Here is a 230,686-nt window from a genome sequence, read left to right on the forward strand (position 1 = left end):
TTCGGTCCCATTGATGAGCTGCGCAAAAAACATGGTGATCTGGCAGCCGTCGCCCCGCTGCCGGGTGCGCACTTCACCAGACCGAGTATTGTTATCAAACCCAACGCCAATTGCCGCCCGACCGGGGATACCACGGGTTTTCTGGCTAATCCAAAGGAGGTGTAAAATGGGAAATGGATGGCATGAATGGCCGCTGGTCCTGTTTACGGTGCTCGGCCAGTGCGTGGCCGGGGCGCTGATCGTAAGTGGTTACGGCTGGCTGACCGCTAAAGACGAGCGGGTAAAACAACGTATCGTTCGCAGTATGTTTTTTCTGTGGCTGGTGATGGGCATCGCCTTTCTCGCCTCGGTCATGCATTTAGGTTCGCCGCTGCGCGCATTTAACTCGCTGAACAGAATTGGCGCATCGGCGCTGAGTAACGAAATTGCCAGCGGTTCGCTGTTTTTCGCCGTCGGTGGCCTGTGGTGGCTGGTGGCGTTTCTCGGTAAAATGCCCGCAACATTAGGTAAAATCTGGCTGCTGTTGAGCATGTTGCTGGGCCTGGTATTTGTCTATGCGATGACCAACGTCTACCAGATAGACACCGTCCCAACCTGGTATAATGGCTATACTACACTGGCGTTTTTCATGACGATGCTGCTCAGTGGACCGCTGTTTGCCGCCCTGCTGCTGCGGGCTGCGGGTGTTTCCTGCAGCCCTGCCAGATTCGCCGGCATCAGCGCGCTGGCCCTACTGGTGACCGTGGCTGTTGTTGTGCTGCAGGGACTGTCGCTCGGCGAAATCCACAGTTCGGTACAAAACGCCGGCGCGCTGGTGCCCGACTACGCAAGCCTGCAGATCTGGCGCATCCTCCTGCTGGTTGCGGGGCTGGGCTGCTGGATATGCCCGCTTGTCCGTCGCAAAGAACCGTCCGTCGGCGGACTGGCGCTGGGCTTAGTGTCCGTCCTCGCCGGTGAAATCATTGGCCGCGGCTTGTTTTACGGTTTACATATGACAGTCGGAATGGCTGTCGCAGGTTAATTTTCGGGTGCGGGGCAACCCGCACTGTTCAGGATTGTTTGCATGACCCATTTTTCACAACGTGACAACTTTTCCACCGCAGCGCGTGTGCTCGGCGCGCTGTTTTACTATGCCCCAGACAGTGCCGAAGCTTCGGCACTGGTCAGTGCGTTAAGCAACGATGGTTGGCATGCGCAGTGGCCGCTTGAAAAGACAACGCTTTCGCCGTTAGTTGCACAGTTTCAGGCTGAGGCCGATGAGTCTCTCCCGCAGGCCTGGCAACGTCTGTTTGTTGGCCCTTATGCGCTCCCTTCTCCGCCCTGGGGATCCGTCTGGCTGGATCGTGAAAACGTGTTGTTTGGCGACTCCACGCTGGCTCTGCGTCAGTGGATGCGGGACAACGGTATCCAGTTTGCTATGCAGCAAAATGAGCCAGAAGATCACTTTGGTTCACTACTGTTGCTGACGGCCTGGCTTGCTGAGAACGAACGCCACACCGAGTGCGAACAGCTGCTGGCCTGGCATCTGTTCCCATGGTCATCGCGCTTCCTTAATGTATTTATCGAAAAAGCCGATCACCCGTTCTACCAGGCGCTGGGTGAGCTGGCGCGTCTGACGCTGGCACAGTGGCAATCACAGTTACTGATCCCGGTAGCCGATAAGCCTTTGTTTCGTTAATTTCGTCACAGGCAGGATGCATACTGCCTGTGGTGCATCCTGTTGCGCACGCTGAGCTTTTGCTTCTGTTGTCAAATAGCCGCAAAATAAAACGTCTGAAACTTCCTCTCTGGCCACACATGCATCATTTACATGCTTATCCTGACCTGCGCGCCATGTTCCGCCGTCTGCTGATCGCCGCGTTGATTGGCGTCCTTGCTGCGCTGGCCGTCGCAGGATTTCGTCATGCCATGCTGCTTCTCGAATGGTTGTTTCTGAGCAATAACACGGGGAGTCTGGTCAACGCTGCGACAAACCTTTCGCCTTTAAGGCGTATGCTGACACCTGCACTCGGCGGTCTGGCGGCTGGATTACTGCTGTGGGGCTGGCAAAAATTTAACCGTTTACGCCAACAGGCTCCCACTGATTATATGGAAGCTCTACAAACCGACGGACAATTTGACGTCAGTGCAAGCCTGGTGAAATCGCTGGCCTCGTTACTGGTTGTCGCCAGCGGGAGCGCTATCGGACGCGAAGGTGCCATGATTTTACTGGCGGCGCTGGCGGCTTCCTGCTTTGCTCAACGCTTTACCCCACGTACAGAATGGAAGTTATGGATTGCCTGCGGCGCCGCAGCGGGTATGGCCGGAGCCTATCATGCCCCGCTGGCGGGCAGTTTATTTATTGCCGAAGTGTTGTTTGGCACGCTGATCCTCGCATCACTGGGACCGGTAGTGGTGTCCGCCGTAGTCGCATTACTCACCACCAATCTGCTTAGCGACAGCAATGCACTGCTGTATACCGTTCACCTGTCTCGGGAATTACATACTCTGGAATACGTTATGATTGTCAGCACCGGTCTGGCTGCTGGCATCTGCGGACCGCTCTTCATGTGGCTGATGACCGCCAGCCATAATGGTTTTTTGCGCTTAAAACTCTCGCCGCCGTGGCAACTGGCGCTTGGCGGGTTGATCGTTGGCCTGCTTTCATTGCTCACGCCTGCGGTCTGGGGTAATGGCTACAGCGTGGTGCAGTCATATTTACTTTCGCCACCGCTGCTGGCCGTAGTTAGCGGGATTTTTATCTGCAAATTACTGGCGGTGCTTGCCAGCAGTGGATCCGGTGCGCCAGGTGGCGTGTTTACGCCAACGCTGTTTGTCGGCTTGTCGGTGGGCATGCTGCTGGGTCAGGTATGGGGATTATGGCTTCCGGGCTCGGATGAAATTGCTATTTTGCTGGGCTTAACGGGGATGGCCACGCTGCTGGCGGCTACCACGCATGCACCAATAATGTCGACCTTGATGGTTTGTGAAATGACCGGGGAGTATCGCCTGCTCCCCGGATTACTGATTGCCTGTGTCCTAGCGTCGGTGCTGTCGCGTACGTTACGCCACGACTCTATCTACCGACAGCACGCTGCCGAGCATTGACAGACGGATGTACTGCGACAGCTCACGCTGCTCTGCACGAGGCAGATAAGGCAGTTCACCGATAAGCGGGGCAGGTAATTTTTTACCCAGCACATCAATGATTTCCGCATAATGCGCCAGCCCCGGGTTGATTCGGTTCGCGACCCAGCCAATCAGCGGCAGTCCGTCGCTGGCAATCGCCTGTGCGGTGAGGATAGCATGATTAATACAGCCTTCCTGGATACCCACCACCATCAGCACCGGCAGTTGTTCCTGCACCACCCATTCAGATAACGGACGCAGATCGTTCATCAAGCTCCGCCAGCCTCCGGTGCCTTCCACGACAACGTGATCGACTTTTTCGCTGAGGCTTGCGAGACCGTTGGATAACAGGGTGTAATTGACCGGACCACTATGCGCTACGCTACTTTCGTCTTCGCTGAGCGCAATCGGGTTGACCGCTTCGTAAGGCAGTTCGATAGTGGACACGCTTTGCAGCACCAGCGCATCTTTATTGCGCAGACCTTCGGGCGTCTCTTTGCTGCCTTTGGCTACAGGTTTGTAACCCGCAACGCTTTTACCCCCTGACGCTAACGCTTGTAGTAATGCGCGGGAAACCACGGTCTTCCCAACAGAAGTGTCTGTACCTGTAATAAAGAAACGCTTCAGCATCACTAACTCCACCGTTATGCTTTGAAAATATAAGTCAGGAAAATAAAACAGTGGAGAAAGTCTAAGGTATGACGACCAGGATCAGCTTGAGATAGCGCAATTTTTCGTACAACAGTTAAAAAATGTTAACCCTGTAATAGACGAATCAACAAAGAACCGTTATACATCGCGTCCTTAACGAGCGCCGCCCCCGCCATCGTCCCCTGATTGGTAAACTGCGTACTTTCGACGACTATATGCTGACTGTAAGCCGGAAGTGCCTGCTGACGAATGTTGTCAGCGATGGTAGGGAACAAGATATCTGCCGCTTTACTGAGCGGAGACCCAATCAATATCTTTTGCGGGTTGAACAAATTCACCATGATGGCAAGAATTCTGCCGACGTGGGTCCCGACGCCGCTAATGATATCTTTCGCCAATAAATCACCCTGCATTGCCGCCAGACACAGTGCGTCTACCGTCAGCGGTTGTCCGTGTAAAGAAGAACTCATTGACTGCTTCAAGCGCACCTGCGCCAGTTCGAGCACGCTGTCGACGCTGGCGATCGTTTCCAGACAACCATGGTTACCGCAGTAGCAGCGTTTACCGTACGGATCCACCTGCGTATGGCCAATTTCCACCAGGCTACTGCTGCCTGCATGCAGTAAATGACCGTCAGTGATCACCCCGGCACCCACGTTATGATCGATCACCACCTGAATGACGTCGCGCGCACCACGCGATGCGCCGAAAAGCGCCTCAGCCATGGTCCAGGCGCTAATATCATGCTGAATATAGACCGGTACGCCAGTGTGGTTCTCAAGCGCCTGGCCCAGCGGCATCTCTTTGACATCTTCGTAAAATGGCATGCGATGCACGATACCGTTTTCAGTATCAATAATGCCGGGTAAGGTGATGGCGATGGAGGTTAAGCGTTCCAGCTTTTGTTGATGGCGGATGAAAAACTGGTCGACCTGGGTAATAACACGTTCCAGAAGCGGTGTTTCACTGACCAGCTCCATTTCAAGACAATCTTCTACCACCAGTTTGCTGCTCAGATCGCGCAGTGCCAGAAAGATCTCGCCGCGACTGATACGGATGGATAAATAGTGCCAGGCTTCCGTTTCAACAACCAGCCCAACTGCCGGACGCCCACGGCTGCCCGCTTCCTTGATTTCCAGCTCTTGCACCAGGTGCGCTTCGAGCATTTCGCGGACAATTTTAGTAATACTGGCAGGCGCCAATTGCGCCAGGCGAGAGAGATCAATACGCGATACCGGACCCAGCTGATCAATCAGGCGATAAACCGCGCCAGCATTGGTCTGCTTAATTTGATCGATATGCCCAGGCTGACTATCAGCAACCACCACTTACTCCCTTTATTTTCGCGCTCCGAAATAATCTGCGGGCTATGGTGAAGCACTTCAATGGCTCCCGTCAACTTTTTACTTAGCCTTGTGATTTACTGCACATTTTCACTCATTTTTAAACTAAATTAATCGCCTGAACGGCCGCCAGCAGCTGCTCACGAAAACGTTGCGCGGCGTGACTTTGCTCATGATGCTTTGGCCACACTAACCACATTTCCGAGACAGCATCTTCTTCCGCTATCGGGATCCAACACATTTCATATAGCTGCACCCGTTTAAAAGAAGCAGGAAGTATAGAAACCCCTAATCCTGCAGCCACCAGCCCGATGATAGTCATCGCTTCGCCGACCTCCTGCGCAATCGTCGGTTTTAGTCCATAGCGACGCATCAGGCCAAGAATATCGTCATACAACCCTGTCCCTACATGGGGATCAAAAAAGACAAATGGCTCATTCGCCAGCTCGGCCAACGTGACCACGGTTTTTTGCGCCAACGGATGCGCGCGAGGGATCATCGCCATCAGTGGTTCATGCAGAATGATTTCACGCTCCAGCGTTTCCGGAAGCTGCGTATTGCGCAGAAGTCCCAAATCCAACGTCCCTTCATTGAGCGGGGCAATTTGCTCACGTGTGTTCATTTCGCGGGTTTGCATATGCACTGCAGGGTAGCTTTGGCGAAACAGAGATAACGTATCTGAAACGGCTTTGATAAACGGCGCCGACGACGTAAAGCCGATACGCAATTCCCCTGCTTCTCCCAAATGCAAACGCTCAGCCCTGGCGGCGGCTTCATTAACCAGCCCGAGGATCTGCCGACTGTCTGCAAGAAACTGCTTTCCGGCAGAGGTCAGCGCCACGCTACGGTTAGTTCGGGCAAGTAACCGGGCGCCAACCTGCTGTTCAAGGATCTGGATCTGCTGGCTTAGCGGCGGTTGCGAAATGTTTAATCGCGCTGCCGCCCGACCAAAATGCAACTCTTCGGCAACGGCCACAAAGTAACGTAAATGACGCAGTTCGATATTCATATTTTTAAAATATTATTTGAGATTATTAATATATTAGACAGAATATTGTGATTTTCATACTCTTAAGGCTGGTCCTGTAGACGTAATTGGATGAGCAAGGATTTCAAGTGAGCCGTACAACAACTGTCGATACCGCGCCAACAAGCGATGTTGATGAACAGATAGTTACCCCGCCGGATGGTTTTATCAAACGCGGAACATCCCCATTTATGCGTGTCACGCTGGCGCTGTTTTCCGCCGGACTGGCGACTTTTGCCCTCCTCTATTGCGTACAACCCATACTGCCTGTGCTTTCGCACGAGTTTGGAGTCTCTCCTGCCAGCAGTAGTATTTCGCTCTCCATTTCAACGGCGATGCTGGCGATAGGGTTACTGTTTACCGGTCCACTTTCAGATGCTATTGGCCGCAAGCCGGTGATGGTTACCGCACTGCTGCTCGCCTCTTGTTGTACGCTCCTTTCAACAATGATGACCAGCTGGCACGGTATTTTAATCATGCGGGCGCTGATAGGACTTTCACTGAGCGGGGTCGCGGCGGTAGGGATGACCTATCTGAGTGAAGAGATTCATCCTAGTTTCGTCGCCTTCTCAATGGGCTTGTATATCAGCGGTAACTCGATTGGCGGTATGAGTGGTCGCTTGATCAGCGGCGTGTTTACCGACTTTTTTAACTGGCGTATCGCGCTGGCGGCGATCGGCTGTTTTGCCCTTGCCTCTGCGCTGATGTTCTGGAAAATCCTGCCGGAATCTCGTCATTTCAGACCAACGTCGCTGCGCCCGAAAACGTTGTTTATCAACTTCCGCTTGCACTGGCGCGACAGAGGCTTGCCGCTGCTGTTTGCGGAAGGTTTTTTACTGATGGGATCGTTTGTCACGCTGTTTAATTACATCGGCTACCGCCTGATGCTCTCTCCGTGGGAGCTCAGCCAGGCGGTTGTCGGTCTGTTATCTGTGGCGTATCTGACCGGGACCTGGAGTTCGCCAAAAGCAGGTTCTATGACCACTCGTTATGGCCGTGGCCCGGTAATGCTCTTTTCAACTGGCGTAATGCTGGTTGGACTGTTGATGACCCTGTTCACATCGCTATGGCTGATCTTCGCCGGGATGCTGCTCTTTTCAGCCGGTTTTTTTGCCGCGCACTCCGTAGCAAGCAGCTGGATTGGACCACGGGCAAAACGCGCTAAAGGCCAGGCTTCTTCCCTGTATCTGTTCAGCTATTATCTGGGATCCAGTATTGCCGGTACGCTCGGCGGCGTATTCTGGCACAGCTACGGCTGGAACGGCGTGGGCGGATTTATCGCCCTGATGCTGGTGCTGGCGTTGCTGGTCGGCGCACGTTTGCACCATCGTCTGCACGTATAATCCCCGATGCCCGGATTCCGGGCATCGCCTTTATGAATCAGGCAGTAACGTCTGGGCTCCCATTTGCAGAGCAATAACCGTCCCGTTCATCACTATATGCAGCATGATCGGCATCAACAGGCCGTTGCTTTTCAGTCTGGCGATGATCAAAACCTGCGACACAAGAAACAACATCAGCAACGTACGTAGATCCACATACTGCGTATGCATGATGGCAAAAATGACCGATACCACCACTGACGACAGCCAGGTTTTATTATTGAACCAGTACTGGAACGCGTTGAATAAACAGCCTCTGAAAACAATTTCTTCATAAACTGGCGCAATAAATATCAGAGTCAACGTAGATAACCACAATGCGTAACTACTTAAGGATATTTGGCTGGTCACCCACGCTTCGGTTTGTCTGAGACCCAAAATCAATGGCAGGATAAGCTGAATAAACAGCAGCGCCGCGAACAAAATGGTAAACCACCTGGCGTTGAAAATGCCTTTGCCCAGCCCCTTTCTTTTTCTGAAGAAGAAGTAATACAGCGGAACCAGCACAACAAATTCCAATGCAAACAACAGCGGGAAAAGTAGCCCTTTGGCAAGCAGGTCCTGACTCGCGGGGAAAAACAACGGGGTAAACGTGAGGCCAAACATCAGTAAAAACATTGAAAAGCAGCCAGCTACTGCTTTGGTCCTGGCGATATACAGGTTGTCGGCATCCTGTGACATACAATCTCCTTGCGCTCATCGAAGATAAGTTGATGAATTACTGATACATGATAAAAATTCTCATTATCACTGACAACCTACCAACTTTTACGCAATGCCCATTGGGGCAATGCCAAAACTCTCTTTACTCCGGAACTTCACCGTCAACTACTCAGGGGAGAATCCGCCAGCGGCAACGAAAAACGGAAGCAGGCCCCTGCCGTTGAGCTAACCAGGCTGATATCCCCTCCATGCAGCTCGAGCATTCTACGCACGATCAGTAAGCCCAAGCCGCCGCGCTCAGCCCTCTGCTCACGGGGAACTAACGCGGTCGGGCGCTGAAACAATACTTCTCGCACAGCTTCTTCTACCCCAGGCCCGCTGTCCTGCACTTCGGCTAATAAACGGTCTGCATCACGCCAGACTTTTAGCCGCACTTCACCTCCGTCAGGCGTATGACGGATAGCGTTATCCAGCAGATTCGTCACAACTCTTTCTATCATCGATAAATCGGCATTCACCAGCGGTAACGGCCCCATTACGTCAAGGTGCAACTGCAAATGACGCGTGGCAACAGGGAGATCAAATTTCTGTGCCACATCCTGGATCAATTCACCAATAGCAAAACGTTCACGCTGCGGTTTTATACCGCCATGCTCCAGTCTTGCCAGCTCAAACAGCTGTTGTGACAGATGACGAACTTTATGTCCCTGGCGCAGCGCGATACTAAGATAATGCCGGTTTTCCTCCGGCGTCATCGTATCGGCTTTCAGCGACAGCATTTCCAGATACCCCAGCAATGAAGTCAGCGGCGTGCGTAAATCGTGCGAAATATTGGCTATAAACTCTCTGCGCTGACGATCGCTGTCCGCTAATAGATCCCACTGCTGCGCAATTTTCTGCGCTAACTCGATAAACGCATTGTTCAGCAACGCAATTTCATTTGCCGGGGCCGGATCGGGATTTTTTTGCGCCAGCTGTTTGATGACGCTAATGCTGTCCTGTTCCAGTTTGACCACCTGCCCAGTCAACCTTTTCACTGGATTCGTCACCCATCGCCACACCAGAAAACCTGCAATTCCGCCGGCTAATAAAACCAGTATTAACGTCCAGGCCACGGTATTCCAGAGCGTTTTTTGCCAGGCGGTATTCGCCAACATATTCAGATCTTCGCCCTGCAGAATAATGTACAAATAGCCATGCAGCTCACCGTTATATAAAACCGGCGCGGCGCTGAATACCTTTTGCTGGCTGCTGCGCGGATCGTTGCCATATACGGGCAACGCATCTGAGTTAAGGAAATCCTGAATCGGCTGCACGCTAATTTTCTGCCGCTGGACATGCCCCGGCGGTGCGGCATCAGCGAGTATTTCACCTGATGGTGAAACCAGATACAGCTCCACGCTGGGGTTGAGCGTCATCAGGTGATTAAACAATCCTTTTAAGGTCTGGCGATTAACCTGCCCGCTGGCATCAATAAGCGACTCACTTTTGACAATCTTGCTCGCCAGCTCCAGCGAGAGCCTTTGCACCATCGCGTCGCCATATTGTTTGCTACTGCGAACCTGGACAGCACTGACGGCAACCGCACAAATCAGCATAATGGCGGTAAAGACCAGAGTCAGACGCTGGCTCAGCGACAGGCGATAAATCATGGCTGATGCTCCGCATTAACCGCAGCAAGCTTATAGCCTCGTCCCCAAACCGTGAGAATAATTTCCGGCTCCGCAGCATCCTTTTCAATTTTGGTCCGCAGACGATTAATATGACTGTTCACCGTATGCTCATACCCTTCATGCTGGTAGCCCCACACCTGATCTAACAGCGCCTGGCGCGAAAAGACCTCGCCTGGATGACGGGCGAAAAAATAGAGCAGATCGAATTCTCGCGGTGTCAAATCGAGGGATTTACCATGCAGCCGAACTTCCCGGGCTAAAGGGTCAATCTCTACGCCATGAACGGTGATAATCCCCGCCTCCATACGCAGGTTCTGACTCATCGCTTCCTGACGGCGAAACAACGCCTTCACCCGAGCCATCAACTCCAGCACCGAGAAAGGCTTGGCCAGATAATCATCGGCCCCCATTTCCAACCCCAATACACGGTGCGTTTCGCTGGTCCGGGCGCTGATAATAATAACGGGCAAATAAAAACTCATTTGGCGAATGCGACGACAAATCTCCAGCCCGTCGACACCCGGCAGCATCAAATCGAGGATAACGGCATCCCAAACGTGTTTCTCCAGTTGTTCAAGCGCTCGCGTGCCGTCCGCTTCATGAACTATCTCGTAACCCTCATCCTTCAGGCTAAGCTGCAAAAGTGAGGCAATATCGCTGTCATCTTCCACCAAAAATATCTTTTTCGCGCCTGCCATCAGTGTCATCCCCCTCTCGTCGTGCTGAAAGCTTACCTCAGGCAAGGGGCGGAAGTTATCACAAAATTTTTAACTTTTCGTGAGGATCCAGGGATACGCATACGCGCAGTATGTCGTTATAGACACACCAGGCATCAACAGGGAAACGTCGCTTTGTTTTCCTTAACATGAAAATAAAAAGGAAAAGTTATGCAGAAAAAACGTCCACTTCGGGAAGCTGATGTTACAGCCGAATCAGTTTTTTTTATGCAACGACGACAAATCCTCAAAGCACTTGGGATAGGCGCGGCGGCGGCCACGCTGTCTTCCCCTACACGGGCTAATTTGTTGGATTGGTTTAAAGGCAACGATCGTCCACCAGCACCCGCAGGCAAAGCGCTCGAATTTACAAAGCCCGAGCGCTGGCAAAACAGCCTGTCTCTGACGCCAGAAGACAAGGTGACGGGCTACAACAATTTCTATGAATTTGGTCTGGATAAAGCAGATCCTGCCGCCAATGCCGGTAGTCTGAAAACCGATCCCTGGACATTGACGATCAACGGAGAGGTCAACAAACCTTTAACCTTGGATCATGATGCGCTGACCACTCGCTTTCCGTTAGAAGAGCGTATTTACCGGATGCGTTGCGTTGAAGCATGGTCGATGGTTGTGCCGTGGATCGGATTTCCTTTGCATAAATTATTGGCGCTGGTTGAGCCAACCAGTCACGCCAAATACGTCGCCTTTGAAACTCGCTACGCCCCTGATGAAATGCCCGGCCAGAAAGATCGCTTCATTGGCGGTGGGTTAAAATATCCCTATGTTGAAGGTCTGCGTTTGGATGAAGCCATGCATCCGCTAACACTGCTGACCGTAGGCGTATATGGCAAAGCATTGCCGCCGCAAAATGGGGCGCCGATACGCTTGACCGTACCCTGGAAGTACGGCTTCAAGGGCATTAAATCGATAGTCAGTATTACGCTGACGCGTGAGCAGCCGCCGACGACCTGGAATATGTCAGCACCGAATGAATACGGTTTTTACGCCAACGTAAATCCGCAGGTCGATCACCCTCGTTGGTCTCAGGCTACTGAACGGTTTATCGGTTCGGGTGGCATTCTTGATGTACAGCGACAGCCCACGTTACCTTTTAATGGTTATGCCGATGAGGTGGCATCGTTATATCGGGGTATGGATCTTCGGGAGTATTTTTAGTGAGGTTGACCGCAAAACAGATAACCGGCCTGAAAGTGCTGCTGCATCTCGCCGGTTTTTTACCCCTGCTATGGCTCTTTTGGGCCGCGCAGCATGGCGGGTTGGGTGCCGACCCGGGAAAAGATATCCAGCACTTTACGGGCATTACCGCGCTAAAGTTTTTGCTTGCTACTCTGCTGATATCCCCGCTTGCACGCTATGCAAAGCAGCCTTTGTTGTTTCGTACCCGGCGGTTGTTAGGTTTATGGTGCTTTGCATGGGCCACACTGCATATGGCCAGCTATGCTCTGCTGGAACTGGGTATACAAAATCTGGGATTGTTGGGTCGTGAACTGGTTTCACGCCCATGGCTAACCCTGGGCATGACCGGCTGGATTATCTTATTCCTGTTGACGTTGACCTCCACGCAAGCCGCGCAGCGTAAAATGGGCAAACGCTGGCAAACATTGCACAACTACGTCTACCTGGCCGCCATTTTGCTACCGCTGCATTACCTGTGGTCGGTAAAAGTGTTATCACCGCTCCCTATTATCTACGCCATCTGTTTTGTGGTTCTGTTGGCTTTTCGCTATAAAAAACTTTTACGAAAAACCAGGTATAAAGGTGTGTTTATGAAAAGTGAGTGAATCACGGTAAACTTCTTAACCACACCTAAACAGAACGAGAACAAAAAATGAGTAACAATGATAATTACCATCAGCTCACCCGCACGTTCCAGCGGCTCTCTCGCTTCTCCCACCTCTCGGCAATCGCCAGTTGGGACATGTTTACCATGATGCCGTCAGGAGGAAGCAAAGCCCGCGGCGAAGCGCTGGCCGAGTTGAGCGTGCTTGAACACCAACTGTTAACCGATCCGAAAGTGGCAAGGTGGATCTCCGCAGCACAACAGGAAGACCTCAACGATGTAGAACAGGCGAACCTGCGCGAAATGTCGCGACTGCATCACCAGGCATCCTTGTTGCCGGAATCGTTGGTAGAAGCAAAATCACTTGCGGGAAGCCGCTGCGAGCATGCCTGGCGTAGCCAGCGACCGGCAAATGACTGGGAAGGATTTTCCGAAAACCTGAAAGAGGTTGTGAAGTATAGCCGCGAAGAAGCCCGACTGCGCGCAGAAGCTAAAGGGTGTTCGCCGTATGACGCGTTACTGGACATTTTTGAACCGGGAATGACCAGCGCGCAGTTGGACAACCTTTTCGCGGACGTTAAAAGCTGGCTACCCGACTTGCTAAACAAGGTAGTGGCAAAGCAATCTCAACAGTCGCTCATCGCCCCGGTAGGCCCCTTCCCAACAGCTGTACAGCGAGAGTTGGGTCTTGAAACAATGGCACAGCTAGGTTTCGACTTTACCGCTGGTCGGCTGGATATCAGTGCACATCCCTTCTGTGGCGGCGTACCAGAAGATGTTCGCATTACCACCCGCTATGATGAAAACGAATTGCTCAGTGCGCTGTTTGGCGTGATCCATGAAACCGGTCACGCCCGCTATGAGCAAAATCTTCCGCGTAACTGGTCAGGGCAACCTATCGCTCTGGCACGTTCCACCGCCATTCATGAGTCCCAGAGTCTGTTCTTTGAGATGCAACTGGGACGCAGTAAAGCCTTTCTGACACGGTTAATTCCTGCTGTAACGCGCTACTTTGGCGATCAGGCTGCCTTTGAAGAAAGCAATTTCATCGCCTGGAACCAGCAGGTCAAACCCGGGTTTATCCGTGTTGATGCCGACGAGGTGAGCTATCCCGCTCACGTGATCCTGCGTTATGAAATCGAACGTGCGCTCATTAATGGCGATATTGAAGTGGATGATATCCCGGCATTGTGGAATGAGAAAATGCAGGCCTGGCTGGGGCTGTCAACGATCGGAAACTATCGTAACGGTTGTATGCAGGATATTCACTGGACCGACGGCGGCTTTGGCTACTTCCCTTCCTATACCTTGGGCGCTATGTATGCGGCGCAGTTGTTCAGTGCCGCTAACCGCGCATTACCTGATTTGAATCAGTCTATTGCGCAAGGTGAGTTTGGTCCCCTGTTTGACTGGTTACGTCAGAACATCTGGCAGCATGGCAGCCGTTTCACCACTGAACAGCTTATTACCCAGGCCACCGGAGAGCCGCTTAGCAGCCGTTATTTCCGCACCCACCTGGAAGCCCGCTATTTGTAATCTCATACCGTGAGTCATTGTACATATCGTTACACGCCGATACCAATGACTCACGGAAACCCTGTGATTACAGCGATATAGTTATTTCAACGGCCCCGCAGTGGGGTTGAATGAAAAACCAAATCGAGGGTATGAGAATGAAAAAAGTATTAGCTCTGGTTGTTGCCGCTGCTATGGGTCTGTCTTCTGCTGCATTTGCTGCTGAAACAACTGCTACAACCGCTCCGGCTGCTGCAGCAACCACTAAAGCTGCGCCGGCAAAAACCACGCATCATAAAAAACAGCACAAAGCAGCGCCGCAGAAAGCACAGGCTGCCAAGAAACACGCTAAAAAATCCACCACAAAACCGGCTGTAGAACAGAAAGCACCAGAGCAGAAAGCTCAGGCTGCTAAAAAACACACCAAAAAAGCTGCAACCAAACCAGCTGCAGAACAAAAAGCGCCAGAGCAGAAAGCTCAGGCCGCTAAAAAACACACCAAAAAAGCAGTAAAACACGACACTGCTAAACCAGCAGCTCAACCTGCAGCATAACGCATTTGTAGTCACTATGGCGTCCCCCACGCCATAGCATACGGCGCTAGATCGACCTGATGTAGCGCCGCCTTTCGGAGGGTAAAATGGTGTCACATTACCGCTTTGAGTTAATTCTTATTACGCTGATAATTTGCGCCATCATCGCCATGCGTTTTTATCTTGCCTGAATGTAGTTATCTGATTTTACTCCCACTTTCACGTCGTCCCGTCTATAGTATTAACTGAGGGTTTGCTGTTAATAATCATAATTCCCCACCAGAGCGTGATATGCATAAAACCATTGCTGTATTACTGGGTTCACTTTGTTTACTTCCTGTCGTTGCGCATGCGGACAAGCCTGCAACGGACAGCGCTGAAGCAGAAAATATAAAAACGCTGTTTTTTGGTCATGACGATCGCATAAAGGTGACTGACCCTACACAATCGCCGTGGGACGCTATCGGGCAACTGGAAACCGCCAGCGGTAACCTGTGTACCGCCACGCTCATTTCGCCACATCTGGCCCTGACGGCCGGACACTGTTTACTCACCCCCCCGAAAGGTAAGCCGGACAAAGCCGTCGCATTGCGCTTCGTGTCTAAAAAGGGTCTCTGGCGCTATGAAATCCACGACATTGAAGGCCGGGTTGCGCCCTCACTTGCCAAACGTTTAAAAGCCGATGGTGATGGCTGGATAGTGCCGCCTGCCGCAGCCCCGTGGGATTTTGGTCTGGTGGTGCTGCGTAATCCGCCGTCTGGCATCACACCGCTGCCACTGTTTGATGGCGACAAGGACGCGTTAACCGCGGCGCTAAAAACTGCAGATCGTAAAGTCACGCAGTCGGGCTATCCGGAAGATCATCTGGACGACCTGTACACACATCAGGATTGTGTGGTGACCGGCTGGGCGCAGAATACCGTCTTGTCACACCAGTGCGACACGCTCCCGGGCGACAGCGGTTCGCCATTGATGTTGCAGACAGAGTCTGGCTGGCAGTTGATTGGTGTGCAAAGCTCCGCTCCAGCAGCCAAAGATCGCTGGCGGGCAGATAATCGCGCCATATCCGTGACCGGTTTTCGCGAGAAGCTGGAAGCGTTAGCGCAGGAATAACACATGCTGCCCGCATTAACGGGCAGCATGGATATCAGGCAAGTTTTATCATTATCATTCCGGCCAGCAGCAGTATCACGCCGATCCAGCCCTTATTATTCAGACGCTGACCAAACAGCACCCAACCTGCCGCTAATGTCGCGGCAATACCGAATCCGCCCCACAAGGCGTAGGCAACAGAAAGGTCAATACCTTTTACCGCCTGCGACAGCGCGCTAAAGGCTGCTAACACGGCAGCTAACGACAGCACGCCATAAATCTTGCGGCGAAAACCATCGGAAAATTTCAAAAAGACGTTAGCGACGATTTCCAGCACGATGGCCATACCCAGCCAGGCACCGTGAACCCATTCAAACTGTTGCATGAGTCACCTCTTTGCCCGGTTTAACAGGCTTTCGGGTGCCGGATTTAATCAGCACAATGCCGACCACCAGTGAAGCCAGTCCTGCCACCTTCAATGTGGACAAGGTTTCGTCAAATAACAGCACGCTAAACAGCGTAATAAATAAAATACCGATACCTTCCCACAGGGCATAGGCCACACCAAGGGCAATTTTTTTAACGGCAAAACTGAGAAAAATATACGATAAGGCGATCATTACCAGCATTAAAATAAAGCCCGAATTACCATGGCCGACGCTTGCCCATTTCATTGAAAGCGTACCAGTAATTTCAGCCGCGATGGCCAGACCTAATAATATCCAGTAAAACATGATGCTTCTCCTGCTTGAGAATATAGTCCTTTGGGCCTACTGCATGCAGTAAACCAAAAAATAAAATTAGTTAGCTCAGCGCACAGCGCCAGCTCAGGCAGAAGAAGGGACTAAAGCGCGTTGCGCCAGTGTTGCTCACCCGCAAGCAAGAAAGTGGAAGAGGTACGAAGAAGTGAAGGTAAACGCAAAAACATCCTGAACATATTGTCCATAATATTACAATTATCCGCAGTGTTGCTTCTCATCATCGCGGATGATAATTGTCCTCGGTAGTTAAACACAGATGATTTGTATCATAGCTTCAATACGAACTCAAAGTCTTTTCACTTCTTTACCTGCCCCGTTTGATTTTTGTTATAACGACTCGACGCAAATCACACTATTATTCAGATTCAAAAATCAAAAACGCAGGAATACATATGGCGAAACCGATCATCACGCTTAACGGTCTAAAAATAGTCATTATGCTGGGCATGCTGGTTATCATCCTGAGCGGCATTCGCTTTGCCGCAGATATCATCGTCCCCTTTATTCTGGCGTTATTTATAGCCGTTGTGCTGAACCCCGTGGTGCAGCGGATGGTCAAGCTTCGCATACCGCGCGTATTTGCGGTGTCATTGCTCATCGTTATTATTGTAATGCTAATGGTACTGCTGTTAGCGTATTTAGGCACATCCTTAAATGAGCTTGCGCGTACGCTACCGCAATATCGCTCTTCACTGGTTATTCCACTAAAAAATCTTGAACCATGGTTACAACGCGCAGGGATCGGGGTTTCCGTGGATGAGCTCGTCAAATATATCGATCCAAACGCGGCAATGACGCTGGTGACCAATTTGCTGGCGCAGCTTTCGAATGCTATGTCATCGATCTTTTTACTGCTACTGACGGTAGTTTTTATGCTGCTGGAAGTACCGCAACTGCCCAGCAAACTAAAACAAATGATGAGTCGCCCCATTGAAGGTATGGCGGCGATTCAACGCGCCATCGACAGCGTCTCTCACTATCTGGTGCTTAAAACGGCAATCAGCATTGTGACCGGGTTGGTCGCCTGGGGCATGCTTGCTGCATTGGATGTGCGCTTTGCCTTTGTCTGGGGATTACTGGCCTTCGCCCTGAACTACATCCCTAATATCGGTTCGGTATTGGCGGCCATTCCCCCTATTGCTCAGGTGCTGGTATTTAGCGGCCTTTACGATGCGCTGGTGGTTCTGGCAGGCTATCTGGTCATCAACCTGGTATTCGGGAATATCCTCGAGCCGCGGATCATGGGGCGTGGACTTGGACTGTCTACGCTGGTGGTATTTTTGTCGTTAATCTTCTGGGGCTGGCTGCTCGGCCCTGTTGGGATGCTGCTTTCTGTTCCGCTAACCATCATTGTGAAAATCGCGCTAGAGCAAACCAACGGTGGTCAAAGCATTGCGGTGTTACTGAGCGATCTCAACAAAGAGTAAAATGCAAAACGGCCTCCTCAGAGGCCGTCTTAGTTTTCACTGACGATTACAACGCTTTCAGAATCGCATCCACGCTGGCTTTGGCATCGCCAAACAGCATATGGGTGTTTTCTTTAAAGAACAGCGGGTTCTGCACACCAGCATAGCCCGTGTTCATCGAACGTTTGAACACGATGACGTTCTGCGCTTTCCATACTTCAAGCACCGGCATACCGGCGATCGGGCTGTTCGGGTCATCCTGCGCCGCCGGGTTTACCGTATCGTTGGCACCAATCACCAGCACGGTATCGGTATCGGCGAAATCATCGTTGATCTCGTCCATTTCCAGCACGATGTCATAAGGGACTTTGGCTTCCGCCAGCAGTACGTTCATATGACCGGGCAAACGCCCTGCTACCGGGTGAATACCGAAGCGCACTTTGATGCCGCGTGCGCGCAGTTTCTCGGTGATTTCCGCGACCGGATACTGTGCCTGAGCCACTGCCATGCCGTAGCCCGGGGTGATGATCACGGAGTGCGAGTTCTTCAGCATTTCTGCTGTGTCTTCCGCAGTAATCTCACGGTGCTCACCGACTTCTTCATCTAATCCAGTAGAAGAACCGTCAGAACCAAAGCCACCTGCAATAACGCTGAAAAATGAACGGTTCATCGCCTTACACATAATGTAAGACAGGATCGCACCAGAAGAACCGACCAGCGCACCGGTAACGATCAGCAGATCGTTGCTCAGCATAAAGCCCGCCGCCGCAGCAGCCCATCCTGAATAGGAGTTGAGCATTGAAACGACCACCGGCATATCCGCACCACCGATGGAGGCCACCAGATGCCAGCCAAAAGCCAGTGCAATTATGGTCATCACCAGCAGCGCCAGAACCTGCAGGCCCACGCTTTCGGTACGGACAAACACCACCAGCAGCAGGAAAGAAACAACCAGCGCCGCCAGATTCATTTTGTGACGATTCGGCAGCATCAGCGGTTTAGAGGAGATCTTGCCGCGCAGTTTGCCAAAGGCCACCACAGAACCGGTAAAGGTTACCGCACCGATGAAGATACCCAGGAACACTTCCGTCAGGTGAATGTTCACCAGAATCGGCTCCAGGCCCGTGTCGTGATACAGGTAGCTGTTGAAGCCCACCAGTACCGCTGCCAGACCAACGAAGCTGTGCAGAATTGCCACCAGCTCCGGCATCTCGGTCATCTCAACTTTCTTCGCCAGACGAATACCAATCGCGCCGCCGATGATCATCGCCACCAGGATCCACGCAACATTGCCGGTATCCGGGCCAAAAATCGTGGCAATCAGCGCAATCGCCATCCCGGCGATACCGTAGTTGTTACCCTGCTGAGAGGTTTCGTGTTTCGAAAGCCCCGCCAGACTAAAAATAAACAGGATAGCGGCAACAATGTATGCAGCTGTAACTAATCCTCCAGACATATGTTACCCCTTAGTTTTTCCGGAACATTTTCAGCATGCGCTGAGTCACGGTGAAGCCACCGAAAATATTAATGCTGGCAATAAGCACCGCGATAAAGCTCAGGAAACTCACCCAGCCACCCTGGCCAATTTGCAATAACGCCCCAACCACGATAATCCCTGAGATGGCGTTAGTCACAGACATCAACGGAGTATGCAACGCATGTGACACATTCCAGACCACGTAGTAACCCACCACGCAGGAAAGCGCGAACACCGTAAAGTGACCAAGGAACTCTTTCGGCGCAACGTCGGCGAGCCAGCCAAACAAAATCACCACCAGCGCCATCAGTGCATATTTGCGCCACGGAGAGACAGGTTTTTTCTCTTCTTTCGGTGCAGGTGCGGCTTTTGGCGCAGCCTGCGGCTGAGCAGAAACCTGGATAGGTGGCGCAGGCCAGGTGATTTCACCCTCACGAACCACCGTGACACCGCGAACAACCACGTCGTCAAAATCGACGGTGATATTGCCGTCTTTCTCTTTGCACAACAGTTTGAGCAGGTTGACGAGGTTGGTGCCGTAAAGCTGGGAAGATTGTGTTGGCAAACGGCCAGGCAGGTCGGTATAGCCGATAACCTTCACCCCGTTCTCGGTGGTTGTCACCTGATTAGGCACGGTATATTCGCAGTTACCGCCGTTTTGCGCGGCAAGATCGACAATTACGCTGCCCGCTTTCATCGAATCGACCATTTCACGGGTGATCAGTTTCGGGGCCGGTTTGCCCGGGATCAGCGCAGTGGTAACGATAATGTCGACGTCTTTCGCCTGCGCAGCGAAGAGTTCCATTTCGGCTTTGATGAACGCCTCGGACATCACTTTGGCATAACCATCACCGCTGCCCGCTTCTTCTTTAAAGTCCAGTTCAAGGAACTCGGCGCCCATGCTCTGCACTTGTTCCTTCACTTCCGGACGGGTATCAAAAGCACGCACGATAGCGCCCAGGCTGTTTGCCGCACCGATCGCCGCAAGACCTGCCACACCCGCACCAATCACCATGACCTTGGCAGGTGGAACCTTGCCTGCGGCGGTGATCTGGCCGGTGAAGAAGCGACCGAATTCATGTGCAGCTTCAACAATAGCGCGATACCCGGCGATGTTCGCCATTGAGCTCAAAGCATCCAGCGACTGTGCGCGCGAAATACGCGGCACGGAGTCCATCGCCATAACTGTCACGTTTCGCTCTGCAAGCTTTTGCAACAGTTCAGGGTTTTGCGCGGGCCAAAGAAAACTCACCAGCGTCGTGCCCGGATTGAGTAACGGAATTTCCGCCTCCTCCGGCGCATTGACCTTCAGGATGATCTCTGACTGCCAGACTGCATTTCCATCAACAATTTCTGCGCCTGCTTGTACAAACGCCTTATCGTCAAAACTCGCCAGTTGACCTGCACCGCTTTCAACCGCGACGCTGAAACCTAACTTAAGCAGCTGCTCAACCGTCTTCGGCGTGGCTGCAACGCGGGTTTCATTGGTTAACCGTTCTCTTGGTATGCCAATTCGCATAATGTTCCCTTCCATCTGTAATTATGATGATGGTTTATCAATGTTCGCACGAGGCATGCGCGCACTCTCGAGAGAGGTCAGTGTTACCTCAATAAAATAAAACAGTAACAAACTCTGTATAACCTACTGAAAATGACGCCTGTGATCTAGCGCCAAAAAACAGTATTTATTATGAAATTCGCAAAATAGAGATGAATCGAACCTCAGACAGATAAAATGCCCTAAAAATAGCCCACAAAGGCTGATAATTCGCTTAAGCGAAGCGGCAAAACATGATTACGTACCTGCCAAAAACAATTAATTAACATTAAATTAACTTATGAAATTCAACTGCTTTATCAGTTTTGGTCACCAAACGCCGAATTTTTCGGCATATCACTAAATGTTATCGATGTTGTTAAGCCAGGTGGCACGATGAGTGAAAAATGACGCAGACACTGACGCAATTTAAATGCAATAATCAGCGACGTTTCTAGTCAATAACAATACCAGTACCTGGTTTGCGCAAGGCGAAGGATTATTTTTATGAAGCTTAAGAACACTCTCCTGGCGTCCGCACTTATTTCTGCGACTGCTTTTTCTGTCAATGCAGCGACAGAATTGACGCCGGAGCAAGCGGCTGCCCTGAAACCCTATGACCGCATTGTGGTCACCGGTCGTTTTAATGCTATCGGTGATGCAGTTGCTGCCGTATCACGCCGTGCAGATAAAGACGGTGCAGCCTCCTTTTATGTTGTTGATACTTCAGATTTTGGCAGCGGCGGTAACTGGCGCGTTGTTGCCGACGTCTATAAAGCTGACGCTGAAAAAGCGGAAGCGTCAAAAAACCGTATCATTAACGGCGTTATGGAATTGCCTAAAGATCAGGCCGTTCTGATTGAACCTTACGATACCGTTACGGTACAGGGTTTCTACCGTAGCCAGCCTGAAGTAAACGATGCAATCACCAAAGCTGCGAGAGAGAAAGGTGCATATTCCTTCTATATCGTGCGCCAGGTCGATGCCAACCAGGGCGGCAACCAGCGTATTACCGCATTCATCTACAAAGCTGATGCGAAAAAACGCGTCGTGCAAAGCCCTGATGCAATCCCAGCAGATTCTGATGCCGGACGCGCCGCATTAGCAGCAGGTGGCGAAGCCGCGAAGAAAGTTGAGATCCCAGGCGTTGCGACTACCGCTTCTCCGAGTGCTGAAGTCGGTCGCTTCTTCGAAACGCAATCCACCAAAGGCGGACGTTACACTGTCACGCTACCGGATGGAACCAAAGTTGAAGAACTGAACAAAGCGACCGCCGCCATGATGGTACCGTTCGACAGCATCAAGTTCACCGGTAACTACGGCAACATGACGGAAGTTTCTTATCAGGTAGCAAAACGCGCTGCGAAAAAAGGCGCGAAGTATTATCACATCACCCGCCAGTGGTCAGAACGTGGTAACAACGTGACAATCAGCGCCGATCTGTATAAGTAATACCCAATGTATTATCAGGTCTACAGTTCTTGTAGACCTGATAATTTCGCGCAGTTCTGCTCCCAGACAAAACAAAAACAGCAGTATTAAGACGACTTTTCACACTATTAGTCACAAATCTCTCTATCCCCATTGCATGCGTTCTCTTCTCTCCGTAAAATCCCGCGCCTTAGTGGCTTTCACCATTTTTATGCGGTTTGCCAAAATAATTATTCTCTCACTCTCGTTTTTGTAACTGGATACAAATGGAAAAGAAATTGGGTCTGAGCGCACTGACCGCGCTGGTTTTAAGCTCAATGCTCGGCGCTGGCGTTTTCAGCCTGCCACAAAACATGGCGGCAGTAGCCAGCCCGGCTGCATTACTGATTGGTTGGGCGATTACCGGTGCGGGTATTCTTTTGCTCGCCTTTGCCATGCTGATCCTGACGCGTATCCGTCCTGAACTGGATGGCGGTATTTTTACCTATGCGCGTGAAGGTTTTGGCGAGCTGATTGGCTTCTGCTCCGCGTGGGGATACTGGCTGTGTGCCGTTATCGCCAACGTTTCGTATCTGGTCATTGTCTTCTCTGCACTCAGCTTCTTTACCGACACGCCTGAGTTACGTCTGTTTGGCGACGGTAATACCTGGCAGTCGATTGTGGGCGCATCGATGCTGCTGTGGATCGTACACTTCCTTGTGCTGCGCGGTGTGCAAACGGCAGCCAGTATTAACCTGGTCGCGACGCTGGCGAAATTACTACCGCTGGGTCTGTTTATCGTGCTGGCGTTCATGCTGTTTAAGCTCGACACCTTTACTCTCGATTTTACCGGCGTAGCATTGGGCGTTCCCGTCTGGGAGCAGGTCAAAAACACCATGCTCATCACCTTGTGGGTATTCATCGGTGTGGAAGGCGCGGTGGTGGTTTCTGCCCGTGCCAGAAACAAACGCGATGTCGGACGCGCCACGCTGCTGGCGGTACTTGCCGCACTGGGCGTTTACCTGCTGGTCACCCTACTGTCTCTGGGCGTTGTCGCACGTCCCGAACTGGCGGAGATCCGTAACCCATCAATGGCCGGTCTGATGGTTAAAATGATGGGACCATGGGGCGAAATTATTATTGCCGCAGGTCTGATTGTTTCCGTGTGTGGTGCCTATCTAAGCTGGACGATTATGGCGGCGGAAGTGCCGTTCCTCGCCTCCACGCACAAAGCGTTTCCGCGCATTTTTGCGCGACAGAACGCGCAAGGCGCGCCATCGGCGTCGCTATGGCTGACCAACATCTGCGTACAGGTCTGCCTGGTGCTGATCTGGCTTACTGGTTCCGACTACAATACGTTATTGACTATCGCCTCAGAGATGATTCTGGTGCCCTATTTGCTGGTCGGCGCATTTCTGTTAAAAATTGCTACCCATCCGATTCATAAGGCTGTCGGTATCGGGGCGAGTATTTATGGCATATGGTTATTGTATGCGTCAGGTCCGATGCACCTGCTGCTGTCCGTAGTGCTGTATGCGCCAGGACTGCTGGTTTTCCTTTATGCCCGTAAAACGCACGCGCATGAAAACGTATTAAAACGCCAGGAGATGGCGCTGATCGGCCTGCTGCTTGTTGCTGCTGTGCCGGCTACCTGGATGCTGATGGGGTAACGTTATACCCATCGTTCGCGACATATGGAGATTACGATGGGTAAAAAAAACCCTTTGCCAATTCTTATCACCGGAGGTGGTCGTCGTATCGGCCTCGCCGTCGCATGGCACTTTCTGAACCAAAAACAGCCAGTTATCGTCAGCTACCGTACGCACTATCCTGCCATTGACGGCCTGCGAGAAGCGGGCGCGATTTGTATCCCTGCTGACTTTTCCACGGATGAAGGCGTGCTGTCCTTTGCTGATGAGGTCAAAGCTCAGACAGATGGCTTGCGTGCTATTGTGCATAATGCCAGTGCCTGGCTTGCAGAAAAGCCTGGTACACCGCTGACCGATGTGCTGTCAGCCATGATGCAGATTCATGTCAATACGCCCTACCTGCTCAACCACGCACTGGAAAGATTACTACGCGGTCATGGACACGCGGCCAGCGATATAATCCATTTTACTGATTATGTTGTGGAGCGCGGCAGCGACAAGCACATTGCTTATGCTGCCAGCAAAGCGGCGCTGGATAATATGACCCGCTCGTTCGCGCGCAAACTGGCACCGGAAGTGAAAGTGAACGCGATTGCCCCTTCACTTATCCTGTTTAACGAGGGTGATGATGCAGAGTATCGCCAGCAGGCACTGAACAAATCACTGATGAAAACCGCGCCAGGTGAAAAAGAGGTCATTGATTTAATTGACTATCTGTTAACCAGCTGTTTTGTCACCGGACGTAGTTTTGCCCTTGATGGTGGGCGTCATCTGCGTTAGTGCAGTTTGATCCAACAAAAGATCAGCAACCACGCGCTCAGGCCCCAGCACACCACTGATCCGCCGAGCGCAACGGGTAAGCGCATAAATCCGGTGAAATACCACAGTGAAACGAGGTAGACAAAATAGGGAATAATCGACCACATGCTGAATATGATGGTTGTACGTAACGCCTCGATTCCGCGTTCACTGGCCACAATATAGTGGGCAATCAACGCAAACGTCGGGAATAACGGAATTAATCCGGCAATGTAGTAATTCTTTGTTTTCGCCAGCAAGCCAATCAACACCACCACCAGCGCACCGAGCGCCGCTTTTATAACGAGTCCCATCACTCTGCCTTAACACATCAATAACATCAGCCCATAGCATAACGGAAGCGTTCTTGTTTAGAAAAGATTAATGGAAGGAAAAACCAGGGCGGTGTATGTTGGCGTTTTATATTCAAAAATTAATGATATGAACACCATCGTATTTGTTGAAGATGATCCCGAAGTTGGCTCACTGATTGCAGCCTATTTGGCCCGGCATGATATTGAGGTTATCCTTGAACCTCGTGGTGATTTGGCCGAGGAGAAAATCCTGCACGTTCAACCCGATCTGGTGTTATTAGATATCATGCTGCCGGGCAAAGACGGGATGACTATCTGCCGAGATTTACGCGGACGCTGGCAAGGCCCGATTGTCCTGCTCACCTCGCTGGACAGCGACATGAACCATATCCTGGCACTGGAAATGGGCGCCTGTGACTATATTCTGAAAACCACGCCGCCAGCGGTGCTGCTGGCTCGCCTGCGTCTGCACCTGCGTCAGAATGAGCACTCTGCCCAGTCTAAAGGCATTCAATCGGCGACCATCACACCGCACACAACGCTGCGCTTCGGCACACTCACTATCGACCCAACCAACCGCTCCGTGCTGCTCGGCGGCGAGCAAGTTTCTCTTTCCACCGCTGATTTTGAATTACTGTGGGAGTTGGCAACCCATGCCGGGCAGATTATGGACCGCGATGCGTTGCTGAAGAACCTGCGCGGCGTAAGCTATGACGGCATGGATCGCAGCGTAGATGTCGCGATTTCCCGGTTACGCAAAAAACTGCTCGATAACGCGACTGAACCTTATCGAATCAAAACAGTGCGCAACAAAGGTTATCTCTTTGCACCTCACGCCTGGGACGACGAGCCACAGAAGTAATGCCATCGGGCCGATCTCATTGATCGGCTGGATTACTCACAATACGTTACACTGTCACTTAAAATCGTCTACAGAACAGGCATACAAACACCATCCGACGCCGTTCCACACTTTTTGTGTGGCTGTTACCCTCCCCCCTCCCTATAATCCGTCGCGGTCCTGAACCCGTATGGTTCATCATTTTTTTTCGCACTAGCAAAACTCTTTCCGGCATTTCAGGTGCTGAATGAGGCAAGAGGCTACAATATGTTCGTTTCGCTCGCGTATATCGCGTTCTTTTTGGTTTGTTCATGGGCAATTTTCAGAATCAACCAAAAAAGTCACTCTCTTTCAAAAAGCGTCTTCATCGCTATTTTTACGGGTGCCGTTATCGGTTTATCCCTGCATCTCATTGCTGCTGACGAAAGAAAAACAGTTATCGACTGGTACAATGTTATCGGCAACGGCTATGTGAATTTACTGAAGCTGGTTGCGGTACCGCTGATTTTCATCTCTATTCTCTCAGCCATTAATAAGCTCGAAAACAGCGCTGGCATTGGGAAAATGTCGTTAACCATCGTCGGATGCATGCTCTGTCTGGTAATGATTGCCGGTTTTATTGGGCTGTTGACTGCGCATGTATTAGGCCTGGACGCCAGTGCGTTTGTTCATATGCAGTCCACGCTGACGCCAGACGATGTAAATAAAACAGCCGCCATTTCACTGCCTAAACTGGTGACATCTCTGATCCCAACGAATATCTTCCTCGATCTAACAGGGGCCAGAAGCGTTTCCGTCATTGGCATTGTTATTTTCACCCTACTTGCCGGCGTGGCATTATTAAAGGTCAAACAGGACGCCCCGCAAGAAGGTGAAAAATTAAGTGCTGGCATTAACGCTATCCAGATTTGGGTGATGAAAATGGTGCGTATCGTTATTGCTCTCACCCCTTATGGTGTGATGGCATTAATGGCAGGCGTATTTTCCGCGTATCGATTTGAACAATTTGCCAGTCTGTTAGGCTTTATTGCTGCCTGTTACCTTGCGATTCTGATGATGTTTATCGTCCACGCACTGATACTGGTTCTGAGCGGTAATAATCCCGTTCACTATTTTAAAACTGTCTGGCCAGTTTTAACCTTTGCATTTGTTTCACGCAGCAGTGCAGCATCTATTCCACTGGCTATTTCCGCACAAGAAAAATTTGGCGTGCAAAACACCATTGCCAATATTGCGGCTTCATTCGGCTCCAGCATGGGTCAAAATGGCTGTGCCGGGATCTATCCGGCTATTATGGTGGCGATGATTGCTCCAACAATTGGGATTGATCCGCTATCAGTACATTTTTTGCTCGCCATGCTACCTGCGATTGCGCTGGGTTCTATTGGGGTGGCGGGTGTAGGCGGTGGCGGAACATTTGCTGCGCTGATCGTCCTTTCAACACTGAACTTCCCGGTCGCGCTGGTGGGGATTTTCATTGCTATCGAGCCTGTCGTCGATATGGCCAGAACGGCATTAAACGTGAACGGTTCGATGATGTCTGGCGTGCTGGCTAACAGGCTCCTGAAAAAGAGTGCTGAAAAACCACAACCCGTGAACGCGAATTAGTCAGTCCTAAAAAGATCAAAGCCTTCCTGTTGCTGGAAGGCTTTCTTTTGTGTCAACTAAACATCAGCCCGTCGTATTTTTTCCAACGGTAATTTACGGCAGAGATAATCCAGCAGCCGATAAAGACGCCAATAATCACAAAACCGACATTCCCCATATGGTCACTTAAATTGCTGACGGTATCCCACAAACCCCCCTGAAGCGAAAACGCGTCAGAGAGAAGCCCCAGCGCCTCCAGTCCGCCAATAAATAGCGCCACAATCACGGAAGTCCCGGTAATGGTCATATTGTAATAGAGCTTGCGTTGCGGCTTATTGAACGCCCATCCGTAGGCCTCAACCATCAGAATACTGTCGAGACAATCAATTAACGCCATACCGCAGGTAAACAGCGCCGGGAACACGAGAATTGACCAAACCGACATGCCACTGGACGCGCTTGAAGCAGAAATTCCCAGCAAAGAAATTTCAGTGGCGGTATCAAAACCCAGACCAAAAAGAAAACCGACAAAATACATATGCCAGTCTTTGCCTACCAACCGAAACGCTGAGCGGAAAAGCCAGTTCAGAGGACCTGAAACTGTAATGTCTTCCGTGGTGCCATCGTAAGTACCGGTGCGTTTAAGATGGCGGAATGCCTTCCAGACCTGGCAGAAAATAATGAGATTAATGGTAGCCAGAATCAGCAAAAACGCGGCAGAAACCGAAGTTCCTATCAGACCGCCGACATTCTGAAACCATGCCATATGTTGCTTAAACACGCTGGTGGTCAGTGCAATGCCTATGCTTGCCAGTACCACAATGGTGGAGTGCCCCAATGAAAACCAGGCTCCCGTCGTCAGGGCGCGTTTTTTCTGCTGCATGAGTTTACGTGTAGCGCTGTCTATCGCGGCGATATGATCGGCATCGACAGCATGGCGCAAACCGTAGCACCACGCAATCAGACTCAGTGCAAGCAATGACGTGTTGTTGCTAAACGCGGTGAAAGCCCACAGCCACGCCACGATGTTTGCCCCGATGAGTAAGACCATCAACAAAAGAATATTCGGGCGTTTTTTAAATAATGAAAACAATGCGTTCATTGTTTCCCGCCAATTAAATTTGAGCTAAACAACACACCACACCACCACTCACTGATTAATTAATACAACGTTTATCAGGCTAATGATAACTCTTAAGAATTACTAACCCAGTGTCGTAGATCAAAGTTGATTATCACCTGAAGCAAGTTCCGCCATCGCTAGTTCCGCAATACGCAGAGGTACCGTTGCGCTGTCCCCCTCTTGCAGAAACCAGACGGACGACAACCCACACCATGCAACAATCCACATCAGCAAACGTTGCCGTTCAATTCTTGCGATTTCAGACACAATGTTGACTCGTTGTGTGAATGTTTCCGGCTCAATGGCAACAGGTCTGGTGGGTTCGGCAAGATCAGGGTTAGTAAAAATATTGGCGTAATCAAAGCCACGCTCGCCTAGCAGCCCTTTGGGATCGATAGCCAGCCATCCTCTCGTTCCGAAATCAAGAATATTGCCGTGGTGTAGGTCACCGTGTAATACGACTTCATCATGGGGTGAAGATAGCAGTACATTTGCCACCACTGCACAACGCGTCAGGATACCGCCATGCTTTTTCGCGGCAGGAGCCAGATCGCTAAACCAATGGTGCAGAGGTGTTAACGCTGGCGTAGACGCATTCCGGGAGAAATGGAGTCTACTGGCAGCATGGCAAATAATGCGACAAGCCTGCGCATCGTTACCAGTCCAGGACATGTCCGCTAAAGACCCTGTCCCTGTCGCACGTTCCAGCAGAATCGCCCCTGCTGCATGAGCAAGTACTTTCGCTGCGCCATTTCCGTTCCACCAGACCATGAGTTCACAGCCGATCCGTTCACTGTCATCGTCGGTGATTTTAAGTATGGCTTTCTGACCGTCCCTGATGACCACTACAGGCAAAAGCTGTGATGTGTGTGTTTCAACCGGTTCACCATCTGGAGTGAGTCCCCAACGGTTGAGCCAGGTGTTGAACAGGCGATTTTCCAAACAATATCCTCATTTTTCTCTGGAAGATGGTAACCAAAAGGATCCGTGTCGGCATTATTCCTGTTTTCTTTTGGTTGAGCTACAACCTCCCATAGCCGTCATCACTGACTTAACGGGTTGAGCACTAACAGGCACATCCTTGTGTATCTGTGTGCCATGCTGACTGTGTTCGGTAAATAAGGAGGACACGATGATCACGTTATGCAAAACCTGTGGAACATCCTATGAGGTAACTGGTGCCCATCCGGAACAGTGCGATATCTGCCAGGATGAACGCCAGTATGTCCCTGCGAGCGGACAGGAATGGGTCGATTTTACCGCCCTGTGTGCATCGCATACAAATAAGTGGAAGCAACACGACAGTACTCTCCTCAGCATCCGCACCGTTCCTGATTTTGCAATTGATCAGCGCGCGTTTATTCTGCGTACCTCTGAAGGCAATATTTTATGGGACTGCATTGCCTCGCTCGACGATGCCACAAAAACGCTAATAACGTCCCTTGGCGGGCTTAAGGCTATCGCGATATCGCATCCTCATTACTACACCACCATGCAGGACTGGGCTGCAGAATTTAACGCGCCTATTTACCTTCATGCCAGCGACAGAAGGTGGGTAATGCGCGACAGCCCGTGGATTAGATTCTGGGATGGCGACACCATTGAGTTAACCCGTGACGTCACGGTGATACGTCTCGGCGGACACTTTGCTGGAGGCTGCGTCCTGCACTGGGCGCGTGACGAAGGCGTGGTGCTTTCCGGCGACATCGTCCAGGTTACGCCAGGTGCGCATGCCGTCTCCTTTATGTGGAGCTACCCTAATATGCTACCGTTGCCAGCTGCAACGGTCAGCAACATTACCCAGAGACTGAGTACAGTGAAATTTTAGCAACTTTACGGCGCATTTGCAGGAAAAGATATTACGCAAAATGCCGATGAAATTGTGCGGCGTTCAGGTGAAAAGTATATTTCCTGCCTCAGATAAACCGGCAGTTTATTCACCAACCAGACTCAGGAAGGTAAAAATGGATAGAACTGATAAACCACGCCCATCACAGAAATACTCACTATCACACTGATAATGAAGTAGGTTTTGAAAGGCTGCTTTTGTGTTTTATGGCGAAAGATTTGTTGACCCGCTATCGCGCCACCCCATCCGCCCACAACGCCAAACATCAGCAATGTGGATTCCGGCACTCTACGCCAGTCCTTGCGTGCCGCCATTTTGTCCACGCCGTATAACAGCAACGTCAGTATGTTGGCGAGTAGAAACCATATGACAAGAGGGTGAGCGGTGAAAATGCAGCCGATCGCTGCAAAAATGAGTAGCGAATAACAACAGCGATTGAGATTCATATTTTCAGTCACAGCACTTTTCAGGAAGTTTCGTCACCCATTATACGCAAGGTCAGTCATCCCGGCCATGGGTGAGAATACCCCTTTTATTTTTATGCCTATATCCCCAGAAATAGCGGAAATTCTCTGGTCTGCGGCGTACCTAACAATTCAAACAAGAGAATCATTTTCATTATTCAGAACAAATGGTAATTTATTAAATCCAAATGGAGAAATTGTTCTGGAGTCGCAGGGATGAGAAAATACTCATATCCATATTTGTTTTTTGTCACAGTATTATCTCTCGGCGCAATTTTTCTTTTTTACTGGTGGAAGGTAACGATATACAGAGCGATTTTTCTCTACCCGCTCACATCAAAATACCTCATGCTTATTTCTCTGGCAGTGTCATTTTTAATCACCCTATTTCTGGTAGGTAATGGGATAATGAAAAAAAGTCCCTTCCAAACTTATCTGAAATTATTTGGTAGCATCAGCATTGCCATGGTGCTGTTTTCAGTGATCACAATTATGGCGATAACCTGGTTCATTCCAGGTGTCCCCTCATCCTATACCGCTCCATACACCTACTCTACAGGAAGTTCTAAAAGCTGTTCGGGGGCTGATGTTGACGATCCGGATCTCGGGACTAACATCAGAATTTGCTATCCCGAAGGTAACTACGAATATAACAACACAATCTATGTTGAGAAACGAAGCAACCTTTTAGGTGCGGTCGTAACATACGCCAGAACAACACCATCCCGATTTTGATTAACTTGCCGCTTACAAAGCAATGCGTTATCAAGCGAAAGGTCATTTCGCCCCCGTAGGGGCCATAAGAATGCAGAAAAGAGTTATACAGTGTACTCTGCCTGGATAAACACGCCAGATGGTGATCAGATAACCTTTCTGATCCGACGCATCGGCGGATACTGCTGTGCCCCTTTTCACCTGAGGGACACGAGAACTCGCTAACTTATTGAGCGTTTGGTGATTTTTATGAAGAAACTGTTTGTGCAGTTTTACCTCCTGCTGTTTGTCTGCTTTTTGGTGATGACCCTGTTGGTCGGCCTGGTATACAAATTCACCGCAGAACGCGCAGGCAGACAGTCGCTCGACGATTTGATGAAAAGCTCGTTGTACCTGATGCGCAGTGAACTACGCGAAATCCCGCCACGCGATTGGGGTAAGACGCTGAAGGAGATGGACTTAAACCTCTCATTTGACCTGCGTGTTGAACCGCTGAATAAGTACACACTGGATGCCCCAACCATGCAGCGTTTGCGCGAAGGCGATATTGTGGCTCTTGACGATCAATACACCTTTATTCAACGCATTCCTCGCAGCCATTATGTGCTGGCCGTCGGCCCGGTTCCTTACCTCTATTTTCTTCATCAAATGCGCCTGCTGGACATCGCGCTGATGGCGTTTATTGCTATCTCACTGGCCTTCCCGGTACTGATCTGGATGCGTCCACACTGGCAAGAAATGCTAAGACTCGAATCCGCCGCACAACGTTTTGGTGAAGGACATCTGAGTGAACGCCTTCATTTTGACAACGGTTCCAGCTTTGAGCGCCTGGGCGTAGCGTTTAACCAAATGGCCGACAATATCAATGCGCTGATCGCCAGTAAAAAACAGCTCATCGATGGTATTGCCCATGAGCTTCGTACTCCGCTGGTACGTTTACGTTACCGGCTGGAAATGAGTGATAACCTCACCGGGCAGGAATCTCAGGCGCTTAATCGTGATATCGGCCAACTGGAAGCGTTGATCGAAGAGTTACTGACCTACGCCCGCCTGGATCGCCCGCAAAATGAACTGAAGCTCAGTGTACCTGACCTGCCTGTTTGGTTGACAACCCATCTGGAGGATGTGCAAAGCGTGAATCCTGGCCGTACGGTGCACTTACGTCATCTCGAAACTGGCGACTACGGCGCGTTGGATATGCGCCTGATGGAGCGGGTCCTGGATAATTTGCTGAACAATGCCCTGCGCTATTGCCAGTCTACAGTGCAAGCCAGTCTGCTGCTGAACGGCAATCAAGCCACGCTGGTAGTGGAAGACGACGGTCCCGGTATTGCACCAGACGCTCGCGAACAGGTTTTTGAACCGTTTGTACGCCTTGACCCCAGCCGTGACCGGGCAACCGGGGGTTGTGGGCTTGGGTTAGCCATCGTCCACTCAATTGCTTTGGCTATGGGGGGGACGGTCGTCTGTGATGAAAGTGAACTTGGCGGCGCCCGGTTTACTTTCCGTTGGCCCGTCTGGCATAACATTCCCGAAATCTCAGCTGCCTGACCTTTTCTGCTCGGTGGTCAGGCGGTGGAGGTTGTGCTATAAAAAAGTATGTTGTAACTAAAATGGTAAACCTATGGCCCGTTACGATCTTGTTGACCGCCTGAACGGCACCTTTCGCCAGATGGAACAAGAACTGGCACTTTTGAACGAAAACCTGTTGCAGCAGACGCTGCTGATTGCGCGCGTATTCTCGTTACCGGAAGTGGCTAAAGAGGCAGAGCATGCCCCTCTGCAGAGCATTAATGTTAAGCAGCATTTAGGCAAAGAGGCTGAAGCGCTGGCACTGCTCCATTACCGTCACCTGTTTATTCAGCAGCAGTCCGAAAACCGCAGCAGCAAAGCGGCCGTCCGCCTACCGGGTGTATTGTGCTATCAGGTTGATAACGCAGCGCAATGTACTCTGGAAGAACAAATCCAGCGTATAAACCAGTTGAAAACCACCTTCGAGCGCATTGTTACAGTGGAATCAGGGCTGGCGCCGGCAGCTCGTTTCGAATGGGTGCATCGTCATCTGCCGGGGCTGATTACTTTGAATGCCTATCGCACGCTAACCGTAGTCCGCGATCCTGCCACCCTACGATTTGGCTGGGCTAATAAGCACATCATAAAAAACCTGAAACGCGATGAAGTACTGCAGCAACTGGAAAAAAGCCTGACGTCACCGCGCAGCGTACATCCCTGGACACGTGAAGAATGGCAGGCGAAGCTTGAACGCGAATATCAGGATATCGCCGCCTTACCGCAGCAGGCCCGCCTGAAGATTAAAAGGCCGGTAAAAGTGCAGCCTATTGCCCGCGTCTGGTACAAAGGAGAGCAAAAACAGGTGCAATATGCCTGCCCGACGCCACTGATTGCTTTGCTTAATAACGACAACGGTATGACCGTACCGGATATCGGCGAGTTACTTAATTACGATGCCGAAAACGTTCAGCATCGTTTTAAACCTCAGGCGCAGCCGTTGAGATTGATTATTCCCCGGCTGCACCTGTACGTTGCGGATTAACTGCCTGGCCGCATGCTGCCAACCATCAGCTCCGGGCGTACCCAACTGTCGAACTCCGCTTCGGTTAGATATCCCAGCGCCAGAGCGGAGGCTTTTAAGGTCAGCCCTTCTTTATGGGCTTTTTTGGCAATTTCAGCCGCTTTATCGTAACCGATATGGGTATTGAGCGCGGTCACCAGCATTAGCGACTCGTTGAGCAGTTGATCGATTCGTTCACGATTAGGCTCAATCCCCGTCGCGCAATGTTCATTGAAGCTTTCCATACCGTCCGCCAGCAGGCGTACCGACTGCAGGAAGTTGTGGATGACCATCGGTCGGTAAACGTTGAGCTCAAAGTTACCTGACGCCCCGCCCATGTTGATGGCGACATCGTTGCCCATCACCTGGCAGCAAAGCATAGTCAGCGCTTCACACTGGGTTGGATTGACCTTGCCCGGCATGATCGAGCTGCCCGGTTCGTTTTCCGGAATTGAAATTTCGCCAATACCACACCGGGGACCGGATGCCAGCCAGCGTACATCGTTGGCGATTTTCATCAGCGACGCTGCCAGTCCTTTTAGCGCGCCGTGAGCATGAACCAGGGCATCGCAGGTGGCGAGCGCTTCAAATTTATTCGGTGCGGTAACGAACGGCGCACAGGTGATGACCCGCAGTTCATCCGCAACCCGGCGGGCGTATTCGGGATGAGTGTTCAGTCCGGTACCTACCGCGGTTCCCCCCAACGCCAGCTCCGCCACGTGCGGTAAGCTGTTTTCAATGTGTCTGAGGTTATGTTCTAGCATTGCTACCCAGCCGGAAATCTCCTGGCCAAGCGTAAGTGGAGTTGCATCTTGCAGATGTGTACGACCAACTTTAACGATATCGGCGAAAGCGTGGGACTTATCACTGAGCGTTTTGGTCAACACATTTAATTGAGGGATCAGTGATTTACGCAGCGCCAGCAGTGCGGCAACGTGCATTGCGGTCGGGAAGACATCGTTCGAGCTTTGGCTTTTATTGACATCATCGTTGGGGTGCACTTTTCGCTCCATCCCCCGCACGCCGCCCAGCAACTCGCTGGCCCGGTTTGCCAACACCTCGTTCATGTTCATATTGCTTTGCGTGCCGGACCCAGTTTGCCAGATGGCCAGCGGGAACTCATCGCGGTGTTTATCTGCCAACACCTCATCTGCAGCCTGCATAATAGCCCTGGCTTTATCCTCCACCAGCAGCCCAAGATCCTGATTAACCTTTGCTGCGGCGCGTTTCGTCAGCGCCAGCGCATGGATCAACGAGACCGGCATTTTCTCCGTAGAGATACGAAAATGTTCCAGTGAACGTTGGGTTTGCGCGCCCCAAAGCTTATCGGCAGGAACATCAATCGCCCCCATTGAATCATTCTCGCGGCGTACCGTTACCATTACCTGCTCCTTACATTAACAGTTGATTAGGTTATGTTTCGACATTGCCCACTTGCGTTGGTCTTATGAGTATTAACGAGGATAAAACTGTCGTTTGGTGGTTCGTGCGGTAAAAAAAACCGCCCCGAAGGGCGGTTGACGTTACTTAACGCAGCGTGCGCACTGCGACGTCTGAATTTGCTGGAAGAAATCATTGCCTTTGTCATCCACCAGGATAAACGCCGGGAAATCTTCCACTTCAATTTTCCAGATGGCTTCCATCCCGAGTTCCGGGTATTCCACGCACTCCAGACTCTTGATACTGCCCTTGGCCAGCACCGCGGCAGGGCCGCCAATACTGCCTAAATAGAAGCCGCCATGTTTATGGCAAGCATCGGTCACCTGCTGGCTACGGTTGCCTTTCGCCAGCATAATCATGCTCCCGCCTGCAGACTGAAGCTGGTCAACATACGAGTCCATACGTCCGGCCGTGGTTGGGCCAAGCGAACCCGAAGCGTAGCCTTCCGGTGTTTTTGCCGGACCGGCGTAATAGATCGGGTGATCTTTAACATACTGCGGCAAACTTTCACCGTTATCCAGACGTTCTTTCAGTTTCGCATGCGCAATATCTCGGCCAACGATGATTGTACCGTTGAGTGACAAACGCGTAGAGACCGGATACTGCGACAGCTGGGCCAGGATCTCTTTCATCGGACGATTGAGGTCAACGCGTACCGCTTCGCCCTCTCCAGCCTGACGCAACTCTTCTGGAATGTACTTACCTGGATTATGTTCCAGTTTTTCGATCCAGATACCTTCACGGTTGATCTTGGCTTTGATATTTCGATCAGCTGAGCAAGAGACGCCCATACCAACCGGACACGACGCGCCGTGACGCGGCAGGCGGATTACGCGGATATCATGCGCGAAGTACTTCCCGCCAAACTGCGCGCCCAGCCCCAAATTCTGCGCTTCAATCAGCAGCTCTTTTTCCAGCTCCACATCACGGAATGCCTGCCCATGCTCGTTACCTTCGGTCGGCAGCTCATCGTAGTATTTAGCCGAAGCCAGTTTCACCGTTTTCAGCGTAGCTTCCGCTGACGTTCCGCCGATCACAAACGCAATGTGATACGGCGGACAAGCCGCAGTACCCAGCGTACGCATCTTCTCAACCAGGTAATTTTTTAATTTGCCCGGCGTGAGCAGCGCTTTGGTTTCCTGGTACAGATAGGTTTTGTTCGCCGAACCGCCACCTTTGGCAATACACAGGAATTTGTATTCATCGCCGTCGACGGTATACAAATCAATCTGTGCTGGCAGGTTGGTGCCGGTGTTCACCTCTTTATACATATCCAGCGCTGCATTTTGTGAGTAGCGCAGGTTGTCTTCGATGTAGGTGTTATAGACGCCTCGAGCCAGCGCCTCCTCATCGCCACCACCGGTCCAGACACGCTGACCTTTTTTACCCACGATAATCGCGGTTCCGGTGTCCTGACAGGTCGGCAAAATGCCTTTTGCCGCGATGTCAGAGTTACGCAGAAATTGCAGGGCCACATACTTGTCGTTTTCGCTGGCCTCCGGGTCGCGCAGAATATCGGCTACCTGCTGTTGATGTGCGGGACGCAGCATAAACGACGCATCATGAAAGGCCTGACGAGCCAGCAGGGTTAAAGCTTGTGGCGCGACTTTAACAATCTCCTGCCCTTCAAATTCGGCAACAGAGACATAGTCGCTGGTCAGCAGATAGTATTCGGTATCATCCTTTTTGAGGGGGAAAGGATGCTGATAATGAAAGGGTTTGTTTGACATTGTGCTCTCACTTACTGCTCGGTCTGGTTATTCTCTGGGCAGATGTTCCGTTGCCCTGCTTCCCTGCCGCAGATCCGGTTGTAGAAGGAAGGGCTGTCTGCAACCGGAATCACTCAGGGTATTAAAAGCGAGTCTCCATATCCTACACATTTTTTTAACAAAAACTGAGACAAGTACGACTTTTTACATGTGCAGGTTACTTCCCTCAGGGTTTCTTGGTTTAATAGCCGTAGAAAATTCCACATTGAAACAGGGCTTGATAATGCAAAAACTCATCAACTCAGTGCAAAACTACGCCTGGGGAAGTAAAACGGCGTTAACGGAACTCTATGGCATTGCCAACCCCACTCAGCAACCGATGGCTGAGCTGTGGATGGGTGCGCATCCGAAAAGCAGTTCGAAGGTTCTGGGCGCTGACGGACAGACGGTTGCTCTGCGCGACGTTATCGAGCACGATAAATCCGCACTGCTGGGCGATGCCGTTGCGCAGCGTTTTGGTGAGCTGCCCTTCCTGTTTAAAGTGCTCTGCGCTGCACAACCGCTTTCGATTCAGGTTCATCCTAACAAGCACAACTCTGAAATTGGATTTGCCAAAGAAAACGCCGCAGGGATCCCGATGGATGCGGCTGAGCGCAACTACAAAGATCCTAACCACAAACCGGAACTGGTTTTTGCTTTGACGCCTTTCCTGGCGATGAACGCATTCCGCGAGTTCTCTGACATTGTTACATTGTTACAACCCGTCTCCGCCGCACATCCGGCTATTGCGCATTTCCTGGAAGAGCCGAGTGCAGAACGTCTGAGCTATCTTTTCGCCAGCTTGCTGAATATGCAGGATGAGGAGAAATCCCATGCGTTGGCGATCCTGAAATCAGCGCTGAACAGCCAGCAGGGTGAACCCTGGCAAACCATCCGTCTGATCGCCGACGTCTACCCGAACGACAGTGGGCTCTTCTCCCCGCTACTGCTCAATGTGGTGAAACTCAATCCAGGCGAAGCTATGTTCTTATTTGCCGAAACCCCGCACGCTTACCTGCAAGGTGTGGCGCTTGAGGTGATGGCTAACTCGGACAACGTGCTGCGTGCCGGACTGACGCCAAAATATATTGATATCCCGGAACTGGTCGCCAACGTGCAGTTTGTCGCCAAGCCAGCAAACCAGTTACTGACCACGCCGGTTAAGTCTGATGGCGAACTGGATTTCTCGATCCCGGTTGACGATTTTGCGTTCTCCCTGCATGAGCTTACTACCAGTGGCGCAGATATCAGCCAGCAAAGTGCGGCCATTTTGTTCTGCATCGATGGTGAAGCTGTACTGAGCAAAGGCGAGCAACGTCTGGTTCTGCGACCGGGTGAATCGGCCTTTATTGGCGCGAATGAATCGCCGGTTAACATCAGTGGCGCAGGTCGTTTAGCCCGGGTTTATAACAAGCTTTAGCAAGATACTGATATTTTTAACAACTCTTGCTAAGCTGTAGTGAGTTAAAGACATGTCACTCCTCCAGGCGTCTTAAAACGCCTGGTTTTATTTTATGGATATCGAAATGAAAAAATCGCTGGTAGCTGCGGGTGTGGTGGTTGCGCTGGGTATCGTCTGGACGGGCGGTGCCTGGTACACAGGTAAGAAACTTGAAACGCATCTCGCCGAGATGGTGACGCAGGCAAACGATCAGTTAAAACGTTTCTCCCCTGAGGCGGGTATTGAACTGAGTTATCAAAACTACCAGCGCGGGGTGTTCAATAGCCAACTGCAATTGGTGGTGAAACCAATTGCCGGGCAGGCAGATTCCTGGCTGAAACCGGGGCAAAGTATTGTGCTGGATGAAACGGTGGATCACGGTCCCTTCCCACTGGCCCAACTGAAGTCACTGAATCTGGTTCCGGCTATGGCCTCCGTGAAAACGACGCTGGTGAATAACGACGTTACCAAACCGCTGTTTGATATTGCCAAGGGTGAGTCGCCATTTGTCATTAACTCCCGTATCAGCTACAGCGGCGATACCCGTTCCGATCTTTCCCTTAAACCACTGAACTACGAGAAAGGCGACGAAAAAGTAGCCTTCAGCGGCGGGGAATTCCAGTTTACAGCAGACAAAGAAGGTAACGCTGTCTCGCTGACAGGCAATGCGCAAAGCGGCGTGGTCAATGCGGTCAACGAGTATGACCAGAAAGTACAAATGACTTTCAATAATCTGAAGACTGAGGGTTCCAGCAGTATTGCCAGCTTTGGTGAGCGCATCGGCGACCAGAAATTGTCACTCGAAAAACTATCGATCTCGGTCGAGGGTAAAGAGTTGGCGGTTCTGGAAGGCATGGGTATCGATGGCAAATCCGATCTGGTTAACGACGGTAAAACTGTCAACAGCCAGCTGGATTACACGCTGAACAGCCTTAAATTGCAGGGCCAGGATATGGGTAGCGGTAAGCTGACGCTGAAAGTTGCCCAGATTGACGGTGAAGCCCTGCATCAGTTCAGTCAGCAGTATAGCGCCCAAACCAAGGCGCTGATGGCGCAGATCGATGTGGTACAAAATCCTGAGCTTTATCAGCAAAAAGTCACCGAAGCTTTCTTCAATGCGCTGCCGATACTGATGAAAGGCGAGCCGGTTATCACCATTGCCCCGCTGAGCTGGAAAAATGCGAAAGGTGAAACCGCATTTAATCTGTCACTGCTGCTAAAAGATCCGACAGCAAATACTGAGGAACCACAAACGCTGGCTCAGGAAGTGGATCGTTCGGTCAAATCACTGGATGCCAAGCTGACGATTCCGGTCGATATGGCGACTGAGTTCATGACGCAGATCGCCAAAATTGAAGGCTATCAGCAGGAGCAAGCGACCGATCTTGCGAAGCAACAGGTGAATGGCCTGGCGGCAATGGGTCAGATGTTCCGTATTACAACGATGCAGGACAACGTCATCGGCTCGAGCCTGCAATACGCAAACGGACAGGTTACGTTAAACGGACAAAAAATGCCGCTGGATGAGTTTGTTGGCATGTTCGGTATGCCTTCTCTTGGCGAACCGGATGCCCCGGCTATCCCGCAACAGTAAATACGCGTGACAACAGGCCCGATAACCGTGTGTTTATCGGGCCTTTTTTATTTGGCCACCACCAGACGGGCGGAAAGCGTCAGGTTACGCGAATGACCATCATCGTGCCCAATGCGCTGCAGCATGCGCTCAGCAAGGGTATATCCCATTTCACGCGCAGGCGTACAGGCCCAAATAATGGGGATATCGTCCAGTGCATTTTCCGCTACATCGGCAAATCCCGCTAAGGAGATCTGCTGTTCGAAATAGCGATCTACGCCAATTTCACCACTCTGACGCCCTGCTCTCATCAGGCCAAACCAGGCGCCAACGGCAATGGTTTCGTTGTAGCACACCACTGCGCTGATCGTTGGGTTACGACGTAACAGCGCGGTTACCTCCTCTGCGGCCTGCTTCTGGCTGGATGAACACTCCAGCACCCAGTCGCTATGAAACGGTAAACCATACTTTAGCAACGTCGTACAATAGCCGCCGACACGCTCTGCGCGAGTCAATGAGGAACTCTGCCCCCCCAACCACGCGATTCTCTGATGCCCGTGGCGGATAAGATGTTCAACCAGCAATTGCGAAGCCTGCATGTTGTCAGGTCTGACGGTGTCGGCATCATCCAGGTAGCTTGCCCGAGACGCAAACACCACCGGTATCCCCTTATCGGCGGCCAGTTGTTGTAGGTCGTCGCTACTGCCGGCAGCCCCGGCGATCACCACACCATCAACCCCTTGATTTAGCAACATAGCGAAACGCTGCGCGAGCTGTTCGCCATCTTTGCCACCATGTAATAAAAAGACCATGCGCCCCTGCGCTTCTAATGCTTCCGTCAGACCCGCTGTCAACTCGGCGTAAAACGGCGTAGAAAGATCGCGCACAATCAAACCAATTACCCCGCTCTGCCCGCCACGCAGCGCCGATGCCTGGCGATTACGCACAAACCCGAGTTGCTCAATAGCGGCATTCACGCGTTCGCCTGTCGCGGATGAAATACGACCTTTTCCACTAAGCACCAATGAGACAGTACTGACCGAAACGCCTGCGGCCAGCGCAACATCATGGATGGTTATTTTTTTGGCTATAGCCATAAAAACGGAAAACTCCCTGATAACGTGACGGATAAAACGTTTTATCAATCACTTATATTTATACGCCCTATTATCGTTCGATAATGTGATTTATACCGCACTAAAATTAGGTAAAACGTTTTATCTTCTCGCCATCATTAGTCAGCTAGCTTTTACGAGGAGTCGTTTGATGACGACGAGAACCACACCAAAAATAACGTTATGGGAATTTTTCCAGCAGTTGGGCAAAACCTTTATGCTCCCCGTAGCGCTACTCTCATTTTGCGGGATCATGTTGGGGATCGGCAGCTCGTTAAGCAGCCATGATGTCTTAACACTGATCCCGGCATTGGGTAATCCGGTACTGCAGGCCATCTTTACCTGGATGAGCAAAGTAGGCTCATTTGCGTTTAGTTTCTTACCGGTGATGTTCTGTATTGCCATACCTCTCGGCCTTGCTCGCGAGAACAAAGGTGTAGCGGCATTTGCCGGTTTTGTTGGCTATGCGGTCATGAACCTTGCCGTCAACTTTTGGTTAACCGCGAAAGGTATCCTACCTACCACGGATGCCGCGATCCTGAAGGCCAACAACGTGCAGAATATCCTGGGGATCCAGTCGATCGATACTGGGATCCTCGGTGCTGTTATTGCCGGGATCATCGTCTGGATGCTGCATGAACGTTTCCACAACATTCGTCTGCCGGATGCGCTGGCTTTCTTCGGCGGCACCCGCTTTGTGCCTATCATCTCCTCGGTGGTGATGGGGCTGGTCGGGCTGGTTATTCCCCTGATCTGGCCGGTTTTCGCTATGGGCATTACCGGGCTCGGCCACATCATCAACAGCGCGGGAGAATTTGGCCCAATGCTGTTTGGTACCGGTGAACGTCTGCTGCTGCCGTTTGGTCTGCATCATATTCTGGTGGCGCTCATTCGCTTCACCGAGGCTGGCGGCACGCAAGAAGTCTGCGGTCACAGCGTGAGCGGCGCACTGACTATTTTCCAGGCCCAATTGAGCTGCCCGACAACACAAGGTTTCTCTGAAAGCGCAACCCGCTTCCTGTCGCAGGGCAAAATGCCTGCGTTCCTCGGTGGTTTACCGGGGGCAGCGCTCGCAATGTACCACTGTGCTCGCCCTGAAAATCGTCATAAAATTAAAGGGTTATTAATTTCCGGTCTTATTGCCTGTGTGATCGGCGGTACCACCGAGCCCCTTGAGTTCTTATTCCTGTTCGTTGCCCCAGTTCTGTATGTGATCCACGCCCTGCTGACCGGTCTTGGCTTCACTGTGATGGCAGTGCTTGGCGTCACCATCGGTAACACCGACGGTAACCTGATTGACTTCGTGGTGTTCGGTATCCTGCATGGACTCTCTACCAAGTGGTATCTGGTCCCTGTTGTAGCGGCGATCTGGTTCGCGGTGTACTACGTCATCTTCCGTTTCGCCATCACACGCTTCAATTTGAAGACACCGGGTCGGGACGTCGAAATTGCCAGCAATATCGAAAAAGTAATGGCTGGAGCGCCAGGTAAATCCGGTTACAACGTCCCTGCCATTCTGGCGGCGCTTGGCGGTGCGGAAAACATCGTCAGCCTGGATAACTGCATTACCCGTCTGCGTTTGTCAGTGAAGGATATGTCTCTTGTGAATGTACAGGCACTGAAGGACAATCGCGCCATTGGCGTAGTGCAACTCAATCAGCATAATCTTCAGGTCGTTATTGGCCCACAGGTCCAGTCAGTGAAAGACGAGATCGCAGTTCTGATGAACACCGTACAAGCTTAAGGACAATGATATGTTTGATTTTTCAAAGGTTGTGGACAGGCATGGTACCTGGTGTACTCAGTGGGATTACGTTGCCGACCGTTTTGGTTCAGCCGACCTGCTGCCGTTCACCATCTCCGATATGGATTTTGCCACCGCACCCTGTATTCTGGAGGCGCTGACTCAGCGCCTGTCACATGGCGTGTTGGGTTACAGTCGCTGGAAAAATGATGAATTTCTTGCGGCGATTAGTCACTGGTTTCTATCGCGTCATAATACCCATATCGATCCTCAGTCGCTGGTTTATGGCCCCTCGGTCATCTATATGGTATCGGAGCTGATCCGCCAGTGGTCTTCTGCGGGTGATGCGGTGGTGATTCATACGCCGGCGTACGACGCGTTTTACAAAGCAATTGAAGGTAATCAGCGCGTGGTGCGCGCTGTCGAACTGGAAAAACGCACTGACGGTTGGTACTGCGACATGGCCGCGCTGGAGAATGCGCTGTCTCGTCCAGAGAGCAAAATTCTTCTGCTCTGTAGCCCACAAAATCCGACGGGCAAAGTGTGGACGCGTGATGAGCTGGAAACCATGGCAGAACTGTGTCAGCGCCATGGTGTAAAAGTTATTTCCGATGAGATCCATATGGATATGGTATGGGGGGATCACCCACATATCCCCTGGAGTAATGTCGCGCGTGACAGCTGGGCGCTGCTCACTTCCGGTTCAAAAAGTTTTAATATTCCGGCACTGACCGGGGCTTACGGAATTATTGAAGACGCTCAAAGCCGTAACGATTATCTCTGCGCATTAAAAGGTCGCGATGGTCTTTCCTCACCAGCAGTGCTCGCGTTGAGCGCACATATTGCCGCCTATCATCAAGGCGCAAGCTGGCTTGATGCGCTGCGGGATTACCTTACCAGCAATTTGCATTACGTCGCCCGCGAGCTTAATGCCGCATTCCCCGAACTGAACTGGCAGGTTCCGCAATCCACCTATCTGGCATGGATTGACCTGCGTCCGCTCAACATTGATGACCACGCATTGCAGGAAGCGCTCATCCACCAGCAGAAAGTCGCCATCATGCCCGGATACACATACGGCGAAGAAGGACGCGGTTTTGTGCGCCTGAATGCCGGATGTCCACGATCCAAACTTGAAAAAGGCGTTCAGGGGTTGATTAACGGCATACGTTCTGTACGCTAATAAAGTTTGCGCAATGAAATTATTCATTGCGCAACATAGATTTTTATCCCGATTTTTTCTTATAATACGACGCACTTTACCTAAATACACGAGTGCGACCATGATTGATACTTCCCTCCCCTTAACCGACGTCCATCGCCACCTTGATGGTAACATCCGTGCCCAAACGATTCTGGATCTGGGTCGTCAGTTCAATTTAACGCTCCCGGCACAAACGTTGGAAACGCTGATCCCTCATGTGCAAGTGACATCCACTGAGCCAGATTTAGTGAGCTTTTTATCCAAGCTCGACTGGGGCGTGAAGGTACTGGCCTCGCTGGATGCCTGTCACCGCGTGGCATTTGAAAATATTGAGGATGCAGCACGTAACGGTCTGCACTATGTAGAATTACGTTTTTCACCAGGCTATATGGCGATGGCGCATCAACTCCCGGTGGCAGGTGTGGTTGAAGCCGTCATCGCAGGCGTGCGCGAGGGCTGCAAGACCTTTGGCGTCGAAGCACGCTTAATTGGCATTATGAGCCGTACTTTTGGCGAAGCCGCCTGTCTGCAGGAACTGGATGCGCTGTTAGCCCACCGAGATCATATTACGGCACTGGATCTAGCCGGTGACGAACTGGGATTCCCTGGCAGTCTGTTCCTGTCCCATTTCAACCAGGCTCGCGACGCCGGCTGGCATATTACCGTGCATGCGGGCGAAGCCGCGGGACCAGAAAGCATCTGGCAGGCCATTAAAGAGCTGGGCGCTGAGCGTATTGGTCACGGCGTTAAAGCCGTTGAAGATCGTGCGTTGATGGATTACCTCGCCGAGCATCGTATCGGCATCGAATCCTGCCTGACATCAAACATTCAGACCAGCACCGTTGCCTCACTAGCGAACCATCCGCTGAAAACGTTCCTTGAGCATGGCGTTATTGCCAGTTTGAATACGGACGACCCGGCTGTTCAGGGTGTGGATATTATTCACGAGTACACCATTGCCGCACCAGCTGCAGGCCTAACGCGCGAACAGATCCGCCAGGCGCAAATCAACGGTCTGGAAATGGCATTCCTGAGTAACGAAGAAAAACGAGCCTTGCGCGAGAAAGTCGGCGCAGCGTAACGGGTAAAGTGCTGAATGGCGCTAACGCTTATCCGGCCTACGTTGGTTTTCATTGTAGGCCGGATAAAATGCCTGAGCATCTCCATCCGGCATTAGTCCAATCAAGCAAGGCACAGCGTCGAACGATGTTTCGCAGATTCGATACCCAGCTCAATCAGCTCCATAATTTGGATAGCCTGTCTCGCCGGTACCGGGTTTTCACCGTTACCGTTTAGCGCATCACGAATGCCAGCATAGTACGCCGGATAGTTGCCTGGTACAGTAAGCCAGGTTTCTTCAACCTGCTCTTCGCCTTCTACTCGCGTCAAAACGCCATCGCGCATATCATAACCCCAGTCTTCCTGTGGTAGTCGCTCGCCATTTTTCAGACGCTCTTCCTGCGGGTCAAGACCATACTTCACATAGCTGCCACGCGATCCGTGCACAATATAACGGGCCGATTCTGCGGCAGCGAGCATGGTGCCATGCAGGATCACACGACGCTGCGGATACGTCAGGATGGCATGGAAGTAATCCGTCGCCTGCGCGCCCGGACGCAACTGGGCCAGGTCTACCGTCAGGCTGACGGGCAAACCAAACAGATTAATCGCCTGATCCAAAAGATGCGGTGCTAAATCGTACCAGATACCGCTTCCCGGACCGCCCTGTTCACGCCAACGGTCACGAACCTGCGGGCGGAAACGATCGAAATGGGATTCGAAATACGCCACCTCTCCCAAAACACCATCCGCCAGCAGAGCTTTCAGCGTCAGAAAATCACTGTCCCAGCGACGGTTATGGAACACAGACAGCACGCGCCCGAGGCTGCGTGCCAGCGTATCCAGCTCACGAGCTTGTGACAGTGTCACAGTAAAAGGCTTATCAACAACCACATGTTTGCCCGCTTCCAGCGCAGCTTTCGCTAATGGAAAGTGTGTGTCATTAGGCGTGGGGATCACAATCAGGTCGATATTTGGATCGTTAAAAAGATGCTTAGGCTCAGCAACAACCGCCACCGTAGGCCAGTCTGCCTTCACTTTTGCTTCATCACTACTGGAAACTGCAGCCAGTTCCAGGCCCGGCGTGCCCACAATCAGGGGGGCATGGAAGGTTTTACTGGCATAACCATAGCCAATTAGCCCAACGCGGATGTTGTCACTCATGTTATTGCCTCTCAATTCAGGACTGACCTATTTCACACCATACCTTGCAACGTCTCAATAGTTTAATAACCTTCGCGCTACAAAGGTTGTTTTTAACTTAAGTCAAACATATGCCACTTATGCTTAACTTGCAGCGAAAAAGAGGGAGAAATCGTTCCCAACCATCTTGCTGTATTAATGAGAGATTAGTAACATTTGCAGCCTGTGTTTATGGATAAATCAAAGCAAATGTCATCAGTAATGAATCGTCTTATTGAATTAACAGGTTGGATTGTTCTCGCCGTCTCCGTGATCCTGCTGGGTGTTGCCAATCATATTGACAATTACCAGCCACCAGAGCCCGTTGCGGCAGTGCAGAAGAAATAAGCATCCGCAACCTTTTATTGCCCGGCAATTAACATTGGTAGTTGCAGGGTTTGCCGGTAAAAGATCGCTTTCTGTCAAAAAAAGCGAATTATGCCGCATCCCGTTCCGCTGCATATTGCCAGCGATCGCTATGCGCGTTACCCTTGTCGAAGACGCGCATAGCGCCTGCTTTTTCACAGGTATGAACACTCTTCTTACATTTGCACGTAAATGCGCTTTTACCTGTGCACGTTGTTTATTTTTATATTTTCTACTCCGTTGGTATTATTTTATTAATATGGATCTGCATTTATGACTGTTCAGGATTACTTATTAAAATTCCGCAAAATCAGCTCACTCGAAAGTCTGGAAAAACTTTTCGACCATTTAAACTACACGCTCACCGACGATAGCGACATGATCAATATGTACCGTGCCGCAGACCATCGCCGTGCGGAGCTTATATCCGGAGGCCGTCTGTTTGATGTTGGTCAGGTACCTAAATCAGTCTGGCATTACGTGCAATAGAGAAGAAAGTAGCGCTCAACGTTAAAAGCTTTATAATAATTGCCCCAAAATGAATGGCATGATTGATTGCGCGCGTAAAACTGGAGAAGAGATGACTACCACACCGGCACAACGTATCGGAGGCTGGCTACTTGGGCCACTGGCCTGGCTGTTAGTCGCGTTGTTGAGCGCTTCGCTGGCGTTATTACTTTATGTCACTGCGCTGGCAACACCGCAAACCTTCAAAACGCTGGGTGAGCAAAGTACAGCAAATTTGCTGTTATGGGGCGTCTCCTTTGTTACCGCGATCGCCATGTGGTATTACACACTGTGGCTGACAATTGCGTTTTTCAAACGCAGAGCCTGTGTGCCCAAGCATTACATTCTGTGGCTGCTGATCTCCGTGTTGCTGGCGATTAAAGCGTTTGCGTTTTCACCCGTCCCAGACGCTTTTGCCGTGCGCCAACTGCTGTTCCCATTATTGGCCGCAGCACTGTTGGTGCCCTACTTCAAGCGATCGCAGCGCGTTAAATCGACGTTTGTGAACCCGTAATAACCCTACAGTTAACCTGTTGTCGCCTGTTGTAGATTGTCAGATAATAGGCGGCTTTTTTATTTCAGGCCGAAAAATGACTGATTACCTGCTGCTGTTTGTCGGAACTGTACTGGTCAATAACTTTGTACTGGTCAAGTTTCTGGGCCTCTGCCCGTTTATGGGCGTTTCCAAAAAACTGGAAACCGCAATGGGTATGGGCCTTGCCACGACGTTTGTCATGACACTGGCATCCATCTGCGCATGGCTGATTGATACCTGGATCCTAATCCCGCTCAATCTCATCTATCTGCGCACACTGGCTTTTATTCTGGTTATCGCCGTCGTCGTGCAGTTTACCGAAATGGTTGTGCGCAAAACCAGCCCTGCGCTGTACCGCCTGCTGGGGATCTTCCTACCGCTGATCACGACTAACTGCGCAGTGTTAGGTGTGGCGCTGCTGAACATCAACCTCGGCCATAACTTTTTACAGTCGGCGCTATACGGTTTTTCCGCCGCCGTCGGCTTCTCGCTGGTGATGGTACTGTTCGCCGCGATCCGCGAACGCCTCGCCGTGGCGGACGTCCCAGCGCCGTTTCGCGGGAATGCGATTGCGCTGATTACCGCTGGTTTAATGTCATTGGCCTTTATGGGCTTTAGTGGTTTGGTGAAGTTGTAATGAATGCTATCTGGATTGCCGTTGCCGCAGTGAGTGTACTGGGTCTGGCGTTCGGCGCTATTTTGGGGTACGCCTCACGACGTTTTGCCGTTGAAGATGATCCGGTCGTGGAGAAAATTGATGAAATTCTCCCGCAAAGCCAGTGTGGGCAGTGCGGCTATCCGGGCTGTCATCCTTACGCTGAAGCGATCGGCTCTCAGGGTGAAAAAATTAACCGTTGCGCCCCCGGTGGCGAAGCGGTGATGTTAAAAATTGCCGCCCTGCTGAACGTCGATCCGCAGCCTATTGATGGTGATGAACAAGACGTTACGCCGGTGCGTATGCTGGCGGTCATTGATGAAAATAACTGTATCGGGTGCACTAAGTGTATTCAGGCCTGCCCGGTCGATGCGATCGTGGGCGCGACCCGCGCCATGCACACGGTAATGAGCGATCTCTGCACTGGGTGCAACCTGTGTGTTGACCCGTGCCCGACGCAATGCATTGAATTACGCCCGGTAGCCGAGACACCCGATAGCTGGAAATGGGATTTAAACACCATCCCTGTGCGCATCATTCCCGTGGAACAACATGTTTAAGTTATTCTCTGCATTCAGAAAAAATAAAATCTGGGACTTTGATGGTGGCATTCATCCACCAGAAATGAAAACCCAGTCAAACGGAACACCGTTGCGACAGGTTCCGCTGGCACCGCGTTTTGTTATTCCGCTGAAACAACATATTGGTGCGGAGGGTGAACTGTGCGTAAACGTGGGTGACACCGTGCTGCGTGGTCAGGCATTAACCCGCGGGCGTGGCAAAATGCTTCCAGTCCATGCGCCAACATCAGGTACCGTGGTTGCCATTGCCCCGCACTCCACCGCACATCCTTCGGCACTGGCTGAGTTGAGCGTTATCATAGACGCCGATGGCGAAGACCGCTGGATTGAGCGAGACGGCTGGACCGATTACCGCTCCCACAACCGGGAAGAGCTCATTGCGCGTATTCATCAGTTCGGCGTCGCCGGGCTGGGTGGCGCAGGTTTTCCCACCGGCGTTAAACTGCAGGGCGGCGGAGATAAAATTGAAACGCTGATCATTAACGCCGCTGAATGCGAGCCGTATATTACAGCAGATGACCGCCTGATGCAGGACTGTGCGGCGCAGGTCGTCGAAGGGATCCGCATCCTGGCGCACATTCTTCAGCCACGCGAGATCCTCCTCGGCATAGAAGATAACAAACCGCAGGCAATATCTATGCTGCGCGCGGTGCTGGCTGATTCACACGACATCAGTTTGCGCGTGATCCCCACCAAGTACCCTTCCGGCGGGGCTAAACAGTTAACACAAATCCTGACTGGCAAGCAGGTTCCCCACGGTGGACGCTCCTCAGATATCGGCGTATTGATGCAAAACGTCGGAACCGCCTATGCAATTAAACGTGCAGTAATTGACGGTGAGCCGATCACCGAACGTGTCGTGACACTTACCGGTGAAGCCGTCAGCCGCCCGGGCAACGTCTGGGCGCGTTTGGGCACGCCGGTTCGTCATCTGCTCAACGACGCGGGCTTTTGCCCTTCCGCCGACCAGATGGTGATTATGGGCGGACCGCTGATGGGGTTTACGCTGCCATGGCTGGATGTCCCGGTGGTGAAGATTACCAACTGTCTTCTGGCCCCCTCTGCCAGTGAAATGGGTGAAACGCCGGAAGAGAAAGGCTGCATTCGCTGTAGCGCATGCGCCGATGCCTGTCCGGCGGATCTCCTGCCACAACAGCTTTATTGGTTCAGTAAAGGGCAACAGCACGACAAAGCAACGGCCCACAATATCGCCGACTGCATTGAATGCGGTGCCTGCGCCTGGGTATGCCCAAGCAATATTCCGTTGGTGCAGTATTTCCGCCAGGAAAAAGCCGAGATTTACGCCATTAGCCAGGAAGAAAAACGAGCCGCTGAAGCGAAAGCACGGTTTGAAGCCCGACAGGCGCGCCTTGAACGTGAAAAAGCAGCGCGTCTTGAACGCCATAAGAGCGCCGCTGCTCAACCGGCGGCCAAAGACCATGATGCCATTGCCGCCGCGCTGGCTCGCGTAAAAGAAAAACAGGCTCAGGCGCTGCAGCCGGTAGTAATTCAGGCAGGTGAAAAACCTGACAATAGCGCAGTGATTGCCGCACGCGAGGCGCGTAAGGCGCAAGCTCGTGCTTCCCGTAAGGAAAATTCGCCGCAAAGTGAAGGCAGCAGCACGGGTACAGATCCGCGTAAAGCTGCCGTCGAAGCGGCAATTGCTCGCGCCAAAGCCCGCAAGCTCGAACAGCAGGTGGTACCGGAAACAGCCGAGCCGGTTGATCCACGCAAAGCCGCCGTGGAAGCGGCCATCGCCCGCGCCAAAGCCCGCAAGCTCGAGCAGCAGGTGGTACCGGAAACAGCCGAACCGGTTGATCCGCGTAAAGCCGCCGTGGAAGCGGCCATCGCCCGCGCCAAGGCCCGCAAGCTCGAACAGCAGGCGGTACCGGAAACAGCCGAGCCGGTTGATCCACGCAAAGCCGCCGTCGCGGCCGCTATCGCACGCGCTCAGGCAAAGAAAGCCGCACAGCAGCAGGTTGTTAACGAGGAATAAATGGTATTCAGAATAGCAAGCTCCCCTTATACCCATAACCAGCGCCAGACATCACGTATCATGATGTTGGTGTTACTTGCGGCATTGCCGGGAATCGCCGCACAGCTGTGGTTCTTCGGCTGGGGTACGTTGTTCCAGATAATTCTGGCCGCCATCAGCGCTATCGCAGCCGAAGCGGGCGTGCTTAAACTGCGTAAACAACCCATTGTGCCGATTTTAAAAGACAACTCTGCGTTACTCACCGGGTTGCTGCTGGCCGTGAGTATTCCCCCGCTCGCCCCCTGGTGGATGGTGGTATTGGGCACGGTATTCGCGGTTATCATTGCGAAACAACTGTATGGCGGTCTCGGTCAGAACCCGTTTAATCCTGCCATGATTGGTTACGTCGTGCTGCTAATCTCATTTCCAGTACAGATGACCAGTTGGCTGCCGCCGCACGAAATTGCGGCTACAGTGCCTGGGTTCTTTGACGCGCTGAACGTTATCCTTAGCGGCCATACCGTCAGCGGCGGGGATATGAATACACTGCGTATGGGCATTGATGGTATCAGCCAGGCAACGCCTCTCGATACCTTTAAGACATCACTGCATGCCGGGCATACCGTTGAACAGGTGATGCAATACCCGATTTACAGCGGTGTGCTGGCAGGCGCGGGCTGGCAGTGGGTTAATCTTGCCTGGCTGGCGGGTGGTATCGTTCTGTTATGGCAGGGGGCGATTCGCTGGCATATCCCGGTTAGCTTCCTGCTGTCGCTCGCCGTTTGCGCCACTCTGGGATGGTTGTTCTCACCTGAGTCACTCGCGTCTCCTCAGTTACACCTGCTTTCCGGCGCAACCATGCTGGGTGCATTTTTTATTCTTACCGACCCCGTTACGGCCTCGACAACTAACCGCGGCCGCCTGATTTTTGGCGCACTTGCGGGGTTGTTAGTATGGTTGATTCGCAGTTTTGGCGGTTATCCTGACGGTGTAGCCTTTGCCGTATTACTGGCAAATATCACGGTTCCCCTGATTGATTATTACACCCGCCCTCGCGTGTACGGACATCGCTAAGGACTCCCAATGCTGAAAACGATTCGTAAACACGGTATTACGCTGGCACTGTTTGCTGCTGGTTCAACGGGATTAACCGCGGCAATCAATCAATTAACCAAGTCCACCATTGATGAACAGGCAGCGCTGCAGCAAAAAGCACTGTTCGATCAGGTGCTACCTGGCGATCGCTACAATAATAACTTGTCTGAGAGCTGTTATCTGGTCAATGCGCAGGCATTGGGCAAAGGTACTCACCGCGTGTATATTGCCCGCCAGGACGACCGTCCCGTTGCAGCAATTCTTGAAGCTACGGCGCCAGATGGGTATTCCGGGGCGATTCAACTGCTGGTCGGTGTCGATTTTACGGGTACCGTGTTGGGTACGCGGGTAACCGAGCATCATGAAACCCCGGGACTGGGCGATAAAATCGAACTGCGACTGTCCGACTGGATCACCCACTTTAGCGGCAAAACGATCGCTACGGGTAACGATGCCCACTGGGCTGTGAAAAAAGACGGCGGCGACTTTGACCAGTTTACTGGCGCAACCATTACGCCGCGGGCGGTAGTGAACGCAGTAAAACGCGCCGGTTTGTATGCGCAGACGCTACCCGCGCAGCTTCCTCAACTTAGCGCCTGTGGAGAATAAACCATGAGCGAAATTAAAGACGTTATTGTCCAGGGGTTATGGAAAAATAACTCCGCGCTTGTACAGCTACTCGGGATGTGTCCGCTGTTGGCCGTTACCTCTACCGCTACTAACGCGCTGGGGCTGGGGCTCGCGACGACGCTAGTTCTGACGCTGACCAACCTGACGATTTCGGCCCTTCGTCGCTGGACTCCGCCTGAAATCCGTATTCCAATTTATGTCATGATCATCGCCTCCGTGGTGAGTGCGGTGCAGATGCTGATCAATGCCTATGCCTTTGGCCTGTATCAGTCTCTGGGCATCTTTATCCCGCTGATTGTGACCAACTGTATTGTTGTTGGCCGCGCAGAAGCCTTCGCCGCCAAAAAAGGCCCTGCATTATCCGCACTCGATGGTTTTTCCATCGGTATGGGGGCGACCGGCGCCATGTTTGTTCTGGGCTCGCTGCGTGAAATAATTGGAAACGGTACACTGTTTGATGGCGCAGACGGTTTGTTGGGTAACTGGGCCAAAGTATTGCGCGTTGAGATCTTCCATACTGATACGCCGTTTCTGCTGGCCATGCTGCCACCAGGCGCGTTTATTGGTCTGGGCTTGATGCTGGCAGTTAAGTACCTGATTGATGAGAGAATGAAGAAACGTCGTGCCGAAGCGGCTGTCGCGGACAGTCCGGCTGGTGAAACAGGGAATGTCTCATGAACAAAGCAAAACGTCTGGAAATACTGACTCGCCTGCGGGATAACAACCCGCATCCGACAACCGAGCTTAATTTTACATCGCCGTTTGAACTGCTGATTTCGGTCTTGCTATCCGCTCAGGCCACCGATGTCAGCGTCAATAAAGCGACGGCTAAACTATACCCCGTCGCCAATACGCCTGCTGCGATGTTGGAGCTCGGAGTTGAAGGTGTTAAGTCCTACATCAAGACAATCGGTTTGTTTAACAGCAAAGCGGAAAACGTAATTAAAACCTGCCGCATTCTGCTGGAACAACATAATGGTGAAGTGCCTGAAGACCGTGCTGCGTTAGAAGCTCTCCCCGGCGTTGGGCGCAAGACGGCTAATGTGGTGTTAAATACCGCCTTTGGCTGGCCCACTATTGCCGTAGATACCCACATTTTCCGGGTATGTAACCGGACACAATTCGCCCCAGGTAAAAACGTCGAGCAGGTAGAAGAAAAGCTACTGAAAGTCGTACCCAGTGAATTTAAAGTCGATTGCCACCACTGGTTGATTCTTCATGGCCGCTACACCTGCATCGCCAGAAAGCCACGTTGTGGTTCCTGTATCATCGAAGATCTCTGCGAATTCAAAGAGAAAGTCGATATCTAATGCTGCTGGGGCATCCTCTTTGCCCCATACATACATAACGTTTAGTTATGCACTCCCCAATGTTTCTTTTCCCGACAATGATGCCATTCAATTGCTCAAATCTAATGCAATATTCTTGTTAATTAACACCTGAGCAGGTTAATCGTTTTTTTAGCAAAAGAAATTTCTATCTATACGTGATCCAGATCATCCAGCTAACACAATGTTAATAAGTTTTTATTTTTTAGTTAAGATGACAATTAGATGACCTAACTGCACAGTTTCTAAACAAAACATTACACTGCCTATTTTTCAGATAATGGCCTATATCACTGGATTCAACCTTAATTAGCAGAACATATCGCCACATTGCGGTTTTAGCGGTGATTAAACAGTGTAAAAATCTGCCATTTTACAAATGAAGAAATTTAACGCTAGATAACATTTCGCAGCCCCGACGATTTCACCAGTCATGATATATGTAACAGATTATTACAAACCACTTGTCTGAATGGTCAAGATAGTGAACATTACTTGCCGTTTCCCCTCCCACTATAACAATCGGACGGATGAACTTGACTCATCACGTACCTGAACACCCCCGTTGATATGGGATGTAAAAAAAGAGGTAAAAGTGTCTACTGCAAACAATAAACCAACAGAAAGCGTAAGTTTAAACGCCTTCAAACAACCAAAAGCGTTCTATCTCATTTTCTCTATTGAGCTGTGGGAACGTTTTGGTTATTACGGCCTGCAAGGGATTATGGCCGTCTACCTGGTTAAACAGCTGGGTATGTCAGAAGCGGATTCCATCACCCTTTTCTCGTCCTTTAGCGCCCTGGTGTACGGTCTGGTTGCCATTGGCGGCTGGTTAGGTGATAAAGTTCTGGGAACAAAACGTGTCATTATGCTGGGTGCCGTTGTCCTGGCCATCGGTTATGCGTTGGTAGCATGGTCCGGTCACGATGCGGGTATCGTTTATATGGGCATGGCGGCTATCGCGGTCGGTAACGGCCTGTTTAAAGCAAACCCATCCTCCCTGCTCTCTACCTGCTATGCCAAAGATGACCCGCGTCTTGATGGTGCATTTACCATGTACTACATGTCCGTCAACATCGGTTCATTCTTCTCTATGCTGGCAACGCCATGGTTAGCTGCGCGTTACGGCTGGAGCACTGCGTTCGCGCTGAGCGTCGTGGGTATGCTGATTACCGTTGTTAACTTCGCATTCTGTCAGCGCTGGGTTAAACAATACGGTTCTAAACCTGACTTTGAACCAATCAACTTCCGTAACCTGCTGCTGACTATCGTTGGCGTTGTGGTTCTGATCGCGATTGCGACCTGGCTGCTGCACAACCAGCAGATCGCACGTATGGTTCTGGGTGTAATTGCTATCGGTATCGTGTTTATCTTCGGTAAAGAAGCCTTCACCATGAAAGGCGCTGCACGTCGTAAAATGATCGTCGCCTTCATTCTGATGCTGGAAGCGATTATCTTCTTCGTGCTGTACAGCCAGATGCCGACCTCACTGAACTTCTTTGCGATTCGTAACGTTGAGCACTCTATTCTTGGCATTGCTTTCGAACCTGAACAGTACCAGGCGCTGAACCCGTTCTGGATCATCATTGGTAGCCCAATCCTCGCCGCTATCTATAACAAGATGGGCGATACCCTGCCGATGCCGACCAAGTTTGCGATTGGTATGGTGCTGTGTTCCGGTGCATTCCTGATCCTGCCGCTGGGCGCGAAATTCGCTACCGATGCGGGCATCGTTTCCGTTAACTGGCTGATTATCTGCTATGGCCTGCAAAGTATCGGTGAGCTGATGATCTCCGGTCTGGGTCTGGCAATGGTGGCACAGCTGGTTCCGCAACGCCTGATGGGCTTCATCATGGGTAGCTGGTTCCTGACCACTGCCGGTGCAAACATCATCGGTGGCTACGTCGCTAACATGATGGCTGTACCAGAGAACGTGACTGACCCGCTGATGTCCCTTGAAGTCTACGGTCGCGTGTTCCTGCAGATTGGTGTTGCGACGGCTGTTATCGCTGTTCTGATGCTGCTGACGGCTCCGAAACTGAACCGTATGACTCAGGATGACGAAGCCGATGAGAAAGCCGCTAAGGCCGCGACAGCGTAATTCTCAGGGAAACTCATTTTCAGGCCGCTAACTGTTGTTAGCGGCTTTTTTTTTGCATGAGGTAGCACTACCATACGATATACCTCAGCCAAAAGGAGTTACCGATGAAACTGTTCTACAAACCGGGCGCTTGTTCTCTTGCTTCCCACATCACACTTCGTGAGAGCGGTAAAGATTTCACGCTGGATGGTGTTGATCTGATGAAGAAACGTCTGGAAAATGGCGATGATTTTTTCGCGGTAAACCCAAAAGGGCAAGTTCCCGCACTGCTGCTGGATGATGGTACGCTACTTACCGAAGGTGTCGCCATCATGCAATACCTGGCGGACAGCGTGCCAGACCGTCAGCTCCTTGCCCCTACCAGCAGCCTCTCCCGTTACAAAACCATCGAATGGCTTAACTACATTGCGACAGAACTGCATAAAGGCTTTACGCCACTGTTCCGTCCCGATACGCCGGAAGACTTCAAGCCAACCGTTCGCGCGCTGCTGGAGAAAAAAATGCAGTATGTGAACGACTCGCTAAAAGATAACCAATGGATCTGCGGCCCGCGCTTCAGCATCGCCGATGCCTACCTGTTTACCGTACTGCGTTGGGCCTATGCGGTTAAGCTGAATATGGCAGGATTAAGCCATATTGACGCGTATATGGCGCGTATGGCTGAACGCCCGGCGGTTGCCGCGGCGCTTAAAGCAGAAGGGTTAAATTAATTGTTGTTGCCGGGTGGTGCTTGCGCTTGCCCGGCCTACAGCTAAAAATATGCCCGATAAGCGTGAACGCCATCGGGCATTGATTACAGCTGCGTTGCGCTGAAGTAGTGCTCAGGCTTCGCGATGCGATCCTGCGCGGCCACCACCTGCAGCTCATACTCGTGCATCTCTTTAGTGGCGATCATCACTTCGTACACTGCCGCAGTCACATGCTCAAGCGCCTGCTGTAAAGACGCGCCCTGCAACAGTTTCACCAGCAATAAGCCACTGGTAACATCACCCACACCAACCGGTTGACGTGCGCCAAAATCGACCAGCGGGCGACTGATATGCCACGCCTGTTCAGCGGTGACCAACAGCATCTCGAAACGGTCGGTGCTAATACCTGCGCGTGCCAGATGCTTCACCAGTACAATTTCGGGTCCCTGAGCGATCAGTTCACGCGCCGCCGCAACGGCCTCATCGACATTGTTCACCGCATGCTCGCACAGAATTTCGAGCTCAACCAAATTCGGGGCAATAATGTCACTAGCCGGAAGCGCATGACGTACATGAAATTCCGCCACACCCGGAGCTACGATACATCCCTTTTCAGGGTGTCCCATCACCGGATCGCAAAAGTATTTTGCCTGCGGGTTGGCCGCTTTTACTTTACGTACAATACCCAGAATATGCTCGCCCTGTTCAGCTGAGCCAAGATAGCCGCTCAGTACTGCGTCACAGGTCTGGAGTTTATCAATATCAGCAATGCCCTGGACAATTTCAGTCAGGTGGCTCGGCGGCATAACGCAACCGGTCCATTTGCCATACTGCGTGTGGTTTGAAAACTGGACGGTATTCAACGGCCAGACGTTTGCGCCAAGACGACGCATCGGAAATTCTGCTGCACTGTTGCCCGCATGGCCAAAAACAACGTGGGACTGGATGGCGAGGATATTCTTCATTTTACTTATCACAACCCTGAAAAAATAAAGGGGCGTAGTTTCCCACGCCCCTGCTAACTCAATCTTACTTCCAGCAAATCAGACAATAGTTCTTCTTGCCACGGCGCAGTAAGGTATAGCGCCCGAACAGGATATCACTCTCCTGGAAGAAATATTCCGGATCGGACTGCTTCTCACCGTTGATGGTCACCGCGTTAGACGCAATGGTCTTACGGGCCTGACCGCGAGAAGGTTGCAGCTCGGAGTCTACCAGCGCCTGCATCAAATCGGCACCTTTATCCATCTCGATCATCGGCACGCCATCCTGCGCCAGCTGTTCGAAATCTGCTTCACTCAAATCGCTGAGATTGCCATTGAACAAGCTTTCGGTAATGCGTTTTGCCGCGACCAGACCTTCTTCACCGTGAACCAGACGCGTAACCTGTTCGGCCAGAACATACTGGGCACGCGGCGCTTTACCGCTGTTTTTATCTTCTTCTTCCAGCGCATTGATCTCTTCAATATCCATGAAAGTGAAGAATTTCAGGAAGCGATAAACGTCCGCATCGGCGGTGTTGATCCAGAACTGGTAGAATTTGTACGGACTGGTTTTCTTCGGATCCAGCCACACTGCGCCGCCTTCCGTCTTACCGAATTTGGTGCCATCAGCTTTAGTAATCAGTGGTACGGTCAGACCAAACACCTGATTCTGGTGCAGACGACGGGTCAAATCGATACCCGAAGTAATGTTACCCCACTGGTCAGAACCACCAATCTGCAGTGCCACGCCGTGCAGCTTATTCAGGCAGGCAAAGTCATAACCCTGCAGCAGATTGTAAGAAAACTCAGTAAAGGAGATCCCCTGATCGTCACGGTTCAGACGCTGCTTAACCGCTTCTTTGTTGATCATCTGGTTAACGGAGAAGTGTTTGCCGATATCACGCAGGAAAGTCAGTACGTTCATACCGCCAAACCAGTCGTAGTTGTTCGCAGCAATCGCCGAGTTGTCGCCACAGTCGAAATCGAGGAACGGTGCAACCTGTTTGCGGATTTTATCCACCCACTCCTGCACAGTGTCTTCGGTATTCAGTTTACGCTCGGCGGCTTTAAAGCTCGGGTCACCAATCAGACCGGTTGCGCCACCTACCAGTGCGACAGGCTTATGGCCTGCCTGCTGGAAGCGTTTCAGGCATAACAATGGAACCAGATGCCCCAAATGCAAGCTGTCAGCGGTAGGATCGAAGCCGCAATAGAGCGCGATCGGGCCTTGCGCCAGTCGCTCTGCTAACGCTTCCTCGTCCGTCACCTGGGCCACCAGCCCCCGCTCTTGCAATTGTTTAATCAAGTTACTGCTTGCCATCAAAATCTCCATGTATAAAACGACTGCACCTTTGCCGGTACACGACTTTTCGCCTGATGCGAAAGAAACATAGAATAAAGCGCCGGATTGATCAGCACCAGCGCTTAAAACAAGAAATTTGCATCTTTAGGGGGCCAGGCGATCAATTTTCCACGCGTTATCTTCGCGTTGGTATAAAAAACGATCGTGTAAGCGGTTTTCACCACCTTGCCAGAACTCCATTTGCTCAATACTCACGCGAAAGCCGCCCCAGAAACTGGGCAGCGGAACTTCTCCTTGCTGAAACTTCTGCTTCAACTCGAGAAATTTACTTTCAAGAATACCACGAGCTGAGATCCGGCTGGATTGCTTAGAGACCCAGGCGCCAATCTGGCTATCGCGTGGGCGACTGTGGAAGTATTTCACTACTTCTAACGTGGAGAGACGCTCAGCCTTGCCGATCACCATCACCTGCCGTTCCAGCGTATGCCAGGGAAATAAAAGGCTGATGCGTGGATTTTTCTCGATCTGATGCGCCTTACGGCTGCCAAGGTTGGTATAGAACACCAGCCCTTTGTCATCATAATGTTTGAGTAACACGATACGCTGATACGGCTGGCCATTTTCATCGACGGTCGCAACGACCATCGCGGTGGGATCGGCCAGTTTGGCGTCACAGGCTTGCCCCAGCCAGCGCTCAAACAGCGCAAGGGGTTCGGCGGGAAGATCGCGGCGGCGAAGACCGCCTTTCGTGTATTCACGGCGCAGATGCGCGATTTGCTGCAATTCGTCGTTATCAGACATGATGTTGGGCTACGGATTGTCAGTGGGTGACGCTATTGTGCGCCGCCCAGGTGAAAATCTCAACGCTTCGGGTTCTGTAACTGACAGTTATTTAGCACAATTCTGTCTCGTTTATAGACCGTTGCCTCGTCGCCTTTAGACCAGAAAACGTAGATCCCATCGGTATAGCGCGCACCTGATGCCGACACGCCCTGTTTGAGGTTCAATAGCTGATTATCATAAACAAAGCTTGCCGTCTGGCGGGTATTGTTCAGCTTGACGGTAAGCGGTTTTTCGTCGCAGCGGTATTCGAGCGTATCCGTTTGCATACGCTCAACAAATTGGTTGTATACGCTACACCCGCTAAGCAGTACCGGCAGACACACTAACAATAGTTTTTTCATAGCCATATCCTGAAGACTTTCCTGGTCCCGGAGGGTAATGGAACCCTCCCTAATATCCCTAGTTTACCGGCATACAGTGCTGAATAATTTCAGTTAACTCTGAGTTCGTGGATTAGCAGGATAAATAGCCCCTAAAACGCTCGGCTCTGATGCGCCAGTCACGGAAGGCAGATTTCCAGGTAATCCGGCCAGTGTCCGCCACGCCAGCCAGGCAAAGGCTAACGCTTCCATATCATCGCCGCTGATCCCGGCTTCATCAGTTGAGGTGACCTCTGTTCCCGGCAATAGTGCCGCCAGACGCATCATCAGCAGCGGATTACGGCTTCCTCCACCGCAGACCATGAGCCGTTCACAACCGCCGCTTAGCAAGACCTGCTCTGAAATGGTCACCGCGGTCAGTTCGGCAAGCGTCGCCTGCACATCCCGCGGACTAATCCCCGGGAACTGCACCAGATGACGTTCTATCCAGCCATAATTGAAATACTCACGACCAGTACTTTTCGGCGCAGGCGCGGAGAAATAAGGGTCGTTAAGCATATTTTGCAGTAACGGCAGGATAACCATTCCCGAAATGGCCCACTGTGCATCTTTGTCGTAAGGTTGACCGCATTGCCGCCAGATCCAGGCATCCATCAGCATATTGCCCGGCCCGGTGTCGTATCCGCGAACGGGTTGTTGCGGAATAAGCAGAGACAGATTGGCAATCCCGCCGATGTTTAACACCATCCGCCGTTCCGTTGGATGTGCCAGCAGTGCCTGATGAAACGCGGGAACGAGCGGTGCACCCTGCCCGCCAAGGGCGATATCACGTCGACGAAAATCGCCGACTACGGTTATCCCTGTACGCGCAACAATCTGGTTGTTATCGCCAATTTGCAGCGTGTGTGGCGCAGCACCGTTCGGTTCATGCCACACGGTTTGCCCGTGGCAACCAATCGCAACGATATCCTGCGGTTTCAATTTTTCTTGCGCCAATAACGCATTCACTGCCTCAGCAAATAAATAACCGAGCTGTGCGTCCAACTGACCAAACTGAGAAAGTGTAAGCTGCTGCCCCTGGCAGATATCCAGAATCGCTTGTTTAACATGAATGGGGATGGGCCAGGTCAGACTCGCCTGCTGCGCAACCATCGTTTCATCTATTGTCGCCAGCACAACATCTACGCCATCAAGGCTGGTTCCAGACATTACACCGATAAAACGGCCCGATTTCATAGGTCATCCTTTTAAGCAAATTAGCCTTGACACTCAACCATAAAGTGTCGACTAATGCCATGCTTCCTTAATGATTTTTGGTGGCTAATCATTACAATGATCGTTTAATTACATCAATTACATGAATGATTCGTTTATACTCGGTTGATCCGATTTCGGTTAAGATTTTCATATTGTTCCAGTAGAACATGTGATCTTAGGCTCACAAATGCCATATAATTTAACCATGAAGGGTGCTTTATTAGCGTTTCGTGGTGACAAAGGAGATTTGTAAATGATTAAACGTGTGCTGATTGTTTCATTAATGGGCGTATCTTTAGCGGGTTGCGTTAACAATGATAGCCTTTCAGGTGACGTGTATACCGCATCCGAAGCGAAACAAGTTCAGAACGTTACCTACGGTACGATTGTTCATGTTCGTCCGGTGCAAATCCAGGGTGGCGATGACGCAAACGTGATTGGTGCTATTGGTGGTGCGGTACTCGGCGGGTTCCTCGGTAACACCGTCGGCGGCGGTACGGGTCGTTCATTAGCGACGGCTGCAGGCGCAGTTGCCGGTGGCGTAGCGGGTCAAGGCGTACAAGGTGCGATGAATAAAACCCAGGGTGTGGAACTGGAAATCCGTAAGGATGATGGTAATACCATCATGGTGGTTCAGAAACAGGGTGCGACCAAGTTTTCAGCCGGCCAGCGCGTTGTTATGGCTAACAACGGCAGCCAGGTTACCGTGTCTCCACGCTAATCTAATTCACGTGTGGTCAGACCCTGGCCACACGTCATTTTTTTGCTTCAGCCCTGTGACTGCAGCTCAATAATATTGTGTTCCAGCCTGGCGACCAGTTTAATCAGCAGATCAATTTCCTCAGCTGAAATCCCTTCCAAAATTTCTCCACGCGTCTTGTTGATAACCGCTTCCATATCAGCGATCAGCGGCTCTGCTTTTTCTGTCAGTTTAATTCTCTTTGCCCGACGATCGCTGGCGCAAGTCTGTCGTGAAATGAGTCCCTTTTCCTCTAACTGGTCAAGCGTACGTACCAACGAAGGCTGCTCGATGCCAATCGCTTTAGCCAACTGAATCTGCGATTGATCCGGCGGCAACTGATGAATGTTGTGCAGCGTAACCCAATGCGTCTGCGTCAACTCCAGAGGTTTCAGGCGATGGTCAATCAGAGCACGCCAAATGCGCACCAACCGTGCCAGATCAGAACCTAATGGCGATTCCAATTTCATCTCCTTATAATTAGCTTGCTAAGTTATTGTGCTGATTTTAGAATAGTGTGCAGCATTTGTATTCCCAAAACAAATGTATTGCCAAATTTGCTTACCGGCTGACATTTTTTCAGACATTATGCGTTACGGAGACTCATTGTCTCTTTTTTGCTAAACCTATAGCAATGCTCTCTTCCGCCAAGGATTTTGCCCGTGAAGTTTATGTTTAATGCAACAGGATTGCCCCTACAAGATTTAATGATCGGCGCATCTGTCTACTTCCCTCCTGTTTTCAAGGCGATTGTAGCAGGATTTATTCTCTGGCTGGTTGTTCATCGCCTACTGCGCGACTGGATTTACTCTGGCGAAATCTGGCATCCCTTGTTAATGGATCTGTCACTCTTTACGCTTTGCGTATGTCTGGCCTTTGTTATGCTGATAGCGTGGTGATTATGTCGCTTAAAACCGTTAAATACTTCTCCACTATTATAGTCGCTGCAATCGCAGTTTTCGCCGGATGGTGGATGTGGAATTACTATATGCAATCGCCCTGGACACGTGATGGCAAAGTGCGAGCAGAGCAGGTCAGCATTACGCCACAGGTGTCAGGTAGCATTAGCGAACTCTATATAAAAGATAACCAGTTTGTGAATAAAGGCGATGTCCTTTTTATTATCGACAAGACGCCATTTCACATTGCTGAACTGAATGCGCAAGCGCAACTCGCAAAAGCGCAGTCTGACCTGGCGAAAGCCAATAACGAAGCCAACCGTCGCCGTCATTTATCGCAAAATTACATCTCAGCCGAGGATCTGGATACCGCAAATCTCAACGTGAAAGCCATGCAGGCGAGTGTTGAAGCAGCAGAGGCCAGTCTGCGCCAGACACAGTGGCAATTGACGCAAACGGTGGTCAAAGCCCCCGTAGCGGGCTGGGTCACCAATCTTTCAACCCGTACCGGAGACTACGCTTCAACCGGGAAGCCTCTGTTTGCTCTCGTCGACAGTCACTCTTTTTATGTGATGGGGTATTTTGAAGAAACTAAGTTGCGTCACATTCGCGAAGGTGCACCAGCCCTCATCACGCTCTACAGCGGTGATATAAAGTTACAGGGTCACGTTTCCAGTATTGGTCGTGCTATCTACGATCAAAGTGTGGAAAGTGATTCCGGCCTGATTCCAGATATCAAGCCCAACGTGCCGTGGGTGCGTCTGGCGCAGCGTATCCCGGTACGCATCGAATTCGACGCCCTGCCGCGGGATGTCACGCTGGTATCAGGTACAACCTGCAGCGTATCCATCGGCCAGCGTAAATGAAACTACCTCGCCTGACACCTGGCAATTTGCCGTGGTTTAAAGCCACGGCGGCACAGTGGCGTTATGCGCTGCGTAACACCATTGCGATGTGTCTGGCGTTAACTTTTGCTTATTATCTGAATCTGGACGAACCCTATTGGGCGATGACCTCAGCGGCGGTAGTCAGTTTTCCCACCGTTGGCGGGGTTATCAGCAAAAGTCTGGGTCGCGTGGCGGGTAGCTTACTGGGTGCCACCGCCGCATTGATTATTGCCGGTCATACCCTTAATGAGCCGTGGTTGTTCTTGCTGAGCATGTCGGTGTGGATCGGTTTTTGTACCTGGGCTTGTGCGCATTTCACCAATAACGTTGCCTACGCCTTTCAACTGGCAGGTTATACGGCGGCGATCATTGCGTTTCCCATGGTCAATACCGTGGAAATTACGCAGTTATGGGATATCGCGCAAGCACGCGTGTGTGAAGTCATCGTCGGTATCTTGTGTGGCGGTGTGATGATGATGATCCTGCCCAGCACCTCCGATGGCATCACGTTACTGACTGCTTTGAAAAACATGCATTCACGTTTACTGGAACATGCCAGCCTACTCTGGCAACCAGAAACCACGGACGCCATTCGCACAGCCCATGAAGGTGTTATCGGTCAGATTCTTACCATGAACCTGCTGCGTATTCAGGCGTTCTGGAGCCACTACCGTTTTCGCCGACAAAATGCTTTGCTCAATTCGCTGTTGCATCAGCAGTTAAGGATGACCAGCGTGATTTCCAGTCTGCGCAGGATGCTGCTGAACTGGCCTAATCCCCCGTCCAATACCCGGGAAATTATCGAACAGTTGCTCAGCGAACTGATAAAATCCAATGCTAATAGCTACACCGTTGCACGTATTATTGCCCCACTGCGACCCGTCGATGCACGCGACTATCGACACGTCGCCTTCTGGCAACGATTGCGTTATTTTTGTCGGCTCTACCTGCGCAGCAGTCATTATCTGCATTTACTGGAAAATGGCGTTACCGCCGAGCGTATTAATATCGTCCGCACGCCGGGGCTTGCCCGTCATACCGATAATGCGGAAGCTATCTGGAGCGGGTTACGTACGTTCTGCACTTTGATGCTTATCGGCGCATGGAGCATTGGCGCACAATGGGAATCAGGCTCTGGCGCACTCACACTCGCCGCCATCAGCAGCGTGCTGTATTCCGCCGTTGCCACGCCGTTCAAGTCGCTTTCTTTGCTGATGCGCACACTGGTTCTGCTGTCGCTGTTTAGCTTTGTGGTTAAGTTTGGCCTGATGGTGCAAATTTCCGACCTCTGGCAATTCATTCTTTTTCTCTTCCCGCTACTCGCCACCATGCAACTGTTAAAGCTGCAAATGCCAGCCCTGGCAGGTCTTTGGGGGCAACTGATTGTATTTATGGGTTCGTTTATCGCGGTGACCAATCCGCCGGTATATGATTTTGCTGATTTCCTGAATGACAATATGGCGAAAATAACTGGTGTGGCGCTGTCATGGCTGGCCTTCGCCATTCTGCGGCCCGGATCGGATGCACGGAAAAGTCGCCGCCATATTCGCGCCCTGCGCCGGGATTTTGTCGATCAGCTCAGCCGACACCCATCACTCAGTGAAAACGAATTTGAATCGCTGACCTATCATCACGTCAGCCAGCTCAGCAGCAGTCAGGATGCGCTGGCTCGACGCTGGTTATTACGTTGGGGGGTCGTATTGCTGAACTGCTCGCACGTGGTGTGGCAACTGCGCACCTGGGAGGCGCGTTCGGATCCGCTGGCTCGCGTCAGGGACGTGTGTATCTCTCTGCTGCGCGATGTAATGAGCGAACGTGGCGTCCAGCAACGACCACTGAATGCCACGCTGAGTGAGCTACAACGCATCTGCGATACGCTTGCCCACCATCATCAACCTGCTGCACAGGAGTTATCGGCATTGGTCTGGCGACTACACTGCTCGCTTTCACAACTCGAACAGGCGCCACCGCCGGGCACTCTCAGTAGTTGATTATTTGATAACACCACAGGCGTAGCGCGCTCCGCCACCGCCAAGCGGTTTCGGTTGATCGGACATATTATCGCCGCCCACATGGATCATCAGCGCTTTGCCTTTAACCTCATCGAGGGTTTTGAGGCGCGGCGCAATGACCGGTGTTATGGCGTTTCCGTCGTTATTCACCACTAGCAGCGGCAGGTCACCCATATGACCTGCGCCTTCCGGGCCTTCGTGTTTGCCGGTTTGCTGCGGATCATAATGGCCTCCAGCCGATTCCGCGGCTGAGGCTTTCCCTTCTTTAATCGCCGGTTGGCAGCTGCCGTTCATATGCACATGGAAACCATGTTCTCCCGGCGGCAACGCTTTCAGATCGGGCGAAAACTCCAGCCCCTTTGCGGTTTCAGCAATAGTGACCGTACCAATCGTCTGGCCAACGCCTTGCGACGTGACCAGATTCATCGTCACTTTTTCTTCAATGGCAGCCTGCGCACCTGCACAGGCGAGTAGAGTGATGATGGCCAAACTCAAACGCTTCATAAGACCTCCGTCCAAAAGGTGTCTGATTGTTAAGTGTAAACCAGTGACACAATTTTGAACGGTGATGCACCAAAAACACGATTAAGGTACGTCGTAACCCAGTGCAGCTTTACGAATGCGGAACCATTGCTGGCGAGACATGTTCAGCGTCTCAGACTCAATGGCGGCGCGTACGCGCTCTATTTTTCCTGAGCCAATAATCGGCAGCGGCTGAGACGGCAAACGTAAAATCCAGGCGTACACCACCTGCTCAATAGACTGCGCGTTTAACTCTTCTGCGATCGCGGCAAGTTCATTTCGTAATGGCTGGAACGCATCGTCATTAAACAAGCGACCGCCGCCGAGGCAGGACCAGGCCATTGGACGAATACGCAACTGTTGCAGTTGATCTAAAGTGCCATCCAGCAGGAGCGGCTGATGTACCGGAGAGATTTCAACCTGGTTGGTCGCCAGCGTAAACGGCAGACGCGATTGCAACAATGAGAACTGTGCCGGGGTGAAATTAGAGACACCAAAGTGACGCACTTTGCCACTGTGGTGCAATTTTTTGAAAGCGTCGGCGACGTCGTCAGCATCCATAAGCGGATCGGGACGGTGGATGAGCAACAGATCAATATGATCGGTCGCCAGCAGTTTCAGCGATTCTTCCGCACTGGCAATAATATGCGCGCTGTCGGTAATGTAATGTCCCAGCGCATTTTCCGCGCGCGCCGTCGTCGCGATCCCGCATTTGGTCACAATCTGCATTTTTTCACGCAAATGCGGAGCCAGTTTCATTGCCTCACCAAACGCCGCTTCACACTGGTATCCACCGTAGATATCGGCGTGATCGACGGTGGTCACGCCCAGATCCAGATGCTCTTCAATAAAGCTGACTAGCTGGCGCGCGGACATATTCCAGTCCATCAGGCGCCAGTACCCCATCACAAAGCGAGAAAATTCCGGGCCTTGCGGCGCAATAGTAATACGCTGAACCATAGCAGCTTCCTTTTAAGTGAATGTGCCTCGAGTATACGCAATTACGTTTTTAAAAGAGTGAAGGTTGTTGCGGTTCTTCCGAAGGGTTGGCTTTGTTCGCTCGTAATTTACGCATCAGGCGCTGACGACAAAGCCGTAGCACTTCCTGCTTTTGGGCATCGCTCATCTTTTGCCAGTTAAAACGTTCATCCCGACTGCGAAAACAGCCACGGCAAAATCCGCGTTCGTCAGACTGACATATTCCACGGCATGGGCTCTGGACGGGGAAAAACTCCAGCTGTTCGGCCACATCCCCTCCTTTAGTAAGATTGATATACTTATTGAAGACGTTAACTGAATTTCTCGCAAGCGCTATTGCATTAGACCGACTGGTCTATTACACTCCTGTTCATGAACAAAATCACTGAACACGATACACGCGAACATCTACTGGCGACTGGCGAACTGCTGTGTATGCAGCGCGGCTTCACCGGCATGGGTTTAAGCGAACTACTGAAAACCGCTGAAGTGCCCAAAGGTTCGTTTTATCATTATTTTCGCTCTAAAGAAGCGTTCGGTGTCGCGATGCTGGAACGCCACTATGCGGCCTATCATCAGCGACTGGCTACGCACTTTGATACGGGTGCGGGAAACTACCGCGACCGCATTCTGGCCTACTATCAGGAAACCCTGAACCAGTTTAGCCAGCACGGCATTATTAGCGGCTGTTTAACTGTAAAACTGTCTGCCGAAGTGTGCGATCTGTCAGAAGATATGCGCACAGCGATGGATAAAGGCGCGCGGCACATTATTGTGCTGTTAGCGCAGGCACTGGAGAAAGGTCAGGCCAGCCATTGTCTGTCCTTTGTTGGCGAGCCGTTACAGCAGGCGCAAGTACTGTATGCGCTGTGGCTTGGCGCCAACCTACAGGCCAAGATTTCTCGTAGCGCTACTCCGCTGGAAAATGCGCTGGCGCACGTTAAAAACATCATCACAACGCCTGCCGTTTAACAGGCGTTTTTATTTCTTTTATTACTAGACGACCGGTCTATTCAGGAGTGCCACATGTCATCTGAAAAACTGTTTTCCCCACTGAAAGTGGGTGCCATTACGGCAGCAAACCGCGTATTCATGGCGCCACTGACGCGTCTGCGCAGTATTGAGCCTGGCGACATCCCTACTCCGCTGATGGCCGAGTATTACCGTCAACGCGCCAGCGCGGGTCTTATTATCAGCGAAGCGACGCAGATTTCCGCACAGGCGAAAGGCTATGCCGGAGCACCCGGCTTACACAGCGAAGCGCAAATTGCCGCATGGAAGAAAATCACCGCTGCCGTACACGCTGAGCAAGGTCATATTGCTGTCCAGTTGTGGCACACCGGACGCATCTCTCACGCCAGTCTGCAACCAAATGGTCAAGCTCCAGTTGCACCTTCCGCGATTAGTGCTGGAACCCGCACCTCGCTGCGCGATGAAAACGGCCTGGCAACGCGTGCCGATACCTCAATGCCACGTGCGCTGGAAACCGAAGAGATTCCGGGCATCGTTAATGACTTCCGTCAGGCGATAGCCAACGCGCGCGAAGCGGGTTTCGACATGGTTGAACTGCACTCTGCCCACGGCTACCTGCTGCACCAGTTCCTGTCGCCAACCTCTAATCAGCGTACCGATCAATACGGCGGTAGCGTCGAAAATCGTGCACGTCTTGTGCTGGAAGTGGTTGATGCCGGTATTAAAGAATGGGGTGCCGATCGTATTGGTATTCGCGTCTCCCCGATTGGCTCATTCCAGAACGTTGACAACGGTCCGAACGAAGAAGCCGATGCGCTGTATCTGATTGAACAATTGGGCAAGCGTGGAATCGCTTACCTGCACATGTCTGAGCCGGATTGGGCCGGTGGTGAGCCGTATTCCGATGCGTTCCGCGAAAAAGTTCGCGCGCGCTTCCACGGTCCTATCATTGGTGCTGGTGCCTACACCCCTGAAAAGGCAGAAGCGCTGATCGAGAAAGGTCTGATCGACGCCGTTGCTTTTGGTCGCGCCTATATTGCTAACCCGGATCTGGTGGCGCGTCTGCAACGCAAAGCGGAACTGAATCCGCAACGTGCCGAGAGCTTCTACGGCGGCGGCGCGGAAGGTTACACCGACTATCCTACCCTCTAACGTCACAATCTCCGTTCTGCCATTGATAGCGGCGTAACAACGCCGCTATACTAAAACAACATTTTGAATGTATTAGCCATTTTCGAAGGGGAAAAAGATGCGTTTACTCCATACCATGCTGCGCGTGGGTGACCTGCAGCGTTCCATCGAGTTTTATACCAACGTGCTGGGCATGAAGCTGCTGCGTACCAGCGAAAACCCTGAATACAAGTACTCTCTGGCTTTTGTCGGCTACGGTCCTGAAACCAGTGAAGCCGTAATCGAACTGACCTATAACTGGGGTGTCGACAAGTATGAGCTGGGTACTGCCTATGGCCATATCGCCCTGAGCGTAGACAACGCGGCTGAAGCCTGTGAACGTATTCGCCAGAATGGCGGTAACGTAACGCGTGAAGCGGGTCCGGTAAAAGGCGGCACCACAGTGATTGCGTTCGTTGAAGATCCGGACGGCTATAAAATTGAGCTGATCGAAGAGAAAGACGCCGGGCGCGGCCTGGGCGACTAACTTCCCCCTCGGGCGCAGATCGTCTGTGCCCGTAGTTTTATACTCATCATTTTGCCATAATACGCGCTGCAATTTTCCCGTATTAAGAGACCCAGATGTCCGATAACGCTCAACTTTCCGGTCTGTGTGACCGTTTTCGTGGTTTTTATCCTGTCGTCATTGATGTCGAAACCGCAGGGTTCAATGCCAAAACCGATGCGCTGCTTGAGATTGCAGCCATCACACTGAAAATGGATGAACAAGGCTGGCTGATGCCGGACACGACGTTGCATTTCCACGTAGAGCCGTTTGAAGGCGCGAATCTGCAGCCGGAGGCGCTCGCCTTTAACGGTATTGATCCGAACAATCCGCTACGCGGCGCGGTCAGCGAATATGACGCCCTGCATGCCATCTTCAAAATGGTGCGTAAAGGCATTAAAGACAGCGGCTGCAATCGGGCAATCATGGTGGCGCATAACGCTACGTTCGACCACAGTTTCATGATGGCAGCAGCAGAACGCGCCTCGCTGAAACGGAATCCGTTTCATCCATTTGTCACCTTTGATACAGCGGCATTAAGCGGTCTGTCATTGGGGCAAACGGTGTTGTCAAAAGCGTGCCTGGCGGCGGGAATGGAGTTTGACGGGAATCAGGCACACTCGGCACTGTATGACACCGAACGTACGGCCGTGCTGTTTTGCGAAATCGTTAACCGCTGGAAACGTCTCGGTGGTTGGCCTCTTCCCGTGCCTGAAGAAGCGTAACGGCGACATAAAAAAAGCGACCATTTCAGGTCGCTTTTTTACTTCTGCTGATATTACTCAGCGTCCGGCTCTTCGGTTTTGTATTTCGCAGCTGTTTCTTTAATCAGCTGCTGCAACTCACCGCGCTGGTACATTTCGATCAAAATGTCACAACCGCCAACCAGCTCACCATCAACCCACAGTTGTGGGAAAGTTGGCCAGTTTGCGTATTTCGGCAGTTCGGCGCGAATATCCGGGTTCTGCAGAATATCAACGTAAGCAAAGCGTTCACCACAGGCTGACAGCGCCTGCACAGCCTGAGCGGAGAAACCGCAGCTTGGCAGTTTAGGAGAACCTTTCATGTACAGGAGAATCGGGTTTTCAGCGATCTGGCGCTGGATTTTTTCGATAGTGGTGCTCATTATCTTGCTTCCTTAAACTTCTTTTACGGCAGTAGTCTGACATTGTAACGGGTCAGACAGGCAACGGAAAATAACATTTTCATTACGCGTTATTATTTTATCCCCTGACGCTAAAAGTTGCATTCATAATCTCATTTATCCCCTTCAAACATGTGGTTTTGATTATCTGTTCACCAACTCCAACGTTAATTGATGTTTTTTTTTGCGGTCGGTTACGAAACATAGTTTTAAACAAAAAAAGCTATTAACTTTCCCTCTTTCTATAGATTAGAATCGTCAAGTTTTGAAAATCACACGCAGGCACGATAGACCTGCCTTACCAGAGGACTGCTCAGTGGCGCGGATAAACCGAATCTCGATCACGCTCTGTGCTTTACTTTTTACTACACTGCCCTTTACGCCTATGGCTCATGCTTCCAAGCAAGCCAGGACGACACCTACCAATTCTCACACCATCAAAACGGTAGATAAAAAGAAAAGCGCAACAACCAGCCAAAAAACAACAAAGACCAGCAAGAAAACGGCGACAAAAACCACCAGTAAAACCAGCACCAAAACCGCTTCCTCTTCTAAAAAACGCACTGCCACTCCGGCAAAGTCGACTAAAACTGCAAATCGTCGTGGTAAAACTGCCGTAGCACAAACCGCAGCTGTTACCTGGACTGAAAAATGCACACCGCGCAAAGGTCATAAACCACGCTGCGTGAAGGTGAAAACCACTGCACCAACTACGCTTGCTGACGCCCATAAAGTGAAAGTCCAGAAAGCGACTAAAACCGCTATGTCCACCTTGATGAACCAAATCGGTAAACCTTATCGTTGGGGCGGCTCCTCGCCAAGAACCGGGTTTGACTGCAGCGGTCTGGTTTATTACGCCTATAAAGATCTGGTGAAGTTCCGCATTCCGCGTACCGCGAACGAAATGTATCATCTGCGTGATGCAGCACCGATTGAACGTGGCGAACTGAAAAATGGCGATCTGGTCTTCTTTCGTACCCAGGGTCGCGGAACAGCCGATCACGTCGGCGTCTACGTCGGAAACGGTAAGTTTATTCAGTCACCGCGTAGCGGGCAGGAAATTCAAATCACCTCTCTGAGCGAAGATTACTGGCAGCGCCACTATGTGGGCGCTCGTCGGGTAATGACGCCAAAAACAATTCGCTAAAAACTTACCCTACAGAACATGCTGTAGGGTAAGTTCTTCTTTTGCATAACCTTTCAATTTGCTACCCTATCCTTACTCACAATGAGGCTATTGTGTGTACTCAATATAAATAATAAGGAGAGAAGCAATGTCGTTTGAATTACCTGCATTACCGTATGCCAAAGATGCTCTGGCACCGCACATTTCTGCCGAAACGCTGGAATATCACTATGGCAAACACCATCAAACCTACGTGACCAATCTGAACAATCTGATTAAAGGCACGGCGTTTGAAGGCAAATCACTGGAAGAGATCGTTCGTAGCTCTGAAGGCGGTGTATTCAATAACGCAGCACAAGTATGGAACCACACGTTCTACTGGAACTGCCTGGCACCAAACGCAGGTGGCGAACCAACCGGTAAACTGGCCGATGCAATTGCCGCCTCCTTTGGCAGCTTTGCAGATTTCAAAGCGCAGTTCACCGATGCCGCTATCAAAAACTTCGGTTCTGGCTGGACCTGGCTGGTTAAAGGAACTGATGGCAAACTGGCTATCGTCTCCACCTCCAACGCAGGTACTCCGCTGACCACCGACGCGACGCCGCTGATGACCGTTGACGTATGGGAACACGCCTACTACATCGACTATCGCAATGCCCGTCCTGGCTACCTGGAACATTTCTGGGCGCTGGTGAACTGGGAATTTGTTGCGAAGAACTTCGCAGCATAAAAAAGATAACGCAGAAGGGCTTCCTTCTGCGTTTTTGCATTAATTCGTGGTCGTGAAAGCCTCTTCTGGCTGTCTTCTTGCGGAAATAAACACCAGCAGCAGCGCAAGACCCGCCACAATCGCCCCCATCACTGGCACAAAACTGTAGCCCAGGCCGCCTGATATCACCGCCCCACCGGCCGCTGCACCCAGAGCGTTCCCCAGATTAAACGCGCCAATATTGACTGACGATGATAATCCAGGTGCTTCACTGGCAACGCGCATCACACGCATCTGCAACGGTGGAACGACCGCGAACGTCGCCGCGCCCCAGACCACCATACTGATCGCCGCCCCCAGCTCATTACTCGCAAGGAAAGGAATGGCCAGCATAATAACCATCAGCAGCAGTAAAAAGCCTTTCAACGTACCGTTGACTGAACGGTCAGCAAACTTGCCACCAAAGTAGTTACCGATCGAGAAACCAATGCCTATCAACACCAGCATCCCGGTAACAAATGCCGGAGTGGCATGAGTGATAGTATGCAGAACCGGCGAGATGTAGGTATAAAGCGTGAACATCGCCCCAGCACCCAGTACGGTAGTCAGTAACGCCGACAACACCTGTGGGCGCATAAGTACCGCCAGTTCGCTGCGAACATCCGGGCGCTCTCCGGCTCCACCCTTGGGTAAGGAGAAGAACAGGCTGACCATAGCAATGACGCCCAGACCCGCAGTGGCCATAAATGACATGCGCCAACCGATGGTTTCACCAAGCCATGTCGCCGCCGGAACGCCGCCAATATTGGCGATGGTTAACCCCATAAACATCGTTGCTACGGCGCTGGCCTGCTTATGTTTGGGTACAACACTGGCAGCAACCACTGAACCGAGACCAAAAAAGGCCCCATGGTTAAGACTGGTCAAAATACGCGATAGCATTAGCGTGGTGTAATCCGGCGAGATAGCCGAAAGCACATTACCCAGCGTGAAAATTGCCATCAGGAATATCAAAGCATTACGTCGCGCGCGATGAGACAGCAGCAATGTCATCAGCGGTGCACCTACCATCACACCTACCGCATAGGCGCTGATCAGCATGCCGGCCGCCGGAATCGAGACATCCACACCTTTGGCTATGACGGGCAATAATCCCATTGGCGAAAATTCGGTGGTGCCAATGCCAAACGCTCCGATCGCCAGCGCCAGTAAAGGATAATTGAGTTTCATATTGCGACTCCGTAACGTCGAGCCGTGGCGCGACATAAAATAAGAGTCAAAGCATGACATTGATCGCAAAATTAATAAAGTTAACAAAATTGCAAAAGACTTTTGCTAATTCGCAAACAATAGAAGAGATAGACGAGCGGAAAGAGTGAGGGAGAGCTAACTCCCTCGGGGAAATCAATGCAGCGCTGCGGTCAGGCCACCCGCGACGATCAAACCCAGAACAATAATGGTAGTCACTAACGAAAATTTCAGATCGGTGCTCATCAAGTTTTCTCCTTTTTATTCCCACACAAAAAGTGATATTGCGCATTTTTACACACTTGAAAGCAAAAATCTCTCACGATTTATATTGATAACTGCTTTTAACTCTTCCCCTTTTCGTTAAGATCAGACAAAATTCCACGCTTACTTGATTAGCGTACCGGCCATTGACCCCTTCCTGACGTTCCGTGTCGTTTTCCCGGCGTGCCGCAACCCTTACGTTGCGCTAAGGGTGTGTAAAGGCAAACGTTTACCTGGAGTATTCTCAGGAGCTTAGGATATGGTCTGGAGTGAGATGTAATGGCAACAATTAAAGATGTAGCGAAGCGAGCAAACGTTTCCACTACAACCGTATCACACGTAATTAACAAGACGCGCTTTGTCGCGGAAGAAACGCGTAATGCTGTCTGGGCAGCGATCAAAGAACTGCACTATTCTCCGAGCGCAGTTGCCCGCAGCCTGAAGGTGAATCACACCAAGTCTATTGGCTTGCTGGCGACCAGCAGCGAAGCGGCCTATTTCGCAGAAATTATCGAAGCCGTGGAGAAAAACTGTTTCCAGAAAGGCTATACGCTGATTCTGGGTAACGCATGGAACAGTCTCGAAAAGCAGCAGGCCTATCTGTCGATGATGGCGCAAAAGCGCGTTGATGGTCTGCTGGTGATGTGTTCTGAGTATCCGGAGTCGCTGCTTTCGATGCTCGAAGAGTATCGCCATATTCCGATGGTCGTCATGGACTGGGGCGAAGCTAAAGCCGACTTTACCGATACGGTCATTGATAACGCCTTCGAAGGCGGTTACATGGCGGGTCGGTATCTGGTAGAACGCGGTCATCGTGAAATTGGCGTGATCCCAGGTCCAATGGAACGTAATACCGGGGCCGGGCGTCTGGCGGGCTTTATGAAAGCGATGGAAGAAGCGCTGATTAAAGTGCCTGATAACTGGATTGTCCAGGGCGATTTCGAGCCTGAGTCCGGCTATCGCGCCATGCAGCAAATTCTTTCGCAATCGCATCGTCCGACCGCTGTCTTCTGCGGTGGCGATATTATGGCGATGGGTGCGCTGTGCGCCGCTGACGAAATGGGTCTGCGCGTACCACAGGATGTTTCACTCATCGGCTACGACAACGTGCGCAACGCCCGCTTCTTCACGCCGGCCTTAACGACCATTCACCAGCCGAAGGATTCACTAGGTGAAACGGCCTTCAACATGCTGTTAGACCGTATCGTGAATAAACGTGAAGAGTCACAGTCTATCGAGGTGCATCCACGTCTGGTTGAGCGTCGCTCCGTTGCCGACGGTCCGTTCCGCGATTATCGCCGTTAAGCCTGTTGTGCGGGAGTCTCATCTGGCTCCCGCAGCCATTCCTTGTTCAACGTTTCACTATCCCCTAAATAGTCCAGCAGCCAACTCAATGCCGGTGACGTATCGTTCTGCTGCCATGTCAGACAGCATGCGGCATCAGGAAAGGGGTTCTCCAGTTGCAGCGCAACCCACTTGCCGCTATCGATCCACGGCTTGGCAAAATGCGTCGGTACCATGCCAACACACAGCCCTGCTGATAAGCAGGTAGCGGATGATTCCCAGTCAGGCACCACGACGCGCTTTTGGTTATCCAGCAGCCAGGTAATACGCTTTGGCAACGTACGGGAGGTATCTTCGCGCACCAGTGACGGCCAGTTGCGCAACGTATCATCACTTAGCGGTCCGGGCATTGATGCCAGTGGATGATGGCTGGCTACCACGCAACTCCAGCTCAGCATTCCCATATCGCGGAAGGTATAGCGCCCCCCTACCGGAATCGCCTGTGTGGCGCCGATGGCCAGCTCCACGCGTCCATCGGACAGCGCGTCCCATACGCCGTTAAACACTTCCTGAAAAACTAACAACTCCACATCATCAAAGTGACGGTAAAAATCCACGATCATCTGTCGGGTACGATCCGGGCGGACAATGTTATCGACTGCGATCGCCAGCTGTCCGCGCCAGCCGTTGGCAATTTGCTGGCATTGCTGGCGCGTGATCTGCATTTTTTTGATAACAGAGCGACCTTCTTTTAAAAACCATGCCCCGGCAGGCGTTAATTCCACATCCCGATGGCGTCGCTCAAAAAGTGGTACCGCCAGCCACTCTTCCAGTTGGCGCACAGTGTAGCTTACCGCCGAAGGTACACGGTGTAGCTCCTGTGCGGCTGAACTAAAGCTACCGTTACGCGCAACCGCATCAACCACTTCAAGTGAATATTCCGACCACATATTCTGCCTGCAAAAATTTTGAAATCAGTAAGCAAATATTAGCGTTTCACAGCGAGAATTACACTCACTACACTCAGCGGCATTGTTCTATTGCTAAAAAAAGAGAAATAATGATGCAACCTGGGAAAGGGTTTTTAGTCTGGCTAGCGGGCCTTAGCGTGCTCGGCTTTCTGGCAACAGATATGTATCTGCCCGCCTTCGCCGCAATTCAGTCCGATCTGCAAACGCCTGCATCTGCCGTCAGCGCTAGCCTGAGCTTGTTCTTAGCCGGTTTTGCCGTCGCACAACTGCTGTGGGGACCGCTCTCTGACCACTATGGTCGCAAGCCTATTTTGCTGCTGGGTTTATCTATCTTCGCACTGGGCAGTCTGGGCATGCTATGGGTTGAAAACGCCACAGGCCTGCTGGTACTGCGATTTGTTCAGGCCGTTGGCGTCTGTGCAGCATCGGTTATCTGGCAAGCGCTGGTTACCGACTATTATCCTTCACAAAAAGTAAACCGCATCTTTGCCACCATTATGCCGCTGGTCGGGTTATCACCTGCCCTCGCCCCGTTATTAGGTAGTTGGATCCTGGTACATTTTTCCTGGCAAGCCATTTTTGCCACCCTGTTCGCCATTACTCTGATTCTGATGCTTCCGGCGCTGCGTTTAAAGCCTACAGCTAAAGCACGCGATGACAGCCAGGATAAACTGACTTTCACCACCTTGCTGCGCTCGAAAACTTACCGTGGAAACGTGCTGATTTATGCCGCCTGTTCTGCGAGCTTTTTTGCATGGCTGACGGGTTCCCCGTTCATCCTTAGCGAAATGGGTTATAGCCCAGCGGTAATTGGTCTGAGCTATGTTCCGCAAACTATCGCCTTTTTAATCGGTGGTTACGGCTGTCGTGCTGCGCTGCAAAAATGGCAGGGTCGTCAGCTGCTGCCCTGGTTACTCATTCTGTATGCCTTCAGCGTTGTAGGCACCTGGGCGACCGGCTTTATTCATCATGTCGCATTGGCTGAAATCCTGATCCCATTCTGCGTTATGGCGATTGCGAACGGCGCAATCTACCCTATCGTTGTCGCCCAGGCATTACGCCCTTTCCCACAGGCCACTGGACGCGCTGCCGCATTGCAGAATACGCTACAACTGGGTTTATGCTTCCTGGCAAGCCTTGTCGTTTCCTGGTTGATTGCTACCCCGCTGCTCACCACTACCAGCGTTATGCTGACCACGGTATTGCTGGCTGCTGTGGGTTACAAAATGCAATCGCAGAAAACTGACGCCCCGCAAACAGATGACCGCGCGCAAATTGCCCACGGAGAGTCTCACTAATAATTGTCGCGGGCAATTAATTAGCCCGCTAAGAATTATCAGTTGAATCGTCAAAAATTCAGGCCTATACTGATTTCCGGATGTTAAAAAAACGATAATTTTTATGTGTTAACGGGAACAAGAATGTTCCCGTATTCCCACGGATGGTCTTTTCGGCAAGGGTTCCTCCCTTCCTCTGTTCTACGTCGGATTATAGATTCACGGATTAATTCCGTGAGATTTCTCACAAAGCCCAAAAAAGCGTCTACGCTGTTTTAAGGTTCTGATCACCGACCAGTGATGGAGAAGCTATGAGTTCATCGTGTATAGAAGACGTCAGCGTACCGGATGATGACTGGTACCGCATCACCAATGAATTATTGAGCCGTGCAGGCATTACCATTAATGGCCCGGCACCGGCGGATATTCGCGTAAAGAACCCCGATTTTTTCAAACGAGTATTGCAGGAAGGATCGTTAGGGTTAGGTGAAAGTTATATGGATGGCTGGTGGGAATGCGACCGGCTGGATATGTTTTTTAGTAAAGTCCTACGCGCCGGTCTTGAAAACCAACTCCCCCGCCACTTCAAAGATACGTTACGAATTGCCGCTGCTCGCTTGTTCAATTTGCAGACCAAAAAGCGTGCATGGGTTGTCGGCAAAGAACATTACGATTTAGGCAACGATCTCTTTACTCGCATGCTGGACCCCTATATGCAGTATTCCTGCGCCTACTGGAAAGATGCCGATACCCTGGAATCTGCCCAGCAGGCGAAGCTAAAAATGATTGCTGAAAAGCTGCAGTTGAAGCCAGGGATGCGGGTGCTCGATATAGGCTGCGGCTGGGGCGGCTTATCCCAGTTTATGGCATCAGAATATGGCGTCAGCGTGGTGGGTGTAACCATTTCGGCAGAACAGCAGAAAATGGCGCAGTCACGGTGTGCGGGGCTTGATGTCACAATTTTGCTGCAGGATTATCGTGACCTGAATGACAAATTCGATCGTATTGTTTCCGTCGGCATGTTTGAGCATGTAGGGCCGAAAAACTACGCCACCTATTTTGACGTGGTCGATCGCAATTTAAAACCGGATGGTCTCTTTTTACTGCATAGCATCGGCTCCAAAAAGACCGACAATAACGTTGATCCGTGGATCAATAAATATATCTTCCCGAACGGCTGTTTACCATCAGTTCGCCAGATTGCCAACGCCAGCGAGCCACATTTTGTAATGGAAGACTGGCATAATTTTGGCGCGGACTACGACACGACGCTGATGGCCTGGCACGAACGTTTCATTAACTCCTGGCCTGAAATCGCCGATAACTATACCGAACGTTTCAAACGGATGTTCAGCTATTATCTGAACGCCTGTGCCGGAGCGTTTCGAGCTCGCGATATTCAGTTATGGCAGGTGGTATTTTCTCGCGGCGTTGAACACGGCCTGCGCGTTCCCCGTTAATCGTTATCGCCCCCGTATCAACGAGGGCTTAACTCTCAGGCTTAGGCTCCCGCTTCTCCCGTTATGTTGCTGATGGCGCTTTCACGCGCCGCCAGCACACGCTCAACAGTATCAACCACCGCCTGCGTTTGGGGATCGATTTCGATATTAACCCTTGCGCCCAGCTTTTTCTTGCCAAGCGTCGTACGCTCCAGCGTTTCCGGGATCAAGTGTACACAGAAACGCGTCGGCGTCACTTCACCGACCGTCAGACTGATACCGTCAATACCAATAAATCCTTTGTACAGGATATATTTCATCAGCGACGGGTCCTGGACTTTAAACCACACCTGGCGGTTATTCTCCGAGGTCAGAATTTTCGACACTTCGGCAGTGGTCATAATATGGCCCGACATTAAATGTCCGCCAATCTCATCACTGAATTTTGCCGCACGCTCAACGTTAACCAAATCACCGACCTTCAGTTCGCCCAGATTGGTGATACGCAGCGTTTCTTTCATCAGGTCAAAGCTTATCTGGTTCCCGTTAATTTCGGTGACCGTCAGGCAGCACCCATTGTGGGCAACCGATGCGCCGGTCTCCAGCGCATCCAGCATATATTCAGGCAACTCCACAACATGCGTACGAAAATTTGGTTTTTCATCAATGGACACCAATTTTGCGGTGCCCTGCACAATACCCGTAAACATACTCCCTACTCCTGAACTCAATTATGACATCTCTGCACAGCACAATAGCAGGTGGAAATTCAGGTTGCCAGCAATGCGCCGCGCCTGCCTGTTTTTTCACTGGAGAATTACGTATTCCTCGCTACAATAGACTGAAATTTCCCCTGCTTTTTCTCCTTGCTGCCATATAAGGCGGCTTTTTTAGTCTCTCAAATAACAACAATATAGTGGTGTACACGTGCAAAAGTATGTAAGTGAAGCGCGTCAGTTATTAGCTCTGGCAATACCGGTGATTCTTGCGCAAATTGCTCAAACCGCAATGGGATTCGTTGATACCGTCATGGCGGGCGGATACAGCGCTACTGATATGGCGGCAGTCGCCATTGGTACGTCTATCTGGTTACCTGCCATTCTGTTTGGTCATGGACTACTGCTGGCTTTGACGCCAGTAATTGCGCAACTCAATGGTTCCGGACGCCGCGACCGTATCGCCCATCAAATACGTCAGGGATTCTGGCTGGCGGGCAGCGTCTCCGTGCTGATTATGGTTGTGCTATGGAACGCAGGGTACATTATTCGCTCCATGCATAACATTGATCCGGCGCTGGCGGATAAAGCCGTTGGCTACCTGCGTGCCTTGCTGTGGGGCGCACCGGGGTATTTGTTCTTCCAGGTAGCCCGTAACCAGTGCGAAGGATTAGCCAAAACTAAACCTGCGATGGTGATGGGCTTTCTCGGCCTGCTGGTGAACATTCCGGTTAACTACGTTTTCATTTATGGACATTTAGGCATGCCGGAACTGGGTGGCGTAGGCTGCGGCGTGGCTACGGCGGCTGTTTACTGGGTGATGTTTATCGCCATGCTCTCTTACATCAAACGTGCGCGCTCGATGCGCGATATCCGTAATGAGCGTGGTTTCCAGAAACCTGACACCGCAGTAATGAAGCGTCTGGTGCAACTGGGTTTACCTATCGCGCTGGCGTTATTTTTCGAGGTAACGCTGTTTGCGGTGGTCGCTCTGCTGGTATCCCCGCTGGGGATTATCGACGTGGCCGGACACCAGATAGCACTGAACTTCAGTTCGTTAATGTTCGTCCTGCCGATGTCTCTGGCTGCTGCCGTCACCATTCGTGTCGGTTATCGTCTGGGCCAGGGCTCCACGCTGGATGCACAAACTGCAGCCAGAACGGGTCTGGGTGTCGGTGTCTGCATGGCGGTCGTAACGGCGCTTTTCACCGTGACATTCCGCGAGCATATTGCCCTGCTCTACAACAATAATCCGGAAGTCGTCACCCTGGCCGCGCAGCTCATGTTACTGGCCGCGGTGTATCAAATATCGGACTCTATCCAGGTTATTGGCAGCGGGATCCTGCGTGGTTATAAAGATACGCGTTCCATTTTCTTTATAACCTTTACAGCCTACTGGGTGCTGGGTCTGCCGAGCGGCTATATACTGGCGCTGACCGATCTGGTAGTTGACCGCATGGGGCCAGCAGGATTCTGGATGGGCTTTATTATCGGCCTGACCTCTGCGGCGGTACTGATGATGCTGCGGATGCGCTTTCTGCAACGCCAGCCGTCAGCGGTTATATTGCAACGAGCTGCACGATAATGCCTAAATAGCCGCCGTCTGGCGGCTTTTTTTACATCCTCAGAACGGACTGGCGTTTTGGGCGTTCATCCACGCTTCACTAATGGGATGCCTGAAATGCAGTTCACTGGCATGCAGCATCAGTCGCGGCACCCTTTCAGTGCCAGGCAGCAGACGCCCGCCATACAAATCACAGCCTAAAATCGGATGTCCCAACAGCTGACAGTGGATCCGCAGTTGGTGGGTCCGCCCGGTTTCAGGCATCAGTTGTACCCGCGTCAAGGGGAGCAACGCCCCCTTTTCCTGACGATGATAAAAGCGCTCGACAACCTGATAGCGCGAGCGTGCGGGTTTGCCGTTGAGAGCACAAATTGACATTAATGGAAACAGCGCCGGGTCTTTGGCAATCGCTGCATCGATAACTCCTTCGTCGTTTTCCAGATGCCCGCATAACAGTGCGCTGTACACCTTAGTGACCGTACGCTGGCTGAACTGCTGGCAAAGTGCAGCGTTGATAGCCTTGTTACGGGCGACCACCATCAGTCCAGAAGTGCCGAAATCAAGCCGATGTACCAGCGTGCAGCCAGGGTAAATCTGTACCAGCCGATGATGTACCGAATCGAGATTCTGCGGATTTTTGCCCGACAAGCTAAGTAACCCGCTGGGTTTATTGATTAGCACCAGATGCTCGTCCCGATAGAGGGTCTCTATCTCGTCATGACAAGGCGGGGCAATAAAGGTATCGAGGATCGTAGACATCAGGCGGCCAGAATGAGGTGTGGGGACGGATGATAACGAATTTTCACCGCAGTGGCGAATCGGAGCGCTGACCCAATGGCTGGCATGGTAGAGTGTGATTTATCCTGAGTGCGATGAGAGGGTTATTCTGTGCAACAAATCGATTTTTACATGGTGGATGCCTTTACCACCACGACGTTTGGCGGTAATGCCGCAGCAGTCTGTCCGCTCACGGACTGGTTGCCCGATGAAACATTATTAAAGATGGCACAGCAGCATAACCAGTCAGAAACCGCTTTTTTTATCGCCAATGAGAATGGTTTTGAGCTGCGTTGGTTTACCACTCAGGGTGAAATCAATCTGTGTGGGCATGCCACGCTTGCCACCGCGCATGTCATCTTTGAACATCTGGATTACCCGGATACAAAAATCCATTTTGCTACCCGCTTTGTGGGACCGCTGACGGTCACGCGCAGCGGTGAATGGCTGACGCTCGATTTTCCTGCCTGGCAAAGCGAATCTGCCGTGCCGCCCGCTTTACTGCTGGAAACATTAGGCATCACCGAATACAAAGAGATGCGCGTGGCACGCGATTACATGGTGGTGTTGGAAAATCAACAGCAGGTTGAGGCTGTTCGCCCAAACATCCACGCCATGCTTCCGCTGGGGAAAATGGTGTGCATCACCGCGCCGGGTGACGGGGAATACGATTTTGTCAGCCGTTTCTTCTGCCCGGGTGAAGCCGTCGCGGAAGACCCGGTCACAGGCTCGGCACATAGCATGCTGATCCCTTACTGGGCTGCAAAACTGAATAAAACACAGATGCTGGCGCGCCAGGTCTCTGAGCGCGGCGGGGATTTACGCTGTCAGTTAGCAGGAACGCGTGTTTATATCAGTGGACAGGCAATAACTTATCTGACCGGTAAAGTGCTGCTGCGCTAGCAGCCTTACCCGAAATAACCAATCCATGGAGGATTTATGTCGAACAAACTCGTGCAGATACTCTTTGATTTTCATGGTCCGTTTGGGGCTGAGATGTCGAATCAGCTCGTTGAACTGGCCGAATCAATCAACCAGGAGCCGGGGTTCATCTGGAAAATCTGGACCGAGAACGAAGCAAATCACGAAGCGGGTGGCATCTACCTGTTCCGGGACGAAGACACCGCTCAGGCCTATATCAAAAAGCATACCGCCCGTCTGAAGCATCTGGGTGTGGAAGACGTGACGTTCAAAATCTTCGATATCAATGAACCGTTAACTAAAATTAACCACGGTCACATCGGCTAGTATTTTGCCTTAGACGCCCCCCCCGGGGCGTTTCTTCACTCTCCTGCCTTCCCCTCTTCGTTCCTACCCAGGTTAGCGATTTACATTAGCCACATTTGCAATAGTTCACAAAATCATCACCCGCGAAAATTATCTCTAGCCGAAAGTGGCATATAGGCGTATAAAATAATACAAATTGTATTATTTTATACAAAGTGAATCATTAGCTACAGGAGGTTTATTATGTCCGCGGACATTACACTGAACTCATCTGCTGGAAGCTTCCCGCCAGCAGGTCATTACTCGCACAGTACAACGGCTGGCGGTTTCGTCTTCATTTCTGGGCAATTGCCGGTCACTTTCGACGGCGAGAAAAAAGCGGATGCATCTTTTGAAGATCAAACCCGGCTGGTGCTACAGAATATTGATGCTTGTCTGGCGGGTGCTGGAGTTTCCCGCCAGCATCTGGTGTCAGTTCGCGTCTATGTGACGGATATGAATCAGTGGCCGACGTTTAACAAAATCTATGGGGAGTGGATCGGTGATTTCCGTCCATCCCGTGCTGTAGCCGGTGTTGCGGAACTTCATTATGGTTTTGCGCTGGAAGTTGAAGCTATGGCGTTGGCCCCGCAAGCGTGACATTTAACAACATACAGGTGAACAACAATGACTGAAATGACACTGCCTGATTATAACGATGTTGCCGCTGCGGCAGAGCGCATCGCAGATTATGCTAACAAAACGCCGGTGATGACATCCCGAACGGTTAATGAAGAATTTGGCGCGGAAGTCTTCTTTAAGTGCGAAAACTTCCAGAGAATGGGCGCCTTCAAATTTCGCGGCGCTATGAATGCGCTACGCCAGTTCACACCACAACAACGTGCTGCGGGCGTCGTGACGTTTTCTTCCGGTAACCATGCGCAGGCCATTGCACTGTCGGCAAAATTATTGGGGATTCCAGCAACAATTATCATGCCGCATGATGCTCCGGTAGCTAAAGTTGCAGCAACAAAAGGCTATGGCGGAAAGGTGGTAACTTACGATCGCTATACTGAAGATCGTGAAAAAATTGGTCGGGGCCTGGCAGAGAAACAGGGGTTAACGCTGATCCCCCCTTACGACCATCCGCACGTGATTGCAGGCCAGGGCACCGCCACAAAAGAGCTGATTGAAGAAGTGGGTCAGTTAGACGCCCTTTTCGTTTGTCTGGGCGGTGGCGGCCTGCTCTCAGGATCCGCTCTGGCGGCCAGACATCTGTCTCCTGACTGCATCGTCTATGGTGTAGAACCTGAGGCGGGGAACGATGGTCAACAGTCGTTTCGTAGCGGAAAAATTGTTCATATCGATACGCCCAAAACCATTGCTGACGGTGCTCAGACCCAACATCTCGGGAACTATACGTTTCAGATTATCCAGCAAAACGTGAACGATATTCTGACGGTTTCAGACGCTGAGTTAATCACCTCAATGAAATTTATCGCTGAACGCATGAAAATCGTCGTTGAGCCGACCGGGTGTCTGGGTTTTGCTGCCGCCAGAGCGCGCAAAGCTGAACTTCGCGGCAAGAAAGTCGGCATTATCATCAGCGGTGGAAACGTGGATATCAGCCGCTACAGTGAATTTCTGGCCGGATGATAAACAGGGTATCTGTCATGCAGATACCCTAATGTTACTGTCTGTACATTGCCGTCTGGAAAAACGATCCCAGGTCACTGTAAACTGCTCGCAATCATGGCAACAGGCATCACCGCAGGAGACTGGCATGCCAAAAACCGACAATAACTCGCTTCTCAGCCAAATTGATACTATCGCCAGGGGATTGAGTGAGACCTTCTCTCCGTTTTGCGAAGTGGTGGTTCATGACCTCAAAAATCCTGAACATGCCATTTTATCCATCCATAATAATCTGTCCGGACGTCAACCCGGCCAGCCAGCAACCGAGCTTGGCCTGGCGAGAATCGCATCGCCTGACTTTCCCAGCATCATTGCGAACTACAGTAATCAGTTTGCCGATGGTCGCCCGGTGAAAAGTACCTCAATTGGCATCAAGGACGAAGAAGGCAGATACGTAGCAGCTCTCTGTCTGAATGTAGATATGACACTGTTTCGTGGTATGCAGAGTGCTCTTGCGCGTTTTACTGAAACCGAAAACTCCCCCATTAAGGAACATATCGATCCCGGCAGTAACGAAGTCATCCGCCAGCGTATTGATGACTTTGCCGCTAAACGCGCTACGACGGCCCGAGCCCTTAAACCTCAAGACCGTAAGCTGCTGATTCAACAATTACGCCAGGACGGTTTGCTCAACGTACGCAAATCTATGGATACGGTGGCGCAGCATCTGGGCGTATCGAGGGCCACCGCCTACCTGTATGCCCGCCAGTCAGTTCAGGCGGGTGAATAAACGGGTTCTGTTGAACCGCACCAGCCGCAGTATAAAAAGTCTGTTCTTGATTACCGACACGAAGCGCTCCCGCTATACTTTGGCCCGCTTCGTATCCGATATAGCCATCAACCAGTAAACAACGCCCGCCGCTGGGAAAAAAATAAACCTTTATTTTCGTAGGTATTTATTGGCACTGGGTCAATAAATGATTTATTTTTGTACATACATAGTGAGATTACGTTTTCCTCTAATAACTCCATCAGCATTGATTAAACATCATAATAAAACAAACAAAATCTAACCCATTGATTTAGATGAATAAAAATAAAGCTGAATTTATTGCATCAATAATACCTATGCAATATATATAAATAGAGTGATATCTAAATTATAATTCTTTTACATCCGGCTGATTGGTGAGGTAAGAATGCGGTTAATCGTAATGTTAGTAAGCTTTGTGCTCACCACCCAGCTCTGGGCAGGTGAACTTCCCCAGCCTTCCGGTACAGTTCTTTTAACGCTGTCCGGTAATATTGAAAATACAAATGCAGACGGGAAAGCCGTTTTTGATACCGCCAGCCTTGAGAAGCTGGGCATGGTCAGTTTCCAGACCACCTCCCCCTGGTATAATGGACGCACTACCTTTACGGGTATTCCACTACAAAAGCTCATGGATTACGTCGGCGCGAGCGGCTCGGTTGTAAAGGTCACTGCGCTCAATGACTACACCACCGTAATCCCTCTCAGTGATTTCAAAAAATACAATGCCATCCTTGCGTTAAAAATCAACGGAAAATATATGCGCATCCGTGATAAAGGTCCTTTATTCATTGTGTACCCCTATGACAGCATGCCGGAACTGAATAATCAGATTTATTATTCAAGGTCTGCATGGCAGGTCAGTAGTATGGATATTGAGTAAACGTTCAGAGGAACATCATGAACAGAATACTGGCTGGCATCATCTTTTTTCTTTTTATATCTACCGGATATATCTCTTTCCTCGTGCATGAACGGCAACAAGAGTTACAGAAACTGACTCACTACACCGATTCCTGGTCTGCTGCTCAGCTGGTATCACAATATTACCGATTCGAGTCATTGCTGGGTCTTTACACTATCGATGATACGATGAATCTCGATGATGTACGCATGCGCCTCGACATTATGCTCAGCCAGAGTGATTTAATAAAAGAAGGTGACCTGGGGCGCTACATAGAAAGCAATATAGCCCACCGTGAGCTGGCGGTAAAACTTGAAAACACCCTTAGTTTTCTGGATGTTAATCTAGAGAAAATGAACCGTTCAGCACTCCAGGCTTATCTGAAAAAAATGCATACTCTGGATGCGCCACTGGGTCGTCTTTCATCTGGCGCGTTAAACAAAGATGTTAACTCGATCAATAACGCCAACCAAAAAATTCAAACGCTGTACTATATTTACTCAGCAACCTCGGTGCTGCTGATAATACTGAGTGCGATTCTGGGAGTGCTCATTTTCTATCAAAACAGAAATATTCTGCGGGCGCACCTGCAGGTCAAGAGTCTTGCCGAAGAGCTGCAGAAATCTAAAGAAAAGCTGCAAATCCAGAATGCTAAACTGGAATATGACGTCTACCATGACTCTCTTACCGAGATGAATAATCGTCAACTATTCTGGAGCGATTTAAATAAAACAATTGAGATAGCAGAAAAAAATCACGATTCTGTGACTGTGATGTTGTTTGATTTAGATCGATTCAAAGAGGTAAATGATACGTATGGTCATGATGCCGGTGATATGTTGCTACGCCAGATATCAGACCGACTGGTTTCAATGAGCCTTACTTCGGATACGCTGTATCGCCTGGGTGGAGATGAATTTGCGTTTCTCTCAAGTGGCCTGACAGAAAGCCACGCCGTTTCGCGGGCCCAGAAAATATGTGAATTTATCAGCCAGCCCTACACTATTTATAACACGATTATCAACATAACCACCTGTGTTGGCATTGTTATCTCAGACACTGAACGTCGTTCCGACTATCTTTATAAATTTGCCGATCTGGCCCTTTATGAAGCCAAAGGTGAAGGCTCAGGTAAGATAAAAGTCTTCCGACAACGAATGTTAGAAAAGCTACAAGAAAGCAGAACGCTTGAGCATGATATGGCATTGGCAATAGTGAACAAAGAGTTCGTGGTTTATTACCAGCCGATTGTTGACTCCTTCAGCCAGGAAATTTATAGCTATGAAGCCCTAATTCGTTGGCTCCATCCTCTGAAGGGCCTCCTGTCGCCGGATAGCTTTATTCCTGTTGCTGAAAAAACCGGAATGATTAATGAGATGGGGAAAGCAGTGCTTGAAATTGCCTGCAGGGAAGCTGCTTGTTGGGCGGTTCCTGCTAAAATTTCAGTAAATGTCTCTCCTGTCCAGCTAAGCAGCAAAGCCTTTGTCGGTATCGTACTGTCTATTCTGAAAGAAACTGGACTCCCAGCCGATCGTCTTGAACTGGAAGTAACAGAGTCCTCTCTCTTCACTGAGAGTACGACACCGATGAATACGCTTAATAAACTCAGAGCCCTGGGCGTAAAAATCTCCATCGATGATTTTGGTACCGGATATTCTTCTCTTTCGCGCCTGAGCAAGCTTGCCTTCGATAAAATTAAAATAGACAAGTCTTTTGTGCATTCAATATCCACACATGAAGATGCGCTTAATATCATCAAACTGATCACGGGCATGGCGAAATCACTCAATATGAAGGCTGTTGCTGAAGGTGTTGAAACTCAGGAGCAACTAAAAAGCCTTCAGGCGCTGGGCTGCGATTTCGCCCAAGGATATCTGTTTGGTAAACCTCAACCTTGTGTCAATGAGGAAATCAGAAATGGTCAAGTTGTGCCAATAAACAACAGAAAAACGATGCCATGAAGATTTTCTATAAGGCTTCAACTGCCCGTAACGCGCTGAGTGGCAATGTCGACGCTAAACTCACCCTGACCTGAGGTTTAAAAAATGAGCACTTTTCATCAACTTACCGCCACAAGCCTGAATGGTCAGCTTATTTCAATGGCCGACTATGCAGGCAAACTGGTACTGGTGGTTAATACCGCCAGCCATTGTGGCTTTACGCCACAATATGCGGGCCTTGAAGCACTGTATAAGAAATACAACACACAGGGCCTGGTGGTGCTTGGTTTCCCCTGCAACCAGTTTGGTAAGCAGGAACCCGGTGGGGCCGACGAAATCGCGCAGACCTGCTACGTCAACTACGGCGTGAGTTTTCCAATGTTTGAGAAAGTGGAGGTTAACGGTGCCGCTACACACCCAGTATTTCGTTACCTGAAAGATGAATTACCCGGCATACTGGGTGGGAGGATCAAGTGGAACTTCACTAAATTTCTGGTCAGACGCGACGGAAAACCGCTTAAGCGTTTTGCCCCCTTCACCACTCCAGAAAAAATAGATACCGTCATCTTTGATGCACTAAAAATCTAATGGTTGCTGTCATTCAAATATCACATTAACACTGTGGATATTCATTGGTTTTTATCTTCAGTAAGTCACCGTATTAGCCAAAATAAGCGGCAATCTTCAGCTAAAGTTGGTAAATCCCCTGAACGGTTCTATAGTCTGGACTGCTTTTCATTACAGGGTTTACTAATGCGATTTAACGGACTGACTAAAGGTTTCTTCATTTTCATACTTGCCCTCGTGACCTGGGCATTCTTCGATGTGCTGTCCCCCTACTTTTCCGCCATTTTGTGGGCCGCGATATTAACGACTATCTTTAACCCGGTAAAAAACAGACTGCGCAGCGCGCTTGGCGACCGCAACGGACTGGCATCGTTGATTACCATCGTCATTATCTGTCTGATTGTCTTTATCCCGCTGATGGTAATCCTGTCATCGCTGGCCATTGAACTGAACGTGGTGTACACCAAACTGCAACAGAATGACACGCAGTTCCCGGAGGTCGTCGCTTCTGTTCTTTCGTATCTTCCTGACTGGGCCAGAGGTTTTCTGGCAGAACACAATCTGGATGATGTCGCGCAGATCCAGAAAAAACTGTCCGATGTCGTGCTGCAGGGTGGACAATACCTCGCCGGCAGCGCGTTCCTGATTGGTAAAGGAACATTCGGCTTTGCTATTAGCTTTGGCATCATGCTGTATCTACTGTTCTTCTTACTGAAGGACGGACCGTACCTGGTGCGCCAGATTCTGGACTCATTACCGCTTTCTGATTTTGCCAAACAGCACCTGTTTGCAAAATTCGTCGGCGTGACGCGGGCAACCGTCAAGGGCACGGCGGTCGTCGCTTTGGTTCAGGGTATTCTTGGCGGCATCGCGTTTGCGATTGTAGATATCGACGGTAGCGTTCTGTGGGGCGCGTTGATGGCGTTTCTCTCCCTCGTGCCCGCCGTCGGTTCAGCGATCGTCTGGGTACCTGCAGCAATATTTCTGTTCGCCACCCATCAGCTATGGCAAGGGCTGTTTATCGTTGGCTTCTTTGTGATTATCGTTGGGCTGGTGGACAATATCCTGCGCCCGCTGCTGGTAGGTAAAGACACCAAAATGCCGGACTATCTGATTTTGATTACCACTCTCGGCGGCATGGAGATCTACGGTATTAACGGCTTTGTGATTGGCCCCCTGGTTGCCGCACTATTCATTACCTGCTGGAACCTGTTTTCCGGGCGTGACCATGAAGGTAACGTAGAAGGAATCGACGAAGCCTTTATGGAAGAAGGAAAAAATCCTCCAGATTTTTGATTGCAGGACGATAACAGAAGGCGGTTTAAGGACCGCCTTTTTTATTTTCACGCAAAATCATACGTTTCCTATAATTTCAATCATGCGTATTCATTAATCGTCGCAGAAGGAACTAATCAGTGCGAATAGCCACAATCACCAACTGGGCCTATAGCGCGACGGTATGTCTGACCATCGCTTCAGGCGTTGTCATGCTGATGGCATCCAGCGCCGATAACACAGAACGCCAGGTGGTAGAACAGCGTTATCAGTTCGATCAACTTACCGAAGAAGTCGAACTCGATGCCTGGTCGCTGTCCGACCTGGCGCGCGACTATGTTATTGCAAAAGATCCTGAGGTGCTCAACGCCTACCGCCAGAAAGAAGCGTCGCTGAAAGCCGTTGAGCATCGTCTGTCGAAGCTCAAAGACCTTGGTGCAATGGATGAAGAGCTGGCGCTATTGCATGAAGGGCTGCGGATTGTGGATGCTCTGCAGGATGAGCAGGCCGAGGCGCTTGCCAGCGTCGCGCGTGGAGAAGAGTCGCAGGCCATCGCCCTGCTGTACGGAAAAGCCTATGAACAGGAACTGGAGCGAGCCCAGGACCGTATAGATCATTTCCGCCAGTTACTCGATAGCCGCGTACGCAACACGATTGAAGATGCAACCCAGTCATCCCGCATGCTGCGGACGGCCTCTGAAGTGATGGTCGGTCTGACGGCGCTGCTGTTTTTATTCGTTCTCGGTTTCATTTTAAAGCGTCGTGTTCTGCGCCCCGTCGTGCGTTTGAGCGATGTCGTAAACCGTCTCGCATCGCAGGATTATGCCGTTGAGACGCCCAGCTTTAACCAGATAGACGAAATAGGCGACATGGCACAGGCGATCCGGATATTCCGCGAGAACGGTCTGGCTCGTCAGAGACTGGAGAAGGAGCGAGATGCCGACTGGGCAATCCGCGCTCTGCTGGCACGTATGACGCAGCGTCTGCAGGGCTGCGAGAATTTTGCCGATGTCATCAATGTGGCGGAACTGTTTGCACCGAATATTGCCCCAGGTATTGCCGGGCGGCTTTACATACTGGACCGGGAACCCTGGCAAATGCGCTGCGTTGCACAATGGCTCTCACCGCAGGGTAAAGCGGATGCGTTCCACCCGGACGAATGCTGGGCTGTGCGCCGCGGCCAGAGCCACCCTCCGGTACAAGGTGAACCCGATATCGCCTGCTACCATCTGCCGGACTCATGCCAGCAGCATACCCTGTGCGTTCCACTGATTGCCCAGGGAGAAGCCATCGGTCTGCTCTCATTCCAGAACCTTAACGATGATTCCGCCCCCTCTCGTGCGTATCTGGAGCTAATGGCAGAAGCACTCGGCCTCGCATTAGCCAACCAGCGTCTGCGTGACGCCCTGCTGGAGAAAGCGCTCTACGATCCGCTAACTGGTCTACGCAACCGTCATCATCTGGAAGATACCTTACGCACTCAGATGAGCCAGGCCGTACGCAACAAGGAGCCGATCAGTTGCCTGATGATCGATATTGACCATTTTAAAAATATTAACGATCGCTTTGGTCACGAGGCGGGAGACAGCGTGATAAAAAGTATCGCCGCCACCATTCAGCGCGTGGTTCACGACAGCGGCATGGCCTTCCGCTATGGCGGTGAGGAGTTTCTGGTGCTGCTGGCCAATACGGATGAACAGGCCGCCAACCGCCTTGCGACGGATATTTATAACGGCGTACGCGAACTGTCGCTGCGCTTTGGCGTCTCTGAAATTGGTCACGTCGATGTTTCTATTGGCGTAGCCAGCTATCCGCAGCACGCCCAGAGCGACAACCTGCTGCGTGCTGCAGACGTGGCACTGTATCGCGCTAAAGAGCTGGGACGTTCGCGCATCGTGAGCTTTGGCATGCTGGAGGCCAGTTGAACATGGCTTTACCTCAACGCCAGGCGGTGATATGTTAATTCAATGAATACAAAACACGATATCACCGCTTTTAATTACAACCTGTGGTGGCTGCCTTCTTAAAGGCGGTCAAAATGTGTTTTTCCCATTTTTAGATAACCGCCGAAAGGCGGTTATTTGCATTTAGAGACCCCTTTCGGTTTTATGACTAAGGAGTCTTACATGAACAATAAAACCATCATCCTCACTGGCGATCGTCCCACCGGCCCGCTGCATCTTGGCCATTATGTGGGGTCATTGCGCCAGCGCGCCGCGCTGCAACATGATTATCAGCAGTTTATATTGGTGGCTGACCTGCAAGGGCTAACCGATAACGGCAGCACACCGCAAAAGATCCGCGACAATATTCCCGAGGTACTTGCCGACTATCTTGCCGCAGGAATAGATCCTTCACTGACCACTATTTGTTTGCAATCGGCCCTGCCTGCCCTTGCGGAATTGACCGCGCTTTATATGAATATCGTCACCGTGGCTCGCGTAGAGCGTAATCCTACGGTTAAAAACGAAATTGCGCAGAAAGGGTTTGCCCGCTCGTTACCGGTTGGTTTTCTGGTTTATCCCATCAGTCAGGCGGCAGATATTACGGCCTTCAAAGCCGAAGTGGTTCCCGTCGGCGACGATCAGTTGCCAATGATTGAGCAGACTAATGAAATCGTGCACAAGATGAATAGCCTGTTACCGGCCCCCGTCTTATCGCACTGCAAAGCGCTGCTGAGTGAAACCAGCCGCCTACCAGGGATCGACGGGAATGCCAAAATGTCAAAATCGCTTGGTAACACATTGCTCCTGTCAGCCAGCGAAGAAACCATTCATCACGCGGTCAGTGCAATGTACACCGACCCCAATCATCTGAAAGTATCCGACCCGGGGCAAATCGACGGCAATATGGTATTCATTTACCTCGACGCTTTTCATCCGGATAAAGCAAAAGTGGCGGAAATGAAAGCGCATTACCAACGGGGTGGACTGGGTGACCGGACATGCAAAAACGAGCTGGAGGTGTGCTTGCAGGAACTCATCGCCCCAATGCGCGAGCTGCGGGCAACCTACATTCAGGATAAAGGCATGCTGATGGCAATGCTCAAAAAAGGCAGCGAACAGGCGCACGAGATCACGCAGCAGACATTAAGAGAAGTGAAGCAAGGGCTGGGTTTGCCGGTGTTCTGAACTCGACCTATTACAGTCGGCCCAATAAATAAAGACAGCTCCCAACGAGTTACCTTCGCCGGGAGCTTTCAGAATCTTCCCCACGTTTTATCAGCAAAATGCACTAATGTTTTATTTCGAAATCAAAACCTCATTTCAGGCGATGGCCCCTCTGAGAAAAGGCATGGATTGTCGCCGAAGAGACTATGCTACTCAACGAGTGGCAAAAGGAAGCATTTCATCTGTATCTACAGACAAAGATGCCCGTTTTTCAATGTGAGTTAAACCAATGGAAAGTCGATCATTTATTCTCATATTAGTTCAAACTGGAGATGCTGTTATCATTACCCCTATAATAGGAGCATTAAATATATTATAACGCTCCTATTGAACCTACCGCTTTGGTTAGGTAATGCTTATAGTTTAAAACGTTAGAGAAATTTACTCGGCTAAATATCCACCATCAATTGGATAAACTCCTCCGGTACAGAATGCGGATTTGTCTGATAGCAAAAACAAGATGAAGTCTGCTATTTCTTGCATTTTTGCCATCCTTTTCATAGGGTGGCTATTGGCGAAGCTATGTACGATATTTTCAGGAAGTGCACTCATTCGCGGGGTCTGGACATAACCAGGAGCGACTGCATTTACTCGAATTCCTTGACATGCAAATTCTAGCGCTGCGGTTTGGGTTAAACCAATTATACCATGCTTAGCCACGGTGTAAGGCGCTAATCCAGGAATGCCAACCAGGCCATTTACGGCAGATAAATTCACTATTGAGCCACCAAACTTCATCATCTGAGGTATTTCATATTTTAGGCAGTAAAAAACTCCGCTCAATGAGGTGGCAATAACCTTATCCCAGTTCTCAACTGTTTGCTCTGTTATGTTTTTACCATGATCACCTGTTAAGCCTGCATTATTTACAGCATAATCAAGTCTGCCGAAGCGTTCGATAACCTCATCGATCATTTGTCGTACTTGTTCGGGCTGTGATACATCACATCCGATCCCCATCGCTTGTTGACCCTGTGAAGATAATTGTTTCGCTTTTTGTTTAGCCTGCTCTGACGAACGGGCGACAATAATGACCTTAGCACCATGTATGTGTAATTGCTTTGCGACGGCCTCACCTATTCCTGTAGTGCTTCCTGTTATCACAGCAATTTTATTTTGGAAATTCATACTCCCCCCAAAGATGTAGAATTGAACCTTTCATCTGGGTTAGTATACAAATGAGCTGTGACAGTTTTTGTCAGTACTCTTTCTCCTCGCTAATCCCTTCTTTTACTCTCCATTTTTTCAATAAAACCGCCCTGCTTTCACTATAAAAGGAATCCAGTTGCTCAATTTCCTTAATTTTGTCAGTCCTAAAGTGGCGAAAATCATTTCTCATCTCACACCATGCAACCAAAAGCCAACATGACTCCATGTATACCAACCCAATGGGCCATATGACTCGAGAAGAGTAAGAGTCTTTCTTATCACAATACTTTATTTTGATTCTCTTTCGCTTTTTAATAGCATTGCGAATATCTTCAAAAAACATCTCATTTTTTTCTGAAGGACCAATCAGATAGGATTGACTTTCAATAAGATTTTTCAACTCACCGGAAATGACAGTATGTATTTTGGCAAGTGCATTCTTAGCGATAATTTTGAAATCATGGTCCGTATTATGAGAGACCCAATTCAATCCAAGCGTAATAGCATTGACTTCTTCATGAGACAGGTTTAAGGGTGGCAAATGAAAATCAGATTTAACGATATAACCAATTCCAGCACCACCTTCAATGCATACCCCTTGATGCTGCAGCGTTTTTATATCTCTGTAAAGGGAACGCACACTTATCCCTAATCTTTCTGAGAGTGTGGATGCAGTGATCGGATATCTTTGTGCCCTTAATATCTGTAGTAATTCGAGAAGCCTTTCTGTTCTAGTCATAGTGATAAATCCATCATGATCCTGAGACGATTTCTTAAAGCATCTATTAGATAAGCATCTTAGTACAAAGCAAGTGTAGATGGCTAAGTTGAACTGCCCCAAGGTCTGATACCGCGCTAAGTTCGTAATGCGTCCATCAGTGCGTCTGTTTTGAGGACACATTTCATCTCATTGCAGGTGGGTTGTAGCCATTCATCGCTTTTGTCGCCGGCAATACTGTGTCGGAAAGGCCACGGACTCCGACCAACTGCGGGGGATCTGTGGGGGATGAAATCAACGGCACGATCCGGAAAGAGGCGGAAAAGCCGCCCGTCCTGTGTCCACTCAGGCGCGGTACACTGGAGCCAACTATGGATATCCTTACGCATCGCGCGATATGGACATGGAACCGCAAAGCGTCATTACAAAACATCCGTAAAGCTGTTCGGATAGTATATCGTGCTGTGGGTGTGAGTGAATTCAGGCAACGGGCAGATATCACCGCAATTTTTACTCTGAACTATAAATTATGAGTCCCCTTTAATCATCAATATTATTGTTGAGACCTGACAATGGCCATTTCAGGCTTTATTTCTAATTTTCAGCACCAGATACCCGCTGATATTTATAGAACACATCTGTAATTTACTCCTTATTGGTGTAACGTGTAACTATATATTTCACAGAGTAACCAAATAATAGTAATTATGATTGCACGTGAAACTATTAGTGTATTCATGACTGTGAGATAAGTAGATCGTTATCATATATTATCTTTATATTTCATGAAGATATGATGAAACCTTAAATTCATTTAATTTATTGAAACAATCGTTTAACCTGTTTTGATAGCTTTATTCTATTGATGATTTACTGACCGATCGATATTAACTTGTTTTAAGAGTAAAGGATGTTTGCAATACTTTTATGGCCGAAATATATGTCAACAAATAAATCAACATAAACAAATAGTAAACGGAGTCGCTAATGCACTTGAAATACAATATATCTAACGTTAACGCCAGAATCGGTCGATTCGTTCGTAGCAACCGACAAAAAATGAATATGAGCGCAGAAGAGTTAGCTGTTGAGTTAAATATATGTCAGCAGCATGTATCACGGTTTGAACGGGGGCAGTGCGCTTTTACGTTAGAGTTTATTCTGCGAATTCTGAACGTTTTTAACATAAGACTGAGTCATCTTGTCAGTGAAGTTTTCTATGAGGATACACAGGTATTTAGCAAGGCCAGAAGCATTATCCAAAACAATTCAATGACTAAGACCATTAATTAACGAGCTTGATTTTTAAAAGCAGCATTTACTGGACAATATTCTTCAAGAGAAACCAAATACAACGTATCGCTTTTGTATTTCTCTAATTTTTACCGGGTGTGAATATCTAAAACCTGCTACATGAAGAAAGTCATGCTCCGCATCGCCATGTTTACTTGAATAAAGTGAACATGGCGCTGCACAGGCGTTGTATTTTTAAATCCATAATTAGGAATGTTACTTAAATGAAATTAAATAAACTACTGGTTGCTTTATCACTTACTTTTATTTCCGGTTCAGTCCTTGCGGCAGGTGGAGACACGGCCACGCTTAAAGTCACCGGAAAATTAGTGCCGGGCGCATGCGCCGTCAATCTGGATAACGCCGGTATTGTTGACTACGGAACAATGTTAATGACGAACCTGTCTGCAACTGAAGACAATCAACTGCCGGAAAAACGTATTAATATGGGTATTAAATGCAATTCCGAACGACTTGTTGCGTATACCCTTCATGATGAACGTAGAGATTCTCTTTATAATGGTGTGATTAAAAATGCCACCGTTGATGGCAGCGATATACCCGCAAGCAGCAATCAATTTGGTCTGGGGCTTACGAACGACGGTGAAACAACACTGGGGGCATATACTGTTATTAACTGGTTCCCTGATATGACTTATTCGGGTAGCACTGACAATCTGGTGTTTATCAGTAAAAAAATTACCAGCGACGACTGGTCACGCACGGCCTCTGGCAGCACCGTAAACGGCGTGGATGTTGCGGCCAGGTTACACACCTTAGGAAATCCTGATACATTAACCCCGGCAGCTTTCTCTGAATTGAAAGTTCCATTATCTATTAAAGGAGTTCTTCGCAAAGGGGAAGACCTTAAGATTACGGATGAAACGAATCTCGACGGTGAGGCAACGATTTCTCTGGTTTATCTTTAATAATATCCCGTAAATTAATACGATAAAATCAATTTTATCGACTCTGTTTATTACCGGGCCATGTTCTAATGGCCCGGTAAATATACTGGAATAACTACAATGCGTCAGCCATTTTTCTTCTGGAAAGTTCTTTTCATTCTTTCACTTTTCCTGATATGCGTCCCACAGGTTAGTATGGCCACCGGAATGCAGCCTGACAGTTCCCTTTTACTGATCCAGGAAAAGGAAAGCGGAGGCAGCATGAATGTCACCAATACAGACAATATCCCTTCCCTGCTTTACACACAGGTCATTAATGTTGACGGTGAGGATGACACGATTAAACTCCTGCCGACTCAGCCGGTAGTCCGGGTTGAAGGAGGTAAGACTCAGCAAGTTCGATTTATTCTTAAAACGGAAAAGCCGCTAATTACTGAGCATCTTAAACGTGTCATTTTCGAAGGTATCCCCCCAAAAATTCCCGGTAGTAACAAAATTGGTATTACCATACGTCAGAATTTACCCGTACTTATTCATCCAGAAGGATTACCGGAACGAAAAGATCCCTGGACGTTACTTACATGGCATAAAGAAGGCAATCAGCTGAAAGTTACTAATCCAAGCCCCTATGTCGTCCGCCTGGCCCAGCAGTTTGTCACACTACCGTCGAAGACACAATTTGACCTCGGGAGAACGTATTTACTGCCGGGCCAGCATATAACCTTATCATCAGCATCCTCGCTTACGGCTGATAACGAAGTACGTTTTGTTCCAGTCAGCCGTTACGGTGTTCAGGTGTCGGAGTTTATTGCTTCGCTAAATTGAAAGAAACTTTAGCGCCAGACCGGATGTCAGGTTTCAACGCTGAATATTTATTATAAAAACCTATTTCGCATCAGAACGATTTATATCCGAGCTCCTGCAAGGATAGCTATAAGGTTAATAAATGCCCTTTAATTTAATCAGAACATTGCCTGTTCACAGGTATGCATATTATTTATTTCTCGGTCTACTTGGTAGTTACAGTATGATGTTATCCGCCGAACCTTTACTATTTGATGACGGAAGATTAAAAAACCGTGGACTGGATGCTGGTCTGAGTCATTATTTTTCTCACGCCGCACGTTTTTCACCAGGCGAATATCCTGTTAGTTGGGTGATTAACGGGCGCAATAAACGTCAGCTTATGACGCGATTTAATGCGCAGGGCGAACCCTGTATAACCCCTGAAATATCCCGAAATCTCGGACTTGCGTATGAGTTTAATCAAGGATGTCTGGATTATCAGACGCTTTATCCCGCAGCACAGTTAACGGCAGACCCGTATAAAAATCAGATTAGTATTACAGTTCCGACATCTGCGCTGACGCCAGAAAGCAGCTTATTACGGAAGGATATTATTCAGGGAGGCACATCGGGGCTGCTTAATTATAATCTGCAGTCGTCAACCACAGTTCAGTCCGGAAAGCACGAAACTTATCAACTGGGACTATTTGAATCAGGACTGAATCTGAATGACTGGCTGCTTCGCAGTCGTCATACGGTATCGTACAGTGACGGAACACGTCGTTCTCAGCGACTATATACTTATGTCCAGAAGACGTTTCAGTCGCTACAACAGACCTTTCAGGCAGGAGAGATATACGCTCGTCAGACGCTACTCGCCATTCCTGGATTAACGGGGCTTCAACTGTTTCCTGATAGTGCACTGCGTCCTGCTCGTAGCGGCGTTTCTGTTCAGGGAATAGCGCGTTCCGCGCAGGCTCGTGTTGAGGTTTATCAAAACGGACAGTTAATCGAGGCAACACAGGTTCCTGAAGGACCGTTTTCATTAGATAACATTTCCATGCTCAGCACGCAGTTTCCGCTGGATGTGAAAGTGACGGAACAGGATGGTCAGTTAACAACGTTTTCAGTACCTGTCACGGCCTTACAAACTCCGGCCGACGCTCCCCTTTATGGGTCTGTGGCACTCGGTAAAGTGCGCGAGACAGTTGCCAGCGATGAATCGGCCCCCTGGCTCATTACCGGAAGTCAGGGGATGCGGATTTCCCGACAGGCAACGCTAAGCGGTAGCGCTCTGGCCTCAGCACAGTATCAATCCGCGGCGGCATCCCTGAGTTTTATTCCGATACCGGCATGGTCACTGTCGCTGCAAACCACGATGGCACAGGAACAGTACACGCATCATGCGGGCAGCAAGGAAAGCCTCAGTCTCCGCTACCAGCTTAACCCTTCCGCCAGTATTCAGGCGGCCTGGACCACAACATCTGCGGGATTTCGTGAGCTCAGCGACGCTGTAAATCATACGACTTCCACAGCGAACAGTTACTACAATGTGGGAGGTAACTGGGCTCATGAACATTTAGGTCTGTTTTCGCTGAGTTACTCGACCTCCTCCGCGCGTGACCATGCCGCCACACCGAAATCATGGTATGCCTCATGGTCAAAAAACTGGCGCTGGGCTGGACATGGTCAGATTAACCTTTCGGCCACATGGCAACGTGTTTCTGGCTCCCGGACGAGTACGCAACGTGACGATGATGTCTTTTATATCCGACTTGGGCTGCCTCTGGGACACGATCGCGTAAATCTGTCCCTTCGTCGACAGGGCTCCCGGACTTATAACGATGTTCAGACCAGCGGACAATGGGACGATATGTCATATTCGCTATCGGCAGGACGGGACTGGCAAAATGCCCAAAATACCGTCAGCGGCAGTTTTGGGCAAAATTTGCATTACGCCCAGATGAGTGGGTATGCCAGCCAGACAGCCAATTATTGGGGGTATGGCGGTTCGCTCAGCGGCGGGGTTTCCGTTAATCAGGAAGGGATACTTTTTTCACCTTATGCGATTCAGGAATCATACGGCGCGCTTTCATTAAATTCTCCGCTTTCCGGGATCAAAGTATCTACCCCGCAGGGCCCCGTCTGGACGGATTATCGCGGTAAAGCGCTGGTTCCCGGCTTAACACCGTGGCAGCTCTCTCGTCTGGATATTGATGTTAAAACGTTACCCAGACATGTCGACTTAACCAATGGTGCCGCAGAGCTTACCGTTTCGCGAGGAGCCGTCGCATTCACACAATTCAGGGTATCAGACACCCGCAGGGTACTCATGACAGTCAGACGGACTGACGGAAAGCTTCTGTCTAAAGGAAAAGGGATCGTAGACAGCGATGGGCAGTACGTGACGAATTCTCTGGAAAACGGCCTGGTTTTCTTTAGCAACCTGCAGCCCGGTGAGTCGTTCTTTGTGGGAGATGACAACGGTAGCCCCATGTGCCAGCTACAGTATGCCCTGCCCCCAACACCACCTCAGGATGGTTTATATGAAGAGTTAACGGGAGTATGCGAATGATTCGTTTAATATCATTATGTTGTGGCATTGGTTTTATTGTCAGTCCGGTCGTTCAAGCGCAGTGCAATATTATTGCCAGCCAGTTGCACCACGAATACGGCAAAGTCCGGTTTCAGGATACTGAGCCCACCGGGCAGGTCCAATGGCAGCAGTTGCCCGCCCGCCAGGTACAGGTACAGGTGCGGTGTGATGTTCCTCAACCCATACATATCCGGTTTGATGACAATAACCGTCGTGGACTCGACTTCAGTTTCGGTGAGGAGGGACGGGCAACGGTGATGTTCAGTGAAGCGTTTGTCGATAATAAGAGTAGCCAGTTCGTTGTTCACCACGAGCTTAATAAATCGTCTGAATTACGGTCGCAGACCCCTGTTGCAGTTCTCAACGGGGACACAGTTGAGCTCCAGCAACATCATCAGCCGGTGAACGGGATGTCGGCCACTTTCCTGCTTACGGTTATTCCCCGTGTACAGGCCCGCAGCTTTCAGGTTTCAGATCAGCAGGCGTCAACATTGTCATTACGTATGACCGTACCAGAGAGAGAATAACTCGATGATTTCATTTTGGTTCAAGGAAATTTTCCAGCGTGTTATAGACCACCAGTCAAGTGTTACAGGAAAGATGCGCCTGATTTCGCTTATTAATAGACGGATACATCGGTGGCTTTGTTGTGCCGGGGGGATATTTTGCCTGTTGATTACGAAGGCGTATGCGGAAAATACGGTGGATGTGAGCTTTTCAGCTGAAATGATCCCGGCGGCATGCCGGGTATCGCTGGATAATGGCGGCACTGTGGATTACGGTACGCTGAGTCTCTCATCGATCCGTTCTTCATCTCCCTATCTGTTGACGCCACGTGTTATCGGCTTGCATATACAGTGCGAGAGCCTGCGACAGGTGGCATGGATGGTCAATGATGAAAAAGCGGAAACCCGGGTCCGTAACCTGATAATTGACTCTCACGATGATAAGACATCTGGTCGGCATTCATCTGACACCCTCTTTGGACTGGGTGTTACCTCAGGTCAAAAACCGATTGGTGGTTACCTGATAACCGCATTAGCCGGGGAGAGCGCCGTGGAAGGCGATATCGCGTCATGGGGGTATCAGACGGGGGAACAAGAACGGAGCATGTGGCAATCAGCCGGGACAGCACTAACACTGATTTCAGGCATCATGAGACTGACTCCGGTGGATGCGAAAAATAATCCCGTGGCAATTCGTCAGTTGACAATCCCCCTCAGGATCTCTGCCGCCATTGCCTCCGATGGCCTGAGCTTACAGGATGAGACTGAGTTACAGGGCGAGGCCACAATCAGCCTGATTTATTTGTAATATTGGGACAAGAATAGTATCCCGCAACACATGTCTGTTGACTTATTTTGTAAAAAGACTACTTTTCAGGACATGAAGAAGATACTCATCATTGTTCCCGATGGCGGCATGCTGTTTGAATCCGCCGGTATTGCCGACATCATGATGCAGGCCAACCGCCTGCATCCCAAAAGCGCTACGGAAACCTGTTATCAGGTTCAGTTAGCCACAACGCAACCACATCAGGTGATCCATGGTCAGTCCGGCCTGAACCTACTGGCAGATCATCGCCTGCATGAGATAGATCCTCGCGAACCTCTCGATACCATCATTATCACCGGCAGAGGTCAAAATCCGCAGGAAGGAATTGCTGTGGTTGACTGGCTGCGCCTTGCCGCTCCCCATGCCCGCCGCATTGCATCCATTTGCGGCGGTGCGATGCTGCTGGCACAAACCGGGCTGCTGGACGGCAGACGAGCCACCACCCACTGGAAACTACTTGAAACCATGCAGGCAGAATTCCCTCAGGTGCGCGTCGAAAGCGGTCCGCTTTATATTCAGGACGAATACATCTGGACATCGGGTGGCGTGAGCTCCGGCTTTGATCTAACGCTAGCGCTGGTTGAAGAGGATTATGGTTTCAGTCTGGCGCGCGACGTCGCTCAAGACTTCGTCATGTACCTGCGCCGTCCTGGGGGCCAGCTGCAGTTTAGCCGCTACAACCTTCAGCATACCAGTACTCTGGGCCCGATTAACGATCTGCTGGTCTGGCTGCTTGAGAACCTCACCGCCGACCTCAGCGTGGATAAACTGGCGGAAAAAGTCGCCATGAGTCCACGTAACTTCACCCGCGTGTTTACCCGGGAAACAGGAGCTTCACCGGCGCGATATGTAGCTGAAGCTCGTCTGGCCGCCGCCCGGCAGCGTCTGGAGCAGAGCAACGAGACGCTGGAGCGTATTGCCGAACAAACGGGATTCGGCAGCAGCATCAACCTGCGACGACTATTCGAAAAACAGCTTCACCTGACCCCGGGCGAATATCGCCAGCGTTTTCATTGTCGTAAAATGGCCTAAAGTGATCCTTTTTTGTCGTTTACGCCAAGCAGTGATCGGCCTAAATTTATGCCAGAGACAACAGATAAGGAGTTGATCATGGTAAAGGTCGGTATTAACGGTTTTGGCCGTATCGGACGTAACGTACTGCGTGCTGCACTGGGTAACTCGGATATTCAGATTGTGGCAATCAACGATCTGACTGACAGTAAAACATTGGCGCACCTGCTGAAATACGATTCGCTGCTGGGTAAACTCGATGCCGACGTCGCCGCCAGTGAGGGGCAACTGGTCGTTAACGGTAATTCCATTACTGTTTTTAGCGAACGCGACCCAGCCAAAATCCCCTGGCGTCTACGTGAAGTCGATATTGTCATTGAAGCAACCGGCTTCTTCACTGAACGAGACAAGGCGGCAGTACATATCCACAGCGGTGGCGCAAAGCGCGTAATTATCTCTGCTCCAGGTAAAAACGATGATTTAACCATCGTGATGGGCGTTAACGATCATCTCTACTCGGCGGATAAACACTTTGTCGTCAGCAACGGTAGCTGCACCACCAACGGTCTGGCACCTGCCGCGCAGGTTTTGCACCAACATTTCGGTATTAAGCATGGTCTGATGAACACCACCCATGCCTACACCAACAGCCAGGCGCTGCACGACCAACCGGAAAAAGATCTTCGTGGCGCCCGCGCCGCTGCATTGTCGATAGTGCCCTACTCAAGCGGTGCTGCAAAGGCGCTTGGCAAAGTCATCCCTGAGCTGGATGGTCGCTTAACCGGTTATTCGCTGCGCGTACCAGTTCCGGTAGTGTCAATTGTCGACCTGACCGTCACGCTTGAGCGGGATGTAACGGAAGAAGAAGTCAATAATGCATTTCGTAACGCCGCCGCGACGGGGCCGCTGAAAGGGATCCTGGGCTATAGCGATGAACCGCTCGTTTCAAGCGACTACCAGGGTGACCCGCGTTCATCCATTATCGACGGCCTGTCAACGTTGGTAATTGGTGGCAATATGGTCAAAATTCTCGCCTGGTACGATAACGAATGGGGATTCTCCAATCGGCTCGTCGACCTGGCGCTGTTAATGGCAAAAAACGAGCGCTAACTCCTGCTTCCCACGCCCTCTTAAAATCCACGCCTGGCGTGGATTTTTTAACTCTGCCACGGCAGATTAAATGTGAGTTTGATGGCGGAGCAATTCCTCTCAACTTAGTCATTTTATTAATCTTACGGTTGCTACCATAATAAAAAGTCACTAAGCGAAGCCTATAACCCGCAGGCAATATGAGTAATGTGAACTTAATTGATGATTCCGGTATGACCACCTTTCATCAACTTACTGCCACCAGTCTCAATGGCCAACCCATCTCGATGGCCGATTACGCTGGCAAACTGGTGCTGGTGGTTAATACCGCCAGTCATTGTGGATTCACGCCACAATAGCAGGCCTCAAAGTGCTCTATAAGAAGTACGCCGCACAGGGTCTGGCGGTGCTGGGTTTCCCCTGCAACCAGTTCGGTAAACAGGAACCTGGTGGAGCCGATGAAATCGCACAAACCTGTCACATCGACTACGGTGTGAGCTTCCCGATGTTTGAGAAAGTGGACGTCAACGGCGCTGGGACGCATCCGGTGTTTCGTTTCCTGAAAGATGAATTACCCGGCGTGCTGGGTGGATCAAGTGGAACTTCACTAAATTCCTGATCGGGCGCGACGGTAAGCCGCTTAAGCGTTTTGCCCCCTACACGACTCAAGAGAAAATAGAAGCCACGATCCTTGCAACGCTAAAAGACTGAGTGCTCATGTCATTCAAACCGTTCCCATTATGCCCCTGCCTGCTGCCTGAGTAAAAAACACGCTGCAAAATCAACAAAATATAGTCAACTTGCTTAATTACTCTGCAATCGCGTGAGATCAGGAAGAAAAATGCCATTTCCCTCTTGCCTCATTCGGTCTGTGCCGCTAATATTCGTCCCCGTTGTCACCTACAACGTTGCGTTCATAGCTCAGTTGGTTAGAGCACCACCTTGACATGGTGGGGGTCGTTGGTTCGAGTCCAATTGAACGCACCATCTTGCGTCCGTAGCTCAGTTGGTTAGAGCACCACCTTGACATGGTGGGGGTCGGTGGTTCGAGTCCACTCGGACGCACCAAATCATCTCTTCGATTTGGTGCTATTTCTCCTCAAAACTATCGTTTATCTTCAGTTTTATCATTTCCTACGTTGCTACAATAGCAATGCGTTAAATCATTCTAAATTCCATGCTCAACGCGTATCATTCATCTTCTTCGTATAATGTCTTTCGTCAGAGCCCGGATACCATGCCCTCTTCCATTCTCCTGTTCGCCGCGGGCAGTTTACGCCCAGCATTTACCCCGCTGGTAAGCCAGTTCACGCGCATGAGTGGAATAGACGTCAAGATTGAATATGGTCCGGCCGGTTTACTGCGCGAGCGTATTGAAGCGGGTGAACCGTGTGCGCTCTTTGCCTCCGCCAACCGGGAACATCCGCAAAACCTGCTGATACGTAATAAAGCCGTCTCAACGCACACCTTTTGCTGGAACAAACTGAGCCTTGTCAGCAACCGAATCGGAACCTGGCTGGATTTACTCCGTGACCCAACGCTGCGACCAGGGACATCAACGCCCGGCTGCGACCCTTCCGGAGACTATACCTGGGCATTTTTCGACAATATGGATGTACTGGAACCAGGACTCGGGCAGCAACTTCGGGCGCGCGCTATCCCACTGGTTGGTGGCCGTGATACGGTTAAAATCCCGCAAGGAGAACTGGCGAGCGCCTGGATCCTGCGCCAGGGGCTGGCCGATCTGTTTATCGGTTACGCGCATTACGCACACGCGCTGCACGCGATGACCGACGTACATTACGTGGCTATTCCGGACGAGCACAATATTTTTTGCGAATACCAACTGGCGGTGCTTGATGCATCCAAAGAAGTCATGGCGCTGGTTGAATTCATACTTTCCCGCAGCGGTCAGGCGTTCCTTACCGCCGCAGGATTCTTACCGCTTAACGCCGAATAGAAAACAACGGTGCGATAAACGGCGTAGGGTGATTCTCCACGCTAAGTTTTCGCAGCGGTAAGCCATAGGCCAGAAACAGATTCTCTTCGGTCACAATGCTGTCCGTTGGCCCTGCCCGCCATTTACCTTCAGGGAGTAGCAGCAAAGTATGGGAAGCAACCTGCAACGCGTGAAGCGGATCGTGGGTCGAAAAGAGAATGCTGCATCTCTGTTGATGGGCCAAATCGCTGATGAGCTGGAGCACCACCTGCTGATTGGCGAGATCCAGCGCGGAACACGGTTCATCAAGTAACAACGTTTGACACTCAGTCACCAGAGCCCGGGCAATCATCACTAACTGTTGCTGCCCGCCAGAAAGTGAGCCAAATGAGCTGGAGGCAAGATGCGCAATACTCAACTGCTCTAATGCCTGCATTGCTCTTTGTTGATCCTGCTGGCTGGGTTGCGCAAAAAGCTTCACGTGCTGTGCCCGCCCCATCAATACCACGTCGCTGACCGTATAAGGAAACGGTAGATGGCTATGCTGTGCCACAATTCCTATCCCACCGTTATTTTCAATACTCCCGCCTAAAGCAGGCAGCGTGCCGGTTAGCGTATCAAGCAGCGTACTTTTACCCAGACCGTTACGTCCAAGCACGGCCCAGATATCACCTTTCTGGCAACAGAACGTTAGCGGCTCAAATAGCGGCGCGCGATACCCATAAGAAAGCTGATTTACGCGCAGTGCGGCAGGTATCATGATTTCTCCCGACGGCTGGTACGAATGAGCAAGAAAGCAAACAACGGCGCACCGAACAATGCGGTTATGATCCCCAGCGGTATCTCCGCGTGCATCAGGGTGCGGGCAATATCATCCACGACAATCATAAAACCGCCCCCCAACCAGAAGGCACACGGCAGTAGACGACGATGATCAACGCCCACCAACAAACGCGCCAGATGCGGAATAACCAACCCAACCCAGGCAATACTGCCGCTGACCGCCACCTGAGCGGCGACCAAAAATGCGCAGCACACCAAAACGCTGCGTCGCAGAGGAACCACCGCCACCCCCAGTGCTCTGGCATCTTTGTCATTGAGCGATAACAGGTTTATCCGCCAGCGTAGCTGGAACAAAACCGTCGCGGCGATACCGACTGGAACCGCCAATAGCAGTACTTTATGCCAGTTGGCCGTCGCGAAGCTCCCCAGCAGCCAGAACACAATATTAGGTAACGTCTCTTCAGTATCAGCCTGATATTGGATCAGGCTCACCAGCGCGGCAAAAAAGCCGCTCAAAATGATACCTGACAGGATCAACACCAGCGTATTCTCCAGCCCCTGTAACGCAGCAATGGCATACACCAGGATCAATGCCGTCAGACCGAAGAAAAACGTTGACCCCATCATCAGCAAGGGCGAAAGACCGAGCAGGATGGCCAGCGTTCCGCCAAAGGCCGCCCCCGACGTCACACCGATAATATGCGGGTCGACCAGCGGATTATGAAATACTCCTTGCAACGTCGCCCCGCATAACCCCAGCGCGCCCCCCGCCAGCAGCGCCATCAGAATACGCGGTAATCTGACCGTCCAGATCACCTGGCTGGCTATTCCCTCAGCGTCGCTATAGTGCGTCAGGTGGTAAAACACCTCGCTTAACGACAGCGGATATTGTCCGAGGCATAGCGAACTGACGCCCAGCAACAGGACCACAACGATTAAGAGCGGTTGCTGGGGCAAAAAACGGTTACTTAGCTGCATCAGACTGCCAGTTCACACGATAAAAACGCTGATAGTAATCTTGCGCCTGCGCATCAACATCCACATCTTTATAGGCATCCGGATACAGTTTTTTGGCCATCCACAGTTCACCGATCGCCAACGCCTCCGGCATCGGATAGCCCCAGGCTTTGGCGTATTCAGGCATCAACCAGACACGATGATTTTTCACCGCATCAATCCCCTGCCAGTTCGGATCGTTTTGGATCTGAGTTACCACCTGCGGATAGCGATCCTGGACAAAAATCACCTGCGGGTTCCACGCTAATACCTGCTCCAGCGCAACCTGACGGGCCCCTTTCACACTGGCAGCCGCCACGTTTAATCCCCCCGCGTGCTGCATCATCAGTCCGGTGTACTTCCCGGAGCCGTAAGTCATCAGGTCGGGGTTAGCCATATAAATACGGACTTTTTGCGCATCCGGGATGTTTGCAACCGGCGCATTAAATTTTGCTCGTGCCGCAAAAACGTAGTCGATTAACGTTTCAGCCTGCGGTTTGCGCCCCACGACATCCGCAATCAAGCGAATACCCTGCTTTAACCCTTCGTTGTAGACCTGCTCTTCATCGGCCATAGTTGGGTTCATTTTATTCTGTTGCCCGTCGGCATCTTTGCGCATTGAGATAGCAACGACCGGAATACCGGCGTTCTGAATCTGCTGGATCATCTCCGCGGGCGCATAGTTGGCGACAAACACCACCTGTGGATGAATTGCCAGCAGGCTTTCGATGTTCACGCTGGTGAGATCGCCCGGTGTCGGCAATGTAGTAATCGTCGGCATAAAGCGCGCAAATTCAGGCCCGAGCTGTTTTTTCCAGCTCGACATCACGCCAACAATGTCCTGCTGCGCATTGAGCTGGACCAGAATATTCAACGTCTGGTGTTGCAGCACGACCACTTTGTCCACATGGTCAGGAATCGTGACCTGACGACCAAGCTGATCGGTGATCGTACGGTCGGCCTGAGCAGAAAACGCAAACAACATGCTGGCGCATACCAGCACAAAAGAGCGGAAAGTTAACATGGGATACCATCTGAATAGAGGAGTAAAAACGATATGCATTAAATTATATAACGTGATGACTGGCAACCCATTATCATCATGCAACGCACCAAACCCCACATTTAAGAGGGGTAAAAATGGCGTGCGATCCTTATCTCGCCTGTCTTTACACGCAAGTGTTACTCCTGTGGAGGTAACGCGTTTAAAATTCGCATCGCCTGCGTTGGAGTGAGCGAATAATCGAAGAACTGGCGATAAAAATCGCGCGTCACGCTGACCATATCCAGGCCGCTAAACAGCGTAGGATGCAGTTTTGATGCAGCCCATTGCAGCTGTAGCGCGCTTTCAGTGCCGTAACGATCCCAGGGGAACACGCCCGCCGGATTGCGCCAGACATTACCCTGCTTAACCGCGTCAAGTTCTTTGAACAATGCCGCATATGGCGAACTGGCGATATCACCGCAACCCGCACCGAGAATAATGACCTGCGGTTGCCAGTAGAGCACCCTTTCGGGCGACACCTCCTTCATGTTGCCGTCCACTTCATCTGCCGCATTCCGTCCCCCCGTCAGCGTAATCCAGGTATCGATCAACGTGTTCCTGCCATCGACTTTAAGCGGATTCAGCGACTGAATATGAAGTACCCGAGGGCGCTGATCTGCCGACAACTTCGCCGTTTTAGCCTGCACATCCGCGAGTACACGGTTGAGATACTGATTGTAAGCCGTCGCCCGGGCGCGAGCCTGCCCCGTCCCCAGAACCTCTGCGGTTGTAGTGACCGATTTTTCCATCGAAGCATAGTCAGTAAATGCCATTTCAAGGGCCGGGATGCCCGCCTGACTGTAACTTTGAGCATCCCCTTTTCCTTTTGCCACGAACACCACATCGACGTGCCGAGCCAACAAATCCTCAGTATTAAATGATGTTCCTCGTATCTGTAAGGCTTGCCTCAGGGAAGGGTTGATTTTGAACATCCATGGCTGGTTATCCTCATGGTTGACCGTCACAACAATGTTACGACCTGCGCCCAGCGTCATCAGCACCGAATGATGGGCAAACCAGCCATCCGCAATACGTTCAACATGTGTGGGAACGGTAACTGTGTGACCAGCATCATCCACAACCTGGCGCGTTGCCAGGGCAGGAAACGCCAGCCACACACAAAGCAGCCATGTGTGGCACGTTTTCATGAGCAACCCCTAAAAATCAACCTGAACAGAAACCTGAGCCTGACGCGGTGCACCAAGTTGAGCGCTGGCAGCCCCTGCGCCCGTGTAGCCGGTCAATGCGCCCGGAACAATATTGGTCCAATAGTGACGGTCGGTGAGATTGGTGATATCAAACCGGAAAGTGGTTGGCGTGTTCCACAGTCTGGTGGCATAACGCGTGCCGATGTCCACCGTGGTGTAACTCCCGACCCAACTGTCATTGGCATTATCGGTAGCCCGACGTCCGACGTAATGCACGTTCGTGTCGACATCCAGTCCCGGAACCCGTTCGATGGTGTAGATCGCGAGAATATTCGAGGCGAAACGCGGCAAACCAACAACTTGCTTACCATCCGCATTGCTGGCCGCGGTATTATGAAGCGTTGGATCTAGCCAGGCTCCGCCGCCTAACACGCGTAAATTATGAGTAATATGCCCATCAGCCATCAGCTCCAGCCCACGGTTTTTTTGCGTACCGTCCTGAGCAAAATCGCCGTTGTCGTTGGTATAGGCAAAGGGGCGTTTGGCTTCAAACAGCGCAGCGGTAAGCAGCAGGTCTTTTACAGGCGCATATTTTGCGCCCACTTCGATCTGACGACTTCGGTAGGGATCTAACACCTGCCCGGCATTGCGCGCCCCGGCGGGTGCGGTATCGCCCTGCTGCAAACTGTCCGCCCAGGTGGTATACAGCGTGACGTTCTCCACCGGTTTATACATCAGGCTGGTGGAACCGCTCATGCCATTGTCTTTCTGACGGCTGCTTTCATGCCCAGCTTTGTTGTAGTTACTGACGGTAAACAGGTTCTCGCTGCCGGAAAGCAGCAAGCTCCACTGCGGGGAAAAATGCAGCGTATCGCTTAGCAAAAATGCATGCTGAGTGGTGGTCGCCGAATGATAGCGATCGTTAAAATCTGGATACGGTGGTCGTGGATAGTCGGGATGTTGATTGAGAGAAGAATGCCCCAGAGTGAAAGTGCCACCGTTTCTTGGATTATAGTTTTTCCACACAAATCCACGCATTCCGGTAGCAATGTCCTGCGTCAGCCAGCCAGTATCAACGCTACCAGTCAGGTTCGCTAAATAGCTGTTGATGGTAAAGCGACTGGCCGCCGAATTGGCGGTTGTGGTGGTGTAATCTCCTTGGTTATTCGTCAGAGTATTGGTCACTGCCGTCGATTCTCGGTCTGCAACCTGGTGCAGCGCCCCCAGATCCAGCATCCAGTTGCCGTCAAAATCATGCTTAATATGCATATCGACGGTGGTTGTTTCGTCATCATGACCCGCATAAGACTGACCATACTTACTGTCCGTAGGATCAAATGCCGCGGGGAAGTGAACGCCTTTCGCCAGAGCAAAACTCCCCGGCATACCTTTTTCGTAATAATGGTAATAGCTGAAATTACTCTCCAGCACCGTTTGATCTGTCAGTTGAAAGTCCAGCCCCAAGCCAGCGTACTGTCGACGGACATGGCTATCGGTGGTGTAGCTATGGCCCTCATCATTTAGCAAGTTGAGACGATATTTCACCCGGTCTCCCGCATCGATTGGGCCACTGAAATCCATCGACGTCAGCGTACCCGACCCTGTACCTTGCCCCACGGTGACGCGGTGTAACGGCGTATCGACGGGTCGTTTGGACACCAGATTAAACATCCCTGCTGGATTGGCGGGGCCATACAGCGACCCGGCGATGCCGCTCAACACTTCAATGTTCTGGAACTGTTCGGTCGAATATTCAGTCGTGGAGACGGCGTTCAGGCCATCAATCATATGGTTTTGTACCACACTCCCCTGCATGCCCCGGGTTTGCGGGCGGACGCCGTCACCCTGAACGGACGGTAGGTAGCGATAGGCGTCTTTCACATCTTTGATTTGTTGCTGATCCAGCACTTTTTTCGACAGCGTCTGCACCGACCAGGGAACGTCTATCAGCTCTCGCTCGCCGAGGCTACCTAACGTTGCTTTTTTTTCGCTCGCAGGAGGTTCATGTTCCGATAACGAGGATTGTGACGTGGCGGGCGCCGAAACGATGACGGTATCTTCAGCATGAGCCGTTACGGCGGTGGAAAGACAGGCAAAGGTCAACAACCCAGAGGCCACTGGGGTAATTTTGTTATTTAACATTCGTTAATTCAATTCGTTAGATAGAAAGACTGGAGGCTGCTAACGCAAGCACCTTCTCTTGAAGAGTACAGTTATTATATTTGTATGATGAATAGGATAGATCTAATCGATATATATGTAAATATATAACGAGGTGTGATTGGTAAATTTACTGCAACAAAAAAGCCGACGGTAATGACGACCGTCGGCTTTAGGTAAAGGACAACTAACGAATTATTTGGTTGCCGCTTTGATGATCTGAAGCGCTTTGGCGAACTGATCCTGCGGAATCGTCAGCGGGTAAAGGAAACGAATAACGTTGCCATACTGACCGCAGGTCAGCAGCAGCAGTCCTTGCTCAAGGGCTTTCTTCTGCACGCGTTGTGCGGCGGAAGCGTTGGGTTCCCCTGTCGCTGGATCACAGAATTCAGCAGCAATCATAGAACCTAAACCACGCACTTCGGCCAGTTCAGGACACCCTGCTTGCGCATCTGTCAGAGCGGCGCGCAGCTGTTCGCCGAGGGCCGCCGCACGCTGGCACAGCTGTTCATCATGGATAATGTCCAGTACTGCATGGGCCGCCGCGATCGACAGCGGGTTCCCGGCGTAAGTTCCACCCAGACCACCCGGCGCAGGTGCATCCATGATTTCGGCTTTGCCCACGACGCCAGACAGTGGCATGCCGCCCGCGAGGCTTTTCGCCATGGTCATCAGGTCCGCTTTATCGGCGTAATGATCCATCGCAAACAGCTGGCCCGTACGGGCAAACCCGCTTTGTACTTCATCGGCAATCATCACGATGCCATGCTCGTCGCAAATACGGCGGATGGCAGCCACAAATTCCGGCGGTGCCACCACGAAGCCCCCTTCGCCCTGGACGGGTTCGAAGATAATCGCCGCAACCTGGGTTGGGTCGATATCGGCTTTAAACAGACGCTCAATCGCTTTTAGGGAATCCGCCGTGGAAATACCCTGTAATTCAGAAGGATACGGAGCATGGTAAACAGAGCCAGGGAACGGACCGAAACCTTTTTTATAGGGTGCCACCTTGCCGGTTAACGCCATCGTCATGTAAGTACGACCATGAAAACCACCGCCAAATGCGATAACGCCAGGACGCCCGGTATGTGCGCGTGCAATTTTCACCGCGTTTTCTACCGCTTCAGCCCCGGTGGTGAAGAATGTGGTTTTACGCTTGCCATCGATTGGCGCGACGTTGTTGATTTTCTCAGCCAAAGACACATAGCTTTCGTACGGGACAATCTGATAAGCCGTATGGGTAAAAGCCTGAAGTTGCGCTTCGACTGCCTGCACCAGGCGAGGATGGCGGTGTCCGGTGTTCAGCACGGCAATCCCGGCGGCAAAATCAATGTACTGATTGCCTTCGATATCGGTAATCGTGCTGTTTTCTGCCGACTGGGCATAAAAATCACACATAACACCCACGCCACGCGGGGTGGCATCCAGACGACGTTGTTGCAGGTTTTTATTGTTCATTCTCTACACCTTGTCCATTAATACATTTCGGTTGAATTACCCTTTCAATTTAGACGCCGTCTGGTACTTTAATCGAGAGCCAAATCGTTTTATTTTAAGGATCCAAATGCGTTCACTTGCCGGAGATGTGATCAAGCAGGCATTTAGTCAGCAGACTGACGAAAAACTACATCGCCGCCTGTATGCCGCCATTTGTAGTTGCATCCTCGAAGGTAGCCTGAAACCGGCTACCCGAATGCCTCCGTCGCGTGACCTGGCAGGAGAGCTGGCGCTATCGCGCAATACCGTCCTGCGGGTTTACGAGCAGTTGCAGGCCGAAGGTTATATTTCTGCGCGTACCAGTAGCGGCACATTTGTCACTGACAGCGTGCTGGACAATCTCAACCTACGTCCCAATAAAGAACCTGTTGCTGCGGCTCTGGAGGATCACACCCGCTTATCTGCCCGCTGCCTTGAGCTGTTAGGTAATGCCAGCGCCAGTCCCCGTCAGTGGGGCGCGTTTATTCCAGGCGTACCTGATGTAGAGCATTTCCCGCACCGGGTGCTCAAAAAAATACAGGACAGGCTGGCAAGACGATTGCGCCCGGAGTTTCTCACTTACGATGCCGCAGGCGGTGTGAATGAGCTGAAAGAAGCGCTGGCGGACTATCTGCGCACCGCTCGCGGCGTGCGGTGTTCGCCGGAGCAAATTCTGATTACCGAAGGTATTCACCAGGCGCTGGATCTGGTGACCCGAACGTTATGCAACCCGGGCGATCACGCCTGGATTGAGGAGCCGGGCTACTGGGGAATCAAAAATATTCTGCGTATCAATGCGGTAAATTTTTCGGCTATCCCGGTTGATGAACAAGGTATGATCCCACCGGATGCAGGCGAAACACCGCCAAAACTGATTTTTGTGACACCGTCACATCAATACCCTCTCGGTTCGGTGATGAGCCTCAGTCGCCGCCGGCAACTTATCTTTCGCGCACGTGAAACGCGAAGCTGGATAGTGGAAGATGATTACGACAGTGAGTTCCGCTTTTCCGGCCAGCCGATCCCCTCTTTGCAGGGACTGGAAGAAGAGACACCGGTCATTTACATCGGGACATTCAGTAAGACTCTCTATCCCGCACTGCGACTCGGATATGTCGTGTTACCTAAATCGTTGGCCGCTCCGCTGAAAAAGGTTCATAACGACCTCTATCGTGGTGGGCATTTGCTGATTCAGGCCGCGCTGGCGGAGTTTATTCGCGAGGGTTATTACGCAGCACACATTCGGAAAATGCGCCAACTATACAGTCGTCGTCGCCAGATGCTGGTAGAGCTTATCAGCCGCCAGCTTGGCGAGCATTATCTTGGTTCCTTCAGCAGCAACGCCGGGCTGCATATGATCTTACAGTTACCCGCAGGGAGCGATGACGCGGTCATTGCCCAACAGGCGAATGCGCAAGGGTTGTTGGTGCGCCCGTTGTCACGCTATTACGTGAATGAAGAGAAACGCAGCGGCCTGTTGCTGGGGTTTGCAAGTATTGAAGAGCATGAAATGACGGCGGCGTTTACCCGACTCGCGGATATTATCAGGGTAAACACCGTGTAAGCACTGCCGGATGGTGGTGCAAGCACCTTATCCGGCATACTGTTTAATGTGACGCTTTTTTAATCCCAGCCAGATCTTCATGGCTTACTTCGCCATTCCCTTCACCCCAGGTCTTACGCACGTAATTAATCACGTCGCGCATTTCGTTGTCACTTAACATGCCTCCGTAGGCGGGCATCTTAAAGGAGACGCTGCCACGCGTTGTCGGTGTTTCTGCGCCGTGGGCAATCACTCTGAACAGCGGCGTCGGGTCATCAACCATGACCAGCGGATTGTTGACCAAAGAAGGTGCGTTATCATCCGTACCTTTCCCTTCCAGACCGTGACAAGTTGAACAGTAACGGTTATAGGTCACTTTTCCCGCCTCTGGTGAATTCGACCAGGATGCTGTAGTCGCAGCAGCACGCACCGTTTCAGGCTTCGCGCTTTTCAGACTCAGCAGATATTGGGCGATCGCCGTGGCATCTTCGTCGGTCAGATACTGTGTACTCTGCGTGACGACTTCAGCCATCGAACCTGAAACCGCAGCATGCTTGCTCTTACCGGTCAGCAACAGCGATTTTAACGCCTGCTCAGACATTCCGCTGCCCCGCAGCGAAGGCGCATACCAGCCGTCAATCATCGCGCCACTCAGGTACTCGGCATCTGCATGGGTATAGGCTTTTTCATTCATCGCCATACCTCTCGGTGTATGGCATGAACCGCAGTGTCCAGGACCTTCCACCAGATAAGCGCCCCGTTTTACCAGGGCTGCGTTGTCATCTGGTTTCGCGCTATCTACTGTCGTCGCTGGCGCGTCGGTAAACAGCCAGTTCCAGATATGCAGCGGCCAGCGGGCGGAGAGTAGCCACGGAATGGCATTCTCTTTATTGGGTTGCGCAGACGGTGTGACATCATGCATAAAATAGCGATACAGCGCCTGAACATCCTCGTCAGAAAGTTTTGCATAAGAGGGATAAGGCATGGCCGGATAGAGCGGGTGACCGTCTTTGGCAATTCCCTGGCGTACCGCCTTTTCAAAATCCTCGTATGAGTAATTACCAATACCCTGTGCCTTGTCCGGGGTAATGTTGGTCGAATAAATATCCCCCACCGGAGTAGGAAACTTTTTGCCCCCCGCCATCGCCGCACCACCTTCAGCGGTATGACAGGCGACGCAGTCTGAAATTCGCGCGATGTATTCACCGTTAGATTCAGCAGCGCTTACCGAAGCGGTAAATAAACAGGCGGCGAGAATGGTTACGTTACGCATAGATCACCCCATATCCTTGAGTTCATTAACCGCACGCCATGCCTGATCGATTGCCGTGTGAGCATAAGCACTCCAGTCAGAATCGGAGTTAGCGATGGCAATGCGACCGACTGGCTGACGCGCCCGCTCGATAATTTCTGGCATTTTATCCATATCATCGAACAGTGAATTGGCGTAGTACGCATAGCCATGCGCCCAGCGGTTAACGGTAATGGCGGAGATATCGCGTTGATTATCAAAGCCTGTTGAGCCAAACATCTCCTGCAACTGGGAGCGAATCATCTCCTCATGCGCCGCAAAAGTGGTCCCCAGCAAATAGGCTCGTCCCAGGCGGAACTGCTCTCTGGCCGATAGGTTACTGCCCGGATAGGTCGGCACATAGACCATGTGAATGACCATCGGATCGTCCGGGGAGGCCGGATGCTGATACCCACCAATACTGACCGGATAGTCGAGCTTAACCCGGCTGTAAGGTGCCGCTGGAGAATAAAATTCATGTACGCCAAGCTGTTTGAACGCCTGCCAGTTTTTTACCACCACGTTGGTGTACACCAGCGGAGCCTTGACGTTCAGTTTGAGATCCGCCTGCTGCTGTTCCGGCATCTCAGGCACCAGATACGGGATCATCATGTTATAGCCTGCCATGATGGTGTTCTTACCGCGCACACGGTGCATTTTACCGTCACGCAGATAGGTCACCACAACGCCATCCTGCACGTTGGCCGCATTAATCACTGTACTGTTCAGGCGCAGGCGCGTGGTGTTTTCTGGTAGATCCAGCTTTTCATAATGCAATCTGGCGAGAACAGAGTCTTCCATCGTGTTACCCGGTAGCGCATCCGGCAGCATATACCTGACTAACAGTCGGGCCAGACCGGCGTTACCGTCCGGGAAATGGTAAACATACGGCTCTTCGAGGTCGGCCAGCGACTCTCCGTCCAACGGCGGTAACCCCATCCCTTCCATGCCGGGTAAGGCGCACGCCCTGGCATCGCTGCAGGAGATGCCTTCAATGCCGATGGCAAAGAAGTCATTGGAACGCTGCTGAAAATAGAGCAGCGCCATTTTGCTCAAACCCACTTTTGTTGCTAAAAATTCACTGTAGCTGTGGGTATCAAGCCATTCCATTTTCTCATCGACCGTCATACCCGGAAGGTAATCGCCAGGGCGCACGTGCAGATCGATCAGCGCTTTTCTGTCGTTCTCACCTAGCGGAAAATCATTGATAAAGTCTTCAATTTTACGGCCATTGAGCCTGTCCGGCGGAATATCATCAGATACCGCGCGGCCCGGATCGCCGCTGACGATTTTTGTTACGCCAAAGTTCTTCTTGTCGAAAAAAACCCCGCGACTGAGCTGCCAGTCGGGGTAGAAGTTTACGTCAAAACTCTCTTTTAACCGCGTGACGCTGACGCCCACGGTTTCCATCAGTTTTTGTACTTCAGGGCTGAAATTATGCGCGGGTGACTGGAATGCTTCGCTGCCGCCATAACCGAGTAATTTCTTGCCCGAGCTGGTAAATTCATTACGTTTGGCGTGTCCGCCAAAATCGTCATGGTTATCGAGGATCAGGATCCGGCTATTTTGCCCGGCAACTTGACGCCAAAAACAACCGGCAGCTAACCCGCTAATCCCGCCCCCAACAATCACCAGATCGTACTCTTCCTCGACGGGCAGAGCGTTTAATTCAAAATGCTTCTGCTCGCGGCCTAGCGCATGCGCCATTTCAAATGATCCAGGATGATTACCCCGCAGCCCTGTCAGCGCAGGAGGATAATAATTTCCATCTATAAATGCGTTTCCCTTTCCTGTCGCCCTGACCCACTCCAGCGGGGTAAGTCCCGCCGCAATAGTCACCGCGACGCCGTTGAGAAAATCACGTCTGGTAATTGCCATTAACTTTTTTCCTTATTGCTACACACTGCCTTTAATACGACAAAAATAAGAGAAATACCCCTTCTTAGTTATAAAGGGGCACAACCGACTACTTCACTGGCTTTAACTCTTCATCCAGTTTTTTAGAATCATAATAATCACCCTGCCAGGTGCTTTTTCCTGCTTTAACATGAATATAGCTTACGCCTTCAAATTTGATCGAATTATTTGTCGGCGGACTCCCTGCCCATTCACCACTATTTTTGCCTGAAAATTCCCAACGGAATGCCACGGTGTCTTCGTCGTAGACGGGTTTGCCAACCATTTTCCAGTTCAGATCTGGCACCGCCTTAATAAAAGCGCCGATAACCTCTTTTTCCGCTTTTTCTCTCCCGTTTACCGGTTCACCCGCGGCGGCATCATAATAAACCGCATCATCCGCAAGATATTGAGCGGCTCGCGAAGCATCATGCGCATTCCACGCCGCCATATATTCTTTTACGGTATTCAGTGATGTACTTTCTGCAAGGCTATAGCCCGAGAGCATCACTAATGAAAGCACCGCAATTTTTACTGTTTTCATCGTAATCCTCTCTATTCAGAAATGTCACACATGATATGTTTCACCCGAGTATATTCTTCGAGTGAATAGGATGAGAGATCTTTGCCATAACCCGATTTTTTGAACCCGCCGTGCGGCATTTCGGCACACAGAGGAATGTGATTGTTAATCCACACCGTGCCAAAATCGAGGTCAATGCTGAAGCGCTGCGCGCGACCATGGTTACGGGTCCAGACGCTGGCGGCAAGACCATACTCCACATCATTCGCTTTGTGTAGTGCCTCTTCGTCAGTAGAAAACGACTGAATGGTCATTACCGGACCAAATACTTCATGCTGAATAGCTTCATCATTTTGATGCAATCCGGAGACAATCGTCGGCTCAAAATAGAAGCCCGGACCTGGCCCGGCGCGCCCACCGGTTTCAATTTTTGCATGTGCCGGTAAACGCTCAATAAAACCTTTCACCTGCTCCAGTTGATTCCGGCTATTCAATGCGCCGTACAGCGCATTCTGATCTTCTGGCGGCCCAAATTTGATACTTTTTGTTTTCTGGATCAGTTTTTCCAGAAACTCAGCATAGATGGATTGCTCTACCAGGATCCGCGTAGCCGCTGTGCAATCCTGCCCGGCATTAAAAAAGCCTGCCGTAGTGATTGTCGCTATCGCCTTGTCCATATCCGCATCGGCGAACACGACTGCAGGCGCTTTTCCACCCAATTCCAGGTGTGCTCTGGTCAGGTTTGCCGCCGCCGAAGCCGCAACCTGCAAACCCGCGCGGACCGAACCGGTAATCGAAACCAGTGAAGCCTTCGGATTTGAAACCACCAGCGAACCGGTGCTGGCTTTGCCCAACACGACGTTAAACGCCCCTCTCGGGAACAATGGTGCTGCCAGTTCAGCCAACAGCAGCGTACTAACTGGTGTGGTGTCGCTTGGCTTTAACACGACCGTGTTGCCTGCCGCCAGCGCTGGTGCAATCTTCCACACCGCCATCATGAACGGGTAGTTCCACGGCGTAACTTGCCCAACGATACCCAGCGGTTCACGACGGATGGTCGATGTAAACCCGGCGGAATATTCTCCGGCCGCCTTCCCTTCAAGACAGCGCGCCGCGCCAGCAAAAAAGCGGATGGCATCACAGGATGCCGCAATCTCCTCTTTCTCAATAAAATGGCGAAGCTGACCGGTTTCCTGACTTTGCGCGGTTACCAGCCACTCAACGTTGCGTTCAATCTCATCGGCCAGCAGCAATAACGCCTTTTGCCGCTGTGCTGGCGTCGATTTTCTCCAGATGCTAAACGCCGCTTCCGCTGCTGAGTAGGCTTGCTCTACCTCCGCCTCGTTAGCGTTAGGAGAAATTGCGTATGTTTCACCGTCAACCGGACTCACCAGTTCGAAGCTATCTTCGCTGCTGCCTGCTACATAGTGCCCATTAATAAAATGCTTCAGGGTTTTCATGCTTGTCTCCTGCCAATTAATACATAAAGAATCTTATGTAATATATATATTGTAAAATTTTTTCAAATGCGCAACATTGACACTATGATAAGCCTCGCATTTTTAACTTAATTTTCACATTTGTAAGGTAAGGCTTTTCATTGCCAGCTGACGCGTTATGCTCAGCTCATCATGAGGTTATCGGGACACACATCCGCTTGTGCAGTGACGTTGCGCCCAGGCATGTAAAATAACTCGGCCATTCTTACCTTCCTTGCCCGACGGGCATGTGTTAAAAATGGTCGTTGTTTCAGGGAATTGAGTACAGAAAAGATTATGATTACTCACGCGGTCATATTTGCGCCTATCGGGCAGGTCAGTCGTTCAGACCAGATAGTCCAGCGCCTTTCAAATGCCATTATCACGGGGTTGCTGGAGCCAAAAGAACAGCTTCCCAACGAAACTGATTTGGCAAAAATGATGGGTGTCTCACATATCACTATCAGAGAAGCGCTAAACACGCTTCGGGCTAATAATCTTATCCATACGGTTCGCGGTCGTAATGGCGGGAGCTTCGTCTGCGAAAATATCGATGGCAAAAATAGCGCCCTACACCCGTTCAAAGCGATCAGTACGGATTATCTGTCTGATCTGGGTGAAATGCATTGCGCCATTATTAGCCATAGCGCGAGGCTGGCTTCCCGACGGATGACCGGTGCGGATATCGCCAAATTTCGCGAGTTTGTCGAGGTACTCAGAAAGGCAAACTCACCTGAGCTGATGACCCAGGCCGATATGCGTTGTCTGCTGGCGATTGCTGCCAGTTCGCATTCAGCGCGACTGGCCAATCAGGAGCTGCAAGTTCAGGCTGAATGGGCATCACTTGTGGCGATACTTTATCGCACAGACAGTATTCATGCGGAAATTATCGCGCTTTATTCAGCGCTGGCCGATGCACTGGCTGCTCACAACGAGGCAGAGTCAGTACAGTTTGCCACACGGATCATCGACACGTTTACCTACTACCTTATTGAAAAAAAGCTGAAATATAACTCGAACTGACAATCAGTGAAGGCAGGACAGACAATGAGCTCTTCGACATCCCTAAGCGCATTAATCCGTAAAATTGATGACATTACTGTTTCTACCGTAGATTCTACCGTTGCGCTAGCGAGGAGCATCCATGAGGCGATTTCAGGGGTACAAAAGGCCTCAGCCGAGGTCGTTCTCGACCCATCAGTAAGATCCACCGTTCAACAGCACATCAAGCGCACGCTCAGTGACAACCATTACTGTTCAGGGGCGGGATTCGCCAGCCATATTGAGAGCACCGCAAACACAAAAGAGTACTGGTTGCTGGAGTGGTGGTATAAGAAAGATAATGGTTTGAGCCAGGCGCATCTGGATTTGGATCAGGCCACACAACAACGACTGGATTTCAGAACCTTTGAGTGGTTTAAGCATTCTCCTCCGGCTGGCAAAGCCTATATCCACGGTCCCTACGTCGACTATATTTGCAATATCTCCTATACCCTAACGTCAGCCGTCCCGGTCTACTACAACGACCAGTTTCTCGGTGTTGCCGCGGTCGATTTGCTGGTCAGTCAGATAGAAGCCGAACTGCTCTCCTGCGCTCATCCTGATTATGTGATTCTGACCAATCTGGAAAACAGGATCATTTTCTCCAGTTGGCCACGTTTTCGCGTGGGTGAATTGCTGTCACCTGCAAATAGTACCGTGGTGTATCAGAGCGACTACTTTATCCTTTATCACTATCAAAACTAAGGGCCCGAAGGCCCTTAGTTTTTAGTTATCCTGCCCCATATTGAGCTTACTGGCGTACGCAATGGCGTCGTTTTCCGGCGCCGCTGAACGACCAAACGGACGGGTCAGGAACATATAAATAAGTCCCGAGCCAACGACAATCGCCAGGCCGAACAGGACCGTCCAACGGTCAATGAAGTCGCTGCTGTCTGCCGGTTGCGCCAGTAACCAGATCCCGCACAATCCGTAAGCTAACGCCAGCACATTCACGATTACCCCCCAACCGCCAATGGTCCACTCCCCCGCCGGTTTCCAGCCTTTCAGGCGCTGACGCAGCGCGGCAAGCACAACCATCTGGAACGAGATGTAAATCCCGATAACAGCAAACGCGGTGATACGTGACAGGTTATCTGGCTGGAAATAAACCCAAACACAGATGATCACTGGCAGAAGGCAACTGACGACCATGGCATTATCCGGAACACCATTTTTAGAGATTTTGGCCATCCATTCACTTCCCGGCAGCATTCTGTCGCGGGAGAAAGAAAAGATAAGACGGCTTAACGCAGCCTGGAGAGACAAAATGCACGACAACATGGCGATAATCGCGACGACGATAAAGACAGTCGCGCCGGTTTCGCCCAGCGCTTCATTAAGGATTGCCGGGATCGGATCGGACGTTTTGCCATTCACGATGCTGACCAGATTCGGTGAAGCCAGCAGATAACCCATAACAGAAATAATGGCGGAAATCGCGCCGAATACGATGCTTAAAATCATCGCCACTGGGATCTTTTTACTGGGATTCTGCACCTCTTCCGCAACGTTACCGCAGGCCTCAAAGCCAAAGAACATAAACAGTCCCATCAGCGCAGCAGACATAAATGCGGTGGAATAGCTGCCGTCATGAGCCAGCACACCCATCGAGTCAAAAATTACAGAGAACGGCTGCGAACGGTGGAAAATCAGCAGATAAATCCCCAGCGCGATCACGCTGACAATTTCACACCAGAAACCAATTTTCGCCACCCGGGCCAGATTTTTAGTCCCGGACATATTAACCGCCATCATCAACAGCAGCAGCAGAACGGAAGTCACCAACATCGTGGCTGGAGTCTGACCATAGTGGAAGAGTGATTCAACAAACGTTGATGTATATTCCGCGATCGACGTAATAGTGACCACCAGTGCCCACAGGTAGATCCAGGCGGCGATCCACGCATATTTCTTGCCCCACAACCTTCTGGCCCAAGGGTAAAGTCCGCCGGTTATCGGATACTGGGAAGCGACCTCACCAAACACCAGCGCCACCAAAAGTTGCCCGCATGCGACGATTAAAATCCACCATACTGCAGGCGGCCCCGCCAGCGTTACGGCCAGCGCAAACAGCGAATAGACGGCGGTAAGCGGCGACAGGTAGGTAAAACCCAACGCGAAGTTTGAAATTAAACCGATCGATCTATTGAACTGTTCTTTGCCATCTTTTTGAAAATTATCGTTTTTCTTATCAGGTGTCTGTTCCATATAGCTTTCTCTTTTGTGGAATAGTCGCAGGGTTGAACAATTAATGTATAAAAGATATTAAGTTATATGTATAGTGATTTTGTCGCAGATTTGTTAAAAATGATCGCGCATCACGTTGCTACAAAATCTGGAGCTTGCGATAAAAAGGAAACATATATTTAATAATTGGATTTGATGTGAGAGGTGGTGAAGACACAGAAATGATGCTTTTAGGCATAGTACAGTTGCACCGGATCAAGATTTTAGATCCGGTGCATAGCATATGGTTAAAACGTTTTGCTCATACCTCTATTTCGTATTACTCATGCCGATAAATTGAACTGTGAAATGAAGTTATCGATGTGGTTTACATCGTCATTCGTTAATGACCAACCCGGCTTTCGGCAATAATCATCAGCGATAATCCCGCGTCGTTGTAATATTGACTTTTCAACCTGGATAATATACTCACAGTGCTGCATCCAGCGCTGAATGTACGGTAATAGTGCCTCATGTAATTGCGCCGCCTGTTGATGCTCCCCTGACAGCCAGTAACGATAAATTCGCACATAAATTTCGCTAAATGAGCAGCCAGGCATTACACCTTTGCCCCCTATCTCAAGCATCTGAAGCATATACAAACCGGCATAACCGTTTAGCACATGGGCCTCTGGTGCCTGCTGCAGAAACTCACGGGTGTAATCCACTGGTGGATTGCATTCAATCTTAAACACTGCATGTGGATAGCGTTTAGCCATCTCAGCAAGTTGAGCTGCGGTGACCGGAAATCCGGTTTCTCCCGGCGCGTATTGCACCATTACAGGAATGGTCACAGCCTCCAGCACTGCCGCGATATGCGCCTGTACGCTGGCAAGCGACGGCTGAAGGAAGAACGGTGGAAGCAGCATCAGTGCGTCGGCCCCCATACTCTGATACCGCCGCGCACGGCGAACAGCCAGATCGGTGCTGTGGTCAGTGACCGACAGCGCACGAAATACTCTTTTATTCGCTAATTCAGCAATAAAAATTTCCGCCAACTGCAACCGTTCGCTGTCGTCGAGCTTTGGAAACTCACTGGCAATACCAAACAGCGTCAGTCCGTTAACACCCACGTCCGAAAGGTGGGCCAGCAGACGGCGAAAACTCGTAAAATCGACTTCACCCTGTGGCGTAAACGGCATTGCTACAATGGGATTAACGCCCTGAATTTTTGTAACCGTTGTCATGACAAATCCTCTCTGTCCGCCAGTACCGCGCCTTGCGCCGCCGGTAGCGCCCAACGACGATAAAGTCGCAAGAATCCACGAGGTACCTCTTTATGCACCAGATGACAGCTTTTTTGACGCTCATCCAGCACAGCATCCGCTACATTCAACGTTAATGTACGCTGCGGAATATCAATACTGATTGAGTCACCCGTTTCCACCAATGCCAGTACCCCGCCGTCGCTGGCTTCTGGAGAAATATGTCCCACGAACAACCCGCGGTTCGAACCGGAAAAACGCCCATCGGTGATCAACGCACAGGAGTCAGAGAGATTCATTCCTTCAAGGAATTTCATCGGTTTGTACATCTCCGGCATACCCGGTCCGCCCTTTGGTCCTTCATAGCGCAGAACCAATACACTACCCGACTGAATATCACCGGAGAGAATGGACTCAACGGCCTCATCTTCGCTGTTGAACACCACCGCAGGCCCGGTAAAGACCATTAAATGGTCCGGAACAGCAGCGGGTTTCACTACACATCCCATCGGTGACAGGTTGCCGTGTAGCACAGCAACCCCCGACTCATTACGTACCGGAATGGCCAGAGTATGGATAACTTCCGGGCGCCGAGTAGAGGGAACATTCATTAGCCATTCCCCTTTTTTCTGTCCGTTAACCGTCAGGCAATTGAGATCCAGTAAATTAGCGATCTCTTTTTCAACTGCCGCAACACCCCCGGCCTCCCAAAAATCGATCATATCGTATTCAGATGCCGGATAGAGCGAAGCAACCAGTGGCACCTGATGACTTAGCTCATCAAATTCAGCCAGCGGCAGATGACCCAGCTCGGCTTCATAATAAATAGCCTGCAGATGGAGAATGGCGTTGGTGGAGCCGCCTGTCGCCAACAGATAGGCCATCGCATTGCGGATTGATTCGCGTGTAATAATTTGTCGCGCATTCACACCGCGCTTTACCAGATCCACCGCGGTCATTCCTGTCGCAAAGGCGCACTCGCGGCGTTCGCGTGAAATTGCGGGCAGCATACTACTACCAGGCAAGCTCATACCCAGCACTTCCGCAATACAGCACATCGTATTGGCGGTACCGTACATGGTGCAGGAGCCGTGCCCCGGTTCGGCAATATCTTCAATATGACGGAACTCGGCCTCATCAATTTCACCGCGACGTTTCCAGCCAATTGCTTCGGTGACGATATTGCCGTCCCAGTGTTTACCTTTGTATTCGGCGGGATACATTGGCCCACCGTTCACCAAAATAGCAGGAATATCAAGGCGCGCAGCAGCCATCAGCATAGCGGGGACAATTTTGTCGCACGATCCCAGCAACACCATGCCATCGAAGCGGTGGGCCCGCATCATTACTTCGATCGAACTGGCGATGATTTCGCGCGCCGCCAGAATATAGCGCATACCCAGGTGTCCTTCGGCAATGCCATCGCAAGGGGCAATGGTGCCAAACACCATCCCCACTCCGCCTGCTTCATCAATGCCTTTTAACACATGTGCGGTCAGTTCATTCAAATTGGCGTGTCCTGCCGTCGCATTGGTATAGCTATTCACTACAGCAATTACGGGACGACGCAACTGCTCGTCCGTATGACCCATCGATTTATACAAGGCGCGCTTTAAAGCACCGTCATCACCACTGAGGATCGGATTGAAGTGTTCGCCACCGCAACCTGCACACCCGCTGCCACAACTGCTCATATATGACCTCTTTTCGTTAATACGTTGTTTTCTGCCGGTTTCGTGGCTTGACGATCGCGAGGGTTAATCAATCGTGCCGGAATGAGGAAAATAAGCGGTGCGCAAAGCACCAGAAATCCCGCCAGAATATACAGTCCGCTGCTGGTGCTGCCGGTAGTGTCTTTCAGCCAGCCAAGAACGGTTGGGCCAAAGAAGCCAGCCAGATTGCCAATAGAGTTCACTAACGCGATACCTGCCGCCGCTGCCGTGCCGGAAAGCAATGTACCTGGCAGGCTAATATAGGTGGGAATCAGCGATAACGTGCCGGACATGGCTACGCAAATCCATGCCATCATCCAGAACGTGGAGCCTTCATTTAGCGCGCTGAACGTCAGACCAATGGCCCCGACTATCGCCGGAATCGCAATGTGCCAGCGGCGTTCTTGTTTCAGATCGGAGTGACGGCTATTCCACAACATGCAGACCGCACCGAAGATATAGGGCACCGCTGCCAGCAGACCGATAGCAAGATCATCCTGTACGCCAGAGCTTTTGATAATCGACGGAAGCCAGAAATTAATGCCGTAATAGCCAATGTTGAAACTGAAGAAAATCAGCGCCAGCAGCCAGACGAAGCGATTACGGAACATGGCGGACAAACTATGCTGCGGCATTCCCGCGTTAGCGGCGACTTTATCAAGCTGATCTTTTTGCAGATCTTGCTCAATCAACGCTTTTTCATCATCAGATAACCACTTCGCCGATTTCACGTCGTTATCAAGATAACGCAGCACCACGAAGGCCAACAGGAATGAAGGGATTGCCTCTACCAGGAATAACCACTGCCAGTTATGCAGATGGCCGACACCTTCAAACATTTTCAGGATCAGGCCTGAGAGCGGACTACCGATAATTGTGGATAGCGGCGTCACCAGAATAAACAGCCCGAGCGTGCGCGCCGAACGCCATGAGGGAAACCACAGGGTTAAATAGTAAACAATACCAGGGAAGAAACCGGCCTCTGCTACACCAAGTAAAAAACGCACAACGTAGAACTGTGTTGGCGTGGTAACGAACATCGTCAGTGCCGACAACACTGCCCAACTGGCCATGATGCGCGCAATCCAGAAACGGGGACCAAAACGCTGCATCAACAAGTTGCTTGGTACTTCAAAAATAAAGTAACCGATAAAAAAGATACCTGCGCCAATTCCATACACTGTATCGCTAAGATTAAGCGCATCCTGCATGTGGAGTTTGGCGAAGCCTACGTTTACACGATCGAGATATGCGAAAAAATAACACAGGATTAAAAACGGGATCAGCCGTCGGGTCACTTTACGATAAACCGCATTTTTATTTTCAATATCGAGGGTACGCGTATTCATCTTTCAGCCTCTTAAGTTGTTATTGGCGCTGCGCTCTGCTATTAACCTGTTGCCATGCCTGAGCATAGGCCAACGCGTTATGCCGAACCTGTTCGCACTCTGTGCCCGCGCGGTATAAACCGCCGCCACAACCAAAACCTTTCGCTCCCGCCTCGCACCATCTTTGTAGTTGTTGTGCCTCGGCAGAAACACCACCGACCGGCATGCAAACTACGTGAGTCGGCAATACCACGCACATAGCCTGCAGTATGTCCGGGGAGATCATTTCCGCAGGATAAAATTTCAGACCGCTGGCCCCAGCTTCCAGGGCAGTAAACGCTTCGCTCGGCGTGGCGACGCCCGGTAAACTGATAGCCCCTCGATCTCTGCTGCGCCGGATCACTGAGGGATTCATATTTGGCGAGATAATTACCTGCCCGCCCGCATCGACGACGCTATCAACCTGCTCTGTCGTCAGTACCGTACCCGCTCCGACGATAGCACGCATGCCGACGCGTTCGCGTAGCAGCGAGATTGAATCCAACGCGCGCGGTGAATTTAGCGGTACTTCCAGCCAGGTAAAGCCCGCCTCCAGCAATACATCACCAATTTCCGCTGCTTCCCCTGGCCTCAGACCGCGTAAAATCGCGATCATCGGAAGCGGCGTTTTCTGCCACATCGTGGCAAAGTCAAAACTATCCATAGCGTTTCTCTGTTAGACGTTGTTGAAGAGACTGCATTCCGGCGATAAAACAGCGATCGCCCTCGACGCAGCGTGTCTGAATACCAAATGCGTTGGCAGCCATCTGATAGCGGCGAGTTAATGCCGCACTACCCACCAGCCAGACAGGACTGATGTTGTCAGTGGAAAACTCCAATCCGATCAGCAAACCGGAGAGATAGTCACTGACTGATTCAGCAGATAATTCACCCGATAGACGCAACGTTCGGGTAGAAAAAAGGAGTTGGCTTAGCGCCGCGTGGCGTCGGGATGCTTCCACCCCGAGTAAAAATGCGCTGTCATCAGCCGCCGCATCAGGAAGGCCACGGCCAAGCAGCGAGTGCGAAATCATCACCTGAAAAAGCTCGCCGGTCATATAAGTCGAAAAATCAACGATCTGTCTCTGCTGCATCCGGGCGTGTTTACTGTGTGTGCCGGGTAGAATCGCCTGGAAATTATCGATGCCTTCGAGTAAAGACAGTCCCAGTAGCTGAACCTCTTCACCGCGCATTACATCAGGCATGCCACCACGGGGGGATTTACGCAATCCAGGAATAATCCATGCTTTGCTGCCCCAAGAAGTCGTGAAACTTTTACTGTGCGCAAGCAGGCTATCGGCACTGGCGGGTACCGAACAATAGTCAACTTGATACCAGCCCTGCTGCGAACCCACCATCCCAGCCATTGCAACCATTGGCGTTCCCTCAGCAATCCACTCACCAAGTAACATTTTTAACGTCGCATCAAACTGCCCCGGCTCGACATGGAGAAGGCCGTAGCTGGCATTGCGTTTTTCCAGCACATCATCTCCTGCCATTAACCATGCGCGGAAATTCGACGTTCCCCAGTCGATTGCGATCCACTCCCCTTTCATCTTGTAGCCTCAATTATCAAATCTTGTATGACAAGAATGTAATTAATTTTACCCGGGCGATCTGTGAGCGCGATCGTGAAGTGAAACAAAACGTTTTATTTCACTATCTGAAAGGACAAGAATTGTTGTTTTGTATTCGTAACGCTTTGTTTTGTGCGTACAATGAGGAACTCTCAAATTTTCAAGGCTGACTATGACGACCTCCCTGGCCACCATCTCTGAAACGATCACCCGCGATCTGGCGATGAAAATCATTCGCGGAACCCTGAGCGATGGGGAGATGCTCCCCGGCGAAAATGAGCTTGCCGTGCAATATTCGGCATCTCGGACCTCTGTACGAAACGCGCTGCATGTCCTGTCAGCAAAAGGTTTGCTGTCTATCCAGGCTAAGCGGCGCAGTACGGTCAATCCGCGCGAACTCTGGAGTTTTTTGGATACGGACGTGCTGGGCTGGATGGAGGAAGTGGGTATTTCACCTGATGTCGCCGAGCAACTGGTGGTCACGCGCCTGATGTTTGAACCTAACGCCGCCTTTCTGGCCGCCGCCAACGCGACAGCCCGCGATTTAGCTGCCATTGAAGAAGCCTGGACCCTGATGTTACGCGGACAGCAGCAGGATCAGATTGCGCTATTTGAGGAAGGCGATCTAGCCTTTCACACCGCACTACTCAAGTCCTGTCATAACGCATTTTTGATGTCGATTGGCAACGCACTTTCAGCTGCCATGATGCTGTCGTTTAAACAGACGCAGGAGTCATCAGTGCGGGAAACAGAACACGCTGTTGAGCAGCATCGCCTGTTACTGGAAGCAATACGCCTACGCCAGGGCGTTACGGCGCGTGAATGCATGCGCGATATTATACTTAGCGCGGCAAACCGCCATTTGTGGGCCACGCTGCCGGAAAAATATACGCAACTGATTTAGGGACGATGCTAAGTAGCAAGAATCGCTGCTGTTAAGCAACATTTTTGCAATATAATAACGTGATGTTAAACGCTGAACCTGAGCAGGTGAATGATGGAAATTGATCTCGATAATCTGGTCTTTGATGGACTGGAAGAAGCGCAAGAGCGTAACGCTGAACGTCTGGAAGATGCAGACAAGAAAGCGCAGGAAATTATTGCTGATAATGACTGCGGCGACGCCTGCAAAATTTGATTTACAAACCGGTGCAATGCCGGTTTTTTATTGCCTGTTAACCCCCCACTTCAGCCCGTATACCGTAAGGCCTCAATCAGTTGCGCAAAGGCAGCAGTATGCTGTTTTCGGCTGGGATAAGCCGTTCTCCGGCTTCGGTCGGCGCAACGCTGCGCGTGGTGCGGGTGAGAAGCCGTACATCCAGCCGTTCTTCAAGCCCGCGAATCGCATGGCTTAGCGCGGATTGCGAAACCCCAAGTTTTGCCGCTGCCCGGGTAAAACTACGCTCGCGCGCTACGATAATGAGATAATAGAGATCGTTAAAATTATTACGCAGCATGCTTATCCCCAATCCAAACCTGTTGTGACATATGGTACAGGTCTGGAGGGTATTCCAGTAAACCTTCTGTACATTAGCACAGCTCAATCTTATTCAAGCGTGCCCTCACACATAAACAAAATGCAAATTATTATCAGGCTTATGCACTATTTTACCTTTCACTCATGCATTATTTTCACCCGCTATTAACACATCCTTCACTAATAACATTTTGTATATAGATAAGAATTTTTTCTTATTTTGTCCCAACCGTAAGTTATGGGAGCGTAAAAAGCACAAACCAAAAACTACAGGGATTTCATACAATGATGGCTACGAAAACTTACCGCGCTAAAAAAACACTGCTGGCATTCGGCGTGCTGTTGGCCTCTGGACTTACCGTCTCGCAGGCTCAGGCTGACCAACTGGCCGATATCAAAGCCGCAGGCGTAGTAAAAGTCGCAACATTTGACGCGAACCCACCGTTTGGCTCCATCGATGCCAAAACGCATAAGATTGTCGGCTACGACGTCGATTTTGCCGAAGCGCTGGCTAAATCTCTTGGTGTAAAACTGGAACTGGTGGCGACCAATCCGGCAAACCGAATTCCGTTATTACAATCTGGTAAAGCCGATTTAATCGTTGCGGATATCACGATCACGCCTGAGCGGTCGCAGGTAATAGATTTCTCCGTCCCCTATTTTGTTACCGGCCAGCAGTTCCTTGTGCCAGCAAAATCTCCGGATAAGCTCGATCAATACAGCAAAGCACGCATCGGCGCGGTAAAAGGCACTACTGGTGAACAGGCACTGCATCAGCGCTTCCCGCAGTCGCGCGTACTGGCCTATGACGATATCCCGCTGGCGTTAACCGCACTGCGCAACGGCAATGTTCAGGCCATCACCCAGGACAGTACGATTCTGGCCGGTTTATTAGGCGGTGCGCCGGATAAAGCAGATTTCAAAATTCTACCGGACCTGTTGAGCAAAGAAGAGATTGGCGTGGGGGTGAAAAAAGGTGAGCCAGCGTTGTTAAAAGCCGTTAACGATGAACTTTTGAAGCTGGAATCTACCGGGCAGGCGGCCAAAATTTATGATGTCTGGTTTGGTCCTGAAACCAAAAATCCACAAGCCCGCGCCTTTAAAATAGAAGCCAAATAATATGCTCTCAGCCCTTTTTCATCGATCCGCAGCTTCGGCTGCGGATTTTACCCATTTGCGTCAGGCGAGCGTCGAACTACGCAATGTGGTTAAAGAGTATGGCGCTCAAACTGTACTTAACGGCGTCAACCTGGCAGTTGAGCCCGGTGAAGTGGTGACCATTCTGGGACCTTCCGGTTCTGGAAAGTCCACTCTTATACGTCTTATCAACCAGTTGGAGTCGCTCAGCGATGGCGAAATCTTCATTGATGGTAAACCGATTAGCCAGTTGCGCGGGGCGGCATTACGCCAGCTACGCAGCCGTATCGGTTTCGTATTTCAGCAATTCAATCTCTATTCGCATCTGACTGCACTGCAAAACATCGCGCTGGCGCTGGAATATGTTCACGGCTGGAATAAGACGGAAGCGGATCGTCGGGCACTTGAGTTGCTGGAAAAGGTGGGACTCGCGGAAAAAGCCAATGCCTATGCCGCACAGTTGTCCGGTGGACAACAGCAGCGCGTGGCCATCGCCCGCGCACTGGCTTCATCACCGCAAATTATTCTGTTTGATGAGCCCACCTCCGCGCTGGATCCGGAAATGATCGGCGAGGTATTGCAGGTGATGAAAAATCTCGCCCACAGCGGTATCACCATGATCGTCGTGACCCACGAAATGCATTTCGCCCGCGAGATTGCCGATCGTGTGGTTTTCATCGATGGTGGCGATATTCTTGAAGTGGCCCCGCCGGAGGATTTTTTCGTCCAACCACAGCACCCGAGAACCCAGCGTTTCCTGAAAAAAGTGCTCGACCCGTTACACCAGGAGTCATCATCATAATGCATGCAATGGACTGGCAGGGAGTGCTGAGCGGGCAACCCCTGCAATGGATAATTTCTGGTTTTCTTACCACGCTTTGGGTGACGCTGGCAGGTATCGTGCTCGCCACGCTCATTGCCATCTCACTGCTCAGCCTGCGACTGATGGGCAATCGTCTCGCTAAAACGATGGTCGGGGTGTGGGTCTCGGTGTTTCGCAATACCCCTTTACTGGTGCAACTGATGTTCTGGTATTTTGCCGCATGGAACTGGCTTCCCCGTGACGTCATTAGCTTCATCAATGCTGATCATCCATGGTCAATTCTGCCGGGTGATGTCTGGTGGTTAACGCCGGAGTTTATCTGTTCAGCATGGGGACTGGGCGTATTTACCTCAGCATTTTTGGTCGAAGAGATCGCCTCAGGTTTACAGGCAGTTTCTGCCGGACAACGCGAGGCTGCCGTGGCGCAGGGGTTTTCATCCTGGGCGATATTTCGTCACATTCTGCTGCCTCAGGGACTGGCAAACGCCTGGCAACCCATTGTTGGGCAATATCTCAACCTGATGAAGCTTTCCTCGCTTGCCAGTGGTATTGGATTTGCTGAGCTCACCTACCAGGTACGGCAAATTGAGAGCTACAACGCGCACGCGCTGGAAGCCTTTGCCGTTGGCACCGCACTCTATCTGTTTACCGGCATCGTGCTGGGTATGTTGCTTACGCGTCTTGGGCCGCGGCCGGCGGCGGGTAAATCGTCAAAGGTAAGAATGCGCATCTTCAGCGTCAGGAGCATACTGCATGATCGCTAATATTTCGGTCATTACCGACAATCTTGACTATCTCCTGTGGGGACGTGTAGCTGAGGGGCAACCCGGCGGTGTACTGCTCACTTTGCTGATGGCTAGCGGTGCGGCTTTGCTGGCGCTGCCTGGCGGGATCGTTCTTGCCTGCTGCGCCTGGCGATTTCCAGGCGCGGTTCGCAACGGGTTGTTTATCTGGGCGGAATTTATTCGCGGCATTCCGCTCATCTTTGTGATTTTCTGGATGTGGTATTTGCTACCCATGCTGACCGGAAGCGATCTGCCCGGTGCCGTTACCGTGACGCTGGCGCTGGCATGGTTCACCGCCGCTTCGGTGATGCACTCGGTGTATGCTGGAATTAGCGCACTGCCTGGTGGGCAATATGAAGCGGCAGTCGTTCAGGGGTTTCGCCCGGATCAGGCCCTGTGGCTTATCTTGCTGCCGCAGGTGCTGCGTAACGTACTGCCGTCGTTGACGGGGATTTTCATTGGGCTACTGAAGGACACGTCACTGGCATTTATCGTTAACGTACCGGAACTCACAACGGTTGCCGGTCAGGTTAACAGCCGGGTGCAAATCTACCCGGCAGCCATTTTTATCTTTACCGGACTGGTCTATTACTTGCTGTGCTTTAGCCTGGAGAAAATCACCCAGCGCCGCTTCGCACTAAAATGACCTCTCGGCTCAACATTCCACAAACTGATGGTCTTCGTTGAGCCGATATTTCACGCCCGCCCGAATGTTTTTTTCCCCTTCAACGGCAAGCGCAAAACGCATTCTCTCGCCATCGTGATAAGCCAGCGCCGCACATCCGCCGGGACCGAGCGTTATCGAATCTACAGCACCGGTACTGGCAACAACGGCGTTCTTTCCGCTGGCAATAATGTGGATATTGTCCGCGCAGTTAGCGATTTTCGTCTCTGCGCCAAAACAGGCTACCTGGGTTAAATCACCGCTACTGGCAATCCGGTTTCGGTCACCAAGCGAACTGATGCGTACGCGCATGCCGGTACTGGCGATACGCGTTCCGTCGCCCACACTGCTGATACGCGCCGAATTTCCCGCAATCGCTATTCGCCCACGATCGCCTGAACTGCCGATATGCGTGTTATAGCCTACACTGCCAATCCGTACGCTGTAACCGGCACTGGCGATCTGTGCGGCATACCCGGTGCTGGCAATTTTAACGTTGTCACCCGCACTGCTAAATCGGGCATAATCTTCCGCACTCGCCAACGGACGACTGGTTTCCTCCGCGGCTTGCTCACAGGAAATATTCCCCATTGCGTCAATATCCTGCTGAGCAAAACTCGCCTCTTCCCGCCATTTCGACCAGCCATATTCCACCAGGCTATTTGCCCAATCGGTATACCCTTCCCGCTGGAGCGCGCGATGAACATCGGCATAGCTTCCTCCTGCGGGAAACGCGCGTAGAAACCAGCGATACATGACGGGCCCAACACGCCAGGCCCGTAAGTCACTTCGTGTAATCATCATCGCTTAATGCCGGTGGTAGCCATCCACCATACACTTGAAGGTTTCGCCCGGCGTGCGGCCCGTAGTGCAAAGATAAAGATGCCCAAAAATGAAAAACAGACTGACAATTGCCAGCGCAAAGTGCGCCTGAAGCAGCCAGTAACGCACACCAGGAAACAGATCTCCGACGACCGTCGGGTAAAGCGATAACAACCCAGAAATCAGCAGTAGTGGCAGCAACCCATACATCACGCCAACGTAGGCCGCCTGCTGTAGCGGATTGAATTTAGAACGCGGTGATGCCGGGAATGGGTGTGACTCGCCCTGCATAATGCCAAACAGGTAAAAACGTGTTTGTCTTTGCGCGCGAGCGATCCAGCCCTGACGTTGAATAATATAGTGATGTCCGTTGCCGCCAATCAGGTTGATCAGCACAAAACCAACCCAGCAGGCAAGTAGCAAAAAGCCGCAAACCTCATGAACGGTAAGCAGGCTTTTCATTACCGGTGCGCTGACGGCAGAGAAGTGATTGACCAGGCCACTGACCAGAAGTAGCAAAAACAGCAGCGCATTTGACCAGTGCCACAAACGAACAGCCTTCGAATATAAATAGACCTTCTCACCGTGCCCTGCCGACGTTTTATGTGCCGCCCGAAAGCGCAGCATGGCGTGAAGCGCCAGCACCAGCCACATTCCCACCAGCATTAACCCGGCAACGACTAACCACACGGGCCAGTAGTCCGGTGAAAACAGGGGAACATACTGCGCAAGCTGGGCGTGAAACTGTTCGGCATTTTGCGACGCGTTCATACATTTTCCTTTTTAATCAAATGTTGACCGAACCGACGATACAGATGGGGTTTCCCGGCGCCTGCAAGTTGATATTCGTAATACTTGTTTTCTCGCAACCAGGTCTGAATTTCCGGGCTATCTTCACGGCCAAAAATCAGCGCATGTTCCGGGCAAGCGTTAACACAGATCGGTGGAAAACCTTTCGCCAGGCGTGATTCAGCGCAAAAGTCGCATTTATCCGCCACTTTGGTATGCGGGTTGAGATAACGAACCTGATAAGGACACGCACCAATACAGTAACTGCAGCCGATACAGGAAGACGTATCTACTCGCACAATACCGTTCTCATCCCGCCAGGAGGCACCAGTCGGACACACCTCAATACAAGGCGCATCATCACAATGCTGGCAGGATTGACGAAAGTAGTGATACAGCGTTTCGTTGTCGTTGTCTGAAACTGGAATATGCGCTATCGACAAACGGCTGCCCTGGGCAGGAACATGGTTGGTTTTCCTGCAGGCCCGCGCGCAGATATTACATCCGTTACACAGTGATTCGTCGTGAATCATGACGTAACGAACGGCTTTAGGGCTCCTGGTACTCGCTAACAGATTTTGACCTGGGCCGGTGAAAAAAATCACCGTCCCCATGCCAATGACAAATTTTCGTCGGGTGAAGGACATCGGGTTATCCTCTAAACTGTGACAGTGGTCGTCCACACGTTCCATGACATCAACCTGAATAATTCAGGGGTTCTGATACTGCTCAACCTCAAGCCATTCACACAGGCCGTACGCTTTGCCGTAACTCATAAAACGTTCGCTAAACAGATAAGGTTCCGCATTTGACGATTCCACAGTACGTATATCTGCGTAATCGGGATGCGTTTCCATAGCCGTTAGCGCCGCTGTAATCTGCTGAGATTCAAAGCTATACGGCGGTTGCGTCAACATGGCGACCTTATAGGGGCGAGGATACGTGCGGCCGTCGAAGCGTACCGCCTCGGCAATCGCACGGCAGATGTCGTTTTCCACCACCTGCACACACATGTCGGCGTAGTTTGCCGTCATGGTTTGCGTTGAGTAGAAATAGACATCTTCCGCGCCCTGCACGCGGGTGATATCCGCGTTAATTGCGTCCTGACACAGCGCATCCAGCAGCGCGGATAGATCGGTTTCAGGGACCGAATAAGGTGGCTGCAGAAACACGCTGCGCCCCACCAATTGCCCGGATGCCGAATGCTGGCGGATAAAATCTGCCACAATCGACTCCGGGCTGGCAGGATCCTGAACCTGCGGCGCAGTCACCTGTTCTACCGGCGAGTGAAAGGCCTGTAGCCAGTGTCTCTTTTGACTATCAACCTCGTCAGGAAGCGCCTCTACGGGTGCCAGAACGTTGCTCACGTTAGTCATCTCACGTTCCTTACGCTGGCAACAGATCTTGCGCCGCCAAATCAGCTGCCACGTCTTCAAGTCCGAGTCGGTTCAGGGTTTCACGCGTTGGGCAACCCAGCTCTGGATCCCAGCCCATTTCCTGATAGAACATCGTCAATGACTGACGCATATCCTCCCTGTCCATCTTGTCGGTTCCTTCAGTGAAGACCGGGATCTTCGGATCTTTATCGAATACCCAAGAGCAGATGAGATCGTGCTCATTGCGCATATCCTGGGTTTGCATCAGTTTGACCGTATAAGCACGATGCAAAGTAAAGATGCGTTCAGCGGCCAGATCCAGACTCGCCTGCGTGGTTTCATCACCGGTGACTGCCTGGAAGAACTTCGCTTCCAGATCCAAGTCTCCGCGATAGTTACGGCTCTTGAGTGGTGAAACCGTCATCGGCCAAACCCAGTTACACAACGTAACCGCGTTATGCAGACAGACTTTCAGCAGCGTCCATTTGGCATATTTGATCTTGGCTGCATTGATCGGGGTGTAGTTTTTGGTTTCATCGTAGGCATCCTGTGAACCAAACAGCTCGCCCGCCACTTCGCGCTGCAATTTCAACGGCAAACCGGAACCGATGAAGTTGATATGGGTGTGCGCCATGCAGTCACGGTTAAACATACAGTTAGTGATCGCCCCCACCTGCGCTGAAGCCTCGTTCGCATGGTGAACAGGAAAACCGAACGGCGACCACAGTTTATTTTTGGCATAACCCCAGTACTCTTCGCCCAAATCCCAGCGTTCAGCAATGGCATACGAGCCGTCCGCAAGGTGACTGAGTTCCCCCACGCGATGCGCCAACCGATAGTAGAAGTCTTTAATAAAATTAGGATCACCCGCTTCCAACTGATCCCAGCGGATCTCCGCATACTCTTCAGCCGGCAGTACGCGCTTAAAGACGCCTTTCGAATAGCAATAAGTAAAATCACGGTGCAACTGGCCGTAGTTACACCAGATACCGTAATCGTCAAACAGGTTCAGACCAATCAGGTTTCCCACCACGCGCCCATCGTCTTTATCGTCAAAATCTTTCGGGCCATTGGGGAAAATGGTGGTGTGCACAAAGTTCGCCACACAAGTGTTGCCGCCGGTACTCGGCACGCCAAAATCTTTCACCCGCGGAACATTGAGCTGTGACATACAACGAATAGGGCATGAATGACAGCCGCTCATTTTGACCGTGTATTTTTCTGCGGCTGGCCCCAGATCGAACACCGATTTATAGGTACGGAAACCTACCGTATTTTGGTTGCCCGGCGGGATTTCCCCGGTTTCGATTGGTCCGCCTTCTGCTGCGCCCCAGAACAGCCCTTTACGCGCCGTCCAGCGCGAGTTTGGCGAAGAGTATTCTGCCCAGGCCTGCGGGGTGCTTGGCACAACGTGGTTGTTGTTAGCGCCGATGAGCTCGGTCATCATGTAGTCATTGAGCCGTTTCATCTCTTTGCGATCGGCAATATTGACGCCTTTGCTCCCTTCTACCGCAATAGCCTTCAGGTTTTTCGAGCCCATTACTGCGCCGGTACCAGCTCCGCCGCTGTGGTTGCGACTGTTGATCATGCAGGAGAGCGGCACCAGATTTTCCCCTGCCTGGCCTATCGCGGCGACGCAGGTTTCCGGGCTGGTGATGCGACAAATTTCTTCAGTTGTGGCGCGCGTCCCCTTACCCCACAGGAAATCGGCTTTTTCGATGCTAACCTTATCGTCTTTAATGTTGATCCAGACCGGTGATGCGGACTTGCCTTCAATAATAATCGCATCGTAACCGGCGAATTTCATTTGCGCGGCAAAGAATCCCCCCATATGGGCATCCACGACTAAATTGCCTTTGGTAAATGTTGATAAGGAGGTGATATTGACGCGGGAGCTACAGGGAGCGCCAGAACCCGTTAATGGTCCGGTGGCAAAAACCAGCTTATTCCCTTCATCAAAAGGCATGGTGCCTGGCGGGACTTCGTCGTACATAATTTTATAACCAAAGCCCATCCCACCGACAAATTTTTTAAATTTACTGGAATCTTCAAGGGTGATATTCCCCGTGGTGAGATTGACCCGTAAAATAGTACCTGTCCAACCATTAGCCATCATGTTTTCCTTTGCAAGAAGATTTAATAGATATACCCGCCATTCTTCAGGCAGCTTTTTATCCAAAACTGCGGTATTTTTGGCAATTAATGGCGCGAATCAGGTATGCCTGCTATCTATCAAACAGTAATATCTTTCCACTCGATAATTTTTAATGCCCCAGTCGGACAAGCATTGGCGCATTCCCCGCATAACACACATTTTGAGGACTTTTTCGTTTCGGTATTTACGGTCGCCATCATCCACGGGCAGGCTGTGGTACACGCGCTACAGCCAATACAGCGTTTGTGGTCCACCGCAATACAACCGTCTTCCTGTTTCCAGGTAATTGCGCCTATTGGGCAGACCTTCATACATTGCGGATCTTTGCATTGACGGCAAGTATCTGCGGTATAGTTTAAATCGCCATACAGCCCACCACCGGACCCGACACCATCATCGCCAAAGAAGAAATTGCGATGGATTTTTATCCGGGAAAAGAAGGTACCCACCGCACCATCGTTATAATTGGTACAGGAAATTTCACAGCGGTGACAGCCCGTACAGCGAGCTCGCTGGGTCACCAGAACCCCTTTAGGCGTATTGATAAGCCCAACAGTCCCACTATCGACATCTTCCTGCTTACAACCAAAAAGGGATAACAGCGCGGGAGCAATCGTTAATCCCGCCAGTCCTTTTCCTGATATCCGCAGAAATTCTAGTCGCGTTAAACCACAATCTAAAAATGGACGATCAACCTGGTTCATTTATTTCGCATCCTCTTCGCAAATGCTGTGGTAGCAACACCTTCAGGCTAATTTAAACCAACGCAGCTCAAGCCATATCGGGCGGTTAATGTTGCCAACAACACGTAAATTTTTGCCCTAACCTGATCGCATAAATGACGGTGGTTAAACTGAATGAATCTAATCCTTTAGGGTTAGTCACAGAAATAATGTGGTTATTCAGCATACATAGTCTTGATCGTCATCAATTAAAAAACGGAAGGGATATAATTAATGCGGAGTGAGATTTATTATCATTAAGATAAATTGAAATAGCACTTCATATATCTTGCAAATATTTGTGACTCCACTCTCATATATATTTTATATATCATTCGACATGTAATTAAATATATAACGAATTGGATGGCGTTAATTGCAACACTAAATTATAATTATTGATAGATTAACGTAATGAGAATAAGAGGACGGCGAGAGAAACTACCGCCCTCTTTTTGCGGATTATCCGGCCAATGCTTTAATTACGGTCTCAATAGCCTGTTTTTCTAACTCACTGCGCTTCACACGCTGGTTCGCAAGGGTGGTTCTCAGTACTCCCGCAATGACGATATGCTTAGGCTCTTGTCCCAGATCGCGCATTTCCAGCACTACTTTACCGACTACTCTGCACATTTCACGGTACAACTCGTCGTCTTTCGTCTGATTTCCCATTTTTGCCCGCTCGTCATTAACTCAAACCAACAGCATATATCACTCTGAGGATTTAGACAAAATTCAATGAAAATCAAAGAAATGTCATCATTCTACTGAACTCTCTGAAGTCGATTTACAAGCTCAGCAAGACTTCCCGCCTGCATTTTTTCCATCACCCGCGCCCGGTGCACTTCAACCGTACGCACGGCAATATTCATGGCATCAGCAATTTCCCGATTCATTAATCCTTTTGCTACCAGATGCGCCAGTTCCCGTTCTTTTGGCGTAAGTTGTTGATAGCAGCAGATGATCTCTTGTCGCGAGAACGCCGCTGCCGAGACCTGCAAGGCATGTTCTAATGCTGCCTGAAGCGGCACGGCTGACACCGGTTTTTGCAAAAAATCGACCGCGCCACGTTTCATTTGCTCAACCGCCATCGGCACATCGCCATGCCCGGTGAGAAAGACCACCTCCAGCGTGCTTGCTTTCTGACGCATGATTTCATGCACAGCGTGCCCATCCAGTACCGGCATACGCATATCCAGCAGCAGTACACCCACCTGGTGCAGATTTGCCTCAGCGAGGAATTTCTCACCTTGCTCCCAGCAAGACACGTCATATCCCAGACTTTCCAATAAAAACGCGCAGGCCTGGGTGACGGCAATGTCGTCATCCAGCAGATGAATTATCGCCACTACGGCCTCCTTCCCGATTTGGTTTAAAATATAATGTCACTCTCGCCCCCGCTTTTCCGTCCGGGGCCTGCTGATTGTTGATCTCAATATCTCCGTTTGCGTAGCGCACCAGTCGCTGACAAATGACCAGTCCTAGTCCCATGCCTTCTTTGCGAGTGGTCATAAACGGCTGAAACGCCTGATACAACTGCCCCTCGTCAATGCCTCCGGCATTATCCTGCACCTGAATACTCACACCACCATCCTTATGCAGGGCGCTAAACCATACTGTGGTAGCCCCTGCCTGGGCGGCATTGAGTACCAGATTGGCCAGCACCTGCTCAAGAAGAACGCTTGGCAGCGTCAATGTTAACGCCTTGCTGACCTGTGTGTGCAGCGTTACCGCCGGGAATTGCTGGGGCATGCGCAGTAATTGCCAGACGTGATGGATAGCATCGTGAACGTTGATGGCTTGCCAGTCATCGGGAAGTACCGGATTGCCCTGTGCCTGGCTGACCCACTGCCGGAGATTGCGCAGCGTATCGGCCCCCCTTTGTGCCTGGGTGTCGATGTGCTCAAGCGCGGGCAGCAACGGATGCTGTTCATCCTGACCGCGCAGGCGAATCAGACAGCCTTGGGCATAATGGCGGATAGCTGACAACGGCTGATTGAGCTCATGGGCAAAACCGGAGGTCATCTCCCCCAGCACGCTCATTTGTCGGGCAGTCTCCAGCGCCTGTTCCTGTTTGTGCAACAACACGTTGTTCCGCTCTAGCTGCCTGCCGCGTCGGCGAACCAACAGCATTACCCAGATGTAGTTGAGCGTCAGCAACAACAGCACGATGGCCGCAGCTCCCATCGCCAGCCGATGTTGAATAAACCAGCTTTTGACATCCAGCCACAGCTGACGCTGCTGCGGATGCTGGCGGACATCGCGCAACAACGCTTCCACCTCGCGGGTCGAGGCGGGCGCTCCCCAGCGAAATGTCGCGTTTTGCGGTGCATTGAACAGCACCCGCGTGACGCGATCGGCCAGCTCGTCACTCACTGCAGGTAGTGCGGCAAATGACCAGTCAGGATAGAGCGGTGTACTGGTCAGACAGGGAATTGAGGTCGGATGGTTCAACACGGTCATAAAATCGGTTTTACGAATGAGGCCTTCTTCATCCATTTTTTCCAGCAGGCACACCGGCACGATCACCGCCTGCACGGCTTTTTCACGTAATAAATAGAGTAAGGCATCGGCGGGAAATCCGGTAAACGTCAGACGTAAATCGCGTTCAGGGCGCAGACCGGCATCACTGAGCGCTTTATATCCCAGCAAATAGCCGCCAAACGCCTGAGCATCAATGGCGCCAACCGTTTTGCCGATTAGATCGTGTGGGGAGGTTATCCCGCTGTCGCGTCTGACGAGGATCGCGCTGCCGATCACGTTACTGGTGGCTTTCCCACCACGGGTGGAGCGTAGCGACGCCAGCCAGCGCAGCGCAGAACGGCTGTTTAGCTGAACAAACTGCGCCGGATTAGTGACAACAAACTGCACCGTTCCACGATTCACCGCCTCCTGCATCTGGTGCAGATCCAGAGGTTGAATATGAAACTGTTCGCCGGGGATTTGCTGATTCAACAATGTTTCCAGCGGCTGCCAATGATTACGTGTGGAGACTTCCCCGCGCATCGCCAAAACGCCAATGTTCCATGTCTGCGCCCTGACCGCGCCGCTTAGCATCCACAGCGACGCCAGCACTGTCAGACATCTTATTACGTTGCGTCCCACTCAATTATCCCTGTCAATTATGTTGTTTTAGATCAACAACAAGCCGGGTATGTGGTTAACCACAATAGAGTATACCCCGTCACGATTTTTACACTGTAAATCATTGAGATTCTTTATTCATCACACGCAAATCAACGGCGTGACCAATGTTTCGTTGTTGCATCGTGACGGGAGAAAATATGGACAGCAGTAAACGGCAGTTTCTCCAGCAACTTGGCGTCCTGACCGCTGGCGCATCACTGGTTCCGCTGGCTCAGGCGAAATTTCCCTTTTCGCCTGAACGCCATGAAGGCTCACAACAGCATCGCTACGCCATGCTGGTTGACCTGCGACGCTGTATTGGCTGCCAGGCCTGTACCGTCAGTTGCGCCATTGAAAACCAGACGCCACAGGGCGAATTTCGTACCCTCGTCAACCAGTATCAAGTACAGATTGACGGTCAGCAAAGTGTCACCAACGTCCTGCTGCCACGACTGTGCAACCATTGTGATAATCCCCCTTGCGTGCCCGTTTGCCCGGTACAGGCCACTTTCCAACGCGAAGACGGCATCGTAGTGGTCGACAACACACGCTGCGTTGGCTGCGCCTATTGCGTGCAGGCCTGCCCTTATGATGCGCGATTCATCAACCATGAAACGCAAACCGCCGATAAATGTACCTTCTGCGTTCACCGCCTCGAAGCGGGGCTGCTTCCGGCCTGTGTAGAATCCTGCGTCGGCGGCGCGCGCATCATTGGTGATATTAAAGATCCACACAGCCGCATTTCACAAATGCTGCATGAACACCATGACACCATCAAAGTCCTGAAGCCGGAAAGCGGTACGTCTCCTCACGTGTTCTATCTGGGACTGGATGAGGCATTTGTCACCCCATTGATTGGACGTGCTCAACCCGCTCTCTGGCAGGAGGTTTAAATGAACCATTCACTAATTATCGACGAGGTTCTGGCCCATCCCCAGGACGTAAGCTGGTTACCCTGGGCCGTACAATATTTCTTTTTCATCGGCATTGCCGCCTGCGCCGCACTGTTTGCCTGCGTTCTCCACTGGCGCAAAAAAGAAACGGCAGATCTGGAGAATCTGACGCTGTTAATCGCCCTGACCTGCGCGATTACCGCACCGCTGGCGCTGACCGCTGATCTACACCAAACCGCCCGCGTCTGGCATTTCTATGCGTATCCGACGCCCTGGTCCTGGATGCCGTGGGGCGCACTGTTCTTACCGCTGTTTACCGGTTTTTTAGGTCTGTGGTTTCTGGCGCAGCACGTTAAACGGCTAACGCTAAAAAGTTACAACGTCACAAAATGGTTAGCACTTGGTAGCGCATTGTCCGCCATCGGATTGCTGGTTTACACCGGCCGTGAAGTGTCGGTGGTGCAGGCGCGGCCCATCTGGTTCAGTTACGCCTTTCCGGTTGCGATGTTCCTCAGCGCGCTGCAAACGTTTCTTGCCCTGCTTATTGCCACGACAAATAGCAAAGGCGTACTGCCGCGTAAGCTAGCGTGGGGGCAAATGGTCACGTTGATCACACTGGCTATCGTGGTGTTGATCTGGGCGAGCGGTAATACGCTTTCCGGTTCGGCTATCCGCCAATGGCTGGATGTGGCTTCTTCAGCACAACACTACGCTATCGGTTGGGTTGCGTTATGGCTTGTTTCACTTGTTCTTTGTGGGTTGGTTGTACGTTACCCCTTGTCGCTGCCGCTGCGCATATTACTCGCTTTTAGCGCCATGGCGCTGTGCTGGCTAATGCGCTGGACGTTACTCATCCAGGTGCAGACCGTACCGAAATTTAACGCGCAGTTTAATCCCTACACCCTGCCCAGCGGCACCGATGGCTGGCTGGCCATTGTGGGTACCTTCGGCCTGTGGATAGCACTGATTATTATTGTTCGTGAAGCCCTGAACGCGATCGCAAGGAGAATGCAACATGGCTAATTTAACCCGTCGTCAGTGGCTTAAAGTGGGCCTTGCCGTAGGTGGCATGGTGACTTTTGGCCTGAGTTATCGGGATGTGGCAAAGCGCGCGATAGACGGTTTGCTGGATGGAACCTCGGGCAAAATTACCCGTGACCGCATCTTTGCAAACGCGCTCATCCCTGAAGCCAACGCCCGGCCGCACTGGCAGCAAAACCCGCAGCAGGTGATCTCCATGACACAGTGTTTTGGTTGCTGGACGCAGTGTGGCGTGCGGGTTCGCGTTGACACTGAGCAAGGCAAGGTGCTGCGCATTGCGGGCAACCCTTATCATCCGTTGTCGCACGAGCACCATATAGACGCCTCCGTCCCCTTTACCACGGCAATGGAACAGTTGGCCGGGGAGTCAGGTCTTGACGCACGTTCCACCGCCTGCGCCCGTGGTGCAACTTTACTCGAAGGTCTGTACAGCCCGTTACGTATTCTGGAGCCCATGAAGCGCGTCGGTAAGCGCGGTGAGGGAAAATGGCAGCGCATCAGCTTCGAACAGCTGATCAAAGAGGTGGTGGAAGGCGGAGATCTGTTTGGTGAAGGCCACGTTGATGGTCTGAGAGCCATCCACGATCCCGCTACACCGCTTGATGCGAAACATCCCGGCTTTGGCCCAAAATCCAATCAACTGCTGGTCACTAATACCAGCGATGAAGGACGTGATACCTTTCTACGTCGCTTCGCACTGAACAGTTTCGGCAGTAAAAATTTCGGTGCTCATGGCGCTTACTGCGGTCTGGCCTATCGGGCCGGTTCCGGTGCGTTAATGGGCGATCTGGATAAAAATACCCACGTGAAACCAGACTGGGATAACGTCGAATTCGCGCTGTTTATGGGCACCTCTCCGGCGCAATCCGGCAACCCGTTTAAGCGCCAGGCCCGCCAGTTGGCCAGCGCCCGTTTACGTGACGACTTCCGCTATGTTGTGGTAGCGCCCGCCCTGCCATTAACCACGGTGCTGGCTGACGATCGCGGCCACTGGCAGCCCGTACGACCGGGAAGCGACTCCGCGCTGGCGATGGGGATGATAAGCTGGATTATCGATAAACAACGCTATAACGCTGATTATCTCGCCATTCCCGGCGTGCAGGCCATGCAGCAGGCAGGAGAAAAAAGCTGGACTAACGCCACTCATCTTGTGATTACCGATGAAATTCCAACACTTGCCGGACAACACCTGACCCTCGCCCATCTGAGCACAAACGCCGCCCAGGAGCCGGTGGTCGTCAACGAGGCCGGTGAGATTGTCGCCGCCAACAGTTGCCCGCGTGCGCAACTGTTTGTTACCCGCGAGGTGACGCTGGCTGACGGGCAGACGGTAACGGTAAAAAGCAGCTTCCAGTGTCTACGAGAGTCCGCAGAGAAACTGTCGCTAACGCAGTACAGCCAGCAGTGTGGGGTGTCAGAAGCAGACATTGGCGCTCTGGCCGACGCATTCACCCGCCACGGACGTAAAGCGGCAGTAATTACGCACGGCGGAATGATGGCAGGCAATGGATTTTATAACGCCTGGTCGGTAATGATGCTCAATGCGCTGATTGGCAACCTCAGTCTTGAAGGCGGTGTGTTTGTTGGTGGCGGCAAATTCAATGGTGCCACCGACGGTCCGCGCTACAACATGGACAGCTTCGCCGGGAAGGTAAAACCGAAAGGGTTAAGCATCGCGCGCAGTAAAACCGCTTATGAGTCTTCCGAAGAGTACCGCAATAAGGTAGCTGCCGGACAATCCCCCTTCCCGGCTAAGGCCCCGTGGTATCCGTTTGTCGCAGGTCAGCTTACCGAACTCCTCGTCTCGGCGCTTGAAGGTTACCCTTATCCGCTGAAAGCCTGGATCTCAAACATGACCAATCCGTTCTACGGCATTGCAGGGTTGCGCGCCGTGGCGGAAGAAAAGCTCAAGGATCCTGCTCGTTTGCCGCTGTTTATCGCGATTGACGCCTTTATGAACGAAACCACGGCGCTGGCAGATTACATCGTGCCGGATACCCACAACTTCGAAAGCTGGGGATTTAGCGCTCCGTGGGCAGGCGTGGCCAGCAAAGCCACCACCGCGCGTTGGCCTGTCGTCAGACCTGCGACCAGCCTCACGGCTGACGGTCAATCGGCCTCGATGGAATCTTTCTGTATCGCAGTGGCAAAGCGCATTGGGCTACCTGGATTCGGCGACAATGCGATTACCGATCCGCAAGGTAATCACTATCCGTTGAATCGTGCGGAAGATTACTACCTGCGCCTCGCCGCCAATATTGCGTTTATGGGCAAAGCCCCGGTTGCAGAGGCACAGCCGGAAGACATAGCGCTGACCGGAGTACAGCGGATCATGCCTGTGATGACCCAAACGCTGAAACCCGATGAAATCAGCCGAGTTGCGTTTATCTACTCCCGCGGCGGGCGCTTTGCGCCGGACATCAGCGGACGAGTTGATAACCGCGTCGGCAATGCCTGGGAAAAACCGCTCCAAATCTGGAATGCGAACGTCGCCGCGCACCGTCATGCAATTACCGGCGAGCGCTACAGCGGTTGCCCGGCCTGGTATCCTTCACGTCTGTCTGATGGACGTGCGGTCGAGGAGTTGTTCCCGGAACAAGAGTGGCCGTTGAAACTGATTTCCTTTAAATCCAATACCATGTCCAGCGCCACGGCGGTTATCCCACGCCTTCATCATCTGAAACCGGTTAATCTGGTGGCGCTCAATCCGCAGGATGGTCAGCGGTATGGTTTAGCACATGGCGATATCGTGCGTATCACCACCCCTGGCGGTCAGGCGCAAGCGCAGATAAGTCTGCTGCATGGCGTCATGCCGGGTGTCATCGCCATTGAACACGGTTACGGGCATAAAGAGATGGGCGCAGCTCAGCATACGCTCGACGGCAAGCCAATGGCATTTGATGCACAGATAAAGTCAGGGATTAATCTCAATGATTTGGGCTTTGCGGATCCTACCCGGCAGGTTGCCAATACCTGGCTTGACTGGGTGTCGGGTGCGTCGGTACGTCAGGGGTTGCCAGCGAGAATTGAGCGAGTTTAGCTCTGCGTGAACGCGTTTTACCCGGCCTACAAGACGTCGTAGGCCGGATAAGGCACTGCCGCCACTCGGCAAAAAGCGGATCAGTTATTAACCGGGATCACCGCGCCTTTATATTTAGTACGGATCCAGTCCTGGATTTCTTTGGAGTGCAGGACATCGACCAATGCGACGATATCCTTCTTCTTCTCGTCGCCACGATGCACGGTAATGATGTTGGCGTACGGGTTGTTTTCACCGCTTTCAACGGCAATCGGATCTTTCACCGGATCCAGCCCGGCGTCGATGGCGTAGTTGGCGTTAATCACCACCGCATCGCCTTCGTCGTTGTTATACATCTGCGGTAACAGCGCGGCTTCCACGTTTGGCAGGAACTTCAGCTTTTTCGGGTTTTCGACGATATCGCTAATGCGCGCGGTTACTTTATCCACGCCCGGCTTCAGCTTAATAACACCCTCTTTTTCGAAAATCGACAGAATACGGCCTTCCTCAGATACCGCATCGCGCATGATGACTTTGCCGCCTTCCGGTAGTTCTTTAAGCGATTTCACTTTTTTCGAATAGATACCAATTGGCTCAATGTGAATTGCTCCGGCGCTGACGAAGTCATACGTTTTATCGCCCGCATGATCTTTAATCACACTGTTCAGGTACGGAATATGCTGGAAGTAGTTAGCGTCAATCTCACGACCAGCCAGCGCGGTGTTCGGCAGAATGTAATCCTGGAACGGTTTAATCTCCAGATCGATCCCCTGTTTCGCCAGAATCGGTTTGGCCTGTTCAAGGATCTCCGCGTGCGGCACGTTAGACGCACCAACGGTCAGAGTGTCTGCCCACGAGGCAAAGCTCAGGGCGCTTAAGGTCGCTGCGGCGAGTAACGTCAGTGATTTTTTCATGATGATGGTTTCCGTATTTTATTAGCGTTTATCTAACAGAGAGGTGATCACATCGCCGCAAAGCTGGATGATGAAGACAATGAGCAAAATCGTCACCGTCGCCACCAGCGTGACGTCGCTGTGGTTGCGCTGGAATCCTTCCAGATAGGCCAAATTCCCTAAACCACCGGCACCAATTACCCCTGCCATCGCGCTGTAGCTAACCAGCGCAATTAGCGTCACGGTGATCCCGGACACCAGAGCAGGAGAGGATTCCGGCAGTAAAACCCGAAAAATAAGCGTGCTCAGCCGTGCGCCCATCGAACGTGTCGCTTCAATAACGCCTTTATCAACTTCACGCAGAGCGATTTCGACCAGACGTGCATAAAACGGCGCAGCACCGACGATCAGCGCAGGCAACGCGGCATTGGCGCCGAGAATGGTGCCTACCATCGCTTTGGTAAACGGGATCAGCAGCACGATCAAAATGATGAATGGGATTGAACGAAAGATATTCACCACCAGCGAAATAGCGCTATATACCGCTCGGTTGGGGAACAATCCGCCGCGCGCGGTCAGGAACAATGCCAGACCAAGCGCGATGCCCAGAATAAAGGTCGCAGCACCCGAAAGGGCTGTCATATACAGCGTTTCCTGGGTTGCCGCTAACAGTTGCTCCCACTTCAGATGGGGAAACAGTTCTTCAGCCATGTTGAATCACCTCGCCTTCAATGTCGCTCTGGCGCAGGTCGGCCAAAATATTGTTCAATTGTTCCTCAGAGGCCACCACGTGCACCCAAAGTTGACCAAACACACCGTGTGCGGTTTGCGTCATTTTGCCGTGCAAGATATTGAATGGCAGCCCATAGCGCAGGGTCAACTCGCCAACCACAGGCCGGTGCGTGCGTTGCCCGGTAAACGTAAGCTTGATAACTACGCCGTCAAGCTCGCTTGCCAACTGCGGATTAAACTCGTCTTCCTCGGTGTACTGGCTCACCTGACGAACGAACTGTCGGGTGATCGGCTGCTGTGGATGGGTAAAGACGCTAAGTACGTCGCCTTCCTCAACAACTTTGCCATTTTCCATTACCGCCACGCGATCGCAGATTTTGCGTACTACGTGCATTTCATGAGTGATCAGCACAATGGTCAATTTGAAGCGACGGTTAATATCGAGGAGTAAATCGAGGATCTGATCGGTAGTTTGCGGATCCAGCGCCGAGGTGGCTTCGTCACACAGCAGGACATCCGGATTGTTCGCCAGCGCGCGGGCAATTCCTACACGCTGTTTTTGCCCGCCGCTGAGCTGGGACGGATACGCATTTTCACGACCGCTCAGCCCAACCAGCGTAATCAGTTCAGCAACCCGCTGTTTGATGGACGTTTTGGACGCGCCAGCGATTTGCATAGAGAAAGCAATATTTTCGCTAACGGTCCGTGACCACAGCAAATTGAAGTGTTGAAACACCATGCTGATTTTCAGTCGTGCCTGGCGTAACGATTCCCCACGGGCGGCAGAGATATCGTGGCCGTTAATCATCACGCTGCCTGAGGTCGGTTTTTCCAGCCCATTGAGCAAACGAATTAAGGTGCTTTTACCTGCTCCGCTGTAACCAATAATGCCGTAAATCTGTCCCTGTTCAACCGTCAGGTTGACGTCATCGACAGCGGTAATGGCAAGCCTGCCTGGCGTAAACACTTTCGAAATATTTTTCAGGACAATCATGTCGTTTGGGTATCCGCTGCTGCTTATTGTTCTTCTGCTATCGCTTTTGGCTGTTTAGCAGTATGGATGTCCAAACAAGTGTAATCAGCGGAATGGTCTTTTAAAATGAATTAAAAAGTATTTGATATAACATTTAGATATATATGTCGCGAACACTGAACAAATATCCGTTCTATCCCAGCCACGATGATGGAAAAACTCCTGACATTTTTGTTCACTGTTTTTTTTATCTCAACCCATATCAATTTATAACTGAATCGAGCAAGCCTGCATCTTTTAAATGAGATATAGGAAGTTGCAAAAATAATATATGACTGCGCTCACAAGATATCGTCCATTAATTGTAAACATATAAAAATAAAGAACGTGTAATCCACTTTTTATTATTCTCAATAATTTGGTTTTGCTTCCGGTTTACAGCATGATCTGTGATTCATTTCACCACATGGCAACATTACTATAAATACAATTCAGCAAAATACACGGAGGCTTTAATGTTTAAAGAAGAAAGGCGTACATCTATTCTTAACTTGCTCATCAAAGATCATAGTGTCAGCGTGAGCAAACTCGCCGTTCTTTTTAATGTTAGCCAGGAGACTATTCGTTCAGATCTTTGTTATTTTCAGAAAACAGGTATGCTTTTGCGTTGTTACGGTGGTGGTATTGTTAACCGCCAGGCATTAAGCAAGTTGATAACAGAAAATAAAATTGATATCTCCGGCACAATTTCAACTCCGGCAAACAAAGATTTTCGATTACATAGAGAAGGCACGAAAATGTCGGGAAAAGTTTGTATTTTAGGTTCATTTAATATTGATGTATCGGCTACCGTCCCCTGGCTTCCGCAAAGCGGCGAATCAATCCTCGCAAGCCAGTTCGGTTTTTATCCAGGAGGTAAAGGTGCTAATCAGGCATTGGCCGCAAATAATGCTGGCACCGACGTCCACTTTATTTTTAAAGTAGGTAAAGATCAGTTTAGCTCTTTTGCCCTCAATCATATTATCCAATCTGGTATAAATTCATATTGTGCTTATCAGACTGATGATGCACCCACCGGAAGTGCATTAATTTATGTTTCAGAGCAGGATGGTGATAATATCATTGCTATCTATCCTGGTGCCAATATGATGCTAACCAGGCACGAAATTAATGAACAGCAGGGTCATATATCTGAAGCTAACGTTTTGCTAATGCAACTGGAGACTAATATCGATGCTATTGAATAATTTGTTCGCTTGGGTAAATTAGCAAACAAGACAATTATTTTGAATCCGGCACCTTATACCAAAAATGTTAGCCGTTTATTACCTTCAATAGATATTTTAACACCTAATGAAACAGAAGCATCATTTTTATCGGGTATTACAATCTTAAATATTGATGATGCCCAAAAAGCAGGGAATATCATTCTGCAATCAGGCGTTGAGAAGGTCATTATCACTCTCGGCGCACAAGGATCATTACTGTGCGAACGCCACCGTACTTTGTTTATCCCAGCCTGGAGTGCCGTCGTCAAAGATGCTGCGGGCGCGGGTGATGCATTTAATGGCGCACTGGCCGCCTCACTTGCCCGTAAATCAGACCTTGTATCAGCCATTCAGTATGCCTCTGCCTTTGCTTCACTGGCAGTTGAACAAGAAGGTGCATCGAGCATGCCGCAGCATGAGCTGGTACTACACCGGATGCGCACTCAATCGCATGATATTATTAATATCAAATAATAGGATCTTAGTATGAAAATTTTATTTATCGGTGAGTCATGGCATATTCATATGATTCATTCTAAGGGATATGACAGCTTCACATCCAGTAAATACGAAGAAGGCGCTGACTATCTATTATCCTGTCTGCGCCAGCAAAATATCACTATCGACTACATGCCAGCGCATATTGTACAAACCCGCTTCCCGCAAACGGTAGAGGAACTTGATATATACGATGCTATCGTGATTAGCGATATAGGCAGCAATACCTTTTTGTTGCAAAACAAAACTTTTTATCAGATGAATATCATCCCGAATGCGTTAGCGCTGATTAAAGAATATGTCTCAAATGGCGGCGGTCTGTTAATGATTGGCGGATACCTTTCCTTCACCGGCATTGAAGCGAAAGCAAATTATAAAAACACCCTGCTGGCCGAAGTTTTGCCTGTCGAAATGCTGGAGCATGATGATCGCGTTGAAATTCCGGAAGGATGCTGCCCAATCAACACGGAGGAACAGCATGTCATTACGCAAGACCTGACACAGTGGCCCCCCTTGCTCGGTTATAACAAATTGCGTGCCAAGGTAAACAGCATCACGTTGGTCAAAATAAATGACGACCCACTATTAGTTCTCGGTGAGTACAATAAAGGCAAAGTCGGCTGTTTTGCCAGTGATTGCGCACCGCACTGGGGAAGTCCGCAATTTATGCAATGGGAACATTACAAGTCATTCTGGTGTAACGTTCTGCAAGCAATTAAAAAATAAACGCCAATCTGCAGGTGATTATTGAATCACCTGCCCTTTTCCCTCCGTATCGGTTAAAAATATGCAAAGTCACTACAAATATGGTGAAATGTTTTGCGATAGCATATTAACCAGCTATCGTATTTATGGCGACCCGGCATCTCAATTAATGCCATTAATTATCTTACACGGCGGTCCATCAGGCGGTTTTGATTATCTATTAAATTATCATGAGCTGTCTGATGATGGACGCATGGTGATATTTTACGATCAATATGGCTGTGGTCGTTCGACGCATTTTCCGCTGGCGGATGCCTCATTCTGGACAATAGAACGTTATCTTCAGCAACTTCGCCAATTAATCAGTCATCTGAATATTGGTCAGCGATATTCATTACTCGGACATTCCTGGGGAGGTATGCTGGCAGCAGAGCACGCCTGCACGCAACCGGAAGGGTTGAGTGGTGTGATATATGCCAGCGCTCCCGCCAGCATCCCACTTTGGCAAAGCGAAGTACTGCGATTGTTTAAAGAACTCACGACTGGCGCTGATGCAATGTCAGACGATGCCATTATGCAGGCAAAAATCTATCAGCATCCGCCTGAACAACTTATTGCCTACTACAAAAAACATGTTTATTCCCTGGCGCAAGAACCGCTGCATATTCAGCGTTCTGATGCGCAATTTGCCGCCGATCCCACCGCCTACCATGTGCTATGGGGCGCGAATGAACTTGCGGTGTATGGCTTGCTGGCGCAGTGGGACATCACCCGTTCATTGCACAAGATTCGATGCCCAGGATTAGTCCTTCATGGTGAGTATGATCAGGCGACATCACAGGTCGTTCAACCGCTTATTACCCATATAACCCACTGTCGGGGTGTCACGATTCCTGACAGCAGCCATAACCCACATGAAGAAAATACCGAGCCTTGCCTCACTGCTGTCCGTGAGTTTTTACGAGGCCTTGATTAACACGAATTGAGGTGTTTACTATGAGTAAAATAAAAAAGTTATCTCTCACAGATTTGGTGCTGTACGGGCTGGTATTTATGGTGCCGATCGCGCCGGTTTCTCTATATGGCGTCGTATATAATTTATCTCATGGCATGGTCGCGCTCGTGTATATTATTGGCGCTATCGCGATGTTTTTTACCGCCCACAGCTATTCAACATTATCAAAGCACATCTCATCCTCCGGGTCGGCTTATACCTATGCAGGCGTGTGCATCAACCCCGCTGTGGGTTTTCTCACCGGATGGATTTTGTTGCTGGATTATCTGTTATTCCCTACGCTGGTTGCCGTCCTGGGCGGTGTTGCTGTTCATGCAATACTTCCGCAAATACCGATTTGGGTATGGCCGTTAATTTATGTGGCTATCGGAACGGGCATAAATTATTTGGGAATACAACAAACGGCTAAATTCGACAAACTGCTGGTCTTTATTCAACTCGGTATTCTGGCCATTTTTGTGGTGCTGATTTTGCGACTGCTGATGCTTGATAGCAGCCACGTGTCATTTTCTTTCAAACCTTTTTTTGATTCTCAGTGGTTTACGCCTGGCTTAATTGCTACCGCGATCTCTGTTGCGGCGCTCAACTTCCTCGGATTTGATGCCATTAGTACCCTAAGTGAAGAAAGCGAAGGCGGCGGGAAAGCAGTCAGTAAGGCAACCCTTCTCGCCCTTATCCTGGCCACCGTGCTGTTTATTATTGTGGTGACCTTTGCCGCATTCGCTACGGGTAAAATCGACAGTTTTGCGGAAGGTACAGAAACTAACGAGGCCTTTTTCACGATTGCAGGCGATGTTGGCGGCATCTGGCTTAAAGTTGCATTTTCTATCATCGTAGCGTTCGTTTGCGCAGTCGGGAATATCATTACGGCGCAAACCGCCGTATCGCGCGTCCTGTTCTCTATGGGGCGAGATAAAATGTTACCCACATTTCTGGCGCATGTGCACAGTAAAAGAAAAACACCTGACTATGCAATTCTGTTCACCGGGGCTGTGACACTATTCCTTAGTTACTTGTTTTCCGGGAAAATTGAATCCATATCCACCCTTGTCAACTTCGGTGCGCTTTTCGCATTCTTTATGGTGAACCTGAGTGTCTTCGTGCTCTACAACGTAAAGATGAAAGAGCATCGTCGTTTTGTCCCTCATGTGATTTCTCCTGTGCTGGGGATGGTCGTCATTGGTTATGTCTGTATGAATATGAACATTCACGCGCTGACGCTCGGGGTTATCTGGTCTGTAATCGGTCTGGCGGTTTTGTGGTATCGGAAAGCGCATAAGCAGGACATCCATATCGATCTTGAGGGGCGAAAGCTGCTCGACTAAGGCTGAATGCTGAGTTTGCAATACGTTATTTTTTTCTTGTTGCGCAACACCGTCTGAAGTTGGGCGGTGTTTTGTTAACCAACCCGAAACAATTTAATGCTGATTCTTTGTAAAACTGCACAGAAGTGTTTTGAAACGCTGTTTCCATTTTCCTTTTTGATAATTTTCAGCGTATAATGCGCGCCAATTGTCTCTTGAATGGTTTCAGCACATTGACCTGTAAAACTCAACGACTACAAAACTCACCATCCCGTTGGGCTGAAACACAAGCACACATTCCTCTGCACGCTCTTTCGATGTCACCTATCCTTAGAGCGAGGCATCACAACTTTCGTAACTCAGGTTTAGCTTCCCGTCCGTGCGCGGCGGGAGCCAGATTTCCATATCCTTCTCAACTTAAAGACTAAGACTGTCATGAAAAAGACGAAAATTGTTTGCACCATCGGTCCGAAAACCGAATCCGAAGAGATGTTAACCAAAATGCTGGACGCGGGCATGAACGTCATGCGTCTGAACTTCTCTCACGGCGACTATGCAGAACACGGTCAGCGCATCAAGAATTTGCGCAACGTCATGAACAAAACCGGCAAGAAAGCAGCAATCCTGCTCGACACCAAAGGTCCGGAAATCCGTACCATCAAACTGGAAGGCGGTAACGACGTTTCCCTGAAAGCAGGCCAGACCTTCACCTTCACCACCGACAAATCTGTCGTAGGCAACAACGAAATCGTTGCTGTTACTTATGAAGGCTTCACGAAAGATCTGTCCGTCGGCAACACCGTTCTGGTTGACGATGGTCTGATCGGCATGGAAGTTACCGCCATCGAAGGTAACAAAGTTATCTGTAAAGTGCTGAACAACGGCGACCTGGGCGAAAACAAAGGTGTTAACCTGCCGGGCGTTTCCATCGCACTGCCAGCACTGGCTGAAAAAGACAAACAAGACCTGATCTTCGGTTGCGAGCAAGGCGTTGACTTCGTTGCAGCGTCCTTTATCCGTAAACGTTCTGACGTCGTTGAAATCCGTGAGCACCTGAAAGCGCACGGCGGCGAAAACATCCAGATCATCTCCAAAATCGAAAACCAGGAAGGCCTGAACAACTTCGACGAAATCCTCGAAGCGTCTGACGGCATCATGGTTGCGCGTGGCGATATGGGCGTTGAGATCCCGGTTGAAGAAGTTATCTTCGCGCAGAAAATGATCATCGAAAAATGTATCCGCGCACGTAAAGTCGTTATCACTGCGACCCAGATGCTGGATTCCATGATCAAAAACCCGCGTCCGACCCGTGCAGAAGCCGGTGACGTAGCGAACGCCATCCTCGACGGTACCGACGCAGTAATGCTGTCTGGCGAGTCAGCAAAAGGTAAATACCCGCTGGAAGCCGTTACCATCATGGCGACCATCTGTGAGCGTACTGACCGTGTGATGACCAGCCGTCTGGACTTCAACAACGACAGCCGCAAACTGCGCATCACCGAAGCCGTTTGCCGTGGCGCGGTTGAAACTGCTGAAAAACTGGATGCGCCGCTGATCGTCGTCGCAACCCAGGGTGGTAAATCTGCTCGTGCAGTACGTAAATACTTCCCGGATGCTACCATCCTGGCGCTGACCACCAACGAAACTACCGCGCGTCAGCTGGTGCTGAGCAAAGGCGTTGTTGCACAGGTGGTTAAAGAAATCAGCTCTACCGATGATTTCTATCGCCTGGGTAAAGAAGTCGCTCTGGAAAGCGGTCTGGCTCAGAAAGGTGACGTTGTGGTTATGGTTTCTGGTGCACTGGTTCCGAGCGGCACCACCAACACCGCATCCGTTCACGTGCTGTAATAATTCCATCGCGAATTAATTTGCTTAAAAAAGCGCCCTGGTGGCGCTTTTTTTATTTAATCGATAGCCACAATTAATAAAAAATCAAATCGGATTTCACTATCTAATCCGTGATTATCTAAGATGAATCCGATGGAAGCTTTCTGTTTTCACTCGGTTTTTTAGCCGTTTTTGCACAATTCGATGCTTCTTTGAGCGAACGATCAAAAATAAGTGCATTCCCATCAAAAAAATATTCTCAACATAAAAAACTTTGTGTAATACTTGTAACGCTACATGGAGATTAACTCAATCTAGAGGGTATTAATAATGAATCGTACTAAACTGGTACTGGGCGCGGTAATCCTGGGTTCTACTCTGCTGGCAGGTTGCTCCAGCAACGCTAAAATCGATCAGCTGTCTTCTGACGTTCAGACTCTGAACGCTAAAGTTGACCAGCTGAGCAACGACGTGAACGCAATGCGTTCCGACGTTCAGGCTGCTAAAGATGACGCAGCTCGCGCTAACCAGCGTCTGGACAACGCAGCTACTAAATACCGCAAGTAATAGTATCTGTGTAATAAAAATGGCGCACATTGTGCGCCATTTTTTTTGCTCTGAATTCCCCTTCCCTGTTATTGCGTAGCGCGCACCTCAGCATCTTCTCCCGGCACACCATTTTGCGCAGACTTCACTTCTGGCCCATTGCTCGCGACCGATGCTTGCCCGGCAGTGACGGTGACCGGATAACCTGCACGACGATACAACGCCCTTTCCACCAGACTGTTATCCACCGCTTTATTGTCTTTAAACTGGGTAAAGCCGGCTGGTAACACATACGGCATGGTCTGGACGTTTTGTTCCTCTTCAGGCGACAGCGGTCGATGCACTTCGACATACCTCATGCCGTTCGGCTCTATCGAATATTTTATCGGCTCATTAATCACCCTGACCGGCGTGCCTGTGCGGACCTGAGCAAACAACGCTTTGATATCCGGCGCGTTCATGCGAATACACCCAGAACTCACTCGCAGGCCCACGCTGTCCGGCGCGCTGGTGCCATGAATCAGATATTCACCGTTTCCATGCGCCAGACGCAGTGCAAAGCGTCCTAACGGGTTATTTGGTCCGGCAGGCACAACAGGCGGTAATGTGATGCCGCGCTCCAGAGAGCGTTTACGGATGCCTGGTGTAGGGGTCCAGGTTGGATTCGGGATTTTCTGCCCAACCCGGGTTTCCATTACCGGCGTTTCCAGCCCCTGCAAACCGATACCAATCGGGAATACCTGAACAATATTCTCTCCCGGCGGGAAGAAATACAGACGCAATTCCGCCAGATTCACAATAATGCCTTCGCGTGGTGCATCCGGTAGCAGTAATTGTGAGGGAATAGTGATCAGCGTTCCGGGTTTAGGTACGGGGGCAATAGTATTGTTGGCTTCAAGGATCAGCATTGCAGCGGTATCAAACTTACGGGCTATCGCCTGTAGGTTTTTATCGCCTTCCTGCACGGTGTAGGTTTGGTTTTGCCCAACAAGGCGGCTGTTCGCCTGGGGCAAAGGATAATCGACCGCCCATGCGGCCTGAATAGCGCTGTAGGCGCCGATTAGCATTAACGTAATAACAGACGCGCGTTTCATACTCACTCACCCCCCTGGCGTTCTTGCCGGACGGCGGCGAGCGCCCGATCCGGCCTACGAGTCACTGCGTTGCCTTACACGAACGCTTTCAAGTCGGTCTGAAAGTTGACGTGTTTTATCAGTTTAGCTAAGAGTTGCGGCTTTGGCGCGAATAGCCCGAATCATCGCCTCCAGCCCTTGTGAACGAGACGGTGTGAGATGCTGTGCGAGCGCCATTTTTTCAAACCACGGGCGCACATCAAAATTCACAATATCCTGGGCCGTCATGCGATCATACAAAATGAATACCACGGCAATAAGCCCTTTCACAATTGCCGCATCACTGTCGCCCTGTAATTCAATAATCCCTTCGCCATTCTGACGCATAACAATCCATACCTGGCTTTGGCATCCCTGAATGCTATTTTCCGGGCAGCGTAAGTCGTCGTTTAGTTCCGGCAAACGCTGACCCAGTTCAATAATGTACAGGTATTTCTCTTCCCAATTAGCGCAACGCAGAAAATTACGCAACAACTTTTCTTTATCCGGTAGCGCAGCCATAACGCCTCCCTGTTAGCCCAGTAAATGGTGAATACGCTTGAGGCCCGTTACCAGGCGATCCACTTCTTCATGGGTGTTATACATTGCAATCGACGCCCGGCACATCGCGGGAACGTTATAATAGGCCATCAGCGGCATTGCGCAGTGATGCCCCGTCCGCACGGCGATGCCATAGTTATCAAGAAAACTCCCGACGTCATAGGCGTGATGCTTGCCGAGGTTAAACGCAATCACACCCAGACGGTTATCCGGTCCGTAGATTGTTAAATCCGGCACATCCGCCAGCTGTTCCAACGCATAGCGCATCATGAACTGTTCATATTCGCTGATTTCAGTCAGCCCCAGCGCTGAAATATATTCAATAGCCGCGCCGAGTCCGATAATGCCGCCGGTGTTTGGCGTTCCGGCTTCAAACCGCCAGGGCGCTTTGGCCCACGTTGTTCCCTGACTCAAACTCACCGTCGCAATCATTGAACCACCGCCTTCCCACGGCGGCATCTCCTGCAGCAGCGACTCTCTGGCATACAGAATGCCAATACCGGTTGGCCCGTAAAGTTTATGCCCGGAGAAAACATAAAAATCGCAATCCAGCGCCTGCACATCCACCTGATGATGCATCACCGCCTGCGCGCCATCCACCAGCACTTTCGCACCGTATTGATGCGCCAGCGCGATCGTCTCACCCAACGGGTTTTCCGTGCCCAGCACGTTAGATACGTGGGTAATCGCCAACAGCTTCGTGCGATCGTCAAACAGCGTCGGCAGCGTTTCCAGCTGCAACGTACCATCGTCATTGAGCGGGATAACGCGCAGTTCTGCACCTACGCGGGCACACAGCATCTGCCAGGGCACAATATTGGCATGGTGCTCCATTTCGCTGATGATAATGTTATCGCCCGCCCGCACATTGCTGCTGCCCCAGCTGTTCGCCACCAAGTTGATGCCCTCCGTCGTACCGCGAACAAACACCAGCTCTTCGGCGGAGCGGGCGTTAATAAACAGCGAAGCGAGCTTGCGCACATTCTCCATTTTTTCCGTAGCCTGAGCGCTCAGCGTATGGATACCGCGGTGGACCGCCGCATAGCCGTGACGGTAGAACTCGGCTTCGGCATCAATCACCTGGTTCGGCTTTTGCGCGCTCGCGGCGCTGTCCAGATACGCCAACGGTAAACCATTCACTTCACGCGTCAGAACCGGAAAATCGGCCCGCACTTTTTCAATGGGAAATGTCATGCTACGCCTCCCGGCAAGCGTTGGGCGATCCGTGCCAGTACCTGTTGTTTCAGCGTTTCCTCGCTCAGGGCTTCAGTTAGCTCAGCGGCAAACGCATAGAGAATCATTTGTTGGGCATCTTGCTGGCCGATCCCGCGCGAACGCAAATAGAACATCTGCTCGTCGTCGATCCGCCCTACCGTCGCCCCGTGACTGCATTTCACGTCGTCGGCATAGATTTCAAGCTGCGGCTTGGTATCAACCTCCGCCAGTTTACCGAGCAGCAAATTATTGTTGGTCATCTGGCCATCGGTTTTAATGGCGTGCTGAGCGACGTTGATCAGGCCATTGAATACCGCCCGCCCCTTATCGCTGACGATCGTTTTATGCAGCTGGCGGCTGTTGCAATATCCTTTGTTATGCTCAAGCCAAGTGCGGGTATCGCAGACTTCATTTTTCACCGGCATTGCCAGGCTGTTAAGCCGAAGCGTCGTGTTTTCGCCGTTAAGCTGGGTGCTGGTGTTATGACGCAGCACCGCATCACCGAGTAAAAAACTGTGGCTGGCAGCCGTAGCATCCGCCCCCAATTGAATGTCATTATGCGCGAAATGGTGGCTCTGCGGGTTCTCAAACGCCAGTTTGATGTGGCGCAAGTGCGCATTCGCCGCGACATTCATGGTTAAACGTGCGCCGGTGAAATGGCGAAGCTCGCTGAGACTGACATAGTGTTCAATAACGGTGGCTTCTGCGCCTTCCGCCAGCTCCAGATGGTGGCGATAGTGCGCCGTGTTCACCTCATCGCCCGCCAGCCCCTGGGTAATGTGCAGCAGCAGCAGCGGTTTCGCTGGGCGCTGGTTACGCTTCACCTGAATGTGAGTGACGCTACGCGACAGGCTTTCGGTCAGGTGCAGAAACACTTCCGGTTGGATAGCCGCTGGCAGCATCTGGCGCGCATCGTCAATGGTAATGTCAAAACCACTACCTTCCGCTCTGTCGCTCAGCGTTGGAGAGAATTGCCCGTCGACAAATACCAGTTGTATGGCATCAATTGCCGGTGCTAACGCTTCACACTGGGCTGACGTTATCTCAGCGACATGACTGACAAACTGGCTATTGGTTAACCCCTCAAGCGGCGTGTATTTCCAGTCCTCATGCTTACGCGTTGGCAGCCCCAGACGCAGCATCTGCTGCAGATGCTGCTGGGCATGTTGCGAGCGCGTCTCACCTTGCGTTTCAAACAGATGGTGCCACTGTTGCAGCACGTTACTGCTGTTCGCTAAGCCAGCCATAACCTTGCTCCTCAAGTTGTTTGACCAGCGTAAAATCACCGGACTTCACTATTCGCCCCTGGTAGAGAACGTGAACATAATCAGGTTTGATATAGTCCAGGATGCGTTGATAATGGGTGACGATAATGAATGAGCGTTGCCCGTCGCGTAGCGAGTTCACGCCGTCGGCGACGATTTTCAGCGCATCGATATCCAGCCCGGAGTCCGACTCATCCAGAATACACAGCTGAGGCTCCAGCACCGCCATTTGCAAAATGTCATTACGCTTTTTCTCACCGCCGGAGAAACCAACGTTGACCGAACGCGTGAGCAAATCTTCCGGCATCTTCAGCAACGCAATTTTTTCTTCCATCAGATCCTGGAAGTCAAACCTGTCCAGTGACTCTTCGCCACGGTAGGTGCGCACCGCATTCAGTGCCGTTTGCAGGAAAAACTGATTACTGACGCCGGGGATTTCCACCGGATACTGGAATGCCATAAAGATCCCTTCACCGGCCCGGTCTTCCGGTGACAGTTCCAGTAAATCCTTACCGTTGAATTCTACCGTCCCGCCGGTGACTTCATAGTCATCACGTCCGGCCAGGGTGGCGGAAAGCGTACTTTTCCCGGAACCATTTGGCCCCATAATGGCGTGCACTTCTCCGGGGCGAATTTCAAGACTCAGCCCACGCAGGATCGCCTTATCTTCCACACTGACCTGTAAATCTTTGATGCTTAACATGTGCTTTCCTTAAATTTTAACCGACGCTGTGTTCAAGACTTATGGCGAGAAGTTTTTGCGCTTCCACGGCAAATTCCAGCGGCAGTTCAGAGAACACGTCTTTACAGAAACCATTCACGATCATCGAAATGGCATCCTCTTCGCTGATACCGCGCTGCAGGCAGTAAAACAGCTGATCTTCACCAATGCGCGACGTCGTGGCTTCGTGCTCAAGCTGGGCGCTGTTGTTACGACACTCCACATATGGGAATGTGTGCGCTCCGCAATCCGCCCCGATCAACATCGAGTCACATTGGGTATAGTTGCGGGCATTGGCGGCGGTCGGCATAATTTTCACTAAACCGCGATAGCTGTTCTGGCTGTGTCCGGCGGAGATCCCTTTCGAGATAATGGTTGATTTGGTGTTTTTACCGATGTGGATCATCTTGGTGCCTGTATCGGCCTGCTGATGACCACTGGTCAGGGCCACGGAGTAGAATTCGCCGATAGAGTTGTCGCCACGCAAAATGCAGCTTGGGTATTTCCAGGTAATGGCCGAGCCGGTTTCCGACTGCGTCCATGACATTTTGCTGTTTTCACCTTCGCACAGAGCACGCTTGGTGACGAAGTTCAAAATGCCGCCGGTGTTACCATCCCCGGGGAACCAGTTTTGCACCGTCGAGTATTTCACTTCGGCATCTTTGTGGATGATGACTTCTACCACCGCCGCATGCAGCTGGTAGCTGTCGCGCACCGGAGCCGAACAGCCTTCGATATAGCTGACGTAGCTGCCCTCATCCGCGACCAGAATAGTGCGTTCAAACTGCCCGGTTTTCTCCGCATTGATACGGAAATAAGTCGACAGTTCCATGGGGCAACGTACACCTTTTGGTACATAAATAAAGGTGCCGTCGGAGGCCACCGCCGCATTCAGCGCGGCAAAGAAGTTGTCATTACCCGGAACCACTGTGCCCAGATATTGTTTTACCAGCTCAGGATGATCGTGAATCGCCTCACCGAACGAACAGAAAATAATGCCCTGTTCCGCCAGTTTGTCGCGATAGGTGGTCGCCACCGATACCGAGTCAAAAATAGCATCAACCGCCACCTCTTTGCCTTCACGGACCGGTACGCCAAGCTGTTCAAAGGCATCCTCAACCTCTTTGCTTAAAAACGCATTCGCCCCCGTTTGCTGCACCGCTCCCGGCTCAGATGCGCAGGTTTCATCGCAGTTACCGCAGGACGGTGCGGAATAGTAGCTGTACTCCTGATAATTCAGCTTGTCGTAGTGCGCTTTTAGCCAGTGCGGCTCTTCCATGGTCAGCCATGCCTGAAAGGCATTCAGGCGGAATTCCAGCATCCAGTCGGGTTCATTACGTTTTGCCGAAATCGCACGCACGACCTCTTCGTTGATCCCTTTCGCCAGCTCATCGGTTTGCAGTTGGGTGAAGAAGCCCTCTTTGTAATTAAGGTGCCCACCAGCCCAGGTGTTGACATCGTCAGTTGCTTCAGTATTACGAGACATAGTACCGCCTATACCCCAAAACTTTCGCCACAGCCGCATTCGTTCTGGGCTTTCGGGTTATGAAATTTAAATAACTGATTTAATCCTTCGCGAACAAAATCGACTTCTGTGCCGTCGATGAACGGCATCGCCTGTAAAGGCACATACAGTCTGGCGCCATCCGTTTCAAACAACAGATCGTCTTTTTGGGCCTCGCGGACGGTATCCAGCACGTAGCCGAATCCCGCGCATCCCGTTTGCTTCACGCCCAGGCGTACGCCCAACATGTCGGGTTGCTTTGCCACCAGTTCACGGATATGCGCCGCCGCTGCTGGCGTTAACGTCAGTCCACGCCAGGCAAAATCGTCCGGGTTAAATGTTCCTGAATGCAATTCCATAGGGTTACCTCGAGTCACTAGCTTTTAAGCTATAACAATATGTTAGTGATAATGATTATCACTTCAACCCCTCAACAGCAGGGGCATTCGGGTTAACCGCTCTTTTTGACTGCTTTTACTAAGCATAGACCCTGCAGCGAGGGTTTACAGGGATGGAATTTTTTGTTCAATACATTGATTAATAATGGATTATAGAAATCTAATCGTTCAGGCAGGTCAAACATCAAAAGATGTATAGAAAATGACTATTTCTGTGATAGCAGAGGTAACTACCTCTACCAGGCGAAACCCAACCAGGGAGTTATCAGGGGGTGAGTTTCGAAGAGCAGTGAAAGGTAAAAGGATAAAAAGCTAACTGCTGACTTACCACCCATTTCCATTTTTCACTCGCCCATAGGCAGGTGTTATATTATTTTCAAGTTGGTAGATTATGGATAAAATAACATTCAAGTTATATCGTGTTATTTGATTGTGTTCTGTTGCAAAAGATGAATTAGTTTCCACAAGATTGAAATAATTATATTCTTGCAGAAGTTCTAAATTTGGCACGATCTCGACAGGAAACTGCTTATCATTTGGTGAGGTGAAAAGATAGATATTCGCAGTTTTACATTTATCCTTATAGATAACATCACGAAGCAGATTATCCAGCCTGGAGATATTCTCCGGTGAGATAGTGCCCATCATCTGTTGTCCGACCTGCGTCCAATATCCTTTTGCAACATAACTACCGATATAAAACTGAGGTACTGCTGTAATGATGTTCCGAATATTAAGCTTAATACCGTAATACATTGACATCGACCCACCTTTGGAAGCACCGAGAATCGTCGTGTTCGTAGGTTTTACAAAATCAATCACCCCCTGAATGAGCAGACTAACACCCTGCTCGATATCAAAATTCATATTATTACACAAGTAATAGGCTGGCAGACCGGCAAAATCATCTTTAATCCATAGAATTGCAGAATGGCAGTGATCAAGCATTGTAAAGTCATAGATAGTAGCATCCGGGATATTAAATCCAGACATGACAATCAACAAATGCCGACAATCTCTTGAGGCAGGTTTGAACCGATAGTGAATCGGGATCTGATTTTTAAAATTGAAAACAAGATTCTCTACCATTCGCTAAACTCTGTTAACGTTTCAGGGTTTCCAGAACAGCTCACACAGTAACGGTTACCAAGGAATCTATTCTGCATTCTCTGTGCAGTATAAAGCGGTTATGATTCATTAAACTTAAATGTCACCACCGCTATTTTTAGACAACTCCGTTCTGCAGACGCGCAACAAGTACGTACAATCCCGCAGCGGCGACATATAAAGACAACAAAAAACCCTTAAGTCTGCTTGCTGGCAGGCTTAAGGGTTCCGGCCCCATCCGGCGCTTATCTCCGGCACTCACGATGGCTTAGCTCTTGAAGGGGCGATAAGAAGAATCTCATACACCGATAAGTTTTTTTTAACACAAATTGCGGTTTGACTATTTTATGAGCACGTTTAGCTACCTTTTTAGCATTGCGCCGCCCCACTAAGCGCATCCAGCAGCAAACGTAGCCCCGCAGGCTGATGCTCCCGAGAAAGGTATAAACCATAAATTGGCAAGCATTTAGGTTGAAGTTCTGGCAGTAATCGAATTAACGCTCCCTGCGCCAGCCCTTCCTGCGCCTCCACCTCTGGCACCAACGCGATCCCCATTCCTGCCACCGCCGACTCGCAGAGCAGCGAAGAGATCCCTGCACTCAAATTCCCTTTGATTGCAACCGAGACAGACTGCCCCTGGGCATCCAAAAAGTGCCAGGATTGTCCGGCAAAACCGCTGTAGTACAGGCAATTGTGCCGAGTGAGATCGTCGACTGTCTCAGGCGTGCCATGTTGATGCAGATAATCTGCGGACGCGCAAAGTACCGATTTACAGTCGCCCAACCGGCGGGCGATGGTCCCAGGCTCGGGATTATCCGTTATGCGGATCGCCACATCGATGCGTTCCCCCACAAGGCTTACCGGTTGATTATTGATCTCCACCTCAATACGTAATTGCGGATATTGCTCCATAAACGCCGGCAGAACCGGAGCAAGAATATGCATGGCGGTAAAATGGGCGCAGGCCACACGTAGCGTGCCGGAGGGAATTTGCGCGCCACTGGCGGCACCAATATCCAGCGAAAGTTGCGCCAGAGAACGCGTTTTCAGTAATGCCTCTTCACCCGCTGGCGTGATCGTCAAGCGACGCGATGAGCGATGGATAAGCCTTGCGCCTGCCCATTTTTCCATCTCGTCGAGGTAACGACTGACCATCGGACGGGAAAGCCCCAATGCACGTGCAGCGGCGCTCAGACTGCCCAAATCACAGATATGGTTAAATACCGTTGCCGCCATCACTCTGTCCATTGCATCCCATCCGATCGTTTTATGAAACTCAGCATGTCCTAATGAGGGAATTCTAACAGATACGAATATGCTTAAAATACGGGAACTATCAAAAGACAATTCCCTGCATAAGGTTACCTGGTATGAAAGTTAAATCTCTGGCCCTGCTGTTACCTCTGTTTGCGTCTTCAGCTTTCGCCGCACCGCTACAGCTGGACGTCTATAATCCGCAGGAGAAGGGTATTTTCCCGGTCTCTTCGACGCTGGTGTCTGGTCCCAAAGAGGCGATTCTGTTTGACGCCCAGTTCAGCACCAAAGATGGCGAACAGCTGGTGCAGATGATTCGCGCCAGCGGTAAAACGCTGAAGGCTATCGTGATCACTTCCGGCGATCCGGATTTCTATTTCGGTCTGCAACCCATCGTCAACGCTTTCCCACAGGTAAAAGTTCTGGCAACACCGCAGGTGGTAGACCATATCCGCGCCACCAAAGAGGCCAAGCTGCAGTTCTGGGGCCCGCAAATGAAGGACGGCGCGCCAACATCGCTCACCGTTCCGCAGGCGACGACGCAAACGCAGTTCACGGTTGATGGCGAACCGCTGGAACTGCGTCACTCCAACGATTATGCAGCGTATATCTGGATCCCGGCGAATCGGGCCATTATTGGCGGCACAGGCGTGGCTTCAGGTATTCACGTCTGGACGGCGGATACACAATCTGAAGAACAGCGTAGTGCATGGCGTAACGTACTGAGCGAAATGCAGAGCTTACAGCCCACTCAGGTGGTCCCGGGTCACTACATTGGCGAACGCCCTACTGGCGATAAAGCTATTCGCTTCACCCAGGACTATTTGCAGTCGTTTGAGCAGGCGTTAGGGGCGAAGAAAGGATCGGATTATGTGATTAAAACCATGACGGCAGCATGGCCAGGTCTGGCGGACGCAAGCTCGCTTGAACTAAGTGCGAAGGTTAACAGCGGTGAGATGAAGTGGTAATGAAGATTTAAGGCAAAAATAACCCCGAACACGTGTCGGGGTTTCGTTACGATAAGCATACCGGAATCAATGAACGCCCATGCGCCAGGCAAAATAGATCTCTTCTTTCAGTTCCATCGAGGAGAGCGCCAGTAAATCAGCAAACTCCAGTTCGAGCTGTTTCAGCCTTTTCAGGTACTGAGCCGGTGAAAGATCGGTTTTATCACGACGTAAAAATTCTATTGCCAGTTGGGCAGGGTCTAATTGGGTAGACATATCATCCTCGCTTGTGTTCAAAACCTGCACAGTATAACACCATTCCCTGTGCAGATAATGACCAAAAGCAATATGCATCACAAAATTGCGGTCGTCAGACGCGACGTACAGCACAATCGTCCCTGCTCATCGAAGATCTCTATTTGCCAAACCTGGTGACGAGAGCCGGTATGTAACGCGCGACATACGCCCCTGACGTGCCCTTCCCGCGCAGAACGGATATGGTTGGCGTTGATCTCCAGGCCCACCACTTTCTGCTCACCCTGAGTACACAAGTATCCCGCTACCGAACCAATACTTTCCGCCAGCACCACGGATGCGCCGCCGTGCAGCAACCCAAAGGGTTGTTTGGTGCGATGGTCCACCGGCATTGTAGCTTCCAGCGTATCGTCACCAATGTGCACAAAACGAATATCGAGCAACCCAACCATATTTCCTTCACCCATGGCATTGAGCGCCTCGAGTGTGACTTCACGTTTCCAGATCATCCTATAATCTCCAGCAGTGCCTGTAATGGGTGGCGAACGCCCGTACCTTCAACGCGTTTAACCTGACTGCGACAGGAGTACCCGGTAGCCAGACAACGGTTACGCGGCAATCGTTGCATTGCCTGGTGCCATGATAGCTCATAGATCCCCAATGAGTTTTGGTGATTCTTTACTTCGTGGCCGTAGGTGCCAGCCATACCACAGCATCCCACGCTGACGTTCTCCAGCTTTGCGCCAAAACGGGCAAAAATAGCCGCCCACTGCGCAGGCGCGCCTGGCAAAGCCGTCACTTCGGTACAGTGGCCAAAGAAGTACCACGGTTCACCGCCAACAGCGACTGGCTGCTGTGCTTCCACAGCTTTCGATAACCATTCGTTGGCTAGCAACACATGGAAATCACCCCGTTGTTCGCCCAGCGCCAGCTTGTATTCATCGCGATAACAAAGCACCAGCGCCGGATCAACACCCACCATCGGAATATTCAGCTTCGCTACCCGGTTAAGAAACTCGGATGTCTTTTTCGCCGTTTTGGCAAAACGGTTTAAGAAGCCTTTAATGTGCTGCGCCTTGCCGTTTGGTGAAAACGGCAGCAGTACCGGCTGCATGCCCAGCTTCTCTACCAGACGTATAAAGTCAGCAACCACCTGCGCATCGTAATAGCTGGTGAAAGGGTCCTGCACCACCAGCACCGTACGCGCTTTTTGCTCAAGGCTGAGTAATTCGAGCTGTTCCAACGTCATATTGGCGGAACGATGCCCCACCAGTTGGCGTTGCAGCGACGGTGCAGACAACAGCGGTAAATCAACCATTCCAATGTGCTTTTTAGCCAGGTTTCGCACCAGCGGCTGGTTGATGAAGAAGTTAAACGTTTTGGGCGCTCGTGCCATTAACGGCGCATAGCTCTCAACGGTCGCCACCATGTGATCGCGCAACGGGCGCAGATAACGCGTGTGGTACAGCTGGAGGAAGCGCGAACGGAACTCCGGTACATCAATTTTAATTGGACACTGTGTTGAACATGCTTTACATGCCAGACAGCCGGACATTGCCTCTTTTACTTCGTGCGAGAAATCGTATTCACCCTTGCGCGCATGCCAACTGTTGCGGGTACGGGCAATCAGCGCACGTAAACTGGCGCGTTTTTCCGGTAGCTCTTTTTCCAGCTGTATTGGGTCGATCCCGCGATCCGCTAACAAACGCAGCCATTCACGCACCAACGTGGCTCGCCCTTTTGGCGAATGAATACGGTTGAGGCTGATTTTCATCGACGGACACATGGGACTTTTCGCATCGAAATTAAAGCATAACCCGTTGCCGTTACACTCCATTGCCCCGCGCCACTCCTGGCGTACGGCCAGAGGGATCTGACGGTCATACGTTCCGCGTTTCACCGCGTCCACTTTCATCATCGGCGCATCTACGCCTTCCGGTGGACAAATTTTCCCAGGATTCAGCCGGTTTTGCGGATCAAACACCGATTTCACTTTGCGCAGTTCGCGATACAGCTCCTCGCCGAAGAACGCCGGGCTGTATTCTGCACGAAAACCTTTCCCATGCTCGCCCCACAGCAAACCGCCATATTTCGCCGTCAGCGCCACAACATCATCAGAAATGCGTTTCATCAGCACTTCCTGCTGCGGGTCACACATATCCAACGCCGGTCTGACGTGAAGCACGCCAGCATCCACGTGACCAAACATGCCGTAACTCAGGGCGTGGCTGTCGAGTAGCGCGCGGAACTCGGCAATATAGTCCGCCAGATGCTCCGGCGGAACGCAGGTATCCTCAGCGAACGGAATTGGCTTCGCGGAACCTTTTGCATTGCCCAGCAGACCGACTGCCTTTTTGCGCATGGCGTAAATTCGTTCGACTCCCGCCAGTTCGGTACACAGTTGCCAGCCAATGACACCCGCTTCCTGGCGAGCCATTAAGCCATCCAGACGTTCACACAGTGCGCTGACCTGCGAATTAATCAATACTTCGTCGTCACCGGCAAACTCTACAATGTTCAGACCCAGCATCTCTTGATCAGGTACATCGGTAATCAATTCACTTACCGAGTGCCAGACGATATCTTCCCGCGCCAGATTAAGTACTTTGGAGTCGACAGTTTCTACCGACAATGCCCGCGCTTCCACCATCACCGGGGCATTACGCAACGCCGAGTCGAAAGAGTCGTACTTGACGTTAACCAGTTGTCTGACTTTTGGCAGCGGCGTGATATCCAGACGGGCTTCGGTGATAAACGCCAGCGTACCTTCAGAGCCGGTGAGAATGCGGGTTAAATCAAATTCGGTCATCTCATCATTAAAGACGTGCCGTAGATCGTACCCGGTCAGGAAGCGATTAAGTTTCGGGAATTTATCCATGATCAGTTGTCGGTTATCGCGACAACGTTCATAAACGGTCTTATAGATGCGGCCAATGGTGGTATTGCTTTTCCCCAGCATTTCGGCAAGCTCGATCGGCATTGGCTGAGTATCAAGAATATCGCCGCCCATCAGCACCGCACGGATGCCCAACACATGATCGGAAGTTTTACCGTAAACCAACGATCCTTGCCCGGACGCATCGGTGTTGATCATCCCGCCGAGCGTTGCCCGGTTACTGGTGGATAATTCCGGGGCAAAGAAATAGCCGTAAGGCTTCAGAAACTGGTTGAGCTGATCTTTTATCACCCCGGCTTCTACCCGCACCCAACCTTCTTGCGGGTTGATTTCAATAATGCGGCTCATATAGCGGGACATATCAACAATAATGCCCTGATTCAGCGCCTGACCGTTGGTCCCGGTGCCGCCGCCGCGCGGGGTAAAAATCAACGACGAGAAAAGCGGTTCTGCCGCCAGACGGGCGATTAGCGCCACATCTGCGGTTGAACGAGGGAAAACGACAGCATCAGGTAGCAGCTGATAAATACTGTTATCCGTCGACATTGTCAGACGATCGGCATAGCTCGTTGCCGTATCGCCCGTAAATCCTTGCTGCTCCAGCGCCTGCAAAAAGTTGAGCACCAGTTGAACGACACCTGGTGCCTGAGAAATTTGTGGAATCATTATAGTGACCCTTTCCTGCGGTCTGTGTTGTGAATTTAATCGTTTGCGTGTTGCTTTGTTTGTTGTATCACATTTTTTTCTAATACGCTCAGCAGATTTACAGGCAGAATCCGCCTGTTCAAAACCGCTGAAATTGCTCATCATTACAGGGTGTCATTTAAGTATTCACGTCGCGTCAACGTTCTGGCGCAAAGACAAAGGTGAAAAGTATTTATGGTAAATTTCCGTCAGCCCAGGGATATTGCACAAGTGCTGCTATCGGTGCTGTTTTTAGCCATCCTGATTGTGGCCTGTCTCTGGATTGTTCAGCCCTTTATCCTCGGTTTTGCCTGGGCAGGCACGATTGTCATTGCAACCTGGCCTATCCTGCTACGCTTACAAAAATTGCTCTGGGGACGCCGTTCACTTGCCGTACTGGTGATGACGCTGTTGCTGGTGCTGTTGTTCATCATCCCCATCGCGCTGCTGGTTAACAGCATCGTCGATGGCAGTGGGCCGCTGATCCATGCCGTAACCGCAGGTGATATGACGCTACCGGATCTGGCATGGTTGAACAGCATTCCACTGGTGGGTGCCAAAATGTATGGCGCATGGCACAGCTTACTGGATATGGGCGGTTCGGCGATTATGGCCAAGGTTCGTCCTTATATCGGCACCACCACCACCTGGTTCGTCGGTCAGGCCGCGCATATCGGCCGCTTTATGATGCACTGTGGCCTGATGCTGCTGTTCAGTGCCCTGTTGTACTGGCGCGGTGAACAAGTCGCATTAGGTATTCGTCACTTCGCCTGCCGTCTTGCCTCAAAACGTGGAGATGCTGCCATTCTGCTGGCAGCACAAGCCATTCGCGCCGTCGCATTAGGCGTTGTGGTCACCGCTCTGGTACAGGCAGTGCTCGGGGGTATTGGTCTGGCGGTAACCGGTGTGCCGTATGCCACACTGCTGGCGGTATTGATGATCCTGTCATGTCTGGTGCAACTGGGGCCGCTACCGGTACTGATTCCGGCCATTATCTGGCTATACTGGACGGGGGATTCAACCTGGGGCACCGTGCTGCTGGTGTGGAGCGGCGTGGTCGGAACACTGGATAACGTGATTCGACCGATGCTGATTCGCATGGGTGCCGATTTGCCACTGCTCCTGATTCTCTCCGGAGTCATCGGCGGATTGATTGCCTTCGGCATGATTGGTCTGTTTATAGGTCCAGTAGTACTGGCCGTTTCCTGGCGTCTGTTCTCCGCGTGGGTAAATGAAGCCCCTGCGCCAGGTACCAATCCGGATGAAATCCTCGAAGAAATTGCTGAAATCGAACGCAATAAGTAATCCAACATCAGGCGGCAACGCCGCCTGATTGTTTAACAATACTAATCAATTCCTCCCTCTTACGGGATTAGACCCAACGCCGTCCTTCTTTCAATACTCATTTGTGTCGCAAATTCTTTACAGTTTTTAAACTATTGAGATGAATCTGATCGACGTAAAAAAACAGTATGCCTACTATTAGCCCATGGCTTTAGATCAACACATTGATTTATAAGCATGGAAATCCCCTGAGTGAAACAACGAATTGCTGTGTGTAGTCTTTGCCCATCTCCCACGATGGGCTTTTTTTTGTCCTTCGTACCATTCTAATCGCCATACTCTCCTTTCTTAACTTTCCCACCATTCAACGGTCTGTACCAATTAAAAAAGTGGTTTCGATATCAAGCACAAAACCGTGATATTGTTGAAGGCTCAGGGGGCTGACGGACAGATATCAGCCAATATTTATAGGGTAATCAATGAAAACCGTAACTGTAAGAAATGTCGTAATTGGCAAGAGTGCGCCGAAGATCATTGTCTCACTGATGGCTAAAGACATCGCAATGGTAAAAAGTGAAGCGCTGACCTATCGCGAAGCGGATTTCGATATTCTGGAATGGCGCGTTGACCATTTTGCCGATGTCGCATCCATTGACGCAGTACTGGACGCTGCGCGCGCCATCCGCGAGATTCTGCCTGACAAGCCGTTACTTTTTACCTTCCGTACTGCGCAGGAAGGCGGCGAGCAGGCCTTACCTGCCGAAGACTATTTCGCACTAAACCGTGCAGCGATAGACTGTGGCCTGGTGGATATGATCGATCTCGAGCTATTCACTGGTGATGCGCAGGTTAAAGCAACCGTTGAGCAAGCTCACGCCAAAAACGTCCTGGTTATTATGTCGAATCATGATTTTCATAAAACGCCGGCCGCTGAGGAGATTGTTCAGCGTCTGCGTAAAATGCAGGAACTGGACGCCGATATCCCCAAAATTGCGCTGATGCCGCAATGCAAAACGGATGTGCTGACGCTGCTCAGCGCGACGCTGGAAATGCATGAACGCTATGCCGATCGTCCAATTATCACGATGTCGATGGCAAAAAACGGGGTGATTTCTCGTTTAGCTGGCGAGGTTTTTGGTTCAGCAGCCACGTTCGGTGCAGTGAAAAAAGCATCTGCTCCGGGGCAAATCGCAGTGACCGATCTGCGCACTGTACTGACAATATTGCATCAGGCTTAAGCGTGGAAGGATAAAATACCGGATGACGATGCTGCCGCATCTTATCCGGCCCACGAATGATACTCACCGTAGGCCGGATAAGGCGCTTACGCCACCATCCGGCATGATGTTACTTGTTCAGTTCAGCCAGGCTCAGCCAGGTCTGCACGACGGTATCCGGGTTCAGCGACAGGCTGTCGATCCCCTCTTCCATCAGCCAGGCCGCGAAGTCTTCGTGGTCAGAGGGACCCTGACCGCAGATACCCACGTATTTGCCTTGTTTCTTGGCTGCGCGAATCGCCATCGACAGCAGGGCTTTCACCGCGTCGTTACGCTCATCAAACAGTTCAGAAACCACACCAGAGTCACGATCCAGACCCAGCGCCAACTGCGTCATGTCGTTTGAGCCGATGGAGAAGCCGTCGAAGTACTCGAGGAACTGCTCGGCCAGCAAGGCGTTAGACGGGATCTCACACATCATGATGATCTTCAGTCCGTTCTCACCGCGTTTCAGCCCCTGGCGTGCCAGCTCTTCCACCACCGCTTTCGCCTGGGCAACGGTACGTACAAACGGTACCATCACTTCAACGTTTGTCAGGCCCATATCGTTACGGACACGTTTCACTGCGTCACATTCCAACGCGAAGCAGTCGCGGAAGCTATCGGCAACATAACGGCCCGCCCCACGGAAGCCCAGCATCGGGTTCTCTTCATGCGGCTCATAACGCTCACCGCCGACGAGGTTAGCATATTCGTTGGACTTAAAGTCAGACATACGCACGATGACGCGTTTAGGATAAAACGCCGCCCCCAGCGTCGCGATCCCTTCCGTCAGACGACCAACGTAGAATTCACGCGGAGAATCGAAACCTTTCATCATGGCGCGGATTTCATTTTGCAGCTCAGGCGTCTGGTCATCAAACTCCAGCAGTGCACGCGGGTGTACGCCAATCATGCGGTTGATGATAAATTCCAGACGCGCCAGACCGACACCTTCGTTTGGCAGGCAGGCGAAGTCGAAAGCGCGGTCCGGGTTACCGACGTTCATCATCACCTTCAACGGCAGATCCGGCATGGTCTCCACGCTGGAACTCTTCACGCTAAAGTCGAGCATGTCAGCGTAAACATAACCGGTGTCGCCTTCGGCACAAGAGACAGTAACCTTCTCACCATCTTTCATACGCTCGGTCGCATCGCCACAGCCCACCACGGCAGGGATCCCCAGTTCACGGGCAATGATTGCCGCGTGACAGGTACGACCGCCACGGTTGGTGACAATCGCCGCTGCTTTCTTCATGATCGGTTCCCAGTCCGGGTCGGTCATGTCGGTAACCAGTACGTCGCCTGGTTCGATACGGTTCATTTCGCTGATGTCTTGGATGACTTTGACCGGACCCGCACCAATGCGGTGACCGATGGCACGACCTTCAGCAATAATTTTACCCTGCGCATGCAGCGTATAACGCTCCATCACCTGGCCACGAGAACGCACGGTTTCCGGGCGCGCCTGCACAATGAACAGCTTACCGGTATGACCGTCTTTCGCCCATTCGATATCCATCGGACGACCGTAGTGCTTCTCGATCTGCACCGCCTGCTTGGCCAGTTCCTGCACTTCTTCGTTAGTCAGGGAGAAAATGTCGCGTTGTTCCTGCGGCACATCTTCGATCGTTACCTGCTTACCGTGTTCCTGAGTCGGCGCGTAGATCATGCGGATTTTTTTCGAACCCATGGTGCGACGAACGATAGCCGGACGGTTAGCCGCCAGCGTCGGTTTATGCACGTAGAATTCATCCGGGTTAACGGCCCCCTGCACGACCATCTCGCCCAGGCCCCATGCAGACGTGATAAACACCACCTGATCGAAACCGGATTCGGTATCGATGGAGAACATGACGCCGGAAGACGCGAGGTCAGAACGCACCATCCGCTGCACACCCGCAGAGAGCGCTACGCCACGATGGTCATAACCCTGATGGACACGATAAGAGATCGCACGGTCGTTAAACAGCGAGGCAAATACGTGTTTGATGGCAACCAGCACGGCATCAAATCCCTGGACGTTGAGGAAGGTTTCCTGCTGACCGGCAAATGACGCATCTGGCATATCTTCTGCGGTAGCGGAAGATCGCACAGCAAAAGAGGCATGGGCATCGTCCGCTGACAGCTGCGCGTAGGCATCGCGGACGGCATTTTCCAGCTCCGGCTGGAAAGGAGTGTCGATAATCCACTGGCGGATCTGCGCGCCGGCTTTTGCAAGCTCGGTGACATCGTCAATATCCGTTTTATCCAGCAGCTCATAAATGCGCTGGTTTACACCGCTCTGGTCCAGAAACTGGTTAAACGCGTCGGCGGTCGTTGCAAAACCATTCGGTACGGAAACACCCATACCTGAAAGGTTAGTAATCATTTCACCCAGGGAGGCATTTTTGCCCCCAACTCTGTCTACATCATTCATGCCGAGTTGGTTATACCAAAGCACCAGCGGTGACGAGCCATTGTTGGACATCGAACAATCCTTATATTTGAACGAGGTTAGGAAACTCAATTTTGCGTAATTATCTTTGCATATTTACTCCAGCGAAAAAAACGGTGAATCGTTCAAGCAACTTTATTTTTTATTTTTTCAGATTGTTTCCACATTTGCGCAAACCCGCGAGCCACAGGGGATCTCCACAAAAACTACCGGTATAAACATTTGTTCCGAAAAATGAAATGCACTTTTCATTAATTATAAAAATACCGTTTCATTTTATAAAAAAGATGCAGCAATATTCGCTTCTGGCGAATTTTAATTTATGCTTTCAGAGAATTATGTCTGCCCAGGATGAGCAAAATGGATAATGCTGTTGATCGTCACGTATTTTATATTTCTGATGGTACGGCCATCACCGCCGAGGTCTTGGGTCACGCGGTGATGTCGCAATTCCCGGTCACGATCAGCAGCATTACGCTGCCGTTTGTGGAAAATGAGAGTCGTGCGCGCGCGGTTAAAGACCAGATTGACGCGATCTACCAACAAACTGGCGTGCGCCCTTTGGTGTTTTACTCCATCGTCCTGCCAGAAATTCGCTCAATCATTCTGCAAAGCGAGGGATTTTGTCAGGATATCGTGCAGGCATTGGTTGCTCCGCTGCAGCATGAGATGAAGCTCGACCCTACACCTATCGCCCATCGCACGCACGGTCTGAATCCCGGTAACCTCAACAAGTACGACGCGCGCATTGCCGCCATTGACTACACCCTCGCCCACGACGACGGTATTTCGTTGCGCAACCTCGATCAGGCCCAGGTGATCCTGCTCGGTGTTTCTCGTTGCGGCAAAACCCCAACCAGTTTGTATCTGGCCATGCAGTTTGGTATCCGCGCCGCCAACTACCCCTTTATTGCCGATGATATGGATAATCTGGTGCTGCCCGCCTCTCTGAAGCCGTTGCAGCATAAGCTGTTCGGTCTGACTATCGACCCTGAGCGCCTGGCGGCCATCCGCGAAGAGCGCCGTGAGAACAGCCGTTACGCCTCGCTGCGACAGTGCCGAATGGAAGTTGCTGAGGTAGAAGCGCTGTACCGGAAAAACCAGATCCCCTGGCTGAACAGTACCAATTATTCGGTAGAAGAGATTGCTACCAAGATCCTCGATATCATGGGACTGAATCGCCGCATGTACTAGAATGCTAGTGCATTGGTTCGATTTTTTGTTATTATGCTCGCCACCAGGCAGGATGAGTGTGATATTGTGATGTACATCACTTCCCGGTAGTCCTGCCGTTGAAGCAACAAATTTCTGAGACAAGTAATGAACAGAACCGATGAACTCCGTACTGCGCGTATTGACAACCTGGTCACTCCAGCAGAGCTTGCGCAACGGCATCCTGTTTCATCCTCCGTCGCCCGTCATGTTACGGACTCCCGACGTCGGATAGAAAAAATTTTAAATGGTGAAGACCCCCGTTTACTGGTGATCGTAGGTCCTTGCTCGATTCACGATCTTGATGCCGCGATGGAATACGCGACACGATTACAGGCGCTGCGCACAAAGCACCAGGCGCGTCTGGAAATCGTGATGCGTACCTATTTTGAAAAGCCACGCACCGTCGTGGGCTGGAAAGGCCTGATTTCCGACCCGGATTTGAACGGCAGTTATCGTGTAAACCACGGTATTGAACTGGCGCGAAAACTGCTGTTGCAGGTCAACGAACTGGGCGTCCCCACGGCGACTGAATTCCTCGACATGGTGACCGGCCAGTTTATTGCCGATTTAATCAGTTGGGGAGCTATTGGCGCGCGCACCACCGAAAGTCAGATCCATCGTGAAATGGCCTCCGCGCTCTCCTGCCCGGTCGGTTTTAAGAACGGAACGGATGGCAACACGCGCATCGCCGTCGATGCGATTCGCGCCTCCCGCGCCAGTCACATGTTCCTCTCGCCGGATAAAACCGGTCAGATGACCATTTATCAGACCAGCGGTAACCCTTACGGGCATATCATCATGCGTGGCGGTAAAAAGCCGAATTATTATGCTGAAGATATTGCCGCCGCCTGCGATACCCTGCACGAATTTTCCCTGCCTGAGCATCTGGTGGTCGATTTTAGCCACGGCAATTGCCAGAAGCAGCATCGTCGTCAGTTGGACGTTTGTGATGATGTGTGCCAGCAAATTCGTAACGGCTCGACGGCAATTGCCGGGATCATGGCGGAGAGTTTCTTGCGTGAAGGTACTCAAAAAATCGTTAGCGGCCAGCCGTTGGTTTACGGTCAGTCCATTACCGACCCGTGCCTGAACTGGGAAGATACTGAACTGTTGGTTGAAAAACTCGCCTCTGCGGTTGATAGCCGTTTTTAATGCTCTTCACCGGGCAATATCACTTTGCCCGGTGCTAATCCTTTGTTTTTCCCCGATTGTTGTGCAAAAAACGTTCTCGTCACAATTATTTCACAAAAACGCTTGCCGCAAATTTGCAGTTTGATGATAATGATTATCATTGTTACATTGATTGTTATTTTTAAACACTATGTCACGTATGGATAACACAACGGCTACGCCTACAAAAGACACAACACCGCCTTCCGTCGCGCCAAACGAGCGACGAATTGACAGTAAAACCCTGCTGGGTAACGAAGGACGCGTGATCATAGAACATGATGGTCAGCACTACCTGCTGCGCCAGACGCAAGCCGGAAAACTCATTCTGACTAAATAAACAACACATTTCGCCAGCCACCCAGGTCATACCCAGGCAGCCAGCGCTTTTCGATTTCCTAATGGAGAGTTGCTATGCCTTACCTGCACACCGCTTCCCTGCGCCCATCGCTGTTGGCGCTGGCGATTGTCAGTAACCTGCCCGCCGTAGCCTATGCGGCGGTCGAAGATATGACCGTCACCGCCACCGGCAATGCCCGTAGTGCCTTTGAAGCGCCGATGATGGTCAGCGTGATTGATGCCACCGCCCCGGAAAACCAGACCGCCAGTTCGGCAGCCGATCTGTTGCGGACGGTTCCGGGTCTAACCCTCGATGGAACGGGTCGTACCAACGGCCAGGACGTGAATCTGCGCGGCTACGATCGACGTGGCGTTCTGGTACTGGTTGACGGCGTTCGTCAGGGAACTGACACCGGACACCTGAACAGCACCTTCCTCGACCCGGCGCTTATCAAACGTATCGAAGTCGTGCGTGGCCCTTCCGCACTACTGTACGGTAGCGGCGCGCTGGGCGGCGTGATCGCCTATGACACTGCGGATGCCAAAGATCTGCTGGAAGCCGGACAAAACAGTGGTTACCGCGTGTTCGGTACCGCGGCAACCGGCGATCACAGCCTCGGTATGGGCGCCAGCGCATTTGGGCGCACCGATACGCTGGACGGACTGCTTGCCTGGTCCAGCCGCGATCGCGGTGATTTACGCCAGAGTGACGGTACTACTGCGCCGAATGATGAAGCAATTAACAATATGCTGGCGAAAGGTAGCTGGAAAATTGACAGCGCCCAGACGTTGGCCGGCTCGCTGCGTTACTACAACAATGACGCCCGGGAACCTAAAAACCCGCAGACCAGTGTGGCGGATGCCAGCAACCCGATGACCAACCGTTCAACGATCCAGCGTGATGCGCAACTGACCTACTCGCTCGCTCCGGCAGACAATGACTGGCTGAACGCGGATGCCCGTATCTACTGGTCCGAAGCGCGCATTAATGCTCAGAACGCAGATAACACTGGCGAATTTCGCAAGCAAACCACCAAAGGCGGGAAGATCGACAACCGCAGCCGCCTGTTTACCGACTCTTTTGCATCTCACCTGTTGACCTACGGCGGTGAATACTATCGCCAGGAACAACAACCGGGTGGTTCAACCACCGGTTTCCCGGAAGCAAAGATCGATTTCAGCTCCGGCTGGCTACAGGATGAAATCACCCTGCGTGACCTGCCGGTTACGCTGCTGGGCGGTACCCGTTATGACTCTTATCGCGGCAGCAGCGACGGCTATGAAGATGTTGATGCTGACAAATGGTCGTCCCGCGCCGGACTCACCGTTACGCCAGTCGACTGGCTGATGCTGTTCGGTTCATACGCTCAGGCCTTCCGTGCGCCAACCATGGGCGAGATGTATAACGATGCGAAACACTTCTCGATTGGTCGTTTCTACACTAACTACTGGGTGCCAAACCCTAACCTGCGCCCGGAAACCAACGAAACACAGGAATACGGATTTGGCCTGCGCTTTGACGATCTGCTGATGGCGAGCGATGCGCTCGAATTTAAAGCCAGCTATTTCGATACCAAAGCAAAAGATTACATCTCCACCAGCGTTGACTTTGCCGCTGCGACAACCATGTCCTATAACGTTCCCAATGCCAAAATCTGGGGTTGGGACGTGATGGCGAAATATACCGCCGACCTGTTCAGCCTCGACATGGCCTATAACCGCACACGCGGCAAAGATACTGACACAGGTGAATACATTTCCAGCATTAACCCGGACACCGTCACCAGCAAACTGAATGTGCCGGTTGCGCACAGCGGTTTCTCCGTAGGCTGGATCGGGACATTTGCTGACCGTTCAACGCATATCAGCAGCACCTACACTAAACAGCCTGGCTATGCGGTAAACGATTTTTACGTGAGCTATCAGGGCCAACAAGCACTGAAAGGCATGACCACCACGCTGGTACTGGGCAACGCCTTTGACAAAGAGTACTGGTCGCCGCAAGGCATTCCGCAGGATGGTCGTAATGGCAAAATTTTCGTGAGTTATCAGTGGTAATCACTTTTCCCCGGTTCGCCGGGGCCGCAATCTGGAAGGAAGAGACAATGAATCATTACACACGCTGGCTGGAACTGAAGAAAGAAAATCCCGGCAAATACGCACGCGACATTGCAGGGTTGATGAATATTAGTGAAGCCGAACTGACCTTTGCGCGCGTCGGCCATGACGCCTGGCGCTTACGTGGCGAAGTCCGCGAAATCCTCGGCGCACTGGAAGCCGTAGGTGAAACCAAATGCATTTGCCGCAACGAATATGCGGTGCATGAACAGGTTGGCGCTTTTACCAATCAGCACCTGAACGGCCATGCCGGGCTGGTTCTTAATCCGCGTGCCCTCGACCTGCGCCTGTTCCTCAATCAGTGGGCAAGCGCTTTTCATATCAGTGAGACCACCGCCCACGGCGAGCGTCAGAGCATTCAGTTCTTTGACCATCAGGGAGACGCACTGCTGAAGGTCTATACCACACAAAATACCCTCGTTGAGGAATGGGCGGCGTTGCTGACCCGTTTCATCTTTGCAGAAAACCCGCCGCTGGTGCTGCAACCCGTCAACAATTCTGTGCCTGCCGCCGTCACTGTCGACGCACAGACTGTTGATCAAGAGTGGCGAGCCATGACCGATGTACATCAGTTCTTCGGTCTGCTGAAACGCCACGATCTCACCCGTCAACAGGCGTTTAATCTGGTTGGCGACGATCTGGCCTGTAAGGTTTCTAATAGCGCACTGGCGCAATTACTCGACTCCGCGCGTCAGGATGGCAACGAAATTATGGTTTTTGTGGGTAATCGCGGCTGTGTACAGATATTTACCGGCGTGATTGAAAAACTGGTACCGATGAAAGGCTGGCTGAACATCTTCAACCCAACCTTTACCCTGCATCTACTGGAAGAGAGCGTGGCAGAAACGTGGGTGACGCGTAAACCGACCGCCGATGGTCACGTCACCAGTCTGGAGCTGTTTGCTGCCGACGGCACGCAAATCGCCCAGCTGTATGGTCAACGTACGGAAGGCGAGCCGGAGCAGACGCAATGGCGCGCACAGATTGACGCACTGACGCCGAAAGGACTGGCCGCATGAAAAAACTGCTGGCCCTGATCGCGCTGCTGCCCTTCGCGGCGCTGGCTGCGCCCGAGGAACGGGTTGTTGCGCTCGGTGGCGATGTCACCGAGATTGTCTACGCACTGGGAGCACAACCCTCCCTTGTAGCGAGAGACAGCACCAGCCAGTGGCCTGTTGCGGCAACCGCGTTACCTGATGTTGGTTATTTGCGCCAGCTCAACGCCGAAGGGATCCTGGCTACCCGCCCTACGCTGGTCCTTGCCAGCGCGCAGGCACAGCCCTCTTTAGCGCTAAAACAGCTTGAGCAGAGCAACGTCAGGGTTGTCACGATCCCAGCAAGCAACGATCTTAACGCGATTGATGAAAAAGTTCGGGTTATCGCTGAGGCTACTCATCGGGAGGCCGACGGCGAAACGCTGCGCGCAACGTTACGTCAGGAACTGGCGACGCTCCCGTCGTCTGAACTTAATAAACGTGTGCTGTTTATTCTCAATCATGGCGGGATGACCGCGATGGCGGCGGGCCAGCAAACCGGAGCCGATGCGGCGATTCGTGCCGCAGGTCTACGCAACGCGATGCAGGGCGTTAATCGCTATCAGCCGCTGTCACAAGAAGGCGTCATTGCCAGCCAGCCCGATCTGGTGGTGATTTCGCAGGACGGCGTTAAGGCGATGGGTGGCGAAGATAATCTGTGGGCGCTACCGGGACTTGCGCAAACACCTGCCGGAAGGAATAAACAGGTATTGCAGGTTGACGATATGGCGCTGTTGGGCTTCAGCGTTCGCACGCCACAGGCTATTTTGCAGCTTCGTGCTAAAGCGGAGCAATTGCCCTGATGTCCCGGCGGATCACCTGTTCGTTGTGGATGTTGGCATTGATGCTGGTTGCAATGACGGTTCTGGCTACCGGTTTTGGCGCGTTGCGCCTGCCGGTAAGTCTGCTCTGGCGTGATGGCGATGAGGCACTGCGTCAAATCTGGATCACGATTCGTCTTCCCCGCGTCCTGCTGGCACTGGTGATTGGCGGCTCTCTGGCGCTCGCTGGCTGCGTGATGCAGGGGCTGTTTCGCAATCCGCTTGCAGACCCTGGATTACTGGGAATAAGCAGCGGCGCTGCCTGCGCTGTGGCCCTGTGGGTGGTGCTGCCTGTCTCTTTGCCCGCGCTGATGATGTTGTATGCTCCAATGCTGGCCGCTTTTTTCGGCGCGCTGGCGGCAACCGTAGTGATTTTTATCCTCAGCCAACAGCGCGACGGTTCGCTCTCCCGCCTGCTGCTGGTCGGCATTGCCATCAACGCGCTCTGCGGGGCGGCGGTTGGCGTACTGTCGTGGGTCAGTAATGATGCGCAACTGCGCCAGCTGTCGCTATGGGGAATGGGAAGTCTGGGGGCCGCACAGTGGTCCACGCTGTTGGCTGTCACTTCACTGACAATCCCGACAGTGCTGATCATCTGGCGACTTGCTCCGGCGCTGAATCTTCTGCAACTGGGTGAGGAAGAGGCGCATTATCTCGGCGTTGATGTACGTACAATCCAGCGTATTTTGCTGCTTTGTAGCGCATTACTGGTTGCCTCAGCCGTGGCGGTAAGCGGGGTGATTGGCTTTATCGGGTTGGTAATCCCACATTTAATACGTATGTGGCTCGGCTCAGACCATCGGGCCGTTATTCCGGGTTCCGTGCTGGCGGGCGCGTTTTTATTGCTGATTGCCGACACCCTGGCTCGTACGGCGGTTGCGCCTGCGGAGATGCCGGTCGGTCTGTTGACCAGTCTTCTCGGCGCACCGTGGTTTTTATGGCTTATTTTTCGTCAGCGAGGAGCGCATGGCTGAACATTTCATCGCTGAAAGGCTTCGCTATCACGTAGCTGGCAGACCGGTGATTGACGACGTATCGCTCGCCCTTACAAGAGGTGAACTGGTTGCGCTCATCGGCCCAAACGGTGCGGGAAAATCCACCCTGCTGCGCCTGCTGACCGGTTTTCTCAAACCAGCAACCGGGCGCTGCGTGCTGGCAGACAAACCGCTGGAGGAATGGCCTACCCAGACCCTGTCGCGGCATCGGGCAGTAATGCGCCAGCAAACACAGTTGGGATTCGACTGGCCGGTAGAGGCCGTCATCGCGATGGGCCGCGCGCCGTGGACCCAACAGCAGGAGCCCCGGCTTATCGCTCAGGTGATGGAAATGACCGGATGCACACCGTTGGCGGGTCGGCAATACGCCGCGCTTTCCGGCGGCGAGCAACAGCGAGTACAGTTAGCCCGTGCGCTGGCACAACTCTGGTGCGACGGTGCGCCTCACGGTTGGTTATTCCTTGATGAACCGACCTCCGCGCTCGATCTTTACCACCAGCAGCATCTGTTGCGCATGCTAAAAACGCTTACCTCTTCGGGAGAGCTGCATGTGTGCATTGTGCTTCACGATCTGAACCTCGCCGCACTGTGGGCAGACAGAATAGTGCTGCTGCACAACGGCAGGCTGGTATCGCAGGGAACACCGGAAACTGTGTTACAAGCCGATGACCTGAAGCGCTGGTACGGTGCTCAGGTACACGTTGGCCAGCATCCGGCCAACGCCTCCCCGCAGGTATTTCTGGCCCCTTAGCTTGAACAACTCACTTCCAGCCGTTTGCCCCAGTCAGGTGGACGGCTGACATAGTCATCATCACGATCGGCAAACGGGGTACGCAACGCCTGGTGCAACCGATGCAGCTCGGCGTAATCCCCCTGTTCTGCCTGACTAATCGCCCGTTGCGCCAGCCAGTTACGTAATACCATCGCCGGGTTAGCCGCCTTCATCTGGGTTTGTCTGACAGCATCGGCAATATTGTCTTGCTGAAGGCGCGAGCGATACCGCGTGAACCAGTCGTCAAACGCTGCGCGGTCGATAAACTCATCGCGCAACGGAGATTGCGCACTGTGTTGTTCCGTTTGGCTGAGCATGCGAAACGTTCGCGTATAGTCGCTTCTTTCCCGCGACATCAGACTAAACAGCTCGCTAAGCAGTTCGTTATCGTCTGTCTGCTCGCTAAAGAAGCCGAGCTTTTGCCGCATCCGCTGACCGTAGCGAGTTAACAGCGCCAGCTGGTAACTGTCCAGCGCATCATTGAGCGCCTCGACCGGGATAAACGGCGACAGGGTTTGCGCCAGACGTTGCAGGTTCCACAACGCGGCGGCCGGTTGATTATCGAAACTGTATCGCCCCTGGTTGTCAGAGTGGTTGCAGATATAATCGGGCACGTAATCATCAAGAAAACCGAATGGACCGTAATCCATCGTCAGACCCAGAATCGACATGTTGTCCGTGTTCATAACACCATGCGCAAATCCTACCGCCTGCCAGTCAGCGATTAACGTCGCAGTACGCGTGACAACATCGTTAAACCACAGCTGATATTTATCGGCGTCTTCCTGCCATTGCGGCCAGTAATGGCAAATCACAAAGTCAGCCAACTGGCGCACTTTTTCCGGCTCCCGGCGATAGTAAAAATGCTCAAAATGGCCAAACCGCATATGGCTTTGCGCCACGCGGATAAGCATCGCCCCCGCTTCGACCGTTTCGCGATACACCGGCGTGTCGCTGGTGACAATCGACAATGCCCGCGTGGTCGGTATTCCCAGGTAGTGCATCGCTTCACTAGCAAGGCTTTCGCGAATGGTCGAGCGCAGCACGGCGCGCCCATCACCCATGCGGGAATACGGCGTGAGTCCGGCGCCTTTCAGGTGCCAGTCAAACGTTGAACCATCCGCGAGCTGTTGTTCGCCCAGCAGGATCCCACGTCCGTCGCCAAGCTGACCAGCCCAGACGCCGAACTGATGCCCACTATAAACCTGGGCTAAAGGCGACATTCCGGGAAGCAGCGATTCGCCTCCCCAAACGCCCGCACCAGTTGGAATATCAAATAGCGCCGCAGGAATAGCTAATTGCTCCGCCAGCGCATCGTTATGCCAGATAAGGCGCGCATTTTTCAAAGGGGTGGGTGAAAGCGCGGTATAAGTTGCTGGTAGTTCATCACGCCAGCGAGTGGTAAAAGACAGGGTCATAGGGCCTCCTGCCTCTAGTGTAGACTGTTAATAGCCTGTTAAACACCAGCAAATAAAAGGGTTATATCTTAGCAAGCGAAATTATCTGCGCAGGAGGCACTGCAGGCCACAATCCTCCCTGCATGGCACTGAATCCCACAGGCAAAACGCGCTCCAGCATCTCTTGTGTATCAATTCCGCTAATGATTATTGACTCACAGCTGGGAGATAGTTGCGCCAGAATAGCCCGCATAAACGGTTCAAACGAAATATGTGCAATCCTTTGTTGAACAAAGTTTTTATCCAGAACGACGCGTTTGAACAGGCCGTCAAAAATTGCCCGGGTTGATATACCGCCAGCACCATAGTTTGTCAGGGCTAATGGAAATCGCGCAGCAAGTGCGGCCAATGTTGGATTATCTTTGCCTTTGTTTAACTCCGGATAGCTTTCATTAATAGTCAGCTCCAGAAATGAAAATCGTTCAACTTGTGAAGCAAGTTCAGTATCTGATAATAAAGTATTAGCAATTGCTGGCGTTAAATTAATCCAGGCAAATCCTTTTCGCTGAATAAAAAAATGTTGGCACGTTTCGATTAATTCTAGTTTTTCTACAAATAAACGACATTGTTCGTCGTCTGACATCCGAGGTAGGACCAGCTCGGTGGGTATACGCACATCCCCATGTGCACTGGCGAAATTGGTGATGATGTCGACGAATTCAAGATCGCCTTTTTCGCTTCTCGCAGGAAGAAAAGAGAACTCAGAATGGTAAAGATTATCCAGTGAAACAATCATCGTGCCAGCCCCGCTGCATGGGTGTTATCCGGCATCCTGTAGCAAAGGATGAAGAAATACGTTACTGCTGATGCAAGTAGAGGCCCTTTCATTTTTCCCTTTTTAGCCGGTAAATCGAATCCTTTTTTTTAGCTTATCCTGATTATAAGCGAATATCCAGCTTTGCACTTTTTAATATCTCGGAATAAATCATATTTTTAGCAAGATACGCTCTTAATGTTCATGGGTATTGTCTAACCCAAAGCAGAAATAAAAGTTAACTTTCAAACGGTGATGTCGAGGCTGCCACTCGATGGCAGCCTCGGAGTTGTGGGGATTAAATACGTCGCGCCTGCCAAAAGTTTTTACGCCAGTAAACGTTATCCAGAGACGAGCGCATCACTCCACGGCTGGTTGAAGCATGAATAAATTGATTATTGGTATCGTAAATACCGACATGCAGACCGCTTTCCCCAGACCCGGTTTTAAAGAAAACCAGATCGCCGGGCAGCAAATCGTCTTTATCAATTTCGGTACCAATCTTTGATTGCGTACGCGTATCGCGTGGGAGTTGCAGATCGAATTTATCGCGCATCGTCATCAAAACAAATCCAGAACAATCCACCCCGCTACGACTCATACCACCATAACGATAGGGTGTGCCATGCCAGGTTTGTAGCTGATCATTAAGACCGGCGATAACGGCGATTGAATCCGACAAGCGGGCATTTGGCGCAGGCGCACGATGGCTGCTGCAGCCCGCCAAAAACAATGCTGTGATTAAAAGGAGCCAAAAGCGCATTCAGTACGAATCCTCTGAATTTTATTTTTATACCAATTTAGCGTGGAAATTATATGATTTTCAAGAACCCATTTAACTTAAGTGGTTGATATGAGCATTCTGTGCCCTTCAATATCCAAACGTCGGAAGTTGACGCCATAGGCCGCAGACAGATTAGCCGGCGTCAGTACCGCATCTCGAGAACCACTGGCAAGCAGTTTCCCGCGTTTGAGTAGCCAGGCTTTATGCGCATGGCGTAAGGTGTGATTAAGGTCGTGACTGCTCATCACAATCGCTATGCCCTGCAAACACAGCTGACTCAACAATCGATCCAGTGCGTTTTGTTGCGCGACGTCCAGACTGTTCATCGGCTCATCCAGGAGTAAAAGCTGACCTAATGGATTCGCTTGTGGGCAAATCTGCAGGATAACCGCAGCCAGGCGCACACGCTGCCACTCACCGCCGGAGAGTTGGTTCACGCCGCGCCCCAGTTTATCTCCCAGGCCGAGCGCATCGGCGACCTCCTGTAACAGATCGGTACGTGCTTTGTCGGGTTGATGCAGCGTCAGAAAATGCCAGACCGGCATCGCAAACGGGGGATTTTGCTGTTGCGCAAGATAGGCACGATATTGCGCCAGCCTGGCAGCCGGCCATTCCTCCAACGGCATATCACCAAAAGTGATGCTGCCCTCTCCGTTCGTCAGACCCGCCATACGCGCCAACAGCGTACTTTTTCCGGCACCGTTTGGTCCCACTAAATGCAGGATCTCTCCTGCTTTTATCTCACCAGAAAGCGGGCCAAGACGGGTCGATTCCGCGACGTCCTGTAGCTGCATCAATCGAGACATTAGTTTGCCAGCGCCTGCTTGATGGTTTGCACCAGAATGGGATCCTCAGGCGTCATATCCGGTGAGAATCGTTGCAGCACTTTTCCATCGCGCCCCACTAAAAACTTCTCGAAATTCCACAGAATATCGTCCGGGTAGAGCGGCGCACGACCTTTGCTCGCCATTCGCTCATAGAACCCACTGTCCGCAGGTGCAACGGCCGTTGGCGCGGCATCAATCAGCTTCTGATACAGCGGATGGCGTCCCTCGCCGTTGACGTCAATTTTGCTGAACATCGGGAAAGTTACGCCCCAGGTGGTACTGCAGTACGTTTTTATTTCCTCTTCGCTGCCCGGCTCCTGGCCCAGAAACTGATTGCAAGGGAAACCAAGAACGCTGAAGCCCTGTTGGTGCCAGGTTTTCTGCAGATTCTCCAGTTGCTCGTACTGCGGCGTCAGTCCACATTTTGAAGCAACGTTGACGATTAACAGCACATTTCCGGAATACGGCTGCAGTGAGGTAACCTCGCCGTCGATGGTCGTCACTTCTGTATCGAGGATAGTGTTTTGCATAGCATCTCCAGAACAACAGGTGGATTTTCAGTGTTTAATCATAGACCGAACCAACGCGTTCTAGCGCGCGGCTTTTAACAATAGCCAGATAAATACCGGTGCGCCCATGGTGGCCGTCACCACGCCGATAGGTAACTCAGCCGAGGCCAGCACCAGACGCGCGACAACATCAGCAAACAGTAATGCGATTGCACCAGCCAACGCACAACCTGGCAATAAAACACGGTGATCGGTGAGGCCGCACAGTCGCAAAATATGCGGGATCACAAGCCCAATAAAACCAATCGCCCCTGCCAGAGCCACGCTCACGCCGACCATCCAGCCCGTGGCGACCACCAGCAGGTTGCGCCAGAACCATAGGGGCAGCCCCAGCTGACGAGCAGACGTCTCTCCTAATGCCAGCATATTCATCGGCTGCGACTGACAGCAGATCCACACCAGTACCGGAATCAACGCTATCATGAGCCAGGCCTGATGCCAGTCTACGCCACCGAAGCCCCCCATCATCCAGTACATCAGCTGTCGTAAGTCAAATGAGGTGGAGAAGTAGATGGCCCATGTCATCAGCGCGCTACAGATAATCCCCAGCGCCACCCCTGCCAGCAGCAGACGGCTGGTAGACAAATGGCGGCGGGCGAAACGTAGCAGTATGAGCGTGATAATCAGCGCCCCGGCAATGGCGCAAAGGCCCAATGCCCAGCCGGGAAGTTGCCCCTGCCCCAGCAGCACCGCCGCGATGAGCCCGACTCCCGCGCCGTTAGACACGCCTAATAATCCCGGCTCGGCGAGCGGATTTTCAAAGAGAGCTTGCATCACTGCGCCTGATAAGGCCAACGCAGCGCCTACCAGCAAAACGGCAAGGGTACGGGGAAGTCGGATTTGCCAGACGAACAGATCGCCGCGGGCGCTGAACCAGTCGCCGGGAGCGATCCATTGTTCTCCTGCGCACAAGCTTAGAATCGTTGCCAGTAGCATAAGTACTGACAGTGACAGTATCCAGCGCACATTTCGACGCTGCTGTTGATGGGCGAAAGTCAGCATGTTTTCCATTCTGCTGAAAAGAGATGAAGGTGATTCTACGGTGCTGATTCGGTAGTGAAAAGGAAAAAGGCCGCAGAGCGGCCTTTTTAGTTATATATCATGGTTTGCGCTGCCGCTTTGGTGGCAGAGCAAGTGACTTAACGGATCGTTAAATCACTCTTCTTTGGGCGTTGCGTTTTCGACCCGGCTTTTTAACTTCTGTCCAGGTCTGAAGGTCACCACGCGCCGTGCTGTAATGGGAATATCTTCGCCCGTTTTCGGGTTACGGCCCGGACGTTGATTCTTATCACGCAGATCGAAGTTACCAAAACCAGAGAGTTTTACCTGCTCACCATTTTCCAGAGCACGACGGATCTCTTCGAAAAACAGCTCGACCAGTTCTTTGGCATCCCGCTTGCTAAGCCCAAGCTTATCAAACAGATATTCTGACATTTCAGCTTTTGTAAGCGCCATAGGTTCAATCCCTCAATGATGCCTGGAATCGCTCTTTTAATGCCTCTACACATTTGGCGACGGTAGCGGCAATCTCCTCTTCTTCAAGTGTACGGCTGGTATCCTGAAGGATCAGGCTGATAGCGAGGCTCTTATAACCCTCCGCAACACCCTTACCGCGGTACACGTCAAATAAGTTTACGCCAACTACCTGATTTACGCCAACTTTCTTACACTCGGATAAAATATCCGCAGCGGGAACGTTTTCGGCCACAACAACCGCGATGTCGCGACGGTTCGCCGGGAAGCGAGAAACTTCACGCGCCTGAGGCACCACGCGGTCTGCGAGCTTATTCCACTCCAGTTCAAACACCAGAGTGCGACCGTTCAGATCCAGTTTACGTTCCAGTTCAGGATGAACAACCCCAATGAAACCAATACGTTCACCTTTCAGATAAATCGCCGCAGACTGACCCGGATGCAGTGCTGGATTCGCTTCAGCTTTGAACTGAATGTCTGCCAGTTTGCCGGTCAGGTCGAGAACCGCTTCCAGATCGCCTTTCAGATCATAGAAATCAACGGTCTCTTTTGCCAGATTCCAGTGTTCATCATGACGGTTACCGCAGATCACGCCCGCCAGCATCAGATCCTGACGGATCCCGAGATTGGCCTGTGTATCCGGTACGAAACGTAAACCCGTTTCAAAAATACGTACGCGGTTCTGCTGACGGTTCTGGTTATACACTACCGTAGACAGCAAGCCGGTCCACAGGGACAAACGCATAGCCGACATATCAATAGAGATTGGGCTTGGCAACAGCAGTGCTTCTTCACCCGGGTGCAGCAGCGACTGGACTTTCGGATCGACGAAGCTGTAGGTAATTACTTCCTGGTAGCCTTTGTCATTCAGCATGGTTTTTACACGTTTCAGCGACAAATCCGCTTCACGATGCGTACCCATGATAAGACCCGCCTGAATCGGCGTGTTCGGGATATTGTCATAACCGTATACGCGGGCGACTTCTTCGACCAGGTCTTCTTCAATTTCCATATCGAAACGCCAGCTCGGCGCGACCGCTTTCCACTCATCCTGCCCTTCCGTCACGTCACAACCCAGACGACGCAGAATGTCGCTCACCTGCTCATCCGCAATATGGTGTCCGATCAGACGATCCAGTTTGCTACGACGAAGCGTAATGGTTGCGCGTTTTGGCAGCGTGTCTTCGTTCGTCACGTCAATGACTGGACCCGCTTCGCCGCCGCAGATATCGATCAGCAGGCGCGTTGCACGTTCCATGGCCTTATGTTGCAGAGCCGGATCGACACCACGCTCATAGCGGTGAGAAGCATCGGTGTGCAGACCGTGACGACGTGCGCGACCGGTAATAGACAGCGGGCTGAAGAATGCACATTCCAGCAGGACGTTTTGCGTTTCATCATTCACGCCGGAATGTTCGCCACCAAAGATGCCGCCCATCGCCAGCGCTTTGTTATGGTCCGCAATCACCAGCGTATCCGCATTCAGCTTCGCTTCGCTGCCATCCAGCAATACCAGGGTCTCACCCTCTTTTGCCATACGGACAACAATTCCGCCTTCAATGCGGTCTTTGTCGAATGCGTGCATCGGCTGGCCCAGTTCGAGCAGCACATAGTTAGTCACGTCAACCACGGCATCGATTGAACGAATACCGCAACGACGCAGTTTTTCTTTCATCCACAGCGGGGTCGGCGCTTTAACATTGATGCCTTTAACCACGCGGCCCAGATAGCGTGGACAGGCTTCCACGGCTTCAACCTGAATCGGCAGGACGTCGCTAATGGTTGCCGCTACAGGCGCGATTTCCGGCTCAACCAGCGGAGCTTTGTTCAGCACAGCAACATCACGTGCGACACCGATAATGCCTAAGCAGTCGGCGCGGTTCGGCGTAACGCTGATTTCGATAGTGTTGTCGTCAAGCTTAAGGTATTCACGGATATCGGTGCCAATTGGCGCATCGGCCGGCAGTTCGATAATACCGTTATGATCGTCGGAAATCCCCAGCTCAGAGAATGAGCACAGCATACCTTCAGACGGCTCACCGCGCAGTTTCGCGGCTTTGATTTTGAAATCGCCCGGCAGAACGGCACCAACGGTTGCCACAGCCACTTTCAACCCCTGACGGCAGTTTGGCGCACCGCAGACGATATCCAGCAGACGGTCGCCGCCTACATTCACTTTGGTGACACGCAGTTTGTCAGCGTTCGGGTGCTGGCCACATTCAACCACTTCACCCACCACAACGCCGTTGAACGCGCCGGAAACAGGTTCCACACCGTCAACTTCCAGACCCGCCATCGTGATTTGGTTTGACAGAGCATCACTGTCAATCGCCGGGTTTACCCATTCGCGTAACCACAGTTCACTGAATTTCATTGTTTTATCCTGCCTTTATTTAAACTGTTTGAGGAAACGCAGATCGTTTTCGAAGAAAGAACGCAGATCGGTAACACCGTAACGCAGCATGGTCAGACGCTCCATCCCCATACCAAATGCAAAGCCCGAGTAGATTTCCGGATCGATGCCAACATTACGCAGCACGTTCGGGTGAACCATCCCGCAACCCAGCACTTCCAGCCACTTACCGTTTTTGCCCATCACGTCTACTTCCGCAGAAGGTTCAGTGAACGGGAAGTAGGAAGGACGGAAACGAACCTGCAGGTCTTCTTCAAAGAAGTTGCGCAGGAAATCGTGCAGCGTGCCTTTCAGGTTGGTGAAGTTGATGTTGGTATCAACAATCAGCCCTTCCATCTGATGGAACATCGGGGTGTGAGTCTGATCGTAATCGTTACGATATACACGGCCCGGGGCGATAATACGGATCGGCGGCTGTTTTTCCTTCATGGTGCGGATCTGCACGCCGGAAGTCTGCGTACGCAGCAAACGCGTCGCGTCAAACCAGAAAGTGTCGTGGTCAGCGCGCGCCGGATGATGGCCAGGAATGTTCAGCGCATCGAAGTTATGATAGTCATCTTCGATTTCCGGACCAGTCGCCACGGTAAAGCCCAGCTCACCAAAGAAACTTTCAATCCTGTCAATTGTACGCGTTACAGGATGCAGACCGCCGTTTTCGATACGACGCCCTGGCAGGGAGATATCGATAGTTTCTTCTGCCAGACGGGCATTCAGGGCAGCACTTTCTAATTCGGCCTTACGCGCGTTCAGCGCTTGCTGCACCTGCTCTTTGGCTTCGTTTATCACCGCACCTGCTGCCGGGCGCTCTTCTGGCGGCAGTTCGCGCAGGGTTGTCATCTGAAGGGTCAGGTGCCCTTTCTTGCCCAAATATTCGACGCGGACATTGTCTAACGCGGCAACATCTGAAGCCTGGTTAATGGCGGCCGTTGCACTGGCAACCAGCTCTGCGAGATGTGACATGGTTTTCCTCGTTATGTTGCGATATTCACTAGTCGCTCATATATACGCAAAATCATTCAAGTTGTATCAACGCAGCAAAAGAGCGAATGCAGCCAATACAGAGACAACTTGAAGGATGACGCGTATAAAAAAAGCCTCCACCAGGGAGGCTTTTAGGCGCTGTTTTCCGTTTCTTCTTTCACGCGCAAGCCTCCTGATTTCAGGTGCTAAAGTAAAAGAAGAAGCGGAAAATAGCAGCATTCATGCTTGCGTTACCTTGTGTGGTAAAAACCGGACAACCTTTATTGAAAAGGCTTACGGATAAATTGTCAACTAATTGATTGTACTGCAAATAAAAGAGAGGGAGCCAGGCTCCCTCTTTTCACCGGCTTATGCCAGAGCTGCTTTCGCTTTTTCGACCAGAGCGGTGAACGCTACTTTGTCGAATACTGCGATGTCAGCCAGGATCTTACGGTCGATTTCAACAGAGGCTTTTTTCAGGCCGTTGATGAATTTGCTGTAAGAAATACCGTTCTGACGTGCTGCTGCGTTGATACGCGCAATCCACAGTTGACGGAACTGACGCTTTTTCTGACGACGGTCACGATAAGCGTACTGACCAGCTTTGATAACAGCCTGGAAGGCAACGCGGTATACGCGAGAACGCGCACCGTAGTAGCCTTTAGCTTGTTTCAAAATTTTCTTGTGACGTGCACGGGCAACTACACCACGTTTTACGCGAGCCATATGTGCTCTCCTGTATCTATATTCTTAGTAAAAAAATGAATTAAACGTTAACGGCTTATGCGTACGGCAGGCACGCGATAACCAGACCCAGATCGCCTTTAGACACGAGGCCTTTTGGACGCAGGTGACGTTTACGCTTAGTAGATTTTTTGGTCAGAATATGACGCAGGTTTGCGTGCTTACGCTTAAATCCACCACCACCGGTTTTTTTGAAACGCTTAGCAGCACCGCGTACGGTCTTAATTTTTGGCATTTTAATAACTTCCACTTCGCATTGTTAATAAACGAAACGTAGGCGAACAACGGCTGTGGAACCCGTAGGCTCCACAGACATTGCTACTTGAAGGCCTTACTGTTTCTTCTTAGGAGCGAGCACCATGATCATCTGGCGGCCTTCGATCTTCGTAGGGAAGGATTCGACTACTGCCAGTTCACTCAGATCGTCACGGACGCGGTTGAGCACTTCCATACCGATCTGTTGGTGGGCCATCTCACGACCGCGAAAACGCAGTGTGATCTTAGCCTTATCGCCATCTTCCAGAAAGCGTACCAGGCTGCGGAGTTTTACCTGGTAATCGCCATCGTCGGTGCCAGGACGGAATTTAATTTCCTTAACCTGGATAACTTTTTGCTTTTTCTTCTGTTCCTTAGAAGACTTACTCTTTTCATAAAGGAACTTGCCGTAGTCCATAATACGACAAACTGGCGGTTCGGCGTTAGGGCTGATTTCAACTAAATCTACTCCAGCTTCTTCAGCTTTTTCGATCGCTTCTCTCAGACTCACAATACCCAAAGCTTCGCCTTCCAGACCTGTTAAGCGAACTTCCAGGGCGCGAATCTCGCCATTGATACGATTCGGACGTGCCGTTTGAACTCGTTTTCCGCCTTTAATACCTTATTCCTCCAGTTGTTGAAGACTGCGGCTGCGAATCTCTTGTTGCAGCTTCTCAATCACTTCATTTACGTCCAGGCTGCCCAAGTCTTTGCCACGACGGGTGCGCACGGCAACTTTGCCTGCTTCTACCTCTTTGTCGCCACAGACCAACATGTAAGGGACACGACGTAAAGTGTGCTCGCGGATTTTAAAGCCAATCTTCTCATTTCTCAAGTCTGCTTTTACACGAATACCCGCATTTTGTAGTTTCTGCGTTAATTCGTTAACGTATTCAGACTGAGAATCGGTGATGTTCATGACCACAACCTGAACCGGCGCAAGCCAGGTCGGGAAGAAGCCAGCGAACTCTTCGGTCAGGATACCGATGAAACGTTCCATCGACCCAAGAATTGCACGGTGAATCATAACCGGCACCTGACGTTCGTTGTTTTCGCCAACGTAAGAGGCGCTTAAACGGGACGGCAGGGAGAAGTCCAGCTGTACAGTACCGCACTGCCATGCACGATCGAGGCAGTCATACAGGGTAAATTCAATTTTCGGACCGTAGAACGCGCCCTCACCCAGTTGGAACTCAAACGGGATGTTGTTTTCTTCCAGCGCAACGGCCAGGTCAGCTTCAGCACGGTCCCACATTTCATCGCTACCGATACGTTTTTCGGGGCGAGTGGACAGTTTGACGACGATTTTCTCGAAGCCAAAGGTGCTGTACATATCGTAGACCATACGAATGCACGCGTTAACTTCATCACGAATCTGCTCTTCAGTACAGAAGATATGCGCATCATCTTGAGTGAAGCCACGAACACGCATCAGGCCATGCAGCGCACCTGACGGTTCATTACGGTGGCAGCTACCAAACTCAGCCATACGCAGCGGCAGATCGCGATAGGATTTCAGACCCTGATTAAAGATCTGTACGTGACCCGGGCAGTTCATTGGCTTAATGCAGTATTCACGGTTCTCAGAAGAGGTGGTGAACATTGCATCTTTGTAGTTATCCCAGTGACCTGTTTTTTCCCACAGCACGCGGTCCATCATGAACGGACCTTTCACTTCCTGATACTGGTATTCTTTCAGTTTTGAGCGAACAAAGACTTCCAGTTCACGGAAGATAGTCCAGCCATCGTTGTGCCAGAACACCATACCCGGTGCTTCTTCCTGCATATGATACAGGTCAAGCTGCTTGCCGATTTTACGGTGGTCGCGTTTGGCCGCTTCTTCCAGACGTTGCAGGTAGGCATTCAGGGCTTTTTTATCTGCCCATGCAGTACCATAAATACGCTGCAGCATCTTGTTATTGCTGTCGCCACGCCAGTATGCCCCTGCGGTCTTCATCAGTTTGAAGTGATGGCAGAAACGCATATTCGGCACGTGCGGGCCACGGCACATATCGACATATTCTTCATGATGGTACAAGCCAGGCTTGTCATCATGGGCAATGTTTTCATCAAGAATGGAGACTTTATAGGTCTCGCCACGCTTCACGAAGGTTTCACGCGCTTCGTACCAGCTGACTTTCTTCTTAATGACATCGTAGTTTTTCTCAGCGAGCTCGTGCATCCGCTTTTCGAGCGCGTCGACGTCTTCCTGGGTTAACGTACGGTCAAGATCGATATCGTAGTAAAAACCGTTATCAACAACCGGTCCGATCGCCATTTTGGTGTGCGGCCAGAGTTGTTTGATCGCGTGCCCTAACAGGTGCGCACAGGAGTGACGAATGATCTCCAGACCTTCTTCATCCTTCGCGGTGATGATGGAGAGCTTCGCATCATGCTCAATCAGATCGGAAGCATCTACCAGCTCACCGTCAACACGGCCAGCAATAGTGGCTTTCGCCAGACCTGGACCGATGTCCAGCGCAACATCCATGGGGCTTACAGCGTGGTCGTAATGGCGTTGGCTGCCATCAGGAAGAGTAATAACAGGCATGTTATATCCTTATTTGCAGTGGTGACCCACACGTAAGATCACATACAAAGATTCAATATTTAAAATTATCAAAAAGGTGTGGGCTGATTCCCGCTTCACTCTGCGAAATATGTCACTGGTCGCCTTAAAGACCACACTGGACCTACACCCGCTTTTTGATAACACCGTTTGACAGTGTACACGGCATTACGGGTCGATCAAAGCAGCAATCAACGTGCGCTCTATGATGTAAATCAATTCACTGACACCCAACCATCTTTGTTACACTTGCACAAAGTCATCTAACCTGAGCAGGAAAAAAACAATGCCCACAAATCGCTTTGCGAAGAAACACTGGAAGATGGTTGTGATTCTGCTCGTTATTTGTGCGGCCATGTTGATGCTGCGCTGGGCTGCGATGATCTGGGGCTAAATGACGCGCACCCGCTGTTCCGGTTTCGTTTATTTATCGATTAATCGAATTCGTCTGAAAATAGCGCGTTATGGCCAGGTAGAAAAATAAAACGCAAATTAAATATTAAATAAACTTAACTTTAATTTAGAAAAGCCAGGCCATTTATTTGACCCGGCTTGTCACTACATCCGATAGCCGAGGGAAACTGTCGTGCGGCGATCGGTATGCTCCGGCGCTGTTGCCGGTGGTTCAGAGTTCCAGGTCACGTTGTAAGCCACCTTTAACCCAAAGTGTTCGTTGATGGCAACGTTCAGGGCAGTTTCAGAGTTGAGTGTGGTATCGTCAGCGCCGAATACCGACACACCCTGAGTAAACTTGGTATTGTCCGTCATCTGCCATGCATAGGCCCCGGACGCATAGCCCAGCGGCTGTGTTTCAGTGGTGCCATCCGTGTGCTCGTCATAGCGCACGCCAGGACCGAATTCGAAACGGAAGCTGTGCACAGGCCCGTTGAGGAACTGACGACCATAACCCGCGGTCAGCACGTCACGCTCGCGGTAGCCGTTGTAGCGGTCGGTCAACCAGCTTGCCTGTCCAAAGAGATAGTCATAGTCGGTCATGTTGTAACGACTACGGCCACCTACGGCATATTTCTCCGATGAACGCTCATCATTTGAGGAGGTATTACTGGCATTTCCCCACAGAGACCATGCGGTCGTTTGGCCGTACCAGGTCATGGTGGTATCTGCGGTTAAAGAAGAACTTTTTGTGTTGCCTGACTGGGCGAGATATCCCGCGTTCAGGTTACCTTCAAAGGGTTTTTTCGCGCTGGAAGGGTCATCCATGACAGTAAAAACGGAATCATCGGCGGCAGCATGCATTGACGCAAGCAGGCCTCCCGTCAGCAGCAATGCTGCGGGCACTGTCTTCAAAAGCTTCATTTATTAAGAGTCCGTACAACAAAAAAAGAGACCATTACGGTCTCGGAAACTTTCATATGGATCAATGACAAAAGACCCTTGAAAGGTAACAAATTATAAAAAGACTCGAATAACATAGCAATAAATTCTTATTTCATTTTTTGAATAAGAGCGTTCCTAAACCTTTATTTTATTTATATAACTTTATGACGATAATTTTAAATAAAGATATGAAAAATCATGTTGTTAATTACTTCACTTTCGGGAGGTTAAGTGCCAGACTGAGGACAGCCTAACAGGAGGTAAAGATGGTACGTATCTATACGTTAACACTTGCGCCCTCTCTCGATAGCGCAACAATCACTCCACAAATTTACCCGGAAGGTAAGCTTCGTTGTACCTCGCCGGTTTTTGAACCCGGCGGCGGCGGCATCAACGTCGCTCGCGCAATTGCCCATCTTGGCGGAACCGCAACGGCGATTTTCCCCGCGGGGGGTGCAACCGGAGAGCATCTTGTTGCATTGCTCGCCGACGAAAATGTTCCCGTATCCACCGTCGAAGCCAAAGACTGGACCCGACAAAATCTTCATGTCCACATTGAGTCCAGCGGCGAACAGTATCGTTTTGTCATGCCTGGCGCTGCGCTGACCGATGACGAGTTCTACCAACTTCAGGATCAGGTGCTGGAAATTGAATCTGGTGCATTGCTGGTCATCAGCGGTAGTTTGCCGCCCGGCGTACAGCTTGAGAAGTTGACCCGACTGATTACCACCGCACAAAAACAGGGGATCCGCTGTATTGTCGACAGTTCAGGCGAAGCACTGACGGCGGCGTTAGCCATCGGCAATATCGAACTGGTCAAACCCAACCTCAAAGAACTGAGTGCGCTGGTAAACCGCGAACTGACACAGCCCGATGATGTGCGCAAGGCCGCGCAGGAAATCGTACATAGTGGGAAAGCGCACCGCGTTGTGGTCTCGCTTGGGCCGCAAGGGGCGCTGGGCGTAGATCGAGAAACCTGCGTTCAGGTGGTTCCGCCACCGGTGAAAAGTCAAAGCACCGTAGGCGCGGGCGACAGCATGGTCGGGGCCATGACGCTTAAACTGGCTGAGAATGCACCTTTTGAGGATATTGTCCGTTACGGCGTCGCCGCAGGTAGCGCAGCAACGCTCAATCAGGGTACGCGCCTGTGCTCTTTGGACGACACGCAAAAAATTTATTCGTATCTCACTCAGTAATGACACCGTCCCTCTTATGAAGAGAAAGAGGGATTCTCGCGTAAAACTGTCAGCATGGATGTTATGCGACTATGATAAAAAATCACGTGATTACAAAGAAGTGAATCATGTGCAGTCAGACGTCTCCACAACGGTACGGGGTGAAGAAGAGCGACAAACATTAAGTGCCTTTCCAGCGATGACGCGTCCGTGGTGTGCGTCAGTTCGTGTTTTTTAACCGCATTCTTGCGCTAACCTTATGATCTGGCAGACAACATGGGGAGAGACATCATGTGGCAGGCTATCAGTCGTCTTTTAAGCGAGCAATTAGGTGAAGGCGAAATCGAACTGCGTAATGAACTGCCCGGCGGAGAGATTCACGCCGCATGGCATTTACGCTATGCGGGGCGGGATTTTTTCGTCAAATGCGATGAAAGAGAGCTGTTAACCGGCTTTACGGCAGAAGCCGATCAGCTGGAGCTACTTTCCCGCAGTCAAACTGTATCTGTACCGAAAGTCTGGGCAGTAGGCGCAGACAGAGATTACAGCTTTCTGGTGATGGATTTCCTCCCTCCCCGTCCGCTTGATGCGCATAACGCGTTTATCCTCGGTCAACAGCTTGCGCATTTGCACGAATGGAGCGACCAGCCTCAGTTTGGTCTCGACTTCGATAACGCGCTCTCTACCACGCCGCAGCCCAATACCTGGCAACGTCGCTGGTCAACCTTTTTCGCCGAGCAGCGTATAGGCTGGCAACTGGAACTCGCCGCTGAAAAAGGCATTGCGTTTGGCAATATTGATGCCATCGTCGAACATGTCCAGCAACGTCTCTCTTCTCATCAGCCGCAGCCGTCTCTCCTGCACGGTGATTTGTGGTCCGGGAACTGCGCCCTCGGCCCTAACGGTCCGTACATCTTTGACCCTGCCTGCTACTGGGGGGACAGAGAGTGCGACCTGGCAATGCTACCGTTACATACCGATCAGCCGCCGCAAATTTATGATGGTTACCAGTCTGTCTCACCACTACCGCTGGACTTTCTCGACAGGCAGCCAATCTACCAGCTCTATACGCTGCTGAATCGAGCAATTCTGTTCGGAGGACAGCATCTGGTTGTGGCGCAGAAAGCGCTGGATAGATTACTCGCTGCTTAACTACGTACCGCGTTGCTTATCAGGCCTGCCGTTTCGCAACGTGGCAGGCCCGATAGAGCGGCACTTACAAAAAGCCCAGCAATGAGAAGAAGAAGTAGCCGATCACGATAACGATCACCGGCAAAATATAAAGCGGGAAAATTTGTAAGAAGATCGTATGGTGCGGTACCACAATTCGCGACTCAAGTTGCTCGCGGGATAATCCTTCACTGCCTTTTGCCTGTTCCAGAATCAGCTGATCCTCAACGCCTTCGCGTAAGAAACGTGCCTGGCGGCTCATTCTGGCGCCTGAATCTTGCAACGCCAGACCGATAAAAATCAGGATGAATATCAGCCAAAAAACGAGATTCAGTCCACTTTGAAAATCGGGCGTTGGCGAGTTATACCAGAACACGTTAAGAAAAGGTGTATTAACCCGCATCATATCGATCATCACGTGAGCAAAATCGAGCATGACCGCGTTAATTCCTTCCTGCTTTTCGCTGTGCGCATACATAAACTTCAGTACAGAAACCAGTGTTGAAATCAGCGCGGGAATGAAAATTACCCATCCCGCCAGCCTTTTCAAGACGGCAATGCGTCCAGCTTGTTGATACGTCATGAGTTCCCCTTGATAAAGACGTGTCATTTTGGCCTAAGTTTACCCGTTGATAACCGTTTTCGCCTGATCTTTAAAGGCGGTATACTGCTGAATTAGCCATAATGAACGCTCAGAGCCTGTTATGACTGGCTCTTAATCCCTTTTATCACCGTAAAGGAGAGGTTGTAATGTCAACCCCGCGTCAAATTCTTGCTGCAATTTTCGATATGGATGGGTTACTGGTCGATTCTGAACCGCTTTGGGATCAGGCTGAACTGGATGTGATAGCAAGTTTAGGCGTTGATATCTCCCGCCGCCATGAACTTCCCGACACCCTTGGCTTACGCATCGATATGGTGGTCGATTTGTGGTTTGCGCAGCAACCGTGGAACGGTCCCTCACGTCAGGAGGTCACCGAGCGCATCATCACCCGGGCCATTGCGTTAGTGGAAGAAACAAAACCACTGCTGCCGGGTGTGCGTGAAGCCGTGGCGTTGTGCAAATCTCAGGGAATCAAAGTAGGACTGGCATCCGCCTCGCCGCTGCATATGCTGGAAAAAGTGCTGACCATGTTTGATCTGCGCAGCAGCTTCGACGCGTTGGCTTCTGCAGAAAAACTGCCCTACAGCAAACCGCACCCGCAGGTTTATCTCGATTGCGCCACAAAACTGGGCATTGACCCGTTAAACTGCGTAGCACTGGAAGACTCGGTAAACGGCATGATTGCTTCGAAAGCCGCCCGTATGCGTTCCATCGTGGTACCTGCACATGAAAATCAGGACGATCCCCGCTTCGTTCTTGCCGACGTCAAACTAACCTCGCTCACCGAACTTACTGCCGCTCATCTGCGCGGCTAATCCTGTAACGGGCAATGATCGTATTGCCCGCCCCCTCAGCTTTTTATTTTTAAAACACCGTTTCATTTTTAATTGAATTTCTGTTTAACCTCTCCTATCCTTGCCCTATAGAGCAAGCGTTAATGACATAAATAGTTGAGGTAAACATGATTCAGGAAGCTTTTCGTCTCGAAGGTAAAGTAGCCATCGTCACTGGATGTGACACCGGCCTTGGGCAGGGTATGGCAGTGGCACTGGCTGAAGCGGGCTGCGATGTAGTCGGCGTGAATCGTAAAATACCACATGAAACCGCAGAGAAAATTAACGCCCTCGGTCGACGTTTTATGGCTATTCAGGCCGACCTCAGCCAACAAGATGCTCTCACCAGCATCGTGACACAATCGGTGTCGGCGTTTGGCCGGATCGATATTCTGGTCAACAATGCGGGAACCATACGCCGTCAGGATGCGCTGGACTTCAGCGAAAAGGATTGGGATGACGTGATGAATCTGAATCTCAAATCTGTTTTCTTTCTGTCACAGGCCGTGGCGCGCCAGTTTCTGGCTCAGGGCAATGGCGGAAAAATTATTAACATTGCCTCGATGCTCTCTTTTCAGGGCGGAATCCGCGTCCCTTCCTATACAGCATCAAAAAGCGGCGTACTGGGCATCACTCGCCTGCTCGCCAATGAATGGGCGGCCAAAGGAATTAATGTCAATGCTATCGCACCCGGCTATATGGCGACCAATAATACCCAGCAGCTGCGCGCAGACAGCGAGCGCAACCAGGAGATTATCGATCGTATTCCCGCAGGGCGCTGGGGCACACCAAATGACCTGAAAGGCCCGGTCGTATTCCTCGCAAGTCCCGCCTCTGACTATATTCATGGCTATACGCTAGCCGTGGATGGCGGTTGGCTGGCGCGGTAATGGCGCACTTGTGACAAAGGGTTACAACGTCACCTCTTCCGCCTACTGTATAAAACCCCTATACTGTATGAATCGACAGTTTATTGGGTTTTATCATGACGGCGGAAGGCCACCTTCTTTTTTCTATTGCCTGTGCGGTATTTGCCAAGAATGCCGAGCTAACGCCCGTTCTTGCGCAGGGTGACTGGTGGCATATTGTTCCTTCCGCCATTTTAACGTGCCTGCTGCCGGATATTGATCATCCCAAATCCCTGCTGGGGCAGCGTCTGAAGTGGATATCAAAACCCATTGCCCGGGCATTTGGTCATCGCGGGTTTACGCATAGCCTGCTTGCAGTTTTTGCCCTGCTGACCACGTTTTACCTGAAAGTCCCGGACACCTGGGTAATACCGGCTGATGCCTTACAAGGTATGGTTCTCGGTTATCTCAGCCATATTCTGGCCGATATGCTGACCCCGGCGGGCGTTCCCCTGCTTTGGCCCTGCCGCTGGCGTTTTCGTCTGCCCATCCTCGTGCCGCAAAAAGGCAACCAACTGGAGCGGTTTCTGTGCATGGCACTGTTCGCATGGGCAATCTGGATGCCGCAGACCGTACAAGAGAACAGCGCGGTACGCTGGTCTTCGCAGATGATTAATACGCTACAAATGCAGTTCAATCGTTTCATAACGCATCAGATTGACTAATAAATCAGCCAAAAAGTCATTTTCGGTATAAACAATTCCATTTGAATATAAGAGGCAAGTCACAGTTCTGCTAATCTTGCGCCAACAGAATCACCTTTAAACGGTGATACGTATAATAAGATCAGGAGAACGGGGATGAACTTTCCATTAATCGCGAACATTATCGTGTTCGTAGTGCTGCTGTTCGTGCTGGCGCAAGCCCGTCACAAACAGTGGAGTCTGGCCAAAAAAGTACTGGTCGGTCTGATCATGGGTGTCGTGTTCGGCCTTGCCCTGCACACCATTTATGGTTCCGACAGCCAGGTTCTTAAAGATTCCGTACAGTGGTTCAACATTGTCGGCAACGGTTATGTCCAGTTGCTGCAGATGATTGTTATGCCGCTGGTATTTGCATCTATTCTCAGCGCCGTTGCGCGTCTGCACAATGCCTCTCAGTTAGGTAAAATCAGCTTCCTGACCATCGGAACGCTACTGTTTACCACGCTGATTGCCGCACTGGTCGGGGTTCTGGTGACCAACCTGTTCGGCCTGACCGCCGAAGGTCTGGTGCAAGGTGGTGCCGAGACGGCCCGTCTGAACGCGATTGAAACCAACTATGTTGGCAAAGTGGCTGACCTCAGCGTTCCGCAACTGGTGCTGTCGTTTATTCCGAAAAACCCGTTTGCCGATCTGACTGGCGCCAACCCGACGTCGATTATCAGCGTAGTTATCTTCGCAGCATTCCTGGGTGTAGCCGCACTTAAACTGCTGAAGGATGATGCACCAAAAGGCGAGCGCGTTCTGGTGGCTATCGATACCCTGCAAAGCTGGGTGATGAAGCTGGTTCGTTTGGTGATGCAGTTGACGCCGTACGGTGTTCTGGCGCTGATGACCAAAGTGGTTGCCGGTTCCAACCTTCAGGACATCATTAAGCTGGGTAGCTTCGTCGTGGCCTCTTATCTCGGTCTGGGCATTATGTTCGTGGTTCACGGGATCCTCTTGGGTATTAACGGCGTTAGCCCGCTGAAATACTTCCGTAAGGTGTGGCCGGTGCTGACTTTCGCCTTCACCAGCCGTTCCAGCGCAGCCTCAATTCCGCTGAACGTTGAAGCGCAAACCCGTCGTCTGGGCGTGCCTGAATCCATCGCCTCTTTCGCCGCCTCTTTTGGCGCCACGATTGGCCAGAACGGTTGTGCGGGTCTGTACCCGGCAATGCTGGCAGTAATGGTCGCGCCGACCGTTGGAATCAACCCGCTGGACCCAATGTGGATTGCCACGCTGGTTGGTATCGTGACCGTGAGTTCCGCAGGGGTTGCGGGTGTCGGTGGCGGTGCAACGTTTGCCGCACTGATCGTTCTGCCTGCTATGGGTCTGCCGGTCACGCTGGTTGCGCTGTTGATCTCCGTTGAACCGCTGATCGACATGGGTCGTACTGCGTTGAACGTAAGCGGTTCCATGACTGCCGGTACGCTGACCAGTCAATGGCTGAAGCAGACCGATAAAACAATTCTGGACAGCGACGATAACGCCGAACTGGCGCATCGCTAAGTCTGTCAGCTAAAAAACAAAAAACCGCCGGAGTATCATGCTCCGGCGGTTTTTTTATATCCATTAATCGCTCAGTTCATTTTCCTGACGGACCTGATTAGCCCAGCGCTGCGCTGATTCCGGGACCGTAAATGCGGGCGAACGTTGAAACGCCTCCCCCATTAAGACAAAAGCGACATATTTTCCGCGCAGTATCCATACGTCACGAAACGCATCCATTTTAATCGCATGCTCTGGTGGAGCGGGCTCCACGCGAGGAACATAGCTGATAACCGGACGATTTTGTTGGCGAAGAGGTTTCATAATCAGTTGCTTCACTAAAGACAAATTCTAAAAATCAGAAAACCACTATCTTAGCCGATTTTGCCTCCTGACGTCCTGCCTTGCGTGCGCTGTTTGCCTGGTTCATCGCGCTTTACGTCATCGGCCTGTACCTGCGCCGCTGAGGTCGGGCTCCCGACTTTCATCGCCGCGAACTGTGGGAAGCGATTGAAGCGGGCGATTATCCGGAATATGAACTGGGGCTACAGCTCATTCCTGAAGAGGACGAATTCAAGTTCGATTTTGACCTGCTCGATCCAACGAAATTGATACCTGAAGAACTGGTTCCGGTACAACTCGTCGGTAAAATGGTGCTAAACCGCAATCCGGACAATTTTTTCGCCGAAAATGAGCAAGTGGCTTTTCATCCCGGACACATCGTCCCGGGCATCGATTTTACTAACGATCCCTTGTTGCAAGGCCGCTTGTTCTCCTATACCGATACCCAGATCAGTCGTCTGGGTGGACCCAACTTCCATGAAATCCCAATTAATCGCCCAACCTGTCCGTATCATAATTTCCAGCGTGACGGCATGCATTGCATGGACATCGATACCAATCCGGCCAACTATGAACCGAATTCCATCAATGATAACTGGCCGCATGGTCGCCATTTTACTTAATAACCAGGTGAAATCGGCCGTTCTGCTCGCCATCATGCAAGCCCTACAGGCCGAAGGTGTTCATGCCAAACTACTCTATTCCCGGATGGGGAATGTAGTTGCCGATGATGGCTCTACCCTGACGGTCGATGCGGTTATCGTTCCGTGCGGCAATCTCGCGGATATCGTTACGAACGATGATGCCCGATATTACTTATTCGAAGCGTATAAGCACTTGAAACCTATCCCCCTGGCTGGCGATGCTCGTCAGTTTAAAGCAACGTTGAATATCAAAAAGGAAGGAGAAGAAGGCGTGGTGGAAGCGGACAGTGCAGACACACAGTTCATGGATACCCTGCTGACGCTGATGACCGCGCACCGCGTCTGGTCACGCGCCGGAAAAATAGACACGATTCCGGCCTAAAAAAATGCGGCGCATTAAGCGCCGCAAACTCAGGAATTACACGTTCAGAAAACTGCCAAGACGATAACCGCGCTCCGCAATAGCATATTTCAGTGACGAAGACGTCAGCACGTCGAGCTCAGTTAAGCGGGGGTAACAGTAGGCACTTTGACGAATAATGTCATCGATAAAAGCCGGATGACACATCACTTCCAGCGAGGATTCTCCGCGATCGGCTGACGCATCAAGCGTCTGCAAAAACAGAGCTTCAGAAATCGCCTCACCGTAAAACTCGCTGCTGAATCCCTGGGAAGTCCGTAAGGTTTCCGGTAAGTCAGACGCCTGGAATATCGCCTGACGATCGATACGCAACGCAATCCCCTTCTGGGCAGCAAACCTTGCTACGATAGGGAAAATTTGCGGGAACATATGCACATGGTGATGGCTATCCAGATGCGTCGGCTCCCGCCCGAACAGGTCAATAAAACGCTGATACTGTGCGGCCAGTTCCTGAGAAATTTCATCCAGCGGCAGAGTGTCTTCCTCCGCCATCTGCCAGATCCATTTCCCCAGTACACCGTCACGAGTAAGGCCTGGCATTGCCGTCAACGGCCTGCCCAGTGTCAGAACAAAGTGCATTCCGACGGCAAGTTCAGGTATGTCGCGACTCAGTTGTACCGCATGGTCAATTGCCGCACCGTTAACCAGCGCCGTGGTCGAGGTGACAACACCATTGCGACAAGCTTCAACAGTGCCGTAGTTTTGTCCTTTACTCAGGCCAAAATCATCCGCATTCACAATCAGTACGCGTTCCATAGCCGACCTCAGTTAGTGTTGTTCGCTTTTGAGTTTCTCAATGCACCCGGCGAAGTTTGGCAGCCATTTTTCATGCGCCAGAATCAGCTCACGCGCCAGAATTTCGGCATCGCTGTCAGAATGCACCAGCGGGCTCAGGTTCAGCGCCAGCAGCACATCATTCAACTCACCGCTCAACGCTGCGTTGCTCGCCGCCACTTCAAAACCTTTAATGGTATAGATAAGGCCGAGCACTTTCTCATCAAAATGGGTAATTCGCGGATGCGGCGTAGCACCGTTACGCCCCAGCGTACAGGTCATCTCAACCGCCCAGTCCGCAGGAATATTATCAACATGCCCATGATGTGGAATGTTGACATAGTGCTCAGTCTGTTTGTCGTTGTAGATGGCATTGATCACTTCACAGGCCGCATCGGAGTAATAGGCCCCGCCGCGCTGCTCCAGCTCTTTCGGTTTAACGTTTAGCTCAGGATTTTTATAGAGATCAAACAGTTGTTTTTCTACTTTTTGTACTACCTGAGCACGTGCGCCACCCTTATAGTACTCGCCCATTTCGATCGCCAGCATCTCTTTTGGCTTGAAGTAGTACAGCAGATACGAGCACGGCAGCAGCTTCAGCGAACGAATCAACCCTTCGCTGAACGGCAGGTCGAAGATGTTCTTCACGCCAGAGGCTTTCAACTGACCCGAAGCAACGCCGTCCAGCAGTTCATCAAAGCGTGACACACCGTTGACCAGAACATCCTTAATGAAGACCATATGGTTCAGACCAAACAGGTCGATAGATAAGTCATCGCTCTCTTTCAGCGCCAGCACGTCGCTGATGAACATTTTCATGCCGATCGGAATATTACATACGCCGATGAATTTCTTAAAATTCGTATGGCGATAAACCGCCTCAGTCACCATCCCGGCTGGGTTAGTGAAGTTGATCACCCACGCATTCGGGCACAGTTCTTCCACATCTTTAACAATATCAAAGATAACCGGAATGGTACGAAGGCCTTTGAACAACCCGCCAGCGCCGTTGGTTTCCTGCCCCAGATACCCGTGGCTCAGCGGAATGCGTTCATCCTTTTCACGGGCTTGCAGCTGCCCTACACGCAGCTGGGTGGTAACGAAATCAGCATCTTTCAGTGCTTCACGGCGATCCAGCGTTTTAAACAACTTCATCGGCACGCCGGCTTTATCGATCATGCGCTGGCATAGGTCAAAAATAATGTCCAGTTTCTCTTTTCCACCGTCGACATCAACCAGCCACAACTCAGAAACCGGTAATTCATGATAGCGCTTAATAAAGCCTTCAAGTAATTCAGGGGTGTAGCTGCTCCCGCCACCGATAGTGACGACTTTTAATTTCTGGCTCATACTTTCTCCCTTCAGTGTCAAAACACTGACGTGTATTATGCTCAACCCGTATGTCAGGTATAGCTTGGCTGTCCCGACGCTATTTTGGGCAAGCTATAAAAAATGGGTTATTGGCAAATAATTTCTACTGATTAAATTCAGTTAATTTCTTACGGTAGCTATTCGGTGTAAACGACGTCAGCTTTTTAAACGTTTTAATAAACAGGCTTGGACTACTGTAGCCAGACTCGTAAGCAATATCCGTTACAGAATAGTTCGTCATTTCCAGCTGTTTTTTAGCAAAGTTAATGCGGATTTCATTAATAATCTGCATCGGCGTTTTGCTGTAATAACGCTGGGTTGCACGGGTCAGATACTCCTGGGATTTCGCGGACAGGTGTACCATATTTTCCAGCGCGTTCTCGCTAAACTGCCGTTTGTCGTGCATGGTCTCGACGGTGGTTTTAAGCCACTGCGGAATATCATCCAACACCTGCTCTTCGCGATGATGACGTAACCGATTAATAATATAGAAGGTGACCACTTCTACAAATTCATCCAGTCCGCTCTCGCGAAAGTTAAGTGATGCAATAACCGTTTCAATATAGGTAAGAAACGAGTTATTCGCCCGATAGACCTGCGATGCAACGAAACAAAATGGCAGTAGCGGGTGATAGTGCTGTTCAAAAAAACGTTTACTGATGCCGACGTTAAGGATCCTTGTCGCACCAAAATCATAAAAACTTTGGTGGTGCGATCCCAACGGGATAAAGACAAAGTCTCCACGTTCGAGTAGTACGCGTTTACCGTTGATTTCCTGATAATAGCGCCCGGTTAAAACCAGGGTAAATTCATAGTAGTCATGCTGATGCAGCCCGCTGATACTCTCAGTTTTGTTATAGATGAACACATGGAAATTTTTGCCATTAAACAGCTGCTGTTCATAAACGGTTTTGATTTCCGGTGCGTTAATCTGTAGCTGCATTATGCACTCCTCGCTATTTCAGCTTTTCGTGAAGTTCAATCAGTTCAGTCACCAGCTCACGCGCCAGCATTGATGTCATCAGGTGGTCCTGCGCGTGGACAAGTACCAGGCTAACTTTCATTTTACCTTCGCCCTGATCGCCTTCAATCAGTTTCGTTTGCACGAGGTGCGCTTCGTTCAACGCCAGACGAGACTGGTCCATCATCGCCTTGGCCGACTCGAAATCGCCTTGCTTGGCCATTTTAAGTGCGCCGTACGCCAGGCTACGCGCCTGACCGGAGTTGATGATGAGGCCCATCACCACTTCTTCAAGTTCTTCTGCTTCGGACTGCGTGTCGACGATATTCTCGATATCCAACATACTTTTTCCTCTGGTTCAGTCCGGCATGACCGTGAAGCCATGCCGGATTAAATTTAGAATTTCAATGCGTTAGCGATATCTTCTTCGCTTTCTTCTTGGTCAATAACATTCTGCGCTTTGTTGGCTACCACCACGAACGGCAGGTAAACCAGCGTTGCAATACCGAGGTTGAACAGCGCGACCAGCAGAGCAGCGACACTACCGTTGGTGTTAAAGAACGCGCCCAAACCGGTTGGCATGGTCCACGGTGCAATGTTGGTAATCGGTGGAATAATGCCTGAGTAATAAGCTGCCAGCGTAATCGCCGCCAGTATCGGTTGCACCAGGATGAACGGGATAAACATCACCGGGTTCATGATGATCGGCAGACCGAACAGGATAGGTTCGTTAATCTGGAACAGACCTGATGGCAGTGCCAGTTTAGCAACCTGACGATAGTCAGGACGACGCGATGCCAGGAAGATAGCGATAATCAGACCCAGCGTTGCCCCGCTACCCCCAAGGAAAATATAGGAGTCGAGCATCGGTTTCGCCCAGACGTGGAACGTCTTACCGGCTTCCAGCGCGGCATCTACGGAACCAAACTGTTGGTAGATAGAGATGTTTTCCAGCGCCCATGGCGTCATGATACCGCTGTCCAGCGCAGTCAGCGCCAGTGAACCGTGAATACCAAAGAACCACAGCAGCGGAACAAAAATCACGTAGGCCCAGCCCACCACGCTGCCCAACGACGCCAGCGGAGTTGAAATGGAATCCATAATGATCTGGTGGAAGTTCGTACCCCAGGTGTTCAATGCCCAGGCGATGATCCCCATAATGGAGAGGATAAGGAAGCCAGGAATCAGCGCAGAGAAAGAGCGCGATACAGATGTCGGTACGCTATCAGGTAATTTAATGACCCAATTGCGACGAACCACAAAGGTGAACATTTCCGCGACCGCGAGGCCGATAATGATACCGGAAATAATATTGGCACCGCCGAGCCAGTTCGCGCCAACGGCATAGGCTTCACCCACGCTATAAGGCGTTACGGTCATAAACGCGGCGACAGATAACAGCCCGGCAGCCAGTGAGTCGACTTTACGTTCTTCTGCCAGCGCCATGCCGATAAAGAACGGTGCCATCAATGACATGATACCCAGCGTACCGTTATAGACGTTTCCACCAATGCCTTTCAAGCTATTCAGCGTTTCAATAGTTGAAGCATCAAGTCGAATGCCCATTGAATAAAAAAACGACCCCTCCCCAAAGCTCAGGAAAACGTTATTGATTAATACAAACATGGCCCCTGCGAGGGTTAACGGCATTAAACGAATAAAACCGTTCTTGATTGCATTAACGTGTGGCTGCTTTCCAATTTTTACAGCAAAAGGAAGGAGTACCTTTTCAAGTGAAGCAATAGCGTTACTCATAGAAAAATACCCTTAAATACCGCAATTAAAAATTGCGGTGAATGTTAATGAAATAACTCTTTGACGGGAAAAATTAAAATAAAATAATTAATTTGCTGCGGCTTTTTTAATTGCTGCAACAGCAGCCTTAAGCACGCCTAAACCATCGACTTTGCCATACAGCAGCGAGTCAATCACTTCCACAGGCTTGTTGGGTAACAAACGCTGAATTTCGGGCAACATATAAGCAATTTGTGGACCTAATAACACGACATCGGCCGTTGGACCTTTTTCTCCGGCCAGCGTTTCAGGAAACGCTTCAATAATAACCGGCACTTCGTATTTTTCGGCCTGAGCACGCATCTTCGAAACCAACAATGAAGTCGACATGCCCGCAGAACAAAACAGATAAATGTGTTTCTTTTCCATTAAAACGATCCTCATATGCGATTATCTGTCAACCAGACACTCCGCAAGCCATAACCTGCATCCATGCTCTGGGTAACTTGCGTCAGCTAAATTACTTTTTTAGATGGCTGAAATGAGTATACGGGATTGCACCAGTGGATGGTATTTCCTTGACCAACTAAATTGTCTCTCCTTGACCTGTCGTTATGACCCCCCTCACATTTCGGGCAAATAATTCGCGGCAATAAATAAGATCGTTCGGCACAAAAAAACCGGCACGATGGCCGGTTCGTCTGAATGCTCAGGCAATAAGCAGTTGTTACTTCTTCGCCGCCTGCGGGTCGGTGTCGTACTCTGCGCAGGTCTGGTAACCGGAGTTAATCACATGTCCGGTGTCATCTAAAGCAACAAAATAGGTTTCAGCTTTACCATCTCGTTGACCCAGGATGTAGGTCTGGCATGTCCCTCGCGCATGAATCATGCTGACTTCAGAAGAAGGTTTACCGGCAATCTGCGCCACCTGCGCCCGGCTCATCCCTTTCTTCACATCTTTCACCACGGGCTGAACAAATTGGTCTTTGGTACGATCGTAAGCCGTACACCCTGCCAGCATAGTCAAAACAGCCGCTGCACTCAGAATTCCTGTTAGGTTCTTGTTCATATTCCGTCCTCTTGTATTTCAGCGTGTTATATAAGCCTGGAGCACAACAACGCATTTTTCAAGCAATCAGATGATACTTAGGCAGTTTCGGAAAATTCTATTAAAACAAAATGATGCTCGCATCCCTTGTCGTTTGGGCCTCAACGCGATAATTTTAACACATCATTTTTTTGATCATTTCATTTTCCATAGGGGGTTAAATGACTCTGCAGCAAGAGATAATCCAGGCGCTTGGCGCAAAACCGCACATCAATGCAGAAGAAGAAATTCGCCGCAGCGTGGATTTCCTTAAATCTTATCTGCAGACCTACCCCTTTCTGAAATCACTGGTATTAGGGATTAGCGGCGGGCAGGACTCAACGCTCGCGGGAAAACTATGCCAGATGGCTATTTCCGAGCTTCGCGAAGAAACGGGGAATGACGCGCTGCAGTTTATTGCCGTACGTCTGCCATATGGCGTTCAGGCTGATGAACAGGACTGTCAGGATGCCATCGCCTTTATCCAACCGGACCGCGTACTCACCGTCAATATTAAGGGTGCGGTACTGGCCAGTGAACAGGCCCTGCGTGAAGCGGGTATTGAACTGAGCGATTTTGTCCGTGGCAATGAAAAAGCCCGTGAACGTATGAAGGCTCAGTACAGTATCGCCGGCATGACCAGCGGCGTTGTCGTGGGAACCGATCATGCAGCAGAAGCCATCACCGGATTTTTCACCAAATACGGCGATGGCGGTACTGACATTAACCCTATTTTCCGTTTGAACAAGCGTCAGGGTAAGCAACTGCTTGCCGCGCTGGGTTGCCCGGAACATTTATATAAGAAAGCACCAACCGCCGATCTCGAAGACGATCGTCCTTCTCTGCCGGATGAAGCCGCATTAGGCGTCACCTATGACAACATCGACGATTATCTGGAAGGAAAAACGCTGGCTGCCGACGTCGTGAAAAAAATTGAAGGCTGGTATCTGAAGACCGAGCACAAACGTCGCACACCGATTACGGTGTTTGATGACTTCTGGAAAAAAGCGTAATTCTTTTAGTCACATATTGCCGGATAGCACTGGGATCACCGCTGTCCGGTCCCTCCTCCTGATCTGATGCCGCTTTTTTAATCGGTTCCAAACTGTTATACTGGATGGATAACCAGCACCCGGAGTGAGAAGTGGTACGGCGTCAATCAGCCCCGCGCCTGACATTTGAGGCAGCGGCAATCTATGAATATCCTGAGCACCTGCGTCCATTTTTGAGTGCGCTTCCCGCCGTGCCAGGCGTCTATCTGTTTCACAGTGAAAGCGACACTATGCCGCTCTATATTGGTAAAAGCGTCAATATTCGCAGCCGCGTGATGGCACACCTGCGTACCGCAAACGAAGCAGCAATGCTGCGTCAGGCCAAACGCATTAGCTGGATTTGTACCGCGGGAGAAATTGGTGCCCTGCTGCTGGAAGCGCGATTGATCAAAGAACAACAGCCGTTGTTTAATAAACGACTGCGGCGCAATCGCCAGCTTTGCGCCTTGCAGCTTACCGACCGAACTGTTCAGGTTGTCTACGCACGAGATATTGATTTCTCCCATGCCCCCAATCTGTTTGGCCTGTTTGCCAATCGTCGCGCAGCGCTACAAGCGTTGCAAAGCCTCGCGGATGAACAGCAGCTGTGCTACGGCCTGCTGGGGCTGGAACCCCTGAGTCGCGGGCGCGCCTGTTTTCGCTCCGCGCTTAAGCGATGCGCCGGAGCGTGCTGCGGGAAAGAGAGTCATGAAGCCCATCATTTGCGTCTGTTAGAGGCGCTGGAAAGAGTGAGAGTGATTTGCTGGCCATGGAGCAATGCCATTGCGCTGCAGGAAACCCGCGCTGAAATGACACAGTACCATATCATCAACAACTGGCTGTGGCTGGGAGCCGTTTCAACGCTGGATGAAGCGGCTACCCTGGCGCGTATGCCGGCCGGCTTTGACCATGATGGCTACAAAATTCTCTGCCGGCCTGTTCTGTCTGGTCAATATGACATTATTGAACTGCGTCCGGAGAATGGCCCGGCATCCAGTTAATCTCGCTGAACAGCAGTTTTCCCTCGCGCTCCAGCAGTCGTAAGGTGTGTTTACCGTCGTGCCAGCTTGCACCCTGATCGGCGGTCAGTAGCTTATCGCCCAGTTGCCAGGCACCGCTGATAACAAATACCACGCCGCCGCGCGAACCAAAAGTCGTAAACGTGCGGTCGGCAACTCTGACTTTCGCCTGGCAGACATCCCGTCGGGTCATGATATTGAAATCCATCGACATCTGCCCTTCTGTCAGCTTCGCTTTTACCACCTTGTCACCGGCAAAGGTAAAAGGCTGATGCTGTTTCAGAGTATGTGTGAAGGTGTTTGACTCTTCCAGGGTCACTTCTCCACCTTCCAGCAGGGTAATCACGCGTTCTACGCCGGGAAAGAGAGAAAACTCTCCGTTGGCTGCAATGGAGGCGATACTCGCCCGCCAGTGAAAATCTCGTGTTGCTGGCGGAAAACAGCAAATCTCACGGGTTTCTCCCGCACCATTTCGCCACAGATTGACCGGCATTTTGCGGATATCAAAGTATTCCATCATCCCTCCAGAAAGACGCAGCACGGCAACCCGCCGTAAACAGGCAGCCATAAATCATCATTGGTATGTTCACCCTGCAGATTATTGTTATCGGCAGCAGAGTTGATTTGCCTTAGCGATGAACCCGGTGTTTTGCAAAAAAGAATAACGCGCTGATCCAGGTAGAATTTTCACGGGCTTCAGGAGAATAGCGTGTCATGTGTCCGGTGCAATAGGCAGGAAAGAAAAAACCGCCGATCCTGCCCACATCGTTAAACGTGTTGTGGACAAGAGCGGCGGTCTTGAGTTTGGTTTCACGCTGTGCGGCAATCAGTGCAACACAGCATGAATGATTTAGTGTAGACGCTGATCGATTACTCGGCAGCTTGCGGCATTTTACCTTTCTGCGCTGCACGTTCTGTCAGACGCTTCTCAAAATTGGCATTAAACTGCTTTTTCTGTTCCGGGGTCAGAATGTTGTAAATCTTGTTCTGGGTTTCCATATGCGCCAGCATGTTGGCTTTGCGCTGTTCTTCCATCTTCGCAATCTGCGCTTCGGCTTTCGCTTTATCGAAGCTATCGCTGGCGATGATGTCGTGCATTGCGCGGCGTTCTTCCAGCGGCGGACGTTTCATCTGATCACGCTGGCCTTTCATGATCTCGCGAATCTGCTGTTTCTGAGCATCGGTCAGGTTCAGGTCTTTGAACATCATGTCGTGATGCGGGGCGAATTTACCGTTGTGGTGCATCATCGGTTTGGCATCAGCTGGCGCAGCTGTTGTCGTGTCAGCGGCATGAGCCAGGTTGGCAGCACCCAGGGCCAGAGTAGAGGCAACAAACAGAGCAGTCAGTTTACGCATAATTTCTATCCTTTCTTTCAGTTATTTTTACGACACTCATGCGACTCTTATGCAATGTGATGTCGTGTTGACGAGATTAACTTTACCGGCTTAAGCGTCAATTAATCAGAGCAACGGTAAAACAGTGAAAGTATAAAAAACAAATTTTCATCAATTATGAAGAAAAAAAGAATAAATTGCGCAGAGTTGCAATAAAAAATTACAACAGGATGATTTTGAAAGGATTATGAAGAACTATACCTGAACCCTGCTTATTAAGAAAGCAATTCACCAGGAATAATCCGTAATAAATAAAAACAGCACGCAAAAATAAGCCCTGAAGGATAAACCTGCAAGGCATATATATTTATCACATTTTTTGGAGCATCAGCCCGGCACGTAAACCACAGGCCACGTTGGGATTCGGAAAGAGAACGTATTCAACATCATGGGTGACAATAAAACGTTCATCACCGTCCTGCGCCAGCAAGGTTCCCTCTTTAAAAGGGGTAAAGTTGAGCGTCTGGTTATCCATATGAAGAATGAAATCGTCGCTACGTCGCGTGATTTGCGACACTACGCGGTAGCGCAGCGGAGATGTTTCTCCCGTCGATACTCGCTCGCCTCGCAGCAACTGCGCCAGTGCGTCTGCCGTTTGCGCAAACTGGGACAGATCGTTTTGTCCAAACGGCAGCGCTTTACCGAGTTCCAGCGTACAGGCCAGTGCGCCAAAATGTTCAGCGCTAAAATGGGTGAACGTACCGCCAGGCGCCTGATGGAAGACCAGCGCCTCCAGTCCCGCATCTCCCAGCCATTCAAGAAAACCCTCATCCCAGGCAACGTTGCGTTGTGGCAACACGCCAAAGCGCAGATGCTGTGAACCGCGAATCGCGGTGTGTAGATCCAGATGCCAGCGTGCTGGCTCTTTCGCCCGCGAATAAAAATCCTCCAGACACAGCTCAAGCTCATGGGCTCGGCGCGTTTCTTCACTCGCGGTAAAAATCTGCCACCGGCCGCAAAACATACGATTCAGGTCGCTATGACAATACCGTTTTCCCGCAGCAAGTGCCTGCGGGTTTCCCAGAATCACCAGTAGCCGCCATGTTAGTGCCAGCTCGCCGCTAAACAGTCTGGACAACAATGAATCCAGCATCTCTACCGGAGCCGTTTCATTGCCATGGATCCCCGCAGACAGCACCAGAGAATGTTCAACGGGTGCAAGCGGCGTCAGTTCCAGAATTCCGTGACCGATCCACTGCCAGTCAAAACCATGAGTGGTTCCTTGCATTTTTTCTGGAGTGGCGCCTGCGAGCGTGATAGCCAGAAAGTTATCCATGGCGCGGCCACTCCTGCTGGAAAGGATACACAGAGCCGAGGTTAAGCAATTGCGTCAGCGTATCCAGCGCTTCACGCCCCTCGCGCAACAGCTGTGGATCGGCAAGGTCGGCAGCGGTAAGACGATCGCGATAGTAACGGTCAACCCAGTTATTCAACGTGTTAAACAGCATATCGTTCATGATAACCGCCGGATTCACCACCTGCTGTTCCTGCAAGGTGAGCACCACTCTCAGGCGCAAGCATGCCGGACCGCCGCCGTTGGACATACTTTCACGCAGATCGAATACCCGCAGATCATCGATCGGATTGTCTTCCTCGAGAAGACGGTTCAGATACCGCCACACACCAGCATGCTCCCGGCACTCCTGCGGCAGGACCAGCATCATCGAACCGTCATCACGACTCAGCAACTGACTGTTAAACAGATAGGTGGTCACCGCATCCTGCACCGAAACTTCCGCAGTCGGGACTTCCAGCGGGGTAAAACCTGCCACCTGGCTACGCAACTGCTCTAATAACGCCTGCTGTCTGACAAACGCCTGCTGATGACAAAACAGCACCTGGCGATTCGACACCGCAATCACATCGTTATGAAACACACCAAGATCGATGACATCCGGGTTTTGCTGAGCAAAAATACACTGATGCGGGTTAACCTGATTCAGTCGTGCGACCGCCTCACTGGCCTCACGGGATTGCCTTGCCGGATAGCGCTTCGGCTGGGATGCATTGCCTTCTTCACGACCGTAAACAAATAGCTGTACACCGGGATCGCCGTAATCTCCACCGAGGCGGTTATGGTTTGCCGCCCCTTCATCACCGAAAAGCGCAACCTGGGGTAACGCACCGTGGACAGCAAAACTATTCTCATCACGGAAAATCGCCCGTAGCAAAGCTTCGGTAGTAGGCGCTTCCAGCGAACGGTGGAACTTATTATTCAAATTCGCCACCGTCAGATGCACTTTCCCGTCCAGCGAATCTGCTGAAGGGCAAACCGTTGCCGCATTCGCTACCCACATAGGCGATGCGGAGCTGGTACTGGAGAGCCAGTGAGGTGCCTGACGCGCCACTTTCTCCAGCACCTGTTCGTCACTGCCGCTAAAACCCAACTGACGTAGAACCGGAATGAAAGGCCGCTCGTGGGGGGGGATCACCGCCTGAGGAAAACCCGCATCCGCCAGCGCTTTCATCTTTAGCAGACCTTGCTTCGCCGCCAGACGCGGGTTCGACACCTGAAATCGATGTTTGGTTGAGGCCTCATTACCAAATGACAATCCAGCATAGTGGTGAGTCAATCCCACCAGGCCATCAAAATTTACCTCACGGGCTTTCATAGATTATCCTCGCGAGAAAAATCCAGCCCGGGGCTAAGCGCCGTTGGCAGCGTTAAGACCGGTGATTCCAGACTTGCCATCGGCCAGGCGCAATAATCTGCGGCATACCACGCGCTGGCGCGATGGTTCCCGGAAGCGCCAACGCCGCCAAACGGTGCGGTACTCGCAGCGCCGGTTAACGGCTTATTCCAGTTGACGATCCCTGCTCGAGCCTCCAGCAGTAGCTGTTCAAACTGGCCGCGATCGGGCGAAACTAACCCACACGACAGTCCAAAGCGGGTGTTGTTCGCCACACGAATCGCCTCATCAAAACTGTCATAACGCCATACGCCAAGCAGCGGCCCAAAAACCTCTTCATCAGGTACGTTCGCCGCCCCGGTCAGTTCAATGATTCCAGGGGTCAGCAGTGACGTTCCGGCTTTCACCAGACGTGGCGCCAACAGCGTACGTCCCCCCAACGACGCCAGACGCTGCCAGGCATCATAGACATGCTGCGCGGCCTGTTCGGAAATCAGTCCGCCCATAAACGGCTGCGGTTCCGCATCCCAGTTGCCGGGCATTAAACGCTGACTAACCTCCACCAGACGCGTCAGGAACGCATCACCCTGCGCGCCTTTTTTTACCAGCAGGCGGCGGGCACAGGTACAGCGTTGTCCGGCGGTGACAAATGCGGACTGAATGGTCAGATGTACCGCGGCATCAATATCCTCCGGATTCTCAATAATCAGCGGGTTATTACCCCCCATCTCGAGGGCGAGGATTTTTTCCGGTTGGCCGGATAACTGCCGATGCAACTGATAACCGGTATTGGCACTGCCGGTAAACAGCAGACCATCGAGGTCTTCCAGCGCACTCAGAGCCTGCCCTGTTTCACGTCCGCCCTGCACCAGGTTCAGCACGCCCGGCGGCAATCCCGCCTGTTCCCACAGCTTTGTTACTGCTTCACCGGTCCACGGCGTCAACTCGCTGGGTTTGAAAATCAACGTATTGCCTGCCAGCAATGCCGGAACAATATGGCCATTGGGTAAATGACCAGGGAAGTTATACGGACCAAAAACCGCCAGCACGCCGTGTGGGCGATGGCGCAACGTTGCCGCGCCATCCGGTAGTTCGCTGTGCTGCTCTCCGGTACGGGCATGGTAAGCTTTGACGGAGATGGCGATTTTATTGATCATCGCCGTCAGTTCAGTCGCGGCTTCCCAGCGTGGTTTGCCGGTTTCCCTGGCGATAATCTGGGTTAGCTCGGACTTATTGCTTTCCAGCAATGAAGCAAACTTTTCAACAATCGCCTGGCGTTCACTGAAGGACTGTTTAGCCCAACCGGCAAAAGCTGCACGCGCAGCCTGGCACGCTTGCGTCACCTGCGTGGCATCGGCATCATTGCCGTGCCACAGCACATCACCACCTACTGGGTTGGTTTTCACCCGGCGCTCGCCCAGTCCCGTCACCCAGTCACCGTTTATCCATAGTGTCATGCTGTTTTCTCCTCTGCACAAAGACGCACAAAACGTACATGGTCGCCCGCGTGGCATTTCAGGGCATCCAGTTGTGCCGCCGTCAGTACCAGACGTTGGGTATCCGGGTCTGCGCGAACCAGCATGACGCGGAAGTTTTGATAGTTTTCATTGGCAACCAGACAGGCCGGATAATCGCCGGTTGCTGGCTGACCTTCAGCCACTTCCACCAGCCTGCTTTTACGAATCGCCCGCACCCGGTCAATATCGCATTCCAGCGTCGGCCCGCCGTCGAAAATATCGACATAGTTGCGATAGCGAAAGCCCTCTTTCTCCAGCACCGCCCGCGCGGGCGCCGTTTGCGGATGAACCTGACCAATCACGCTTTGTGCTTCATCAGACAGGAAATCGGTGTAAATAGGATGCTTGGGCATTAATTCAGCAATAAACGCTTTTTGCCCTGTTCCGCAGAGAAAATCCGCCCGGCTGAATTCCATTGAAAAAAAGCGTTTGCCGAGGCTTTGCCAAAACGGCGAGTAACCGTGTTCATCAATCACACCGCGCATCTCAGCCACGACCTTCTCATTAAACTTGTCACGAAACGCGGCCATAAACATAAAGCGTGATTTTGACAACAAATAGCCGTTGCCTTCTTTTCGCCAGTCCGGATCGAGAAACAGCGTACAAAGCTCGCTGCTACCCGTGTGATCGTTACTCAGAAACAGCGTCGGCAGCGCGTTATACACATTCAGCTCTTTCGAGGCGTGGACCAGTGTGCCGACCCGATAGTTGTACCAGGGATCGTTAAGTCCTACCGCCACCTCAATGGCGCAAATCCCGGCCACAGTTCCGCTGGCGCTGTCTTCCAGCACAAACACATATCCCTGCTCACTTTTGGGCAACTCACCGCGCCAGGTTTGTAGCGAACGTTCGATACGCGCCATTAGCGTCGCTTCATTCGCCGGTAGCGAGGTCAATCCGCCGCCGGTCTTACCGGCAAGCTGCATCAACGCGGTGATATCAGCACGTTCAATGGGACGAATCACCATCATGATGAACCTCCTGCTTTAATGCGTTCGCAGGCCAGCGCAAAGCGATCCAGTCCGGTGGCGACTTCTTCTTCGCTGACATTGAGCGCTGGCGCAAAACGCACCACGTTAGCGCCAGCGATCAGTACCATCACCCCGGCAACAGCCGCTTCTTGCGAGATGAGTTTCGCTTTCCCGGCAAATTCCGCATTCAGCACGCAGCCGATCAGCAGCCCGAGTCCACGAATTTCACTAAACAGTCCAAAACGTTCGTTAATGGCGTTAATACGCTCCACAAACCAGTCGTGGCGCTGTTTTACTCCGTTGAGCACTTCCGGCGTGTTAACAATTTCCAGCAGTTTACCCGCCACCGCCGTCGCCAGCGGGTTGCCGCCGTACGTTGTACCGTGCGTACCCACCGTCATCACACTGGCGCAATGCTCTGTCGCCAGCAGTGCGCCGATGGGGAAACCACCGCCCAGCGCTTTAGCTGTCGTCAGCAGGTCCGGCGTAACGCCGTAATGCATATAGGCATACAGCTCGCCAGTACGGCCAACCCCGGTCTGAACCTCATCAAAAATCAGCAGCGCATTATGGCGATCGCATAATTCACGCAACCCCTGCAAAAACGCGTTTGTTGCAGGCACCACGCCGCCTTCGCCCTGGACAGGTTCGACGATGACCGCACAGGTCGTGTCATCAATCAGTTGACTGGCAGAATCGAGATCGTTATACACGGCATGGCGGATATCCGGCGGCAGCGGCGCGAAATCCTGTGAATAGGCGGGCTGACCACCGGCGCTGACGGTAAACAGCGTGCGGCCATGGAAGGCATTTTTAAACGCCACAATCCCGCTCTTCTGGCTGCCAAAACGATCGTGGGCATATTTACGCGCCAGTTTTAGTGCCGCTTCGTTGGCTTCTGCGCCGGAGTTACAGAAGAAAATGCGCTCGGCGAAGGTGGCGTCAATCAGCTTTTTCGCCAGACGCAATACCGGCTCGTTGGTGTAGCCATTTCCGGTATGCCAGAATTTGCTCGCCTGGTCGTTTAATGCCTCGCGCAATGCCGGATGGGCGTGACCCAGCGCGTTAACCGCAATGCCTCCCGCGAAATCGATATACTCTTTACCCTGCTGATCCCACAGACGTGAACCTTCACCCCGCACCGGAATAAAAGGGGCCGGAGCGTATACGGGCATCATCCATTCATCAAAATTTTCACGCGTAATTGACAGAGACATAGCGACCTCAACGGTAAATAAAAGGTTATTTATATGTTAATAAATATAGTGTTTGCGGTGTAAATGTAGATTGCAGGGTTCGTGCCAGCCAGCAAAAAAAGTGCATAAACGGAGGGCGAGAACGGAATATCAACAGGTTACAACGTGACGATATTCACTATACGTGCATATAAAGTGAATATGTTTGCGCATCAGGTGACTAAACAGAGGAAAAAACGCAGTTTTATTCAGTCGCCAAATATAATTCTGGAATTGTGATCGTATACGAAATTTTTCGGAAATTATTGCTCCATTCCGACGCGCTTCGCGCCAAAACGGTGCAGTTTTTGCTCCATCGTTAACACCATTAGCAATCATTGTTGGAATCAGGTGACAAGAAGCAGTCAGTCTGCAGAAATTCTGCTACCATCCTTGCACTATTCATCTTGCAAAGTGGCAGTGACTATGAAATTTGTCTCTTTTAATATCAACGGCCTGCGTGCCCGTCCCCATCAACTGGCAGCCATTGTCGAAAAACACCAACCGGATGTTATTGGCTTACAGGAGACAAAAGTCCACGACGATATGTTCCCTCTCGAAGAGGTAGCAAAGCTCGGTTACAACGTCTTTTATCACGGCCAGAAAGGCCATTACGGCGTCGCGTTGTTAACGAAAGAAACGCCAATTGCGGTACGTCGTGGCTTCCCGGGCGATGACGAAGAAGCGCAGCGTCGTATCATCATGGCAGAAATTCCGTCCCCTCTGGGCAGCATCACTGTGATCAACGGCTATTTCCCGCAGGGCGAAAGTCGTGACCATGAAACTAAATTCCCGGCCAAAGCCGCGTTTTATCAGAACCTGCAAAACTATCTTGAGACAGAGCTGAAGCGCGACAATCCGGTATTGATCATGGGCGATATGAATATTAGCCCAACCGATCTCGATATCGGCATTGGCGAAGAGAACCGTAAACGCTGGCTGCGTACCGGAAAATGTTCCTTCCTGCCGGAGGAGCGTGAGTGGATGGAACGCCTGCTGGGCTGGGGCCTGGTGGATACCTACCGTCACGCAAATCCTGAAAAGAATGACCAGTTCTCGTGGTTTGATTACCGCTCAAAAGGCTTTGACGATAACCGTGGCCTGCGTATCGATCTGCTGCTGGCGAGCAACCCATTGGCGGAACGCTGCGAAGAAACCGGCATCGACTATGAAATTCGCAGCATGGAAAAACCGTCCGACCATGCGCCGGTATGGGCTAAATTCAGCGTCTGACCTTCTATGTTTTTTTACTCTCCGGGCCCGGCCTGGAGAGTCTGTTTATTCTGTGCAAAATCAATAAAGCGACGGTAATACATTGTTGCGGCCGGGAATTTATTATATCTTCGCGCGCACTTTTCGCTGACGAAAATGCTCCATTGCACTCGGTTTTACAGGAGAACCCCCATGAAAAAGAAGTTCGCATAAAGCAGAATACCGGCTGCTGATTGTCGCGGTCCTGTTCTGCGTTCTGGCGGGAGTTTTCCATCATTATGGTCTGACCGACCTGATAACCAATTTCCATCATTTGCAAGACGTCATCCGCCAAAGCGGTATGTTCGGCTATACGCTTTATATCCTGCTGTTTATTGTTGCTGCGCTGTGTCTGATCCCCGGCAGCATCCTGGTGATCGTCGGCGGTGTGCTGTTTGGCCCCGTGGCAGGGACGCTTATCTCGTTAGTGGCAGCAACCGTGGCCTCGGCGCTGTCGTTTTTGCTGGCTCGCTGGCTTGGACGGGATCTGCTCTTGAAATACGTTGGGCATACGACAATGTTTCAGGCTATCGAAAAAGGTATTGCCCATAGCGGAGTTGACTTTCTGATCCTCACCCGGCTCGTGCCACTGTTCCCTTATAACATTCAAAATTACGCCTATGGGCTGACGGCTATTCCGTTCTGGTCATTTACCGTGATATCTGCGGCAACCACTTTACCAGGCATTTTTATTTATACGCTGATGTCGCACGAACTGGCCAGCGAAGGAATTAGTTGGGCATTTATCGGTAAGCTCAGCGTGGCGGGGCTGGCGTTATTCGTCCTCGTTCAGGCAGCCAAAGCCTGGGCCCGGTATAAGCATATCGATCCGTCAGCTCCTCACGAGTGCGCAGATAAATGATAAAACGACGCATCCATTACTACCGCGAAGGAGTGATAATCCTGCTGCTGCTCGCGCTGATGGCATGGGCGTGGATACCTGGCGTGAGCGATTTTCTCCACGCCAGCCTGGCGGCATTTGCCACGCTCGATCAGCATGCAATTGAGAATTTTATTCGTTCTTACGGAACTCAGGCGGCGGTCGTTTCATTCTTCCTGATGATCTTGCAGGCCATCGTCGCCCCGCTTCCCGCTTTTGTGATCACCTTTGCCAACGCCTCGCTGTTTGGTGCATTTTGGGGCGGCATATTGTCCTGGTGCAGCGCAATGGCCGGCGCGGCGCTTTGCTTTTTTATTGCCCGCGTTTTAGGCCGTGGCGCGGTGGAGAAACTGACCGGAAAAACGGTGTTGAACAACATGGACGCTTTTTTCGAGCGTTATGGCAAGCACACCATTCTGGTCTGTCGACTGTTACCTTTTGTACCGTTCGATCCGGTAAGCTACGCAGCAGGCCTGACCTCGATTCGGTTTCGCCATTTTTTCATCGCCACCGGCATCGGTCAGTTACCCGCCACTATCGTCTATTCATGGGCTGGTAGCCTGTTAACCGGCGGTACATTTTGGTTTGTAACCGGCCTGTTCATCCTGTTCGCTCTGAGCGTAATAATTTCAGTGGCGAGAAGCCTTTATCTTGAACATCAGCGAAAAAAAACCTGAGACTTCCCCCCATTTTTAGCCATGGAGATACTATGCGTTACTGCTTATTGTGCCTGAGTTTAATGCTCTGTCCGCTGGCGACGTTTGCCCAGGACGACGGCTGGCAACAAATCAAAAATGATGCCCGCGGTCAGACGGTATGGTTCAACGCCTGGGGTGGCGACAATGCAGTTAACCAGTATCTCGATTGGGTTAGCGGCGAGATGAAAACGCACTATGCCATTAACCTGAAAATCGTACGTCTCGCAGATGCCGCCGACGCGGTAAAACGTATCCAGACAGAAGCAGCATCCGGGCGAAAAACCGGGGGTTCTGTCGATTTATTGTGGGTTAACGGCGAAAACTTCCGCACCCTGAAAGAAGCCGGGCTTCTGCAAACTCAGTGGGCGCAAACGCTACCTAACTGGCGCTATGTTGATACCCAGAAACCGGTGACCGAAGATTTCTCCGTTCCAACGGAGGGAGCTGAATCACCGTGGGGCGGTGCCCAACTCACCTTTATTGCCCGGCGCGATCTCACCGCGCAGCCGCCGCAATCTCCGCAAGCACTGCTTGAATTTGCGCAGGCACACCCTGGCACGGTGACCTATCCGCGCCCGCCAGACTTTACCGGCACGGCGTTTCTGGAGCAGTTGTTAATATCGCTCACCACCAAACCACAAGCATTGAAAGTTGCGCCAGATGCAGCGACATTCGCCGACGTTACCGCGCCATTGTGGCATTATCTTGATACCTTGCACCCTGTACTTTGGCGTGAAGGCAAAGATTTTCCGCCCACGCCAGCACGAATGGATGTACTGCTCAATAGCGGCACCCTGCATTTGTCATTGACCTTTAACCCTGCCCACGCGCAGCAAAAAGTAGCCAGCGGCGAATTGCCTAAAAGCAGCTACAGTTTTGGTTTCTCACAGGGCATGCTCGGCAACGTGCACTTTGTTGCCATTCCGGCGAATGCCCGCGCCAGCGCCGGAGCAAAAGTCGTGGCAAACTTCCTGCTTTCGCCCGAAGCACAACTGCGTAAAGCCGACTCAATTGTCTGGGGAGATCCTTCGGTGCTTGATCCACAAAAATTACCTGTTGAACAGCGTGATGCGCTGCTGGCACGGATCCCACAAGGACTACCTGCCGTTCTGCCGGAACCGCATGCTGCCTGGGTAAACGCTCTGGAACAAGAATGGCTACGCCGCTACGGTACGCATTAATTTTGCTACTCTGGGCCATCATGGCGGCAGTTTATCTGCCGTTGGTGCCAGCGGCTTTCTCTCTGATAGCGCCAGCCCTTAGCCTACCCCATTGGCTGGCTCTCTTTGCCGACCCTCAACTTCCGCAGGCGTTACTGGCGACACTTGTTTCCACAGGACTGGCTGCCGGCGGCGCGCTAATCATCGCGCTGCTGGCGATCCTCGCTTTATGGCCCGGTGCAGGCTGGGCGCGACTAAGCACCCGTCTTCCGTGGCTGCTGGCGATCCCGCATGTTGCCTTCGCCACCAGCGTGCTGTTGGTTTTTGCCGAAGGCGGTAAAATCTGGCAATGGCTACCGTTCCTCAGCCCACAACCAGACCGTTACGGCATCGGGCTTGGCGTGACGCTGGCGGTGAAAGAGAGCGCTTTTTTGTTATGGATCCTCTCGGCTCTACTGAGTGAAAAACAACTTTCGCAGCAGGTTATCGTGCTGGATTCGCTGGGTTACAGCCGACTGCAATGCCTGAACTGGCTGGTACTGCCCGCTATCGGCCCGGCATTAGGTAAAGCTATGCTGGCGATTGTTGCCTGGTCACTCTCCGTTGTGGATGTGGCAATCGTCCTCGGCCCCGGAAATCCGCCAACACTGGCCGTATTGAGCTGGCAATGGCTCAGTCAGGGCGATGTCGAACAGCAGGCGAAAGGCGCACTCGCCAGCCTGTTGCTGGTGCTGTTACTCCTCATTATCGCGCTGGTGAGTTATCTGTTGTGGCGCGCCTGGCGACGTACTATCCCGGCAGTAAATGGTGAACGCCTGCATTTTTCACCTATAACAATCGCACGCCCGCTGGTACAGATCTTGCCCGTCAACGGTGTGGTATGCGCGCTTGTACTGGCGCTTATCGCCAGCTATTCCTCACTAAACCACGAGGCGCTCAGCAATAGCCTGCAGCTAGGGCTCCTTTCCAGCGTGTTAGCGCTACTGATACTTTTTGTCTGGCTGGAATGGGGTCCACAAACCGGGCACCGCTGGGTCTGGCTACCGCTCATTTTGCCTGCGCTACCACTGGTAACCGGACAATATCTGCTGGCGTTATATGCCGGACAGGATGGACTGATGACGACCATTATCTGGGGCCACCTGCTGTGGGTGATGCCCTGGATGCTATTTGTGCTTAAACCGGCCTGGCAGCGCATTGACTCGCGATTAATTTTGATTGCACAAACGCTGGGCTGGTCGCAGGGGCGGATATTCTGGCTGGTGAAATGCCCGCTGCTGGTGCGCCCGGCATTGATTGCCTTCGCGGTTGGCTTCTCGGTCAGTATCGCCCAGTATATGCCGACGCTGTGGCTAGGTGCCGGACGCTATTCCACGCTGACCACCGAAGCGGTGGCATTAAGCAGCGGCGGTAGCAGCGAGATTCTGGCAACACAAGCGTTGTGGCAGCTTCTTCTACCACTGCTCGTTTTCGCACTCGCAGCCTTTCTCGCCGCGTGGATTGGCCGCTTTCGACAAGGACTCCGCTAATGCTCATTGTGCAAAACGTTTCGTTGTACCAGGGGGCGACTGCGCTGCTGAAGAACGTTACCTTTCAGATTGATAAAAGTGACATTGTCACGATTATGGGTTCTTCCGGCAGCGGAAAGTCTTCGTTGTTTTCGTGGATGGTCGGGGCGTTGTCGCCTCAGTTTCAGGCATCAGGCGAGCTGTGGCTCAACGAACGACGCGTTGACGCGCTACCTACGGCGCAGCGCCAGATTGGCATTCTGTTCCAGGATGCGTTGTTGTTTGACCATTTCAGCGTTGGGCAGAATTTACTGCTGGCCCTACCTGCCAGCCTGCAGGGTTCCGCCAGACGACATGCGGTGGAAAGTGCTCTCGCACGCGCTGACCTGGCCGGTTTTTATTCTCGCGATCCGGCGTCGCT

Annotated in this window: 222 protein-coding genes, 2 tRNA genes, 1 other RNA gene, 7 pseudogenes and 1 other annotated feature (2 of these 233 cut by a window edge); of the genes and pseudogenes, 122 read left to right on the forward strand and 110 right to left on the reverse strand. The window is 51.3% G+C overall.

Features of this window, described 5'->3' with window-relative positions:
* The 4 genes from OGV74_RS11580 to clcB form a co-directional block, all read left to right on the forward strand.
* A protein-coding gene (locus OGV74_RS11580) for a DMSO/selenate family reductase complex B subunit (RefSeq protein ID WP_086504067.1) crosses the window boundary here: on the forward strand, window positions 1-165 show its 3' portion. Its footprint begins 453 nt before the window's first position; only the last 165 of its 618 coding nucleotides appear in the window; its start codon lies beyond the left edge, outside the window; the stop codon is at window positions 163-165.
* Between the two features lies 1 nt (window position 166).
* Entirely contained in the window at window positions 167-1,021 is an 855-nt protein-coding gene (locus OGV74_RS11585; protein WP_086504066.1) for a dimethyl sulfoxide reductase anchor subunit family protein, read from the forward strand.
* A gap of 42 nt (window positions 1,022-1,063) precedes the next feature.
* Window positions 1,064-1,678, forward strand: coding sequence for a Tat proofreading chaperone DmsD (gene dmsD / locus OGV74_RS11590; RefSeq protein WP_086504065.1), 615 nt, complete (start codon window positions 1,064-1,066; stop codon window positions 1,676-1,678).
* A gap of 119 nt (window positions 1,679-1,797) precedes the next feature.
* Window positions 1,798-3,087: a voltage-gated ClC-type chloride channel ClcB gene (gene clcB / locus OGV74_RS11595; protein WP_286520835.1), complete on the forward strand. Its 1,290-nt coding sequence runs from the start codon at window positions 1,798-1,800 to the stop codon at window positions 3,085-3,087.
* Here clcB and bioD read toward each other — a convergent pair.
* The 3 genes from bioD to ynfL form a co-directional block, all read right to left on the reverse strand.
* Window positions 3,043-3,738 carry a dethiobiotin synthase gene (gene bioD, locus OGV74_RS11600; RefSeq protein ID WP_003028922.1) on the reverse strand — a complete coding sequence of 232 codons (696 nt, stop codon included), beginning with the start codon at window positions 3,736-3,738 and terminating at the stop codon, window positions 3,043-3,045. The genes clcB and bioD overlap by 45 nt on opposite strands.
* 125 nt (window positions 3,739-3,863) lie before the next feature.
* Window positions 3,864-5,084 carry a sugar metabolism global transcriptional regulator Mlc gene (gene mlc / locus OGV74_RS11605; RefSeq protein WP_086504064.1) on the reverse strand — a complete coding sequence of 407 codons (1,221 nt, stop codon included), beginning with the start codon at window positions 5,082-5,084 and terminating at the stop codon, window positions 3,864-3,866.
* A gap of 118 nt (window positions 5,085-5,202) precedes the next feature.
* A complete protein-coding gene (gene ynfL / locus OGV74_RS11610) occupies window positions 5,203-6,111 on the reverse strand; it encodes a multidrug efflux transcriptional activator YnfL/SxtR(Kp) (protein WP_087878788.1) in 909 nt (302 codons plus the stop codon).
* Between the two features lie 107 nt (window positions 6,112-6,218).
* On the opposite strand from ynfL, the gene ynfM reads away from it, so the two are divergent.
* Complete coding sequence (gene ynfM, locus OGV74_RS11615; RefSeq protein WP_003028925.1) at window positions 6,219-7,472, forward strand: multidrug efflux MFS transporter YnfM/SxtP(Kp); 1,254 nt, start codon at window positions 6,219-6,221, stop codon at window positions 7,470-7,472.
* 30 nt (window positions 7,473-7,502) lie between these two features.
* On the opposite strand, the gene OGV74_RS11620 is transcribed toward ynfM, so the two are convergent.
* The 3 genes from OGV74_RS11620 to OGV74_RS11630 all read right to left on the reverse strand — a co-directional run bounded on the left by OGV74_RS11620 (window position 7,503) and on the right by OGV74_RS11630 (window position 10,545).
* The gene (locus tag OGV74_RS11620; RefSeq protein WP_086504063.1) at window positions 7,503-8,192 is read right to left on the reverse strand and encodes a CPBP family intramembrane glutamic endopeptidase; all 690 of its coding nucleotides are present in this window, start codon (window positions 8,190-8,192) and stop codon (window positions 7,503-7,505) included.
* A gap of 143 nt (window positions 8,193-8,335) precedes the next feature.
* Window positions 8,336-9,826, reverse strand: a complete 1,491-nt coding sequence (locus tag OGV74_RS11625; protein ID WP_048218957.1) for a sensor histidine kinase — start codon at window positions 9,824-9,826, stop codon at window positions 8,336-8,338.
* Window positions 9,823-10,545 (reverse strand): winged helix-turn-helix domain-containing protein, encoded by a 723-nt coding sequence (locus OGV74_RS11630; RefSeq protein ID WP_003028928.1) that lies wholly within the window; start codon window positions 10,543-10,545, stop codon window positions 9,823-9,825. Before OGV74_RS11630 ends, OGV74_RS11625 begins: the two co-directional genes overlap by 4 nt.
* A gap of 189 nt (window positions 10,546-10,734) precedes the next feature.
* Between OGV74_RS11630 and msrP the strand changes: the two genes are divergently transcribed.
* The 6 genes from msrP to OGV74_RS11655 all read left to right on the forward strand — a co-directional run bounded on the left by msrP (window position 10,735) and on the right by OGV74_RS11655 (window position 15,525).
* Entirely contained in the window at window positions 10,735-11,739 is a 1,005-nt protein-coding gene (gene msrP / locus OGV74_RS11635; RefSeq protein ID WP_003028929.1) for a protein-methionine-sulfoxide reductase catalytic subunit MsrP, read from the forward strand.
* A complete protein-coding gene (gene msrQ, locus OGV74_RS11640) occupies window positions 11,739-12,365 on the forward strand; it encodes a protein-methionine-sulfoxide reductase heme-binding subunit MsrQ (RefSeq protein WP_049015830.1) in 627 nt (208 codons plus the stop codon). Before msrP ends, msrQ begins: the two co-directional genes overlap by 1 nt.
* 47 nt (window positions 12,366-12,412) lie before the next feature.
* Complete coding sequence (locus OGV74_RS11645; RefSeq protein WP_032949251.1) at window positions 12,413-13,900, forward strand: carboxypeptidase M32; 1,488 nt, start codon at window positions 12,413-12,415, stop codon at window positions 13,898-13,900.
* 137 nt (window positions 13,901-14,037) lie between these two features.
* A complete protein-coding gene (gene asr / locus OGV74_RS11650; protein WP_003028934.1) occupies window positions 14,038-14,433 on the forward strand; it encodes an acid resistance repetitive basic protein Asr in 396 nt (131 codons plus the stop codon).
* Window positions 14,434-14,519: 86 nt separating this feature from the next.
* Entirely contained in the window at window positions 14,520-14,603 is an 84-nt protein-coding gene (gene ydgU, locus OGV74_RS23395) for a small membrane protein YdgU (RefSeq protein ID WP_085954017.1), read from the forward strand.
* A gap of 100 nt (window positions 14,604-14,703) precedes the next feature.
* Window positions 14,704-15,525 carry a trypsin-like serine peptidase gene (locus OGV74_RS11655; RefSeq protein ID WP_003836367.1) on the forward strand — a complete coding sequence of 274 codons (822 nt, stop codon included), beginning with the start codon at window positions 14,704-14,706 and terminating at the stop codon, window positions 15,523-15,525.
* Window positions 15,526-15,559: 34 nt separating this feature from the next.
* On the opposite strand, the gene mdtI is transcribed toward OGV74_RS11655, so the two are convergent.
* The 3 genes from mdtI to OGV74_RS23400 all read right to left on the reverse strand — a co-directional run bounded on the left by mdtI (window position 15,560) and on the right by OGV74_RS23400 (window position 16,519).
* Window positions 15,560-15,889 (reverse strand): multidrug/spermidine efflux SMR transporter subunit MdtI, encoded by a 330-nt coding sequence (gene mdtI, locus OGV74_RS11660; protein WP_003028939.1) that lies wholly within the window; start codon window positions 15,887-15,889, stop codon window positions 15,560-15,562.
* Window positions 15,876-16,241: a multidrug/spermidine efflux SMR transporter subunit MdtJ gene (mdtJ, locus tag OGV74_RS11665; RefSeq protein WP_161799268.1), complete on the reverse strand. Its 366-nt coding sequence runs from the start codon at window positions 16,239-16,241 to the stop codon at window positions 15,876-15,878. The genes mdtI and mdtJ overlap by 14 nt, the downstream gene beginning before the upstream one ends.
* Before the next feature lie 107 nt (window positions 16,242-16,348).
* Window positions 16,349-16,519 (reverse strand): protein YdgV, encoded by a 171-nt coding sequence (locus tag OGV74_RS23400; protein ID WP_085951052.1) that lies wholly within the window; start codon window positions 16,517-16,519, stop codon window positions 16,349-16,351.
* Window positions 16,520-16,657: 138 nt separating this feature from the next.
* Here OGV74_RS23400 and OGV74_RS11670 point away from each other — a divergent pair, with 138 nt between their 5' ends.
* The gene (locus tag OGV74_RS11670) at window positions 16,658-17,692 is read left to right on the forward strand and encodes an AI-2E family transporter (protein WP_086504062.1); all 1,035 of its coding nucleotides are present in this window, start codon (window positions 16,658-16,660) and stop codon (window positions 17,690-17,692) included.
* Window positions 17,693-17,738: 46 nt separating this feature from the next.
* Here OGV74_RS11670 and pntB read toward each other — a convergent pair whose 3' ends face one another.
* Entirely contained in the window at window positions 17,739-19,127 is a 1,389-nt protein-coding gene (pntB, locus tag OGV74_RS11675; RefSeq protein ID WP_086504061.1) for a Re/Si-specific NAD(P)(+) transhydrogenase subunit beta, read from the reverse strand.
* A 10-nt stretch (window positions 19,128-19,137) separates the two neighbouring features.
* On the reverse strand, window positions 19,138-20,667 hold the full coding sequence (gene pntA, locus OGV74_RS11680) for a Re/Si-specific NAD(P)(+) transhydrogenase subunit alpha (RefSeq protein WP_003028945.1): 1,530 nt from the start codon (window positions 20,665-20,667) through the stop codon (window positions 19,138-19,140).
* A gap of 525 nt (window positions 20,668-21,192) precedes the next feature.
* Here pntA and ydgH point away from each other — a divergent pair.
* The 3 genes from ydgH (at window position 21,193) to folM (ending at window position 24,524) form a co-directional block, all read left to right on the forward strand.
* A complete protein-coding gene (gene ydgH, locus OGV74_RS11685; RefSeq protein WP_003028946.1) occupies window positions 21,193-22,137 on the forward strand; it encodes a DUF1471 family protein YdgH in 945 nt (314 codons plus the stop codon).
* 245 nt (window positions 22,138-22,382) lie between these two features.
* Window positions 22,383-23,765 carry an amino acid permease gene (locus OGV74_RS11690; RefSeq protein WP_086504060.1) on the forward strand — a complete coding sequence of 461 codons (1,383 nt, stop codon included), beginning with the start codon at window positions 22,383-22,385 and terminating at the stop codon, window positions 23,763-23,765.
* 36 nt (window positions 23,766-23,801) lie between these two features.
* Window positions 23,802-24,524 carry a dihydromonapterin reductase gene (gene folM / locus OGV74_RS11695; protein ID WP_048218963.1) on the forward strand — a complete coding sequence of 241 codons (723 nt, stop codon included), beginning with the start codon at window positions 23,802-23,804 and terminating at the stop codon, window positions 24,522-24,524.
* Here folM and OGV74_RS11700 read toward each other — a convergent pair.
* Window positions 24,521-24,856 carry a GlpM family protein gene (locus tag OGV74_RS11700; protein ID WP_003028950.1) on the reverse strand — a complete coding sequence of 112 codons (336 nt, stop codon included), beginning with the start codon at window positions 24,854-24,856 and terminating at the stop codon, window positions 24,521-24,523. The two genes, folM and OGV74_RS11700, sit on opposite strands and share 4 nt — an antisense overlap.
* 127 nt (window positions 24,857-24,983) lie before the next feature.
* Here OGV74_RS11700 and rstA point away from each other — a divergent pair, with 127 nt between their 5' ends.
* A complete protein-coding gene (rstA, locus tag OGV74_RS11705) occupies window positions 24,984-25,718 on the forward strand; it encodes a two-component system response regulator RstA (protein ID WP_003028952.1) in 735 nt (244 codons plus the stop codon).
* A gap of 246 nt (window positions 25,719-25,964) precedes the next feature.
* On the forward strand, window positions 25,965-27,305 hold the full coding sequence (locus OGV74_RS11710) for an L-cystine transporter (RefSeq protein ID WP_071667562.1): 1,341 nt from the start codon (window positions 25,965-25,967) through the stop codon (window positions 27,303-27,305).
* A 52-nt stretch (window positions 27,306-27,357) separates the two neighbouring features.
* Here the strand turns inward: OGV74_RS11710 and OGV74_RS11715 are convergent, their stop codons facing one another.
* Both OGV74_RS11715 and OGV74_RS11720 read right to left on the reverse strand, forming a co-directional pair.
* The gene (locus OGV74_RS11715; RefSeq protein WP_086504059.1) at window positions 27,358-28,386 is read right to left on the reverse strand and encodes a HoxN/HupN/NixA family nickel/cobalt transporter; all 1,029 of its coding nucleotides are present in this window, start codon (window positions 28,384-28,386) and stop codon (window positions 27,358-27,360) included.
* A gap of 120 nt (window positions 28,387-28,506) precedes the next feature.
* Window positions 28,507-29,349 carry an aminoglycoside phosphotransferase family protein gene (locus tag OGV74_RS11720; protein WP_032949241.1) on the reverse strand — a complete coding sequence of 281 codons (843 nt, stop codon included), beginning with the start codon at window positions 29,347-29,349 and terminating at the stop codon, window positions 28,507-28,509.
* A 190-nt stretch (window positions 29,350-29,539) separates the two neighbouring features.
* Here OGV74_RS11720 and OGV74_RS11725 point away from each other — a divergent pair.
* A pseudogene (locus OGV74_RS11725) lies at window positions 29,540-30,331 on the forward strand (MBL fold metallo-hydrolase).
* A gap of 26 nt (window positions 30,332-30,357) precedes the next feature.
* On the opposite strand, the gene OGV74_RS11730 reads toward OGV74_RS11725, so the two are convergent.
* On the reverse strand, window positions 30,358-30,702 hold the full coding sequence (locus tag OGV74_RS11730) for a DUF1294 domain-containing protein (RefSeq protein ID WP_286521162.1): 345 nt from the start codon (window positions 30,700-30,702) through the stop codon (window positions 30,358-30,360).
* Between the two features lie 234 nt (window positions 30,703-30,936).
* On the opposite strand from OGV74_RS11730, the gene OGV74_RS11735 reads away from it, so the two are divergent.
* The 3 genes from OGV74_RS11735 to tus all read left to right on the forward strand — a co-directional run bounded on the left by OGV74_RS11735 (window position 30,937) and on the right by tus (window position 33,988).
* Window positions 30,937-31,455, forward strand: a complete 519-nt coding sequence (locus tag OGV74_RS11735) for a hypothetical protein (protein ID WP_086504058.1) — start codon at window positions 30,937-30,939, stop codon at window positions 31,453-31,455.
* Window positions 31,456-31,683: 228 nt separating this feature from the next.
* Complete coding sequence (gene rstB / locus OGV74_RS11740) at window positions 31,684-32,985, forward strand: two-component system sensor histidine kinase RstB (protein ID WP_003028962.1); 1,302 nt, start codon at window positions 31,684-31,686, stop codon at window positions 32,983-32,985.
* A gap of 73 nt (window positions 32,986-33,058) precedes the next feature.
* Window positions 33,059-33,988 (forward strand): DNA replication terminus site-binding protein, encoded by a 930-nt coding sequence (tus, locus tag OGV74_RS11745; protein ID WP_003028964.1) that lies wholly within the window; start codon window positions 33,059-33,061, stop codon window positions 33,986-33,988.
* Here tus and fumC read toward each other — a convergent pair.
* Together fumC and fumB are read right to left on the reverse strand one after the other, a co-directional pair.
* Window positions 33,985-35,388 (reverse strand): class II fumarate hydratase, encoded by a 1,404-nt coding sequence (gene fumC, locus OGV74_RS11750; protein WP_286520842.1) that lies wholly within the window; start codon window positions 35,386-35,388, stop codon window positions 33,985-33,987. The genes tus and fumC overlap by 4 nt on opposite strands.
* A 141-nt stretch (window positions 35,389-35,529) precedes the next feature.
* On the reverse strand, window positions 35,530-37,176 hold the full coding sequence (fumB, locus tag OGV74_RS11755) for a class I fumarate hydratase (RefSeq protein WP_286520844.1): 1,647 nt from the start codon (window positions 37,174-37,176) through the stop codon (window positions 35,530-35,532).
* 262 nt (window positions 37,177-37,438) lie between these two features.
* Between fumB and manA the strand changes: the two genes are divergently transcribed.
* Window positions 37,439-38,614, forward strand: a complete 1,176-nt coding sequence (gene manA, locus OGV74_RS11760) for a mannose-6-phosphate isomerase (protein ID WP_286520846.1) — start codon at window positions 37,439-37,441, stop codon at window positions 38,612-38,614.
* A 106-nt stretch (window positions 38,615-38,720) separates the two neighbouring features.
* Complete coding sequence (locus OGV74_RS11765; protein WP_086504955.1) at window positions 38,721-40,229, forward strand: YdgA family protein; 1,509 nt, start codon at window positions 38,721-38,723, stop codon at window positions 40,227-40,229.
* A gap of 47 nt (window positions 40,230-40,276) precedes the next feature.
* Here OGV74_RS11765 and OGV74_RS11770 read toward each other — a convergent pair whose 3' ends face one another.
* Window positions 40,277-41,305, reverse strand: a complete 1,029-nt coding sequence (locus OGV74_RS11770) for a Mal regulon transcriptional regulator MalI (RefSeq protein ID WP_032935811.1) — start codon at window positions 41,303-41,305, stop codon at window positions 40,277-40,279.
* A 169-nt stretch (window positions 41,306-41,474) separates the two neighbouring features.
* Here OGV74_RS11770 and malX point away from each other — a divergent pair, with 169 nt between their 5' ends.
* The 3 genes from malX to add all read left to right on the forward strand — a co-directional run bounded on the left by malX (window position 41,475) and on the right by add (window position 45,352).
* The gene (malX, locus tag OGV74_RS11775) at window positions 41,475-43,067 is read left to right on the forward strand and encodes a maltose/glucose-specific PTS transporter subunit IIBC (protein ID WP_003843555.1); all 1,593 of its coding nucleotides are present in this window, start codon (window positions 41,475-41,477) and stop codon (window positions 43,065-43,067) included.
* 10 nt (window positions 43,068-43,077) lie between these two features.
* Entirely contained in the window at window positions 43,078-44,250 is a 1,173-nt protein-coding gene (locus OGV74_RS11780) for a MalY/PatB family protein (protein ID WP_032949233.1), read from the forward strand.
* A 100-nt stretch (window positions 44,251-44,350) separates the two neighbouring features.
* Entirely contained in the window at window positions 44,351-45,352 is a 1,002-nt protein-coding gene (gene add, locus OGV74_RS11785; RefSeq protein ID WP_057064402.1) for an adenosine deaminase, read from the forward strand.
* A 101-nt stretch (window positions 45,353-45,453) separates the two neighbouring features.
* Here the strand turns inward: add and OGV74_RS11790 are convergent, their stop codons facing one another.
* Complete coding sequence (locus tag OGV74_RS11790) at window positions 45,454-46,494, reverse strand: oxidoreductase (RefSeq protein ID WP_003836419.1); 1,041 nt, start codon at window positions 46,492-46,494, stop codon at window positions 45,454-45,456.
* 240 nt (window positions 46,495-46,734) lie between these two features.
* Here OGV74_RS11790 and blr point away from each other — a divergent pair, with 240 nt between their 5' ends.
* The 12 genes from blr to gstA all read left to right on the forward strand — a co-directional run bounded on the left by blr (window position 46,735) and on the right by gstA (window position 56,995).
* Window positions 46,735-46,860 carry a division septum protein Blr gene (gene blr, locus OGV74_RS11795; RefSeq protein WP_003029134.1) on the forward strand — a complete coding sequence of 42 codons (126 nt, stop codon included), beginning with the start codon at window positions 46,735-46,737 and terminating at the stop codon, window positions 46,858-46,860.
* Window positions 46,861-47,151: 291 nt separating this feature from the next.
* A complete protein-coding gene (gene ydgT, locus OGV74_RS11800) occupies window positions 47,152-47,367 on the forward strand; it encodes a transcription modulator YdgT (protein WP_003029138.1) in 216 nt (71 codons plus the stop codon).
* A 91-nt stretch (window positions 47,368-47,458) separates the two neighbouring features.
* Window positions 47,459-47,899: a DUF2569 domain-containing protein gene (locus OGV74_RS11805; protein WP_003832803.1), complete on the forward strand. Its 441-nt coding sequence runs from the start codon at window positions 47,459-47,461 to the stop codon at window positions 47,897-47,899.
* A 76-nt stretch (window positions 47,900-47,975) separates the two neighbouring features.
* On the forward strand, window positions 47,976-48,557 hold the full coding sequence (gene rsxA / locus OGV74_RS11810; RefSeq protein WP_003029144.1) for an electron transport complex subunit RsxA: 582 nt from the start codon (window positions 47,976-47,978) through the stop codon (window positions 48,555-48,557).
* Window positions 48,557-49,135: an electron transport complex subunit RsxB gene (rsxB, locus tag OGV74_RS11815; RefSeq protein WP_003029148.1), complete on the forward strand. Its 579-nt coding sequence runs from the start codon at window positions 48,557-48,559 to the stop codon at window positions 49,133-49,135. The genes rsxA and rsxB overlap by 1 nt, the downstream gene beginning before the upstream one ends.
* Window positions 49,128-51,152, forward strand: coding sequence for an electron transport complex subunit RsxC (gene rsxC, locus OGV74_RS11820; protein ID WP_032949228.1), 2,025 nt, complete (start codon window positions 49,128-49,130; stop codon window positions 51,150-51,152). Before rsxB ends, rsxC begins: the two co-directional genes overlap by 8 nt.
* A complete protein-coding gene (gene rsxD, locus OGV74_RS11825) occupies window positions 51,153-52,205 on the forward strand; it encodes an electron transport complex subunit RsxD (protein ID WP_003836424.1) in 1,053 nt (350 codons plus the stop codon). It abuts the gene before it with no gap.
* 9 nt (window positions 52,206-52,214) lie between these two features.
* The gene (gene rsxG, locus OGV74_RS11830; protein ID WP_003029155.1) at window positions 52,215-52,835 is read left to right on the forward strand and encodes an electron transport complex subunit RsxG; all 621 of its coding nucleotides are present in this window, start codon (window positions 52,215-52,217) and stop codon (window positions 52,833-52,835) included.
* 3 nt (window positions 52,836-52,838) lie between these two features.
* On the forward strand, window positions 52,839-53,534 hold the full coding sequence (locus OGV74_RS11835; RefSeq protein ID WP_003029158.1) for an electron transport complex subunit E: 696 nt from the start codon (window positions 52,839-52,841) through the stop codon (window positions 53,532-53,534).
* The gene (gene nth, locus OGV74_RS11840) at window positions 53,531-54,166 is read left to right on the forward strand and encodes an endonuclease III (protein WP_003029161.1); all 636 of its coding nucleotides are present in this window, start codon (window positions 53,531-53,533) and stop codon (window positions 54,164-54,166) included. The genes OGV74_RS11835 and nth overlap by 4 nt, the downstream gene beginning before the upstream one ends.
* 613 nt (window positions 54,167-54,779) lie before the next feature.
* Window positions 54,780-56,285, forward strand: a complete 1,506-nt coding sequence (gene dtpA, locus OGV74_RS11845; RefSeq protein WP_003029162.1) for a dipeptide/tripeptide permease DtpA — start codon at window positions 54,780-54,782, stop codon at window positions 56,283-56,285.
* Between the two features lie 104 nt (window positions 56,286-56,389).
* Window positions 56,390-56,995: a glutathione transferase GstA gene (gstA, locus tag OGV74_RS11850; RefSeq protein ID WP_003029164.1), complete on the forward strand. Its 606-nt coding sequence runs from the start codon at window positions 56,390-56,392 to the stop codon at window positions 56,993-56,995.
* Window positions 56,996-57,078: 83 nt separating this feature from the next.
* Here gstA and pdxY read toward each other — a convergent pair whose 3' ends face one another.
* From pdxY to anmK, 5 genes are all read right to left on the reverse strand, one after another.
* A complete protein-coding gene (gene pdxY, locus OGV74_RS11855) occupies window positions 57,079-57,939 on the reverse strand; it encodes a pyridoxal kinase PdxY (protein ID WP_003843540.1) in 861 nt (286 codons plus the stop codon).
* Window positions 57,940-58,003: 64 nt separating this feature from the next.
* Window positions 58,004-59,278, reverse strand: coding sequence for a tyrosine--tRNA ligase (tyrS, locus tag OGV74_RS11860; RefSeq protein ID WP_003029168.1), 1,275 nt, complete (start codon window positions 59,276-59,278; stop codon window positions 58,004-58,006).
* A 126-nt stretch (window positions 59,279-59,404) separates the two neighbouring features.
* Window positions 59,405-60,061, reverse strand: a complete 657-nt coding sequence (pdxH, locus tag OGV74_RS11865; RefSeq protein WP_003029169.1) for a pyridoxamine 5'-phosphate oxidase — start codon at window positions 60,059-60,061, stop codon at window positions 59,405-59,407.
* 59 nt (window positions 60,062-60,120) lie between these two features.
* Window positions 60,121-60,450 (reverse strand): C-type lysozyme inhibitor, encoded by a 330-nt coding sequence (mliC, locus tag OGV74_RS11870; RefSeq protein WP_003029170.1) that lies wholly within the window; start codon window positions 60,448-60,450, stop codon window positions 60,121-60,123.
* Between the two features lie 87 nt (window positions 60,451-60,537).
* Window positions 60,538-61,659, reverse strand: a complete 1,122-nt coding sequence (gene anmK / locus OGV74_RS11875; RefSeq protein ID WP_003029171.1) for an anhydro-N-acetylmuramic acid kinase — start codon at window positions 61,657-61,659, stop codon at window positions 60,538-60,540.
* Between the two features lie 274 nt (window positions 61,660-61,933).
* On the opposite strand from anmK, the gene slyB reads away from it, so the two are divergent.
* On the forward strand, window positions 61,934-62,401 hold the full coding sequence (slyB, locus tag OGV74_RS11880; RefSeq protein WP_003029175.1) for an outer membrane lipoprotein SlyB: 468 nt from the start codon (window positions 61,934-61,936) through the stop codon (window positions 62,399-62,401).
* A 47-nt stretch (window positions 62,402-62,448) separates the two neighbouring features.
* On the opposite strand, the gene slyA is transcribed toward slyB, so the two are convergent.
* Window positions 62,449-62,889: a transcriptional regulator SlyA gene (gene slyA / locus OGV74_RS11885; RefSeq protein WP_019076732.1), complete on the reverse strand. Its 441-nt coding sequence runs from the start codon at window positions 62,887-62,889 to the stop codon at window positions 62,449-62,451.
* Window positions 62,890-63,081: 192 nt separating this feature from the next.
* Between slyA and OGV74_RS11890 the strand changes: the two genes are divergently transcribed.
* From OGV74_RS11890 to OGV74_RS11900, 3 genes and pseudogenes are all read left to right on the forward strand, one after another.
* Window positions 63,082-63,318 carry a DUF1656 domain-containing protein gene (locus OGV74_RS11890; RefSeq protein WP_003029180.1) on the forward strand — a complete coding sequence of 79 codons (237 nt, stop codon included), beginning with the start codon at window positions 63,082-63,084 and terminating at the stop codon, window positions 63,316-63,318.
* A gap of 2 nt (window positions 63,319-63,320) precedes the next feature.
* Complete coding sequence (locus tag OGV74_RS11895) at window positions 63,321-64,184, forward strand: efflux RND transporter periplasmic adaptor subunit (protein ID WP_048218975.1); 864 nt, start codon at window positions 63,321-63,323, stop codon at window positions 64,182-64,184.
* A pseudogene (locus tag OGV74_RS11900) lies at window positions 64,181-66,221 on the forward strand (FUSC family protein). The gene OGV74_RS11895 and the pseudogene OGV74_RS11900 overlap by 4 nt, the downstream one beginning before the upstream one ends.
* Here OGV74_RS11900 and sodC read toward each other — a convergent pair.
* The 3 genes from sodC to OGV74_RS11915 form a co-directional block, all read right to left on the reverse strand.
* A complete protein-coding gene (sodC, locus tag OGV74_RS11905) occupies window positions 66,197-66,721 on the reverse strand; it encodes a superoxide dismutase [Cu-Zn] SodC (protein WP_286520851.1) in 525 nt (174 codons plus the stop codon). The pseudogene OGV74_RS11900 and the gene sodC sit on opposite strands and share 25 nt — an antisense overlap.
* 81 nt (window positions 66,722-66,802) lie before the next feature.
* Window positions 66,803-67,699: an aldo/keto reductase gene (locus OGV74_RS11910; RefSeq protein ID WP_003029189.1), complete on the reverse strand. Its 897-nt coding sequence runs from the start codon at window positions 67,697-67,699 to the stop codon at window positions 66,803-66,805.
* Between the two features lie 49 nt (window positions 67,700-67,748).
* The gene (locus OGV74_RS11915; RefSeq protein ID WP_003029191.1) at window positions 67,749-67,988 is read right to left on the reverse strand and encodes a DUF1289 domain-containing protein; all 240 of its coding nucleotides are present in this window, start codon (window positions 67,986-67,988) and stop codon (window positions 67,749-67,751) included.
* A gap of 101 nt (window positions 67,989-68,089) precedes the next feature.
* Here OGV74_RS11915 and OGV74_RS11920 point away from each other — a divergent pair, with 101 nt between their 5' ends.
* From OGV74_RS11920 to rnt, 4 genes are all read left to right on the forward strand, one after another.
* Entirely contained in the window at window positions 68,090-68,689 is a 600-nt protein-coding gene (locus OGV74_RS11920) for a TetR/AcrR family transcriptional regulator (protein WP_003836447.1), read from the forward strand.
* 54 nt (window positions 68,690-68,743) lie between these two features.
* On the forward strand, window positions 68,744-69,841 hold the full coding sequence (locus OGV74_RS11925) for an alkene reductase (RefSeq protein ID WP_003029197.1): 1,098 nt from the start codon (window positions 68,744-68,746) through the stop codon (window positions 69,839-69,841).
* 97 nt (window positions 69,842-69,938) lie between these two features.
* Complete coding sequence (gloA, locus tag OGV74_RS11930) at window positions 69,939-70,346, forward strand: lactoylglutathione lyase (protein WP_003029198.1); 408 nt, start codon at window positions 69,939-69,941, stop codon at window positions 70,344-70,346.
* 95 nt (window positions 70,347-70,441) lie between these two features.
* Complete coding sequence (rnt, locus tag OGV74_RS11935; protein WP_003029200.1) at window positions 70,442-71,089, forward strand: ribonuclease T; 648 nt, start codon at window positions 70,442-70,444, stop codon at window positions 71,087-71,089.
* A gap of 53 nt (window positions 71,090-71,142) precedes the next feature.
* On the opposite strand, the gene grxD is transcribed toward rnt, so the two are convergent.
* Entirely contained in the window at window positions 71,143-71,490 is a 348-nt protein-coding gene (gene grxD / locus OGV74_RS11940) for a monothiol glutaredoxin 4 (protein ID WP_003832760.1), read from the reverse strand.
* A 334-nt stretch (window positions 71,491-71,824) separates the two neighbouring features.
* Between grxD and OGV74_RS11945 the strand changes: the two genes are divergently transcribed.
* A complete protein-coding gene (locus tag OGV74_RS11945; RefSeq protein ID WP_032935840.1) occupies window positions 71,825-72,655 on the forward strand; it encodes a C40 family peptidase in 831 nt (276 codons plus the stop codon).
* A gap of 127 nt (window positions 72,656-72,782) precedes the next feature.
* The gene (gene sodB / locus OGV74_RS11950; protein ID WP_003029205.1) at window positions 72,783-73,364 is read left to right on the forward strand and encodes a superoxide dismutase [Fe]; all 582 of its coding nucleotides are present in this window, start codon (window positions 72,783-72,785) and stop codon (window positions 73,362-73,364) included.
* A gap of 39 nt (window positions 73,365-73,403) precedes the next feature.
* On the opposite strand, the gene OGV74_RS11955 is transcribed toward sodB, so the two are convergent.
* Both OGV74_RS11955 and cydH read right to left on the reverse strand, forming a co-directional pair.
* Window positions 73,404-74,573: an MFS transporter gene (locus tag OGV74_RS11955; protein WP_016150189.1), complete on the reverse strand. Its 1,170-nt coding sequence runs from the start codon at window positions 74,571-74,573 to the stop codon at window positions 73,404-73,406.
* Window positions 74,574-74,747: 174 nt separating this feature from the next.
* Window positions 74,748-74,837 (reverse strand): cytochrome bd-I accessory subunit CydH, encoded by a 90-nt coding sequence (gene cydH / locus OGV74_RS11960; protein WP_003029209.1) that lies wholly within the window; start codon window positions 74,835-74,837, stop codon window positions 74,748-74,750.
* Between the two features lie 297 nt (window positions 74,838-75,134).
* On the opposite strand from cydH, the gene purR reads away from it, so the two are divergent.
* A complete protein-coding gene (gene purR / locus OGV74_RS11965; RefSeq protein WP_003029211.1) occupies window positions 75,135-76,160 on the forward strand; it encodes an HTH-type transcriptional repressor PurR in 1,026 nt (341 codons plus the stop codon).
* On the opposite strand, the gene punR is transcribed toward purR, so the two are convergent.
* The gene (gene punR / locus OGV74_RS11970; protein WP_003029215.1) at window positions 76,157-77,089 is read right to left on the reverse strand and encodes a DNA-binding transcriptional activator PunR; all 933 of its coding nucleotides are present in this window, start codon (window positions 77,087-77,089) and stop codon (window positions 76,157-76,159) included. The two genes, purR and punR, sit on opposite strands and share 4 nt — an antisense overlap.
* 113 nt (window positions 77,090-77,202) lie before the next feature.
* On the opposite strand from punR, the gene punC reads away from it, so the two are divergent.
* Complete coding sequence (punC, locus tag OGV74_RS11975) at window positions 77,203-78,408, forward strand: purine nucleoside transporter PunC (protein ID WP_003836456.1); 1,206 nt, start codon at window positions 77,203-77,205, stop codon at window positions 78,406-78,408.
* Between the two features lie 290 nt (window positions 78,409-78,698).
* A complete protein-coding gene (gene cfa, locus OGV74_RS11980) occupies window positions 78,699-79,847 on the forward strand; it encodes a cyclopropane fatty acyl phospholipid synthase (protein ID WP_003029219.1) in 1,149 nt (382 codons plus the stop codon).
* A 41-nt stretch (window positions 79,848-79,888) separates the two neighbouring features.
* Here the strand turns inward: cfa and OGV74_RS11985 are convergent, their stop codons facing one another.
* A complete protein-coding gene (locus OGV74_RS11985) occupies window positions 79,889-80,536 on the reverse strand; it encodes a riboflavin synthase (protein ID WP_003029220.1) in 648 nt (215 codons plus the stop codon).
* A 217-nt stretch (window positions 80,537-80,753) separates the two neighbouring features.
* On the opposite strand from OGV74_RS11985, the gene mdtK reads away from it, so the two are divergent.
* Complete coding sequence (gene mdtK, locus OGV74_RS11990) at window positions 80,754-82,127, forward strand: multidrug efflux MATE transporter MdtK (RefSeq protein ID WP_048216502.1); 1,374 nt, start codon at window positions 80,754-80,756, stop codon at window positions 82,125-82,127.
* A gap of 39 nt (window positions 82,128-82,166) precedes the next feature.
* Here mdtK and OGV74_RS11995 read toward each other — a convergent pair whose 3' ends face one another.
* Window positions 82,167-82,865 carry an RluA family pseudouridine synthase gene (locus tag OGV74_RS11995; RefSeq protein WP_032949212.1) on the reverse strand — a complete coding sequence of 233 codons (699 nt, stop codon included), beginning with the start codon at window positions 82,863-82,865 and terminating at the stop codon, window positions 82,167-82,169.
* A 129-nt stretch (window positions 82,866-82,994) separates the two neighbouring features.
* On the opposite strand from OGV74_RS11995, the gene OGV74_RS12000 reads away from it, so the two are divergent.
* The 11 genes from OGV74_RS12000 to trpS all read left to right on the forward strand — a co-directional run bounded on the left by OGV74_RS12000 (window position 82,995) and on the right by trpS (window position 94,352).
* Window positions 82,995-83,786: a PhzF family phenazine biosynthesis protein gene (locus OGV74_RS12000; RefSeq protein ID WP_048216504.1), complete on the forward strand. Its 792-nt coding sequence runs from the start codon at window positions 82,995-82,997 to the stop codon at window positions 83,784-83,786.
* A 36-nt stretch (window positions 83,787-83,822) separates the two neighbouring features.
* A complete protein-coding gene (locus tag OGV74_RS12005; protein WP_086504051.1) occupies window positions 83,823-84,131 on the forward strand; it encodes a monooxygenase in 309 nt (102 codons plus the stop codon).
* A 222-nt stretch (window positions 84,132-84,353) separates the two neighbouring features.
* Window positions 84,354-84,749, forward strand: a complete 396-nt coding sequence (locus OGV74_RS12010) for a RidA family protein (RefSeq protein WP_003029233.1) — start codon at window positions 84,354-84,356, stop codon at window positions 84,747-84,749.
* Window positions 84,750-84,776: 27 nt separating this feature from the next.
* Entirely contained in the window at window positions 84,777-85,745 is a 969-nt protein-coding gene (locus OGV74_RS12015) for a threo-3-hydroxy-L-aspartate ammonia-lyase (RefSeq protein WP_046670625.1), read from the forward strand.
* A gap of 127 nt (window positions 85,746-85,872) precedes the next feature.
* Window positions 85,873-86,514, forward strand: a complete 642-nt coding sequence (locus OGV74_RS12020) for a helix-turn-helix transcriptional regulator (protein WP_003029239.1) — start codon at window positions 85,873-85,875, stop codon at window positions 86,512-86,514.
* A gap of 409 nt (window positions 86,515-86,923) precedes the next feature.
* Window positions 86,924-87,418, forward strand: coding sequence for a putative pterin-binding protein (locus tag OGV74_RS12025; protein ID WP_003029241.1), 495 nt, complete (start codon window positions 86,924-86,926; stop codon window positions 87,416-87,418).
* Window positions 87,419-87,435: 17 nt separating this feature from the next.
* Entirely contained in the window at window positions 87,436-89,400 is a 1,965-nt protein-coding gene (locus OGV74_RS12030) for a putative bifunctional diguanylate cyclase/phosphodiesterase (RefSeq protein WP_003029244.1), read from the forward strand.
* Window positions 89,401-89,484: 84 nt separating this feature from the next.
* Entirely contained in the window at window positions 89,485-89,967 is a 483-nt protein-coding gene (locus tag OGV74_RS12035; RefSeq protein ID WP_286520854.1) for a glutathione peroxidase, read from the forward strand.
* Window positions 89,968-90,132: 165 nt separating this feature from the next.
* Window positions 90,133-91,242 carry an AI-2E family transporter gene (locus OGV74_RS12040; protein ID WP_086504048.1) on the forward strand — a complete coding sequence of 370 codons (1,110 nt, stop codon included), beginning with the start codon at window positions 90,133-90,135 and terminating at the stop codon, window positions 91,240-91,242.
* Between the two features lie 119 nt (window positions 91,243-91,361).
* Window positions 91,362-93,146 (forward strand): diguanylate cyclase, encoded by a 1,785-nt coding sequence (locus OGV74_RS12045; protein WP_086504047.1) that lies wholly within the window; start codon window positions 91,362-91,364, stop codon window positions 93,144-93,146.
* Between the two features lie 201 nt (window positions 93,147-93,347).
* The gene (trpS, locus tag OGV74_RS12050) at window positions 93,348-94,352 is read left to right on the forward strand and encodes a tryptophan--tRNA ligase (protein WP_003029254.1); all 1,005 of its coding nucleotides are present in this window, start codon (window positions 93,348-93,350) and stop codon (window positions 94,350-94,352) included.
* A 420-nt stretch (window positions 94,353-94,772) separates the two neighbouring features.
* Here the strand turns inward: trpS and OGV74_RS12055 are convergent, their stop codons facing one another.
* The 3 genes and pseudogenes from OGV74_RS12055 to OGV74_RS23405 form a co-directional block, all read right to left on the reverse strand.
* Window positions 94,773-95,519 (reverse strand): SDR family NAD(P)-dependent oxidoreductase, encoded by a 747-nt coding sequence (locus tag OGV74_RS12055; protein ID WP_003029256.1) that lies wholly within the window; start codon window positions 95,517-95,519, stop codon window positions 94,773-94,775.
* Between the two features lie 70 nt (window positions 95,520-95,589).
* The gene (locus tag OGV74_RS12060; RefSeq protein ID WP_003836487.1) at window positions 95,590-96,279 is read right to left on the reverse strand and encodes a helix-turn-helix transcriptional regulator; all 690 of its coding nucleotides are present in this window, start codon (window positions 96,277-96,279) and stop codon (window positions 95,590-95,592) included.
* A gap of 134 nt (window positions 96,280-96,413) precedes the next feature.
* Window positions 96,414-96,572, reverse strand: a pseudogene (locus OGV74_RS23405) (DNA methylase); the annotation flags it as partial.
* Between the two features lie 673 nt (window positions 96,573-97,245).
* Between OGV74_RS23405 and OGV74_RS12070 the strand changes: the two are divergent.
* The 12 genes and pseudogenes from OGV74_RS12070 (at window position 97,246) to OGV74_RS12125 (ending at window position 107,236) form a co-directional block, all read left to right on the forward strand.
* Window positions 97,246-97,551: a helix-turn-helix domain-containing protein gene (locus OGV74_RS12070; RefSeq protein ID WP_003029261.1), complete on the forward strand. Its 306-nt coding sequence runs from the start codon at window positions 97,246-97,248 to the stop codon at window positions 97,549-97,551.
* Window positions 97,552-97,775: 224 nt separating this feature from the next.
* The gene (locus OGV74_RS12075) at window positions 97,776-98,480 is read left to right on the forward strand and encodes a DUF1120 domain-containing protein (RefSeq protein WP_016150178.1); all 705 of its coding nucleotides are present in this window, start codon (window positions 97,776-97,778) and stop codon (window positions 98,478-98,480) included.
* A gap of 99 nt (window positions 98,481-98,579) precedes the next feature.
* Window positions 98,580-99,284, forward strand: coding sequence for a fimbria/pilus chaperone family protein (locus OGV74_RS12080; protein ID WP_086504045.1), 705 nt, complete (start codon window positions 98,580-98,582; stop codon window positions 99,282-99,284).
* Window positions 99,285-99,486: 202 nt separating this feature from the next.
* Window positions 99,487-101,820, forward strand: coding sequence for a fimbrial biogenesis usher protein (locus OGV74_RS12085; RefSeq protein WP_234400772.1), 2,334 nt, complete (start codon window positions 99,487-99,489; stop codon window positions 101,818-101,820).
* Window positions 101,817-102,368, forward strand: a complete 552-nt coding sequence (locus OGV74_RS12090) for a DUF1120 domain-containing protein (protein ID WP_071697183.1) — start codon at window positions 101,817-101,819, stop codon at window positions 102,366-102,368. The genes OGV74_RS12085 and OGV74_RS12090 overlap by 4 nt, the downstream gene beginning before the upstream one ends.
* Window positions 102,369-102,372: 4 nt before the next feature.
* Window positions 102,373-103,155 carry a DUF1120 domain-containing protein gene (locus tag OGV74_RS12095; RefSeq protein WP_008323936.1) on the forward strand — a complete coding sequence of 261 codons (783 nt, stop codon included), beginning with the start codon at window positions 102,373-102,375 and terminating at the stop codon, window positions 103,153-103,155.
* Between the two features lie 72 nt (window positions 103,156-103,227).
* A complete protein-coding gene (locus tag OGV74_RS12100) occupies window positions 103,228-104,208 on the forward strand; it encodes a GlxA family transcriptional regulator (RefSeq protein WP_086504043.1) in 981 nt (326 codons plus the stop codon).
* A gap of 78 nt (window positions 104,209-104,286) precedes the next feature.
* The gene (gene gap, locus OGV74_RS12105) at window positions 104,287-105,297 is read left to right on the forward strand and encodes a type I glyceraldehyde-3-phosphate dehydrogenase (RefSeq protein WP_086504042.1); all 1,011 of its coding nucleotides are present in this window, start codon (window positions 104,287-104,289) and stop codon (window positions 105,295-105,297) included.
* Window positions 105,298-105,509: 212 nt separating this feature from the next.
* Window positions 105,510-105,987: pseudogene (locus tag OGV74_RS12110) on the forward strand (glutathione peroxidase).
* A gap of 199 nt (window positions 105,988-106,186) precedes the next feature.
* A tRNA-Val gene (locus OGV74_RS12115) sits at window positions 106,187-106,263 on the forward strand.
* 4 nt (window positions 106,264-106,267) lie between these two features.
* Window positions 106,268-106,344, forward strand: a tRNA-Val gene (locus tag OGV74_RS12120).
* A 169-nt stretch (window positions 106,345-106,513) separates the two neighbouring features.
* The gene (locus OGV74_RS12125; protein WP_086504210.1) at window positions 106,514-107,236 is read left to right on the forward strand and encodes a substrate-binding domain-containing protein; all 723 of its coding nucleotides are present in this window, start codon (window positions 106,514-106,516) and stop codon (window positions 107,234-107,236) included.
* Here OGV74_RS12125 and OGV74_RS12130 read toward each other — a convergent pair.
* From OGV74_RS12130 to puuE, 6 genes are all read right to left on the reverse strand, one after another.
* Window positions 107,223-107,975, reverse strand: coding sequence for an ABC transporter ATP-binding protein (locus OGV74_RS12130; protein WP_003843516.1), 753 nt, complete (start codon window positions 107,973-107,975; stop codon window positions 107,223-107,225). The two genes, OGV74_RS12125 and OGV74_RS12130, sit on opposite strands and share 14 nt — an antisense overlap.
* On the reverse strand, window positions 107,972-108,976 hold the full coding sequence (locus OGV74_RS12135; RefSeq protein ID WP_003029283.1) for a FecCD family ABC transporter permease: 1,005 nt from the start codon (window positions 108,974-108,976) through the stop codon (window positions 107,972-107,974). Before OGV74_RS12135 ends, OGV74_RS12130 begins: the two co-directional genes overlap by 4 nt.
* On the reverse strand, window positions 108,963-110,018 hold the full coding sequence (locus OGV74_RS12140) for an ABC transporter substrate-binding protein (RefSeq protein WP_199880186.1): 1,056 nt from the start codon (window positions 110,016-110,018) through the stop codon (window positions 108,963-108,965). Before OGV74_RS12140 ends, OGV74_RS12135 begins: the two co-directional genes overlap by 14 nt.
* A 158-nt stretch (window positions 110,019-110,176) precedes the next feature.
* A complete protein-coding gene (locus tag OGV74_RS12145) occupies window positions 110,177-111,187 on the reverse strand; it encodes an ABC transporter substrate-binding protein (protein ID WP_086504211.1) in 1,011 nt (336 codons plus the stop codon).
* Between the two features lie 9 nt (window positions 111,188-111,196).
* Entirely contained in the window at window positions 111,197-113,329 is a 2,133-nt protein-coding gene (locus OGV74_RS12150) for a TonB-dependent receptor (RefSeq protein ID WP_057064691.1), read from the reverse strand.
* Between the two features lie 213 nt (window positions 113,330-113,542).
* On the reverse strand, window positions 113,543-114,805 hold the full coding sequence (gene puuE, locus OGV74_RS12155; protein ID WP_071697190.1) for a 4-aminobutyrate transaminase: 1,263 nt from the start codon (window positions 114,803-114,805) through the stop codon (window positions 113,543-113,545).
* A gap of 106 nt (window positions 114,806-114,911) precedes the next feature.
* Between puuE and pdxR the strand changes: the two genes are divergently transcribed.
* A complete protein-coding gene (gene pdxR / locus OGV74_RS12160; protein ID WP_086504213.1) occupies window positions 114,912-116,387 on the forward strand; it encodes a MocR-like pyridoxine biosynthesis transcription factor PdxR in 1,476 nt (491 codons plus the stop codon).
* Between the two features lie 43 nt (window positions 116,388-116,430).
* On the opposite strand, the gene OGV74_RS12165 is transcribed toward pdxR, so the two are convergent.
* The 4 genes from OGV74_RS12165 to OGV74_RS12180 all read right to left on the reverse strand — a co-directional run bounded on the left by OGV74_RS12165 (window position 116,431) and on the right by OGV74_RS12180 (window position 121,536).
* On the reverse strand, window positions 116,431-117,639 hold the full coding sequence (locus tag OGV74_RS12165; protein ID WP_046670609.1) for a c-type cytochrome: 1,209 nt from the start codon (window positions 117,637-117,639) through the stop codon (window positions 116,431-116,433).
* 3 nt (window positions 117,640-117,642) lie between these two features.
* Window positions 117,643-119,535 carry an NAD(P)-binding protein gene (locus OGV74_RS12170; RefSeq protein ID WP_048218995.1) on the reverse strand — a complete coding sequence of 631 codons (1,893 nt, stop codon included), beginning with the start codon at window positions 119,533-119,535 and terminating at the stop codon, window positions 117,643-117,645.
* Window positions 119,536-119,623: 88 nt separating this feature from the next.
* Window positions 119,624-120,097 carry an ester cyclase gene (locus tag OGV74_RS12175; protein ID WP_286520864.1) on the reverse strand — a complete coding sequence of 158 codons (474 nt, stop codon included), beginning with the start codon at window positions 120,095-120,097 and terminating at the stop codon, window positions 119,624-119,626.
* A gap of 11 nt (window positions 120,098-120,108) precedes the next feature.
* Window positions 120,109-121,536, reverse strand: a complete 1,428-nt coding sequence (locus tag OGV74_RS12180; protein WP_086504215.1) for a gamma-aminobutyraldehyde dehydrogenase — start codon at window positions 121,534-121,536, stop codon at window positions 120,109-120,111.
* A 315-nt stretch (window positions 121,537-121,851) separates the two neighbouring features.
* Here OGV74_RS12180 and OGV74_RS12185 point away from each other — a divergent pair, with 315 nt between their 5' ends.
* Together OGV74_RS12185 and OGV74_RS12190 are read left to right on the forward strand one after the other, a co-directional pair.
* A complete protein-coding gene (locus OGV74_RS12185) occupies window positions 121,852-122,577 on the forward strand; it encodes a FadR/GntR family transcriptional regulator (protein WP_003029304.1) in 726 nt (241 codons plus the stop codon).
* A 24-nt stretch (window positions 122,578-122,601) separates the two neighbouring features.
* Entirely contained in the window at window positions 122,602-123,300 is a 699-nt protein-coding gene (locus OGV74_RS12190) for a cache domain-containing protein (protein WP_003029308.1), read from the forward strand.
* A 21-nt stretch (window positions 123,301-123,321) separates the two neighbouring features.
* Here the strand turns inward: OGV74_RS12190 and OGV74_RS12195 are convergent, their stop codons facing one another.
* From OGV74_RS12195 to OGV74_RS12220, 6 genes are all read right to left on the reverse strand, one after another.
* The gene (locus OGV74_RS12195) at window positions 123,322-124,803 is read right to left on the reverse strand and encodes an APC family permease (protein WP_003029313.1); all 1,482 of its coding nucleotides are present in this window, start codon (window positions 124,801-124,803) and stop codon (window positions 123,322-123,324) included.
* A gap of 302 nt (window positions 124,804-125,105) precedes the next feature.
* Window positions 125,106-126,008 carry a dihydrodipicolinate synthase family protein gene (locus OGV74_RS12200; RefSeq protein WP_086504216.1) on the reverse strand — a complete coding sequence of 301 codons (903 nt, stop codon included), beginning with the start codon at window positions 126,006-126,008 and terminating at the stop codon, window positions 125,106-125,108.
* Entirely contained in the window at window positions 126,005-127,720 is a 1,716-nt protein-coding gene (gene ilvD / locus OGV74_RS12205; RefSeq protein WP_086504217.1) for a dihydroxy-acid dehydratase, read from the reverse strand. Before ilvD ends, OGV74_RS12200 begins: the two co-directional genes overlap by 4 nt.
* On the reverse strand, window positions 127,717-129,087 hold the full coding sequence (locus OGV74_RS12210) for an MFS transporter (protein ID WP_086504218.1): 1,371 nt from the start codon (window positions 129,085-129,087) through the stop codon (window positions 127,717-127,719). Before OGV74_RS12210 ends, ilvD begins: the two co-directional genes overlap by 4 nt.
* A 19-nt stretch (window positions 129,088-129,106) precedes the next feature.
* Entirely contained in the window at window positions 129,107-129,769 is a 663-nt protein-coding gene (locus tag OGV74_RS12215; protein ID WP_086504219.1) for a 2-dehydro-3-deoxy-6-phosphogalactonate aldolase, read from the reverse strand.
* Window positions 129,762-130,661, reverse strand: a complete 900-nt coding sequence (locus tag OGV74_RS12220; RefSeq protein ID WP_086504220.1) for a 2-dehydro-3-deoxygalactonokinase — start codon at window positions 130,659-130,661, stop codon at window positions 129,762-129,764. The genes OGV74_RS12215 and OGV74_RS12220 overlap by 8 nt, the downstream gene beginning before the upstream one ends.
* A 193-nt stretch (window positions 130,662-130,854) precedes the next feature.
* Between OGV74_RS12220 and OGV74_RS12225 the strand changes: the two genes are divergently transcribed.
* Together OGV74_RS12225 and OGV74_RS12230 are read left to right on the forward strand one after the other, a co-directional pair.
* Window positions 130,855-131,586 carry a FadR/GntR family transcriptional regulator gene (locus OGV74_RS12225; RefSeq protein WP_086504221.1) on the forward strand — a complete coding sequence of 244 codons (732 nt, stop codon included), beginning with the start codon at window positions 130,855-130,857 and terminating at the stop codon, window positions 131,584-131,586.
* Between the two features lie 93 nt (window positions 131,587-131,679).
* Window positions 131,680-131,820 carry a hypothetical protein gene (locus tag OGV74_RS12230; RefSeq protein ID WP_003832695.1) on the forward strand — a complete coding sequence of 47 codons (141 nt, stop codon included), beginning with the start codon at window positions 131,680-131,682 and terminating at the stop codon, window positions 131,818-131,820.
* A 115-nt stretch (window positions 131,821-131,935) separates the two neighbouring features.
* On the opposite strand, the pseudogene OGV74_RS12235 reads toward OGV74_RS12230, so the two are convergent.
* A pseudogene (locus tag OGV74_RS12235) lies at window positions 131,936-132,139 on the reverse strand (LysR family transcriptional regulator); the annotation flags it as partial.
* 305 nt (window positions 132,140-132,444) lie between these two features.
* Here OGV74_RS12235 and OGV74_RS12240 point away from each other — a divergent pair.
* The 4 genes from OGV74_RS12240 to OGV74_RS12255 are packed head-to-tail and all read left to right on the forward strand — an operon-like array spanning window position 132,445 to window position 135,550.
* The gene (locus tag OGV74_RS12240; RefSeq protein ID WP_003029319.1) at window positions 132,445-133,278 is read left to right on the forward strand and encodes an ABC transporter substrate-binding protein; all 834 of its coding nucleotides are present in this window, start codon (window positions 132,445-132,447) and stop codon (window positions 133,276-133,278) included.
* 1 nt (window position 133,279) lies between these two features.
* Window positions 133,280-134,098, forward strand: a complete 819-nt coding sequence (locus OGV74_RS12245) for an amino acid ABC transporter ATP-binding protein (RefSeq protein ID WP_003029322.1) — start codon at window positions 133,280-133,282, stop codon at window positions 134,096-134,098.
* Window positions 134,098-134,883 (forward strand): amino acid ABC transporter permease, encoded by a 786-nt coding sequence (locus OGV74_RS12250; protein ID WP_286520869.1) that lies wholly within the window; start codon window positions 134,098-134,100, stop codon window positions 134,881-134,883. The genes OGV74_RS12245 and OGV74_RS12250 overlap by 1 nt, the downstream gene beginning before the upstream one ends.
* Window positions 134,873-135,550 carry an amino acid ABC transporter permease gene (locus OGV74_RS12255; protein WP_286520871.1) on the forward strand — a complete coding sequence of 226 codons (678 nt, stop codon included), beginning with the start codon at window positions 134,873-134,875 and terminating at the stop codon, window positions 135,548-135,550. Before OGV74_RS12250 ends, OGV74_RS12255 begins: the two co-directional genes overlap by 11 nt.
* A 9-nt stretch (window positions 135,551-135,559) precedes the next feature.
* Here OGV74_RS12255 and ydhT read toward each other — a convergent pair whose 3' ends face one another.
* From ydhT to ttrS, 9 genes are all read right to left on the reverse strand, one after another.
* Entirely contained in the window at window positions 135,560-136,372 is an 813-nt protein-coding gene (gene ydhT, locus OGV74_RS12260; protein ID WP_086504223.1) for a protein YdhT, read from the reverse strand.
* 3 nt (window positions 136,373-136,375) lie between these two features.
* Window positions 136,376-137,161: a thiosulfate reductase cytochrome B subunit gene (phsC, locus tag OGV74_RS12265; RefSeq protein ID WP_003029330.1), complete on the reverse strand. Its 786-nt coding sequence runs from the start codon at window positions 137,159-137,161 to the stop codon at window positions 136,376-136,378.
* The gene (locus OGV74_RS12270) at window positions 137,158-137,826 is read right to left on the reverse strand and encodes a 4Fe-4S dicluster domain-containing protein (protein ID WP_003029332.1); all 669 of its coding nucleotides are present in this window, start codon (window positions 137,824-137,826) and stop codon (window positions 137,158-137,160) included. Before OGV74_RS12270 ends, phsC begins: the two co-directional genes overlap by 4 nt.
* Before the next feature lie 63 nt (window positions 137,827-137,889).
* Window positions 137,890-138,555: a YdhW family putative oxidoreductase system protein gene (locus OGV74_RS12275; RefSeq protein WP_086504224.1), complete on the reverse strand. Its 666-nt coding sequence runs from the start codon at window positions 138,553-138,555 to the stop codon at window positions 137,890-137,892.
* A 10-nt stretch (window positions 138,556-138,565) separates the two neighbouring features.
* Window positions 138,566-140,668: an aldehyde ferredoxin oxidoreductase gene (locus OGV74_RS12280; protein ID WP_086504225.1), complete on the reverse strand. Its 2,103-nt coding sequence runs from the start codon at window positions 140,666-140,668 to the stop codon at window positions 138,566-138,568.
* Window positions 140,669-140,787: 119 nt separating this feature from the next.
* A complete protein-coding gene (locus OGV74_RS12285) occupies window positions 140,788-141,414 on the reverse strand; it encodes a ferredoxin-like protein (RefSeq protein WP_003029338.1) in 627 nt (208 codons plus the stop codon).
* A gap of 480 nt (window positions 141,415-141,894) precedes the next feature.
* Entirely contained in the window at window positions 141,895-142,104 is a 210-nt protein-coding gene (gene fumD, locus OGV74_RS12290; RefSeq protein ID WP_003029345.1) for a fumarate hydratase FumD, read from the reverse strand.
* A gap of 92 nt (window positions 142,105-142,196) precedes the next feature.
* A complete protein-coding gene (gene ttrR, locus OGV74_RS12295; RefSeq protein WP_286520873.1) occupies window positions 142,197-142,781 on the reverse strand; it encodes a tetrathionate respiration response regulator TtrR in 585 nt (194 codons plus the stop codon).
* Window positions 142,756-144,489 (reverse strand): tetrathionate respiration histidine kinase TtrS, encoded by a 1,734-nt coding sequence (ttrS, locus tag OGV74_RS12300; protein ID WP_086504962.1) that lies wholly within the window; start codon window positions 144,487-144,489, stop codon window positions 142,756-142,758. The genes ttrR and ttrS overlap by 26 nt, the downstream gene beginning before the upstream one ends.
* 227 nt (window positions 144,490-144,716) lie before the next feature.
* On the opposite strand from ttrS, the gene ttrB reads away from it, so the two are divergent.
* From ttrB to ttrA, 3 genes are read left to right on the forward strand one after another with little or no spacing between them, the layout of a single operon-like run.
* A complete protein-coding gene (ttrB, locus tag OGV74_RS12305) occupies window positions 144,717-145,451 on the forward strand; it encodes a tetrathionate reductase subunit TtrB (RefSeq protein WP_353622705.1) in 735 nt (244 codons plus the stop codon).
* The gene (ttrC, locus tag OGV74_RS12310) at window positions 145,452-146,474 is read left to right on the forward strand and encodes a tetrathionate reductase subunit TtrC (RefSeq protein WP_086504227.1); all 1,023 of its coding nucleotides are present in this window, start codon (window positions 145,452-145,454) and stop codon (window positions 146,472-146,474) included.
* A complete protein-coding gene (gene ttrA / locus OGV74_RS12315; RefSeq protein WP_086504228.1) occupies window positions 146,467-149,532 on the forward strand; it encodes a tetrathionate reductase subunit TtrA in 3,066 nt (1,021 codons plus the stop codon). Before ttrC ends, ttrA begins: the two co-directional genes overlap by 8 nt.
* Before the next feature lie 80 nt (window positions 149,533-149,612).
* On the opposite strand, the gene OGV74_RS12320 is transcribed toward ttrA, so the two are convergent.
* Genes OGV74_RS12320 through OGV74_RS12330 form a run of 3 tightly spaced genes read right to left on the reverse strand, consistent with a single transcriptional unit; the run spans window position 149,613 to window position 152,130 of the window.
* Window positions 149,613-150,425 carry a MetQ/NlpA family ABC transporter substrate-binding protein gene (locus OGV74_RS12320; RefSeq protein WP_016150148.1) on the reverse strand — a complete coding sequence of 271 codons (813 nt, stop codon included), beginning with the start codon at window positions 150,423-150,425 and terminating at the stop codon, window positions 149,613-149,615.
* Window positions 150,426-150,446: 21 nt separating this feature from the next.
* On the reverse strand, window positions 150,447-151,115 hold the full coding sequence (locus OGV74_RS12325) for a methionine ABC transporter permease (protein WP_003029361.1): 669 nt from the start codon (window positions 151,113-151,115) through the stop codon (window positions 150,447-150,449).
* Entirely contained in the window at window positions 151,108-152,130 is a 1,023-nt protein-coding gene (locus OGV74_RS12330; RefSeq protein ID WP_086504229.1) for a methionine ABC transporter ATP-binding protein, read from the reverse strand. Before OGV74_RS12330 ends, OGV74_RS12325 begins: the two co-directional genes overlap by 8 nt.
* A gap of 494 nt (window positions 152,131-152,624) precedes the next feature.
* Here OGV74_RS12330 and OGV74_RS12335 point away from each other — a divergent pair.
* The 7 genes and pseudogenes from OGV74_RS12335 to lpp all read left to right on the forward strand — a co-directional run bounded on the left by OGV74_RS12335 (window position 152,625) and on the right by lpp (window position 159,293).
* Window positions 152,625-153,851, forward strand: a pseudogene (locus OGV74_RS12335) (ribokinase).
* A 12-nt stretch (window positions 153,852-153,863) separates the two neighbouring features.
* Complete coding sequence (locus OGV74_RS12340; protein WP_003836572.1) at window positions 153,864-154,601, forward strand: glutamine amidotransferase; 738 nt, start codon at window positions 153,864-153,866, stop codon at window positions 154,599-154,601.
* Window positions 154,602-154,662: 61 nt separating this feature from the next.
* Entirely contained in the window at window positions 154,663-155,556 is an 894-nt protein-coding gene (locus OGV74_RS12345; RefSeq protein WP_086504230.1) for a proline iminopeptidase-family hydrolase, read from the forward strand.
* Window positions 155,557-155,576: 20 nt separating this feature from the next.
* Window positions 155,577-156,920, forward strand: coding sequence for an APC family permease (locus OGV74_RS12350; RefSeq protein WP_003836577.1), 1,344 nt, complete (start codon window positions 155,577-155,579; stop codon window positions 156,918-156,920).
* Window positions 156,921-157,132: 212 nt separating this feature from the next.
* Window positions 157,133-157,327, forward strand: coding sequence for a protein YnhH (ynhH, locus tag OGV74_RS12355; RefSeq protein WP_242637968.1), 195 nt, complete (start codon window positions 157,133-157,135; stop codon window positions 157,325-157,327).
* A gap of 7 nt (window positions 157,328-157,334) precedes the next feature.
* Window positions 157,335-158,747 carry a pyruvate kinase PykF gene (gene pykF / locus OGV74_RS12360; RefSeq protein WP_086504231.1) on the forward strand — a complete coding sequence of 471 codons (1,413 nt, stop codon included), beginning with the start codon at window positions 157,335-157,337 and terminating at the stop codon, window positions 158,745-158,747.
* A gap of 309 nt (window positions 158,748-159,056) precedes the next feature.
* Window positions 159,057-159,293, forward strand: a complete 237-nt coding sequence (gene lpp / locus OGV74_RS12365) for a murein lipoprotein Lpp (protein WP_003029373.1) — start codon at window positions 159,057-159,059, stop codon at window positions 159,291-159,293.
* A gap of 68 nt (window positions 159,294-159,361) precedes the next feature.
* On the opposite strand, the gene ldtE is transcribed toward lpp, so the two are convergent.
* From ldtE to OGV74_RS12410, 9 genes are all read right to left on the reverse strand, one after another.
* Window positions 159,362-160,366: a L,D-transpeptidase LdtE gene (gene ldtE, locus OGV74_RS12370; protein WP_086504232.1), complete on the reverse strand. Its 1,005-nt coding sequence runs from the start codon at window positions 160,364-160,366 to the stop codon at window positions 159,362-159,364.
* A gap of 123 nt (window positions 160,367-160,489) precedes the next feature.
* Complete coding sequence (gene sufE, locus OGV74_RS12375; RefSeq protein WP_003029378.1) at window positions 160,490-160,906, reverse strand: cysteine desulfuration protein SufE; 417 nt, start codon at window positions 160,904-160,906, stop codon at window positions 160,490-160,492.
* A 12-nt stretch (window positions 160,907-160,918) separates the two neighbouring features.
* Window positions 160,919-162,139 (reverse strand): cysteine desulfurase SufS, encoded by a 1,221-nt coding sequence (gene sufS, locus OGV74_RS12380; protein WP_086504233.1) that lies wholly within the window; start codon window positions 162,137-162,139, stop codon window positions 160,919-160,921.
* Window positions 162,136-163,407 carry a Fe-S cluster assembly protein SufD gene (sufD, locus tag OGV74_RS12385; RefSeq protein WP_286520879.1) on the reverse strand — a complete coding sequence of 424 codons (1,272 nt, stop codon included), beginning with the start codon at window positions 163,405-163,407 and terminating at the stop codon, window positions 162,136-162,138. The genes sufS and sufD overlap by 4 nt, the downstream gene beginning before the upstream one ends.
* Window positions 163,382-164,128, reverse strand: coding sequence for a Fe-S cluster assembly ATPase SufC (gene sufC / locus OGV74_RS12390; protein ID WP_003029383.1), 747 nt, complete (start codon window positions 164,126-164,128; stop codon window positions 163,382-163,384). Before sufC ends, sufD begins: the two co-directional genes overlap by 26 nt.
* Window positions 164,129-164,144: 16 nt before the next feature.
* Window positions 164,145-165,632, reverse strand: coding sequence for a Fe-S cluster assembly protein SufB (gene sufB / locus OGV74_RS12395; RefSeq protein WP_086504235.1), 1,488 nt, complete (start codon window positions 165,630-165,632; stop codon window positions 164,145-164,147).
* An 8-nt stretch (window positions 165,633-165,640) separates the two neighbouring features.
* Window positions 165,641-166,009 carry a Fe-S cluster assembly scaffold SufA gene (sufA, locus tag OGV74_RS12400; protein WP_003029385.1) on the reverse strand — a complete coding sequence of 123 codons (369 nt, stop codon included), beginning with the start codon at window positions 166,007-166,009 and terminating at the stop codon, window positions 165,641-165,643.
* 363 nt (window positions 166,010-166,372) lie between these two features.
* Window positions 166,373-167,137 (reverse strand): hypothetical protein, encoded by a 765-nt coding sequence (locus OGV74_RS12405; RefSeq protein WP_057064630.1) that lies wholly within the window; start codon window positions 167,135-167,137, stop codon window positions 166,373-166,375.
* Between the two features lie 387 nt (window positions 167,138-167,524).
* The gene (locus OGV74_RS12410; RefSeq protein WP_032949153.1) at window positions 167,525-168,403 is read right to left on the reverse strand and encodes a LysR family transcriptional regulator; all 879 of its coding nucleotides are present in this window, start codon (window positions 168,401-168,403) and stop codon (window positions 167,525-167,527) included.
* Between the two features lie 122 nt (window positions 168,404-168,525).
* Between OGV74_RS12410 and OGV74_RS12415 the strand changes: the two genes are divergently transcribed.
* Window positions 168,526-169,377, forward strand: a complete 852-nt coding sequence (locus OGV74_RS12415) for a Vmh family MBL fold metallo-hydrolase (protein WP_061548467.1) — start codon at window positions 168,526-168,528, stop codon at window positions 169,375-169,377.
* Window positions 169,378-169,443: 66 nt separating this feature from the next.
* Here the strand turns inward: OGV74_RS12415 and OGV74_RS12420 are convergent, their stop codons facing one another.
* From OGV74_RS12420 to ydiJ, 3 genes are all read right to left on the reverse strand, one after another.
* Window positions 169,444-169,632, reverse strand: coding sequence for a YdiH family protein (locus OGV74_RS12420; protein WP_003836591.1), 189 nt, complete (start codon window positions 169,630-169,632; stop codon window positions 169,444-169,446).
* A gap of 77 nt (window positions 169,633-169,709) precedes the next feature.
* Entirely contained in the window at window positions 169,710-170,120 is a 411-nt protein-coding gene (gene menI, locus OGV74_RS12425; RefSeq protein WP_003030541.1) for a 1,4-dihydroxy-2-naphthoyl-CoA hydrolase, read from the reverse strand.
* Window positions 170,117-173,173 (reverse strand): D-2-hydroxyglutarate dehydrogenase YdiJ, encoded by a 3,057-nt coding sequence (gene ydiJ / locus OGV74_RS12430; RefSeq protein ID WP_086504236.1) that lies wholly within the window; start codon window positions 173,171-173,173, stop codon window positions 170,117-170,119. The genes menI and ydiJ overlap by 4 nt, the downstream gene beginning before the upstream one ends.
* Window positions 173,174-173,386: 213 nt before the next feature.
* Between ydiJ and ydiK the strand changes: the two genes are divergently transcribed.
* The 3 genes from ydiK (at window position 173,387) to aroD (ending at window position 175,713) form a co-directional block, all read left to right on the forward strand.
* Window positions 173,387-174,496 carry an AI-2E family transporter YdiK gene (gene ydiK, locus OGV74_RS12435; protein ID WP_003030544.1) on the forward strand — a complete coding sequence of 370 codons (1,110 nt, stop codon included), beginning with the start codon at window positions 173,387-173,389 and terminating at the stop codon, window positions 174,494-174,496.
* 184 nt (window positions 174,497-174,680) lie between these two features.
* Window positions 174,681-174,788: antisense sRNA RprA (rprA, locus tag OGV74_RS12440), an RNA gene on the forward strand.
* Window positions 174,789-174,954: 166 nt separating this feature from the next.
* A complete protein-coding gene (gene aroD / locus OGV74_RS12445; protein ID WP_286520880.1) occupies window positions 174,955-175,713 on the forward strand; it encodes a type I 3-dehydroquinate dehydratase in 759 nt (252 codons plus the stop codon).
* Between the two features lie 109 nt (window positions 175,714-175,822).
* Here aroD and ppsA read toward each other — a convergent pair whose 3' ends face one another.
* Window positions 175,823-178,201: a phosphoenolpyruvate synthase gene (ppsA, locus tag OGV74_RS12450; protein ID WP_003030548.1), complete on the reverse strand. Its 2,379-nt coding sequence runs from the start codon at window positions 178,199-178,201 to the stop codon at window positions 175,823-175,825.
* 327 nt (window positions 178,202-178,528) lie between these two features.
* On the opposite strand from ppsA, the gene ppsR reads away from it, so the two are divergent.
* The 8 genes from ppsR (at window position 178,529) to OGV74_RS12490 (ending at window position 186,611) form a co-directional block, all read left to right on the forward strand.
* Complete coding sequence (gene ppsR, locus OGV74_RS12455) at window positions 178,529-179,362, forward strand: posphoenolpyruvate synthetase regulatory kinase/phosphorylase PpsR (RefSeq protein ID WP_003030553.1); 834 nt, start codon at window positions 178,529-178,531, stop codon at window positions 179,360-179,362.
* 126 nt (window positions 179,363-179,488) lie between these two features.
* A complete protein-coding gene (gene aroH, locus OGV74_RS12460) occupies window positions 179,489-180,535 on the forward strand; it encodes a 3-deoxy-7-phosphoheptulonate synthase AroH (protein WP_003030555.1) in 1,047 nt (348 codons plus the stop codon).
* A 169-nt stretch (window positions 180,536-180,704) separates the two neighbouring features.
* Window positions 180,705-180,893, forward strand: a complete 189-nt coding sequence (gene hemP, locus OGV74_RS12465; protein WP_003030556.1) for a hemin uptake protein HemP — start codon at window positions 180,705-180,707, stop codon at window positions 180,891-180,893.
* 74 nt (window positions 180,894-180,967) lie between these two features.
* On the forward strand, window positions 180,968-182,950 hold the full coding sequence (locus OGV74_RS12470) for a TonB-dependent hemoglobin/transferrin/lactoferrin family receptor (RefSeq protein WP_086504237.1): 1,983 nt from the start codon (window positions 180,968-180,970) through the stop codon (window positions 182,948-182,950).
* A 47-nt stretch (window positions 182,951-182,997) separates the two neighbouring features.
* Window positions 182,998-184,029, forward strand: a complete 1,032-nt coding sequence (chuS, locus tag OGV74_RS12475) for a hematinate-forming heme oxygenase ChuS (RefSeq protein WP_032949139.1) — start codon at window positions 182,998-183,000, stop codon at window positions 184,027-184,029.
* Window positions 184,026-184,847, forward strand: a complete 822-nt coding sequence (locus tag OGV74_RS12480) for a heme/hemin ABC transporter substrate-binding protein (protein ID WP_003843463.1) — start codon at window positions 184,026-184,028, stop codon at window positions 184,845-184,847. Before chuS ends, OGV74_RS12480 begins: the two co-directional genes overlap by 4 nt.
* On the forward strand, window positions 184,847-185,839 hold the full coding sequence (locus OGV74_RS12485) for a FecCD family ABC transporter permease (RefSeq protein ID WP_061550014.1): 993 nt from the start codon (window positions 184,847-184,849) through the stop codon (window positions 185,837-185,839). The genes OGV74_RS12480 and OGV74_RS12485 overlap by 1 nt, the downstream gene beginning before the upstream one ends.
* Window positions 185,832-186,611: a heme ABC transporter ATP-binding protein gene (locus OGV74_RS12490; protein ID WP_086504238.1), complete on the forward strand. Its 780-nt coding sequence runs from the start codon at window positions 185,832-185,834 to the stop codon at window positions 186,609-186,611. The genes OGV74_RS12485 and OGV74_RS12490 overlap by 8 nt, the downstream gene beginning before the upstream one ends.
* Here OGV74_RS12490 and selO read toward each other — a convergent pair.
* The 14 genes from selO to thrS form a co-directional block, all read right to left on the reverse strand.
* Window positions 186,608-188,050, reverse strand: a complete 1,443-nt coding sequence (gene selO / locus OGV74_RS12495) for a protein adenylyltransferase SelO (protein ID WP_086504239.1) — start codon at window positions 188,048-188,050, stop codon at window positions 186,608-186,610. The two genes, OGV74_RS12490 and selO, sit on opposite strands and share 4 nt — an antisense overlap.
* Before the next feature lie 61 nt (window positions 188,051-188,111).
* A complete protein-coding gene (locus tag OGV74_RS12500; protein WP_286520884.1) occupies window positions 188,112-188,825 on the reverse strand; it encodes an EAL domain-containing protein in 714 nt (237 codons plus the stop codon).
* Window positions 188,826-189,141: 316 nt separating this feature from the next.
* Window positions 189,142-189,606, reverse strand: a complete 465-nt coding sequence (locus tag OGV74_RS12505; protein WP_003836644.1) for an NlpC/P60 family protein — start codon at window positions 189,604-189,606, stop codon at window positions 189,142-189,144.
* 77 nt (window positions 189,607-189,683) lie between these two features.
* Window positions 189,684-190,433 (reverse strand): vitamin B12 ABC transporter ATP-binding protein BtuD, encoded by a 750-nt coding sequence (gene btuD / locus OGV74_RS12510; protein WP_003030567.1) that lies wholly within the window; start codon window positions 190,431-190,433, stop codon window positions 189,684-189,686.
* Window positions 190,433-190,984 carry a glutathione peroxidase gene (locus tag OGV74_RS12515; protein WP_003030569.1) on the reverse strand — a complete coding sequence of 184 codons (552 nt, stop codon included), beginning with the start codon at window positions 190,982-190,984 and terminating at the stop codon, window positions 190,433-190,435. Before OGV74_RS12515 ends, btuD begins: the two co-directional genes overlap by 1 nt.
* 60 nt (window positions 190,985-191,044) lie before the next feature.
* On the reverse strand, window positions 191,045-192,025 hold the full coding sequence (gene btuC, locus OGV74_RS12520; protein ID WP_049003453.1) for a vitamin B12 ABC transporter permease BtuC: 981 nt from the start codon (window positions 192,023-192,025) through the stop codon (window positions 191,045-191,047).
* A 153-nt stretch (window positions 192,026-192,178) separates the two neighbouring features.
* A complete protein-coding gene (gene ihfA, locus OGV74_RS12525; RefSeq protein ID WP_003030571.1) occupies window positions 192,179-192,478 on the reverse strand; it encodes an integration host factor subunit alpha in 300 nt (99 codons plus the stop codon).
* A 4-nt stretch (window positions 192,479-192,482) separates the two neighbouring features.
* Entirely contained in the window at window positions 192,483-194,870 is a 2,388-nt protein-coding gene (gene pheT, locus OGV74_RS12530) for a phenylalanine--tRNA ligase subunit beta (protein ID WP_003030574.1), read from the reverse strand.
* Window positions 194,871-194,885: 15 nt separating this feature from the next.
* Window positions 194,886-195,869: a phenylalanine--tRNA ligase subunit alpha gene (gene pheS, locus OGV74_RS12535; RefSeq protein WP_003832580.1), complete on the reverse strand. Its 984-nt coding sequence runs from the start codon at window positions 195,867-195,869 to the stop codon at window positions 194,886-194,888.
* Between the two features lie 124 nt (window positions 195,870-195,993).
* Window positions 195,994-196,118, reverse strand: a sequence feature (Phe leader region).
* A complete protein-coding gene (gene pheM, locus OGV74_RS12540) occupies window positions 196,069-196,113 on the reverse strand; it encodes a pheST operon leader peptide PheM (protein ID WP_001386830.1) in 45 nt (14 codons plus the stop codon). Its footprint overlaps the feature before it by 45 nt.
* Window positions 196,119-196,238: 120 nt before the next feature.
* Window positions 196,239-196,595, reverse strand: a complete 357-nt coding sequence (gene rplT, locus OGV74_RS12545; RefSeq protein WP_003030578.1) for a 50S ribosomal protein L20 — start codon at window positions 196,593-196,595, stop codon at window positions 196,239-196,241.
* 55 nt (window positions 196,596-196,650) lie between these two features.
* Entirely contained in the window at window positions 196,651-196,848 is a 198-nt protein-coding gene (rpmI, locus tag OGV74_RS12550) for a 50S ribosomal protein L35 (RefSeq protein WP_003030583.1), read from the reverse strand.
* A 96-nt stretch (window positions 196,849-196,944) separates the two neighbouring features.
* Window positions 196,945-197,487 carry a translation initiation factor IF-3 gene (infC, locus tag OGV74_RS12555; RefSeq protein WP_048997935.1) on the reverse strand — a complete coding sequence of 181 codons (543 nt, stop codon included), beginning with the start codon at window positions 197,485-197,487 and terminating at the stop codon, window positions 196,945-196,947.
* 3 nt (window positions 197,488-197,490) lie between these two features.
* Entirely contained in the window at window positions 197,491-199,419 is a 1,929-nt protein-coding gene (thrS, locus tag OGV74_RS12560; RefSeq protein ID WP_003832572.1) for a threonine--tRNA ligase, read from the reverse strand.
* A 304-nt stretch (window positions 199,420-199,723) separates the two neighbouring features.
* On the opposite strand from thrS, the gene yniD reads away from it, so the two are divergent.
* Complete coding sequence (yniD, locus tag OGV74_RS12565) at window positions 199,724-199,831, forward strand: small membrane protein YniD (protein ID WP_003030590.1); 108 nt, start codon at window positions 199,724-199,726, stop codon at window positions 199,829-199,831.
* Window positions 199,832-199,995: 164 nt separating this feature from the next.
* On the opposite strand, the gene OGV74_RS12570 is transcribed toward yniD, so the two are convergent.
* A complete protein-coding gene (locus OGV74_RS12570; protein WP_003840911.1) occupies window positions 199,996-200,754 on the reverse strand; it encodes a DUF481 domain-containing protein in 759 nt (252 codons plus the stop codon).
* 287 nt (window positions 200,755-201,041) lie between these two features.
* Between OGV74_RS12570 and pfkB the strand changes: the two genes are divergently transcribed.
* Together pfkB and OGV74_RS12580 are read left to right on the forward strand one after the other, a co-directional pair.
* Entirely contained in the window at window positions 201,042-201,971 is a 930-nt protein-coding gene (gene pfkB / locus OGV74_RS12575; RefSeq protein ID WP_003030596.1) for a 6-phosphofructokinase II, read from the forward strand.
* A gap of 270 nt (window positions 201,972-202,241) precedes the next feature.
* Window positions 202,242-203,102: a fructosamine kinase family protein gene (locus OGV74_RS12580; protein WP_003030598.1), complete on the forward strand. Its 861-nt coding sequence runs from the start codon at window positions 202,242-202,244 to the stop codon at window positions 203,100-203,102.
* Between the two features lie 64 nt (window positions 203,103-203,166).
* Here OGV74_RS12580 and OGV74_RS12585 read toward each other — a convergent pair whose 3' ends face one another.
* On the reverse strand, window positions 203,167-203,703 hold the full coding sequence (locus OGV74_RS12585) for a YniB family protein (RefSeq protein WP_003030600.1): 537 nt from the start codon (window positions 203,701-203,703) through the stop codon (window positions 203,167-203,169).
* A gap of 167 nt (window positions 203,704-203,870) precedes the next feature.
* On the opposite strand from OGV74_RS12585, the gene hxpB reads away from it, so the two are divergent.
* The 4 genes from hxpB (at window position 203,871) to tcyP (ending at window position 207,657) form a co-directional block, all read left to right on the forward strand.
* Window positions 203,871-204,539 (forward strand): hexitol phosphatase HxpB, encoded by a 669-nt coding sequence (gene hxpB / locus OGV74_RS12590; protein WP_003030602.1) that lies wholly within the window; start codon window positions 203,871-203,873, stop codon window positions 204,537-204,539.
* 146 nt (window positions 204,540-204,685) lie between these two features.
* A complete protein-coding gene (gene kduD / locus OGV74_RS12595; protein ID WP_046670573.1) occupies window positions 204,686-205,447 on the forward strand; it encodes a 2-dehydro-3-deoxy-D-gluconate 5-dehydrogenase KduD in 762 nt (253 codons plus the stop codon).
* A gap of 83 nt (window positions 205,448-205,530) precedes the next feature.
* Entirely contained in the window at window positions 205,531-206,130 is a 600-nt protein-coding gene (locus OGV74_RS12600; protein ID WP_086504240.1) for a metal-dependent hydrolase, read from the forward strand.
* Between the two features lie 135 nt (window positions 206,131-206,265).
* Window positions 206,266-207,657, forward strand: a complete 1,392-nt coding sequence (gene tcyP, locus OGV74_RS12605; protein ID WP_003030608.1) for a cystine/sulfocysteine:cation symporter — start codon at window positions 206,266-206,268, stop codon at window positions 207,655-207,657.
* A 63-nt stretch (window positions 207,658-207,720) separates the two neighbouring features.
* Here tcyP and cedA read toward each other — a convergent pair whose 3' ends face one another.
* Entirely contained in the window at window positions 207,721-207,984 is a 264-nt protein-coding gene (cedA, locus tag OGV74_RS12610; RefSeq protein ID WP_071667549.1) for a cell division activator CedA, read from the reverse strand.
* Window positions 207,985-208,103: 119 nt separating this feature from the next.
* Here cedA and OGV74_RS12615 point away from each other — a divergent pair.
* A pseudogene (locus OGV74_RS12615) lies at window positions 208,104-209,004 on the forward strand (catalase); the annotation flags it as partial.
* 36 nt (window positions 209,005-209,040) lie between these two features.
* Here the strand turns inward: OGV74_RS12615 and chbG are convergent.
* The 7 genes from chbG to osmE all read right to left on the reverse strand — a co-directional run bounded on the left by chbG (window position 209,041) and on the right by osmE (window position 214,952).
* Window positions 209,041-209,799, reverse strand: a complete 759-nt coding sequence (gene chbG / locus OGV74_RS12620; RefSeq protein WP_086504241.1) for a chitin disaccharide deacetylase — start codon at window positions 209,797-209,799, stop codon at window positions 209,041-209,043.
* A gap of 12 nt (window positions 209,800-209,811) precedes the next feature.
* Entirely contained in the window at window positions 209,812-211,167 is a 1,356-nt protein-coding gene (locus OGV74_RS12625) for a 6-phospho-beta-glucosidase (protein WP_003030616.1), read from the reverse strand.
* 124 nt (window positions 211,168-211,291) lie between these two features.
* Complete coding sequence (gene chbR / locus OGV74_RS12630) at window positions 211,292-212,134, reverse strand: transcriptional regulator ChbR (RefSeq protein WP_085951046.1); 843 nt, start codon at window positions 212,132-212,134, stop codon at window positions 211,292-211,294.
* A gap of 10 nt (window positions 212,135-212,144) precedes the next feature.
* Complete coding sequence (gene chbA, locus OGV74_RS12635; RefSeq protein ID WP_003030618.1) at window positions 212,145-212,492, reverse strand: PTS N,N'-diacetylchitobiose transporter subunit IIA; 348 nt, start codon at window positions 212,490-212,492, stop codon at window positions 212,145-212,147.
* 53 nt (window positions 212,493-212,545) lie between these two features.
* Window positions 212,546-213,904: a PTS N,N'-diacetylchitobiose transporter subunit IIC gene (chbC, locus tag OGV74_RS12640; protein WP_003030619.1), complete on the reverse strand. Its 1,359-nt coding sequence runs from the start codon at window positions 213,902-213,904 to the stop codon at window positions 212,546-212,548.
* A gap of 87 nt (window positions 213,905-213,991) precedes the next feature.
* On the reverse strand, window positions 213,992-214,312 hold the full coding sequence (gene chbB / locus OGV74_RS12645) for a PTS N,N'-diacetylchitobiose transporter subunit IIB (RefSeq protein WP_003840900.1): 321 nt from the start codon (window positions 214,310-214,312) through the stop codon (window positions 213,992-213,994).
* Between the two features lie 298 nt (window positions 214,313-214,610).
* Window positions 214,611-214,952 (reverse strand): osmotically-inducible lipoprotein OsmE, encoded by a 342-nt coding sequence (gene osmE / locus OGV74_RS12650; RefSeq protein ID WP_003030621.1) that lies wholly within the window; start codon window positions 214,950-214,952, stop codon window positions 214,611-214,613.
* A 200-nt stretch (window positions 214,953-215,152) separates the two neighbouring features.
* On the opposite strand from osmE, the gene nadE reads away from it, so the two are divergent.
* Window positions 215,153-215,983, forward strand: coding sequence for an NAD(+) synthase (nadE, locus tag OGV74_RS12655; protein WP_049016468.1), 831 nt, complete (start codon window positions 215,153-215,155; stop codon window positions 215,981-215,983).
* Between the two features lie 131 nt (window positions 215,984-216,114).
* Window positions 216,115-217,002 carry an excinuclease Cho gene (gene cho / locus OGV74_RS12660; protein WP_003030624.1) on the forward strand — a complete coding sequence of 296 codons (888 nt, stop codon included), beginning with the start codon at window positions 216,115-216,117 and terminating at the stop codon, window positions 217,000-217,002.
* Here the strand turns inward: cho and ves are convergent.
* The 7 genes from ves to astC form a co-directional block, all read right to left on the reverse strand.
* The gene (gene ves / locus OGV74_RS12665) at window positions 216,962-217,537 is read right to left on the reverse strand and encodes an environmental stress-induced protein Ves (RefSeq protein WP_003030626.1); all 576 of its coding nucleotides are present in this window, start codon (window positions 217,535-217,537) and stop codon (window positions 216,962-216,964) included. The two genes, cho and ves, sit on opposite strands and share 41 nt — an antisense overlap.
* Before the next feature lie 353 nt (window positions 217,538-217,890).
* Entirely contained in the window at window positions 217,891-218,376 is a 486-nt protein-coding gene (gene spy / locus OGV74_RS12670; RefSeq protein WP_003030629.1) for an ATP-independent periplasmic protein-refolding chaperone Spy, read from the reverse strand.
* 349 nt (window positions 218,377-218,725) lie between these two features.
* On the reverse strand, window positions 218,726-219,691 hold the full coding sequence (gene astE, locus OGV74_RS12675; RefSeq protein ID WP_086504242.1) for a succinylglutamate desuccinylase: 966 nt from the start codon (window positions 219,689-219,691) through the stop codon (window positions 218,726-218,728).
* The gene (gene astB / locus OGV74_RS12680; RefSeq protein WP_086504243.1) at window positions 219,684-221,027 is read right to left on the reverse strand and encodes an N-succinylarginine dihydrolase; all 1,344 of its coding nucleotides are present in this window, start codon (window positions 221,025-221,027) and stop codon (window positions 219,684-219,686) included. The genes astE and astB overlap by 8 nt, the downstream gene beginning before the upstream one ends.
* On the reverse strand, window positions 221,024-222,502 hold the full coding sequence (gene astD / locus OGV74_RS12685) for a succinylglutamate-semialdehyde dehydrogenase (RefSeq protein ID WP_086504244.1): 1,479 nt from the start codon (window positions 222,500-222,502) through the stop codon (window positions 221,024-221,026). Before astD ends, astB begins: the two co-directional genes overlap by 4 nt.
* Window positions 222,499-223,533 carry an arginine N-succinyltransferase gene (gene astA / locus OGV74_RS12690; RefSeq protein ID WP_003030637.1) on the reverse strand — a complete coding sequence of 345 codons (1,035 nt, stop codon included), beginning with the start codon at window positions 223,531-223,533 and terminating at the stop codon, window positions 222,499-222,501. Before astA ends, astD begins: the two co-directional genes overlap by 4 nt.
* Window positions 223,530-224,750, reverse strand: coding sequence for a succinylornithine/acetylornithine transaminase (gene astC / locus OGV74_RS12695; RefSeq protein WP_003840894.1), 1,221 nt, complete (start codon window positions 224,748-224,750; stop codon window positions 223,530-223,532). The genes astA and astC overlap by 4 nt, the downstream gene beginning before the upstream one ends.
* A 444-nt stretch (window positions 224,751-225,194) precedes the next feature.
* Between astC and xthA the strand changes: the two genes are divergently transcribed.
* The 6 genes from xthA to OGV74_RS12725 all read left to right on the forward strand — a co-directional run.
* Window positions 225,195-226,001 carry an exodeoxyribonuclease III gene (gene xthA, locus OGV74_RS12700; protein WP_048233587.1) on the forward strand — a complete coding sequence of 269 codons (807 nt, stop codon included), beginning with the start codon at window positions 225,195-225,197 and terminating at the stop codon, window positions 225,999-226,001.
* A 223-nt stretch (window positions 226,002-226,224) separates the two neighbouring features.
* Window positions 226,225-226,881, forward strand: coding sequence for a TVP38/TMEM64 family protein (locus tag OGV74_RS12705; RefSeq protein WP_174329916.1), 657 nt, complete (start codon window positions 226,225-226,227; stop codon window positions 226,879-226,881).
* Entirely contained in the window at window positions 226,878-227,576 is a 699-nt protein-coding gene (locus OGV74_RS12710; protein WP_086504245.1) for a TVP38/TMEM64 family protein, read from the forward strand. Before OGV74_RS12705 ends, OGV74_RS12710 begins: the two co-directional genes overlap by 4 nt.
* A gap of 32 nt (window positions 227,577-227,608) precedes the next feature.
* Window positions 227,609-228,778: an ABC transporter substrate-binding protein gene (locus OGV74_RS12715; protein ID WP_286520892.1), complete on the forward strand. Its 1,170-nt coding sequence runs from the start codon at window positions 227,609-227,611 to the stop codon at window positions 228,776-228,778.
* Window positions 228,751-230,286 carry an ABC transporter permease family protein gene (locus OGV74_RS12720; protein ID WP_086504247.1) on the forward strand — a complete coding sequence of 512 codons (1,536 nt, stop codon included), beginning with the start codon at window positions 228,751-228,753 and terminating at the stop codon, window positions 230,284-230,286. Before OGV74_RS12715 ends, OGV74_RS12720 begins: the two co-directional genes overlap by 28 nt.
* Window positions 230,286-230,686, forward strand: the 5' portion of a protein-coding gene (locus tag OGV74_RS12725) for an ATP-binding cassette domain-containing protein (RefSeq protein ID WP_071697236.1). Its footprint extends 232 nt past the window's final position; only the first 401 of its 633 coding nucleotides appear in the window; its start codon is at window positions 230,286-230,288; the stop codon falls past the right edge of the window. The genes OGV74_RS12720 and OGV74_RS12725 overlap by 1 nt, the downstream gene beginning before the upstream one ends.

This window comes from Citrobacter sp. Cf116 (assembly GCF_030336505.1).
In the GTDB taxonomy this organism is placed as follows: Bacteria; Pseudomonadota; Gammaproteobacteria; order Enterobacterales; family Enterobacteriaceae; genus Citrobacter; species Citrobacter freundii.

Excerpts from the sequence above, each read along its gene's own strand:
- OGV74_RS11585 (WP_086504066.1), top strand. The coding sequence starts at position 167 with ATGGGAAATGGATGGCATGAATGGCCGCTGGTCCTGTTTACGGTGCTC.
- dmsD (WP_086504065.1), top strand. The coding sequence starts at position 1,064 with ATGACCCATTTTTCACAACGTGACAACTTTTCCACCGCAGCGCGTGTG.
- clcB (WP_286520835.1), top strand. The coding sequence starts at position 1,798 with ATGCATCATTTACATGCTTATCCTGACCTGCGCGCCATGTTCCGCCGT.
- bioD (WP_003028922.1), bottom strand. The coding sequence starts at position 3,738 with ATGCTGAAGCGTTTCTTTATTACAGGTACAGACACTTCTGTTGGGAAG.
- ynfL (WP_087878788.1), bottom strand. The coding sequence starts at position 6,111 with ATGAATATCGAACTGCGTCATTTACGTTACTTTGTGGCCGTTGCCGAA.
- OGV74_RS11620 (WP_086504063.1), bottom strand. The coding sequence starts at position 8,192 with ATGTCACAGGATGCCGACAACCTGTATATCGCCAGGACCAAAGCAGTA.
- OGV74_RS11625 (WP_048218957.1), bottom strand. The coding sequence starts at position 9,826 with ATGATTTATCGCCTGTCGCTGAGCCAGCGTCTGACTCTGGTCTTTACC.
- OGV74_RS11630 (WP_003028928.1), bottom strand. The coding sequence starts at position 10,545 with ATGGCAGGCGCGAAAAAGATATTTTTGGTGGAAGATGACAGCGATATT.
- msrP (WP_003028929.1), top strand. The coding sequence starts at position 10,735 with ATGCAGAAAAAACGTCCACTTCGGGAAGCTGATGTTACAGCCGAATCA.
- OGV74_RS11645 (WP_032949251.1), top strand. The coding sequence starts at position 12,413 with ATGAGTAACAATGATAATTACCATCAGCTCACCCGCACGTTCCAGCGG.
- asr (WP_003028934.1), top strand. The coding sequence starts at position 14,038 with ATGAAAAAAGTATTAGCTCTGGTTGTTGCCGCTGCTATGGGTCTGTCT.
- ydgU (WP_085954017.1), top strand. The coding sequence starts at position 14,520 with ATGGTGTCACATTACCGCTTTGAGTTAATTCTTATTACGCTGATAATT.
- OGV74_RS11655 (WP_003836367.1), top strand. The coding sequence starts at position 14,704 with ATGCATAAAACCATTGCTGTATTACTGGGTTCACTTTGTTTACTTCCT.
- mdtI (WP_003028939.1), bottom strand. The coding sequence starts at position 15,889 with ATGCAACAGTTTGAATGGGTTCACGGTGCCTGGCTGGGTATGGCCATC.
- OGV74_RS11670 (WP_086504062.1), top strand. The coding sequence starts at position 16,658 with ATGGCGAAACCGATCATCACGCTTAACGGTCTAAAAATAGTCATTATG.
- pntB (WP_086504061.1), bottom strand. The coding sequence starts at position 19,127 with ATGTCTGGAGGATTAGTTACAGCTGCATACATTGTTGCCGCTATCCTG.
- pntA (WP_003028945.1), bottom strand. The coding sequence starts at position 20,667 with ATGCGAATTGGCATACCAAGAGAACGGTTAACCAATGAAACCCGCGTT.
- ydgH (WP_003028946.1), top strand. The coding sequence starts at position 21,193 with ATGAAGCTTAAGAACACTCTCCTGGCGTCCGCACTTATTTCTGCGACT.
- OGV74_RS11690 (WP_086504060.1), top strand. The coding sequence starts at position 22,383 with ATGGAAAAGAAATTGGGTCTGAGCGCACTGACCGCGCTGGTTTTAAGC.
- folM (WP_048218963.1), top strand. The coding sequence starts at position 23,802 with ATGGGTAAAAAAAACCCTTTGCCAATTCTTATCACCGGAGGTGGTCGT.
- OGV74_RS11700 (WP_003028950.1), bottom strand. The coding sequence starts at position 24,856 with ATGGGACTCGTTATAAAAGCGGCGCTCGGTGCGCTGGTGGTGGTGTTG.
- rstA (WP_003028952.1), top strand. The coding sequence starts at position 24,984 with ATGAACACCATCGTATTTGTTGAAGATGATCCCGAAGTTGGCTCACTG.
- OGV74_RS11710 (WP_071667562.1), top strand. The coding sequence starts at position 25,965 with ATGTTCGTTTCGCTCGCGTATATCGCGTTCTTTTTGGTTTGTTCATGG.
- OGV74_RS11715 (WP_086504059.1), bottom strand. The coding sequence starts at position 28,386 with ATGAACGCATTGTTTTCATTATTTAAAAAACGCCCGAATATTCTTTTG.
- OGV74_RS11730 (WP_286521162.1), bottom strand. The coding sequence starts at position 30,702 with ATGAATCTCAATCGCTGTTGTTATTCGCTACTCATTTTTGCAGCGATC.
- OGV74_RS11735 (WP_086504058.1), top strand. The coding sequence starts at position 30,937 with ATGAGAAAATACTCATATCCATATTTGTTTTTTGTCACAGTATTATCT.
- rstB (WP_003028962.1), top strand. The coding sequence starts at position 31,684 with ATGAAGAAACTGTTTGTGCAGTTTTACCTCCTGCTGTTTGTCTGCTTT.
- tus (WP_003028964.1), top strand. The coding sequence starts at position 33,059 with ATGGCCCGTTACGATCTTGTTGACCGCCTGAACGGCACCTTTCGCCAG.
- fumC (WP_286520842.1), bottom strand. The coding sequence starts at position 35,388 with ATGGTAACGGTACGCCGCGAGAATGATTCAATGGGGGCGATTGATGTT.
- fumB (WP_286520844.1), bottom strand. The coding sequence starts at position 37,176 with ATGTCAAACAAACCCTTTCATTATCAGCATCCTTTCCCCCTCAAAAAG.
- manA (WP_286520846.1), top strand. The coding sequence starts at position 37,439 with ATGCAAAAACTCATCAACTCAGTGCAAAACTACGCCTGGGGAAGTAAA.
- OGV74_RS11765 (WP_086504955.1), top strand. The coding sequence starts at position 38,721 with ATGAAAAAATCGCTGGTAGCTGCGGGTGTGGTGGTTGCGCTGGGTATC.
- OGV74_RS11770 (WP_032935811.1), bottom strand. The coding sequence starts at position 41,305 with ATGGCTATAGCCAAAAAAATAACCATCCATGATGTTGCGCTGGCCGCA.
- malX (WP_003843555.1), top strand. The coding sequence starts at position 41,475 with ATGACGACGAGAACCACACCAAAAATAACGTTATGGGAATTTTTCCAG.
- OGV74_RS11780 (WP_032949233.1), top strand. The coding sequence starts at position 43,078 with ATGTTTGATTTTTCAAAGGTTGTGGACAGGCATGGTACCTGGTGTACT.
- add (WP_057064402.1), top strand. The coding sequence starts at position 44,351 with ATGATTGATACTTCCCTCCCCTTAACCGACGTCCATCGCCACCTTGAT.
- OGV74_RS11790 (WP_003836419.1), bottom strand. The coding sequence starts at position 46,494 with ATGAGTGACAACATCCGCGTTGGGCTAATTGGCTATGGTTATGCCAGT.
- blr (WP_003029134.1), top strand. The coding sequence starts at position 46,735 with ATGAATCGTCTTATTGAATTAACAGGTTGGATTGTTCTCGCCGTCTCC.
- ydgT (WP_003029138.1), top strand. The coding sequence starts at position 47,152 with ATGACTGTTCAGGATTACTTATTAAAATTCCGCAAAATCAGCTCACTC.
- OGV74_RS11805 (WP_003832803.1), top strand. The coding sequence starts at position 47,459 with ATGACTACCACACCGGCACAACGTATCGGAGGCTGGCTACTTGGGCCA.
- rsxA (WP_003029144.1), top strand. The coding sequence starts at position 47,976 with ATGACTGATTACCTGCTGCTGTTTGTCGGAACTGTACTGGTCAATAAC.
- rsxB (WP_003029148.1), top strand. The coding sequence starts at position 48,557 with ATGAATGCTATCTGGATTGCCGTTGCCGCAGTGAGTGTACTGGGTCTG.
- rsxC (WP_032949228.1), top strand. The coding sequence starts at position 49,128 with ATGTTTAAGTTATTCTCTGCATTCAGAAAAAATAAAATCTGGGACTTT.
- rsxD (WP_003836424.1), top strand. The coding sequence starts at position 51,153 with ATGGTATTCAGAATAGCAAGCTCCCCTTATACCCATAACCAGCGCCAG.
- rsxG (WP_003029155.1), top strand. The coding sequence starts at position 52,215 with ATGCTGAAAACGATTCGTAAACACGGTATTACGCTGGCACTGTTTGCT.
- OGV74_RS11835 (WP_003029158.1), top strand. The coding sequence starts at position 52,839 with ATGAGCGAAATTAAAGACGTTATTGTCCAGGGGTTATGGAAAAATAAC.
- nth (WP_003029161.1), top strand. The coding sequence starts at position 53,531 with ATGAACAAAGCAAAACGTCTGGAAATACTGACTCGCCTGCGGGATAAC.
- gstA (WP_003029164.1), top strand. The coding sequence starts at position 56,390 with ATGAAACTGTTCTACAAACCGGGCGCTTGTTCTCTTGCTTCCCACATC.
- pdxY (WP_003843540.1), bottom strand. The coding sequence starts at position 57,939 with ATGAAGAATATCCTCGCCATCCAGTCCCACGTTGTTTTTGGCCATGCG.
- tyrS (WP_003029168.1), bottom strand. The coding sequence starts at position 59,278 with ATGGCAAGCAGTAACTTGATTAAACAATTGCAAGAGCGGGGGCTGGTG.
- pdxH (WP_003029169.1), bottom strand. The coding sequence starts at position 60,061 with ATGTCTGATAACGACGAATTGCAGCAAATCGCGCATCTGCGCCGTGAA.
- mliC (WP_003029170.1), bottom strand. The coding sequence starts at position 60,450 with ATGGCTATGAAAAAACTATTGTTAGTGTGTCTGCCGGTACTGCTTAGC.
- anmK (WP_003029171.1), bottom strand. The coding sequence starts at position 61,659 with ATGAAATCGGGCCGTTTTATCGGTGTAATGTCTGGAACCAGCCTTGAT.
- slyB (WP_003029175.1), top strand. The coding sequence starts at position 61,934 with ATGATTAAACGTGTGCTGATTGTTTCATTAATGGGCGTATCTTTAGCG.
- slyA (WP_019076732.1), bottom strand. The coding sequence starts at position 62,889 with ATGAAATTGGAATCGCCATTAGGTTCTGATCTGGCACGGTTGGTGCGC.
- OGV74_RS11895 (WP_048218975.1), top strand. The coding sequence starts at position 63,321 with ATGTCGCTTAAAACCGTTAAATACTTCTCCACTATTATAGTCGCTGCA.
- sodC (WP_286520851.1), bottom strand. The coding sequence starts at position 66,721 with ATGAAGCGTTTGAGTTTGGCCATCATCACTCTACTCGCCTGTGCAGGT.
- OGV74_RS11910 (WP_003029189.1), bottom strand. The coding sequence starts at position 67,699 with ATGGTTCAGCGTATTACTATTGCGCCGCAAGGCCCGGAATTTTCTCGC.
- OGV74_RS11920 (WP_003836447.1), top strand. The coding sequence starts at position 68,090 with ATGAACAAAATCACTGAACACGATACACGCGAACATCTACTGGCGACT.
- OGV74_RS11925 (WP_003029197.1), top strand. The coding sequence starts at position 68,744 with ATGTCATCTGAAAAACTGTTTTCCCCACTGAAAGTGGGTGCCATTACG.
- gloA (WP_003029198.1), top strand. The coding sequence starts at position 69,939 with ATGCGTTTACTCCATACCATGCTGCGCGTGGGTGACCTGCAGCGTTCC.
- rnt (WP_003029200.1), top strand. The coding sequence starts at position 70,442 with ATGTCCGATAACGCTCAACTTTCCGGTCTGTGTGACCGTTTTCGTGGT.
- grxD (WP_003832760.1), bottom strand. The coding sequence starts at position 71,490 with ATGAGCACCACTATCGAAAAAATCCAGCGCCAGATCGCTGAAAACCCG.
- sodB (WP_003029205.1), top strand. The coding sequence starts at position 72,783 with ATGTCGTTTGAATTACCTGCATTACCGTATGCCAAAGATGCTCTGGCA.
- OGV74_RS11955 (WP_016150189.1), bottom strand. The coding sequence starts at position 74,573 with ATGAAACTCAATTATCCTTTACTGGCGCTGGCGATCGGAGCGTTTGGC.
- cydH (WP_003029209.1), bottom strand. The coding sequence starts at position 74,837 with ATGAGCACCGATCTGAAATTTTCGTTAGTGACTACCATTATTGTTCTG.
- purR (WP_003029211.1), top strand. The coding sequence starts at position 75,135 with ATGGCAACAATTAAAGATGTAGCGAAGCGAGCAAACGTTTCCACTACA.
- punR (WP_003029215.1), bottom strand. The coding sequence starts at position 77,089 with ATGTGGTCGGAATATTCACTTGAAGTGGTTGATGCGGTTGCGCGTAAC.
- punC (WP_003836456.1), top strand. The coding sequence starts at position 77,203 with ATGCAACCTGGGAAAGGGTTTTTAGTCTGGCTAGCGGGCCTTAGCGTG.
- cfa (WP_003029219.1), top strand. The coding sequence starts at position 78,699 with ATGAGTTCATCGTGTATAGAAGACGTCAGCGTACCGGATGATGACTGG.
- OGV74_RS11985 (WP_003029220.1), bottom strand. The coding sequence starts at position 80,536 with ATGTTTACGGGTATTGTGCAGGGCACCGCAAAATTGGTGTCCATTGAT.
- OGV74_RS11995 (WP_032949212.1), bottom strand. The coding sequence starts at position 82,865 with ATGTCTACGATCCTCGATACCTTTATTGCCCCGCCTTGTCATGACGAG.
- OGV74_RS12005 (WP_086504051.1), top strand. The coding sequence starts at position 83,823 with ATGTCGAACAAACTCGTGCAGATACTCTTTGATTTTCATGGTCCGTTT.
- OGV74_RS12010 (WP_003029233.1), top strand. The coding sequence starts at position 84,354 with ATGTCCGCGGACATTACACTGAACTCATCTGCTGGAAGCTTCCCGCCA.
- OGV74_RS12015 (WP_046670625.1), top strand. The coding sequence starts at position 84,777 with ATGACTGAAATGACACTGCCTGATTATAACGATGTTGCCGCTGCGGCA.
- OGV74_RS12020 (WP_003029239.1), top strand. The coding sequence starts at position 85,873 with ATGCCAAAAACCGACAATAACTCGCTTCTCAGCCAAATTGATACTATC.
- OGV74_RS12025 (WP_003029241.1), top strand. The coding sequence starts at position 86,924 with ATGCGGTTAATCGTAATGTTAGTAAGCTTTGTGCTCACCACCCAGCTC.
- OGV74_RS12030 (WP_003029244.1), top strand. The coding sequence starts at position 87,436 with ATGAACAGAATACTGGCTGGCATCATCTTTTTTCTTTTTATATCTACC.
- OGV74_RS12035 (WP_286520854.1), top strand. The coding sequence starts at position 89,485 with ATGAGCACTTTTCATCAACTTACCGCCACAAGCCTGAATGGTCAGCTT.
- OGV74_RS12040 (WP_086504048.1), top strand. The coding sequence starts at position 90,133 with ATGCGATTTAACGGACTGACTAAAGGTTTCTTCATTTTCATACTTGCC.
- trpS (WP_003029254.1), top strand. The coding sequence starts at position 93,348 with ATGAACAATAAAACCATCATCCTCACTGGCGATCGTCCCACCGGCCCG.
- OGV74_RS12055 (WP_003029256.1), bottom strand. The coding sequence starts at position 95,519 with ATGAATTTCCAAAATAAAATTGCTGTGATAACAGGAAGCACTACAGGA.
- OGV74_RS12060 (WP_003836487.1), bottom strand. The coding sequence starts at position 96,279 with ATGACTAGAACAGAAAGGCTTCTCGAATTACTACAGATATTAAGGGCA.
- OGV74_RS12070 (WP_003029261.1), top strand. The coding sequence starts at position 97,246 with ATGCACTTGAAATACAATATATCTAACGTTAACGCCAGAATCGGTCGA.
- OGV74_RS12075 (WP_016150178.1), top strand. The coding sequence starts at position 97,776 with ATGAAATTAAATAAACTACTGGTTGCTTTATCACTTACTTTTATTTCC.
- OGV74_RS12080 (WP_086504045.1), top strand. The coding sequence starts at position 98,580 with ATGCGTCAGCCATTTTTCTTCTGGAAAGTTCTTTTCATTCTTTCACTT.
- OGV74_RS12085 (WP_234400772.1), top strand. The coding sequence starts at position 99,487 with ATGATGTTATCCGCCGAACCTTTACTATTTGATGACGGAAGATTAAAA.
- OGV74_RS12090 (WP_071697183.1), top strand. The coding sequence starts at position 101,817 with ATGATTCGTTTAATATCATTATGTTGTGGCATTGGTTTTATTGTCAGT.
- OGV74_RS12095 (WP_008323936.1), top strand. The coding sequence starts at position 102,373 with ATGATTTCATTTTGGTTCAAGGAAATTTTCCAGCGTGTTATAGACCAC.
- OGV74_RS12100 (WP_086504043.1), top strand. The coding sequence starts at position 103,228 with ATGAAGAAGATACTCATCATTGTTCCCGATGGCGGCATGCTGTTTGAA.
- gap (WP_086504042.1), top strand. The coding sequence starts at position 104,287 with ATGGTAAAGGTCGGTATTAACGGTTTTGGCCGTATCGGACGTAACGTA.
- OGV74_RS12125 (WP_086504210.1), top strand. The coding sequence starts at position 106,514 with ATGCCCTCTTCCATTCTCCTGTTCGCCGCGGGCAGTTTACGCCCAGCA.
- OGV74_RS12130 (WP_003843516.1), bottom strand. The coding sequence starts at position 107,975 with ATGATACCTGCCGCACTGCGCGTAAATCAGCTTTCTTATGGGTATCGC.
- OGV74_RS12135 (WP_003029283.1), bottom strand. The coding sequence starts at position 108,976 with ATGCAGCTAAGTAACCGTTTTTTGCCCCAGCAACCGCTCTTAATCGTT.
- OGV74_RS12140 (WP_199880186.1), bottom strand. The coding sequence starts at position 110,018 with ATGTTAACTTTCCGCTCTTTTGTGCTGGTATGCGCCAGCATGTTGTTT.
- OGV74_RS12145 (WP_086504211.1), bottom strand. The coding sequence starts at position 111,187 with ATGAAAACGTGCCACACATGGCTGCTTTGTGTGTGGCTGGCGTTTCCT.
- OGV74_RS12150 (WP_057064691.1), bottom strand. The coding sequence starts at position 113,329 with ATGTTAAATAACAAAATTACCCCAGTGGCCTCTGGGTTGTTGACCTTT.
- puuE (WP_071697190.1), bottom strand. The coding sequence starts at position 114,805 with ATGAACAATAAAAACCTGCAACAACGTCGTCTGGATGCCACCCCGCGT.
- pdxR (WP_086504213.1), top strand. The coding sequence starts at position 114,912 with ATGCGTTCACTTGCCGGAGATGTGATCAAGCAGGCATTTAGTCAGCAG.
- OGV74_RS12165 (WP_046670609.1), bottom strand. The coding sequence starts at position 117,639 with ATGCGTAACGTAACCATTCTCGCCGCCTGTTTATTTACCGCTTCGGTA.
- OGV74_RS12170 (WP_048218995.1), bottom strand. The coding sequence starts at position 119,535 with ATGGCAATTACCAGACGTGATTTTCTCAACGGCGTCGCGGTGACTATT.
- OGV74_RS12175 (WP_286520864.1), bottom strand. The coding sequence starts at position 120,097 with ATGAAAACAGTAAAAATTGCGGTGCTTTCATTAGTGATGCTCTCGGGC.
- OGV74_RS12180 (WP_086504215.1), bottom strand. The coding sequence starts at position 121,536 with ATGAAAACCCTGAAGCATTTTATTAATGGGCACTATGTAGCAGGCAGC.
- OGV74_RS12185 (WP_003029304.1), top strand. The coding sequence starts at position 121,852 with ATGATTACTCACGCGGTCATATTTGCGCCTATCGGGCAGGTCAGTCGT.
- OGV74_RS12190 (WP_003029308.1), top strand. The coding sequence starts at position 122,602 with ATGAGCTCTTCGACATCCCTAAGCGCATTAATCCGTAAAATTGATGAC.
- OGV74_RS12195 (WP_003029313.1), bottom strand. The coding sequence starts at position 124,803 with ATGGAACAGACACCTGATAAGAAAAACGATAATTTTCAAAAAGATGGC.
- OGV74_RS12200 (WP_086504216.1), bottom strand. The coding sequence starts at position 126,008 with ATGACAACGGTTACAAAAATTCAGGGCGTTAATCCCATTGTAGCAATG.
- ilvD (WP_086504217.1), bottom strand. The coding sequence starts at position 127,720 with ATGAGCAGTTGTGGCAGCGGGTGTGCAGGTTGCGGTGGCGAACACTTC.
- OGV74_RS12210 (WP_086504218.1), bottom strand. The coding sequence starts at position 129,087 with ATGAATACGCGTACCCTCGATATTGAAAATAAAAATGCGGTTTATCGT.
- OGV74_RS12215 (WP_086504219.1), bottom strand. The coding sequence starts at position 129,769 with ATGGATAGTTTTGACTTTGCCACGATGTGGCAGAAAACGCCGCTTCCG.
- OGV74_RS12220 (WP_086504220.1), bottom strand. The coding sequence starts at position 130,661 with ATGAAAGGGGAGTGGATCGCAATCGACTGGGGAACGTCGAATTTCCGC.
- OGV74_RS12225 (WP_086504221.1), top strand. The coding sequence starts at position 130,855 with ATGACGACCTCCCTGGCCACCATCTCTGAAACGATCACCCGCGATCTG.
- OGV74_RS12230 (WP_003832695.1), top strand. The coding sequence starts at position 131,680 with ATGGAAATTGATCTCGATAATCTGGTCTTTGATGGACTGGAAGAAGCG.
- OGV74_RS12240 (WP_003029319.1), top strand. The coding sequence starts at position 132,445 with ATGATGGCTACGAAAACTTACCGCGCTAAAAAAACACTGCTGGCATTC.
- OGV74_RS12245 (WP_003029322.1), top strand. The coding sequence starts at position 133,280 with ATGCTCTCAGCCCTTTTTCATCGATCCGCAGCTTCGGCTGCGGATTTT.
- OGV74_RS12250 (WP_286520869.1), top strand. The coding sequence starts at position 134,098 with ATGCATGCAATGGACTGGCAGGGAGTGCTGAGCGGGCAACCCCTGCAA.
- OGV74_RS12255 (WP_286520871.1), top strand. The coding sequence starts at position 134,873 with ATGATCGCTAATATTTCGGTCATTACCGACAATCTTGACTATCTCCTG.
- ydhT (WP_086504223.1), bottom strand. The coding sequence starts at position 136,372 with ATGATGATTACACGAAGTGACTTACGGGCCTGGCGTGTTGGGCCCGTC.
- phsC (WP_003029330.1), bottom strand. The coding sequence starts at position 137,161 with ATGAACGCGTCGCAAAATGCCGAACAGTTTCACGCCCAGCTTGCGCAG.
- OGV74_RS12270 (WP_003029332.1), bottom strand. The coding sequence starts at position 137,826 with ATGTCCTTCACCCGACGAAAATTTGTCATTGGCATGGGGACGGTGATT.
- OGV74_RS12275 (WP_086504224.1), bottom strand. The coding sequence starts at position 138,555 with ATGACTAACGTGAGCAACGTTCTGGCACCCGTAGAGGCGCTTCCTGAC.
- OGV74_RS12280 (WP_086504225.1), bottom strand. The coding sequence starts at position 140,668 with ATGGCTAATGGTTGGACAGGTACTATTTTACGGGTCAATCTCACCACG.
- OGV74_RS12285 (WP_003029338.1), bottom strand. The coding sequence starts at position 141,414 with ATGAACCAGGTTGATCGTCCATTTTTAGATTGTGGTTTAACGCGACTA.
- fumD (WP_003029345.1), bottom strand. The coding sequence starts at position 142,104 with ATGGGAAATCAGACGAAAGACGACGAGTTGTACCGTGAAATGTGCAGA.
- ttrS (WP_086504962.1), bottom strand. The coding sequence starts at position 144,489 with ATGCTAAGCGGCGCGGTCAGGGCGCAGACATGGAACATTGGCGTTTTG.
- ttrB (WP_353622705.1), top strand. The coding sequence starts at position 144,717 with ATGGACAGCAGTAAACGGCAGTTTCTCCAGCAACTTGGCGTCCTGACC.
- ttrC (WP_086504227.1), top strand. The coding sequence starts at position 145,452 with ATGAACCATTCACTAATTATCGACGAGGTTCTGGCCCATCCCCAGGAC.
- ttrA (WP_086504228.1), top strand. The coding sequence starts at position 146,467 with ATGGCTAATTTAACCCGTCGTCAGTGGCTTAAAGTGGGCCTTGCCGTA.
- OGV74_RS12320 (WP_016150148.1), bottom strand. The coding sequence starts at position 150,425 with ATGAAAAAATCACTGACGTTACTCGCCGCAGCGACCTTAAGCGCCCTG.
- OGV74_RS12325 (WP_003029361.1), bottom strand. The coding sequence starts at position 151,115 with ATGGCTGAAGAACTGTTTCCCCATCTGAAGTGGGAGCAACTGTTAGCG.
- OGV74_RS12330 (WP_086504229.1), bottom strand. The coding sequence starts at position 152,130 with ATGATTGTCCTGAAAAATATTTCGAAAGTGTTTACGCCAGGCAGGCTT.
- OGV74_RS12340 (WP_003836572.1), top strand. The coding sequence starts at position 153,864 with ATGAAAATTTTATTTATCGGTGAGTCATGGCATATTCATATGATTCAT.
- OGV74_RS12345 (WP_086504230.1), top strand. The coding sequence starts at position 154,663 with ATGCAAAGTCACTACAAATATGGTGAAATGTTTTGCGATAGCATATTA.
- OGV74_RS12350 (WP_003836577.1), top strand. The coding sequence starts at position 155,577 with ATGAGTAAAATAAAAAAGTTATCTCTCACAGATTTGGTGCTGTACGGG.
- pykF (WP_086504231.1), top strand. The coding sequence starts at position 157,335 with ATGAAAAAGACGAAAATTGTTTGCACCATCGGTCCGAAAACCGAATCC.
- lpp (WP_003029373.1), top strand. The coding sequence starts at position 159,057 with ATGAATCGTACTAAACTGGTACTGGGCGCGGTAATCCTGGGTTCTACT.
- ldtE (WP_086504232.1), bottom strand. The coding sequence starts at position 160,366 with ATGAAACGCGCGTCTGTTATTACGTTAATGCTAATCGGCGCCTACAGC.
- sufE (WP_003029378.1), bottom strand. The coding sequence starts at position 160,906 with ATGGCTGCGCTACCGGATAAAGAAAAGTTGTTGCGTAATTTTCTGCGT.
- sufS (WP_086504233.1), bottom strand. The coding sequence starts at position 162,139 with ATGACATTTCCCATTGAAAAAGTGCGGGCCGATTTTCCGGTTCTGACG.
- sufD (WP_286520879.1), bottom strand. The coding sequence starts at position 163,407 with ATGGCTGGCTTAGCGAACAGCAGTAACGTGCTGCAACAGTGGCACCAT.
- sufC (WP_003029383.1), bottom strand. The coding sequence starts at position 164,128 with ATGTTAAGCATCAAAGATTTACAGGTCAGTGTGGAAGATAAGGCGATC.
- sufB (WP_086504235.1), bottom strand. The coding sequence starts at position 165,632 with ATGTCTCGTAATACTGAAGCAACTGACGATGTCAACACCTGGGCTGGT.
- sufA (WP_003029385.1), bottom strand. The coding sequence starts at position 166,009 with ATGGAATTGCATTCAGGAACATTTAACCCGGACGATTTTGCCTGGCGT.
- OGV74_RS12405 (WP_057064630.1), bottom strand. The coding sequence starts at position 167,137 with ATGGTAGAGAATCTTGTTTTCAATTTTAAAAATCAGATCCCGATTCAC.
- OGV74_RS12410 (WP_032949153.1), bottom strand. The coding sequence starts at position 168,403 with ATGGACAGAGTGATGGCGGCAACGGTATTTAACCATATCTGTGATTTG.
- OGV74_RS12415 (WP_061548467.1), top strand. The coding sequence starts at position 168,526 with ATGAAAGTTAAATCTCTGGCCCTGCTGTTACCTCTGTTTGCGTCTTCA.
- OGV74_RS12420 (WP_003836591.1), bottom strand. The coding sequence starts at position 169,632 with ATGTCTACCCAATTAGACCCTGCCCAACTGGCAATAGAATTTTTACGT.
- menI (WP_003030541.1), bottom strand. The coding sequence starts at position 170,120 with ATGATCTGGAAACGTGAAGTCACACTCGAGGCGCTCAATGCCATGGGT.
- ydiJ (WP_086504236.1), bottom strand. The coding sequence starts at position 173,173 with ATGATTCCACAAATTTCTCAGGCACCAGGTGTCGTTCAACTGGTGCTC.
- ydiK (WP_003030544.1), top strand. The coding sequence starts at position 173,387 with ATGGTAAATTTCCGTCAGCCCAGGGATATTGCACAAGTGCTGCTATCG.
- aroD (WP_286520880.1), top strand. The coding sequence starts at position 174,955 with ATGAAAACCGTAACTGTAAGAAATGTCGTAATTGGCAAGAGTGCGCCG.
- ppsA (WP_003030548.1), bottom strand. The coding sequence starts at position 178,201 with ATGTCCAACAATGGCTCGTCACCGCTGGTGCTTTGGTATAACCAACTC.
- ppsR (WP_003030553.1), top strand. The coding sequence starts at position 178,529 with ATGGATAATGCTGTTGATCGTCACGTATTTTATATTTCTGATGGTACG.
- aroH (WP_003030555.1), top strand. The coding sequence starts at position 179,489 with ATGAACAGAACCGATGAACTCCGTACTGCGCGTATTGACAACCTGGTC.
- hemP (WP_003030556.1), top strand. The coding sequence starts at position 180,705 with ATGTCACGTATGGATAACACAACGGCTACGCCTACAAAAGACACAACA.
- OGV74_RS12470 (WP_086504237.1), top strand. The coding sequence starts at position 180,968 with ATGCCTTACCTGCACACCGCTTCCCTGCGCCCATCGCTGTTGGCGCTG.
- chuS (WP_032949139.1), top strand. The coding sequence starts at position 182,998 with ATGAATCATTACACACGCTGGCTGGAACTGAAGAAAGAAAATCCCGGC.
- OGV74_RS12480 (WP_003843463.1), top strand. The coding sequence starts at position 184,026 with ATGAAAAAACTGCTGGCCCTGATCGCGCTGCTGCCCTTCGCGGCGCTG.
- OGV74_RS12485 (WP_061550014.1), top strand. The coding sequence starts at position 184,847 with ATGTCCCGGCGGATCACCTGTTCGTTGTGGATGTTGGCATTGATGCTG.
- OGV74_RS12490 (WP_086504238.1), top strand. The coding sequence starts at position 185,832 with ATGGCTGAACATTTCATCGCTGAAAGGCTTCGCTATCACGTAGCTGGC.
- selO (WP_086504239.1), bottom strand. The coding sequence starts at position 188,050 with ATGACCCTGTCTTTTACCACTCGCTGGCGTGATGAACTACCAGCAACT.
- OGV74_RS12500 (WP_286520884.1), bottom strand. The coding sequence starts at position 188,825 with ATGATTGTTTCACTGGATAATCTTTACCATTCTGAGTTCTCTTTTCTT.
- OGV74_RS12505 (WP_003836644.1), bottom strand. The coding sequence starts at position 189,606 with ATGCGCTTTTGGCTCCTTTTAATCACAGCATTGTTTTTGGCGGGCTGC.
- btuD (WP_003030567.1), bottom strand. The coding sequence starts at position 190,433 with ATGTCTCGATTGATGCAGCTACAGGACGTCGCGGAATCGACCCGTCTT.
- OGV74_RS12515 (WP_003030569.1), bottom strand. The coding sequence starts at position 190,984 with ATGCAAAACACTATCCTCGATACAGAAGTGACGACCATCGACGGCGAG.
- btuC (WP_049003453.1), bottom strand. The coding sequence starts at position 192,025 with ATGCTGACTTTCGCCCATCAACAGCAGCGTCGAAATGTGCGCTGGATA.
- ihfA (WP_003030571.1), bottom strand. The coding sequence starts at position 192,478 with ATGGCGCTTACAAAAGCTGAAATGTCAGAATATCTGTTTGATAAGCTT.
- pheT (WP_003030574.1), bottom strand. The coding sequence starts at position 194,870 with ATGAAATTCAGTGAACTGTGGTTACGCGAATGGGTAAACCCGGCGATT.
- pheS (WP_003832580.1), bottom strand. The coding sequence starts at position 195,869 with ATGTCACATCTCGCAGAGCTGGTTGCCAGTGCAACGGCCGCCATTAAC.
- rplT (WP_003030578.1), bottom strand. The coding sequence starts at position 196,595 with ATGGCTCGCGTAAAACGTGGTGTAGTTGCCCGTGCACGTCACAAGAAA.
- rpmI (WP_003030583.1), bottom strand. The coding sequence starts at position 196,848 with ATGCCAAAAATTAAGACCGTACGCGGTGCTGCTAAGCGTTTCAAAAAA.
- thrS (WP_003832572.1), bottom strand. The coding sequence starts at position 199,419 with ATGCCTGTTATTACTCTTCCTGATGGCAGCCAACGCCATTACGACCAC.
- yniD (WP_003030590.1), top strand. The coding sequence starts at position 199,724 with ATGCCCACAAATCGCTTTGCGAAGAAACACTGGAAGATGGTTGTGATT.
- OGV74_RS12570 (WP_003840911.1), bottom strand. The coding sequence starts at position 200,754 with ATGAAGCTTTTGAAGACAGTGCCCGCAGCATTGCTGCTGACGGGAGGC.
- pfkB (WP_003030596.1), top strand. The coding sequence starts at position 201,042 with ATGGTACGTATCTATACGTTAACACTTGCGCCCTCTCTCGATAGCGCA.
- OGV74_RS12580 (WP_003030598.1), top strand. The coding sequence starts at position 202,242 with ATGTGGCAGGCTATCAGTCGTCTTTTAAGCGAGCAATTAGGTGAAGGC.
- OGV74_RS12585 (WP_003030600.1), bottom strand. The coding sequence starts at position 203,703 with ATGACGTATCAACAAGCTGGACGCATTGCCGTCTTGAAAAGGCTGGCG.
- hxpB (WP_003030602.1), top strand. The coding sequence starts at position 203,871 with ATGTCAACCCCGCGTCAAATTCTTGCTGCAATTTTCGATATGGATGGG.
- kduD (WP_046670573.1), top strand. The coding sequence starts at position 204,686 with ATGATTCAGGAAGCTTTTCGTCTCGAAGGTAAAGTAGCCATCGTCACT.
- tcyP (WP_003030608.1), top strand. The coding sequence starts at position 206,266 with ATGAACTTTCCATTAATCGCGAACATTATCGTGTTCGTAGTGCTGCTG.
- chbG (WP_086504241.1), bottom strand. The coding sequence starts at position 209,799 with ATGGAACGCGTACTGATTGTGAATGCGGATGATTTTGGCCTGAGTAAA.
- OGV74_RS12625 (WP_003030616.1), bottom strand. The coding sequence starts at position 211,167 with ATGAGCCAGAAATTAAAAGTCGTCACTATCGGTGGCGGGAGCAGCTAC.
- chbA (WP_003030618.1), bottom strand. The coding sequence starts at position 212,492 with ATGTTGGATATCGAGAATATCGTCGACACGCAGTCCGAAGCAGAAGAA.
- chbC (WP_003030619.1), bottom strand. The coding sequence starts at position 213,904 with ATGAGTAACGCTATTGCTTCACTTGAAAAGGTACTCCTTCCTTTTGCT.
- chbB (WP_003840900.1), bottom strand. The coding sequence starts at position 214,312 with ATGGAAAAGAAACACATTTATCTGTTTTGTTCTGCGGGCATGTCGACT.
- osmE (WP_003030621.1), bottom strand. The coding sequence starts at position 214,952 with ATGAACAAGAACCTAACAGGAATTCTGAGTGCAGCGGCTGTTTTGACT.
- nadE (WP_049016468.1), top strand. The coding sequence starts at position 215,153 with ATGACTCTGCAGCAAGAGATAATCCAGGCGCTTGGCGCAAAACCGCAC.
- ves (WP_003030626.1), bottom strand. The coding sequence starts at position 217,537 with ATGGAATACTTTGATATCCGCAAAATGCCGGTCAATCTGTGGCGAAAT.
- spy (WP_003030629.1), bottom strand. The coding sequence starts at position 218,376 with ATGCGTAAACTGACTGCTCTGTTTGTTGCCTCTACTCTGGCCCTGGGT.
- astE (WP_086504242.1), bottom strand. The coding sequence starts at position 219,691 with ATGGATAACTTTCTGGCTATCACGCTCGCAGGCGCCACTCCAGAAAAA.
- astB (WP_086504243.1), bottom strand. The coding sequence starts at position 221,027 with ATGAAAGCCCGTGAGGTAAATTTTGATGGCCTGGTGGGATTGACTCAC.
- astD (WP_086504244.1), bottom strand. The coding sequence starts at position 222,502 with ATGACACTATGGATAAACGGTGACTGGGTGACGGGACTGGGCGAGCGC.
- astA (WP_003030637.1), bottom strand. The coding sequence starts at position 223,533 with ATGATGGTGATTCGTCCCATTGAACGTGCTGATATCACCGCGTTGATG.
- astC (WP_003840894.1), bottom strand. The coding sequence starts at position 224,750 with ATGTCTCTGTCAATTACGCGTGAAAATTTTGATGAATGGATGATGCCC.
- xthA (WP_048233587.1), top strand. The coding sequence starts at position 225,195 with ATGAAATTTGTCTCTTTTAATATCAACGGCCTGCGTGCCCGTCCCCAT.
- OGV74_RS12710 (WP_086504245.1), top strand. The coding sequence starts at position 226,878 with ATGATAAAACGACGCATCCATTACTACCGCGAAGGAGTGATAATCCTG.
- OGV74_RS12715 (WP_286520892.1), top strand. The coding sequence starts at position 227,609 with ATGCGTTACTGCTTATTGTGCCTGAGTTTAATGCTCTGTCCGCTGGCG.
- OGV74_RS12720 (WP_086504247.1), top strand. The coding sequence starts at position 228,751 with ATGGCTACGCCGCTACGGTACGCATTAATTTTGCTACTCTGGGCCATC.